Annotated in this window: 192 protein-coding genes and 5 tRNA genes (2 of these 197 cut by a window edge); 110 read left to right on the plus strand and 87 right to left on the minus strand. The window is 46.1% G+C overall.

Translation table 11 applies throughout. The features are described 5' to 3' along the window. Positions 1-235, minus strand: the beginning of a protein-coding gene (aqpZ, locus tag L4D79_RS12760) for an aquaporin Z (protein ID WP_428652591.1). 452 nt of this gene lie to the left of the window's left edge; the window shows 235 of its 687 coding nt (coding positions 1-235); its start codon is at positions 233-235; the stop codon falls past the left edge of the window. Between the two features lie 140 nt (positions 236-375). Between aqpZ and L4D79_RS12765 the strand changes: the two genes are divergently transcribed. After that, positions 376-528, plus strand: a complete 153-nt coding sequence (locus tag L4D79_RS12765; RefSeq protein WP_428651947.1) for a hypothetical protein — start codon at positions 376-378, stop codon at positions 526-528. Between the two features lie 135 nt (positions 529-663). Here L4D79_RS12765 and L4D79_RS12770 read toward each other — a convergent pair whose 3' ends face one another. Further along, positions 664-1,548: a LysR family transcriptional regulator gene (locus L4D79_RS12770; protein ID WP_428651948.1), complete on the minus strand. Its 885-nt coding sequence runs from the start codon at positions 1,546-1,548 to the stop codon at positions 664-666. A gap of 188 nt (positions 1,549-1,736) precedes the next feature. Here L4D79_RS12770 and L4D79_RS12775 point away from each other — a divergent pair, with 188 nt between their 5' ends. Next, on the plus strand, positions 1,737-2,411 hold the full coding sequence (locus L4D79_RS12775) for a cation efflux transmembrane domain-containing protein (protein ID WP_428652592.1): 675 nt from the start codon (positions 1,737-1,739) through the stop codon (positions 2,409-2,411). An 87-nt stretch (positions 2,412-2,498) separates the two neighbouring features. Here the strand turns inward: L4D79_RS12775 and L4D79_RS12780 are convergent, their stop codons facing one another. Continuing rightward, positions 2,499-2,978 (minus strand): LabA-like NYN domain-containing protein, encoded by a 480-nt coding sequence (locus L4D79_RS12780; protein ID WP_428651949.1) that lies wholly within the window; start codon positions 2,976-2,978, stop codon positions 2,499-2,501. 166 nt (positions 2,979-3,144) lie between these two features. Between L4D79_RS12780 and L4D79_RS12785 the strand changes: the two genes are divergently transcribed. The 3 genes from L4D79_RS12785 (at position 3,145) to L4D79_RS12795 (ending at position 6,126) form a co-directional block, all read left to right on the plus strand. Beyond that, positions 3,145-3,888 (plus strand): DUF2884 family protein, encoded by a 744-nt coding sequence (locus tag L4D79_RS12785; RefSeq protein ID WP_428651950.1) that lies wholly within the window; start codon positions 3,145-3,147, stop codon positions 3,886-3,888. A gap of 188 nt (positions 3,889-4,076) precedes the next feature. After that, a complete protein-coding gene (locus L4D79_RS12790) occupies positions 4,077-5,879 on the plus strand; it encodes a sensor domain-containing diguanylate cyclase (protein ID WP_428651951.1) in 1,803 nt (600 codons plus the stop codon). Between the two features lie 91 nt (positions 5,880-5,970). Continuing rightward, the gene (locus L4D79_RS12795; RefSeq protein WP_428651952.1) at positions 5,971-6,126 is read left to right on the plus strand and encodes a hypothetical protein; all 156 of its coding nucleotides are present in this window, start codon (positions 5,971-5,973) and stop codon (positions 6,124-6,126) included. A 75-nt stretch (positions 6,127-6,201) separates the two neighbouring features. On the opposite strand, the gene L4D79_RS12800 is transcribed toward L4D79_RS12795, so the two are convergent. The 7 genes from L4D79_RS12800 to L4D79_RS12830 form a co-directional block, all read right to left on the minus strand. After that, entirely contained in the window at positions 6,202-8,532 is a 2,331-nt protein-coding gene (locus L4D79_RS12800) for a YgiQ family radical SAM protein (RefSeq protein WP_428651953.1), read from the minus strand. A gap of 436 nt (positions 8,533-8,968) precedes the next feature. After that, on the minus strand, positions 8,969-9,664 hold the full coding sequence (locus L4D79_RS12805; RefSeq protein WP_428651954.1) for a helix-turn-helix domain-containing protein: 696 nt from the start codon (positions 9,662-9,664) through the stop codon (positions 8,969-8,971). A gap of 49 nt (positions 9,665-9,713) precedes the next feature. Continuing rightward, on the minus strand, positions 9,714-10,994 hold the full coding sequence (locus tag L4D79_RS12810; RefSeq protein ID WP_428651955.1) for a TRAP transporter large permease: 1,281 nt from the start codon (positions 10,992-10,994) through the stop codon (positions 9,714-9,716). Beyond that, positions 10,985-11,515 (minus strand): TRAP transporter small permease, encoded by a 531-nt coding sequence (locus tag L4D79_RS12815; RefSeq protein ID WP_428651956.1) that lies wholly within the window; start codon positions 11,513-11,515, stop codon positions 10,985-10,987. The genes L4D79_RS12810 and L4D79_RS12815 overlap by 10 nt, the downstream gene beginning before the upstream one ends. 49 nt (positions 11,516-11,564) lie before the next feature. Beyond that, positions 11,565-12,533: a TRAP transporter substrate-binding protein gene (locus L4D79_RS12820; RefSeq protein ID WP_428651957.1), complete on the minus strand. Its 969-nt coding sequence runs from the start codon at positions 12,531-12,533 to the stop codon at positions 11,565-11,567. A 24-nt stretch (positions 12,534-12,557) separates the two neighbouring features. Further along, positions 12,558-13,286: an SDR family NAD(P)-dependent oxidoreductase gene (locus L4D79_RS12825; RefSeq protein ID WP_428651958.1), complete on the minus strand. Its 729-nt coding sequence runs from the start codon at positions 13,284-13,286 to the stop codon at positions 12,558-12,560. A 31-nt stretch (positions 13,287-13,317) separates the two neighbouring features. After that, a complete protein-coding gene (locus tag L4D79_RS12830) occupies positions 13,318-14,271 on the minus strand; it encodes an aldose epimerase family protein (RefSeq protein ID WP_428651959.1) in 954 nt (317 codons plus the stop codon). 314 nt (positions 14,272-14,585) lie between these two features. Between L4D79_RS12830 and L4D79_RS12835 the strand changes: the two genes are divergently transcribed. The 4 genes from L4D79_RS12835 to L4D79_RS12850 all read left to right on the plus strand — a co-directional run bounded on the left by L4D79_RS12835 (position 14,586) and on the right by L4D79_RS12850 (position 19,288). Then, positions 14,586-15,899 (plus strand): FAD-dependent oxidoreductase, encoded by a 1,314-nt coding sequence (locus L4D79_RS12835; RefSeq protein WP_428651960.1) that lies wholly within the window; start codon positions 14,586-14,588, stop codon positions 15,897-15,899. Between the two features lie 397 nt (positions 15,900-16,296). Beyond that, positions 16,297-16,461, plus strand: a complete 165-nt coding sequence (locus tag L4D79_RS12840; RefSeq protein WP_428651961.1) for a hypothetical protein — start codon at positions 16,297-16,299, stop codon at positions 16,459-16,461. A gap of 446 nt (positions 16,462-16,907) precedes the next feature. Beyond that, complete coding sequence (locus L4D79_RS12845) at positions 16,908-18,416, plus strand: glycoside hydrolase family 18 protein (protein WP_428651962.1); 1,509 nt, start codon at positions 16,908-16,910, stop codon at positions 18,414-18,416. A gap of 323 nt (positions 18,417-18,739) precedes the next feature. Beyond that, a complete protein-coding gene (locus L4D79_RS12850) occupies positions 18,740-19,288 on the plus strand; it encodes a prepilin-type N-terminal cleavage/methylation domain-containing protein (RefSeq protein ID WP_428651963.1) in 549 nt (182 codons plus the stop codon). 74 nt (positions 19,289-19,362) lie between these two features. On the opposite strand, the gene L4D79_RS12855 is transcribed toward L4D79_RS12850, so the two are convergent. Beyond that, positions 19,363-19,878, minus strand: coding sequence for a prepilin-type N-terminal cleavage/methylation domain-containing protein (locus L4D79_RS12855; protein ID WP_428651964.1), 516 nt, complete (start codon positions 19,876-19,878; stop codon positions 19,363-19,365). 104 nt (positions 19,879-19,982) lie between these two features. Between L4D79_RS12855 and L4D79_RS12860 the strand changes: the two genes are divergently transcribed. Together L4D79_RS12860 and L4D79_RS12865 are read left to right on the plus strand one after the other, a co-directional pair. Further along, positions 19,983-20,324 (plus strand): hypothetical protein, encoded by a 342-nt coding sequence (locus tag L4D79_RS12860; protein WP_428651965.1) that lies wholly within the window; start codon positions 19,983-19,985, stop codon positions 20,322-20,324. A gap of 228 nt (positions 20,325-20,552) precedes the next feature. Then, positions 20,553-20,783, plus strand: coding sequence for a hypothetical protein (locus L4D79_RS12865; protein WP_428651966.1), 231 nt, complete (start codon positions 20,553-20,555; stop codon positions 20,781-20,783). Positions 20,784-20,860: 77 nt separating this feature from the next. Here the strand turns inward: L4D79_RS12865 and L4D79_RS12870 are convergent, their stop codons facing one another. From L4D79_RS12870 to L4D79_RS12890, 5 genes are all read right to left on the minus strand, one after another. Continuing rightward, positions 20,861-21,292, minus strand: a complete 432-nt coding sequence (locus L4D79_RS12870; protein WP_428651967.1) for a hypothetical protein — start codon at positions 21,290-21,292, stop codon at positions 20,861-20,863. After that, positions 21,271-22,137, minus strand: a complete 867-nt coding sequence (locus L4D79_RS12875; RefSeq protein WP_428651968.1) for a winged helix-turn-helix domain-containing protein — start codon at positions 22,135-22,137, stop codon at positions 21,271-21,273. The genes L4D79_RS12870 and L4D79_RS12875 overlap by 22 nt, the downstream gene beginning before the upstream one ends. A gap of 118 nt (positions 22,138-22,255) precedes the next feature. Then, positions 22,256-23,800: a methyl-accepting chemotaxis protein gene (locus L4D79_RS12880; protein ID WP_428651969.1), complete on the minus strand. Its 1,545-nt coding sequence runs from the start codon at positions 23,798-23,800 to the stop codon at positions 22,256-22,258. 355 nt (positions 23,801-24,155) lie between these two features. Continuing rightward, positions 24,156-25,523: an anaerobic C4-dicarboxylate transporter DcuC gene (dcuC, locus tag L4D79_RS12885; protein WP_428651970.1), complete on the minus strand. Its 1,368-nt coding sequence runs from the start codon at positions 25,521-25,523 to the stop codon at positions 24,156-24,158. A 325-nt stretch (positions 25,524-25,848) separates the two neighbouring features. Beyond that, positions 25,849-26,718 carry a LysR family transcriptional regulator gene (locus L4D79_RS12890; protein WP_428651971.1) on the minus strand — a complete coding sequence of 290 codons (870 nt, stop codon included), beginning with the start codon at positions 26,716-26,718 and terminating at the stop codon, positions 25,849-25,851. Between the two features lie 99 nt (positions 26,719-26,817). Between L4D79_RS12890 and L4D79_RS12895 the strand changes: the two genes are divergently transcribed. Then, positions 26,818-28,029 (plus strand): MFS transporter, encoded by a 1,212-nt coding sequence (locus L4D79_RS12895; RefSeq protein WP_428652593.1) that lies wholly within the window; start codon positions 26,818-26,820, stop codon positions 28,027-28,029. 72 nt (positions 28,030-28,101) lie between these two features. On the opposite strand, the gene L4D79_RS12900 is transcribed toward L4D79_RS12895, so the two are convergent. The 5 genes from L4D79_RS12900 to L4D79_RS12920 form a co-directional block, all read right to left on the minus strand. Beyond that, positions 28,102-29,991 carry a methyl-accepting chemotaxis protein gene (locus L4D79_RS12900; protein ID WP_428651972.1) on the minus strand — a complete coding sequence of 630 codons (1,890 nt, stop codon included), beginning with the start codon at positions 29,989-29,991 and terminating at the stop codon, positions 28,102-28,104. A gap of 171 nt (positions 29,992-30,162) precedes the next feature. Further along, positions 30,163-31,374, minus strand: a complete 1,212-nt coding sequence (gene glpC / locus L4D79_RS12905; protein ID WP_428651973.1) for an anaerobic glycerol-3-phosphate dehydrogenase subunit GlpC — start codon at positions 31,372-31,374, stop codon at positions 30,163-30,165. Then, the gene (gene glpB, locus L4D79_RS12910) at positions 31,371-32,714 is read right to left on the minus strand and encodes a glycerol-3-phosphate dehydrogenase subunit GlpB (protein ID WP_428651974.1); all 1,344 of its coding nucleotides are present in this window, start codon (positions 32,712-32,714) and stop codon (positions 31,371-31,373) included. Before glpB ends, glpC begins: the two co-directional genes overlap by 4 nt. After that, positions 32,711-34,414 carry an anaerobic glycerol-3-phosphate dehydrogenase subunit A gene (glpA, locus tag L4D79_RS12915; RefSeq protein WP_428651975.1) on the minus strand — a complete coding sequence of 568 codons (1,704 nt, stop codon included), beginning with the start codon at positions 34,412-34,414 and terminating at the stop codon, positions 32,711-32,713. Before glpA ends, glpB begins: the two co-directional genes overlap by 4 nt. Before the next feature lie 256 nt (positions 34,415-34,670). After that, entirely contained in the window at positions 34,671-35,843 is a 1,173-nt protein-coding gene (locus L4D79_RS12920; RefSeq protein ID WP_428651976.1) for a GGDEF domain-containing protein, read from the minus strand. Between the two features lie 266 nt (positions 35,844-36,109). On the opposite strand from L4D79_RS12920, the gene L4D79_RS12925 reads away from it, so the two are divergent. Beyond that, complete coding sequence (locus L4D79_RS12925) at positions 36,110-36,781, plus strand: hypothetical protein (RefSeq protein WP_428651977.1); 672 nt, start codon at positions 36,110-36,112, stop codon at positions 36,779-36,781. Between the two features lie 91 nt (positions 36,782-36,872). After that, complete coding sequence (locus tag L4D79_RS12930; RefSeq protein ID WP_044623045.1) at positions 36,873-37,061, plus strand: DUF4250 domain-containing protein; 189 nt, start codon at positions 36,873-36,875, stop codon at positions 37,059-37,061. Positions 37,062-37,105: 44 nt separating this feature from the next. Here L4D79_RS12930 and metR read toward each other — a convergent pair whose 3' ends face one another. After that, positions 37,106-38,017: an HTH-type transcriptional regulator MetR gene (gene metR / locus L4D79_RS12935; RefSeq protein WP_428651978.1), complete on the minus strand. Its 912-nt coding sequence runs from the start codon at positions 38,015-38,017 to the stop codon at positions 37,106-37,108. A 225-nt stretch (positions 38,018-38,242) separates the two neighbouring features. Here metR and metE point away from each other — a divergent pair, with 225 nt between their 5' ends. Then, positions 38,243-40,534 (plus strand): 5-methyltetrahydropteroyltriglutamate--homocysteine S-methyltransferase, encoded by a 2,292-nt coding sequence (metE, locus tag L4D79_RS12940; RefSeq protein ID WP_428651979.1) that lies wholly within the window; start codon positions 38,243-38,245, stop codon positions 40,532-40,534. Positions 40,535-40,593: 59 nt separating this feature from the next. Here the strand turns inward: metE and L4D79_RS12945 are convergent, their stop codons facing one another. The 7 genes from L4D79_RS12945 to L4D79_RS12975 all read right to left on the minus strand — a co-directional run bounded on the left by L4D79_RS12945 (position 40,594) and on the right by L4D79_RS12975 (position 47,296). After that, entirely contained in the window at positions 40,594-40,842 is a 249-nt protein-coding gene (locus L4D79_RS12945) for a hypothetical protein (protein ID WP_428651980.1), read from the minus strand. Positions 40,843-41,179: 337 nt separating this feature from the next. Beyond that, on the minus strand, positions 41,180-41,626 hold the full coding sequence (locus L4D79_RS12950; protein ID WP_428651981.1) for an META domain-containing protein: 447 nt from the start codon (positions 41,624-41,626) through the stop codon (positions 41,180-41,182). A gap of 338 nt (positions 41,627-41,964) precedes the next feature. Next, complete coding sequence (locus L4D79_RS12955) at positions 41,965-43,611, minus strand: mechanosensitive ion channel domain-containing protein (RefSeq protein WP_428651982.1); 1,647 nt, start codon at positions 43,609-43,611, stop codon at positions 41,965-41,967. 208 nt (positions 43,612-43,819) lie between these two features. Continuing rightward, positions 43,820-44,569, minus strand: a complete 750-nt coding sequence (pstB, locus tag L4D79_RS12960; protein WP_428651983.1) for a phosphate ABC transporter ATP-binding protein PstB — start codon at positions 44,567-44,569, stop codon at positions 43,820-43,822. An 18-nt stretch (positions 44,570-44,587) separates the two neighbouring features. Then, entirely contained in the window at positions 44,588-45,454 is an 867-nt protein-coding gene (gene pstA, locus L4D79_RS12965) for a phosphate ABC transporter permease PstA (RefSeq protein ID WP_428651984.1), read from the minus strand. A gap of 5 nt (positions 45,455-45,459) precedes the next feature. Next, complete coding sequence (gene pstC, locus L4D79_RS12970; RefSeq protein WP_428651985.1) at positions 45,460-46,371, minus strand: phosphate ABC transporter permease subunit PstC; 912 nt, start codon at positions 46,369-46,371, stop codon at positions 45,460-45,462. A gap of 106 nt (positions 46,372-46,477) precedes the next feature. Then, positions 46,478-47,296 (minus strand): phosphate ABC transporter substrate-binding protein, encoded by an 819-nt coding sequence (locus tag L4D79_RS12975; RefSeq protein ID WP_428651986.1) that lies wholly within the window; start codon positions 47,294-47,296, stop codon positions 46,478-46,480. 647 nt (positions 47,297-47,943) lie between these two features. On the opposite strand from L4D79_RS12975, the gene L4D79_RS12980 reads away from it, so the two are divergent. The 3 genes from L4D79_RS12980 (at position 47,944) to L4D79_RS12990 (ending at position 50,859) form a co-directional block, all read left to right on the plus strand. After that, entirely contained in the window at positions 47,944-48,861 is a 918-nt protein-coding gene (locus L4D79_RS12980) for a LysR family transcriptional regulator (RefSeq protein WP_428651987.1), read from the plus strand. Between the two features lie 261 nt (positions 48,862-49,122). After that, positions 49,123-50,340, plus strand: coding sequence for a NupC/NupG family nucleoside CNT transporter (locus L4D79_RS12985; protein ID WP_428651988.1), 1,218 nt, complete (start codon positions 49,123-49,125; stop codon positions 50,338-50,340). 243 nt (positions 50,341-50,583) lie between these two features. Beyond that, entirely contained in the window at positions 50,584-50,859 is a 276-nt protein-coding gene (locus L4D79_RS12990) for a hypothetical protein (protein WP_428651989.1), read from the plus strand. Between the two features lie 13 nt (positions 50,860-50,872). On the opposite strand, the gene L4D79_RS12995 is transcribed toward L4D79_RS12990, so the two are convergent. Both L4D79_RS12995 and L4D79_RS13000 read right to left on the minus strand, forming a co-directional pair. Beyond that, complete coding sequence (locus tag L4D79_RS12995; RefSeq protein WP_428651990.1) at positions 50,873-51,661, minus strand: family 16 glycosylhydrolase; 789 nt, start codon at positions 51,659-51,661, stop codon at positions 50,873-50,875. A 140-nt stretch (positions 51,662-51,801) separates the two neighbouring features. Then, the gene (locus tag L4D79_RS13000) at positions 51,802-53,250 is read right to left on the minus strand and encodes a DUF3131 domain-containing protein (protein WP_428651991.1); all 1,449 of its coding nucleotides are present in this window, start codon (positions 53,248-53,250) and stop codon (positions 51,802-51,804) included. 210 nt (positions 53,251-53,460) lie between these two features. Between L4D79_RS13000 and L4D79_RS13005 the strand changes: the two genes are divergently transcribed. The 5 genes from L4D79_RS13005 (at position 53,461) to L4D79_RS13025 (ending at position 61,984) form a co-directional block, all read left to right on the plus strand. Then, positions 53,461-55,188 carry a type I secretion system permease/ATPase gene (locus tag L4D79_RS13005; RefSeq protein WP_428651992.1) on the plus strand — a complete coding sequence of 576 codons (1,728 nt, stop codon included), beginning with the start codon at positions 53,461-53,463 and terminating at the stop codon, positions 55,186-55,188. Next, on the plus strand, positions 55,181-56,479 hold the full coding sequence (locus L4D79_RS13010; RefSeq protein ID WP_428651993.1) for an HlyD family type I secretion periplasmic adaptor subunit: 1,299 nt from the start codon (positions 55,181-55,183) through the stop codon (positions 56,477-56,479). Before L4D79_RS13005 ends, L4D79_RS13010 begins: the two co-directional genes overlap by 8 nt. A 285-nt stretch (positions 56,480-56,764) precedes the next feature. Then, a complete protein-coding gene (locus L4D79_RS13015; protein WP_428651994.1) occupies positions 56,765-57,685 on the plus strand; it encodes a hypothetical protein in 921 nt (306 codons plus the stop codon). Between the two features lie 52 nt (positions 57,686-57,737). Next, entirely contained in the window at positions 57,738-58,694 is a 957-nt protein-coding gene (locus tag L4D79_RS13020) for an alpha/beta hydrolase (protein ID WP_428651995.1), read from the plus strand. 170 nt (positions 58,695-58,864) lie between these two features. Next, positions 58,865-61,984 (plus strand): response regulator, encoded by a 3,120-nt coding sequence (locus tag L4D79_RS13025; RefSeq protein WP_428651996.1) that lies wholly within the window; start codon positions 58,865-58,867, stop codon positions 61,982-61,984. A gap of 86 nt (positions 61,985-62,070) precedes the next feature. On the opposite strand, the gene L4D79_RS13030 is transcribed toward L4D79_RS13025, so the two are convergent. The 3 genes from L4D79_RS13030 to L4D79_RS13040 form a co-directional block, all read right to left on the minus strand. Next, positions 62,071-62,952, minus strand: a complete 882-nt coding sequence (locus L4D79_RS13030; protein WP_428651997.1) for a multidrug transporter — start codon at positions 62,950-62,952, stop codon at positions 62,071-62,073. A 154-nt stretch (positions 62,953-63,106) separates the two neighbouring features. Next, positions 63,107-67,963, minus strand: a complete 4,857-nt coding sequence (locus L4D79_RS13035; protein WP_428651998.1) for a beta strand repeat-containing protein — start codon at positions 67,961-67,963, stop codon at positions 63,107-63,109. A gap of 261 nt (positions 67,964-68,224) precedes the next feature. Next, positions 68,225-69,157: a hypothetical protein gene (locus tag L4D79_RS13040; protein WP_428651999.1), complete on the minus strand. Its 933-nt coding sequence runs from the start codon at positions 69,155-69,157 to the stop codon at positions 68,225-68,227. A gap of 311 nt (positions 69,158-69,468) precedes the next feature. Here L4D79_RS13040 and L4D79_RS13045 point away from each other — a divergent pair, with 311 nt between their 5' ends. From L4D79_RS13045 to L4D79_RS13100, 12 genes are all read left to right on the plus strand, one after another. After that, on the plus strand, positions 69,469-70,728 hold the full coding sequence (locus L4D79_RS13045) for a PP2C family protein-serine/threonine phosphatase (protein WP_428652000.1): 1,260 nt from the start codon (positions 69,469-69,471) through the stop codon (positions 70,726-70,728). After that, positions 70,680-71,012, plus strand: coding sequence for an STAS domain-containing protein (locus L4D79_RS13050; RefSeq protein ID WP_428652001.1), 333 nt, complete (start codon positions 70,680-70,682; stop codon positions 71,010-71,012). Before L4D79_RS13045 ends, L4D79_RS13050 begins: the two co-directional genes overlap by 49 nt. 11 nt (positions 71,013-71,023) lie before the next feature. Next, entirely contained in the window at positions 71,024-72,205 is a 1,182-nt protein-coding gene (locus L4D79_RS13055; RefSeq protein ID WP_428652002.1) for a nucleotidyltransferase family protein, read from the plus strand. A gap of 18 nt (positions 72,206-72,223) precedes the next feature. Then, on the plus strand, positions 72,224-72,673 hold the full coding sequence (locus L4D79_RS13060) for an ATP-binding protein (RefSeq protein WP_428652003.1): 450 nt from the start codon (positions 72,224-72,226) through the stop codon (positions 72,671-72,673). A gap of 102 nt (positions 72,674-72,775) precedes the next feature. Beyond that, on the plus strand, positions 72,776-74,845 hold the full coding sequence (locus L4D79_RS13065) for a glycoside hydrolase family 2 protein (RefSeq protein ID WP_428652004.1): 2,070 nt from the start codon (positions 72,776-72,778) through the stop codon (positions 74,843-74,845). A 3-nt stretch (positions 74,846-74,848) separates the two neighbouring features. Next, positions 74,849-76,516, plus strand: coding sequence for a glycoside hydrolase family 9 protein (locus L4D79_RS13070; protein ID WP_428652005.1), 1,668 nt, complete (start codon positions 74,849-74,851; stop codon positions 76,514-76,516). A gap of 15 nt (positions 76,517-76,531) precedes the next feature. Beyond that, entirely contained in the window at positions 76,532-78,397 is a 1,866-nt protein-coding gene (locus tag L4D79_RS13075) for a glycosyltransferase family 2 protein (RefSeq protein ID WP_428652006.1), read from the plus strand. After that, positions 78,387-79,709, plus strand: a complete 1,323-nt coding sequence (locus L4D79_RS13080) for a DUF3131 domain-containing protein (protein WP_428652007.1) — start codon at positions 78,387-78,389, stop codon at positions 79,707-79,709. The genes L4D79_RS13075 and L4D79_RS13080 overlap by 11 nt, the downstream gene beginning before the upstream one ends. 26 nt (positions 79,710-79,735) lie before the next feature. Continuing rightward, on the plus strand, positions 79,736-81,139 hold the full coding sequence (locus L4D79_RS13085; protein WP_428652008.1) for a DUF3131 domain-containing protein: 1,404 nt from the start codon (positions 79,736-79,738) through the stop codon (positions 81,137-81,139). 20 nt (positions 81,140-81,159) lie between these two features. After that, on the plus strand, positions 81,160-82,542 hold the full coding sequence (locus L4D79_RS13090) for a DUF3131 domain-containing protein (RefSeq protein ID WP_428652009.1): 1,383 nt from the start codon (positions 81,160-81,162) through the stop codon (positions 82,540-82,542). Then, complete coding sequence (locus L4D79_RS13095; RefSeq protein WP_428652010.1) at positions 82,539-83,801, plus strand: hypothetical protein; 1,263 nt, start codon at positions 82,539-82,541, stop codon at positions 83,799-83,801. Before L4D79_RS13090 ends, L4D79_RS13095 begins: the two co-directional genes overlap by 4 nt. A 300-nt stretch (positions 83,802-84,101) precedes the next feature. Then, positions 84,102-85,379 carry a glycosyltransferase gene (locus L4D79_RS13100; protein ID WP_428652011.1) on the plus strand — a complete coding sequence of 426 codons (1,278 nt, stop codon included), beginning with the start codon at positions 84,102-84,104 and terminating at the stop codon, positions 85,377-85,379. 85 nt (positions 85,380-85,464) lie between these two features. On the opposite strand, the gene L4D79_RS13105 is transcribed toward L4D79_RS13100, so the two are convergent. Next, positions 85,465-88,290: an FAD-binding and (Fe-S)-binding domain-containing protein gene (locus L4D79_RS13105; protein WP_428652012.1), complete on the minus strand. Its 2,826-nt coding sequence runs from the start codon at positions 88,288-88,290 to the stop codon at positions 85,465-85,467. A 201-nt stretch (positions 88,291-88,491) separates the two neighbouring features. Beyond that, positions 88,492-90,180: an L-lactate permease gene (locus L4D79_RS13110; RefSeq protein ID WP_428652013.1), complete on the minus strand. Its 1,689-nt coding sequence runs from the start codon at positions 90,178-90,180 to the stop codon at positions 88,492-88,494. A 167-nt stretch (positions 90,181-90,347) separates the two neighbouring features. Here L4D79_RS13110 and L4D79_RS13115 point away from each other — a divergent pair, with 167 nt between their 5' ends. Beyond that, on the plus strand, positions 90,348-91,250 hold the full coding sequence (locus L4D79_RS13115) for a LysR family transcriptional regulator (RefSeq protein WP_428652014.1): 903 nt from the start codon (positions 90,348-90,350) through the stop codon (positions 91,248-91,250). Between the two features lie 29 nt (positions 91,251-91,279). On the opposite strand, the gene L4D79_RS13120 is transcribed toward L4D79_RS13115, so the two are convergent. Next, positions 91,280-91,636 carry a YcgJ family protein gene (locus L4D79_RS13120; RefSeq protein WP_428652015.1) on the minus strand — a complete coding sequence of 119 codons (357 nt, stop codon included), beginning with the start codon at positions 91,634-91,636 and terminating at the stop codon, positions 91,280-91,282. 196 nt (positions 91,637-91,832) lie between these two features. Between L4D79_RS13120 and L4D79_RS13125 the strand changes: the two genes are divergently transcribed. Both L4D79_RS13125 and L4D79_RS13130 read left to right on the plus strand, forming a co-directional pair. Continuing rightward, on the plus strand, positions 91,833-92,219 hold the full coding sequence (locus L4D79_RS13125; protein ID WP_428652016.1) for a DUF805 domain-containing protein: 387 nt from the start codon (positions 91,833-91,835) through the stop codon (positions 92,217-92,219). Between the two features lie 312 nt (positions 92,220-92,531). Further along, positions 92,532-93,527, plus strand: a complete 996-nt coding sequence (locus L4D79_RS13130; protein ID WP_428652017.1) for a hypothetical protein — start codon at positions 92,532-92,534, stop codon at positions 93,525-93,527. Between the two features lie 78 nt (positions 93,528-93,605). Here L4D79_RS13130 and L4D79_RS13135 read toward each other — a convergent pair whose 3' ends face one another. Next, positions 93,606-95,309 carry an FAD-dependent oxidoreductase gene (locus tag L4D79_RS13135; RefSeq protein ID WP_428652018.1) on the minus strand — a complete coding sequence of 568 codons (1,704 nt, stop codon included), beginning with the start codon at positions 95,307-95,309 and terminating at the stop codon, positions 93,606-93,608. A 179-nt stretch (positions 95,310-95,488) separates the two neighbouring features. Between L4D79_RS13135 and L4D79_RS13140 the strand changes: the two genes are divergently transcribed. Together L4D79_RS13140 and L4D79_RS13145 are read left to right on the plus strand one after the other, a co-directional pair. Then, positions 95,489-95,908, plus strand: a complete 420-nt coding sequence (locus L4D79_RS13140) for a YeeE/YedE family protein (protein ID WP_428652019.1) — start codon at positions 95,489-95,491, stop codon at positions 95,906-95,908. A 13-nt stretch (positions 95,909-95,921) separates the two neighbouring features. Further along, entirely contained in the window at positions 95,922-96,344 is a 423-nt protein-coding gene (locus L4D79_RS13145; RefSeq protein WP_428652020.1) for a DUF6691 family protein, read from the plus strand. 77 nt (positions 96,345-96,421) lie between these two features. On the opposite strand, the gene cobA is transcribed toward L4D79_RS13145, so the two are convergent. The 4 genes from cobA to nirB all read right to left on the minus strand — a co-directional run bounded on the left by cobA (position 96,422) and on the right by nirB (position 101,097). Continuing rightward, complete coding sequence (cobA, locus tag L4D79_RS13150) at positions 96,422-97,183, minus strand: uroporphyrinogen-III C-methyltransferase (RefSeq protein WP_428652021.1); 762 nt, start codon at positions 97,181-97,183, stop codon at positions 96,422-96,424. 63 nt (positions 97,184-97,246) lie between these two features. Next, positions 97,247-98,101, minus strand: a complete 855-nt coding sequence (locus tag L4D79_RS13155) for a formate/nitrite transporter family protein (protein WP_428652022.1) — start codon at positions 98,099-98,101, stop codon at positions 97,247-97,249. Positions 98,102-98,212: 111 nt separating this feature from the next. Next, positions 98,213-98,536, minus strand: a complete 324-nt coding sequence (nirD, locus tag L4D79_RS13160) for a nitrite reductase small subunit NirD (protein ID WP_428652023.1) — start codon at positions 98,534-98,536, stop codon at positions 98,213-98,215. Between the two features lie 2 nt (positions 98,537-98,538). Then, the gene (gene nirB, locus L4D79_RS13165; protein WP_428652024.1) at positions 98,539-101,097 is read right to left on the minus strand and encodes a nitrite reductase large subunit NirB; all 2,559 of its coding nucleotides are present in this window, start codon (positions 101,095-101,097) and stop codon (positions 98,539-98,541) included. Between the two features lie 438 nt (positions 101,098-101,535). Here nirB and L4D79_RS13170 point away from each other — a divergent pair, with 438 nt between their 5' ends. From L4D79_RS13170 to L4D79_RS13185, 4 genes are all read left to right on the plus strand, one after another. Continuing rightward, positions 101,536-103,764, plus strand: a complete 2,229-nt coding sequence (locus L4D79_RS13170; RefSeq protein WP_428652025.1) for a hypothetical protein — start codon at positions 101,536-101,538, stop codon at positions 103,762-103,764. A 124-nt stretch (positions 103,765-103,888) separates the two neighbouring features. Beyond that, positions 103,889-104,149, plus strand: a complete 261-nt coding sequence (locus L4D79_RS13175; protein WP_428652026.1) for a hypothetical protein — start codon at positions 103,889-103,891, stop codon at positions 104,147-104,149. A gap of 471 nt (positions 104,150-104,620) precedes the next feature. Then, positions 104,621-105,796: an amino acid permease gene (locus tag L4D79_RS13180; RefSeq protein ID WP_428652027.1), complete on the plus strand. Its 1,176-nt coding sequence runs from the start codon at positions 104,621-104,623 to the stop codon at positions 105,794-105,796. Positions 105,797-106,225: 429 nt separating this feature from the next. After that, positions 106,226-107,023: a DUF4922 domain-containing protein gene (locus L4D79_RS13185; protein ID WP_428652028.1), complete on the plus strand. Its 798-nt coding sequence runs from the start codon at positions 106,226-106,228 to the stop codon at positions 107,021-107,023. Between the two features lie 30 nt (positions 107,024-107,053). On the opposite strand, the gene bluB is transcribed toward L4D79_RS13185, so the two are convergent. The 3 genes from bluB to L4D79_RS13200 form a co-directional block, all read right to left on the minus strand. Next, positions 107,054-107,698 carry a 5,6-dimethylbenzimidazole synthase gene (bluB, locus tag L4D79_RS13190; RefSeq protein WP_428652029.1) on the minus strand — a complete coding sequence of 215 codons (645 nt, stop codon included), beginning with the start codon at positions 107,696-107,698 and terminating at the stop codon, positions 107,054-107,056. A gap of 168 nt (positions 107,699-107,866) precedes the next feature. Beyond that, a complete protein-coding gene (gene fusA, locus L4D79_RS13195) occupies positions 107,867-109,954 on the minus strand; it encodes an elongation factor G (RefSeq protein ID WP_428652030.1) in 2,088 nt (695 codons plus the stop codon). A gap of 393 nt (positions 109,955-110,347) precedes the next feature. Further along, entirely contained in the window at positions 110,348-110,605 is a 258-nt protein-coding gene (locus L4D79_RS13200; RefSeq protein WP_428652031.1) for a c-type cytochrome, read from the minus strand. Between the two features lie 261 nt (positions 110,606-110,866). Between L4D79_RS13200 and L4D79_RS13205 the strand changes: the two genes are divergently transcribed. Both L4D79_RS13205 and L4D79_RS13210 read left to right on the plus strand, forming a co-directional pair. Further along, entirely contained in the window at positions 110,867-111,409 is a 543-nt protein-coding gene (locus L4D79_RS13205) for a heme NO-binding domain-containing protein (protein ID WP_428652032.1), read from the plus strand. Between the two features lie 2 nt (positions 111,410-111,411). Next, complete coding sequence (locus tag L4D79_RS13210) at positions 111,412-113,160, plus strand: ATP-binding protein (RefSeq protein ID WP_428652033.1); 1,749 nt, start codon at positions 111,412-111,414, stop codon at positions 113,158-113,160. Positions 113,161-113,196: 36 nt separating this feature from the next. On the opposite strand, the gene L4D79_RS13215 is transcribed toward L4D79_RS13210, so the two are convergent. Both L4D79_RS13215 and L4D79_RS13220 read right to left on the minus strand, forming a co-directional pair. Then, entirely contained in the window at positions 113,197-113,652 is a 456-nt protein-coding gene (locus L4D79_RS13215; protein WP_428652034.1) for an RNA methyltransferase, read from the minus strand. A 161-nt stretch (positions 113,653-113,813) separates the two neighbouring features. Beyond that, positions 113,814-114,146, minus strand: a complete 333-nt coding sequence (locus tag L4D79_RS13220) for a PBPRA1643 family SWIM/SEC-C metal-binding motif protein (RefSeq protein WP_428652035.1) — start codon at positions 114,144-114,146, stop codon at positions 113,814-113,816. A gap of 242 nt (positions 114,147-114,388) precedes the next feature. Here L4D79_RS13220 and L4D79_RS13225 point away from each other — a divergent pair, with 242 nt between their 5' ends. From L4D79_RS13225 to L4D79_RS13265, 9 genes are all read left to right on the plus strand, one after another. Continuing rightward, on the plus strand, positions 114,389-116,203 hold the full coding sequence (locus L4D79_RS13225; RefSeq protein WP_428652036.1) for an extracellular solute-binding protein: 1,815 nt from the start codon (positions 114,389-114,391) through the stop codon (positions 116,201-116,203). 2 nt (positions 116,204-116,205) lie between these two features. Next, entirely contained in the window at positions 116,206-117,291 is a 1,086-nt protein-coding gene (locus L4D79_RS13230; RefSeq protein ID WP_428652037.1) for a microcin C ABC transporter permease YejB, read from the plus strand. Next, positions 117,291-118,313, plus strand: coding sequence for an ABC transporter permease (locus L4D79_RS13235; protein WP_428652038.1), 1,023 nt, complete (start codon positions 117,291-117,293; stop codon positions 118,311-118,313). Before L4D79_RS13230 ends, L4D79_RS13235 begins: the two co-directional genes overlap by 1 nt. A gap of 2 nt (positions 118,314-118,315) precedes the next feature. Continuing rightward, positions 118,316-119,902: an ABC transporter ATP-binding protein gene (locus L4D79_RS13240; protein WP_428652039.1), complete on the plus strand. Its 1,587-nt coding sequence runs from the start codon at positions 118,316-118,318 to the stop codon at positions 119,900-119,902. Positions 119,903-120,129: 227 nt separating this feature from the next. Further along, on the plus strand, positions 120,130-121,629 hold the full coding sequence (gene zwf / locus L4D79_RS13245) for a glucose-6-phosphate dehydrogenase (RefSeq protein WP_428652040.1): 1,500 nt from the start codon (positions 120,130-120,132) through the stop codon (positions 121,627-121,629). Further along, on the plus strand, positions 121,626-122,348 hold the full coding sequence (gene pgl, locus L4D79_RS13250; RefSeq protein ID WP_428652041.1) for a 6-phosphogluconolactonase: 723 nt from the start codon (positions 121,626-121,628) through the stop codon (positions 122,346-122,348). Before zwf ends, pgl begins: the two co-directional genes overlap by 4 nt. A 12-nt stretch (positions 122,349-122,360) precedes the next feature. Further along, positions 122,361-123,809 carry a decarboxylating NADP(+)-dependent phosphogluconate dehydrogenase gene (gene gnd, locus L4D79_RS13255; RefSeq protein WP_428652042.1) on the plus strand — a complete coding sequence of 483 codons (1,449 nt, stop codon included), beginning with the start codon at positions 122,361-122,363 and terminating at the stop codon, positions 123,807-123,809. A gap of 521 nt (positions 123,810-124,330) precedes the next feature. Continuing rightward, positions 124,331-125,869, plus strand: a complete 1,539-nt coding sequence (locus tag L4D79_RS13260) for an alanine/glycine:cation symporter family protein (protein ID WP_428652043.1) — start codon at positions 124,331-124,333, stop codon at positions 125,867-125,869. A gap of 307 nt (positions 125,870-126,176) precedes the next feature. Then, positions 126,177-126,644: a 2TM domain-containing protein gene (locus L4D79_RS13265; RefSeq protein ID WP_428652044.1), complete on the plus strand. Its 468-nt coding sequence runs from the start codon at positions 126,177-126,179 to the stop codon at positions 126,642-126,644. A gap of 73 nt (positions 126,645-126,717) precedes the next feature. Here L4D79_RS13265 and L4D79_RS13270 read toward each other — a convergent pair whose 3' ends face one another. Together L4D79_RS13270 and L4D79_RS13275 are read right to left on the minus strand one after the other, a co-directional pair. After that, entirely contained in the window at positions 126,718-127,287 is a 570-nt protein-coding gene (locus L4D79_RS13270) for a cytochrome b (RefSeq protein ID WP_428652045.1), read from the minus strand. A 233-nt stretch (positions 127,288-127,520) separates the two neighbouring features. Beyond that, entirely contained in the window at positions 127,521-129,389 is a 1,869-nt protein-coding gene (locus L4D79_RS13275) for a methyl-accepting chemotaxis protein (protein ID WP_428652046.1), read from the minus strand. Positions 129,390-129,832: 443 nt separating this feature from the next. On the opposite strand from L4D79_RS13275, the gene L4D79_RS13280 reads away from it, so the two are divergent. Further along, positions 129,833-130,114 carry a hypothetical protein gene (locus L4D79_RS13280; RefSeq protein WP_428652047.1) on the plus strand — a complete coding sequence of 94 codons (282 nt, stop codon included), beginning with the start codon at positions 129,833-129,835 and terminating at the stop codon, positions 130,112-130,114. A gap of 227 nt (positions 130,115-130,341) precedes the next feature. Here the strand turns inward: L4D79_RS13280 and L4D79_RS13285 are convergent, their stop codons facing one another. Further along, entirely contained in the window at positions 130,342-130,557 is a 216-nt protein-coding gene (locus L4D79_RS13285) for a hypothetical protein (protein WP_428652048.1), read from the minus strand. A 405-nt stretch (positions 130,558-130,962) separates the two neighbouring features. Between L4D79_RS13285 and L4D79_RS13290 the strand changes: the two genes are divergently transcribed. From L4D79_RS13290 to L4D79_RS13320, 7 genes are all read left to right on the plus strand, one after another. Next, positions 130,963-131,742, plus strand: a complete 780-nt coding sequence (locus tag L4D79_RS13290; RefSeq protein ID WP_428652594.1) for a PhzF family phenazine biosynthesis protein — start codon at positions 130,963-130,965, stop codon at positions 131,740-131,742. Between the two features lie 128 nt (positions 131,743-131,870). Beyond that, the gene (locus L4D79_RS13295; protein ID WP_428652049.1) at positions 131,871-132,329 is read left to right on the plus strand and encodes a GNAT family N-acetyltransferase; all 459 of its coding nucleotides are present in this window, start codon (positions 131,871-131,873) and stop codon (positions 132,327-132,329) included. Positions 132,330-132,431: 102 nt separating this feature from the next. After that, on the plus strand, positions 132,432-133,013 hold the full coding sequence (locus L4D79_RS13300) for an NAD(P)H-dependent oxidoreductase (RefSeq protein WP_428652050.1): 582 nt from the start codon (positions 132,432-132,434) through the stop codon (positions 133,011-133,013). 168 nt (positions 133,014-133,181) lie between these two features. Continuing rightward, positions 133,182-133,520 (plus strand): GFA family protein, encoded by a 339-nt coding sequence (locus tag L4D79_RS13305; RefSeq protein ID WP_428652051.1) that lies wholly within the window; start codon positions 133,182-133,184, stop codon positions 133,518-133,520. Between the two features lie 185 nt (positions 133,521-133,705). Beyond that, on the plus strand, positions 133,706-134,494 hold the full coding sequence (locus L4D79_RS13310; RefSeq protein ID WP_428652052.1) for a carbon-nitrogen hydrolase family protein: 789 nt from the start codon (positions 133,706-133,708) through the stop codon (positions 134,492-134,494). 40 nt (positions 134,495-134,534) lie between these two features. Further along, positions 134,535-134,951: a GNAT family N-acetyltransferase gene (locus tag L4D79_RS13315; protein WP_428652053.1), complete on the plus strand. Its 417-nt coding sequence runs from the start codon at positions 134,535-134,537 to the stop codon at positions 134,949-134,951. Positions 134,952-135,094: 143 nt separating this feature from the next. After that, a complete protein-coding gene (locus tag L4D79_RS13320; RefSeq protein WP_428652054.1) occupies positions 135,095-135,514 on the plus strand; it encodes a GNAT family N-acetyltransferase in 420 nt (139 codons plus the stop codon). A gap of 147 nt (positions 135,515-135,661) precedes the next feature. Here the strand turns inward: L4D79_RS13320 and L4D79_RS13325 are convergent, their stop codons facing one another. After that, positions 135,662-136,765, minus strand: a complete 1,104-nt coding sequence (locus L4D79_RS13325; RefSeq protein WP_428652055.1) for a phosphoribosylaminoimidazolesuccinocarboxamide synthase — start codon at positions 136,763-136,765, stop codon at positions 135,662-135,664. A gap of 269 nt (positions 136,766-137,034) precedes the next feature. Here L4D79_RS13325 and L4D79_RS13330 point away from each other — a divergent pair, with 269 nt between their 5' ends. Continuing rightward, entirely contained in the window at positions 137,035-139,419 is a 2,385-nt protein-coding gene (locus L4D79_RS13330) for an ATP-dependent helicase (protein WP_428652056.1), read from the plus strand. Positions 139,420-139,519: 100 nt separating this feature from the next. On the opposite strand, the gene L4D79_RS13335 is transcribed toward L4D79_RS13330, so the two are convergent. After that, positions 139,520-140,449: a carbamate kinase gene (locus tag L4D79_RS13335; RefSeq protein WP_428652057.1), complete on the minus strand. Its 930-nt coding sequence runs from the start codon at positions 140,447-140,449 to the stop codon at positions 139,520-139,522. 497 nt (positions 140,450-140,946) lie between these two features. Between L4D79_RS13335 and L4D79_RS13340 the strand changes: the two genes are divergently transcribed. Continuing rightward, positions 140,947-142,926 (plus strand): GGDEF domain-containing protein, encoded by a 1,980-nt coding sequence (locus tag L4D79_RS13340; RefSeq protein ID WP_428652058.1) that lies wholly within the window; start codon positions 140,947-140,949, stop codon positions 142,924-142,926. A 42-nt stretch (positions 142,927-142,968) separates the two neighbouring features. Here the strand turns inward: L4D79_RS13340 and L4D79_RS13345 are convergent, their stop codons facing one another. Continuing rightward, positions 142,969-143,682, minus strand: coding sequence for a GntR family transcriptional regulator (locus L4D79_RS13345; RefSeq protein ID WP_428652059.1), 714 nt, complete (start codon positions 143,680-143,682; stop codon positions 142,969-142,971). Between the two features lie 251 nt (positions 143,683-143,933). Between L4D79_RS13345 and L4D79_RS13350 the strand changes: the two genes are divergently transcribed. The 5 genes from L4D79_RS13350 to cydB all read left to right on the plus strand — a co-directional run bounded on the left by L4D79_RS13350 (position 143,934) and on the right by cydB (position 150,292). Next, positions 143,934-145,502, plus strand: a complete 1,569-nt coding sequence (locus L4D79_RS13350; RefSeq protein ID WP_428652060.1) for an alpha-glucoside-specific PTS transporter subunit IIBC — start codon at positions 143,934-143,936, stop codon at positions 145,500-145,502. 24 nt (positions 145,503-145,526) lie between these two features. Then, positions 145,527-146,876: a 6-phospho-alpha-glucosidase gene (locus tag L4D79_RS13355; protein WP_428652061.1), complete on the plus strand. Its 1,350-nt coding sequence runs from the start codon at positions 145,527-145,529 to the stop codon at positions 146,874-146,876. Between the two features lie 198 nt (positions 146,877-147,074). Beyond that, a complete protein-coding gene (locus L4D79_RS13360) occupies positions 147,075-147,749 on the plus strand; it encodes a GNAT family N-acetyltransferase (protein ID WP_428652062.1) in 675 nt (224 codons plus the stop codon). Between the two features lie 130 nt (positions 147,750-147,879). Then, complete coding sequence (locus L4D79_RS13365; RefSeq protein ID WP_428652063.1) at positions 147,880-149,283, plus strand: cytochrome ubiquinol oxidase subunit I; 1,404 nt, start codon at positions 147,880-147,882, stop codon at positions 149,281-149,283. Positions 149,284-149,293: 10 nt separating this feature from the next. Continuing rightward, the gene (gene cydB, locus L4D79_RS13370) at positions 149,294-150,292 is read left to right on the plus strand and encodes a cytochrome d ubiquinol oxidase subunit II (RefSeq protein WP_428652064.1); all 999 of its coding nucleotides are present in this window, start codon (positions 149,294-149,296) and stop codon (positions 150,290-150,292) included. 167 nt (positions 150,293-150,459) lie between these two features. Here the strand turns inward: cydB and L4D79_RS13375 are convergent, their stop codons facing one another. After that, complete coding sequence (locus tag L4D79_RS13375; protein WP_428652065.1) at positions 150,460-153,699, minus strand: efflux RND transporter permease subunit; 3,240 nt, start codon at positions 153,697-153,699, stop codon at positions 150,460-150,462. Then, the gene (locus L4D79_RS13380) at positions 153,699-154,817 is read right to left on the minus strand and encodes an efflux RND transporter periplasmic adaptor subunit (RefSeq protein WP_428652066.1); all 1,119 of its coding nucleotides are present in this window, start codon (positions 154,815-154,817) and stop codon (positions 153,699-153,701) included. The genes L4D79_RS13375 and L4D79_RS13380 overlap by 1 nt, the downstream gene beginning before the upstream one ends. 197 nt (positions 154,818-155,014) lie before the next feature. Here L4D79_RS13380 and L4D79_RS13385 point away from each other — a divergent pair, with 197 nt between their 5' ends. The 4 genes from L4D79_RS13385 to katG all read left to right on the plus strand — a co-directional run bounded on the left by L4D79_RS13385 (position 155,015) and on the right by katG (position 159,694). Then, positions 155,015-155,968, plus strand: coding sequence for a M23 family metallopeptidase (locus tag L4D79_RS13385; protein ID WP_428652067.1), 954 nt, complete (start codon positions 155,015-155,017; stop codon positions 155,966-155,968). Between the two features lie 8 nt (positions 155,969-155,976). Next, entirely contained in the window at positions 155,977-156,315 is a 339-nt protein-coding gene (locus L4D79_RS13390) for a bactofilin family protein (protein WP_428652068.1), read from the plus strand. 131 nt (positions 156,316-156,446) lie between these two features. Continuing rightward, positions 156,447-157,343 (plus strand): hydrogen peroxide-inducible genes activator, encoded by an 897-nt coding sequence (locus L4D79_RS13395; protein WP_428652069.1) that lies wholly within the window; start codon positions 156,447-156,449, stop codon positions 157,341-157,343. Between the two features lie 158 nt (positions 157,344-157,501). Then, positions 157,502-159,694 carry a catalase/peroxidase HPI gene (gene katG / locus L4D79_RS13400; RefSeq protein ID WP_428652595.1) on the plus strand — a complete coding sequence of 731 codons (2,193 nt, stop codon included), beginning with the start codon at positions 157,502-157,504 and terminating at the stop codon, positions 159,692-159,694. 74 nt (positions 159,695-159,768) lie between these two features. On the opposite strand, the gene L4D79_RS13405 is transcribed toward katG, so the two are convergent. The 10 genes from L4D79_RS13405 to L4D79_RS13450 all read right to left on the minus strand — a co-directional run bounded on the left by L4D79_RS13405 (position 159,769) and on the right by L4D79_RS13450 (position 165,450). Continuing rightward, on the minus strand, positions 159,769-160,539 hold the full coding sequence (locus tag L4D79_RS13405) for a glutathione S-transferase N-terminal domain-containing protein (protein ID WP_428652070.1): 771 nt from the start codon (positions 160,537-160,539) through the stop codon (positions 159,769-159,771). A gap of 216 nt (positions 160,540-160,755) precedes the next feature. Then, a complete protein-coding gene (locus L4D79_RS13410) occupies positions 160,756-162,285 on the minus strand; it encodes a YfcC family protein (protein WP_428652071.1) in 1,530 nt (509 codons plus the stop codon). Positions 162,286-162,544: 259 nt separating this feature from the next. Then, positions 162,545-162,620 (minus strand) — tRNA-Val (locus L4D79_RS13415). A 47-nt stretch (positions 162,621-162,667) separates the two neighbouring features. Next, a tRNA-Val gene (locus L4D79_RS13420) sits at positions 162,668-162,744 on the minus strand. A 35-nt stretch (positions 162,745-162,779) separates the two neighbouring features. After that, a tRNA-Val gene (locus L4D79_RS13425) sits at positions 162,780-162,856 on the minus strand. 20 nt (positions 162,857-162,876) lie between these two features. After that, a tRNA-Val gene (locus tag L4D79_RS13430) sits at positions 162,877-162,953 on the minus strand. 29 nt (positions 162,954-162,982) lie between these two features. Next, positions 162,983-163,059: transfer RNA gene (locus L4D79_RS13435), tRNA-Val, on the minus strand. Positions 163,060-163,332: 273 nt separating this feature from the next. Then, positions 163,333-164,121 (minus strand): ParA family protein, encoded by a 789-nt coding sequence (locus L4D79_RS13440; protein ID WP_428652072.1) that lies wholly within the window; start codon positions 164,119-164,121, stop codon positions 163,333-163,335. 115 nt (positions 164,122-164,236) lie between these two features. After that, on the minus strand, positions 164,237-164,824 hold the full coding sequence (locus tag L4D79_RS13445; RefSeq protein ID WP_428652073.1) for a NapC/NirT family cytochrome c: 588 nt from the start codon (positions 164,822-164,824) through the stop codon (positions 164,237-164,239). A gap of 17 nt (positions 164,825-164,841) precedes the next feature. After that, positions 164,842-165,450 (minus strand): c-type cytochrome, encoded by a 609-nt coding sequence (locus L4D79_RS13450; protein WP_428652074.1) that lies wholly within the window; start codon positions 165,448-165,450, stop codon positions 164,842-164,844. Positions 165,451-165,806: 356 nt separating this feature from the next. Here L4D79_RS13450 and L4D79_RS13455 point away from each other — a divergent pair, with 356 nt between their 5' ends. The 3 genes from L4D79_RS13455 to L4D79_RS13465 are packed head-to-tail and all read left to right on the plus strand — an operon-like array spanning position 165,807 to position 170,955. Beyond that, positions 165,807-167,933: an OmcA/MtrC family decaheme c-type cytochrome gene (locus tag L4D79_RS13455; RefSeq protein ID WP_428652075.1), complete on the plus strand. Its 2,127-nt coding sequence runs from the start codon at positions 165,807-165,809 to the stop codon at positions 167,931-167,933. Positions 167,934-167,972: 39 nt separating this feature from the next. Then, positions 167,973-168,935 carry a DmsE family decaheme c-type cytochrome gene (locus tag L4D79_RS13460; protein ID WP_428652076.1) on the plus strand — a complete coding sequence of 321 codons (963 nt, stop codon included), beginning with the start codon at positions 167,973-167,975 and terminating at the stop codon, positions 168,933-168,935. 10 nt (positions 168,936-168,945) lie between these two features. Then, entirely contained in the window at positions 168,946-170,955 is a 2,010-nt protein-coding gene (locus tag L4D79_RS13465) for an MtrB/PioB family decaheme-associated outer membrane protein (RefSeq protein ID WP_428652077.1), read from the plus strand. 48 nt (positions 170,956-171,003) lie between these two features. Here L4D79_RS13465 and L4D79_RS13470 read toward each other — a convergent pair whose 3' ends face one another. From L4D79_RS13470 to L4D79_RS13485, 4 genes are all read right to left on the minus strand, one after another. Beyond that, complete coding sequence (locus L4D79_RS13470; RefSeq protein WP_428652078.1) at positions 171,004-171,264, minus strand: DUF5062 family protein; 261 nt, start codon at positions 171,262-171,264, stop codon at positions 171,004-171,006. A gap of 117 nt (positions 171,265-171,381) precedes the next feature. Continuing rightward, the gene (locus L4D79_RS13475) at positions 171,382-172,479 is read right to left on the minus strand and encodes a DUF3080 domain-containing protein (RefSeq protein WP_428652079.1); all 1,098 of its coding nucleotides are present in this window, start codon (positions 172,477-172,479) and stop codon (positions 171,382-171,384) included. Positions 172,480-172,578: 99 nt separating this feature from the next. Further along, complete coding sequence (locus L4D79_RS13480; RefSeq protein WP_428652080.1) at positions 172,579-173,949, minus strand: MATE family efflux transporter; 1,371 nt, start codon at positions 173,947-173,949, stop codon at positions 172,579-172,581. 188 nt (positions 173,950-174,137) lie between these two features. After that, a complete protein-coding gene (locus tag L4D79_RS13485) occupies positions 174,138-175,907 on the minus strand; it encodes a diguanylate cyclase domain-containing protein (RefSeq protein WP_428652081.1) in 1,770 nt (589 codons plus the stop codon). A gap of 196 nt (positions 175,908-176,103) precedes the next feature. Between L4D79_RS13485 and L4D79_RS13490 the strand changes: the two genes are divergently transcribed. Continuing rightward, positions 176,104-176,718 (plus strand): riboflavin synthase subunit alpha, encoded by a 615-nt coding sequence (locus tag L4D79_RS13490; protein WP_428652082.1) that lies wholly within the window; start codon positions 176,104-176,106, stop codon positions 176,716-176,718. Positions 176,719-176,817: 99 nt separating this feature from the next. On the opposite strand, the gene L4D79_RS13495 is transcribed toward L4D79_RS13490, so the two are convergent. The 4 genes from L4D79_RS13495 to L4D79_RS13510 all read right to left on the minus strand — a co-directional run bounded on the left by L4D79_RS13495 (position 176,818) and on the right by L4D79_RS13510 (position 180,144). Continuing rightward, entirely contained in the window at positions 176,818-177,021 is a 204-nt protein-coding gene (locus tag L4D79_RS13495) for a CPXCG motif-containing cysteine-rich protein (RefSeq protein WP_428652083.1), read from the minus strand. A gap of 330 nt (positions 177,022-177,351) precedes the next feature. Further along, complete coding sequence (hxpB, locus tag L4D79_RS13500; protein WP_428652084.1) at positions 177,352-178,008, minus strand: hexitol phosphatase HxpB; 657 nt, start codon at positions 178,006-178,008, stop codon at positions 177,352-177,354. 145 nt (positions 178,009-178,153) lie between these two features. Further along, the gene (locus L4D79_RS13505; protein ID WP_428652085.1) at positions 178,154-179,017 is read right to left on the minus strand and encodes a fructosamine kinase family protein; all 864 of its coding nucleotides are present in this window, start codon (positions 179,015-179,017) and stop codon (positions 178,154-178,156) included. A 212-nt stretch (positions 179,018-179,229) separates the two neighbouring features. Beyond that, a complete protein-coding gene (locus L4D79_RS13510; RefSeq protein WP_428652086.1) occupies positions 179,230-180,144 on the minus strand; it encodes a LysR family transcriptional regulator in 915 nt (304 codons plus the stop codon). A gap of 154 nt (positions 180,145-180,298) precedes the next feature. Here L4D79_RS13510 and L4D79_RS13515 point away from each other — a divergent pair, with 154 nt between their 5' ends. The 6 genes from L4D79_RS13515 to L4D79_RS13540 all read left to right on the plus strand — a co-directional run bounded on the left by L4D79_RS13515 (position 180,299) and on the right by L4D79_RS13540 (position 187,440). Beyond that, positions 180,299-180,691 carry a RidA family protein gene (locus L4D79_RS13515; RefSeq protein ID WP_428652087.1) on the plus strand — a complete coding sequence of 131 codons (393 nt, stop codon included), beginning with the start codon at positions 180,299-180,301 and terminating at the stop codon, positions 180,689-180,691. A 10-nt stretch (positions 180,692-180,701) separates the two neighbouring features. Beyond that, positions 180,702-182,150 carry an aldehyde dehydrogenase family protein gene (locus tag L4D79_RS13520; RefSeq protein WP_107348208.1) on the plus strand — a complete coding sequence of 483 codons (1,449 nt, stop codon included), beginning with the start codon at positions 180,702-180,704 and terminating at the stop codon, positions 182,148-182,150. A 10-nt stretch (positions 182,151-182,160) separates the two neighbouring features. Continuing rightward, the gene (locus L4D79_RS13525; protein WP_428652088.1) at positions 182,161-183,150 is read left to right on the plus strand and encodes a membrane dipeptidase; all 990 of its coding nucleotides are present in this window, start codon (positions 182,161-182,163) and stop codon (positions 183,148-183,150) included. Between the two features lie 92 nt (positions 183,151-183,242). Next, a complete protein-coding gene (locus L4D79_RS13530) occupies positions 183,243-184,847 on the plus strand; it encodes a BCCT family transporter (RefSeq protein WP_428652089.1) in 1,605 nt (534 codons plus the stop codon). 158 nt (positions 184,848-185,005) lie between these two features. Then, on the plus strand, positions 185,006-186,706 hold the full coding sequence (locus tag L4D79_RS13535) for a hypothetical protein (RefSeq protein ID WP_428652090.1): 1,701 nt from the start codon (positions 185,006-185,008) through the stop codon (positions 186,704-186,706). After that, on the plus strand, positions 186,703-187,440 hold the full coding sequence (locus tag L4D79_RS13540; protein ID WP_428652091.1) for a DUF3726 domain-containing protein: 738 nt from the start codon (positions 186,703-186,705) through the stop codon (positions 187,438-187,440). The genes L4D79_RS13535 and L4D79_RS13540 overlap by 4 nt, the downstream gene beginning before the upstream one ends. Before the next feature lie 103 nt (positions 187,441-187,543). Here the strand turns inward: L4D79_RS13540 and hutH are convergent, their stop codons facing one another. From hutH to hutC, 5 genes are all read right to left on the minus strand, one after another. Further along, positions 187,544-189,076, minus strand: coding sequence for a histidine ammonia-lyase (hutH, locus tag L4D79_RS13545; protein ID WP_428652092.1), 1,533 nt, complete (start codon positions 189,074-189,076; stop codon positions 187,544-187,546). Between the two features lie 21 nt (positions 189,077-189,097). Beyond that, positions 189,098-190,789, minus strand: coding sequence for a urocanate hydratase (gene hutU, locus L4D79_RS13550; protein WP_428652093.1), 1,692 nt, complete (start codon positions 190,787-190,789; stop codon positions 189,098-189,100). Between the two features lie 55 nt (positions 190,790-190,844). Next, a complete protein-coding gene (locus L4D79_RS13555) occupies positions 190,845-191,888 on the minus strand; it encodes a formimidoylglutamase (protein ID WP_428652094.1) in 1,044 nt (347 codons plus the stop codon). Positions 191,889-191,898: 10 nt separating this feature from the next. Next, positions 191,899-193,122, minus strand: a complete 1,224-nt coding sequence (gene hutI, locus L4D79_RS13560) for an imidazolonepropionase (RefSeq protein ID WP_428652095.1) — start codon at positions 193,120-193,122, stop codon at positions 191,899-191,901. A gap of 234 nt (positions 193,123-193,356) precedes the next feature. Then, positions 193,357-194,079: a histidine utilization transcriptional repressor HutC gene (hutC, locus tag L4D79_RS13565; RefSeq protein ID WP_428652096.1), complete on the minus strand. Its 723-nt coding sequence runs from the start codon at positions 194,077-194,079 to the stop codon at positions 193,357-193,359. Positions 194,080-194,216: 137 nt separating this feature from the next. On the opposite strand from hutC, the gene yqfB reads away from it, so the two are divergent. From yqfB to rplT, 5 genes are all read left to right on the plus strand, one after another. Next, complete coding sequence (gene yqfB, locus L4D79_RS13570; RefSeq protein WP_428652596.1) at positions 194,217-194,519, plus strand: N(4)-acetylcytidine aminohydrolase; 303 nt, start codon at positions 194,217-194,219, stop codon at positions 194,517-194,519. 206 nt (positions 194,520-194,725) lie between these two features. Then, positions 194,726-196,657: a threonine--tRNA ligase gene (gene thrS, locus L4D79_RS13575; protein ID WP_428652097.1), complete on the plus strand. Its 1,932-nt coding sequence runs from the start codon at positions 194,726-194,728 to the stop codon at positions 196,655-196,657. A gap of 3 nt (positions 196,658-196,660) precedes the next feature. Continuing rightward, the gene (gene infC / locus L4D79_RS13580; protein WP_428652597.1) at positions 196,661-197,212 is read left to right on the plus strand and encodes a translation initiation factor IF-3; all 552 of its coding nucleotides are present in this window, start codon (positions 196,661-196,663) and stop codon (positions 197,210-197,212) included. A 97-nt stretch (positions 197,213-197,309) separates the two neighbouring features. Further along, on the plus strand, positions 197,310-197,504 hold the full coding sequence (gene rpmI, locus L4D79_RS13585) for a 50S ribosomal protein L35 (protein WP_036832349.1): 195 nt from the start codon (positions 197,310-197,312) through the stop codon (positions 197,502-197,504). Positions 197,505-197,548: 44 nt separating this feature from the next. Further along, positions 197,549-197,902: a 50S ribosomal protein L20 gene (rplT, locus tag L4D79_RS13590; protein ID WP_107348195.1), complete on the plus strand. Its 354-nt coding sequence runs from the start codon at positions 197,549-197,551 to the stop codon at positions 197,900-197,902. 91 nt (positions 197,903-197,993) lie between these two features. Here rplT and L4D79_RS13595 read toward each other — a convergent pair whose 3' ends face one another. Continuing rightward, positions 197,994-198,455 carry a hypothetical protein gene (locus L4D79_RS13595; RefSeq protein WP_428652098.1) on the minus strand — a complete coding sequence of 154 codons (462 nt, stop codon included), beginning with the start codon at positions 198,453-198,455 and terminating at the stop codon, positions 197,994-197,996. After that, on the minus strand, positions 198,455-198,712 hold the full coding sequence (locus tag L4D79_RS13600; protein ID WP_428652099.1) for a YiaA/YiaB family inner membrane protein: 258 nt from the start codon (positions 198,710-198,712) through the stop codon (positions 198,455-198,457). Before L4D79_RS13600 ends, L4D79_RS13595 begins: the two co-directional genes overlap by 1 nt. A 205-nt stretch (positions 198,713-198,917) precedes the next feature. On the opposite strand from L4D79_RS13600, the gene pcp reads away from it, so the two are divergent. The 9 genes from pcp to L4D79_RS13645 all read left to right on the plus strand — a co-directional run bounded on the left by pcp (position 198,918) and on the right by L4D79_RS13645 (position 209,918). Beyond that, positions 198,918-199,613, plus strand: a complete 696-nt coding sequence (pcp, locus tag L4D79_RS13605) for a pyroglutamyl-peptidase I (RefSeq protein ID WP_428652100.1) — start codon at positions 198,918-198,920, stop codon at positions 199,611-199,613. 152 nt (positions 199,614-199,765) lie between these two features. Then, on the plus strand, positions 199,766-200,749 hold the full coding sequence (gene pheS, locus L4D79_RS13610) for a phenylalanine--tRNA ligase subunit alpha (protein WP_107297789.1): 984 nt from the start codon (positions 199,766-199,768) through the stop codon (positions 200,747-200,749). 18 nt (positions 200,750-200,767) lie between these two features. Beyond that, on the plus strand, positions 200,768-203,155 hold the full coding sequence (gene pheT / locus L4D79_RS13615) for a phenylalanine--tRNA ligase subunit beta (RefSeq protein WP_428652101.1): 2,388 nt from the start codon (positions 200,768-200,770) through the stop codon (positions 203,153-203,155). 593 nt (positions 203,156-203,748) lie between these two features. Beyond that, the gene (gene ihfA, locus L4D79_RS13620; protein WP_255041551.1) at positions 203,749-204,048 is read left to right on the plus strand and encodes an integration host factor subunit alpha; all 300 of its coding nucleotides are present in this window, start codon (positions 203,749-203,751) and stop codon (positions 204,046-204,048) included. A 286-nt stretch (positions 204,049-204,334) separates the two neighbouring features. Next, positions 204,335-205,381 carry a succinylglutamate desuccinylase gene (gene astE / locus L4D79_RS13625; RefSeq protein ID WP_428652102.1) on the plus strand — a complete coding sequence of 349 codons (1,047 nt, stop codon included), beginning with the start codon at positions 204,335-204,337 and terminating at the stop codon, positions 205,379-205,381. A gap of 185 nt (positions 205,382-205,566) precedes the next feature. Beyond that, positions 205,567-206,148: a sugar O-acetyltransferase gene (locus L4D79_RS13630; protein ID WP_428652598.1), complete on the plus strand. Its 582-nt coding sequence runs from the start codon at positions 205,567-205,569 to the stop codon at positions 206,146-206,148. A gap of 123 nt (positions 206,149-206,271) precedes the next feature. Next, entirely contained in the window at positions 206,272-207,264 is a 993-nt protein-coding gene (gene btuC / locus L4D79_RS13635; protein WP_428652103.1) for a vitamin B12 ABC transporter permease BtuC, read from the plus strand. A gap of 38 nt (positions 207,265-207,302) precedes the next feature. Then, positions 207,303-208,064, plus strand: coding sequence for a vitamin B12 ABC transporter ATP-binding protein BtuD (btuD, locus tag L4D79_RS13640; RefSeq protein ID WP_428652599.1), 762 nt, complete (start codon positions 207,303-207,305; stop codon positions 208,062-208,064). 42 nt (positions 208,065-208,106) lie between these two features. Then, positions 208,107-209,918 carry a M3 family oligoendopeptidase gene (locus tag L4D79_RS13645; RefSeq protein WP_428652104.1) on the plus strand — a complete coding sequence of 604 codons (1,812 nt, stop codon included), beginning with the start codon at positions 208,107-208,109 and terminating at the stop codon, positions 209,916-209,918. Between the two features lie 141 nt (positions 209,919-210,059). Here the strand turns inward: L4D79_RS13645 and L4D79_RS13650 are convergent, their stop codons facing one another. Then, positions 210,060-210,704, minus strand: a complete 645-nt coding sequence (locus L4D79_RS13650; protein WP_428652105.1) for an outer membrane beta-barrel protein — start codon at positions 210,702-210,704, stop codon at positions 210,060-210,062. Positions 210,705-210,993: 289 nt separating this feature from the next. Between L4D79_RS13650 and L4D79_RS13655 the strand changes: the two genes are divergently transcribed. From L4D79_RS13655 to L4D79_RS13685, 7 genes are all read left to right on the plus strand, one after another. After that, the gene (locus tag L4D79_RS13655) at positions 210,994-211,374 is read left to right on the plus strand and encodes a hypothetical protein (RefSeq protein WP_428652106.1); all 381 of its coding nucleotides are present in this window, start codon (positions 210,994-210,996) and stop codon (positions 211,372-211,374) included. 48 nt (positions 211,375-211,422) lie between these two features. Further along, the gene (locus L4D79_RS13660) at positions 211,423-212,187 is read left to right on the plus strand and encodes a DsbA family protein (protein ID WP_428652107.1); all 765 of its coding nucleotides are present in this window, start codon (positions 211,423-211,425) and stop codon (positions 212,185-212,187) included. Positions 212,188-212,382: 195 nt separating this feature from the next. After that, positions 212,383-213,906 (plus strand): DUF1800 domain-containing protein, encoded by a 1,524-nt coding sequence (locus L4D79_RS13665; protein WP_428652108.1) that lies wholly within the window; start codon positions 212,383-212,385, stop codon positions 213,904-213,906. A gap of 3 nt (positions 213,907-213,909) precedes the next feature. Continuing rightward, positions 213,910-215,220: a DUF1501 domain-containing protein gene (locus tag L4D79_RS13670; protein ID WP_428652109.1), complete on the plus strand. Its 1,311-nt coding sequence runs from the start codon at positions 213,910-213,912 to the stop codon at positions 215,218-215,220. A gap of 299 nt (positions 215,221-215,519) precedes the next feature. Next, positions 215,520-217,067 (plus strand): DUF1800 domain-containing protein, encoded by a 1,548-nt coding sequence (locus L4D79_RS13675; RefSeq protein ID WP_428652110.1) that lies wholly within the window; start codon positions 215,520-215,522, stop codon positions 217,065-217,067. Between the two features lie 3 nt (positions 217,068-217,070). After that, the gene (locus tag L4D79_RS13680) at positions 217,071-218,378 is read left to right on the plus strand and encodes a DUF1501 domain-containing protein (RefSeq protein ID WP_428652111.1); all 1,308 of its coding nucleotides are present in this window, start codon (positions 217,071-217,073) and stop codon (positions 218,376-218,378) included. A 124-nt stretch (positions 218,379-218,502) separates the two neighbouring features. Then, positions 218,503-219,450, plus strand: coding sequence for a LysR family transcriptional regulator (locus L4D79_RS13685; RefSeq protein ID WP_428652112.1), 948 nt, complete (start codon positions 218,503-218,505; stop codon positions 219,448-219,450). 91 nt (positions 219,451-219,541) lie between these two features. Here the strand turns inward: L4D79_RS13685 and L4D79_RS13690 are convergent, their stop codons facing one another. The 3 genes from L4D79_RS13690 to L4D79_RS13700 all read right to left on the minus strand — a co-directional run bounded on the left by L4D79_RS13690 (position 219,542) and on the right by L4D79_RS13700 (position 223,237). Next, positions 219,542-220,948: a YfcC family protein gene (locus L4D79_RS13690; RefSeq protein WP_428652113.1), complete on the minus strand. Its 1,407-nt coding sequence runs from the start codon at positions 220,946-220,948 to the stop codon at positions 219,542-219,544. Between the two features lie 52 nt (positions 220,949-221,000). After that, positions 221,001-222,110 (minus strand): NAD/NADP octopine/nopaline dehydrogenase family protein, encoded by a 1,110-nt coding sequence (locus tag L4D79_RS13695; RefSeq protein ID WP_428652114.1) that lies wholly within the window; start codon positions 222,108-222,110, stop codon positions 221,001-221,003. Positions 222,111-222,313: 203 nt separating this feature from the next. Further along, positions 222,314-223,237 carry a LysR family transcriptional regulator gene (locus L4D79_RS13700; RefSeq protein WP_428652115.1) on the minus strand — a complete coding sequence of 308 codons (924 nt, stop codon included), beginning with the start codon at positions 223,235-223,237 and terminating at the stop codon, positions 222,314-222,316. Positions 223,238-223,447: 210 nt separating this feature from the next. Here L4D79_RS13700 and rlmC point away from each other — a divergent pair, with 210 nt between their 5' ends. Continuing rightward, a complete protein-coding gene (gene rlmC / locus L4D79_RS13705; RefSeq protein ID WP_428652116.1) occupies positions 223,448-224,581 on the plus strand; it encodes a 23S rRNA (uracil(747)-C(5))-methyltransferase RlmC in 1,134 nt (377 codons plus the stop codon). Between the two features lie 74 nt (positions 224,582-224,655). Here the strand turns inward: rlmC and L4D79_RS13710 are convergent, their stop codons facing one another. Further along, on the minus strand, positions 224,656-225,570 hold the full coding sequence (locus L4D79_RS13710; RefSeq protein WP_428652117.1) for a DUF2971 domain-containing protein: 915 nt from the start codon (positions 225,568-225,570) through the stop codon (positions 224,656-224,658). Between the two features lie 261 nt (positions 225,571-225,831). Beyond that, entirely contained in the window at positions 225,832-227,154 is a 1,323-nt protein-coding gene (locus L4D79_RS13715; protein ID WP_428652118.1) for an amidohydrolase, read from the minus strand. Positions 227,155-227,238: 84 nt separating this feature from the next. On the opposite strand from L4D79_RS13715, the gene L4D79_RS13720 reads away from it, so the two are divergent. Beyond that, positions 227,239-228,114: a LysR family transcriptional regulator gene (locus tag L4D79_RS13720; protein ID WP_428652119.1), complete on the plus strand. Its 876-nt coding sequence runs from the start codon at positions 227,239-227,241 to the stop codon at positions 228,112-228,114. Positions 228,115-228,160: 46 nt separating this feature from the next. Here L4D79_RS13720 and L4D79_RS13725 read toward each other — a convergent pair whose 3' ends face one another. After that, positions 228,161-229,048: a LysR family transcriptional regulator gene (locus L4D79_RS13725; protein WP_428652120.1), complete on the minus strand. Its 888-nt coding sequence runs from the start codon at positions 229,046-229,048 to the stop codon at positions 228,161-228,163. A gap of 127 nt (positions 229,049-229,175) precedes the next feature. Between L4D79_RS13725 and L4D79_RS13730 the strand changes: the two genes are divergently transcribed. The 3 genes from L4D79_RS13730 to L4D79_RS13740 all read left to right on the plus strand — a co-directional run. Continuing rightward, the gene (locus tag L4D79_RS13730) at positions 229,176-229,478 is read left to right on the plus strand and encodes a monooxygenase (RefSeq protein WP_428652121.1); all 303 of its coding nucleotides are present in this window, start codon (positions 229,176-229,178) and stop codon (positions 229,476-229,478) included. A gap of 12 nt (positions 229,479-229,490) precedes the next feature. Next, complete coding sequence (locus tag L4D79_RS13735) at positions 229,491-229,865, plus strand: hypothetical protein (RefSeq protein WP_428652122.1); 375 nt, start codon at positions 229,491-229,493, stop codon at positions 229,863-229,865. A 180-nt stretch (positions 229,866-230,045) separates the two neighbouring features. Next, positions 230,046-230,686 carry the 5' portion of an SDR family NAD(P)-dependent oxidoreductase gene (locus L4D79_RS13740; RefSeq protein WP_428652123.1) on the plus strand. It continues 64 nt past the right edge of the window, so only the first 641 of its 705 coding nucleotides appear in the window; it begins with the start codon at positions 230,046-230,048; its stop codon lies off the right edge, out of view.

A 230,686-nucleotide genomic window follows, 5' to 3' on the forward strand; every position in this document is an offset into this window, starting at 1 on the left:
CAGCTGCCGGAAAACGCCCACCAGACCAAAGGCCAACCGTCACCGCAGGGTTAAGGTGGCAACCCGAAATATGGCCAATGGCATAGGCCATGGTGACCACGGTCAAACCAAAGGCCAGTGAAACACCAAGTAAACCAATCCCGACATCAGGAAAAGCCGCTGCCAATACAGCACTGCCACACCCGCCGAGTACTAACCAGAACGTACCTATAAACTCGGCCACTAATTTTTTTATCATTAGGCCTACCTCTGAAGCGTCACAAACTTCATTGATTATAGGGATTCTGTGTTAAGACAATGGCTCAACAGTGAAACTGACGGCTCCTAGCGGTGTACCACTAAGCCACTTTGTCTGTTGAAACCGCTGGACGGGTATTGTTTGCAACAATTTTCAGCGAGTGGCTGGTGGATATGATCCCAGACAATGGCATCCGCACCTTGGTGACGGGCGTGATTGAACGCGGCTTGGCTAAAGCGCTCGACAGCTTGGGTGGCTTTTTCGACCTTGCTCAAGCAGCAATCGGATGATCTGGTTATGGCTTTCAGGCTAGTGGTGTTTATTTTTTAATGACCATAAATCAATGATATCGCCAACAAGGATCAGCGGAGGCATACACATGACCTTTTGTTTGAGTTATCGTGACATCCTTATGTCAGCTGCACTTAATGGGCTTCTTTATCGATATAAGCCTCCAGCTGTGTTGAAAGCCAGCGGGATATTCGCCCCAGTTGGATATGCTTACCGTAGATCACCCCATAGGGCTGCCAGCGCATCGACTGATAATGGTTGAGGACTTTCAACGTACCGTCTCTCAAATAGCTATTGATCAGTACTGACGGCACGGTTGACCAGCCATTACCATCGAGCACCGCATTACGCAGGTGTTCGTAAAAAGTGAGAGCGATATAGTTGCTAGAGGTCGGCGAAACAGCGGTCAGGCTCTGATCTTTGATCGCTGCCAATACAAATTCTGTGGCATGGGCCAAGTCGTCGCTGACCACGTCAGTGAGTTGGTTAAGAGGGTGATCGGCGCGGGCTACGGACATCATGCGGATCTGACCGAGCTGGGTATATTGGTTATTGGGTAGGTTATCCGTCGTTGGCAACAGGCAAAAAGCCATATCTACCATGTTCTGCTCTACCATTTCATCGAGCTCGGGAGGCGGTGCGACATAGATAGAGATACTGCTGTTGGGATAGTTGACACTCAAATCATGAACCAACTGGCGCCAAAACGATTCAGGCAGTGCATCATCCCTAGCAATGCGTAGCGCTGACTCAACCCCTTCGAGATGTTGTTGGCATTTGGCATGGATATCATTAGCAATCATGATGATCCGCTCGGCATCGCTTTTTATGGCTTCGCCAATCTCTGTCAGCTGTACCTGGTTGCCGCTGCGTTGGAGTAGTGAAACGCCTAGTTCATCTTCCAACGCACTCAGTGCCGAGCTAACCGTCGTGCGGTTTTTACCACACTTTTTTGCCGCTTCCGTGATCGATCCAGACTCACAGGTTTCAAGAAACAGGGCTAATTGGCTAAGTTTCATGTAATCCAGTATCCCTTAGTCAGTGGGGAGGAATTGTAATTATCCTTTATTCAGTATTGAATGTCTTCGCCAGCGCCAAAAAAATTGGCGGTCAGTGATTGTCGTATTCTTTCTCACCTAGGTATGATCATGCTTGAGAACATAATACGAATACGAGCGGGGCGGTAAGGCCTTGCACTGAGGTAATGATGCAATGCAATGTGGCACTGGAGCGTAAGCTTTTACAATTTTCAACGTTTTCTGCGCTGTTGTTCGCCCTATTAGGGATCGGCTTCGGGCTTTGGATGGGTTCACTCGTTATTATTTTCGACGGGGCTTATTCACTGGTTAGTTTGGCATTAACTGTACTGTCTCTAATGGCAGCAGCATATATTCGTTCGCCATCTCGCAAAGATTCAGAGAAAACGCAAAAGATAGAGCCTTTGGTTATCGCCTTTAAAGGATTGGTGATCACCTTGATGTGCTGTATTTCGTTCAGTTCAGCAATTTTGGCAATACTGGATGGTGGCCGTGATATTGATGCTGGTTTGGCACTGGTTTTTGGTGCGATTAACGTGGCGGGTTGTTTGGCAACCTATCTGGTGATGAAAAAATACGGTCAAGAGTCAGGCTCAAACCTTGTCGTGGCTGAATCTAAGCAGTGGATGATGGATACAGTGATCAGTGGTGCTGTGATGGTGGGCTTTATTTTAGCTTTGCTGATGAAGCATATCGGTCTAGAAGACTACTCTGTGTATGCCGATCCTGTAATGGTTGTGGTGGCATCTGTGTATTTTGTGATTGTGCCTTTGAAGATGATGTTGGGTGCGATAAAAGAGTTACGAGGTATGGGTGAGTACAAAGCACTCACTGACCTGCATTAACTCAGTAAGGATTGGGTATAGCACTTGGGTATTTTCAGGTAGGAGCACGATATAAGCTCCTACCATTGTTTTTCTGGAACGATATAGTTAACGCTTTAGCAGTAGTGTTTCTTCTATTTCGCGGAAGAAATGAGCAGCATTCATTAGAGAAGCAGCAGTCAATCCCGGTACGCCGTATATTTCCACATCGGTACCGTATTTGCTTTGGACTTTATCGACCAAGAGATCAAAATCCCCATCACCGGATAGTAGGATAACACGATCAACATCGGGAGCGTGCTCCATCACATCAAGCGTGATGCCAACATCCCAATCGCCCTTAGCAGAGCCATCGCTGCGTTGGATAAACGGCTTGAGCTTGACGTCAAAACCAATCCCTCGCAAGATATTCTGGAACTGACGTTGCTTTTCGTCCCCTCGGTGAATCGCATACGCATAAGCCGCCACAACCTCTCTGCCTTGGGTTGCTTCGGCCCAAAAGGCATTGTAATCAAAGTTACAACCATAGGTGTCTTTGACGGTGTAATAGATGTTTTGCACATCGACAAAAATAGCGACTTTTTCCACGTTAACTCTTCATTGGTTGGGCCAAAGGGTAGTATATACCTAAGTCACTGTAATATGTATTCTTCGGCTGTGATTAATCAAACCTATACCAATGAATTGATCCCCTAGCATTTCGGTGCTGGTTGAGTATAAAGTAGTGGCAGGTATAGATAAAACGAAGTCAGCTATGAAAAAATCAATTATTGCGTTGTCTCTTCTTGCTTGTTCAACAGGTAGCTTTGCCCAAAGCTGCCCGGTGAATGTTCCCAACGATATCCATATTGCAGGTGAACAAGTTTCTGTCTATCAGGGTGGGCAAGCCAAATTGTTGATTGACGGTGATAACCAGCTCTTTATCGAAGGCAAGCAAGTTGCACTCTCTGAACCACAAACACAAGCTTTGCAGTCATACAGTGAGCATGTGAAATCTTACCTGCCTCAAATGGCGGATTTAGCCGATGATGGGGCCAGCATCGCTCAAGACATTATTGATGAGCTATCCACCCATTTTGGTGGGAGTGATGCGTTTTCTGGTGCTGAGCAGCTAGTTGATGAATATAGCGAGAAAGCCAAGCAAAAGTTTTACCCTGACGGTGAATTTGTCATGCCGGCCGATGTGTTTCAGTCGATGGATTCAGACTGGAAACAGGAATTCGAAGAGGCACTTAAACACATCAGTATGGAATCAATTTCTGGGGTGATAGCGTCTCTGTCTGCCGATATGAAAAGTGGTGAACTGAGCTTTTCTGACTTCCAAACTCAGCTGAAGGAACTCAAGCAGAGCCTACAAGATAAAATTCGTCAGCGCTCTGGCGAAGTGGCTGCGCAGGCTGGAGATGTATGTGAATCTATTGAAGGGCTAGCAGAAGAAGAGGAGCAACTGCAGCTGATCATTCCTGAGATGAAAGATTATCAAATGTTTTATATTTAAAAAATATGCCGCGTAAAGCGGCTATTCCCCCCAACTTTCGCTGTATTTTGTGCAACACATCACTAAACTACGCTTTTGTTTTCATAACTAAAAGCGCTTTCCCTCCACATATGGATAATGTTGCATTAAAACTTGGTCAATAAATTGACTGAGTGACAAAAAACAAACTTCAAAGGTTATTGAAGTACATGAAAGTACAGCCTCGATTATTGATATCCATTATATTTCCCTTGGTGTTATTCATTCTTAGCTTATTAATGTATGTTGGCTACAGTGAATATAAAAGCAACCAAAAAACGGCGATCAGTCAGGCAACGTCAAATGTACGTATCGCAAGAGAATATTTGGAGCACCATTTTGTTTCTGCCGAAAGTCATCTCTATCTTCTTGAACAATTGTGGGAGGAGAAGAATAGTATTTCGGGGGTTATGGAAGCCGCTCAGACTATCGTGAGTGAAAAGAGCAAGTATTTGGAAGTCGGTTTATTTGCTTATGGAAATTACTATGGTACTGGTGGCTTTTACAAAGCCGCAGCCTTTGAAAATATCGCCAATAGACCATGGTATGAACATGCTTTCCCAGGCCAGACCTACATCACACCTATCTACCTGAGTGGTAGTACGGGGAAATGGACTGTCGCATTAGTGTCCGTGCTTGAACCATTGCAGCAACAGGAAGTACGGATCATTCTCGAAATCAATGTGACCAGCCTTTATGAGAACCTATCACTGCTTAAAACATTGGATAACGGCTATATTTACGCAGTTGAAAAAGAGACGGGCAATATTGTCATGCACCCTGATCCCAGTCGAATAGGAACGCCGTCTGTCAGTGTTTCGAGCGATTTGCTGGTACAAATTGAAAACGGCGAATCCACAGGTATCATTGCGTCTTACGAATATAATGATGAGATGAAATTCAGTGTTTACGACGCGTACTCACTCTATGATTGGGTGGTACTCTCAGGTGCAGCCAAGTCAGAAATCATTATGCATACGTTCAGTATCAGTGCTGTGACCTTATCCCTATTGGTGTTTATTCTTATTATTGGTCTTTCTCTTTATATTATTCATCGAGTTCATATTTATGGCAGACAGTTGAGTGAAGTTGAAAGTATCCATGAACTAAACATCGCTTTGAAACAGATGGTGGAAGGAGTGATAGGTTGCCAGTCAATTCATCTATATATGCGAAATGTCTATTCCGGTGATTTTGAATCGGCACAATGTAAACATTGTATCTCTGAGAAAGAGCTCATTGGCAATTTGACCACTCAACTCGGTAGGCTTGCCAAACTTTCGGCGAAACAACCCGATATGGTTTCTGCGTTTATTGCGCCGGGTAAAAGATGTATCCGTATCCCCCTAACCAAAAATAAGCAGTTGATCGGTTTGCTGTATATTGCGTCTCCCAGTTTAGGTTTGTCCTTTTTTATTAATATGCTGCGTACCTACGCCCAGAGTGCCCTTGGCCATGTCATGTTGGTGCTGCGTATACAACAAACTGATGCAATGACTGGGCTGAGAAGCAAAAACTACTTGCAGGCTCAGATTGAAAAGCAAGTAAAGGCGAGTGCTTCATATTATGTTGCCATGATTGATATTGATGACTTCAAAGTGATCAATGACACTCGCGGCCATCTATTCGGTGACAAAGTAATTAACGAGGTCGCAGATTGCTTAAGAAGGGAAAGTGATCGGCACGCGGTTGTTGCTCGTTATGGTGGAGAAGAGTACGCGATACTGCTGCCAGCACGAGACATGGTGGAAGCCAAGGAAAGATTAGAAAACATCCGCGAGAAAGTCTCAGAAATGCAGATCGAGTTCAGTGGGAAGCGTTGCTCAGTTCAAGTCAGTATCGGTTTGGCTGACGTGATAGACGGCATGGAGCAGTCGATAGCCCGAGCCGATAAGGCCCTGTATCAAGCGAAGGAAAACGGTAAAAATCAGGTTGCCATTTATTGTTTAAACAGTATGTTACAAACCGCCTGAGCTGAATAGCGAAAACATGATTGGCTAGACAGAACATGTACCATTCGTCTGATATGGTTTATTAATTAGCCAATTATACTGTGGTGTTGAGATGCTCAAGCTTGCTGTAATCATCGTACTTTTGTTGCTGGGCGCGCTAGTGACTAAGTTTCTTGATGAAAAATCGCAACAGAAAATTTTGATTGGCTTAGGTGTGCTGGTGGCACTGGCCGTTGTTGGGCTGATGGCATCAGAGTTGATGCGTTAGACCGAATTTTTCCCAATAAAAAGCCCGCGATTGCGGGCTTTTGGGGTTTATATGAGGGGGTATCGCGTGTTGCTATTATCGTGTGCGAGGGCGGTTTGGCTTACCACCGGCACGTGACTGGCTAGGTTTGCCATTGCGAGGGCTGTTTCCGTTTGTCGACCCTTTGGTGTTTTTACCGTTTCGCGACGAGGGAGCAGAGCCACTATTTCTGCCGCTGTTAGCGTTACCGCCTGTTTGACTGCCATTCTTACGCTGACCGTTACTACGTTGACCACCTTGCTTGCCGTCCTTACGGATATCTGGCTGGTTGGGGTGCTTAGTAGCAAAGCGTTTGGCTCCGTGGCGACCTGAACCGCGACGCTGCGCCGGTGTCATTTCTGCTTCGCTGCCTTCTTCAGGCACCAAACAGCTGGCTCTGTCACCGATCAAGTGTTTCTTGCCCATATTAATGAGTGCCTCGCGGATCAGAGCCCAGTTCAATGGGTCATGGTAGCGCAGCAGTGCTTTGTGCAAACGGCGTTGGCGTTCACCTTTGGCAACAAACAGATCTTCACGCTTCTTATATTTAACACGCTTAAGCGGGTTAGTTTCAGAGTGATACATCGCTGTAGCGTTACACATCGGTGATGGATAGAAGTTTTGTACCTGATCACACTGGAAATCGTTCTTCTTCAACCACAATGCCAAGTTCAGCATGTCATCATCCGTCGAACCTGGATGAGCCGAGATGAAATAAGGGATCAGGAACTGTTTCTTACCGGCTTCTTTGCTGTACTTTTCGAACATATCTTTAAAGCGGTCATAAGTACCCATGCCCGGCTTCATCATCAGATCCAATGTGCCTTTCTCGGTGTGCTCGGGTGCAATTTTTAGGTAACCCCCCACGTGGTGGGTCACCAGTTCTTTGACGTATTCCGGAGACTCAACAGCGAGATCGTAACGTACGCCGGAAGCGATCATGATCTTCTTGATACCATCAACATTTCGCGCTTTACGGTACAGATCGATGGTGTGTTTATGATCGGTATCTAGCTTCTTACAAATCTCGGGGAAGATACATGACGGGCGACGGCAGTTCTTCTCGGCACGAGGATCAGAGCAACCCAATCGGTACATGTTGGCTGTTGGGCCGCCCAAGTCAGAAATTGTCCCGGTGAAGCCCGGCACCTTGTCACGGATCTCTTCTAGCTCATTAAGGATCGACTCTTGTGAGCGGTTTTGAATGATGCGACCTTCGTGCTCGGTGATAGAGCAGAAAGAGCAGCCACCAAAACAGCCACGCATGATATTGACACTGGTCTTGATCATGTCATAAGCAGGAATTTTGGCTTTGCCATAGGCTGGGTGCGGGACGCGGGCATATGGCAAACCGAAAACAAAGTCCATCTCTTCTGTGCTCAGAGGGATCGGTGGGCGGTTTATCCACAGCTCTCGATCACCGTGTTTTTGTACCAAGGCGCGAGCTGAATAAGGGTTGGTCTCCAGGTGCATGACACGACTGGCATGAGCATACAGAATGCGGTCGTTACGCAGTTTCTCAAAAGAAGGTAAACGGATAACGGTTGTTTCTGGATCATGACGAGAAGGCTGAACTTGAATAGCCTGTACAGCAGGCTCTTGTGCTTTTTCATCTTTGTTGGTCGCACAGGCTTCTTCTGTCGCATACGGGTTGAGCATTGGCATTGCCTTACCCGGTTTCTCAATGCGGCTAGAGTCAATTTCTCTATAATGCTCTGGGCATTCGCGCATCATAACGGCCGTACCGGCGATATTTGTCAGCTCGGCAATGTTTTGGCCATTCGCTAGTCGGTGGGCAACTTCTACTAAGGCACGCTCGGCGTTACCAAATAGCAGGATATCGCCCTTAGCATCCTGCAGTACCGAACGGCGCACTTTATCCGACCAGTAATCATAGTGGGCAAGGCGGCGCAGGCTCGCTTCAATACCACCCAGTACAATAGGAGTTTCTTTGTAGGCTTCACGACAGCGCTGAGAATAAACCAGAACGGCACGGTCAGGGCGTTTGCCCCCTTCGTTATTTGGCGTATAGGCATCGTCGTGGCGTAGCTTGCGATCAGCCGTGTAGCGGTTGATCATGGAATCCATGTTACCGGCGGTGATGCCGAAAAACAGATTCGGTTGACCTAGCGCCATGAAGGCATCTTTGTTGTTCCATTCCGGCTGAGCGATGATACCGACACGGAAGCCTTGTGCTTCAAGCAAACGCCCGATGACGGCCATACCAAAGCTTGGGTGGTCAACATAGGCATCACCGGTAACGATAATAATGTCACAGCTGTCCCAGCCCAGCGCGTCCATTTCAGCACGGCTAGTAGGTAGGAAAGGTGCGGTACCGTAGCATTCTGCCCAGTACTTTGGATACTCGTTAATTTTGTTTGTAATCATGACTTTACATTAAACTATGTCTAAAAGGGGACACATAGGGAACATTACTCTTTGCAATGTGCCTTGTTTCGTTAACAGTCCAAGGGACTCGTGATATTCAATGGGCATTTCTTGCACTCATATGCCCCAGTTTTAGATATAAATGTATTTCGCCCTATGCTGCTAGGCTTCTAAAACAACGTTAGATCCTAGTATAGGGCTACAAAGGGAGGGGAGTTTAACATGATCACGCCGTATTACAGTAATTTCTGTGTGATGGCCAAGTAATTTTATGGCTGTAGATGATGTCGTGGTTGCAGGCTGACTTTAACTAAGATGCTTAAAGGCAATGTCAGGAGCTATGATGGGGAGGTGTCCAGCCTGAGGGAGCGTTGGGATTAGAAATGCTCACCTATAGAGACAAATGATATAAGTGAGCGTGTTATTGACTAAATACTTAAACTTTACCTGATATCTTAATGGCCAGAGCTTTCAGTTCCGCAAGCTTATCTATAATTGCATCTCCCTCATCCTGAAAACGAGAAAAAGCAATTGCAGCACTGCTATTGTTATCCAGTGTAATAGCAATTGTCACTTCCTTAGGGTCTTCATGGTGTTGCTTGCTATAACCATGATTGCGAGCAAAGGCAATTTTATCCTTTATTAATGCGAACCTATCCCGACCAATAATATCTATAATCTCCACATCACTTTTACTTGAAAGAAGTTGGATACCTATAGTCGATTTGGTTGCATCATATAAATGATTATGTGTGATGCTTTCAGAGAATGATTTATTTGGCTCTGCATGTACAAGGTAGCTGACTTTATCCTGCCATAGCACGCCTACCGAAATGATATATTTACAAGGTAGTTTTGCCTCAACAGCAGGAAGTGTTTGGCTTAGCAAAGATGAACCATGCATCGCTTGTGCTGCCAACACATGGATACCTGGCCCAGGCAAGTAAGCCTTTTTATCATCTTGAATCGCTATCCCCATGGACATCAGCGTTTGTAAGATTCGGTTAACTTTCATTGGCTGAAGGTTCAATAGTCGACTTAACTCTCGGCAACCTATTGGACGGTCACTGGATGCTAAAGCCTGAAGACAGGTAATTCCATCGATAATGCTTTTATTCGGTTGGGAAGACACTGTTATTCAAAACCTCTTTACTAACGGCAGCCAAAAGGCTGCCGTAACATTAAAATATCAAACCTGGGAGCCAAAGGGAAAAGGCTGGAAAGTATGTTAATACGATAAGGAAAAGGAATAAAGGTAAATAAAACAGCTTAATTCCCGAAAACATCTTATTGTAACTGACTTTAGCCACACCCATCATGACAAATAGTAATACGCCAAATGGTGGTGTAATTGTACCAATCAAAAGGTTAATGATGACAATCAAACCAAAGTGAACCGGATCGACGCCGAGCGCCATAACAACAGGCATTAAAATCGGTACCGTGATCAGCATTATAGCGGTTGTATCCAACAGGCATCCCAGTATCAATAAAGCAATATTGATGATTAACAAGATGACAAGCGGGTTATCACTAATACCTGTTAAGTATGTTGCCAGCATATGAGGTACGCCCAATAGAGCTAGAATTGCACTAAAAGGCACAGCTGCTGCAATAATGAAGACCAGCGCACCACATGTTACGCACGTGTCTTTTGCAGCTTGCAACAGCTTGGTGGTATCCAGTTCTTTGTAGACTAATCCCAAGATGATGGAATAGGTAACGGTTAATGCGCCTAGTTCTGTTGGAGTCGCAACGCCGGTTAAGATCCCTGCAATTAGTAATACTGGAGCCATTAAAGGTAAGAAACCTTCTTTGAAAGCCTGCCAGATATCAGCAACTGGCTGACGTTCAAATTCAGGGCACGGAACCCTGCCTGTCTTGGCTAGGTAATAGACCGTCATCATCAACACTAACGCCATCGATAGCCCTGGAATGATACCAGCAACAAAAAGTTCAGGTATCGAGGTGCCGGACAACACGGAGTAAATGATCATGATCCCGCTTGGCGGAATGATAGGGCCAATGATTGACGAGGCTGCGGTGATGGCTGCGCTGAACTCGGGAGAAAAGCCTGATTTAGTCATCGCCTTGACTTCGACGGTACCAAGCCCAGCTGCATCAGCTTGAGCAACTCCAGACATACCGGAAAAAATCACACTTGCGATGACATTTACATGCGCAAGGCTTCCTTTTATATGGCCAACGAGTGCTAAGGCAAACTTAAATATGCGCTCTGCAAGTCCGCCTACGTTGAGCAAATTACCGGCAAAAATAAACAAAGGGATAGCGAGCAGCACATAGCTGTCGATGCCTACACTCATCCGTTGTACAACAATCGACAGCGGTAGTGATGGCTCAAGGGATATAAAAATAATGGCAGATAGGGGCAAGGCGAATGCGATGGGCATCCCAAAAACCCCTAAAACAAGAAGAATACCGAATAGGAGAATTATTGACATGATAGAACCTCCTTGTCTTCTCTTTGAAAGAGTTTTTGGCAGTCCTTAAATAGATATATCATGCTGGTAATCAGCATAGAGATTGTTGATATAAATAAAGGAATGGAATAGAAATAAGATTTGGGTAACCTTACAGGCAAAGCAATGGTTTTCATTCTCGATTCAAGAGGTATGATATCCAGAAGGTGAGTAGCCATAATGGTCAGCAGGCTTATCATTAGTAAGCTGACAAAAATTTCTAATATTAGGATTACCTTTTCATGCTTGCTAAATAAAATAAAGATAGCATCGATACGTATATGTGACTTTTTCTTCCACGCATATGATGCGGATATAAAAACAAGCCAGATAAATGCATACGTCAGTGCTTCTTCAATCCATGCTATTGGGCTATTGAAAACAGTTCTTAAAACAACTTGAGTTAATATCCCTAACACAGTAAAAGCCAGCAACGATACTGCGATAGAGCACTCTATCATGCCAACGCGCTGTAATAACTTATCTAAAATGGTCGAATTCATAGTTTCACCAATTAGCGGCCAGCTTTGGTACACAAGCCGCTATAGTCCATCAAAGTACCGATTTCACCGTGTCCCATGTGCCTTTTGGCCAATAGCCATCTTTTTCCATTGTGGCCGCTTCTTCTGCAGCCAACTTAATTAGTGGGGTACGGTCGATGCTGTAGACTTTTGCGCCTTCAGAAATCATTGCTTGCTTCATCTTTTCGCTATCTATCACGGCTTCTGCCGTTAACCAGTTCACCGCATCTTGTGCAGCTCTTTGTACTATTTCTCGCTGAGGTTCGCTTAATGATTGGTACTTCATTTCATTAATTGAAATATCAACCGCTGAGAAAATGTGATCGGTTTCTGTGATATGTGGAGCAGCGATATGGAATTTTTGAGAGTAGGCTCCGCTATAATCGGCCTCGGCAGCTTCAACCAGGCCGCTATTTAATGACAGGAATACCTCTGACCAGTCAACTTGAGTCGGCTGAGCTTGAGTACTTTGCCAGAAACGCAAATAACTGGTTATTTGTGGTACCCTGATTTTTAGTTTCTCAATTTGTTCAACGTTTTCAATTGGTTTGGTGGAAAAAAGCACCCTAGCTTGGTCAGGCCCAGCCGCCAAAATTCTAACGTTTGCGCTTTCAATAAGAGAAGCATTCCATTGCGCAAACGCATCACTGGCAAAAAACTTTTCCATGTGAGGATTATCTTCAAAAGCCAAGCCCCAACTTAGAATGCCAAACTCAGGAACGTATTCGCTAAAATACTCAGGTCTTGTAAAGTTAATATCAACGGTGCCCATCATATGCTGCTGAATAACTTGTGGAGCGGTTCCCATCGCATTACCGCGAATTAGGTTCACCTTGATTTCATTGTTTGAATATTCCTTTACATTATCGGCAAACTTCACGGACATTCTATCAAGTAAAGATCCGACAGCTTCAGAGCCGGCAACAACGAGTGTTTGGGCATTGGCAGCACCAGATAACATAACTGATAGCAATGCAGTAGTAAGTAATGTTTTTTTCATAATTAAAGAGCTTCCATTCATGTATTAATCGAGGTACAAACCACCGTTAAGATTGACTACCTCTCCGGTCATATAGGTGCAGCGCTCACTAGCCATAAAGGTCACTAGATCAGCAACCTCGTTAACTTCAGCGTACCTTTCAAGAGGGACTAAGTCGGTCACCTTACGCTGCTGTTCAGGAGTTAATGCTTTTATTAAATCTGTGGAAACTGCCCCTGGAGCTACTGCATTAAAGCGAACACCAAATTTTGCGGCTTCAACAGACATAGCGCGAGTAAAGCCAATGACTGCTGCCTTCGACGTGGAGTAAGAGGCATTATTACCAAATAGCGTTCCTCTCTTTCCGGCAAAAGACGCAAGGGTGACCACATTACCTTGCGACTCTTTTAATTGAGGATAAAAAGCCCTAGATACCATATAAACAGCATCAGTATTTACTTTCATTACCTTCTGCCAACTCTCAGATGTTAGCTCTTCCAAGGCTGCTGGCTCGGTTATACCTGCGTTGTTCACTAGCACATCGACATTTCCAACTGCAGTTAGGCAGTTTTCAGCGAGTGACAAAATATTCTCTTCTTTTGTTAGATCGACTTGAAAGTAGTGTACTTCGCTAGGCAAGCCTTCGGGTCTTGGCTGTATGTCGGTGATAATCACAGTCGCTCCTTCTGCAAGAAAGCTTTCCGCAATGGCTTGGCCTATCCCTTGTGCCCCTCCAGTTACAACGACATTTTTTCCTTCTAATTTCAGTTTCACGCTATATACCTCTCATTCATTTGTTTTCTTTTTAATAAGTAAATAAGTAATGATCTTGCTCAGAATACTTTTCTCCCCGTTTAATTAGGGAGCGCATGTGATCTCCTTGGAATTGATCAGCCGTTGAATACATCGGCTCGATACATAATGCGCCATGAGTTTCATTTCTTGATTGATTGATTGTTAACTCATTGTTCGCTGAATAAAGTTGAACTGCCGGCTTGGTCGATTTTACTGTCAGGTTAGGTGAACTATTTTCAGGGGAGATAAGGGTAACCTCCTGTGCCCCTTGCTCGAACAAAAAGCAATGGTTCAAGCCTCGGCAATCTGACAACTTACGGATAGAAGTTGGCAACTGTAAAAAATCCAATCGCTTAGGTTGGCTAAAGTCGATCTCAGTGCCTTCAATATGTTCAACTTTATCTAAAGGAATATTGAGGGTATCTGTGGATACCACTTGCTTTGCGCTTAAGTGCAGACCATGTCGGTAAATTGTTCTATCTTTAGTTAGATTAAAGTATGCATGATTTGTCATGTTCACTACGAGATCCCTAAAAGCCTCTAAGTGATAACGGATAGCAAGACCGTTTTCCAAAATTTGAAACTCTACGAAGAATCGGCCAAGGCTTTGTTCTTCCCACGTTAGGCAAACACATTCTTCTGACTGCAAGGCGACCGCCCAATGCTGTTTGTCCAACCCAAGCCTGCCGCCGTGAAGGTGGTGTCGTCCGTAGTTTTTATCCAACGTTTGTGTCTCATAAGAGGTTTCAATCTTTCCATCTCGAATGAGGTTTGCCAGAGGGCCGATTGTCGCACCTACATAACCAGCTAATTGGTAGTATTTTTCTGTTTCATTTGGGGCAACAATAACATTGCTATTTTTCGAATATCCCAATGCATGCAGTCGAGCACCGTAGGTACAAATTGACGCATGTACACCTGAAGCATGACGTAATGTGATCACTTCGACTTGTTTGCTTTCCATGCTGCATTTTCGTCTCTTTGTGAATCTATAATAGATACACTCCCATTCGATTCATCTGTTTTCAACCCTCTTAGTGTGGTTATTAACAAAAATGTGACCTTCGCATGACTTTGGCTTAATTATTGTCTTGTGACGTGATCTAGTCCTCAGCTCCCTATTGATATGGCTTTTTTGTGATTTTTTTTGTTAGCACGATTACAAATATTGGTCACATTTTCAGAATATTCACAGTTCTACTGATTGATCATAATTCACCTAAAATGTAACTATAATAGATACATTAATGTTGAGCGATGATGCAGATAGGACCTTATATGAGATTTGTTACCCAGCCTGAAGTGAAAATTTCAGTAAATAAAGAGTGCGATATATTGATCTGTGGCGGTGGGCCGGCTGGTTTTGGTGCCGCGATGGGGGCTGCAAAAGCAGGGAAAAAAGTAGTCCTGATTGAAAGAAACAACGTGTTAGGCGGTATGGCTACAGCCGGTTTAATGAGTCACTGGACTGGCAATACTGAAGGACCAGTGCTGAATGAGCTACTGGAGCGAGCTCAAACTGCGGAAAACGATTACAACTATTTCGGCGACAAGGTATTGAAGGCTAAGTTTATTATTGACCATGAGAAACTAAGTCTGACTATGATAAAGATGCTTAAGGAAGCTGGTGTTGATGTCATGTTCTACACCTTAGTTAGCGATGTCATCATGGCGGAAAAGCACATTGAAGGTGTCATCATCGAAAGTAAGTCAGGTCGACAAGCTATTTTGGCCAAACGCATCATCGATGCCACTGGTGACGGTGATGTTGCTGCTAAAGCTGGTGCACCTTTTTATATTGGTCGAGAAAGTGATAGTGCCATGCAACCTGTCACATTAATGATGCAAGTTGCAGGAGTTGATTACGATCGGGCAATTTTCCCTGGTGAATTTGAAGATAATGTAAAAGTGCCTAAAGGCTATATCCAGGATCTGGCTCATGACTACTTTGATAATCCTATGGGGCATGTATTACTTTACCCATCTACGACCAAAGGGGTTGTTACGGTAAACATGACCAATTTGACGGGGGTAGATGGGACTGATATTGATCAAATATCAAATTCAGAAGCAGAATTAAGATTGCAAATTGAAAGAATCGTTCCTTTCCTTCAAGAGTATGCCCCTGGATATGAAAAGTGCTATTTATATCGTACTGCATCAATGATTGGAGTGAGGGAGACAAGGCACTTTGAGTGCGAATACACAGTGACAGAAGAAGATATCGCCGAGGCTAGGATCTTCGATGACTGGATTGCTACGCGGTGCTATTTCAATTTCGATATTCACAATATTGAGGGAGCAGGCCTTGATGAAAACGGTAAACAGAATGAGTTTACCCAGACACAAAAGTATACTTTACCTATGAGAGCCTTAATTCCACTCGAAATTGAAAACTTGCTACTTGCCGGGCGTTCTATTGGTGGTACTCACGTTGCTCACTCAAATTTCCGGGCAATGGCAATTTGTTTGAACATTGGGCAAGGTGCTGGTGTATGTGCGGCTATGTCTATTGATGAGGGAGCTTCATTGAGAAAGACAAAGTACTTGCCAGTTAGATCAGAACTTACAAGGCAAGGGGTAGTAGTGTAGGGTAACAATGATAATTTCGTTTTTTATTTGTCATTATAATCGGCTTTCTTAGAAAGCCGATTTGGATTTTATAATTTAATTATAAGTGGTTACTCTAGATGTGCGGTGAAATTAAAAAAAGATGCATTATTAGTCTGTTGTTTAATAGATGTTTAGTTCGGAATAAGATTCTCAGTCAAAGTTTCTCACTAAGTTTATCAATTTTACAGTGTGTAGAATTAGGAATTTACTCGCTATATGTTCGGTATAATTCTTTACCACACAGCTTGTTGTAAATTACATCATTGATTAACTCTTTAATTGTTGGTATTTATGAATTGACCGCTGAAACTGATCATGTTTTAGCAAATTAATTTCTTAAAGTTAATACTGTTGATTGAGATGGATTACTTGGCTAATGAACGACCATCAATATATACCTAAATTATTTCAAGATGCAGGATTCAGAGGGTTGTCAGCTCTTTTAATGCAAGGTGAAGCTTTGCAGGAATGCCGTTCCCTTTTGAAAACCTTCAATGATGGAGTGGATGGGCTGACACACTCCAAATGGCGAGATTTATAAGATTCTATACTACGTTATTGCTTTTTTATTTAGAAGCTCTAGATCTTAAAACCAATGCCTTGTCTACAAGTTTATAAATTCTCTCTAAATATACACCTTGAGGTAACTTGGGTATAGATATTAAAAGAATAAGCACCTATCGCACTTTTAATTTTCTTAGTGGTTGTTATTAAAACTGATAGGTAAATGATCTCTCTAATTGGAGAGTGAACATAAAAAAATGATTGGCTGTCAAAGAATTTTTGTTAATTAACATTAATTAAGCCTTAATTGATATTAAAGATTAATTATTGATGGTGTATAAGTGGATCTTCATTCATATATTACCTCTGTAATATTGAGTTTTTTTGTTATGGGTATAAATTTATTTTCGAGTTAATTTTTTAACTCTAGGATACTTATAATACTCACCAATATATCTAAATGTAGAAAATAGGAATCAAGGAATGAAGCGGAAGACACTTTTTTCATTTTTATCAATAGCGTTGTTATTAGCTGGGCAAGTTAGCGCAAATACTATAGGTAATGTTATCGGTTATATTCCCGATTATCGATTTGATGCCGTCAAGAAAATGGATATCACGATGTATACCCATATCCACTTTTTTTCGGTGACACCGCTTGCTGATGGTAGTTTGGGATGGCCTCCAGGTAACAACGAAGTATCGATGGCACAGCACTTTGTCGACTTTAAAAATCAAGCGGCACCTGAAGCAAAAATGATGATTACTTTTGGGGGGACAGCCGAAGCCAGATCGAAGTATTTTCCTGAGATGGCATCTAATTCCGTCGCAAGAGCTGCATTTGTTACCAATGCGATAAACCTGGCATTAGAGTGGCAAGCTGATGGTATTGATATCGATTGGGAGTGGGGATATCGCCCTTCAACTGCGGTAGATAAAAACGCTTATACCAAACTTATGCAAGAGTTAAAAAGTGAGGCAAAAGAGCATGGGTTATTAATTTCAAATGCAATCTCACCCAGTGCGTATTATGGTGATAATACACCGATGGAGGCACTGGTTGATTCGGATTACGTAGTGGTTATGTCATATAGCTATAATGGCGGATGGGCATCTACCACCGGACACCACTCTAGCCTTGAAAGAAGTGAGCGCCTAGGCTTTCAATACTGGGAGGATAGAGGAGTCTTGGCTGAACAGATCAATATAGGTGTGCCATTTTACGCTAACCATTATTTAGGAACGACAAGTGTGGATTCGAGTTTTTCTGACTTCCAAGTTCTTACTTTCAATCAAGTACAAAGCTTAATTACAAAAGGCTATAAAATTGTTGAGGATGACTGGCTAGGTACACACGCCTATTCAGATACAAATAACAGCATTGTTTTTTACGATAGTCCAAACAACATTGCGGCAAAAATCGAGTATGCCAATAATGCTGGATATGGCGGAGTCGTTGTTTGGGAAATTGGCCAGGATGATACGAATCAGACTCTATCTAAGACCATTGAAATAGCGAATGATCCCGCTCTTGCTGACAAACCATCAGCTGTTATTGATGCCCCAAATACTGCAAAGGTGAATGAAACTGTGGTGCTGGATGCTCAGGGCTCTCATAGTGCGATTGGCCCAGTGAGCTATCAATGGACTTGGAATGGTAACTCGGTAGGTTCCGATCAAGATAAGTTGGTGGTGACTTTTCATCAACAACATATTGGGCAAAACCTGTTTTCATTGCTCGTCACTGATAAAGAAGGCAATACAGATACGGTAGAGCATACTATTGCGGTATCTTCAGGTGTCGATCCTATATATTGTGATGGCCTTGCTGCTTATCAGAATTATGACGTCAAAACGGGTAATGGAATTTACATGAAAGGTGACAAAGTTCATTACTTAGGCACTAAATATGAGTCTTTGGCTAATAACTTGTTCAATGTTGCACCTGATAGTGCTGCTCATTGGTGGAAACCTTTAGGGCAATGTGAATAAAGTTTAGATTTCCCTATTTTAATCAAAGCTGTCGAATTACTAATTTGATTATGTATTCGCTGCAGATTGTGCAACCTCAAGCTAATCCAAACAGTGAGAGGTTGCAATGCTGCGTGCTGTTTACTTTTCCGAATGGTTTTATTGCTTTATGTCGGTTTTATCAGTGACTTCTAGGTTTGATGAAACACTGTTGAGGAACCATTACTACGATAAATACCTAATGCGCTTCACATTTTACCTCGGTATGCGCAATTGGCATTGACTCTTTGACGGTTCGCCATTAAATTGACGTGGTTTAGAGTAAATACTCAGTGGTTTTTATAATGAAAAAGAATGGCTTTACACTGATAGAGTTAGTTGTCGTGATCGTCGTACTTGGCATCTTAGCGGTTACTGCTGCACCTCGTTTTTTGAACTTGCAGGTTGATGCCCGTAATTCTGCGCTAGAAGGGCTAAAAGGTGCCGTTGAGTCAGGTTTAGAGATTGGCTTCGGTAAAATGGCTATGGCTGGTCTGGAAAGTCGGCCTTACTCAACGAATAAAGATACAGAAAACAATAAAGCAGTAGGTATTCCTATTGCTGGCTGTGAACACGATGGAAGCAGTCTGTGTATTTTTAGGTATGGTTATCCTGAGTCTGACTTTTATACGATTACAACCTTGGTAGATGGTATTAATAAACACTATGAGAAGGACAAAGACTGGGGGATAACGAGGATTAGTAATGACGATGCATTGATTATCACCGATAAAACAAACCTTGTTTATAACGGTGATACACCAATCCTAAAGAATGAAAATTGTTATCTACGCTACGTTCATCCGACTCAAAAAGACGAGACCTATAGCTTAGAGATTATTGCCTGCCAATAGGTTTCAGCTGTTCCAATGATGACAGCCGCTCTCTTTTAAGAGGGCGGCTTTTTATAAAGGCCTTTTAGCGTTTGCTAACAGCCGGTATCAATTACTTGCGTTAGTAAATCACCGTTATTAGCAATAGCTAGGAAACAGTTGCTGCTTAGTAATTCATCTTTCGATGTGGCGGCTCCATAAATGACGGTACTTACTTTACTTGGCGCTGTTTCTCCTGGAGGAGTAATGCTAGGAGAGGCGGTACCAGTAATCCAGTCTAAGTTATCGGATACATCGAACGCGTTCAAATCGGTGTCCCAGACTTTGCTGAGGTTGTCGGGTGTTGCTACCGGGAACCCGTTAAATACTTCGATAATAGAACCGTTGTCTAGGGGGACTTCAGCTTCGCCCTTTTCGTTGCCAGCGATTGCAGCTTTGGCAAATGTGATGTTTGATGCGCCCTCAACAGCACCTTTTGCACCTTGAAGTACGGACTTTCTCGCATCAGATTGAATATCCATAAACTTAGGTGCTGCAGTCACGGCTAAAATGCCAAGTACGACAATCACTATGACTAACTCGATCAAGGTAAAACCCTTGTTATTGCTCATTGCTAATTTCCTTAAATGAACGCCTGCAGAGTAACAAATGGTATGCTATCCCATAAAACATTCATAATATGATGCCCTCACTAATGCGTACAGCATTCCATTTAATGAAATCAGAATTTTTAATTCTTGGTGTGATCTATGTCACGATGTTGTTTGGGTGGATTAAAGATAAGTTATTGAAAAGTAGTTTTTTAAAACAAGTTCACAACTCAGCATGGTTGCAGAGACATGCTTTCATTGATAACCTGAATGGGCTAGGGCGTAACGATTTGGGATATTATGTACACGATTTTTTCGTTACTCAAATGGGTAGTCTTGATTTACTTGGTCAAGACTGGACGTATCCAGGAATCAACTTTTTTGAAATGGAAACAAATGACCTTGAATGCTGTCACAATGATCGTGCTGCACTCAACCATGGTCATCCATTTAGTGGAAGGGGTTGATTTGCAGAGCAATGGAACTGGCGATGGGTATTATCTAAGAGAAACGTTTTCTGCATTACACAATAAGGAGGCTTGAGCCTCCTTATTTTTTATTTATCATCAATTTTATATCTCGCTTAATACGAATTATGTGATTGATATAAAAAATAAATTTTGAATTCGCCCGCCACACGCCTAATACTGCACACTGTTTTCCAACAAACCATACCGTGAACATACCGAGTAACGTTGGAGAACCATTCCATGAAAAAGACCTTGTTAGTTATGGGCAGCCTTGTTGCTTCATTGAGCTTTTCCCCCATCGCAATGGCAGATTTAGAAGACTGGCATGAAGAGCGTGTAGAGGAACGCAGAGAAGAACGTCGGGAAGAAAGGCGTGAAGAGCGACAGGAAGAACGACAAGAAGAGCGTAGAGAGGAGCGCCGTGAAGAGAGAAGGGAAGAGCGCCGCGACGACTAATTTGCTGTAGATGCTGCTGAGTGGCACAAGGTGCAACTCAGCAGCGCTATTATCTACCTAGAGGGGGTTACTGGGTATTATTGAACCGGCTTGAGTCGATATAGCTTGAGTTCATAGCCATTGTAAAAGCTGGTGAGTAGCCGGTTTTCGCCGGGGATCAACCGTACCGAGCTAACAACATTGGTGTTTTTATCAAGGTTGTCTTTTAAGCTTGGATCATCGGCATTGGCATCGATTTGCCGAATCACAATACGGTCATCCACATCTTTCTGGTAGTGGCTGAGGTATTTCACTTCAAACTTCTGATCTTGCTTGTCTTGCCCATAGACATTCATCTTGTTTCCGTTTAGCTCAACGTAAAACCGTAAGCCATTTTCCGCCGTGGTGTACCACATGCCTTCATGCTGGCTGAATGTCGGTAGGATCCTTTCCTTGGCTGTTATTAAGGCGGCAGAAAAAATCAGTATGGTAATGAAGAAATGAATAATTACGGTTTTATTTTTGAACATACTAGATTCTCGTCACAGCCATAAAGTGTTTCTTTTACTTTGTCGATGTACTGGTAGGTATTTTGCTCGACTAAGCCTTCAAGCATCTCAATTTCATTATCATCAGGAATGAACAAGACGGTTGTGTCACCCATGGTATAGGCGGTATCGGTTGGCAGCAGCCAATGCAGCAGGGCTACGATCACTAAGCTGACACACAGAGCTGAGAGATAAAAACGAACAGATTTCAGGTGGGCGAGCGAGTTTTCGTTTTTTCTAGCGCTACGCTTGGTCGCTGTTAGGATCGAATCTTCATGCTGAGTGGCTTCTTGGGTGATTGTAGTAGGTTGTTCGGTAGCAACGGCACCATTCGATGAGTCTTGGCTAATACCCGCTGTATGTTGAGCGTTGGTCATGGTCGGTTCGGTATCGTGGTATTCAGGCTTAACCGTTAATTTATAACCACGCTTTGGCACTGTTACTATATAGGCTTTGCCTAAATCAAATAACTTGGATCTGAGACCGTTGACTGTCTGGTTAATAGTGAAATCAGAGGCGTAAGTCCCGGCCCAAATAGTGTCAGCCAATTCTTTTCGCAACGTGACTTCAGGGTAATTCTGGCAAAGGATTTTCAGTAGATCCATTTCCTTGATACGGAGCTTATTGAGCGCACCGGTTTGAGTGTGCTTTATCGTTAACTCATTGACAGAGACTTCCAGCGTCTGCAACGAGATATAGGGCGAGCTAGGTTGCTGGTTATTTTGCATATTGTTTGAGTAGTTGTAGTGAGTCAAAAGGTCATCAGGCCCAACCAATATAGAGGAAAAGCGCTGGACTACCGTTAGTTTTCTGTCAATAACGGCCATATTTCAAGCAAATAATTACTAGTATACTATGCATTCCTGTTGTTGATAAAACAGGGTTATGGCAACCCTGTTATCATCACTGCACCCTATCGTTTTTGATGGTGCTCTTTCGAGCTAGTTACTCAAATGACTTACTCATCCGCTCTAGCAAGGTTACTTTCTGCCGCATTTGTTTCGATGCCGTTTCCATCATTTCGGCATGCTCGAGGTTTTTGGTTGAAAGGTACGATATTTGATGGACATTGTTGCTGACATCCTCGGTAACACTTCCTTGTTCTTCTGCCGCGGTGGCTATCTGGCTGGAAATTTCTGCAATCTCGTCGACCATTCTTACAACGTCACGTACTTTTTCGGCCGTTGTGTTGGTATTTTCAACGCATTGCTGGGTGCGGGTAATGCTCTCAGAGGTTGTTAGCTGCCATTGCTCGAGTGTGGTGTTGATATCTTCAATACTTGACTGGATCTGTTCAGTGGCGCCGTGGGTTCGCTGTGACAGTGCCCTGACTTCATCGGCTACCACGGCAAACCCCCGTCCTTGTTCGCCAGCACGAGCGGCTTCAATCGCAGCATTGAGGGCCAATAAGTTGGTTTGCTCGGCTATTCCTTGTATTTCAACCATCATGCTGTGGATTTGATCCGAGACCTTGCTGAGTGATTTGGCAGTGCTGGCTGTATTTTGAGTCTCAATTGCCAGTGTATTGATATTATCGAGGGTGGTTGTGAGTACTTGCTTTGTATCGCTACACTGTTTTTGTGTTTCATTAACTTTATCGTTAGTCATTTGCGTATTGATCGCAATTTCATTAGCAACCGCTGACAGCTCGGTAATTGCAGAGGCGACAAGCTGGGTATCTCGATCCTGCTCTGAAATAGATGCCTGTGTTTCTTGAGAAGCTGCCAGCAGATCATCGGCAACGGTATTGAGCGTTCTTGAAACGTCAGCAGTACGGCCAAGTACGGTTTTCATTCTGGCGTCATGAAGCACTAAGTGAAAATCGGCAATTGAAGAAGGCTTGTCACCGCTATAAATCAAGCGGGTGAGGCTGTCGTAGTCTTTTTCGAGTCGTTCAAAAAAGCGTGGGGTAGCAAATAACTCCTCACGGTAAAGTAGCCCGAGCATACACAGGGGCAGCAATTCACCAACGAATTTATATTGGTCGAGAAAGAAAAATGAGCTGGCAATTGAACCTATGATCAGCAAGATGGCGACACACAATTTTTGCATGACAGAAAGCTTGAAACTGTATGGGTTTTTCTTTTGATTGAGTTGCTGGTAGGTCGTAGAGGCTGTGTTTTTCATCGCAGTGGTGGGCTTGCGCCTCACGGATTGGAAGCCAATAAGCTGGTTGTTTTCGTATAAAGGGGTGACGTAGGCATCAACCCAATAGTGGCTGCCATCTTTACAGCGGTTTTTTACGATCCCACGCCATGGTTGACCCTTTTTAAGGTGTTGCCACAAATCGGCAAAGGCCTGAGGCGGCATGTCGGGATGGCGGATAATATTGTGATGCTGGCCGATTAACTCTTCAGCGCTATAGCCACTGATCGCAACGAATTCCTCATTGGCATAGGTGATCACCCCCTGGGTGTCTGTGGTAGTAACAAGCTGTGCTTCCGGCCTGAGTTCAACCTCATGATTGTTCACATGCTGGTTCTTTCTCATCGTAAGTTCCTCTTCATACGCAAAAGGCCTGACGACAAAGCCAAACTACAACTCTACAAGGCCGAAACTATCATTTTGTTTTTTGACAGATTTATCACTGTTCTTACATCTACTGTAGACGGATTTTGGAGAAGGTATATTACAGCGAGCGGGGAAATGCTGTAATATTTCGCGCGAATATGCCAATTTGGCATAAAGGTCTGATAATGGTTTGCTTTTGAAGCGTTTTATGGGTTGCTGCAGAGAAGGGAACTTAAAAATCAAAGCAATATTTTGATTGTAAAAAATCCCGATAAGGCGGTTGCCGTACCGGGATTATATCTATTAATCAGTGTGCTGAATCAGCTATGCACTGTTAGCTGTACATCGGAACCAGTGCAACGGTACCGATGATAACTGTCGCCAGACCACATAGAACAGGCACTGAAGTACGCTTAACCACTTCGAATGGGCTTACATTACCCATGCCAGAGGTAGCAACGATTACGCCTGATACAGGAGAGATCGTACGGCCTAGGTTAGAGGCTTGTAGCATTGGGATGATAAGGAACGCTGGGCTTAGGCCCATTTTGCCCGCAAGCGCAGGGGCTAGTTCAACAAACGCGTAGAATGGTGCGTTACCAGAACCCGTTGCGATAGCTGCAGCAACGGTCAAGCCCGTCAGTAGCAACATTAGTGCGAAACCACCTGCACCTGCCGCTTCAGCAAGGCCGATAAGGTTGTCGATGGCGCCAATAGACATCAGACCTTGGGCGAACACCCCCGCCGCAACCAATAGCATTACAACACCTTTGAATGCGTCAGCCATACCTTGGTAGCACGCTTCTAGATCTTCCAGTGTTTCTTTACCTTTGAAGCGTTTAGTCACGAAATCAACCATAGCACCGATAAAGATAGACATGACTACGATAGTGTAGATATCTAGCGATAGGCCAGGAATGGTTTCACCGTTGAAAGCAAATACGCCGATGATAGGTAGGAATGGCAAGATAGCGTAGTAAGCAGGTGCTTTTACTTCGATTTCAGAAATATCGACTTTTTCCATGACGATATTTTCTTTCTTATCCAGGTACTTGTTCCAGAAGAACGCCGCCGCTGCCATCACGATAATGGCGCAGATAGAAACAGGAAGTACAGTTTCAACCGCGAATACGTGTAATGGTAGGCCTGATTTCTCTGCTGCAACAATCACATCACCAGATGTTGGCGAAAGAATGATTGCTGCTGGCGATGCACAGATAGCAACTGCTGCAGGACGAGAGATGCCCATGGCGGTCATCATTGGGAATAGGGTAGCCATCAGTAGTACACCCAGACCCGTTGCTGAACTTACTGCCAGTGACATCAAACATGCAACGATGTATGCGGCTACCAGTAGAATATAAGGTGATTTGATGACTGAAAGTGGTTTAGAGAATTGTTTGACCACCACGTTGTTGGCACCAATGTGCGTCATGTAGGACGCAAAACCACAAAGCAGCATGATCTGCATACCTAGGCCGCCACCACGGTACTGAAGCATGTATTTTACATACTCTAATGAGTCGGTGACGAAGTTACCGGTAGCCTGAATCTTCTCAGGTAGTACGTTATATCCTAGAACGCCGGTAATGAGCAGCAACAATAGACCTGCTGTTAATAGAACGCCCGCAGGTTTGTATCCTTTAATAATGAAATAGCCAACAGCAACGGTGACTGTCAAGCCAATCAATAGCTCCAACATGGAAAAAATCCTCTTAAACCACAAAATTAAGAAACAATGTGTCAATTGATAAAATTTACTTACACATTATTTTCACTAAATTTACCTAAAAAGTGGTGGAGGGACGACAATAATCGGACCAGTTTATGATCTGAAACAGAATTTTGAGTAATGTGTTAATATCGCGCTACAGGCATGAAAAAACACGCAACATCAATTGTTTGATTGTCGTTAATGATTATATTTTGACTGCACTTTGAGCATTGTTTGTTAAACGCAGTAAATACATTGCTTAGACTCGTTAATAACTGATTTACCGTGTTACAAAATGTAAATTTGATTACATTTAGCGATTATTTTTTACATACTCCATGAATGCTTTATCGGCGACGGATAAATAACCATCTTTTCGCCATGCAATGGCAATATTCAATATCACTGGCTGTTCGAATGGGATAGGGACTAAACCTGATTCGTTTTCTGTCACCATATCCAGCAGAGCCGTAACCGCAAAATCGTTACGGACAATTTTCAGGATCATTGGTAACAAATTGGTTTCAAAAGCGATGTTAGGCTCGAAGTTATTTTCCTGACAAATGCGGTCGATATATTCGCGGTGGAAGTACCCCGGCTTGAACATGACCAAATCTTGCTCGAAGAAGGTCTTGAAGTCGATGCTTTCTAATACGGCCAATGGGTTTTCTGGGTGAACGGCGGCCACCATTTGGGTGGTGAGAAGGTGCTCTGTAGCGAGCCTGTCGGGTATGTGATCGCAGTGGATAATGCCCAAGTCGAGTTCTTTTTCCAGCAGCATCTGGCGAATGGTTTCGGTACCGGCTTCGACAATGGTCAGTTTGAGATCAGGGTACTGGCTTTTAAAGCCCATTAAGATATCGGGTAAGTAATATGATCCCAGCGAACTGGGTACACCCAGTTTAACTTCACCCTTAGTTAGCCCCTTCAACTCTTCCATCGCGACAGTGGCGTCGTGAACACTTTGTAGGATCAAGCGGGCATGACGTAGCAGTACTTCGCCTTCTGGTGTGAGGGAGACGCGGCGTTCATTGCGGTCGAATAGGACAATACCTAGTTGTTCTTCAAACTTTTTAATGGCGATACTCAGCGCCGGCTGGGCGATATGAAGCTTGGCTGCTGCCCGGGTAAAATTGGCCGTCTCGGCCAACGTAACAAAGTAACTAAGTTGGCGAATATCCATTTCTATATATTTCCTTTATAGCTTCTATATTTTTAATATATTTTCATTATTCCCATTGGATTGCTACGGTTGGATCAGATTTATTTACTGACAACCGACATGATAGACATTCAAACGACCGAGTATCGAAGAGCCAGTTTCGCCTTGTGTTTAGGTTCTTTTTTGATTTTCTGCAATTTGTATTTATTCCAACCCATGCTGCCCTTAATGGCAGAGAACTTCGACGTTTCAGCAACAAAAGTGAATTGGCTGGTGGCTGCGGCAACATTGGCGCTGGCCGTAACCCTTGTTCCCTGGGCAGTATGGTCTGAGCGTATTGGTCGGCGGCCAGTGATGTTAATTAGCCTGACTTTATTACCTGTGATTGGTTTTTTGATGCTGACAGCAGAGAGCCTATTGATGCTCAGCTTGAGTCGAGCACTAATGGGGGCCGCTTTAGCCGGGTTTGCTGCTGTGGCCGTGGCCTATATGGCTGAAGAGTTTACCTCACGGGCCTTGATGCTGGCAGTGGGGGGCTATATCAGTGCCAATTCGCTGGGCGGCATTGTTGGTAGGATCTCCGGTGGCTTTTTGTCAGAGCGTTTTGGTTGGCAAGGTGCCGTCATTTGCATGGCTATATTTAGCCTCGTTGTTGCCATCGCTATCTATTTTCTCTTACCCGAGCAACGCAACTTCAAGCCAGCCAAAGGGCAATTGCGCCAACAAACCTATAGCGTTTTCGTGCATCTCCGTACGCCAGAGCTGTGGCAAGCGATGTTGATTGGCGGTGTTAATTTCGCATTGTTCGTTAATTTGTATTCTGTCATGGGTTTCCGCTTAGTCGCTGAACCTTACTCAGTACCGGTAAGCTGGGCGTCGATGATCTTTTTGTGTTATCTCAGCGGTACGGTATCGGCAAAACTCAGCGGGCGCTGGACCCAGCGCTTTTCAGCTGTACCCGGTATGGTATTGGGTACGTGCCTCAGCGCAATGGGCATGTGGGTCGCATGGTATGAGTCTGTTTATGCCATGGTCATCGGGTTGTTACTGATCAGTTCTGGCTCTTTTTTCACTCATTCCTTAGCCTATGGCTGGATCAGTCAAAGAGCGAAGACAGCCAAAGCAACAGCAACGGCTCTATATTTGGTGCACTATTACGCTGGCGGTAGCTTAGGTGGCTTCTATCTGATTGGTTGCTGGCAGTATTTCGGCTGGACCGGGGTGATAGCGGGGGGGTCAGTGTTATATGTACTAATGGGCGCGCTATGCTACCGCCTATATGCCAGAACGATAGGGAGCTCAGACACTGTTTTGCCATCTGACCCCCGCTAATTTTGGCTACGCAACGATAGATATCGCTATATATACCCAAGCATCTTGAAGTTACTTGGGTATATGACGATATCACTTGTATTTGAACTGACCAACCACGGTATCGAGTTGTTCAGCCATATTGGCAACGTCTTGGCTACTGGTACTGGTTTGACTGATTGCAGCTGCAGTATGGGTTGCCAGCTCAGCAATCCGGTGGATGTTTTGGTCGATTTCTGCTGATACCGCCGCTTGTTGCTCGGAAGCCGAGGCGATTTGTAGGCTTCTATCCGAAATATCTGTAATAGCCTCCACGATCAAGTCCGCGGCTTCTTTAGCTTGCTTGGTGTGTGCAACGGTATCGCTTGCCAATGTCTGGCTGTGTTGCATGGCAGATACGCTTTGGCTTACTGTTTCAAGCAAGTGCTCGATGGTTTGCTCTATTTCTTGTGTAGAGCTATGGGTACGCTGAGCCAGTTGACGGACTTCGTCGGCAACGACGGCAAACCCTCGGCCGTGTTCACCGGCTCGTGCGGCTTCAATCGCGGCGTTGAGGGCGAGTAGATTGGTTTGCTCGGTAATGTCTCTTATCACCGATGTTACCTTATTGATGTTTTGGCTCTGCGTCTCCAGAGTCAGAATTTGGTTTTGCGCGACTTCAATTTCGCTGGCAAGAGAGTCAATTGATACTGCGGCCTGTTGACTGATTTCCAAACTTCTTACCGCATTATTCTGTCCATTCTGCGCTGCGGTGGCGGTATCGTTGATATTACTCGCTATTTCGCTGCTGGTTGCCAGCAATTCATTGACTGAGGTCGCGACATTGGCTGATTCGCTTTGTTGCTGCTCAGCATTGGCCAGACTGCCTGATGCCGCAGATTTAGACTCATTGGCTGCTCGAGAGAGCTGTTGGGAAATGTCGGCAATATTATTGATGATGGCTTGGAGTTTGCTGGTGAAAAGATCAAATGAGCGACTCAACTGTGCCAGTTCGTCATCGCCTTGGTCATTCATTCTCACGGTTAAATCACCTTCTCCCTGTGCGATGTCCTGCATCATGTTGTTGACAGCGTTTAAGCGTTGGCTGATGGTCCGGCTGATCACAAACAGTACCAACGTCATGATCAGGGTTATCACCCCACCACCGATAAGTAGAACGGTTTTTTCCTGCGATTGCATCTCATGGATATTGTGAGTGATTGTCTGTTCTAGCTGCTCTATCTGGCTTTCGACAAGCTGGACATTGGATCTCAGTTCACCATAGAGCCCTTCAGAGTACTTAAGCCCAATGTCAGTATACCCTTGTACAAGTTCATCAAACATCATTTGATAAATGGTCAAGCTTCGCCTCAACGTTCGTTGTTGTGATGATGTCAGTTCGCTAGTGGCCAACGTTGATAAAAAGGAATCAAGATTGTTGTTAAAGGCTGACACATGGTTGAGATCTTTGGTGATCAGGAAGTCTTTTTCATTTCGTCGAAGGGTTAGCAATAGCCGGTAGAGTTTCTCGTCGTTGTTGGTAAGAAGTAACTCTTCAGTATTGTTAGCGGCTGAGCGGATGTTGCCTCTTAAGCCTTCCGTAGGGGATAGGCCCAATAGAATCGTTTGGTCGGCAATAATGTTGAATTGGTTAGCGTAGTTGTTAAGTGATGCCAGAACCTGATCAAATTTAGCATTGTTGACGTCGCTATATTGGGCTAATGATACTTTTACTTTTTCTAATCGTGTGTTTAGTTCAATTTGCTTTTGGTTGAATTTTTCAACATAGCCAGCATCAAGGCGGGCAAGGAAGTCTTTTTCATGACGACGCAAGGTAAGTAGGTCGGCATTACTGTGAGCGGTTTCTTGGGCTGCTAGCTGAAGGTTGTCCAACTTCATAAATGAAAGACTTTCGAAAATACCAAACGTCACCATTGCACTAATCAAGAATAGGCTGGTGAGATAGAGCTTTGCTTTGATAGTGCGGAAAAAATGGCGTTGCATTTCACTCTCCCTGTTATTGCCAATAACTGCCGAGAAAGTGTCAGTGTTTGAAGACATTCAAGTCGGCTTTGTTATATACAACTATAGGATCAGAAATGAAAAAATCCCGAAAATTGCATCGACTGTGGGGGAACAGAGCAAATTTCGGGACCGAGGGTTATTGCAAAGGGTTTATGCTAATGCCATAGCAAGAAGTGAAACAGGGTGGATTGTTTCTAAATCCGTATTCTCTTCAATCTGCCATTTACAGGTCTCACAGTCCGTAATCGCAAAATCGGCTTTCGAGCGTTTGATTTGATTGAACAAATTACTGCCTATTGCCATAGAAGTATCATAGTTTTCCGTTTTGAAGCCATAGGTGCCCGCGAGACCACAGCATTGGCTGTCGAGCACTTCAACGTCGAGGCCAGGGATCATTTTCAATAGTTCAATGGTGTATAAACTGCCGCCGGTTTTTTCTAGGTGGCATGGAGTGTGGTAGACCACTTTCTTATTGATTGGTTTCATCTTCGGTGCACGCCCGTTCATGAACTCTTTTAGCAAGAAGCGGGTAACGTACTCAATCTTGTTCGCTACCTTGCTATTATCGACTTTCAGCACATTCGGATACTCTTCTTTCAATGTGAAAGAACAAGTTGATGATGTGGAGAGGATAGGGGCGTCATGTTTCTCGACGGCCGCTGAAAAGTTCTGGATGTTCAGCTTGGCATTCTTCTTCGCTTTGTCGAAAAAGCCATTGGCGATCAAAGGAACACCGCAGCATTTCTCCTTGTCCATCAGCTGTACACCGATGCTCATCGCATTCATCACGCTAACAAAATCTTTACCCAGCTGCGGATGGTTGTAATTGACAAAACAACCGTGGAAATAGTGTACCTGTTTAGGGTATAGCGCCTGGCTGGTGCAGTTTTGCTTATACCAGCGGCGGAACGTGCCGTGAGAATATTTTGGCAAGCTCTTGTGATCGTGCACCCCAATGGTTTTGTGCATGATCTTCTTAACCGGTTTCAGCCCCGTAATGGTATTGACGATCGGTGCAAAGGGGGTGGCGGCCGTGCCCATTAAGTCGGTATGGCTGAGTACAAAGTCACGGATGGTTTTGATATTCATCGGCAACTTGGCGTGCTCATCACGCGCAACGGCAATCATATCGCCGATTTTAACGCCCGACGGACAGGCGGTTTCACAACGCTTACAGTTGGTACATAGCTTAAGGGTTTCATCGTAAAAGTCCGGACTTTTGATCCGCAGGCGCTCACCATCCGGACCACACTGCTTAGGGCCTGGATATTCTGGGTTGGCTTTGGCAACCGGACAGTAGACTGTACACACTGTGCACTTGATGCATTGGTCGAAGCTGGTGTCTTTTTGCAGAAGGCTCATGCGATAGTCCTTTCTTGTTTTGGCTGTGTATCTGTTGAGTGTTGTTCTTGGTGCTGATGCGCGTTGATCATCTGCTGGGCGACATAGTAGCCAGTTGAAATAGCAACGCCTGAGCCCGAACCTTCCTGGACCGGATCATAATGGGCCAAAATGGCGCCGGCGCAATACAGGTTGTTGATCACCTGATTGTTGATTGACGGGTTTAGTTGGTTATTGCAGTCAATCCCCATTTTCATGAACGGATGACTCTGCGGGGTAAAAAACTGAGGCTGATACCAATGGTCACGATGGGTACTATCAGCCATGTCCAAGCCAAAAATTGGTTCGCTGACTTCATGACGCTGAGCAGATAAGCCCTTGCTGAAAAAACTACCGCTGGCGAGCAAGAAATGATCGGCAATCAGTGGAATGTCTTCATGGTTACGGGTGAATATTTTCACTAAGCGGTGATTGTCGAATTCGCCGTTGAGAACTTCATCGCCAGCTAATATCAAGCCACCTAAGTGTTTGTAGTGGGACTTCATTGCTTCTTCAAGGCGGATCCCCAGCAATGATGGCGGCATCGTTGGCAGTTCACAAATTTTGAAACCAGTGAGACCTTCAAGCAGTTTAATGGTTGCCGCACCGTCGCCATTACCGAAGATAGCTGGCAGTACGACGAGATCGGCCTTACCTACCTGCTGTATCATCGATTTGGCAAAAGCGTGCAGTTTGGTTTCATCCCGCAGAACCCGTGAAATATCGATTGAGCGGAATTCACACGGATTGCGCTGCATGTTGTCAAAATCAGGCAGCTCGACGGCAGCTGTTTTGATCTTAACCCCTTCAAAAGCGTTGAGCTTTGACAAGTTATCTGCCGCCAGCTGAGGCTGAAAGTCACGGAAGCCATCAACGGTGACCAAGGCAATTTCTGCGAGTCCTTGTGCTAACTGCTCTTGCGGGAACTGGTGAACGGTTTGCTGAGACAACCATGTTGAACGGAAAGTCCCCATAGGGGTGACACGGTAGTGATTTTTTTCATCTGCTTGTGCCGTTAAATAGACACCGCAGCGAGCCATAACATCCTGATACCAGTTGATGGCTTCACGGCATTGCAACTCACCTAACTTACTGTATGGGTGAGACGGGCACTGATTTTTCAGATCGCCGAATGATGAGAAAGGTGCATTAACCTGCTCACCATTGGGTAAGCGGCTTAGTACATCCACCGAGCCTGAAGAGAAGTGCAGGGCACTTTGTCCGGCAGCAATCACTGCCGTTTTCATACCTGCTTCGGCGCAGCGAATTGCGCAGCTCAGACCCGCGACACCGCCGCCGATGATAATGCTATCAAATTTCATTGTGTTACCTCGCCAGCAGGCTTATGTTGAGTCGTTGCAGGTATTGCTTGTTCGCTTGATTTGGGTGAGAGTTCGGTGTTCATTGCTTGTTGTTCTGGTAGATCGCTGACGCCGAAAAGTCCTTCATAGATCCAATAGGTGAATTCGCCTTCACGTAATGCATCACCCCAGAAAACGGGCTTGATCCCTTTCCAACGCTCTTCAAGAAACTCTTCCAGTAAATGGCTCGCTTCCGTGCCAGAGGTTTTACCGAATTCAGAGAATAGGCCTGCTGCACGGTAGGAGCAGAGTTCACCTTGGCAAGGGCCCATACCAATACGGGTACGGCGGCGAAGATCGACGAGGTTGTGAACGTCCAAATCTTTAATGGCATATTCCACTTCGCCACAGGTCACCATTTCACATTCACAGATCACTGCTTGGCTTTTCTTATCGCTGCTGAGGAATTTCTCTGCGCGTTCGCCATGACGATAGAAAGCGGATTGGTAAACCGGCTTGGCAAGACTGGCTGTCGCAGGCTTTTTCGGTTTCGTCTGCTCGGAACCAGGTAAGGGCTTTTCGTGGGTGATACACGGTGCGGTATTGCCGAGTTTTTTCGCAACTAGGTCGGTCGTCCATTCGGCCATCATTCGATAGGTCATCAACTTGCCGCCGGTAATAGTGACAAAGCCGTCTAGGCCGTCACGCTCGGCGTGATCAAGCAACACAATACCGCGGCTGATATTTCGACCGCTGGTATCGCCATCGACTGCAACCAAAGGTCTGACACCGGCATAGGCACGTAATACCCGAGTGTTGGCCATGATCGGCGCAAGCTTGGTGCCTTCTTCCAACAAGATGTCGATTTCTGTGCTGCTGACATGAAGATCATCAATTTTGTCGTAATCGATCCGCTCGGATGTGGTACCTATCAGCGAGATGGTGTCGCCGGGAACAAGGATATCGGCATCAGAGGGTTTACGGCAGCGGTTGATCACCAAGTTGTTGATCCGGTAATCAAGGATCAGTAGCGATCCTTTGGCTGGGAACATCTTGATGGAGAGGTCACCATATTCACAAATTTGCTGTCCCCAAATCCCTGCGGCATTGATCACTTGCTTGGCGCGGATTTCGAATGACTGTCCGGTTCTCATATCCAGGCAGTAAACACCACGAACTGTCGCTCCGTCTCTGATCAATCCGGTGACATGCGTGTGATTAAACAAGCGAGCACCATGCTCGACAGCATCCAAGACATTTGAAGCCGATAGACGGAATGGATCCAAGGTGCCATCTGGGACTTTCACTGCACCAATCATTGAAGGGTTGCAGTTTGGCTCTAGGCGAAGGGCATCTTTAGGAGACAGTTGCTCAACATCGATATCGGCTGCCTGACAAGATGAAATAAAGGTTTTTTGGAAATCGAGATCATCATCTGGCAGAGAAATAAACAGCCCTTGGGTATCTTCAACGCAATGGCGAGCAATGTTTTTCAGGATACGGTTTTCTTGGATACACTCTTTGGCTGATTCCTGATCGGTAACGGCATACCTTGCTCCGGAGTGGAGGAGACCATGGTTTCTTCCTGTTGTTCCTGATGCAAGGTCATCTTTTTCAACTAGGATGCATGGGATTCCGCGCAAGGCACAGTCACGCATAATACCGGTACCGGTTGCGCCGCCGCCAATAATCACAACATCTGTTTCAAACCAACTATTCATGTTCGTTTTCGCTTATTGTTTTGGTCCGTGGATCAGGAAATGGAAAATTCCTTCTACTTTATAGGCTGTAATATGCCACTTTTTGTAAGGATAATATTTGATCGGTCACACAGTTATGAGCGTTCGCGCATTCGAATGCGCTCAAATGTGATTGTTTGATTGAAAAAGGAACAATTTTTCGGAATGGAAACCATCACCCTTGTTGGATAGGGCGTTAATCAATGGTGATGTAGCAAAACGAAAGCTGAGCGGCTAATTAGGCAATGGCTTTTCGTCTTTCGCAGAGGTTGGGAAGGTAGTCAATTGGATGGAAGCGGAAACAGTCTCTGCCTGCGTCTTTGCAGTCATACAACGCTCTGTCGGCCCGCTCAATGAGCGATGACAGGGAGTCACTGTCACTATAGTTGGATATGCCAATGCTGGTGGTAAATGAGATGGCGGTATTATTAATACCTGTTTCTACTTCTAAGGCGCGGATACGTGACAGCATTCGCTCCGCAATATTTTCGGCATCGCAAGCAGTACAGTTGGGTAAAAAGATAATAAACTCTTCGCCGCCGAAACGGCCGAAAAGGTCGGTTTTACGAATACGCTCTTGCATGAAGCTGGCAAATTCTTTCAATACCTTATCGCCAACACCGTGTCCCCAGGCATCGTTAATGCGCTTGAAGCGGTCAATATCAAACAACATCACTGAGAAAGGTTGTTTCTTTTGTACACAGGCGGCCAAGTGTTTATCGGCGAGTTGCAATAGCATTCTACGGTTATAGATGCCAGTAAGGGGGTCGAGAGTGGCTTGCCGGTACAGCCGCATAAGCATATGAAGCTTTGATAACTGCGACCAAATGACCATCAGTGCCAAGACGTTCTGCAGCCAGTAACTGGCAATATTCTCAGGGCTCATCAGATGTCCAGCCAAGTAATCGACCAACAGTTGTGTCAGCGCGGTCACTGCCAACATGCAAAGGCTTTCTTTTAACGTGACAGGGAGAATAGTCAAAATAGCGACATGGATAATAGGCAATAGGGTATAGCCATAGACAAAGCCGCTGTATACCGTCGGGAAGTCAAGCACCCAAGAGGTATACAAGTAGAACATATTGATGCTGGCAACCATCAAGCCCATATACCATTGAGCACGCCGGAGGGTAGTATGCCGGTGGTTCAGCCAGGCAAGCGAGAGGAGGAATCCGCCTAATAGCAGCCGGGCACTCGCTATTTGGAAAGTATGCGTTTGAGCCAGAAACAATAAGTCAAAGGGTAACCATAGGATCACCAAGCTTCCCCATACCGAAGATAGCATTGTGATTCGACTGCGAAGGTAGCCACTGCGGGTATTTTTAAAACTGGTGGAATGGGCGCTGGCACTCCAAAGATCAGGGATGTAAAGCTTGAGTTTTTTTAGATATGAGTGCAGTGAAGATGTCATAATAGCGATTGCCCTTGCTAATTCCCGTTAGTCATAGATCCAAACCGCTATTGATCCTTGATTGCCATATACCGCTATTATTCCACAGTGGCATTTGCCATTCAGTGATATTGATCCAAAAAATAAGCCACTTATGCCTAGTTTGGTTAACAATGCGACTGACGTAAAAATCAGCCACGCAATGAATATGGCTTTTTCATTGTTGGTATCGAACTGGGTAATTGCTATCATCCCCGCACTTTGTTTTGCCTTATCAAGATTATCCCATGAACACAGCTTTAATTTTTCTGATCCCAGCTTTGCTTGGCGCCCAGCTGGTGTTAACCCTGGTACTCACTAAGGGAGAGATTTGCCCGGGGCAGCGGGGAAGGGTACATAAAACTCTGCCGGTTTTGCTATTAGGATGGTTGGTGGTTGCACTGTTCCAGCCATATGCGTTTTTACCATTGGGTGCTTTGGGGTATTTTACCCTTAAGGTCAAAACGGGGAAAACACGTGATGCAGGCCCCCTAAACGTTTTCTATGTGGCAAATGTACTGGCTTTCTTCGTATGGTTTTCGATGCTACTTACGCTGACATTACCCGTGGCAGTAATGAGCTTAGTGAGTGTTGCGTTGTTTGGCTCATTGCTCGCGCACCTTCTCCTGACCCAAGCCAGAACCCGGCTTCAGGCTTTTCACCGTTTGCTGCCTTTCGCTGGTTTTATCAGTGCGATGGTGAGCGTGCTTTGTTTGTTATGGCTTGCTTACCAGTTCGATGAAAGCCAGTTGGCATCGCTAACAACTAACGTTGTGGCGTCACTCGTCTTGCTTGTTGCAGGCCTACTGGTGTGGTCAATGCACTTATTGACCGGGAAAACAGTCAACCGTTGGCAGTTGGTGATTGCGGCGGGGATTTTAATGCTGTCGGCCAACATGCAGATGACCATGATTTTGTAACGATTGACGAAATGTGAGGCGGCGCTTTTTCTTTCCGCCTCATTCTGTCTATGCTTATTCATGAGTGAATACTTACCGAGGGGTAGGCAGTATGGAGATTAATAATCTTTTGAACATGGATGGCAATATCGTTCTCGGTATCGTGAATGAGCGATTACGCCTTGAGTGTTCGACGGTCGAAGAGCTGGTCAGCCGCTATGAACTCGATTTCAATGAGCTGAACCAGAAAATGGAAGACTTGGGCTACCATTACGATCCAATCAATAACCAATTTAAGTAAAACTACTCAATATCATCATTAGGCTGCAATGGCATTAAGCGCCACTATGCAGCCTTGATCCCTTCCAAGTGGGTTTGGCATTGCTGTTTAGCGGTAGCAAAAAATGCCGATAAATAGTGCCTTTCACGCTCTTGTGCTCTGATCGCGGCAAACAGTCGCCGCCATAGACCATCCCCTAATGGCTTGCTGACAATGAGCCCTTGCCGCGCAAAGTCAAATACTGCCCAGTTAGGTAATGCAGCAACGCCTAAGCCCGCTGACACCATTTGGATCAGCATCAGGGTATTGTCGGCTTGTTTCCAGTTGGCAGGTTCAATACCGGCCGGTTGCATGAAGTGCTTCACGACATCAAGCCGGCTTCGCTGAACGGGATAGCTCAGCATGGTTTCATGGGCCAAATCTTCAGGATAAATAATGTCTTTAGATGCCAGTGGAGATTGTGGGGCAACGATCAAGCGCATTTCAAAGTCAAACAGGGGTTCGAAATGAATGTCACTGCGAGCCTGGATATCCGAAGTAATGACGAGATCTAGCTCACCGGCACCGAGCGCGGGTAACGGTTCGAAACCAAAACCGGATGAAAAATCCAACGTAACATTAGGCCAATGATTTTGGTATTCCTTCAAGGCAGGCATTAACCACTGGAAGCAAGAGTGACACTCGATAGCCATATGGAGTCGGCCATTGGTATCTTCTTTGAGGCTGGCAAGTTCATGTTCAGCCTGGGCTAGGCGAGGGAAAAGGTCATCAGCAAGTCGCAGTAAAATATCGCCTTCTGCGGTGAATTTTACCGGCCGGGTCTTACGCAGAAAAAGCTGGCTGCCTAGCCGCTGTTCCAAATCTTTCAGCTGGTGAGACAGAGCTGATTGCGTTAGGCACAACGTGTTTGCAGTGGCTGTCAGTGAACCGGTATCTCGCAATACCGTTAGCGTTCTTAAGTGCTTAATCTCAATCAAATCTTTTCCTCTATCTATCGTGGCGATGCATTCCTTAACTCGCAGCATTTACTGTATCTGTAAAACATGGCGGTGTAAACATCTAGACGTCCAAATGCAGTTTTAAGCATAGCTTGTCATATGAATTTTATTCAAGATAAACATTAGTGATTAGAAATTGCTCATGCTCAGTGGCTAGGCCATTGTTATGTCAACAACGACAAAGAATACTGGGACGGAAAAATAATGACTGTAAAAACAACAACACATATTTTGGGTTATCCGCGTATTGGCAGCCAGCGCGAGCTAAAGTTTGCCCAGGAAAAATACTGGCGAGGTGAAATTTCACAAGCTGAACTGAAGGAAGTGGGAAGCTTGCTGCGTCACCGCCACTGGGGAGAGCAATCAGGAGCTGGGTTAGATGTCGTCACTGTCGGTGATTTTGCTTGGTATGATCATGTACTGGGCACCAGCATGCTGTTAGGCCATTTGCCGAAGCGCCACCGAAACGGTTTTCCTGACCTCGATACCTTGTTTCGAGTCGCTAGAGGTAAAGCACCAACAGGTTGTGCGTGTGCAGCATCCGATATGACCAAGTGGTTCAATACCAACTACCACTACATTGTGCCGGAATTCAGTGCCGATGATGAATTTACGGTTAGCTGGCCGCAGCTTTTTGAGGAAATCGCCGAAGCAAAAAAAGCGGGCCACAAAGTGAAACCGGTGTTACTAGGGCCAATTTCTTACCTATGGCTTGGCAAGGAAAAAGAAGCGGACTTCGATAGGCTTTCATTATTACCAAGACTACTAGCGGCTTATCAGCAGATCCTCAATAAGTTAGCGACATTAGGAATAGAGTGGGTGCAAATTGATGAGCCGTCGTTGGCATTAGAGCTACCCAAAGAGTGGGCTGACTCATTCAAGATCGCTTACCAAGTGTTGCATGGTGCACCAAAGCTGCTACTAACCACATATTTTGACAATATTACTCATCAACTGGACGCCATCACCAAACTCAATGTCGATGGTTTGCATATTGATATCTCAGCGGCTCCTGAGCAGTTGGATGAAGTGGTAGAGCGTTTGCCTGAGCACTGGGTACTATCCGCCGGTGTAGTTAATGGCCGAAATGTGTGGCGTGCTGATCTGAACGCGCTGTTAGAACGCCTTAATCCGGTCAAAGCGAAATTAGCAGAACGCCTGTGGTTAGCCTCGTCGTGTTCACTTCTTCATAGTCCAATGGACCTAGACTTAGAAACGGATGTGGATCCAGAAGTACGACAATGGCTGGCATTTGCCAAGCAAAAGTGCCGTGAACTGACTCTGCTGGCTCAAGCCATTGATGGTAACGAAATCGCCATTGAAGAGTGTGCTCACTACAGTGCACCGATCAAAGCCCGTGCCACCAGTGCTTTGGTGAACAATGAACAGGTGCGTCAACGCAGTGCGGCAATTACTGATGTATTGGCAGAGCGTAAGCAGCCTTATGAAGAGCGTGCTCGTCAGCAGCGTCAATCCCTAGGGTTACCTTTGCTGCCGACAACAACTATTGGCTCATTTCCGCAAACCAATGAAATCCGTACTCAGCGCCGAGATTTCAAAGCGGGCCGCCTGAATGAACAGGATTATGTCTCAGCGATGAAGGGCCATATTGGTGATGCAATTGAGCGCCAAAACAAGCTAGACCTTGATGTCTTGGTGCATGGTGAGGCTGAGCGTAATGACATGGTGGAATACTTCGCAGAGTTGCTCGAAGGCTTTGCAGCGACCCGCTTTGGCTGGGTACAAAGTTATGGCTCACGGTGCGTGAAACCTGCGGTGATTGTCTCTGATATCTATCGCTCTGCACCGATGACGGTTTCTTGGTCGCAGTATGCCCAGTCATTAACGGATAAGCCTGTAAAGGGGATGCTCACCGGTCCTGTGACTATTTTGGGGTGGACGTTCCCGCGTGAGGATCTTAGCCGAGAAGCGATCGCCAATCAGATAGCATTGGCATTGCGGGATGAAGTGGCTGATTTACAAGAGAAAGGGATTAAGATCATCCAGATCGATGAGCCAGCTATTCGAGAAGGGATGCCAATAAAGGCCAGCCAATGGCAAGAGTATTTGGACTGGGCGGTGAAAGCGTTCAAGATTTCTGCTGCCAGTGCCGAGCCCAAAACACAGATACATACCCATATGTGTTATAGCGAATTCAACGACATGATTGAATCCGTGGCTGCGCTAGATGCGGATGTGATCACTATTGAGACATCACGTTCTGATATGGAATTGCTCAAAGCCTTTGAAGCGTTTGATTACCCGAATGAGATTGGCCCTGGTGTTTATGATATCCACTCACCGAACATCCCAACGGTTGAACAGGTTATTGAATTGGTCGAAAAGGCTGAAGCGCAAATTCCGGCTGAAAGATTATGGATCAACCCTGATTGTGGATTGAAAACGCGAAGCTGGGAAGAAACAGAGGAAGCTCTGACGAATATGGTTGAAGCTGCGAAAACACTGCGTGAGCAGTATCAATCAAAAGTCGTGTAGTTAAATCTTATAACTAGCCAAAGCCCTCGGAGTTGTTGACTCTGGGGGCTTTGATTTATTTAAGAGCGTCCTTTGATGTCATCAAAGCTAGGTTTGTATTCTGACTTGGTGAACTTTGTTTTTAGCTTAGGGAAATGCGTTCTCTCACTTTGCCCCTGTAGCTCTTTGCTGGTTGGGACATAATTGGAATGTTGATATTCTACTTTTTGCGGTGATACTTGACTGTTGTCATTACGGCCTTGAAGTTCGTAAGCGACAGCTGAATTAGCAATAAATAGCCCGACAATAATTAATGCGATATTTTTCATAGCAGCCTACCTTAGCAAAATTGAAAGGTGTACCGAGTTTCTAGATTACCAATTACTTGGTATATAAAGCTTAGATGATAAAACTTTGTCATCGAGACGATTTACAAAACTTTAAGTTAAGTTTCTGTCAATAAGCCATGATTGATAACATATTATATATTTCTATCAGTAGTCGGATATTAAAACTAACTAATTGAAAATGATTGAATTGATGCAGAGGAGGGGGCGTTTAATTTGGTTAGAAACAAAATGTCTGACAAACTATGAAAGTTTTGTGAATGCAATAAAAGAGAAATACTCCTGCCAAAAGCAGGAGTATTACGTTCAGCAAGAATGCTTATTTAGCTTCTGTACGCGTAAAGGTTAGCGTGTGCTCAGCACCAGACAAAGTTAGTTGGTTGCCTGCGACAGTCGCTGTGCTCCAATCCATAAGAGTGGCGCTCATTACGCGCTCAAGCTCCATTGCTGGCTCTGGACATGCCATCATGGTCATTCCCATTTTCTCAATGCGCAGTTTGCCTTCGTTTAGCTCGGCTTGGCCGAAGTAACGGTTACAACCGGCATGCCCATTAGCGGCTAGATCAGCCGAAAGCTGTAGGTTTGGTGCTTGGAATGGTTCTGCGATCTCAAGTGCGTTGCCATCGACTTTGTTAAGCACCCAGTTGAAAGAAGCAAGGTCAGTATCTGTGAGCATAGCAGTCGTTGGTTCGCTTTCAGTGGTAGATGCACAAGCAGCTAGAATGACAGGTACGGCCAATGCAGCAAGAATACGTTTCTTCATCATTATAAATTCCCAGAAGTCGTGATAATTACCCAACTAAGTATTATTCCCCTGAATGCTTAGGGTTGGATAATTAATTGTACGTTGTTTTTTATGTTGTTTTACAATATATATCAGATTTTGGTGTGAGTGAAAATAAAAAACACACTAAACCCTGCAATATTCAGGTTCGGTTAGGTTTTACCACATGGATAAAACTAAAACACTAAACAAGATAGTAGTTTATACGATGGGAAAAGAAAAAATGTTAAGCCTGCGTCATTTTATTTATACCCAGTAACTTCAAGGTGCCAGTAACTTCAAGGTGCCAGTAACTTCAAGGTGATTGGTTCAGCTTGAAGTCACTTGGGTATGTCATCTTTTTTTATCATGTGTAGATGGACATCCTGTTGTGGGAATGGGATAGAAATGCCTTCTCGATCAAAGCGCATTTTCACTTCTCGGGTGACATCCCAATATACATCCCAATAATCCTCGGTTTTCACCCAGGGGCGAACAATAAAATCGACGGAAGATGAATTGAGAACATGAAGCTTGATCGTTGGCTCTGGTGAGCGAAGCACCATCGAATGATCCGCCAAAATGGCCTCCAAGACTTTTTCGGTTTTTTCAATATCATCACCATAGCCAATGCCAAAGACCATATCGACACGGCGAACTCTCTCGTGGGTGATATTCTTGATGGTGTCGCCCCAAATCTTACTGTTGGGCACAATGAGGATCTGGTTATCAAAGGTCTTTATGGTAGTGCTTACCAAGCTCATGTGGCTCACTTTACCGGAGGTACCGCCGGCCTCGACAAAGTCGTCGACATCAAAGGGACGGTAGATCAGTAGCATCATACCGGAGGCAAAATTAGACAGTGTGTCCTGCAAGGCAAAGCCGATAATCACACCAGCGACACCGAAACCGGTCAGTACCGGCGCTAAGTTCAGCCCTATTTGCGATAGTGCAATCAGGATACCAATACACAGCACCGTATTGCCACTGATGGAAATAAAGAAGTCTTTCATCAATTGTGACATGCGCAGGGTGGGTGATGACACCGCGCGAGTCACGATCCGCCGGGTGATATTCTTTAAAACTTTAAAGACAAAAATGATGACCAGAAAGATAAATAACTTGAACAGCGCGGCGGGTGTATTCTGGGCCAGCCAATCCCTGAAATCTTTCAGGCCATCGGAGAGCAATGACCAGAGTACTTTGATATCAAGGATTTCATTGGTCAGGTTGCCTGATACCACAAACAGCTGCTTGGTGTAGTCTGTGGTGTCTATCCCCATTTTTCCACCAAGGTCGACGATAAACTGCAGCCCTTCAATGTCACCGACAACTTGTCGTTGGGCAAGGATGTATTGCAGTTGCAGGGAGGCTTTTTCTTCTTCGGCAGCAGACTTTATTTGGCCGGCCAGCATACTTTCTTGCTGGTTGTCGAATGACAGTTTGGCAGAAAGGAAGTCCAGTCTTTGGTCGATTTCTTTGATCAAGTTCTCTTTCTGCTCATCATCAGGTTTGCCTAAAAGCTCTAACCAGCCAAAGTTATCCCATTGTTCACTCAGTATGGTGTGGTAGAAAGCCGTCGTTTCATGGAGCGTTTTTTGGATGATTAGCTTCTGCTCTGCGTCAGCCTTGTCCAGATCATTTTGCAGTTTGGTTACTTGATCAGCCAAAAAATCAATGGCAAGGGTGAGGTATTCAAGTTGGTCATTCACAAACCCAATGACTCGTGGTGTGTTTTCCTCAGTTCGCTTGCTGATCAGTTTTTGCAGTTCGGCGCGGATGTCTTCGTTTTTTTTCAGCATCTGCATATCAATAATGTTTCTGGCAGTGCCGGTTTTGCCCTGTGACTCTTTATAGAGCTCAGCCATTTCCACTTCCATTTGCTCTATTTTGGCAAATTCATCAGGCTTGGGCTCAGACGCTTGTTCGGCTTCCTCGGCGAAGGACAGTAGTGAGAAGAAGAGAGTAAAGATGACAAGCCAACGCATAGAGATCGGACTCCGAGAGATACCTACGTAACAATAAACATAGAGAGCAAACGGGCCGTTGCTGGCTTAATTTCAGGAAAGTGATAAAGAAAAGTGTGGGGGCGATAGAATAAAAAAAGGCCCCCTACATGAGGGGGCAATATTTACCATCGCTGTTATTATTCGTCAAAATTCTGCATACGATTTGAGGAAGCGATTAAAGAGTCTATTAACCAAAGTCACCGTTTACATAACCGCGTGTACGGTCATCAGCAGGCTGGTTGAATAGCACACTTGTTGCATCGTGCTCAACCAGTTCACCCATCAGGAAGAAAGCAGTACGGTCTGAGATACGACGTGCCTGCTGCATTGAGTGGGTAACGATAACAATGGTGAAGTCTTTCTTCAGTGACTCCATCAAATCTTCAATTTTCTTGGTGGCAATTGGGTCCAGGGCTGATGTTGGTTCGTCCATCAGGATCACTTCTGGCTCCATTGCGATAGTACGGGCAATACACAGACGCTGCTGCTGGCCACCCGACAGGCCGAATGCGTGTGATTTCAAACGGTCTTTCACTTCATCCCAGAGTGCTGCGCCGCGTAGTGATCTCTCTACTACTTCGTCTAGGATTTTCTTGTCTTTAACACCCTGAGCGCGAAGGCCGTAAGCAATGTTTTCGTAGATGCTCATTGGGAACGGGTTCGGTTTCTGGAACACCATACCGACTTTGATGCGAAGCTGAGCAACGTCGATGTTGCCGTAAACATCTTCCCCATCCATCGAAAGCTTACCTTCGATTTTTACGCCTTCAATCAGGTCGTTCATACGGTTAAGACAGCGTAGAAGTGTTGACTTACCACAGCCCGATGGGCCAATTAGCGCTGTTACCTGACGGTTAGGAATTGGCAGGTTAATTTGCTTAAGTGCTTGGTTTGCGCCGTAGTATAGGTCTAGATTTTCAATGTTAAATTTATTCATGGTTCTCTTCCTCAAAGATTAGTAAGTCGCAGTATTGAATCGGCTAGCGATAAGCTTCGTTAGCAAGTTAATAACAAGAACAATAATGATCAGAACGGTGGCTGTTGCATACGCCTGGTTCCATTCGTGAATCGTGTAAAGCTCCTGTGTTAGTTTGTACAGGTGAACGGTTAGCGTACGGCCAGAGTCGAACATGCTCTCTGGGATACGGGCAACCATACCTGCAGTCATGAAGACCGGTGCTGATTCACCGATAACACGACCTACACTGAGGATGATGGAGGTAACAATACCCGGCATTGCGCTTGGTAGAATCAGTCTCCAAATGGTGTAAATCTTGGATGCACCCAGACCATATGAACCTTCACGGTATGTCTGAGGAACAGCCATTAGTGCTTCTTCCGTTGTCCGGATAATAACCGGTAGGATTAAGATACTCAGGGTCAGGGCACCTGACAGGATAGAGTAACCAAAGCCCATAACAACAACGAAGAATGTCATACCGAATAGACCGTAGATAATCGACGGAATACCGGCCAGTGATTCCGTACAGAAACGAATCACTTTTACTAGACGGCTACCTACTTTTGCGTATTCGGTCAGGTAGATAGCGGTCATGATACCCAGCGGAGCTGCCACACCGATAGAAGCGGCAACCATGTATAGGGTTGATACGATCATTGGCCAGATACCAGACTCTTGGCCGATGGTTGTGTAGTCGCTGGAAATAAACGTCCAATCAACATGTGAGAGGCCGTTGCTCAGGATGTACCAAACAACCCAGAGTAGAAAGCCGACGGTGATAGAAGCTGCTGACCAGATAAGCGCCAGTGAAATTTTATCTTTCATCTGCTGCTTTTGTGTATTTGTACCTTGTAAAGCCATCGTAATTACCTCGCACGCTCACGGTTCAGATAAAGAAGCGCGCCGTTTAGCACCATAATGAAGACCAGAAGAACGATACCTGTTGCGTATAGTGCACTTGCGTGCAAGCCAGTTGCGTATGACATTTCAATCGCAATGTTAGCGGTAAGGGTTCGGGCTGAATCTAAGATACCTCGTGGCATGGCCGGTGAGTTACCCATTACCATGATAATCGCCATGGTTTCACCCAGCGCGCGGGCAACACCCAAGATAACGCCGGTCATGATGCCTGAGCGGGCAGCTGGTACAAGCAGCTTAAAGATAGTGAACATTTGCGATGCACCCAGTGCGTACGAACCTTCTTTGTAAGTACGCGGTACAGCGCGGATTGACGTTTCTGATACCGTGATAACGGTGGGTAGGATCATCACTGCAAGTACGATGATACCGGCCAAGATGGTGTTACCTGCTGGTACAGAAAAGACATCTTGAATTAGGGGTACGATGATAACCAAGCCGAAGAAACCGTAAACAACAGACGGGATGCCAGCGAGTAGTTCAATCATCGGACGAATAATATCTGCAAGGCGTTTAGGGGCAACTTCAGAAATGAAGATTGCCGTTAGAACGCCGATTGGTACACCGATTACGACTGCGCCTGCTGTTGATACAACAGAAGCCACGATCATTGGAGCGATACCGTATAGCGCCGGTGGCAGCCAGTTTGTACCTAGCACAATACCGCCAACACCTGCTTCGGCGAAGGCTGCATAACCTTCACGGAATATAAAGTAGCCAATCAAAATTAGCGAAAGAATGCCAAGTGCGGCACTTGATAAAAATAAATACTTAAAAAACAGTTCACGCCAGTCGACTTTATTTTTCGCTTTTAGCGATGAGCCCTTTGCTGAACTTTCAATGTTATTTGCGATGGTCATATTCTTACTCCAGATATTGGTTAAACAAGGTTTATCCAAATACCAAGGAATCAACAAAAACCCGGTCGTCATCAACTGATGACGACCGGTAAATTAATCTTATAACTTACTTAACAGCGATGAAGCCGTTGGCAGCAACAATCTTCTGGCCTTCAGGACCTTTTACCCACTTAAGGAAGTCCAGAGCGGCAGTTGAAGGGCGACCATCTTTATAAACAACTAGGAATGGACGCTGTACACCGTACTCACCAGCTTGAATAGCTTCAACAGATGGCTGATGGTTATCGATAGATAGCGCTTTAACAGACTCGTCTACAGAACCTAGAGAGATGTAGCCGATAGCAAATGGGTTGTTCGCTACAATAGTCTTCAGCTGGCCGTTACCGCTTGCAACTTGTGCACGCTGTGAGATTGCTGAAACGGAAATACCGTTAACCTTCATTTTAAGGTCCATGATGTCTTCGAAAGCACCACGAGTACCAGAAGCTGTATCACGAGTTGCAACTACGATTGGTTTGTCTTCACCACCCACTTGGTTCCAGTTTGTGATTTCGCCTTTATAGATTTTAGAAACTTCTTCGATAGATAGGTCATCAACAGAGTTGTCAGTGTGAACAACTACTGCGATACCGTCACGAGCGATAACGACTTCTTGGATATTGTCAGCTTTCTCTGAATCTTTAAGATCACGAGAGCTCATGCCTAAATCTGATGAACCATCTTGTGCTGCACGAACACCAGCAGAAGAACCTGGACCTTGAACTTCGATTGTTACGCTGTTTGATTGTGCGTAGGTTTCACCGAGAACTTCCATGATTGGTGATACGGAGCTAGAACCGACAACTGAAATTGTTTCATTTGCTACTGCAGTGTTGAATACCATTGAACCTGCTAGGGCTAGAGCACCAATAACCTTTGTTTTCATTTTCCTAATCCTTAAAAAGCTGGCCTGATTGCCAATAGGTTTTGAATGAACGAGGCCAAGATTAGGGAAGAAGTATGACAGTAATGTTTCAGTAGTTTGAACACTCTATGACGCTATTCATAAATGTTTAATAAGTGTCCAATTTGATCTTGATTCCACTTCTTGAAACGTCGCGCTTTACTAGACCTAAACCATTCCACAAAGAATCATATATAGAATGCAGAGGTATATAAGACGATGGTAATGAGTGTGCTTGTATGCATATTGCTATCCCTTTAGTTGGAATTAAAGTCGGCGTTGTGTCGTTAATTTTGCTATTTTCGGTGTTTTTCTTTGCCTGGTAATGAATTTTGGTGTAATTCTCTGGTGTTGGTATTTTGCACGATTAGTGGGGTAGATAATTGCTGATATAACAGTGGTGTTGAATCCCCGTAATCTTTGACAAAATTTTCATGTTGTCACTATCGAAAAGTATTTATAAAAAATTTTTTCAATTTGCCTCGAAAACAATACTTGATTGGTCGAATTGCTGCTTTTATTGTCATAATTTTCGTGGTGACGAAGGATTTATGACAGTCGCTACTTGGGTATAGTGGTATTGCCTCTGATACAATGACTTCTATAGAGTTCGTAGAAACACATAAAGAATGATTAAAAAAGCCCAACAGATGGTGGTGTTCAATGCGCTGACCCATCAGCGCAGTTTTACCAAAGCAGCACAGCTGCTTGATATTTCACGCACCCAAGTCAGTAAACTGGTTCAGCAGTTGGAACAAAGGTTAGGGGTACAACTGGTGCAGCGCACGACTCGCTCATTTGCACTGACCGAGGCAGGCGAGCGATTTTCGGTGCATTGCGCCAATATTGTTGCTGAAATGAATGAAGCAGAAAGTGAGCTCTTGCAGAATAGTGACAGTATGCAGGGCATCTTGAGGGTGGGCAGTGCCCAATCATTTGCCCGTCATCATATCGCCCCTTACCTTGCCTCTTTTCATCAGCAATACCCACAGTTGGATGTTGAGATGAGCTTATTTGATCACAAGGTCGATCTCATTGCTGAGCAACTGGACTTGTGGATAGGGATGACAGACTCTCCACCAGAGGGATTTGTTGCTCGTCATTTGGCTGATTGTCATTTTGTCCTCGCCGCTAGTCCGGACTACCTTGCGCGCTGTGGTGTACCTTATAAGCCTGAAGATCTTGATAACCATAACTGCATTACCTATTACAGCAGGGAGCGTAAAGATAATGTATGGAGTTTTCAGCAAAATGGTGAGCAGCAAAATATCAAGGTAGCAGGGAATTACCGAGTAGACTCGGCTGATGCGATCCTTGATGCGACCTTGTCAGGCCATGGGATTGGTTATCTGGCCACTTATCTACTTGATAAGGAATTCCAGGAAGGGCGGTTGGTTCGTTTAATGCCAGACTGGCAGTTGACACAGTATATGCCTTTATATGCAATCTATCCTCGTTATCAGTATCTGCCCAAGAAGGTGCAGGCTTTTCTCAGTTTCATCCGAGACAAAATAGGTGAGCCGGTGTACTGGGACAAGGTGCTTTAATCACCAAACTAACCTTAGAGCACGAAATCGTTTTCGTTTTTTGTCGGTATTAGAGGGGAACATTGTCAACTATGGTGACAATAGTATCCCTCTGGCGCACCAATCATGGCTAACCAGTATAAATTGATGCTTATATAAGCAAAACCCCCGTGGTATGTGGCAAAAGTGTAAATATGTGTAACAAGTTGATCCTTGTCACAGTTTTAATTCTCAATAGAATGCCTCCGCAATCGTTTACTAACAAATTTGTGGAGTTTGACCATGAGCTATCTGGTCAGTGCACTAGGCGTTATTACGCTTTTTGCGGTTGCAGTTCTATTCTCTGAAAATCGTCGTGAAATTAACTGGCGTACCGTGGGTGGCGCATTTGCCATTCAGCTAGTTTTTGCAGGCTTTATCTTATATGTGCCTGTCGGCCGTGAGATCCTCAACTCTGTGTCATCGGCAGTTTCAGGTATTATTGACTATGGCCGTGTGGGCACTGAATTCCTATTTGGTGAATTGGCTCAGTTCAAACTAGGTTTCATTTTTGCGGTTAACGTTTTACCGACGATCGTATTCTTCTCTGCATTGATCTCTGTGCTGTACTATTTGGGTGTGATGGGCTTTATCATCCGCAGTATTGGTGGTTTGCTACAGCGTTTTCTGGGTACTAGCCGCACAGAATCTATGTCGGCAACCGCAAATATTTTTGTGGGCTCTGTTGAGGCGCCACTGGTTGTACGCCCATATCTGGCAAAAATGAGCCGTTCTGAGCTGTTTGCCGTCATGGTGGGTGGTTTAGCTTCTGTCGCTGGTGGTACTTTGGTGGGCTACGCAGGTCTAGGGGTAGACATTAGTTACCTGATTGCCGCCAGTTTTATGTCTGCACCTGCTGGTTTGATGATGGCTAAAATCCTGGTCCCACAGACTGAAATTATCAATGAAGATGACGCTATCGATGATGGTGGCGATGATGAACCCGTCAATATTATCGATGCGGCGACGCAGGGCGCATTGAGCGGTTTGCAGATCGTCATGGCGGTCGGTGCGAGTTTATTGGCCATCATCAGTTTGATTGCAATGATCAATGGCGGTTTGGCGCATGTTGGTGACTGGACGGGTATCGATAACCTCAGCCTTGAATTGATCTTTGGTTACCTTTTTGCCCCTGTGGCATGGCTGATTGGCGTGCCTTGGTCTGAAGCGACCGTTGCAGCAAGTTTGATTGGTAAGAAGATTGCTGTAAATGAATTTGTGGCGTTTGCCGATTTGATGGCGGTAAAAGACCAACTGAGCAGCCACTCTCAGGCGATTGTGACATTTGCGCTGTGTGGTTTTGCTAACCTGACATCTATTGCGATGTTGATGGGTGGTTTGGGTGGCGTCGTACCAAGCCGTCGTCCTGATATTGCCCGCCTAGGCTTTAAAGCGATTTTTGCCGCGACCTTGGCAAACTTGATGAGCGCAACTATTGCTGGTGTCTTCTTGTCTTTCTAACAGTGAGAAGATAAAAGACGAATAAAAGAAAACAGAGTGCGAGGCACTCTGTTTTTGTATGTATCAACAATTCACACTAACGAACAAGTTGAACTGCAATATAAGACCTAAGGACCATTTGAGTATATGTAGTCAATCCGGTAGTGTCTGTCTCACTATTGATATAAATACCCAGTAACCTCGCGCGTTGGACGCTCATCAATCCGGCAACGTGAGGTCACTAGGGTATAAGGAGACGGCAAGATGAAGTCTGACGTTGATAAATTATTGGACCAGCATGGCAAACTTATCCATTCTGAAGACAAGAAAGTGACGTCACATACTCAACGTGAAGCTGGAGACTGGGTTATGCATTCTCTGATGCTTGAAGGCTATGATGTGCCGTTTAAGTTCAAGCGCAAGAAAAAATATCAGTCATTGGTTGGGGCAAAAGTGAACCTTACCTATTATCCAGCCACAGAATGTGTGGCTGGATTGTCATTTGAAATCATGAAGGTGGTGCGTATTAAGCGCTCTTAATAGGCTGCACTCTTTATAGAGTGCAAGAACGTCCAGAGCTAAAGCGGAAGTTTTTATAATAAGCGGTGAGATAAGTGTTTGGATCTTTGTTAAATTCTCCCGCCCAGTTGGAAATTCTATCGTCGGCAGCCCAAACATTCATCATGATCCGTAGTCGGCTATCTTTTGCGGAAGGGATAGGATCATAGTTTGAATTCTTGACGGTATAGACAAGCTCTCCGTCTATGTACCACTTGATCGAACCCTTGGTCCACTTGATGCCATAGCGATGGAAGTCTTCCGATGCATCAAAATCCAGATATACAAGCTGCTCATGGCTTTGGGCATAACGGTCGTCATTGGTCCAATAGTTAATCTGCATCACGTTAGTGTCGTAGCCCAAGAATTCGATATCAATTTCATTGTGCATCCCATTGCCATTATTCGGCTTGTCAAAGGGACCGGAAAACAGAAAAAAAGAGCTGATAACGCCAGGCTCGGCGATAGGCTTCATTTCAACCTCATAGCAGCCATAGCCGTAAAACGCCTCACTCCGCAGTTCACCTGATTGAAATTCAAATTCATCGATACCATTGGGAGCATGGCTTAACGTAATGGCCATGCCTTCTGATGAGTGGCTAATTGCTTCACTTTCCCAGCGGCTGTATGACGGAAAACCATTGCTCCAGCCATCAGAGACCCACCATAGATTGGAATCAAGCTCAGTGAGAGGGTCTTCAAGTGCAGGTTTCGCTTGCGAGAAAGGAGAGAGGCTAAGCATAGTTATAAGACCTATCGCTTTGCTTAGTGGGCGCAATAACATGGGTACAGATCCTGATGTAAAAGTTAGTTAGCACTAAAATTAGCAGGATTATTTTGCTCTGTAGTTTCTAACCTGTATTGGAACTGAGACAAAAAACGAAATATGCGACGCAGTATGAAACCACATGTGCATAACGCAATCTAGCCTGCTTTGGCGAGCGGTCTGAAATTACGCTTTTTGAACCAAAGTGCGCTTAGAATTAGCGAGTTGGTATTGATGTTGTAGGCATTGTTAGGGCCACCGTTTAAGTACAGCCCAGTCGGGACTGCTCGGTGTGTCAAACTGTTATTGATCACTTTGCCTGCCAGTTGACGGCTAAAGTCGTCATTATCAAAAAGGACACTTAAGCCGAACGCCACTTTATTGCTAAAAATCTGTGGGTTTTCGATCGGTTTGCCGCCAGGCGCGATACTGAGCCAAGCACTTCCATAGATATAGATATTGTTGTAGGAAAACCACGGAGAGCGGCTCATGGCATCTTCAGCAAAAACCCAAGGGCTGCCTTGTTGTGAGGATTTCTCTTTTTGTAATTGGTATAAGGCATCGAGTTGGTTCCACCATTGCTCTTTTGCACCGAACTCAATACCCGCCAGAACATAAGGATCAGTGGTAAAGTACGGTAAGTTGCGCTGATCAACGAGCAGTGGGACGCCATCCACAGAGACTTCTTCTATATCTTGTTGCTCATAGGCCGTGGAAACATCGAATCCGGCAAGATCAAAGCCGTAGGCTGCATATTGCAAATACCCCAACCGGCCTTCTTGGCGGTAGTGTTTCTTCTTGGACGTTTTGAGCTCTCCGTACAATGTTCCTTGATACACCGCTTTTTCTAATTTCCAGTGTTCTAAGATACTCTGAATCGAGGCTTTGAATTCTGGTTTGTATCGTTGGGTGATTTCAAGCCAAATCAATAGCCGACCAATATCTAAAGCAGACCACCCATTTCCTTTTGAGGGGGTAGCGCTATATCTTCCTGATGGCTGGGCGGTATGGGTGCTGTATTCGCGGTTGGGCAACGAGTTATTGTACAAGGGTAACGCCAAGAGTGTTGTTAACGTTTGTTGGAGCTTACTCTCTGCTTCTTCGGCTGAGATCAGCTCAAGGCCTTCAGCGGATAGAATCGCAGCAATCCCACTGGCCACATCCCACATCGTACTGTGATGATAGCCTTGTACTGAATTGAACAGACCCGTTTCTTCATTCCAGTTTTGTTCGAAATAATAGTAGGCCTTTTTGGCTAACAGCTTTTCGTTGCGGCTGAGTTTGACAGGTGCCTGTTCATCTGTTGGCGGTACAGCGGCAGGGTTAGTTACTGTGGCTGAAGGATCGGTGTCAATATTTGAAACCTTCTCTTCGGGTTCTGCTTCTTTAGTGATGATGGGGGGGGCAATTGTGCGGCGCTGAAACTCTATGCTGTGCTTTGTTTCGCCATTATTGTCATGCGTCACACTTCGACCCCCGTAAAAGCTGGGCTCGGTTTGCTCTGGTTCTGTATTGAAAGCCGCAAGCACCGACAGTGGCATCAACAGTGCGGTAAATACTGTTGTCATTGGTAGCGCTTTTGTTTGAAATAAGGTGGCCTTCAGCATTACGTCTGCATTCCTTTTTGTGACTGCTTAGTTAGTTATATCGGTTTCCGCTGTGTCTTGGGATTATTTGCGGTACAAGCGGAGTAAAAATGTGACGCTGCTCTCGTAGATAACTGCCTGATGTGTAATTAATTATCTGAAAATTCTTTATTGTAATTTTTTGGCTTGTCCTATAATTCATATACCACTTGTGGCGTATGGGGGAGTGCTTTGCTCAAGGAAACGTTAGCAACTGCGTTAGCTGCGTGTAAAAAGGATTTGTTTTTTGTCGCTTTATTTAGCTTGGCGATTAACTTTCTGGTATTGACGCTACCGGTATATAGCTTGCAGTTATTTGATCGGGTGTTGAGTAGCGCAAGCTTGGATACGCTTATGGCTTTGATGGTGGTTGCCGTTGGTTTGCTGACGGCACAGGCGGTGATCGAGCATGTTAGAACCCTACTGCTTCAACGCTCGGGGTTGAAGCTGGATGTTTCACTCAGTTCATCATTGCTGGCTGATAGTATTCGTCGCTCTTCAAAAATGAACCGGATAGAAAAGCAAGGGCTGCAGGATTTGACTGAAATTCGCCAGTTCTTGGTGACCCCTTCAACGTCTGCGATTTTCGATATCCCTTGGGTGCCTTTGTTCTTGCTTATCTTGTTTGTATTGCATCCGTTGCTTGGCACTATTGCGCTAGTTGGTTGTTTTGTCTTTTGCGTACTGGCTGTGGTCATGATGCTCTCGGCGAAGAAACCCAGCGAGCAAGCCCAGGAGTTAAGCATTAAGACCAGCATGGAACTGAACGATTTCCTGCGCAATGCCCCAACATTGAGGGCGATGGGGATGGCAGATAGTGTGGGTTCGCTGTGGAATCGCCGTAATTTCAAATTGCTGGACTTGCAATGGCGGCTCAATACCCGTACCGGCCAGTTATTGTCAATCAGCCGTTATTTTAGAACCTTGCTCCAGGCCATCGTGTTAACTGCTGGGGTTATTTTGGTATTACAAAACCAGATAGGAGCAGGGGCTATTATCGCCAGCTCAATTATTATGGCGCGGGTATTGTCACCGTTTGAGCAGGCGGTAAGTGGCTGGAAAAGTTGGTTCAGTGCTTTGCAGGCGTATAAACGGCTTAACCAATATGAGGGTAGTCAACAGAGTGAGCCGCAGACTGAGCTTCCCGATCCCAAAGGGGAATTACTGCTGCACAATGTCGGGCTTAAATTCCAGCACCAAGGCCAGCCCGTACTGCAGAACATAAGTTTTAAACTGGGCGCGGGTAATGCCTTGGCTATTATGGGCAACAGTGGATCGGGTAAATCAACCTTGGCAGCGTTGATCATGGGGATCCATAAACCCAGTACGGGCAGTATCAAGATCGATGGTGCCGCCATAGATCTGTGGCCGGAAGAGCAATTCGGAAAGCATATCGGATTTTTACCGCAAGAAGTGGGCTTATTGGCCGGTACGGTGGCCGAGAACATTTGCCGGTTTTCTGATGCGCCAGCCAAAGACATTATCCATGCTGCCCGTTTGGCGTGTATCCATGAACTCATTATTTCGCTACCGCAAGGTTATGACACCTATTTGGGGGAAGGAGGGGTACAACTCTCTGGTGGACAGAAACAACGAATAGGTTTGGCGAGAGCGATTTTCTCCAACCCAAGCGTACTGGTACTTGATGAGCCTAACTCCAACCTCGATCCGGAAGGGGAGGTGGCTTTGGCCATTGTATTGCAATACTGCAAGGAAAATCAGATCACTGTGGTGATGATCAGTCACCGTCCCGGTTTCTTGAGGCAGATGGATTGGGTCATCGTCCTTAAGGACGGGAAGATAGAAAAAGCAGGGACATGCGACAAGTTTTTGGGGGCGATGTCTGGTGTTGACAATACCGTTGATACTGCAGTGAAAACGACCACAAAGGCTTCAGGGCAAGGAGTGCAGCATGGATAAGCAGCGTTTTGATACCCGAAGTATTATTCTTTTCGGCTGTATTTTTTTGTTTTTTACTGTTGGCGGCTTCATGGCTTGGGCGTTAACAGCTCCGCTTGATTCGGCCTCTATTGCTCAGGGAACGCTGGTGGTCGAGTCGCAACGTAAAAAAGTCCAGCACTTGCAGGGGGGCTGGGTGAAAGCGATTTATGTCCAGGAAGGTCAACATGTCAAAGTTGGCGATGTGTTGCTCGAGCTATCCAATACTAAAGCGGAATCGGACTACCGGCGTCTGGTGCTTCGTGCGGCAACCCTCAATGCGCGACATGATCGTTTGAACGCTGAGCTAGCCCAAGAGCGAAAGATCAATTGGACCTATCAGGGGCGGCATGATGTTGATGAAACGGAGCTGACTAATATCATCAATACTCAGCAGTTGCAGTTTCAGCAGTCGATACTGCGCCGCGACCTCTCTGAAGGGCAATACCAGCAGAAAAGCTTGGTGTTGGAAGAGCAACTGCGTGGGGCCAGTTTTCAACTTAAAGCCATTAACCGGCAACTATCCCTCGTTACCCAAGAGATCACCATGACCGCAGGGTTACTGGAGAAAGGGTATGTGTCGAAGACTCGTATGTTGGAACTTCAACGGCATCAAGCTGGTATTGAGGCCCAAGTGGCAGAGCTAACAGCCCAAATCGATGTGCTAGAGGGACAGCTACGTTCCCTCGAACAAGATTACAAGTCTGAAAAGGTAGAATGGGAACAACAACGTGCGGTTGAACTGGCGACTGTCGAACGGGAATGGCGGGATGTGGCCCAATCTTTGAACGCCGCCAGTGATATTCGTTCAAGGGTGACAATTCGTAGCGAGCATACCGGTACGGTGGTGGGGTTAAACGTGCACAGTATCGGCGGTGTGATTAACCCGGGTGATGTTATTTTGGAAATCGTACCGGACAGTGATGAGCTGATCGTCGAAGCCTTGGTTAAACCGGAAGATATCGATGTGGTTCACAATGGCCTAGAGGCCAGAGTCAGGCTCAGTGCTTACAATGTGCGGCGCACTCCGCCGGTACATGGTGAGGTGATTTATGTTGCGGCTGACCGTTTGCAGCCTAAATCTCAACAGCAACCTACAGGGTATCTGGTTCGGGTCAAACTGGATAAAGAGGAGGTGGCTTCCCTTGGTCATATAGAGCTTTATCCGGGGATGCCTACAGAAGTGTTTATCTTGTTGGAAGCACAAACGATGTGGGATTACTTCACGGCGCCGTTATTCAACTCCTATTATCGCGCATTCAGAGAGTCATAATCAGTGGTGAACATATGGAATTTGATATCGTATTCTGGTTCTTTTTTTATTTGTCTTTTTTCTGTTTATCCACCTACTTGGGATATCAAAAAGGGAATTTGATCGCAGGTATTTTGTTGGGGTATGTTCTGGGTCCTATTGGCGCATTGCTGATGTATATGAGTAAGGATAGAAGGCATATTAGCTGCCCCTCATGCCATGCTGAAATCAACAAGCGGTCATATATTTGCCCTAAGTGCCATGCGAAGTTAGGGGTAAACGCAACAGCAGTACAAGAGGGATGATATGAAAAGAAGGAAAAATAGAGCAAAGGTATCGTCATCTCCATTGGTTCAAGCTGAGAAAAAATCACTGTTTTCCCAGCGAAGAATAGTGGCCTTAGCAGGAATTATTGTAACGGTATTAGTTGCTCAAGTCGGTTATTTCTATTGGCAGTACAGCCAAGAGAAAATGGACTTCTTATCGGTGAAAAGCCAGTTTGAGGCGTATGAGCAACAGCTATTGGATAAACAGCTGTTGATTAATGATTTTCAGCAACAACTGGTATCTAAGCAAGCTCAATTAGTCGAGCAGCAGAAAGTGATTGATGAGCTCGATGAGCGTTTGATTGTACTGGATGAAAAATATGTCTATTTGAAGAAAGAAATTGATGCCTCCAGTACGATTTTAGTGGATAACAACAGTGAGATTGCAGTGCTTGAACAGCAGCTTGCAGGCTCTAAAAAAGCATTGAAGAAGAAAAGTTCGCAGCTATATAGCCTGCAACGTCGGTTTGAGCGTGACTTGAATAGTGCGATTGCCAAAGAGCGCCGTCAGCTGACGAAATCCCAGCTGATGGTGGACCAAGAGCTTGCTCAACTCCAATCTCAAGAGGCTGAAATCAGTGCAAAGATCTCTGATGTCGATGAGTGGGAAAGAAAACGTAAAGAGTTTGAGAAACTCTATGCAAGCTCTGCGCTTGAAAAGCAGAATGAGGAGCGGGTGAGCAACTTGATGGATCAATTTAATGAGCTTCGAGTGGATTTGGATGTGGTTAATGAATGCGATAAAGATTACTTGTATCGTTACAATGAAGCAAAAAGCTTGCTAAACCATATCCGCACCTTTATTCAAAAATATGAAATGCGTGAAGAGTTTTATTACTACGTGATATCAAATGATAGTTTGATTAATTCGCAGAACCGTAAGTTGTGTTTAGTTGATTAATAAGTACCCGCTGACTAATTAGTTTGGAGATTAAGAATACTAGGGGTGAATAATGAGGAAATCGCAATGGGTAATTATCGTTTTTGCTATATTAGCGGGTTTATATACGCTTAGCCCTCGGGTCGATACTTCCTATTTATACCGTGAAGAATCGATTTTGCACGACCTTGACACCTTTGTTGATATGCAAGAACACCAATTTAGTGATATTACCCATGGCACTGAAAAAAAGATCAGCTGGGCAGGAAAGCCCAATAGTCGTACGGCATATTCAGTTGTGTATTTACACGGATTTTCATCGTCACGGCAAGATACTGCCCCGTTAGCCCAGTTGATCGCAAAGCAGCTCGGGGCGAACCTGTTTGAAACCCGATTAAAAGGTCATGGACGTCCTGCTGATAACATGCGGACTGTTACTGTCAATGATTGGCTTAATGATGCCCGTCATGCCTATGATATTGGGGAAAGGTTAGGGGAGAAGGTTATCGTTATTGGGCTATCAACAGGTGGGACATTGGCTTTATGGTTAGCCTCTCAGCCTGAGCTATCTCTGCTTAGCCATGTAGTATTGATATCACCGAATATGGGGCCTGCTGATAATAATGCTGAATTGCTGTTGATGCCGATGGGCAATGAAATTGCCAGGTTGGTAATTGGAGATTATCGGGAGTGGAAGCCTGACAATGATGAACAGGCACACTATTGGACGACTCGTTACCCGGTTGAAGCATTGGTGACTATGATGGGGGTCGTTGATGTAACTCGAAAACAACCTCTTGAAAAAATTAGGACGCCGATTTTAACTTTCTATTCTGAACAAGATCGTATTGTTGATATTGAAAAAACACAAGCGATGCTTGAACGCTTACCCCATACAAACCGTGAATCAATTGTTATCACTGAGAGCGGTGATAGGCTTCAACATGTGTTAGCCGGAGATATCTTGTCCCCTCAAACAACAGCTCAAATAGAAAAAAATATTATTGAATTTATCAGTAGTTCTAATTAGCATCCCCGCTTACCAAATCGCTAGAACTGTTTTCATTTATAACGTGCTTCAGGTGCACTTTTTTGCTATCAGGATCACGTTAGCAATGTAATTTCATTCAATCTTTCCCTATATGATTGGATGCGTGTTTTTTTATTCTAGAATTGATGTGTGAATATAATGATTTCAGGATGAAAATTGTGTTTAGTCAGGTTTGGAATAGGTTGCTTATAAAGCATAAATTGTTTTTGCTGGTTGCGATGCCATTGTGTCTTTCGCTTTTTTTGGTCAATAGACAACTTGCTCATATTAATCTCCAAGTCACTTCGTTAGAAAAGGCACAGTATGCGGTGCAGTTTTTAGAAGACTTGTCTCAATATCATTTTTCAAATCGATTAGCCATTATTGAAAATGAAGAACAGGTAACTAGTACTGTGGCGAGTGATATTCGAATTGACGTAGCACAGTTATTTGGCAGCGGTGAAAGTGCTAAGACGGTTAACCTATTACTTGATAGTTATATCGCCAATATTACAGAAATAAAGGGAGTCCAAGATGGGGAAGAGTTACTTGACCTCATTGATTGGCAAGTCGATATTTATCGGCAATTACTGCTTGAAGTCGAAAAAATACACTATGCTGAATTGCTTGAATCGGTAGATAACCATTTACGGGCCCTGTATCAGCTAGAGTGGCTGATGTTCTGGTCGCAGGAGGAAGGCTGGTTTAGCCAGTGGTTGCTCTCAGCTGAAAACCAGAGTAGCTCTCGAAGTACTACCGGGATTTTGAACGAAATACGCTTGCTGGCGCAGAATCAGCAGTTGTTTCTCAATCGCTTCCTCGCGATCAATGCTGATCAAAGCCAAGTTAAGCTGTTGTTAGAGACATTCTCCGATCCGGTATTCCAGCAAAGTACTAACTTCCGAGTTCAATTGCTGACTAGCGAAAATATCAGTGAATTTTCAGCGCAAGAGATGGCGGCAGGGACTGAAGCGCTCAATGCGCGTCTTTTAAAACTTCAGTCGGTAGGTAAGCAAATTGAAGATCAGGTTCGCTTAGAGATTGTGCAGTCAATCACCACGTTTAATAAACAGAAAAACCTATTTATTGGTATCAGCTTGTCGTTGTTTTTTGCTGTACTACTGATAGGTATTAGTTTAACGATGAGGATCACGGGCAACCTTAAGCTTGTATTGAAGTTCTTGAGCGTTAAGGACAGTGCCGATTCAAATGTGAGTGTCAGTGTCAGCGGGAAAGATGAGCTCAGTACCTTTGCCAAGGAAGTGAAGCGCCTTACGATCGACAGGCTTGAGCAACGCCAGAAGCTCATTGAAGCGAAAGAGGAGGCGGATACTGCGCGAAATTTGGCGGTTCAGGCCAGTAAAGCGAAAAGTAGTTTCCTTGCCAATATGTCTCACGAGATCAGAACACCGCTTAACGGGGTTATTGGTATTTCTGAAGTCCTTGCCGACACACAGCTGACAGCGACTCAGAAAGATTATGTCAATACCATAGAAACGTCATCACACCTGTTGTTGAGCCTGATTAACGATATCCTCGATTTTTCGAAAATTGAATCTGGGATGTTGCATATCAGTGCCCATTCCACAGCGATACGTGAAACCATCTACGATATCGCTTCTATTGTTGCCCCCAAGGTTAAAGAAAAAGGGATCAACTTAGATGTCAATATTGACCAGTATGTGCCAAGTCGGGTTGTCATTGATGATCATCGGGTTAGACAGGTTTTGATGAACTTTATGTCCAATGCGGTGAAATTTACCGATAAAGGAACCGTCTCTATTGGTATTAAGAGCTTGGGAGAAGAGGATAATGTTGTTCAGCTTCTGTTTGAAGTTTCAGACTCTGGGATAGGGATTGATGAAGAGAGGCAGGCCAGTATTTTTGAACCTTTCACCCAAGAGGACGAATCTACGACTCGGCAGTTTGGCGGGACTGGGCTAGGGCTGGCAATCAGTGTTCAGCTGATTGAAATGATGGGCGGAAAAATCGGCCTTGATTCCACCAAAGGGGTAGGAAGCCGATTTTACTTCACATTGTCATTACCTGTAGATGAGAAACAGCTTGAGCATCAAGACGTTTATCAAGATGCAGAAATCATCTTACTAGGCACGGACGTATTGAAACTGTCGCGAATAACCAGAGAGTTGGAGTTTTTTGGTATTTCTGTTGATTCACGTTTAGATGAAGCGTCAAAAGTCGCGCTGGCTAAGAGTGATAACAAACAGATAGTCATTATTAGTGAAAATAATCAAACATCGTTGGAGGCGCTTACCGAGACGATTGAAGGGCTGAGAAGTGAGCACCGGAACCTGTGTTTGATTAGAAATATGAATAGTGAGGCAGCTGATTTTGGTGACACGGTTGACGCACTACTCAGTTATCCTTTACTCGGTAATCGCTTGTTGAAAGCGTTCCAGCACTGTTACCAACGGGTTGTTAGCGGTCAGGTTCAAGTTGACCTATCGAGCCAGCAGGCTCAAGTACCACATGTATTGCTGGTGGAAGATAACCTTGTTAACCAGAAGGTCGCTTCGTTGCACCTACAAAAAACTGGGTGTACGTTTGATATTGCCAATAACGGACAGGAAGCGGTTGACCTGTTTACCTGCGGAAACGTATATAGCTTTGTGTTGATGGATTGCATGATGCCGGTGATGGACGGCCTTCAGGCGACGGCACACATTCGTGCTTATGAAAAGACCCATCAGCTTGAGAGAACGCCTATTCTCGCGTTGACTGCCAGTGTGGTTGATGATGATATCCAGCAATGCTTAGATGTGGGAATGGATGATTACATTCCTAAACCGTTCAAAACTCAGATTTTGCATGAAAAAATTGCGGACATTGTTTCTAACCAGCAATCGATTAGTCTCATGTCGGAACCGACCAGTGAGGGCGATGGTGGCTCAACGGCATCGAAACGTGTGTTGCTCGTGGAGGACAATCTCGTTAACCAGAAAGTGGCTTCACTTCACCTGACAAAAGCCGGTTATGAATATGATATTGCTAATAATGGCCAGGAAGCCGTCGATATTTATGCATCGAATCAAGCGTTTTCACTTATTTTGATGGATTGCATGATGCCGATAAAAGATGGGTTTGAAGCGACTAAGGAAATCAGGGCGTTTGAGCAGCAGAATCAGTTGTCGCAAATCCCGATTATTGCCTTAACGGCCAGTGTGGTCGACGATGATATCCAAGCCTGTTTCGATGCGGGTATGGATGCCTATGTCCCCAAACCTGTGCGGAGAGAAAAGCTGCTCCACGAGATGGAGAGCTTAATTTAACAATATAGCTTTCCTATAGAACCGTTAAATAAAACCGACAATGGCTCTGCGATTGTCGGTTTTTTGTGGTGCTTGAAAAGCCGGTATTATTGCCACATAACCAGTATGGCGGCGAAAGAGAGCAGTGCCAGTGCTTGAGTCTCCTTGGGAGTAATACGTTGGCCAAGCCAGAAATACGATATGAAAATCATAAAAATGATCTCAACTTGTCCAAGTGTTTTTACGTACGGAACGGCTTGTAGTGACATGGCGCTGAACCAACCCAGAGAGCCAACAACGCTGGTCAAACTAGTCATGATGACGAGCTTAGGACGTGTAAACAACGCGACCAATGTGTGACGCTCTTTGACTAACAAGTAAGCTGTAATCAGCAGAGTTTGCAGCAGTATCACCAAGAACAGCACCCAAGCGGCATTGAATGGAAAGGGTAAATCTAAGCTCAGGCTAGCCTCTCGGATCCATAATGAAGTCAGGGCAAAGGCAGAGCTGCAAGCAAGCCCAAGCAGAAGCGTTTTCAGAGAAAGGCTGCGCCAACCCGACGGGCTGCTCAGCAGTAAAACGCCGAGTGTGCCAAGCATTACGCCTATCCAGCCGGTGAAGGATAATACCGTACCGAAAAAGAGCATACCCAAAATGGCAGAAACTGGGGCTTCACATTTTGCTAGTCCAGCGCCAATCGCGTAGTTTTCTAGCTTAAACAGCACCACCATTAAGCCTGTGGCAATTATCTGCATCACAGCTGCGCCGAAAATATAAAAAACAAATTCGCCACTGAATTGTGGCAGTGGGGCGCTTTGCCATTGATAAAGAAATATTAAGTACGCCAATGCCAATGGGCTGGCAAAAATGAAGCGCGCCAATGTTGTGCCAGCCACACTTAAGGTATCACTTAATTTGCTCTGAAAGGCGTTACGCCAAGATTGGCTAAGAGCGGCTAAGAGGGTGAAAGCAATCCAGCTAAATGACATTACGGTTCCATCGTATTCAAGATCGGCCGCTTAGTTTATCGAACATGTACGGAAGATGGAAAAGATTGGTAAATAATAATAAACAATAAAAGCCCCCCGACAAAGCCGGGGGGATTGGATGAAATATTGTTGGAATGGTCAGCTGATCAATAGCTTAGATCTCAGAGCCATTGAAGCTGATTTCATCGCTTTCGTTGTCACTCCAGATGGTAACTTCTTGACCGTCATTATTGGAGAAGGTGTGGCCTTGAAGTGCCGAGGTATCAATGTTGCTGGCTTCGTAGGCCGCACGCAGATCGGCTGACATTTCAGGTGCCTCGGTGGCCATTTCCCAGCCAAATCCTTCGAGCTCCAACTTGCCGGCGCCAGTACAGACAAACTGGCCATTGCTGGTATCGTCCGCCGTATTATTGGCAAGAATTTTATCGAGGCCGACTTTGAGTTCAGCATCGGTTGCATCAATGACAACAGCTTCAAGCTCTTGGTAAGCAGTGGCGGTCATATCGATAATTTGGCCGTCGCCTGCGCTACCGACTTGCAGCAAGTCAAAGCCTTCACCACCGCTGAAGTGGACGCTGACACCGTCGGTATTGTCGATATCCTCTTTGTCGAAAACCAAAATATCGTTACCGCTTCCAGCATACAGCTGGTCGAGGCCAGTCCCGCCATCAAGGATATCATTGCCCTCCTGGCCAAACAGAATGTCATCGCCGTTGCCGCCATCAAGGTTGTCGTCACCAATACCGCCGTCTAGGCTATCGTTGTTGCTGCCGCCTTGCAGGGTGTCATTCCCTTCTGCACCTGAAAGGGTATCATCACCGTCATCACCAATGAGTTTGTCATCACCGTCGGCGCCGAATAAGTTATCGTTGCCACCATCGCCGTCCAAGATATCATTACCGGCTTCACCGAAGAGGGTATCGTTATTACCTCCTCCTCGCAGATGATCGGCACCATCGCCACCATAAAGGGTATCGTCACCGCCATCGCCTTTCATGAAGTCGTTGCCGGCGTCTCCACGCAGCAAGTCGTTCCCCGAACCTCCGTACATGGAATCGTTGCCTTCACCGCCTTCAAGGCTGTCGCTGCCTGACTCACCATAAAGCTTATCGTTGCCGATCCCGCCTTTCAGTATGTCATCGCCACTGCCAGCTTTGAGGGTATCGTTGCCTTCACCACCCTCGAGGGTATCGGCCCCGCTACCGGTGGTAATACTGTCCTTACCCAAGCCACCGGTCACGGTATTGTCACCATCGCCTGCGTTAATACTATCGTTACCATCGCCGCCATCAATTGAATCACTACCCGTGCCAGCGGTAACCGTATCATTGCCAGCGCCTGCAAGAATAGTGTTGATGCCATTGCCAGCAGAGAGGGTATCGTCGCCGTCACCAGCTTCTATTTGGTCATTCCCGCTGCCGGAAGTGATATTGTCATCCCCTTCACCAGCTGTAATTTGGTTATGGCCATCACCTGCTTTTATCGTGTCATTACCGAGACCGCCATCAATGACATCATGGCCTGCACCAGCGGTAATCACGTCATTACCTTCGCCGCCATCGACAATATTATTGCCTTCACCGGCGTCGATGGTGTCATTTCCCGTGTTGCCCTGGATATTGTCATTGCCGGCGAACGTTTCAATCTTGTCGTCACCGCTACCGCCATCGACGGTGTCGTTACCTGTGCCACCGTAAATGGTATCTTGGCCAGCGCCGCCAGACAGGGTGTTAGTACCCGCAGTACCGTGAAGTTCATCATCACCTTCACCGCCAGACAAGGTATCATCACCTTCACCAGCAAAGAGCTTGTCATTACCAAGGCCGCCACTGAGCTGGTCATTGCCTGCGCCACCGATGAGGGTATCTACACCTTCAGCGCCAGACAGAGTGTCGTTGCCTTCACCACCCTCGAGAAGGTCGTCACCAGCACCGCCAGATAAATTATCATTGCCCGTATCACCGTGCATCGTATCGTTGCCGCTGCCAGCCGTTACGGTATCATTACCTGCGCCACCGAATAAGGTATTGGTACCTTCACCTAGTGCAATGGTGTTGTTACCCTCTTCGCCGTAGACAGTATCATCGCCTTCACCTGCATCAACGTGGTCATCGCCTGTGCCGGCATACAGGGTATCGTTACCGCCGCCCCCCGTGATGGTATCGTTGTCTGCACCGCCATATAGGGTATCATCGGCTTCGCTGCCAATAAGGGTGTCGTCGCCTTCGCCACCGTAAATTTGGTGGCTACCACCGACTGCAGCGGTCAGGGTATCGTTGCCGCCTTCACCCAGTACGGTATCTGTACCATCATCGGTAATGCTGTCGTCACCATCGCCACCCGCTAGGTAGTCAGCCCCTGCGCCGCCGATTAGAGTATCGTTGCCAGCTCCGCCGAAGATACTATCGTCACCTTCACCGCCATCGATAACGTCGTTACCCGCGCCCGCGTCGATGTGGTCATTACCTGTTCCGGCATTGATAGTATCGGCACCCGCACCGGAAAATATCTGGTCATCACCGGTACCCGTTGTGATGTTATCGCTGTCAATACCCCCGTAAACCCTATCGTTGCCTTCACCGGTATTGATGGTGTTAGTACCAGATTCGCCGTAGACAATATCTTCACCCGCACCTGTATCGATTACATCGTTGCCGGCACCTGCAAAAATGGTGTCGTCACCTGCATTAGACGTAATAGTGTCATTACCCGCACCACCACTGAGCAAGTCGTTGTCATCGGCGCTGAGCAGGGTGTCGTCACCATCTTCACCGTATAGCTCAGAGACACCCGTACCGCCGTCTAATAAGTCATTACCAGCGCCACCGACTAAAATATCAGTCCCTTCTTCACCCAGAAGTGTGTCGTTACCGGTACCGCCGACCAAGGTGTCGTCACCGAGGCCACCGGAGAGGTTGTCGTCACCGGCACCAGCTAGTAGAACATCATTGCCTTCCCCACCGGAAAGTTCATCATTACCCGCTGCGCCTTCGAGGGTATCGTCACCTTTGTTACCGAGCAGCACATCGTTGTCACCGCCGCCGTGAAGGTAATCATTTTCATCTGAGCCGGTGAGCGTGTCATCTCCTTGGCCACCAAACAGGCTAGAAGTATTTAGGCCCGCATTGATGGTGTCGTTGCCGGCTTCACCAAACAGCTCATTGTTGCCGCTGACTCCTTCAATAACATCATCACCGTCGCCAGCGTATACCTTATCGCTACCTGTACCGGCATCGATGGTGTCGCTACCTGCACCGGTAAAGACTTCGTCATCACCCGCACCCGCTTGGATGGTGTCGGCGCCTGCACCGGAGAAAATATCATCATCACCGCTGCCGGCTGTGACGGTGTTATCGCCGTCCCCGGCATAGACAATATTGTGTCCTTCACCGGCATTAATCTGATCATTGCCGCTTTCTGCGTAGACGGTGTCGTCATCGGCACCTGTGCTAACGACATTATCGCCAGCACCTGCGTAGACGGTATCTTGGCCGTCACCGGTATCGATGATGTCGTTACCCGCATCGGTATAGACAGTGTCATCGCCTAGCCCTGCAGTGATTTGGTTGTGGCCGGTTTCACCGAAAATAGTGTCGTTACCTTCTCCGCCATCAATAACATCATTGCCATCGCCCGCATAGACGAAATCATCTCCTGCACCAGCGCTGATGACATCGTCGCCCTCATTGGCATGAAGGTTGTCGTTTCCTGCACCACCGTCGAGGACATCGGTACCTTCACCGCCAAACAGGCTGTCATGGCCTTCGCCGCCGGACAGTACATCGTTACCCACACCGCCATAAACCTCGTCATCGCCAACGCCGCCGTCGACATTATCATCACCGACTTCACCAAACAGTAGGTCACTACCTTCGCCGCCGGTGAGGGTGTCGTTGTCATCCCCGCCAAGTAGCAGGTCATTGTCTGCGCCACCATCGATAATATCGTTACCGGTGCCCCCCATGATAAAGTCATCACCGGCACCGCCGGAGAGGTTATCGATACCGGCATCACCGTGGATTTCGTCGTTGCCTTCATCGCCTGCGATGACATCTTCACCCAGGCCGCCGAACAGTTTGTCGTCGCCCGTTCCGCCAGATAGGGTGTCATTGCCATCATCGCCAACGAGAATATCTGCTCCAGCACCACCTTCAATGGTATCGTCACCTAACTCACCCAGTAAGGTATCGTCTCCATCACCACCATATAGCGTGTCGTTACCATCACTACCAAGCAATGTGTCGTTACCTTCGCCACCATATAGGGTGTCATCACCGTTACCGCCGACTAATACATCATCGCCTGTGCCGCCATACAGGGTATCGTCATTGATGTCGCCATCAAGAAAGTCATTGCCTTCATCACCGTAGATAGTATCAGAGCCCTGTTGGCCGAAAAGGATATCGTCGCCGCTACCACCGGTAATGGTGTCGTCATAGATGTTGTTGGCTATCACTTCAACGGATTCGATATCAGAAATAGGGTTATCATCGGGAGCGACGAGCTCAATAGAAATGAGCTCGTCAGAGCTGAATTTGTCACTGCTATAGCTATATTCCAGCACAATTTCACCGGACTCAGTGACCGTGGCAGGGACCTTATCAACAACCGTCCCGTTGTTATCTACCAGCTGGACAAAAACCGCATCATAGGCTTGTGTTGTGGTAAATTTTGCATTGATAGAGCCGGTGTTGTCGACCAAGTAATTGCTTAGACGGACACTATGAGTAATGGTTTCTTCTGGCTCTTCTGTGGCTGTGTACTGGTATACAGATTGCGTATTTCCCCAGTTATCATCAGGGGCTGGCTCGGCTGGTGGCTCCTCACCGTACTGGACATCACCAAAAATAGTGTCGGCGCCTTCGTTACCAGCAAGCTTGTCGCTACCTTCACCACCAACCACAAAGTCGTCACCGCCTTTTGCTTCCACTTCATCACTACCGGAGAGTACATCAATGCTATCGTCGTTTTCTGTCCCGGTTACTTTGTCGTCGTATTTAGTCCCTTCCATATTGACCTCATTGTGATAATTGGTAACTCGCTATTTTGGTTATTGTCAATGCAGCACGATGCATGCCAACTTATTGCTTATATTCCTGTTGAATAAATCAAGCACCGCTAACTGAGTGATTTTATGCACAAAGATTGGTTGGGTAAATTAAATCATTATGCATTCAAATTGATATGCAGTCGTAATATCAAGAATAGACGGATTTGTAGGCATTGCTATATGGATTTTTGCAATTTGCAGCTGCAGATTGCGAAACGTGAGTTAGAAAGAAAATGAGTAAGCGACAGTGATCGAGCCGTCTTTGAAACGGCCAGTGCCTTCGGCGCGATCAGAGGAGTTCCAACGGTTGCCAGAGTAGTTGTTGTACTGAATAGTGATTGTGCCAGGGTGCCAGTCAAAGTAGCCAAAACCGTAGGTGTAGTCAGGGTTCCAGGGCTGCTTCTGGTCGCTGTCAAAGTAATAAAAGGCAGTACCGTTGACGTACCAATTGCCAAAAATTGAGTACTTACAGCCAAGACTAAGGGTTTTGTGACCAGTCATATAAGACGTAGTGGCGAGGTCGAAAAACTCCGGAGTGTAGTTAAAGTCAATTTGGCAACCAATGGCACCTTCATCGGTAAAGGTCAGCCAGCTTTTGACCGGATCGACGACGGGAAACTTCCAACCCAAAGACCAAGTGCCCTGATTGAAATTAGTTACGGGCTGGCCCTCTGTTGCCTTGAAGCGGTTACCACCGTAATTGGCGTACATCAGGCTGAAAGTATAAGGGCGCCAATCGCTATAGCCGAATACATAGGTAAAGTCGGGGTTCCAAGGCTGCTGTTGGTCGCTGTCCCAATAGTAATAGAGCGTACCTGATACAAACCAATTACCTAATAGGGTGTATTTGAGCGATAGGGTAGTGGTCATATTCGTATTGGCCGGCCCATTCGTTGCGTTGGCTGGGATGTTGGCTGCTGGAGTTTCCAGTAAGGGATAACCAAAGCCGAGGTTGCCACTTAAGCCATGCAAGAAAGATTTGTCTTCACTCTCTTCCCATTCATCAATAGGGATATGGAATGAGCTTGATACCCCTTTCCAAATCAAATCCGCTTCTGTTGGATCGTCGTCCTCTGCATCTATAACTGGGATCATACTTGAAGGCGTCAGTGATGGGGAGGTAGGGGCTGGGGCATGTTTGCGCGTTTCACTCATATACTCATCTGCTACGCAGGGCGCGGCAAAGCAGATAAGTAAAAGATAAAAATTGAAACAACGCAAGTCTATCATCCTTGTGTGCTGAGGTGTGATTAACCACTAGTAGTGGCTGTTTTCATAGGTAAAGTAAAATAACTACGAGTAAATATTTGAGGTAACGAACAGAAAAAGAACAATTTTTTGTTGTGTCTAATAAACCTTACTAGAATGTAGTTGTACATAAAAGTGATTGCATATTGGTTGGCGTAAAAAAATTGTTGTGCAACAATGAGTTTATGCCGGGATGGCATGGTTACATGGGTGAGCGAATGAAGAAAGTCTTACTGGTTGACGATAACAGAACCATGCTTTTATTCATGGAGAAAGTCTTATCCAAGCGCGGATTTGAAGTCATTACAGCCAGCGATGGTATGCATGCTTTGCAAGTGCTTGAAGATCGTCAAGATATTCAGTTTGTGCTGAGTGACTGGATGATGCCTGAAATGGATGGTATCGAACTGTGCTCAAGGGTGAAATCGGCAGATTATGGACGATATTTGTTTTTCATGTTGTTGTCGGGAAAAGACGACAAAGAATCCATTGTCAGTGGCATCAATGCGGGGGCCGATGATTTTGTGGTTAAAGACACGCATGTTGATGAACTGGTTGCTCGTATTCAGGCTGGTTTCCGAACCTTGGCATTACACAATGAAATAACGACTAAGAATGATGCCTTAGACAGTGCTTATGCCACCATGAAGAAGGATTTGGAGTCAGCGGGTGAGTTGCTTAAGCGTCTGCTGCCCACTGAAAACACCATGACGGGTGTTGAATTGAGTTATGTCTCGATACCCAGTGCACAAATTGGCGGCGATATGCTGGGCTACATGAATTTGGACGAAGAGCATGTTGCGATTTATTTGCTGGACGTAGCTGGGCACGGTGTGTCGTCGGCTTTGCTGTCATTTTCGGTACAGCAAAGTATCGCCATTAGTTCTGGCCATAGTTCTATCGTAAAGACGGCGACTGATGAACCGCCGTATTATCGAATCAATCAACCCCATGAGGTACTAAAGCACCTTAATGAGCAGTACCTCAGCGATGACCAAAATTTATTGTATTTCACCATGGTCTATGCCGTGTTGAACATTAAAACCGGAAAAATGGCGTTCTCTATTGCTGGCCACCCACCGTTGGTGTGGTTACGGTCCCTGCAGGGAGATGCCGAGTTTATCGGTCAGGAAAGCTTTGTCGTTGGGGCGTTCGATTTCGTTGAATATGAGACCTCTTATATTCAGCTTGAGCCGGGCGACAAAGTGTGGATGTATTCCGATGGGATCACTGAAGCCGAAAAAGGCAGTGAAATGTTTTCGGAAGAAGGCTTCCGAAAGGCAGTAGTTCAATTGAACGATCAGCCAACAACGTTACAAACAGAGTTGTTAGTCAACAGTGTAAGAGATTGGCAGCAGGCTGAACAGTTTGATGATGATGTCAGCGTGCTTGTTGTTGAATGGAAAGGCAATCCAGAAAGGGAGCAGCTATGCAATATGAAACTATCAACCAAGGTCAATGCACAATTCTTCAAATAAAAGAAGAGCGTTTTGATGCGAAGTTAGCACCAAGTTTCCGGGAAGTCGTCGAGAAACTGTCGGAGGGTATTGGTAGTCACCTCGTACTCGACTTATCAGAAGTCCGTTTTATGGATAGCAGTGGCCTCGGTGCTGTAATGGCTGTTTATAAAATGCTGAGAGGGAAGAAAATCAGTGTGGTCAACCCGCAGCGCGCCGTCAAAGAGCTGTTGAAGCTTACACGTATGGACAAGCTGATCACAAGTTACGATACCATTGAAGATGCAGTCGCAACTATGGCGTAAAGGAGTATGGCATGAAAGGAATGATCCTCGCCGCAGGGAAAGGAACACGTGTTAGGCCGATTACCCAGATAATCCCCAAGCCGATGATCCCCATTTTGGGTAAGCCAGTCATGGAGTCTATGATCCAGCTTTTTGCCGCGCACGGCATTGACAAAATTGTTGTCAATACTAGTCATTTGGCAGAGGTTATAGAGAATTATTTTGGCGATGGCCATCATTTCAATGTACAGCTCTCATTCTCTTACGAAGGTGAAATTGTTGATGGTGATTTTGTCAGCAAGGCGCTGGGCTCTGCGGGTGGCATGAGAAAGATTCAAGACTTCTCAGGCTTTTTTGATGAAACCTTCGTCGTTGTGTGCGGGGACGCATGGATTGACCTGGATCTGACCGAAGCGGTAAGGCGACATAAGCAAAACGGCGGGATTGCGACCATCGTGACGCGTGATGTCGAGCTGGAGGAAGTGTCTAAGTACGGTGTGGTTGTTACCGATAATTACGGAAAGGTCACGAGCTTCCAGGAGAAGCCATCAGTAGAAGAAGCGCTATCGACACAAATTAATACTGGTATCTATATCTTTGAACCGGCTATTTTTGATTTTATTCCTGCTGAACAGGAGTACGATATTGGTAGTGAGCTCTTCCCTAAACTAGTCGAAAACAATGTAGATTTCTTTGCGACCAGTATGGAATTTCAGTGGCTGGATGTCGGTAACATCAGTGATATCTGGACGGTAACCAGCGATATTATGAATGGTAAGGTTCCGGGCTATCCAATACCAGGTACACAAGTCAAACCAGGGGTATGGGTCGGAATTAATACTGTATTTGATATAAATGGCTGCAATATTACGCCTCCGCTCATTATTAGCAGCGGGTGTGAAATACAACCCGGTTCAACCATAGAAGGCCCTGTTGTCATTGGTGCTAACAGTAAAGTCGAGTCAGGCGCTGTAATTAAACGAAGTTTGGTGAGTGAATATATTCATGTTGCTTCAACAGCTTTTGTTGAAGAAAAAACGGTATTTGGGGATTATTTCATCAGTCATGACGGTTATACCCAGTCTTTGAGTGAACTTAAAGCGGTGAATATCCTTAATGACCGACGCCAAGTTCAGCCTATGATGGGCAGCTTGGGTAGTATTTCCACTTATATTCCTTCTGTACCTGATGAAGAGGAAGAAATTCTTAACTAAGTAGATAAGGGCTTACCAATGGATATAGTCACTGAGCGGTTTAGTAAGAAGTACAGTAGTTCTCCAGATGTGTCCCGTGATATTGCTGAAGATATGCAGCAATACCTACGGAGTAACCAAGTTTCACAAGATATCATAGATCAAGTTGAACTGTGTTTAGTGGAAGTGGTGAATAATGCGTATGAGCATGCTTATCAATATTCGGACAAATTACCGATTGAGTGTTCATGCTTTTTTAACTCGGATAATGAATTGGTCTTTGAAGTGTCAGATTATGGAAAATCCATGACCAAAGAAGAGTTTAACCGGGCTATTAATGGTGAGTTTATTGAGCCAGACCCTGATGATCCTGAAACATGGACCACATCTGGTCGGGGGTTCATTATTGTTGTACAGCTTACTGATGATCTTGAATATATTCAAAATGGTAATAAAAACACCTTTAAAATATTAAAGCGCGCTGAATAACCATTTTAAGAAAAGGGAAATATGAGAATAATATTACTAATGACGTTATTCTCATTATCTTCTTGTGCATCTTTTTCAAAGAATAATGATTGGATTGTCAATATGCAATCATTGAATGGAAACTGGCGCCTAGAGATAATTGATGAAAATGACAGTTGGGCAGGACAATATAACGTTACTGTTCCGGGACATTGGAAAACGTCTGGAATCAATTATTCAGGTGCCGCTTATTATGGCAGGCAATTCGAACTTGATGAACTGAATCGTTCAGGCAGATATTGGTTGGATTTTGATGGTGTTGATTATGAATCAGCGGTAACCATTAATGGTAAGTACATTTCTCGTAATGTTGGCTATTTTGTTCCCCATCGAATGGAGGTGACTGGTTTAGTTCAGTCTGGCGATAACGTTTTGAATGTTTGGGTCAATAGCCCAAATGAAGAACAGACCGATGATTGGTCACTGCATAAAACGCTCATCAAAGGGGTGCTGAATCATCATGATACCCGTCCCGGTGGCGCCTGGTCCGATAAAGGCCAAGACTGGAATTCAGGGGGGATATGGGGCGATGTAGCAATCAGGCAGACAGGCCCGATAGCGTTACAGGCATTGAAAGTTCGCCCTCAAGTTAATCATATTGAAAAGAAAATCACTTCCGCAGATATCCAGCTCGACGTGGATTCAGTCCGCGAGGCGTCAGCAACCATAGAGTTGGTGTTACAGCATCAAGGCAGTCGTGATCCTGAGCGCTACGTTTTTGACGAAGCCATCAAGCCAGGGCAAACGTCACTTGAACTCTCTTTACCTCAAGCAGCCCGGGAACTGTGGTGGCCTTGGGACTGGGGTAAACCAAACCTTTACGATCTTTCCATTTCCGTCTTCCTTGATGGCCAACTTACCGATCAGAAAACTGTGGCTGTTGGTTTCAGGGAGATGGCACTTGATAGTGAAAAGAAACAGTTCCTAGTCAACGGACAACCCTATTTCGTCAGGGGGACCAATTACATCGCCAGCCAATGGCTTGGCGAAGTATCCGCTGAGCAATATCTGCAAGATCTTACCTTGATGAAAGAAGCCAATATCAACAGTGTTCGGGTACATGCCCACGTTGCTGGCACAGCATTTTATGATTTAGCCGATAAAGCGGGTTTGGTTGTCTGGCAAGATTTTCCTTTGCAGTGGGGCTATAGCAACTCACCGAGTTTTGCTTTGGAAGCGGCTCGCCAAGCCAAAGCAATGACAGACTTATTATATAACCACCCGTCAATTGCATTCTGGTCGGGGCATAATGAGCCGCCTTGGGATGCATCGTGGATGCAGTATAAATACCCCACTTACCAGCCTGAACAAAATACCCTGTTAACACGCCGCGTCCATGCCGCTTTGGTCGCGGCAGATGACGGCAGAGTGGTTCGCGATGCTTCCTATACCTATGAGCACCCTTGGTTAGGTTGGTACTCAGGTTCGTACAAAGATTACCGTACTTACCAGCCTTCAATGATTGTCAGTGAGTTTGGTGCCCAGGCTATGCCGAGCTGGAAGCTAATGACTGAGATCCTTCAGGGGCAGATGCAATGGCCGCTGAGTAAAGATGTTTTAAACACTCTCAGTTATCACAATTACCAACATCATGAAACACTGAATATCGCCCATGTGCAACAAGGTGAATCTTTGTCACACTTTTGGAATAATTCTCAAGAATATCAAAGGCTAGTGACAAAATTTGCAGCTGAACATCTAAGGTTGAATAAAGGAGTCGGGGTTGCGGCTATCTATCAATTCATGTTCGTCGATAGCTGGCCGTCAGTGACTTGGTCTGTATTGGATGTCGATAGAACTCCCAAGCCGGGGTATCTGGCCCTGAAGGAAGCTTACCAACCTGTATTGGCTGTTGCCCAAGCGGAGTTACTGTCGAAGCGCTCTTTGCTCACAGTGACAATTATAAATGATTCATTGGCTGAGTTTGAGGATGCAACCTTGGTGGTGACAAATAGCTATAACCAGAAGCGCTGGGAATATAGTGGGTTGTCGATTGCTGCCAACTCGACGCTACAAGTGGTTGAAAGGCAGCCTGTTGAAGGGTTGGCTTCATACCTGACACTTGAAGTTAAGGACAACTCAGGCAAGACGGTGAGTACCAACCACTATCTTGCGAAGGATTTGGAAGGCTAGATTATGACAAAGATATTCAGCTACCTAATGGGCGCAGCCGTTGCGTTTTCGGCACAGGGTGCCGACATTATGGTTAATCAAATGGGCTATCTCCCAAGCGGGGATAAAGTTGCCTACGTTTTGTCAGAGGGGCCTTCCGATGTTCAGTTAGTTTCTGTGACAGATGGTAGTGTCATTGCCAAGCTTGAACGTGACGATTCTGTTTCACTTCCCGACGAACGCCAAGTCTCAGCGATTGATTTCAGCCAGGTTAAGGCATCAGGTTGGTATCAGCTGGTCAGTGATAATGGACAATCAGTGCCATTCCCTATTGGTTATGATGCTTACCTTCCTCTAAATAACCGCTTAGTGCATGCCCTTTATCTGCAACGTTCTGGTATGGCCGTTAAAGATATTGCGACAGGAATGAATCGTCCGCAAAGTCATATGCAAGATGGCAAAATGTTCCGAACCGATGCCTTTCATAAATCGGGCGCTCATTTGGATGTTGTTGGTGGCTGGTATGATGCTGGCGACTTTGGCAAATATGTCGCGACGACAACGATAACCGTGGCAAGGTTGCTGGAAGCTTACCGGCAGACCCCTCAGCTGTATTCTGATACCAAGCTTCCGGGGAGTGGCAAGCCAGCCATCATTGATGAGTCAATTTATGCGTTGGATTGGCTACTTAAAATGCAGCGTGAAGATGGGGCAGTATACCGTAAAGTTTCTGGCGCGAGTTGGCCGGCAAAAATTGGCCCGTGGCAAGACAACCAGCCTCGCTATATCTATGGCGTGAGTACACCTGAAACTGCCAAGTTCGCTGCAACTATGGCTTTTGCGTCAAGAGTTATCAAACCCTACGACAACAGTTTGTCTCGCCAATATTTAAGTGCTGCGATTCATGCGGTCAATTATCTTGCAACCCAAGATGAACAATACATTGACTGGAAGGCCGGTGATGACAGTGGCTCTGGCCCTTATATGAAGAACAAGTTCGATACGGAAGCATCATTGGATACCGATGTCGATGATCGGCTGTGGGCTTACGCAGAACTATATATCACGACAGGGCAAGAGAAATTTAAACACGCCTTCCAAGAAAGCTATGACTCGCAATGGATCGACATTTTTGAATGGAAAAACCCCGCGGCAATGGGGGTATGGCACCTTATTCTTGCCGAGGAAAAAGGTGAGTTTAGAGATCAGCTTGTTAATGACTTGGACCAAGTAGCCACACGTTATAGCCAGCAGGCACAGCAGTCGCCATTCAGGGTTGCCAATCAGCGTTTCATTTGGGGATCTAACAAAATGACTGCAGAGGCGGGTATTTTGATCGCATGGGCTGATTTTGCCAAAGGTCGATTGGATAACCGCTCGTCTGTTCAATCTCAACTTGATTATCTATTAGGGGCAAATGCCTTTGATATGAGTTTTGTCACCAACAGTGGCACCTATTCGGTACGTAATCTTCACCACTTGTACCGAATCGCGACGGGAGTCAGCTTGCCTGGCTACTTAGTTGGTGGGCCTAATGAAATGGCGCAAGCCGGAGTTGCACCGAAAAATATGGGGATGCTGAGTTACGTAGATAGTGAGAAGTCCTATGCAGTAAATGAATTCGCTATTGACTACAACGCCAGTCTGATTGGTTTGATTGCCGTGCATCACGCTTACTTTAATCATTATTAACCGGAGTGAGAGCTCATGGATTTTTATTTCAAGGAATTCGAACATCGTAAGCCACCAGAACCGGTGCCTCATAGCATGTCGAGAGAATTACTTTATCAGTATCTGGCTACTTGTAATCTCACGTTGGGGATTTGGTACTTGTGGTGGCGCTGGTCTTTTGCGTTGAATTACGACGCGATGTGGTTTTCATTCCCGTTGGTCTTTGCGGAATCCTGTGCTTTTATTGGTTCGGTTTTGTTTACCTTCAACTTATGGAAGACTAAAGATGAGCCGAAAAAAGCGCCACCGCATACGATAAATGAATGTGTAGCGAAAGACAGTCCTGAGGGGAATGAAACAAGGCCGATCAGTATTGATGTTTTCTTCCCAAGCTATGATGAAGAACCTGAATTGGTCAGGCTGAGTATTGAAGATGCTCAGAAGATCCGCTATCCCCATGATATCGAAATTAAGATATTTATTCTCGATGATGGCAAGCGTCCGGCAATGAAGGCGCTGGCGGAAGAGATGGGCATAGAGTACATAACACGGGAAAATAACATTGGTTTTAAGGCGGGGAACCTACGTAACGCTTTAGAGCAAACCTATGGTGACTTTATTGTTATCTGTGATGCCGACACCCGTCCATTCCCAACCATCCTTGAGCACACGATGGGTTATTTCCGGGATCCTGATGTTGCTTGGGTTCAAACGCCACAATGGTTCTTCGACCTGCCTGAAGGGGAGCGTTTACCGAACTGGTTGCAGCGCAAACTCGGCAAGTGGGCGGCTCCGATTGGCCGAGGGGTAGAGAAGTTCTACGGGCCCGTAAAAATTGGTGAAGATCCATACGTAAATGATCCGCAAATGTTCTATGACGTTATTCAGCGTCGTCGAAACTGGGTAAATGCTTCTTTCTGCTGTGGTGCGGGGTCTATCCACCGCCGTGAGGCAGTCATGGAAGCGGCGCTGCGTAGTTATAGCGAGCAGATCAGCAAAGAGCATAAGGAAATAGAAAAACAGATCCGTAAGATCACGAAAGAGAAAGCGGTTGATCAAGACGTCTCTGATAACCTTCGCCAAGAAATTATCTTCGATACCGAGTTTACCCCTTATAAATTCCACGTATCGGAAGATATTTATACTTCTATTGTTCTGCACTCAGATACAGAAAGAAACTGGCGATCGGTTCAGCACCCAGAGGTGGAAAGTAAGATGCTGTCACCGCAGGATCTTCAGACCTGGACGGTACAGCGCTTTAAGTATTCCGGTGGTTCGATTGATATCTTCATGAATGATAATCCTTTGTTTAGAAAGGGAATGAACCTGAAGCAGAAGATGATGTACGGTGCCAGTTTCTGGTCCAATTTGTCAGCTGTGTGGAATATAATTTTCCTTACTTGCCCGATCATTTACTTCTTAACCAGCATCGCACCAGTGAGTGCTTATGACGTTACTTTCTATTTGCACTTTATTCCGTTCGTTTTGACGGCTGAACTCGCCATGATGGTTGGTACCTGGGGAGTCGCTGGCTATAAAGGGAAAACTAATTTCCTCTCATTTTTTCCGGTCAATATGCGGGCATTGTGGACGGTATTACGTGGGCGTAAGATCAGCTTCCCTGCAACACCTAAAGAGCGACAGGATGGTTCGTTTGGCAATTTAGTCATACCGCAAAAACTGATCTTTGGTTTGAGCTTATTGAGTATGTGTTTTGCTTGGTTCAGCTATTTCACCGGAATGTTTGGCAGTTATTCTATCGGCGGTCTGGTATTCAATAGTTTTTGGACCATTAACAATATGATGGCGATGTGGGGGATGATTGCTGCCGCTTATTGGACGCCGCCACCAACAGATAAAAAGCAGGAACAGGAATCTGAGGAATTAGAATATGGAATTTAAGCAAGCAGTCGTGAATGCACGGCATCATATCGTCTTTTTATTTGGACTTTTAACTGCGCTGGTCATTGCGTTCAATATTGAAACCCGAGACTACGGGCATATTTTAGGCAACATTACCTTTGAGGCAACGGAAGAGATCCCGGTGCGAGAAAGCCGAGTGCTTACCGAAGAAGAGTTTGTCTGGGCTAACACGGCATGGACTTACTTTGAGAATAACTATCAGGAAAATACCGGTTTGGTCAATTCGGTTGATGGCTATCCGTCTACGACGATGTGGGATACCGCCTCTTACCTGATGGGCCTTTTGGCTGCGGAAAAACTGAATATTATCAGCCAGAGCACATTTGAACTGCGCATGGAAAAAGCGTTGCACACCCTTGCGCGTCTCCCGCTAATTGATGGCAAGCTGCCGAACAAAGCCTACAACACCCAAACAGTTCAAATGGTGGATTACCAGAACCGGCCTGTTGAAAATGGCATTGGTTGGTCAGCCATTGATATCGGCCGAATTCTTGTACCATTGAATATTATGGTTTGGCAGTACCCGAAATTTAACACCCATGTGAACGCGGTGCTTAATCACTGGGATGTGGGTGTGATGATCAAAGATGGCTACCTGTATGGCTCGCGCCCACAGAAAGATGGTGGGACGGAGATGGAGTTGGTTCAGGAAGGCCGTATCGGTTACGAAGAATATGCGTCGAAAGCGATGTCGTTGATGGGACGCGATGTGTTCAATGCGATGAAATATATCGATTACCTTGAAATGCGAAATATTGATGGGGTCGAAATCCCGACTGACTTGCGTGACCCGGCTAAATTCCATGCCCATAACTACGTGGTGAGCGAGTCATATATTCTTGATAGCTTGGAATTTGGTGCCGACAGTGTGTCGAAGATTTTTGCCCACCGTGTTTATAAAGCGCAGGAAAACCGCTATGAGCGTACCGGTATTCTGACGGCGGTCAGTGAGGATAACGTCGATGAAGCACCGTACTTTGTCTACAACACTGTTTTCTCAGATGGCAAAGAATGGAATGCAATCACTGACCAAGGTGATGATGCGTCACACCTTAAAACGTTGTCTACCAAAGCAGCATTTGGCTGGTATGCATTGTATGATACACCTTATACTGACTTGCTGATTGATGATGCCAAAGAACTGTTTTCAGAGGAAAAAGGGTGGTATTCAGGTCGCTATGAAGTCGATGGCCGTGTCAATAAAGCAATAACCGCCAATACCAATGGGATTGTTTTGGAGTCACTTGCTTACATCGAAAATGGAGCCTTGCTAAGCGTAGGCGTGAAGTAAACCGCAACTGTGATAGGGAGTATCGGATGCGTTATATCATTGTTTGCCTGTTAGGGGTTTTGGCTACCGGTTGCGGTAACAAATATAATAGCTTTTCTGAAGATGTCGTCGACAGGAAAAGCCACTGGAGTGTTCCGAAAGCGCGTCAGGGCGCGCTGACGGAACAAGAAATGGATATGGCTCGGATCGCCTGGAAGTACTTTGAAAATAACTACCAGGAGCCGACTGGGCTTGTTAATGCGGTAAACAATTACCCCTCAGTCACTTGGTGGGATGCGTCGTCTTACATGGCGGGCATGGTAAGCGCATATGAATTAGGGATCATCGAAAAAGAGGAATTTAACCGTCGCCTTGTTCGTATATTGACGACCTTGAATACGCTCGATCTGTTCATGAATGAGTTACCGAATAAGGCCTACAACACCCAAACTGCGGCTAAGGTGGATTACGGTAACCAACCTGGTGAGATTGGTTATTCGGCACTTGATCTTGGTCGTTTGTTGATTTGGCTACATATTATCAAGCACCGTTACCCTGAATACGCGACCAGTATTGATTCCGCAGTCTTGCGTTGGAACTTCTGTAATGTTGTCGATGAAAACGGCACTATGTTTGGTGCGCTGTTGGAAAAAGACAAGCCAGTGCAGTACCTGCAAGAAGGGCGGTTGGGTTATGAAGAATATGCAGCCAAAGGCTTCCAGCTATGGGGATTTGATACTACCCAGGCCTCTATGGCTGAGCCCTACAGCACGATTAATCTCTATGGTTATGATGTTCCTTACGACACCCGAGATCCTCGAAAGCTGAAAGCCCACAGCTATGTGGTAACAGAAAGTTATGTGTTGGATGGTATTGAACTAGGTTGGGATTTGGTCGACGATCGCTCGGGCCATGATTACAACTATTCCAATGACTGGATTGCGGAATTTGCGTTGCAGATCTACCGGGTTCAGGAAGAACGCTATAAGCAAACGGGGATTATCACCGCCCGTACTGAGCACCAGTTAGCGGGACCACCGTACTTTGTGTACGACACCATTTATACCGATGGTTTCGCGTGGAATACTATTTCGGAAGTCGGTGAATACCTACCGCAGTTCTCAGCAGTTGCGATTAAAGGTGCAATGGGGATGTGGGTGCTGTGGGATACCGAGTATACCGATTTGCTGTTTGACCATATTGCTCACTCATATGATCGTGAAAAAGGGTTTTACGAAGGGATCTTTGAAAATGGGACTGGCTTGATTAATACGTTCACATCGAACAACAACGGTATCACCTTAGAAATCCTTCTTTATAAACAAGAGGGTAAACTGCTTAAATACAAGGACAATGTTGCACCAAGCCTATGGGAAAAGGCGCTTGAATCACCATTTGGCTATGAAGGACAGTGTTTGCCTCGTAAAGGGGCTTTCAATAGCCGGTTGTAACAGCCGTTGAAAGGAAATAGATGTTGAGAAATACGGTGATTGCGGCCTCTTTGTTCTGCCTTACTTCTTGTGGGGTGGTGTACCAAGGAGTTCAAAGTGGGATGACTTCGGTTAACGAGTCGCAGATGCTGCGTCAGGGCCGTTACGGCTCGTTAACCGAGCAAGAGCTTGAGTGGGCGCAAATTGCTTGGACCTATGTCGAAAACAATACCAATCTTACGACTGGGCTGGTGAACGCCCTCGATAATTTTCCTACCACGAACTTGTCTAACCTGGCTGATTATCTGATAGCGCTTATCGCCGCGCGTGAATTTGAGTTTATTACCAGTAAGGAGCATGACGAACGCCTGACACTGGTGCTCTCGTTTCTCAATGAAATGCCTCTGGGGCTAACCGGAGTACCCAATAAGGTCTATAGCACAGGTACAGGTATGATGGTCGATTATGCCAATCAGCCGGGTGAACTCGGCTGGTCATCGATTGATATTGGCCGCTTACTGATCGCCTTGGCAATGGTCAAGCAGCGTAATCCTGAATTTTCAGAGTACGTCGATAAAGCGGTGCTGCGCTGGAACTTCTGTGAGTTGGTGACCGAAGAGGGTGAGCTGTACGGTGCGGCGATCAATGACGGTAATGTCCACCGCTATAAAGAAGGGCGGCTGGGTATCGAAGAGTATACCGCCTATGGGTATCTTGATTGGCAAATCATCCCTGAAAAGGCAATGATGCTCGACCCGTACGAAGTGGTTACGATAAACGGTATCGACTTGCTGTTCGATGGCCGTGATCCCCGTGATTACGATGTACTTCGACCTGTTTATAGTACACCGTACCTATTGCTAGGGCTGGAGTTTAACTGGGATGACATTGACGATAGACGCTCGTCCGACTCTGAGCATACTAATGATGTCTTGGCCGCCATGGCAGATTCGGTTTACCGCATTCAGGAGTCTCGCTGGGAAGTGGATCGGATCTATACCGCACGGGGAGAGCATGTTGTTACCGGTGAGCCTTACTTTGTCTACGACAGTATCTATGCATTGGGTACGCCGTGGATCTCGGTGGCAGAAGATGGCAGTGATCATGATGAAAAGGCGCTGGTGTCTACCCGGGTCGCTTTTCAAATGTGGGTACTTTGGAAAACCGACTATACCGAGCGTTTGTTGACGCTCGTTCGCGAACTCTATGATCCTGATCGTGGTTGGTATGAAGGCCGTTATGAGCTGACCAGCAGTTATGAAAAAAGTATCTCGCTACAAACCAATGCTGGTGTGTTAGAGGCGTTGCTCTATAAAGCCAATGGCAAGCTTTATCAACCGTCTAAAGAGCGTGAATACCGCGATGTTCAGTTTGACTCGCGTTTTTATCATCCGCAAAAGTGCTTGGTGGAGACATTCAGATGAGTAGGCTATGTCGGTATGCCATTGCAGTATGTTTACTGTTTTTACTGCCTGCTAAGGGGAATGCCTCTGCGGTTGATGTTGAACTGAATTATTACTCGAAAGCGAGTCATTTGGTCAATGCCGGGCGCTATCAGCAGGCATCACAGCAGTGGCACCGGTTAACCATTTTGTTTTTGAGTTCGGAAGCCAAACTGGGCCGTAAGCGAATGTGGCAGTATGCTGGGCTGTCAGAAGCACTGGCGGCCATTTCTGCCGACAAGGCCAATGATGCCATCGCTTATCAGTACTGGGCTGATAGTACCCGTTATTTGATGACGGGGGGCACTAATTGGAAGCAGATGAAAAAGAAACTCCATCGGCGCTACGAACATGCCAACACCTTGCTCTCGACCCAGCTTCAGGTTGCTGATTTAGCGGCAAGTATTGATAGCGAGTGGGAAAATGAGTTGGCAGTGCTACAAAGCTGGGATGAGAAGTTATCGCTATTCAGCTTTGAAAGCCCTAAATTAGGGTTGACTGATCGCCAGGAGAGATTGACCAGCAGTCAGCCAGTTACGATTCAGCCCAAAGTGAACCCTGTATATCAACCGCCACAGGGCGGAAAGAAATTAAGCGGGTTGAATACCTCATACAGTAAAGAGCAACACGTGATCCCATCAGGATCGCCGGCTCAATATCAACCTATACCTGAAAGTAGCAGTGCTACTGCTTCATCAGCGCTGAAAATTTCAGGAGAGGCGGCTTCTGAGCCGGCACCATCCGGTAGTGATGAAAGTTCAGCGAAGACTGAAGTGAAGATTATTGCGACGCCGACAGAAACCTCGGTAAGCCGTCATTTAGTGGTGTCAGATGCAGAAGTAAAGCTGCAAACAGTGCCTGTGATGAGCAAAGGGATCGTTATATCAGGGCCGACGCCAGCTGAAGCCACGCAATCTCCTACCACGGAAAAAGCACAAGGCTTAGAAGAAACAACGCCAGTGAATGAGCCAGATCCGGTACCTGTTACTGAAAAACCTGCCAATACAAAAACGCCTTCCTCTGGGTCCTCAGATAAAGTACTTGTTACTCCACTTGAAGAGATTGAGTATGAAGAGCAAGACTTAAAACAGTTAGTCACGCCTAACAAGCAAAGTCAGAATCAGCCTTTGAAGGTACTAGAAACGGAGAAAATGACTCTTCCCTCTGGACACTTCGAACAACCTGAAAAACACAATGTTGCCCCCTTGCAGCGTAGAAGCTTTGCTCCTGTTTCTCAGTAATTCTGCCTAGCTACTCATCAACACGTCCTAGCTACTCATCAACACGCCCTAGCTACTCCACTGGGTCATGCGCTTTAAGTTGAACGGATTGATGATGCTATTAATCCTCCCCATTGAAGTCACTTGTCTTATAGATAAAAGCAAATGTTCACTTTGTGACATAAAACATCTTAAATTCATACTTTTAATGCAATTGGTTGCGTAAAAAATTTGTCATTCTTTTTGTCGTTACTAAGCTTAATTTAAGCCCCGTTGTCGTTGTGGGTGAGTGCTTTAGGAAGTAACTAAGAGGGATAGGCAATGACAGCATCACAAAAAATAGTGCAACAAGCTTTTAATGACGCCAGTGATTTTTTTGACTTAACAGAAAAGCAGGATCAAAAGCGATTATTGCAACTTGCCAATACGTTATATTGCTTAACGGATATCACTACCCAGCACTATCAACAGCTAGCATTCTCAGATAGTTGCCCTCTTGAGTTTCGCTTGGCGGTTAAATTAGTTGAGTCCAAGCGTTACGTGCTTAAATTAAAGCGTCCACTATTAGTCGGTGTTGTATTTGCCATGTGGGGAGAGCATAACCGCCTAAATGAAAAAACATCATTAAACCCAAATGGTGAAGATTCGCTACGGGTGAAAATTGACCAGCTCAATTGGATCACCCAGGGATCGGTGGTGGACTGGCATTTATATCCGGTCGATGATGGTTGTCCTCATGACAGTGCTGGCATTGCAGAGCGTATTCTCACACATCATCCAGATAAAGATAAAGTCTCGGTGCTGCGGCTTGCTGATGTATTACCTGTTTCTACTGGCCCGTTGAAAAATTTGGCATCGGCGGATGACTCCCGCAAAGGTGGCGCGATTATTTTGGGTTGCCAGCAAGCGATGGCCGATAAAGTGGATTGCGTCATGTATACCGATGCAGATAACTCAGTGCACCTGGGACAATTGGGCCTATTACTCAAACCTTATGTGTCAGAAAACGCCAAAGTGGTACTGGGTAACCGCAAGCATCAAGATTCTATCTTGGTCAAACAAGAAGAACGCTGGGGAGTAGGGATTAAAACGTTGCGCCATATGCAGCGAATGATTGGTCGAGCTATTTTTAGCAATAATATTAAAGACACTCAGGCAGCATTTAAGCTTTATGATCGCGATGTGATTAAAGATATTCTTACAAAGCCCTCGGTATATGACTTTTCGTTTGATACCGATTGGATCTTTGCTGCAATGAAGGGTGAATACCCGTTGCTAACAGTGCCATTTGCCTTTATTGATTCGGATGCTGAATCGGCGTCGATAGTGCAAGGGCCAATGACGACTTGGTATACCTTGCTAAGTGGCTTGGCTATCGCAGCTAAGGCGCGGGATATCGACCATAACCATGAGATGGTTAGGATTTTTGAGGATCACATTCATAGCCATAAAGATCTTGAGCTGATCATAGATATATTGCCCGAGCAACTTGCTGATATTGAAGATATTGAGTTGGGCGATCCGCTGATCTTTGCCCCGCGTGAAATTGAGCATTGGCTAGTGGAGCAAAAGCAGGCTAGCTTGGAGAGTGTCTCTTAAGTCAATTGACAAGTTTGTCTATCAATCCGGTGGAATAGAAAAGCCCAAACTGGCATTAACCGTTTGGGCTTTTTCATTAGGTTAATCAGACTGCCGCTTCATCGACAAGATAGAGGATAGATTGGTACGGAATACCGCTATGGTGCGACAAGCCGATTTCACAGGTCCGACTGTTACTAAAGCCTCTAGTACAATCAGCTGGTACTTGTTCTTTTAACGGAGCAACGGCGGCTTGATTGAGTTCAGGGGTGGTGAAGCCTTTGTCACCCGCCCACCCACAGCATTGGATATGTTCTGGCAAAATGACCTCTTTCGCGCAGGCTTGTGCCAGCGAAAGCATATCTGATTCCAGCCCCATTCGGCGTGAACTACAGGTTACATGCAGCATGACGGTTTCTTGCACGCGAGTGAGGGTGAGGTGTGACAGCAAGTAGCGCGACACGAATCCAACCGGTTCGAGCACTTCCAATGGTTTGATAAAATTCTCAATGCTGCGTTTGGCACAAGGGCTGGTATCCATCAACACCGGGTACTTGCCTTGCTCGCTGGCTTGCCACAGTAATGCTTCTAACTCTTGTGCTTTTTGCTTGGCAATATCCTTCATCCCCTTGCTGTCATAGGGCATGCCGCAACATTGGCTATTGAGCTTGTCAGGTATGATCACCTCAAAGCCTGCCTTTTCAAGCAATGAAAGCGTCACCTCCGTCAGCGGACGATTGTCCTTGGCTGAATCTTGCTGGCCCATGGTCCGGCTAGCACACGATGGCATATAAACCACTTTTTTGTCGGAGGCCATACTCTGTCTGCTACTGAGCTTGTGCGGGTTTGACCGGGGAATTTCTGGCATCCAAACAGGTGTCGCGCCTCCTGTCATTTTTCTCAAACCATTCGTCACGGTACCGACGGTTTTGTCGCCCACGATCATACGGGCAAGCTGGTTGCTCTTGAGGCCCGCTTTGACCAAGCGGGTTGTGGCGCCAAAATGATCGGCAGTCCAGCGGGCGATAGGGGTAAAGCGCTGGTATTTTTGGTTACGAAGCTTCTTAACAAGGTCGCCGGTATTGATGCCCACCGGGCAGCGATCGGCACAAAGCCCTGTTGCTGCGCAGGTATCGACGCCTTGGTATTCGAAGACTTCTTTTAATTCATCGACCGGTGGTCGCCTGCTGTTACCCGCAAGGTATTGTCGCTCACGGTGTTGAAGTTCGCGGTATAACACGATGCGTTGACGCGGTGACAAGGTGAGTGTCCGTGATGGACAGACCGGCTCACAAAACCCGCACTCTATACAACGATCCACGAGCTCATCAGCTGCTGGCATAGGCTTGAGATTGGAAATATGTGCTCGCTTGTCATCATTGATGATCACCCCCGGATTCAATAACCCCTCAGGATCAAAAAGGGCCTTGATTTGTTTCATCAGGGCATAGCCGTCTTTTCCCCACTCAAGTTCAACGTAAGGGGCCATATTTCTGCCGGTACCGTGCTCTGCCTTGAGCGAACCTTGGTATTTAACCGCTACTAGCTCGGCAACGTCATCCATAAAGCTGCCGTAACGATTGATTTCTGACTCGTCGTCAAACCCTTGGGTGAAAACGAAATGCAGGTTTCCCTCTAGGGCATGGCCGAAAATAATCGCTTCGTTGTAGTGGTATTTATCAAACAGCAGCTGCAGCTCTCGTACGCCCATAGCAAGGTGTTCTACAGGAAACGCGACATCTTCAATGATCACCGTTGTCCCTGTTTCCCGAACAGCACCGACGGCAGGGAACATTCCCTTGCGGATAGCCCATAGGCTAGCCACGGTGTTGGCATCGGTGGTAAACGGTGTGGAATGGGTGATGGTGAAGTCTTCCAGCGCAGCCATTACCTCAAGGCATTGCTGTTGTAATTGTTGGCTGCAACTGGCTCGGGTTTCAACCAGTAGTGCGGCCGATTCGAGATCAAGGGCTTGAATATAGTCTGGCATCCCCGGTTTATCGGCGACGGAGCGCAATGCTCGCCCATCCATCATCTCGACAGCCGACACATTGGTTTTGGCGATTATCGATACTGCCTGGCTGGCCGCTTCGATGTCTTGGAAAACCAATAGGGCAGAAGCTTGGTGGGGATGTTCAATCACCGTGTTATAGGTGATGTCGGCAATAAAGCCCAAGGTACCTTCAGAGCCAATCATCAGGTGCTCGATGACATCGATGGGATCGTGATAGTCAACGAGGGCGTTGAGGGCGTAGCCGGTGGTATTTTTCAGCCGGTATTTGTGACGGATTTTTTCTGATAGTTCAGCATTGTGCTGGGTTGCCTGTATAAGCTCAGTTAACCCTTCGATCAGATCCGGCCGGTTTGCTTTGAATGCGGTAATACTCTCTTCGCTGCCTGTATTGAGCTGGGTGCCGTCGGTAAAGACAATGGTCATACTGTCGACGGTTTTATAGGAATTCTGTGCGGTGCCGCAGCACATGCCACTGGCATTATTGGCGGCGATACCACCGATTTTACAGGTGTTGATTGAGGCAGGATCTGGCCCAATTTTTCGTTGAAAAGGGGCAAGATAGCGGTTGGCATCGGCACCGATAACACCGGGTTGCAGGCGAATTTTTTCACCCTGCCCAAGAATGGTATGCCCGCGCCAGTCATCAGTCAGGGTAATAAGCACGGAATCAGATACGGCTTGGCCTGACAAGCTGGTTCCTGCCGCTCGGAAAGTGAAAGGTACTGCTAATTGGCGGCATGTTTGAATGGTGAAAATGACTTCATCTAAGTGATTTAGACGCAGAACGAGCTCAGGGATAAGGCGGTAGAAACTGGCATCAGTGCCATAGGCAAGCCGCTTGGCTTCTTCTGTGATGATCCGCTCTTTATCGATGTGGGTCGCGAGTAGGGCTTCTAGCTGTTGATATTTGTTTTCCATTGCAGATCCTGCATCAGTCAGTGTTACTGAATTGTTGAATGCTGTGTTTATCTTACTGTTCTCAATCATTATTGTTGGAATGTTTGGTTGGGATTGAGAGTCTGGGCTATAAATTCTTTTTGTTTTCGACTTGCTGTTATGGTGTTTGGCGATGAAGGCCAGCGAGAGCTGGCCTGTTAATTGATATGGTTGGGTATGCGCTTAACCCATAAGCACGTCGGTAATATGCAGGCCATAGATGAGGATAAGGCCGATAATACCGCTCATAACGAGGTAGTAGAACGTTGGGATCACGGTCTTGCGTAGTGTTGCACCTTCACGGCCAAGTAGGCCAACCGTCGCGGATGCGGCTACCACGTTATGGATAGCAATCATGTTACCGGCTGCAGCGCCAACGGCTTGCAGGGCTACAATTGCGGCACTCGATACTGTCAGGGTTTGTGCTACTTCGAACTGGAATTGGCTGAACATCATGTTGGAAACGGTATTCGAGCCCGCGATGAAAGCGCCGAGAGCCCCGATAGTGGCACTCAATGCTGGGAAGAAATCACCCACCAAATCAGACACAAAATTTGCTGTTGTGACTGGCATACTGGCCAAGTCTGCTGCGTTGACACCTGAGTTGATAAAGATACGCACCATCGGGATGGTGAAGACCAAGACAAAACCGGCTCCAATGAGCGTTTTGCTCGATTCTTTGAACGCTTCGGATAACGGGCTGAGCTTTCGTGATTGCATCAATACGGCAACAATCGCCACAAATACCAAGATGCCACCGGGTAGGTATAGGGGCTGGATAGAGGCACTGATCCCTGTTTCGCCCAGAATATTAGAAAATGACAGGCTGACACTGACCAAAAGGGCTTTGAAGTCAGCACTGACACGGCTTGCAACCAATACGACGGCAAGTAAAACATACGGTGCCCACGCCATGACTAGATTCATTGGTTTGTCGGTCGCTTTAAGGTCGATTTTCAGCGAGCCTAGCCACTCTTCAGGCCATTTATCTTCGCTTTCAAAGTCCCATTGTTTTTTTGGCACCAGGAAGCCTTTCTTCGCGGCTGAAACCACAATGGCCAAGCCTAGCAAGCCGCCAATCAATGATGGGAACTCAGGCCCAAGCAGCATTCCAGTCAGGGCGTATGGTACGGTAAAGGCGACACCGGCAAACAGGGCGAAAGGTAAGATGTCCAAGCCTTCAGTCCAGCTTTTGTTCTTGCCGAAAAAACGGGTCAGCATCATCGCCATTAGTACCGGTATCATCGTACCGATAGTGGCGTGGATTAATGCCACGTTGGTGGTGATCTGCTGTAGGTAGATATCCCAGTTGGAGCCTTGGCTGATCAGAGCTTCACCGATATTGTGGGTATCCAATCCTTTGTTTACCCCCACAATAATAGGAGTACCGACTGCGCCAAATGAAACCGGTGTAGATTGGATCATCATACCCATCAATACAGCGGCAAGAGCAGGGAAACCGATAGCAACTAAAAGAGGGGCTGCAATTGCTGCTGGGGTACCAAAACCGGATGCCCCTTCGATAAAGGAACCAAAACACCAAGCGATAATGATGGCTTGTATCCGACGGTCACTGGAGATGTCCGTGAAGCCGTTACGTATCGAGGTAATGGCTCCCGTGTGTTTCAACGTATTGAGGAGGAAAATTGCACCAAATACAATCCACAGTACAGAGACGGTAATGGTGAGACCTTGTAGCGAGGAGGCCAGAACACGGTTCGCAGACATGTCCCAGCAGAGCAGAGCGATGGCAACGGTAAGCAAGAATGCAACAGGCATTGCTTTCTTGGCTGGCCAGTTAAGCCCGACCAGTAAGATAGCGGCAACCACTATCGGTGAAAATGCAACGAGTGCAAGTAGGGTGTCGTTCATGATTATCAATCCTTCGGAGTGCTGTTTTGTAATGCATAACCTATGCATCGATGAACATATTTGTTGCGTTTATTATTGGTTTTGTTAACTCGGTGTGACAGTATCGCTTTATTTTTATTTGGTATAGGGAAATAATGAAAAACATTTTTTCCAAAAGTGGATAAATAATGGCAAAAGCAGATGACCTGATCTTATTTGCTCAGGTAGTGGAATATGGCTCTTTCAGTAAGGTTGCAGAGTTGAATTCCCTTACAAACTCCGTGGTTAGCAAGAGAATAGCCCGCTTGGAAGATGATCTCGGGGTACAGCTACTTTACCGGACAACCCGGAAACTCACCGTCAGTGAGGCTGGGAAAGTGTTATATCAGGGTTCTAAAAATGTGAAGCAGGCCGCGATGGAAGCCTTGGATGCCGTTAGCGGGTTTGGGGAAAAAGTCAGCGGCCATGTCAAGATGTCTGTACCTACCATCTCCGGTGATTTGTTGTTGGCCGATGCGGTAGCGGAGTTTTGTACCGAGCACCCCGGTTTTACGGTTGATATGTCCTTGGATAACCGTTTTGTTAATCTCATTGAAGACGGTTACGACTTGGTGATCCGTACTGGCTATTTGGAAGATTCAAGCCTGATTGCTAGACACATTCTTGATTCACAATGGGTGATTTGTGCCGCGCCTAAATATATTGCCCGAAACGGTAAGCCAGAAATGCCGCAAGATCTGGTTGACCATAATTGCCTGCAGTATGCCTATCAAACCACAGGGGCCTCAGAGTGGCAATTTATTGGTGATCAGGGAAACTATACCCTTCGGGTTAGCGGTAACTTTTCTACCGATAACGCAACAGCCTTGAGAAAAGCGGCGTTAGGCGGCTATGGAATTGCCTATGTGCCGCGTTGCTTGGTCTACCATGATCTCATGGAAGGAAAGCTCGTTGACCTCTTTCCCGAGCAAGTGGGCAAGCGGTTAGGTATTTATGCGGTATATCCCTATACCCGCCAACCCTCGCAAAAAATAAAGCTGCTGATTGAGCACATCAGAGCCCGATATCTCGCGATTCAGCATGTTTTTTAGCAGGTTGCTTGCTCTGTGAGGGGATAAATTTAGTCAAACAAGATACTTGTGTAGTCTGCCAGTTGCTCTTCGGAGAACCGATCGACAAAACAGGCTCGCTGCTCAGAATCACAATACACTTTATTACTGAATGAATAGCGGGTGGTGTCAAAGTTTTCGCTGCCAACCCGATTAATCAATTCCATCATCTTGTCTTGGGCTTCTTGGCCCAAGAACTCTTTGGTAAAGCCCATTGAGATCCCGTAACTATCGACACAGAAGCCGGCTTGCCGATCGCAGAGTACGCCTCTATCTGGGGAGAAAAGTGGCTCGTGAATGGTGTGGTTTTCACTGAGGGTTGAAAAGCTTGTTAGTAACAAGCCCAATGTTAGCAATAGCGATTTCATGATGGAAACCTGCCTTAGTGGGTTTCAACTAGTATTGATCAGAAGTGAGCTTTCCCCAAACCCGTTGGCTTGCTATTCATACAAAGCCATACAAAAACGATGACTATAATTTTGCTGTGGTTGGCAGAAAATATGTTTTCAACACAATAATATATACCTAAGTCACTTATTTATTATGATTTAACTAAGGCCTGCTATGAACTGGTATCTCCACGTATTGAAAAACTACGCTGTCTTTAAAGGGAGAGCGCAAAGGCAAGAGTATTGGTATTTCTTCCTGTTTAACATTGTTATCAGCGTCGCGTTGTCGATGATTGATTCGGCATTGGGTAACCCCGGAGCAGGTGAAGGGGCAGGGCTTATCGGTACGATTTATTCCCTTGTAATACTTATCCCGAGTATCGCTGTTGGTGTGCGTCGCCTTCATGATACCGGACGGACCGGCTGGTGGATGCTGATTGGACTAATCCCGCTAATCGGGTGGTTAGTACTGGTATATTTCTTTGTGCAAGATAGTCAGCCTGCGGTTAACGAATACGGCCCGAATCCGAAAGATCCTACCTCGATAAATCTTTCAATGTAATTTTTCAGTGGCAGCCAGATGAGCATTCTAGGCTGCCAAATTCTTATGGGACTGTATTATTTTTAAGAATTGATACAGTTTTCTCTTATATGAAATACACGATATTTCAGACTAAAACCAATTCATTTAATAGTTTATAACGATATGGCTTTCAAACCCCTACCTGAAGTAATCCTCTAACTCTTCTACAATTAAACCCGATATTTAGTGATTTTGTCTGGATGGCATGTGTTTTCCAGATGGTGGTAAATCTCTTATAAAAAATTAGTTGGCTATTAATTCAAGTGATACCACAGCGTTACGTGGAGTAGCATGATGAGAATGAACAAGATAGCACTCTCGGTGTTGGCGGTTTGTGTTGGGTTCTCTGCTGGGAGCTTAGCTTCAGGAAAATATGACGACGATTATGATGATGATGATAGGTATTCATCGTATTCAGACTCCTCATCCTATGATGATAAAGGAGATGACGATTCTTACTCAGGTAGTGGTAGCCACTCCTATTCATCTGGATACGATTCGAGTGATGGTGGGGATTATTCTGGAGGTGGTGGCTATTCCAGCGACGATGGCTCAGACGATTATAAAGATGAAGACGATGACGACAAAAAACGTCTGGCTCTAAACCTTATCGGTACTGGGTATATGTATCCACAGACGGTTCCCCCTTTGGAAAAGTATGGGCCGCCATTGGATGCCATATGCTTTGATGTTGAATTGAAAAATATCCATGATGGTAAAAATATAGGGTGGGCGACTGACTGCCTGTCTGAAATCACCCCAGATGAAAGTGGCGGTGAGGGCTTATCGTTAATTGGTACCACATTCTTTTATTTACCTGATGGGCTCTTAATTACCAGAGGCGATACCACGGTACAGCCCGCGCTGAAGCCTATTGTTACTGCTGGCGGCCAGACAATCACGCATATTACCGGTGCTTCGAGTGACGAAAATGCGGTTGTAAAAGGTTACGGGGAGTATCAGTGGCACAAAGGTACTGTACGCCTTTCTGGTATGGTTGACTTAACTAATTTTGAAGGTAACGAAGGCGATCCAATGTTCTTTGATTGCCTGTTTGTCATAGATTTGAAAGAGTATAAGCCTGAGTTCAAGTCTTGGTATGACTGGTATCGCTACCGTTACTATCGTGACAGCTACTATGAGGAATACCATAGTGATAGCTATTACGGTAAGGATGATGATAGTGGCTATGACGATAGCTATGATTCAGGTTATAGCAAAGACAAGAGCAATAATGGAAAAGGCTATTACAAGCGTTACAGCGGTAAAGGGAATAGTTATTACTAAAGCAGTAGTCATTCCCAATGTTGGTTAAAACAAGCCTGAGCAACTGCTCAGGCTTTTGTTAAAGGACCGTTTACACAATTACTTTTGCGCAAATGTGTAGGTACGGTAGCCACCAATTAGGTTGCGAGCTTTGAACCCGTTATTAACGAGCTGACGGTAGGCTACGTTGCCACGTAAGCCTACAGCACAATAGATGATGATCTCTTTGTCTTTCGGGAGTTCGCCCATACGCTGGCGAAGCTGATCGACAGGGATATTCACCGCCCCTTCCAAATAATCTGCATTCTTGAGTTCGCCAGGGTTGCGGACATCAAGTAGCAGCTGTTCGTCATTAAGATCATCAATCGCATCGTAATGGATAGGGGTGGCATCACCTTTGATGATGTTGTTAGCAACAAATGCTGCTTGGTTGATCACATCTTTGGCACTGCCATAAGGTGGCGCATAGGTCAGTTCAAGGTGCTGCAACTGTTCTACAGTCATGCCTGCACGCTGGGCGACCGCAAGTACATCAATGCGTTTGTCTACCCCATCTTTACCCACGGCTTGTGCGCCGAAAATTTTGCCAGTACTCGGGGCGAACAATAGCTTCAGTGAAACGGTTTCAGCGCCCGGATAGTAACTGGCGTGGCTTGCCGTATGTACATAGACTTTCTCGTACTCGACACCTTCGTGTTTTAGCTGTTTCTCGTTCTTACCGGTGGACGCAACGGCCAGATCGAATACTTTACAAATCGCCGTGCCTTGAGTGCCTTGATAGGTTTCGGTGCGGCCCAGCATGTTGTCAGCAGCCATGCGCCCTTGACGGTTGGCAGGGCCCGCCAGTGGCACCAAGGTTTGATTACCGGTGACGAAGTCAGTTTCTTCTACAGCATCACCGACCGCGTAAATTGACGGATCACTGGTTTGCATGCTTGTGTTGGTGTAGATGCCGCCAAGTTCGCCAATTTGTAGGCCAGCCTCAGCAGCCAGTGTTGTTTCGGGGCGGACGCCGATGGCCATAATCAGGATCTCGGTGTTCAACGTATCGCCATTATTGAGGTGCAAGTTGAGTCCGCCGCATAGGTGCTGGTGTTCAGCGATTTCTCCAGCATCTTCGTTGGCGATAGAGTGACTAGGGAGGTATTCAACAGACTCAAGTGCAACACCCAAGCGAAGATCAATGCCTTTGTCACGGATCTCCTGATGAACAAAGCCTGCCATTTCACGGTCAACCGGTGTCATTACCTGATCCGCCATCTCAACTAGCGTGGTTTTGATCCCTAGCTGATGGAAAGCTTCCATCATTTCAAGACCAATAAAGCCGCCGCCGACAACAGTCGCGTGCTCAGGTTTGTTCATTTCGATCGTTTTAAGGATCTTATCCATATCAGGAATGTTGCGCAGAGAGTGCGTCAGCGGATTATCAATGCCCTGAATGGGTGGAATGATAGGTGCAGCCCCCGGGCTTAATAGGAGAAAGTCATATGTTTCATTGTACTCTGATCCATCGAGCAGATTCTTTACCGTAACGCTTTTCGCTTCACGGTCGATTGAGATAACTTCATTCATCACTCTGGCATCGACATTGAAGCGGGCAAGGAAGCTTTCCGGTGTTTGAAGCAACAGTTTGCTGCGGTCTGTAATGTCACCACCAATATGGTAAGGAAGGCCGCAATTGGCAAAAGAGACGAACTCGCCTCGTTCAAACATGATGATTTCAGCATCTTCACTCAATCGGCGAGCACGTGCGGCGGCGGATGCGCCACCCGCAACACCGCCTACAATCAAAATCTTGGTCATTGCATTCTCCGTCTGCCCTAAAATTAGGGAGCTACAGTATCTCTATTCATGATGCTATCCAATATAAATAATTAAATTAGAAAAGGCTAATTTAATTTATTCTAAATTAGTATTGACTGAACTCTGTATTTTAGTATTCTCTAAACCAATAAAGCAGGACGAATTTGATAGGAGTGAATATGGCTTTTGATATTCCATGGGATGCACTGGCTGGAGGAATGCTGCTTGGCGTCTCGGCATCTGTCTTGTTGGTGCTCAATGGCAGAATTGCAGGGATCAGCGGTATTGTGTCGGGCTTGTTGATGCCTAAAAAGGGTGAGGTGTCGTGGCGCCTGTTGTTCGTTATTGGCATGTTGGCTAGCGGCTTGTTGGCGCCCGCAATAGGTTTTACGTTGCCTGAAACTTTGCCGGTATCTTCATTTTTGTGGGTTGGACTAGCCGGCTTACTGGTTGGTATTGGTACTAAAATCGGTAATGGTTGTACCAGTGGTCACGGTATTTGCGGGATGGGCAGGCTTTCAAAGCGCTCGATAGTGGCGACATGTATTTTTATGGGCGTGGCAATAGCAACTGTCTTTGTTCGCTTACATGTTCTGTAGCAGAGGATTTAAGATGAAAGGCTTATCGCAACTTGTCGCGTTACTCGCAGGACTACTGTTTGGCTTGGGGATGATGGTTTCAGGTATGGTTGATCCCCTCCGAGTACTGGGATTTTTAGATATTGCCGGTGCTTGGGATCCCAGTTTGATGTTTGTAATGGGTGGGGCATTAGCTGTGTTTATGCCGGTGTATCTGCTGGTGGTAAAAAAACGTTCAGCTCCCGTATGTGCTGCTAAATTCGAAATTTCGAACAATCAAATCATTGATAAAAAACTTGTCAGTGGTGCGGTGTTGTTTGGTTTAGGGTGGGGGATTGCAGGCATTTGCCCCGGCCCGGCAGTGACGTCAACCTTTGGGCTTAACCCGTCGATGTTAGTCTTTATTGTGATGATGCTGATTGGGATGGGGGCAGGCTCTGTTCTGGCTAGACGTTAACTGATAGCTAAAGAGGGTTTAACGGCAAGGGCACTGGCGAGTGCCCTTAATTATTTGTTTTGATTGGCTCGAAAGGCTTATTCCTGATTAAACCACTGCAAGGTTTCACTCAGTGATGCCACACTGCCAATAACAATTAATGCAGGACTAACAGCACCTTTTGCGAGTTCTGGCAGCGTTGTGAGTGTACCGGTAAGTACACGTTGATCCTGACGAGTGCCGTTTTCAATGATGGCGCAAGGTGTCTCGGCGGCAAGGCCGTGGGTGATCAGCTTGTCGCAGATATGCCCACTCTGTTTCAAGCCCATATAGAAGACAAGGGTGTTATTGGACTGTGCTAATGAAGCCCACTCGATTTCGCGGCCGTCTTTTTGTACGTGGCCGGTGATGAACTGGACACTTTGCGCATGGTCGCGATGGGTCAGCGGGATCCCGGCATAGGCGGTAGCACCCGCTGCGGCAGTGATCCCCGGTACCACTTCATATTTGATACCAAACTTGGCTAATTCCTCAAGCTCTTCACCACCCCGGCCGAAGATGAATGAATCACCGCCTTTCAAGCGGACAACTCGCTTACCTGCTTGCGCTTTTTGTACCAGGATCTGGTTGATTTGATCTTGTGGGACGCAATGGAAATCGAGCTTTTTACCGACGTAAATCATCTCTGCCGATGCATCTGCCAGCGCAAGGATATCTTTCGAAACCAGACGGTCGTACACCACAACGTCTGCTGCTTGTATTACTTTCAGGCCTTTTACCGTCAGCAAATCCGGATCACCCGGGCCAGCACCGACAAGGGAAACAAAGCCGCTGTTTGATAATGCGAGATTGGTGGTCATAGCAACGCCTTTCTTTAGTTAAGAGCTGGCCCCGAACATTCTGTCCGGAGCCAATTCAAATGCTTACTTCGCGCTAAATGCAGGCTCTGCATTAACCGCTAAATCATTTTCTACGTTAATTGCTGGTGCTGTTTTAGCGTGAGTCAGGTAGAGCGGAACACACGTGAATAGCAGGCCACCAACAAGGTTACCTAGAATGGTTGGAATAAGGTTGAAGTTCAACCAAGTCGCAATACTAAATTCAGCACCTAGCATCATACCGAGTGGGAACAGGAACATGTTCACAACCGCATGCTCGAAGACAAGTGCGAAGAAGATAAAAATAGGTAGCCACATTGCTGCAATTTTGCCAGCGACGCTGCGGGCGGTCATGTTGCCGATGACCCCCAAGCAAACCATGAGATTACAAAGAATGCCTTTTACGAACACCGTGATCCAACCGTTCATACCGTGTATTTCGTAACCGACTGTACGTGCTGTTGCTGCTTTGATAAAAGTTTGACCTACCGCGCCGGGTTCAACGCTGAAGTTCATAGTGAAGGTGAGTGCAACAAGGAAAGCAACGATAAGTGAGCCAATCAGGTTACCAAGGCCAACCAGTCCCCAACAACGCAGAACGTGATTCCAAGTAATACCTTTACGGTTATCGAATTTTGCCAGTGGGGCAAGACCGAATACTCCGGTAACGAGGTCATAACCCATCAGGCTCAAGATACAGAAGCCAACAGGGAAGACTAACGCACCGACAATGCCAATGCCGGTTTGAGTGATGGTGGTAATTGCGACTACCACCGCTAACGAAAGAATAATACCCGCCATCGTGCCACGTAATATCAAATCGCGTGTAGAGGTGCGCATTTTCGCTTCGCCAGTATCAATCATTGTCTGAACGAATTCCATCGGTTTTGAATAGGACATCATGTCACTCCAAAAAGTTAAAATTAAAATTGAATAGTCAAAGGCTCGCATTCCAGTGTTGGTGTGAGCCTTTTCGCTATTTAATCTTTTGCGGTTTCACTTCTTCTTGGCTTATGCCGCAATTTCAACCTTGCCGTTAGCGACTCGGGCATTGAAGGCTTTAATGTTAAAGCGCTCATCTTCCATGCATGCACCGGTAGCTAGATTGAAGCGCTGCTTCTTCAGTGGGCTGGCGACCCAAAGCTCATCTTGGTGCTGACAAATCAGACCGCGAGAGAGCACGTTTGAGCGGGCAAACGGGTCCATATTGCTGATGGCGAACACTTCTTCGGCAACGCTAGGGCGAAAAATGGCAACTTGCTGGCCGTTGTAAAGCGCACAGACACCTGTTCCCGGAGTGATATCTTGAATATCGCAAATTTGTTCAAAAGCCATGATTAGTTCTCCAATTCCACGTGCAGGATATCGCCAACGGCATCAGGGTGTTTTTCGGTAAATGTGGCAGGACGGTGTTGGTCACGCTCGGCAACAAAAATCACGTTATCATCACGAAGATCGGTGTTGATGAAGTGGGCAAAGCGTGTCAGTTGCGATTCATCGTTGATAGTGGCTGTCCACTCACACTCGTACTCGTCAACCAACTTGGCAACGTCCAATTCGAGTTGAGCATTGATACCAAGCTTGTCCTCAACAATCACTGCACGTAGGTAATCCACACCACCTTCCATGTTTTCCATCCATACCGATGTACGCTGCAGTGGCGCAGCCGTGCGGATGTAGAACATCATGAAGCGATCGATATACTTGATGAGCGTTTCTTGATCTAGGTCGCTGGCCAGTAGATCAGCGTGGCGAGGCTTCATACCGCCGTTACCACATACGTACATGTTCCAGCCAGCGTCGGTTGCAATAATGCCAAGGTCTTTACCTTGCGCTTCCGCACATTCACGGGTACAGCCAGAGACACCGAACTTCATCTTGTGAGGAGTACGGATCCCTTTGTAGCGGTTCTCAATGTAAGAGCCCAGACCGACAGAATCTTGAACACCGTATCGACACCACGTCGAACCCACACAGGTTTTCGCCATACGCAGCGCTTTGGCGTAGGCCTGACCGGTTTCGAAACCCGCTTCAATCAGCTTGCGCCAGATCACAGGAAGGTCATCTTTCTGAGCGCCAAACAGGCCAATACGCTGGGCACCGGTCACTTTGGTGTACAGCTTGTATTCTTCGGCAACTGCCGCAAGAACACCAAGGGCCTGAGGAGTCACTTCACCACCGGCCATACGCGGAATAACAGAATAGGTACCGTCTTTCTGGATGTTGCCGAGGAAGTTATCGTTGGTATCGTGTAGCTTAACCAATTGCGGTTTCAGGATGTGCTCACCCCAGCACGAAGCCAGAATAGAACCAGCGAGTGGTTTGCAGACTTCGCAGCCATAGCCTTTACCGTATTTTTCCAATAGCTCATCGAACGTTTTGATTTCTTCGATGCGGATCAGATGGAACAGTTCCTGGCGTGAATAGGCGAAGTGTTCACATACATCGTTCTTAACTTCGACACCTGACTTAGCCAGTTCAGCATTGAGTACCGATGTGACTAACGGAATACAGCCACCACAGCCAGTACCCGCGCCCGTTACAGCTTTGATATCTGCCAGAGTATGGTTTCCGTCTGTGACTGCTTGGGCAATTTTTGCTTTAGTAACGTCGAAGCAAGAACAGATCACGGCAGTATCAGGTAGCGAATCTGCACCTAATGCGGGCTTTTCAGCACCAGCGTGCGCAGGGAGGATCAATGTATCTGGGTGCTCTGGTAGGTCGATTTCGTTGAGCATCAACTGAAGCAGGTCGCCATAGTCGGAGGTATCACCCACCATTACGGCTCCGAGTAGCTTCTTGTTGTCCTCAGAAACAATGATTCGCTTGTAAACCTCTTGCTCTTCGTTCTGGTAAACAAAGCTCTTACAGCCTGGTGTGCGGCCATTGGCATCACCAATTGACCCTACTTTTACCCCAAGCAGTTTCAGCTTGGCACTCATGTCTGCGCCTTCAAACTGGTTATCTTCACCAACAATATGCGAGACAGCGACCTGTGCCATTTTGTAGCCCGGTGCAACTAGGCCATAGAACATCTCGTTCCAAGAGGCACATTCACCGATAGCGTAGATATTATCATCTGACGTCTGGCAGGTGTTATTGATAGCGATACCACCGCGAGGGGCGACATCTAGATCCATTTGGCGAGCCAGTTTGTCTTGTGGCCGAATACCTGCAGAGAAAACAATGAAATCAGTCTCTAGCTCAGTACCATCAGCAAAGCGCATTACGTTACGGGAGTTAGTACCTTCAGGCGCGATTTCCAGCGTGTTTTTACTGGTGTGGACGTTTACGCCCATACGCTCAATCTTCTGGCGCAGCTGATTACCACCAGCCATGTCTAGTTGCTCGGCCATTAGCTTTGGCGCGAATTCAACAACGTGGGTTTGTACACCTAATGCCTTTAGAGCCCCTGCGGCTTCAAGGCCTAGCAGGCCACCACCGACAACGACACCGACTTTGCTATTTTTTGCAGATGCTTCAATCGCTTTGAGATCTTCGATAGTGCGGTAGACAAAGCAGTCTTTGCTTTCGTTGCCTTTGATTGGTGGAACAAACGGAAAAGAGCCAGTAGCGAGGATTAACTTGTCGTATTGAACTTCACGACCAGTGCTGGAGTGTACGATGCGTTTTTCTCGGTTGATGTTAATGGCACGTTCACCGAGGAGGATATTGATGGCGTGTTTCTGGTAGAAGCCTTCTTTAACGAGCGAAAGTTCTTCGGCGGTATGGTGGGAGAAATACGATGAAAGGTGAACCCGATCATAGGCGACACGAGGCTCTTCGCAAAATATTGTTACCTCGTAATTGTCCATATTGGCTTTATCGACTAATTCCTCGATAAAGCGATGGCCCACCATTCCGTTGCCGATGATGGCCAATCTCACTTTGCTCATAAGATCCTCTACTACAAAGTCATAAATTCTGAATGGAATCTTAATGAGACAGAGTGTGAATAAATATGACGTAAATCAATTACAGTTTTGAATAACCCTAAAGTAGTAGCCTTTTGTAAATCAATGATTTATAAAAGGTGGTATTGTATTACAAGAATAAAAATGAGGAATTTAAACCATAAATATGAAAGAGATATCACTTATTTTGTGTTGTTTTCTTACAGTTTATGAAGGTTGTGTGACAAAGAAATTAATGTACTCAACGTTGGTTTCTGGTGAGTAAAGCTAACTACCAGGTAGTCGGCAAAAAACATATAAAAAATATAAATAATTTATTAATTCAGTTGGTTAGTAGAGAGCTGTTGTCGGGAATAGCGTGCTTTTCATTTAGGATAGCCGAGCGTCTGAAAGCAGTTTAATAAACCGATGGAAAAGATAATGATAAAAAATACACAACCTCTATGTCTGGCACTTGTTATTACGGCTACGCTCACAGCCTGCAATGAGATAGATACCTCAGAAGATCCTCGTCAGTATGTACCATACAACCTTGATCAGGTGATCTATCCGAATGACATTCTACTTACCGATAGTGATGGTACTTTAGAGCTTGAGCAAGAAGCGAATGGCGGTGACGTCGATTATAGAAACTACGAAAACGTATATGGTGCTCTAGATGGTTGGTCGACAGGCTATCCTATTGTGTTGCCTATTTCCGGCCCAGATGATGTGCTTGATATGGCAACACTTACAGATAAAACCTATATCCTGAATGTTGAAACAGGTGAATTGCTCAAACCAAACGAAGATTATGTGGTCGAGTTAACAGAGTCCGGTGATATTCAAGTGATGCCGAAAGTCGTTCTGCCTGAATCTACAACCTTTGTTCTTGCACTGTCAGAGGGCATTACAGACGTTTTAGGTAATACATTAAGACGCTCAAACTTTTATCAAAGCTTGCTTGAGGGCGACAATCTCGATCACGCCAAAGGTGATGAGTTTGTCAGCCAGATCCAAAGCAACCACAATGATTTAGCCGCTGCGGGTGTTCAAGACAGCATTGTTTACAGTGCGCGCTTTACGACCCAGAGTGTGTATCCGGTAATGGATGCGGCTATTGAGAAGATCCCAGACCAAGCGATAGAGGCGGTTATGCCCATCGACGATGACGCGGGTTCTGATGTGTGGACTTATTCGGCCACCATTAAGGTTCCTTACTATTTGGAGTTACCAGAAAGAAATGGCGAGAACGGTACCTGTGAAGTACCTCAGCTGTACGAAAATGAGGACAGCATTGAGTATAAAACGGTTGCCGCAGATAAAATTAGCCATTGTGAATCATTGTATAGTTGGTGGAAGGGGGCTAATGGCGAGTTTGTTCATGGCGGAAACCCTGAACCAGTTGCAACAATTGAAGAACTAGAAATTCCAGTCATTATCTATGCACCAAACGGTTGGACATCAGCTAAACCCGCATTACCAGCGACTATTTTTGTCCATGGTATTACCGGCAAAAAAGAATCAGCACAAACAATGACAAAGCGAGTGATAGATACTAATCGTTTGGTGATTGCAATCGATCAACCTCTGCATGGTGAACGAGGAGTAAATCTAGATATTGACCTTGAGCCGGAAATTACGGCTTCTAGTGGTGAAGTGAACCAAGAGAAATCAGTCTACCTGAACCTACTGAGTGCGTTAACTTTACGTGATAATCAGCGCCAAGCTGTACTCGATCAGCTGACGTTGAGAAAAGCCCTTAACAATACAGATTTCGTTGATTCGAATGATATCAGTTTAATTGGTCACTCTTTAGGCGGAATTATTTCTACAATGGTGAGTGATTTATCTCAAAACCAACCGGAGTTGACCTTCAGCACGGTTACTTTGGCTGTGCCGGGTATGCACCTAACCGATCTAGTTATGAACTCACCATTGCTTGGCGGTGAAGTCGAAACAGAAATTAGAGGCTCAAGTGATATTCAGCTAGCTGTTGCAGGTATGGTCGGGGTGTATGATGAAGAAACTCAGACCAAGGTTGAAGGCTTAGATGCGTTGGCTGCCTATAAAGAGGAAAGCACAGAAAACGCAGAGCAAGCAGCCAGTATAGAAGATATGGTCTATGAAATGGTGACAGTAGATATGTTCCCTGGGGTGCAAGCTGCCGTGGATTCCGGTGATCCCGCAAACTTTATTAAGCGCCAGCGAGAAAACAAAACTCAGCCAATTTTGTTAGTAGAGGCGGCTGGGACCTGTGATTACTACAAGCCAGAGACTTGCGAAGAAGGTGTGGACTACATACCTGATAACGTTGTAGTGAATAATATCCCTGGAAAACCATTGGTAGGCACAGAACCATTGATTGAACACTTAGAGTTAACAGCTATTTCACAGAATACTGTTGTTCCAGAAGGTGATGTAATTCGTGGTGTTGTCCGTGCTAAGCTCGGTGGCCATGGTACCTATTTGTTCCCATATGAAGGGCCTGTGATCTATACCGATCCGCTATATCCTGATGGCCGTCCGATGACGTTAGGCGATAGAGGCTTTATGGAACATATTGGTGATATTGAAGCTTCAATGTCTATGCAGCAACAAGCGATTGTCAGCTTTGTCTCATCTGGTGGTAAAACGGTTGAAATTGAAGACAGCAATATTGTGCATTAATCACAGTATTGACGAAAACTGATTAGTAAATCGCCATGGGGTAATCATGTGAGTGATTGCCCCTTGCAACTCAGCATGATTTTGGTAAAACAAAAATATACTTGAGTGATACAGAGAAACAGGGATGAACGAACCGGCCAAGTCAGTGGCAGAAAAGTTACTAAGCCCAGCGATTTTGGAGCAAGTGAAGAAGCAAGGTGCCATAAATACCCTCGAAGAGGTTTACAGCAAAGCGCGCTATGCACGTTTTACCCGTGTGAAATGGAGTGGCAACTTTTATGATGGCCTTCTATTTGACGATGGCAGTACCATCAGCGTTTATCCAGCATCCTTCAACAAGCTCACGCTAATTGCAGCTAAATCTGGTGAGGTTGTGTCAGCATAGTCCCTCTTTCTGAGTGAAAATGAACCCTTCGAGATCATACTCGAAGGGTTTTTATTTACCTGAGCTCCATTGTTTCATATTTGCAATATAAGATTCCACTTGCGAGTGTTGAAGTGCTTCTAGCGACCATATAAGTTTCTATCTGACCAAACAAAACTAGGGTAATCAATGGACGGTTACCTTGCTTATAGGGATTTATCGTTGTTGGAGTACGATTAATGAACCATAAAACTACGGGGAAGATCCATCTGTCCTCGACTGATACCTTGTCGCACGCTTGTGCGCGCCACCCCCATTCCGCTACGCCTACCGCAAACCTTCAGTTTTACGGCTATTTTGCCGAATTCCGATTTAGTCACTAATTCTCTATTGCTGCCTTTTCGTCGGCAGTGCATTGATAAATAGATTATTTAAACCTTTTCGTTTTCTGCCCCTAAACGTGGCGGATACACATTATTACGAGACAAAATTGTGAATTTAAAACTGCTTGGTAGTTCTCTCATTATTGCAGGTACGGCACTGGGTGCCGGTATGTTGGCTATTCCTATGGTATTGGCCCAGTTTGGCCTAGTCTGGGGTACGTTGTTGATGCTAGTGATCTGGCTAGGTACGACGTATGCCGCATTGTTATTGCTAGAAGCCAGTATTAAGGCTGGTGGTGGTCTTGGCATGAACACGATAGCCCGTAAAACCCTTGGTAAAGGGGGCCAGTTGGTGACTAACGGTCTGCTTTACGCGCTTTTGGTTTGCCTTCTAATGGCGTACATCATTGGGGCGGGTGACTTGGTTATGAAACTCTTATCGGGTATCGGCCTCGACTTGAGCCTAATGCAAAGCCAGATTGCCTTTACTCTGTTAGCGGGCATGGTAGTGGCTGCGGGGACGGCAGTTATTGATAAACTAAACCGCGCACTATTTGCAGTGATGGTCGTCATGCTGGTGCTGACATTGCTTTCTTTGGTTCCTACCATTTCAATCGACAATCTAATGGTTGCCACCAGCGATAGTAAGATAGACCTGATCAAAACCAGTTCGGTATTGTTCACCAGCTTCGGTTTCATGGTGGTGATCCCGTCATTGGTGACATACAACAAAGAAGCGACGCACAAGCAACTACGGAATATGGTAGTGATTGGCTCTCTTGTCCCGCTGTTTAGCTACCTACTGTGGCTATATGCAGCAATGGGTAACCTAAGTGCTGAGCAGATGGTTGATTTCCAGAATGTGTCTGAGTTAATCGCAGTATTGGGTTCAAATCACAGCATGATTAATCTTATCTTGTCTGTATTCACGGGACTGGCACTGCTGACCTCTTTCTTGGGGGTAGCGATGGCGTTGTTTGACCAGAATGTTGATACATTCCGCCAAAACCGTACAGTCACTTATGTGCTGACTTTTATCTTGCCTCTTGCAGGTGCGTTGTTCGCCGCTGATCAATTCCTGTCAGTATTGGGATATGCAGGTATTATCTTGGTATTCCTAGCGGTGTTCATTCCAATGGCGATGACCATCAAGCTCCGTAAAGAAGATGATAGTTCGTTTTCAGTTGATGCATCTGGTGTGCTGTATCAAGCATCAGGTGGCCAGTTGGCGATGGGCCTGAGCTTCCTGTTCGGATGCTTCTTGCTAGCGGCAGAGTTGATTTAAGCACAGCGGATAAGCGTAAAGACAAACAAGATAAATATAATAAGAAGCGGGGCGTTTACTAAGTAAACGCCCTTTTTGTTTCTACCTGATTCATGCAAAAGGCAAACAGGCTGGATAGGCAGGATGCGACCAAACAAAACTACCTGTTGAAGTTTTAGCGACCAAACAAAAACTTCTAACTGCTTTATGGAGTACTATTGGGAATAGGATAAAGCAGTATTTTCCAATGGCATTGATAATACAAACTTTCGTGGTTGGCAGCCATATCTAGCCTTCATCCTGTTTATGCTGAAAAGACCAATCATTGTAAATTAAAGTTTACACTCTATAGATAGGTGTCCACATGGAGTGATTTGGCGAAAGAATGTGTTCAAAATAAGTCATTTGAAGTTAATTGGGTGTATAAAAGAGGGTGGTGAGGAGGGAGATATGTTTGGTAAAACTGAGACGCTTTGGGATAAGGCTGGCCGTGTTTCTGAACGCGCATTGGCTGCGGGGAGCTTGATGCCAATAGTCACTGATGCCCAGCTGATAGAAGAAGAGGGGATTTCGTACTTTGCCCATGTCGTCACAGCCAACGCCACGAAAAAGTTTCGGGCAACCTCGACACAAGGCAACCCGTTCTTGCCCTATGAACAATCACTTTATGTTGATGAAGCCGGTCAAGAGCATGTTTGCCTATTGAACAAGTTTCCCGTTCTGGCTCCACATTTACTCATTTGCTCCAAAACCTTTATCCCACAGCAATCTTGTTTAACCCTAAATGATTTCCAAGCTTGGCTGGTAGGTTTTGACCATCCTGATGTCTTTGGCTTTTATAACAGCGGTCCACAAGCAGGGGCGAGCCAAGCACACCGCCACATGCAGTTAGTCCGATCTCCGATACCGCTGGAGCAGGTTATCTCACAAGGGGAGCTGCCCTTCGTACACTGTCTCGCTCCATTACATGCTCTGGATGCTGAGGAACTGTATAGCTACTATTTGTCGATGATGGCGCAGTTAGGGCTGCTGGCTGATAGGGAGGGCGGTGATTGTACTCCTTATAACCTCTTACTTACCGAGCGTTGGATGTTATTGTTTCCCCGTAGCAAAAATAATATCGAAGGTATATTTGCGAACGGGATAAACTATTCAGGACGCTTCTTGGTTAAGCAGGCAGAGCAATTGGAATGGCTACAACAATACGGCTTGATGAACTATCTAGCACATTGTAGCCGACCTAGCTAACTGCAGCCGTTTTCCACAAGGCAAAACGGGCTAGCCTTTCCATGTGTCAAAGTGGATAGCTTGCTCTAGTGGGCGTCGTGACTGCCATCCGCGCTTTTCAAGCTCAGGCTTTTCATGAAAGAACTGGGTATATCCAAGGCATAGGTAGCCAATGATTTCGATGTCTTTCGGTATATTAAGTGCTCGGCGCAACACATCATCATGAATAATACTGACCCAACCAAGACCTAGATTCTCTGCTCTTGCAGCTAACCATAGGTTTTGAATCGCACATACAGTGCTATACAAATCCATTTCCGGTTTGATAGTCCGGCCAAGAACTACAGGACCAAGCCGATTTCTATCACATGTTACACAAATCCCAATAGGTGCCTCTTCGATCCCCTCGAGCTTCAGGGATTGGTATTGAGATCGTTTCTGCTCATCAAACATTTGTGCTGATTGTTGATGGGCGCTCATAAAGCCTTGCTTGATTGTGGCTTTTGTCTCGGGCTTAGTAACAACAATAAAGTCCCAAGGCTGCATGAAACCAACACTTGGCGCATGGTGTGCTGCTTTGATTATTCGTTTCAGTACTTCTTCGGGGATAGTGGTAGGAAGGAACTCACCGCGGACATCACGTCGAGAAAAAATTGTTTTATATACTGCATCACGCTCTTGCTGTGTTATTTCCATTGTTGTTAGTACTGCTTATTTATCATTATGTTAGTTATAACATTATGAGAACGGGGAACAAATATGGAGGCAGTTGAATAGGGGGCTGTTGGTTATTGAAGATATAAAAAAACCCGATAGCCAAGCTACCGGGTTTTTATCAGCCATTAAAGCTTACTTAAGAAAGAATTACTTCTTCTCGTTAGCAGCTTTAACGTCAGCAATAACCTGCTCTGCAACGTTTGCAGGACATGGTGCGTAGTGTGCGAACTCCATAGAGAACTGACCACGACCAGAAGTCATTGTACGTAGGTGACCGATGTAGCCGAACATTTCTGATAGAGGAACGTCTGCTTTAATACGAACACCAGTAGTACCAGCCATCTGATCTTTGATCATGCCACGACGACGGTTAAGGTCACCGATAACATCACCAACGTGATCTTCTGGAGTGAACACGTCTACAGCCATGATTGGCTCTAGAAGCTGTGCACCTGCTTTAGGCATAGACTGACGGAATGCACCTTTCGCTGCGATTTCGAATGCTACTGCAGATGAATCGACTGCGTGGAAACCACCGTCGAATAGTTCAACTTCAACGTCAAGAACAGGGAAGCCAGCAAGAACACCAGTCTCCATCATGCCCGCGAAACCTTTCTCTACTGCAGGCCAGAATTCCTTAGGAACGTTACCGCCAACAACAACAGAGCTGAACTTGAAGCCTGAACCAACTTCACCTGGCTTGATACGGTAGTCGATCTTACCGAACTGACCAGAACCACCAGACTGCTTCTTGTGCGTGTAGCTATCTTCAATTGCTTGAGTGATAGTTTCACGGTAAGCAACCTGAGGAGCACCAACGATTAGGTCTACACCGTAAGTACGCTTAAGGATATCAACCTTAATGTCTAGGTGAAGCTCACCCATACCTTTAAGGATGGTTTCGCCAGTTTCTTCGTCAGTTTCAACTTGGAAAGATGGATCTTCTGCAACCATTTTACCGATCGCGATACCCATTTTCTCAGAACCGCCTTTGTCTTTCGGCGTAACTGCGATAGAGATTACTGGAGTTGGGAAGATCATTGGCTCAAGTGTACACTCGTGCTTAACATCACATAGAGTGTGACCAGTTTGAACGTTCTTCATACCAACAACAGCGATGATGTCACCAGCTTGTGCTTCAGTAAGCTCGTTACGGTCATCTGCCTGCATTTCAACCATACGGCCGATACGCTCTGTTTTACCAGTTGCAGCGTTAAGGATGGTGTCACCCTTCTTCATCTTACCTGAGTAGATACGGATGAATGTTAGGGCACCGAAACGGTCGTCCATGATTTTGAACGCAAGAGCACGTAGTGGCTCATCTACAGAAACAGTTGCAACTTCACCAGTTGGCTCACCTGTTTCTTTGTCCGTTAGCGGCTGTGGATCAACTTCTGTTGGTGCAGGTAGGTAATCTACAACTGCATCAAGGATAAGTTGCATACCTTTGTTCTTAAACGCAGAACCACAGAATGTTGGGAAGAACGAGATGTCACGAGTACCTTTACGGATACAACGCTTAACGTCTTCGATAGAAGGCTCTTCACCTTCCATGTACGCTTCCATCAGATCATCGTCTTGCTCAACAGCAGTTTCGATTAGCTCTTCACGGTACTGTTCTACTTCGTCAACCATGTCCGCTGGAACATCAGTGATTTCGTAGTTTTCAGGAAGACCAGTGTCATCCCAAACGTATGCTTTACGGCTTAGTAGGTCAACAACACCAACGAACTCGTCTTCACGGCCGATTGGCAGAACCATAACTAGTGGTGTAGCACCTAGAACGTTCTTAACTTGGTCAACAACGTTGAAGAAATCTGCACCCATACGGTCTAGTTTGTTAACGAAGATCAGACGAGATACTTCTGATTCGTTAGCGTAACGCCAGTTAGTTTCTGACTGAGGCTCAACACCACCAGAACCACAGAATACACCGATACCGCCATCAAGTACTTTAAGAGAACGGTAAACTTCAACTGTGAAGTCAACGTGTCCTGGAGTATCGATAACGTTTAGGCGGTGGTCGTTCCAGAAACAGCTAACTGCTGCAGACTGGATAGTAATACCACGCTCAGCTTCCTGCTCCATGAAGTCAGTAGTTGATTCGCCGTCGTGAACTTCACCAGTCTTGTGGATTTGACCAGTTAGCTTAAGGATACGCTCAGTAGTAGTGGTTTTACCCGCATCAACGTGCGCGAAAATACCAATGTTTCTGTATTTAGATAAATCTGCCATTGTTTTTCTCTATAAACAATTACTGTCACTATTCGGTGGGGGAGTATATCACTGAATCCAACAAACATTACATAGGTCATTTAAGATAAAATGAACATTTGCTTGTTTTTGCTCCGTCTTTTGGGGTTTTCTGGCGCAAACGCTCAATAAACCCACAAGACTCGCCGGTCGTAATACAATCTGTTTCGTCAATCTCCGCCAAATTTCGCTTTAACGGGGGATGTTTAAACAGATATCACGGTTATTTACCGGCCCATTGTTCACTGAATGTGAACGATGTCGATGAAAAATGGCAGCTGACTAGCCACCAAATCCGCTTAATTCTAGTATCAATCGATAAAAGCTACCAGTGGATAACTGTAATTTGCCCTGAATCAGGCTGTGGGGAGAGGCTTAGGGCTGCTCGGCAAAATAGATAGCGATGTCAGCCAAATCTTGTTCATTAAGTACGGACAACTGCTGCTTCATCATTTCACCATACGCTCCACCACGTTCGCCTTTTTGATAAGATTTCATCGACTTATAAAGATACAGGGCGCTTTGGTTATTGATGTGGGGGTAGCCGTTCATCTTCGCGACGCCATTTTGTCCGTGACAGAATTGGCAGGAGAACGACTTTATTTTGCCTGCCTCGCTGTTACCTTGAGGCATGGAAGCGGCCCATGAGGATGCACTGATAACTAGACTGAGTATATAAAGGAAGGAAAAGAGAAAAATGCGTTTCATTGTTAGCACTATATTGTGTTGTTTGACCTCAAAATAATGCTAATAGTTGATTTTCGCAATCTGCTGATCACACCTGTTTACTAAATAGCTGACTGTTTTTCTGATTAATGGGATGTGTTGCAATAATTTTGACCATTAGAGATTCGTTTCCCATACTCAAACCAAGGGTAAAGGGAGAGTAAGTCTATGAAAGGAATTATTTTTACTGAGTTTTTAGATGTTGTAGAAAATCGCTTTGGTTTAGAGGTTTGCCAGCAGATGCTTGATGATGCCGATGTTGACGGTGTTTACACGGCGGTAGGAAGCTATGATCACCGCGTATTAGTAAAGATGATAGTCTGTTTGAGCAAAATTACCGGAGTGTCCCCAGAAGCATTGCAAGAAGTCTACGGTGAAGCATTGTTTGCGCGCTTGCTGACAACGATGCCATTGGATAATGGGGCTAAACCAAATGGTACCTTTAGCTTTATTGAGCGGGTTGAGCGCCATATTCATATAGAAGTGAAAAAGCTATATCCCAATGCAAACCCACCTCAGTTTGATTTTATTTCGCAGAGCTCCGCCCAAATGGTACTCGATTATATTTCAGCACGTTGCTTTTCCCATGTTTGCCTTGGCTTGATCCGTGGCTGTGCCCAGCATTTTAACGAAGACATGGAGATAGAGATGGAACCCGTTAACCAGGATCAGAGCCATGTCCGATTTACGTTGACGCTAAATGTGGGGTAACTATGGGCCTTGAACGCATGGATCTGGAACGTCAAGTTGCGTTAATGCAGAAGAAAATTGACCGTGAGCGAGAAGCCAGGAAAATGGCTGAAATGCTGCTGGAGTCTAAAAGTCTAGAGCTTTATCAAACCAAGCAACTGGTTGAGCAAAATCTTGAGCAAATGAAAGATAAAGTGGCTAGTGGGTCTGATTTTCTTTCATACCAGCAGAAGATGGATAACTTGCTACTTCGTTTCGGTCATACGTTCCTCAAATACCAGCCTTCTTTCGGTATCATCAAAGAGCTACTTGATGCGTTGATTGCGAGTCATGCAGTGAGCGCTTGCGAAATCAATATTCAGTGCGATTCCACCCCTGCGCTCAATATTACCTATTGTTCTGGCATTGATGAGAATATAGCACCGCCTGAAAAACTGGCTGCGTTCGGAGAGCACTGGGACGAAGCGCATCAGCTGCACTGGTTCTCACTCACCAACTCTGCGGTAAAGGGATATTTTGTTACTCGAATCGATGAGCGAAGAAAGTGGCATACGACTATTCGTAAGCATATGAATTTGATCGGTGAAATGCTGCGGACGTCGATTGATCGTCAGTTAAAGCTTGAGGCCGCTATACGGGCAAGAAAATCTGCAGAGGAGTCTGAGAGGTTAACCCGTGATTTTTTGGCGATGATAAACCATGAGCTAAGAACACCATTGAACGGCTTATTGGGCACCGCTGAGCTGTTATCGGATACTAAACTCGATAATCATCAGCGAAGTTTACTGTCCACGTTACATCATTCAGGCGAACTGCTTCGGGCAATCATCAATGATTTGCTTGATTACAGTAAGATCAATGCTGGGATGATGGAGCTTGCAATTAAGCCTTTCGACTGCCGTTTGATGACCAGTATGTTGAATGATATCTTCCAGCACCCAGCTAATGAAAAGCAGCTCGACTTCTCTATTCACTTTCTTCCTGATACCCCGCAATGGTTAATGGGCGATGAAGACAGGATAAAGCAGATCTTCGTTAACCTTATCGGTAATGCAATTAAGTTTACTCAGAAAGGGTTTGTCTCGGTCACCATTGGCTGGCAGGACAATGCGCTTGAATTTGTGGTGCGAGATTCAGGTTGCGGCATTCCCGAGGAAAAAGTGAACTCTTTATTCCAGCCTTTTACTCAAGTTGATAATTCCAGCAATCGGCAGCACGAGGGGACGGGTTTGGGGTTGGCCATTTGTAAAAAGCTTGCCGAGCAGATGAAAGGCAGTATAGAGGTTGATAGTCGCAGTGGCCGAGGTACCACTTTTACTGTCACGCTTCCATTAGAAGTGAATACTGCGGCGGTCGATGAGAAGGATGCCCAGCAAGTTGGTGCCACCTTAATTGATAACTTGACTGTCTTGGTGGTGGAAGATTTAAAAACCAATCAAATGATCATCAATTTAATGCTAGGCAAGTTCGGGATCACCCCGGCAATTGCCGACAATGGACAAAAGGCCATTGAGATCTTAGAGCAACAAGAGTTTGATATTGTACTGATGGATTGCCGGATGCCGGTACTTGATGGTTATACCACCACTAAGCGGTTGCGCCGTGCAGGCTATTGCAAGCCGATTATTGCGCTAACAGCAGGTACGACGAAAGCGGAGCGGGAAGAGTGCTTTACTGCCGGGATGGACGATATTCTGTGCAAGCCTTATCAAAGCGTCGAACTCAGAGAGATGATAGAAAAATGGGGAACACAAGCTGCTCCCCGAGATTAGGGCCTACTTTTGGCACAATGTGCAACGCACAAAGTATTAGTGGTTAGAAAACCCTTCACCCTTAGCCATGCGGTCATAAAGAATGACATTGACTGCAGCGGCTAGGTTCATACAACCTTTGGTTGGCACATAAATGGTTTCACGGCAGAATTCGGTGATCTCTTTTTTCAACGTCCCGTCTTCAGGGCCAAAGATATAAAAAGCACGCTGTGGGTGTTTGTAATCAGGCAGCGGTTTGGCTCCCTCAATCAGATCAACGGCAACTGGCACACAATCGTGTGGAATGATGTTTTTGAGATCTTCTACGCCAATTAGCGGAATATCGAGAATGGTATTTTTTGTATCAGTACAAAACTTCTTAGCAAGGTCATAGCGTGTGCCTGTGTAAAACACACTATTGACGCCATAGCAGCCAGCGGCACGCATGACAGAACCAACATTTTCAGGGGTTTTGGGATTGAATAGCCCAACACAGGCGTAACCTTTGCTCATAACACGTATCTTTCCGAAAATTTCAACAGCGCGAGATTATACGGATTCTGACAGAAAATGGCAGGGGGAGAGGTTAATGAAGTATCGATGCTTATAAAAGAGGGACAGCCCGGCACGGAGAGGGTACCGGGGTCATTTACCCACCTTACTGGGTTACCACGTTAGCCGCAGCATTTCTTGTATTTTTTGCCGCTACCGCATGAACACGGATCATTACGATTTGGTGTCTTTTCAAAAACGGTGGTTTTTGGTTTGTTGATCAGCGTCTCAAGCTCAACCAGGTTTTCTTCTGCTTCACTGTTTACCGTTATCGTAGCAAAGAGTTCGTGTTGCTTGAGTAGAGCTTCGGTCTCGGCTTTTTTCTCATCGCTATTCACAACAAGTTGTAGCGGATTGATTTCAGTTCCCAGTTTTTTGGCCTGGTTGGTATTGAAGCCGTAGCTTTCGTGCTTAGGCTTTTTCTCAATGCGACCTTTAAAGAAGAACTTAGACATATGATGCTCCTGGCTTAAATAAGATAGTTTCAAGCTCGAAAGCATGAAAGCGGGCGATATTAACGACTTCAACAGCTTGCCGCAAGTGATCACAGCTTTTCATATTGCCTATTGAGTGGTTGTTCATTTGCCATTAGTGTCCTATCGTAAATATATACCATAAAAGAATTATATTTAATTCAACGAGTAAGATAGCGGACGCAAGCGCTGTCTGAAAAACAGATTTATGCATGGAGGCCTGGATGTACAAATGCGTCTCATCGTTGCTGGTTGCGATGGCTATAGCGGGTTCGGTATCGGCTAACGAGGTAATTGAAAGCCGTTCATTGGTAGGATTTGGTAGTGCTAAATATCCTGCTGACTTTTCCCATTTTGACTACGTGAATCCCGATGCCCCGAAGGGGGGGCAGGTGACCTATGCTCAGGTCGGCACGTATGACAGTTTTAATCGCTTTGCTTCACGTGGTGTTTCTGTTGCAGGCAGTGAGGCTATTTATGACACCTTGTTCGTGTCGTCAGAAGATGAAATAGATAGCTATTATCCGCTAATTGCCGAAAAGGTCCGCTACCCCGACGATTTCGAGTGGATGGAAGTTGATATCAACCCTGATGCCAAGTTCCATGATGGAAAACCGATCACTGCCGCGGATGTTGCCTTTACCTTTGACAAGTTCATGAAGGAAGGGGTTGCCCAGTACAAGGTGTATTTCAAGGATGTAAAATCAGTCACTGCTACCTCTGAGCGCACCGCACGAATAGAGATGGTTAAGCCAAACCGCGAGGTGTTGCTGGCTTTAGTGCAGGGAATGAATGTACTGCCAGAGCACTTTTGGAAAGACAAAAACCTGAGCGAGCCGCTCAATACCCCACCTGTTGGCAGCAGTGCGTACAAAATCTCCGATTACAAACCCGGTCAGAGTGTGACTTATTCTCTAGCGAAGGACTACTGGGCAAAAGATTTACCCGTCAATGTGGGAAGATATAATTTCCAAACGATTAAGTACGACTATTATCGGGATGAAACAGTCACGCTCGAGGCCTTTAAAGCGGGTGAATACGACATCCGAGAAGAGAACGTGGCCAAGTTTTGGGCCACAATGTATCAAGGTCCGAATTTTGAAAAAGGGTACATAGTAAAAGAAGAGATCCCACACCAAATTCCTCAATCCATGCAGGCGTTTGTCTTTAATACTGAGCGCAGCTATTTCAGCGATCCCAAAGTCCGTGAAGCCTTGTCATATGCTATGGACTTTGAATGGATGAACAAAAGCCTCTTCTATAACCAGTACACCCGTACCCGCAGTTATTTCCAGAACACCGATTATGAAGCCAAAGGCTTGCCCTCTGACGAAGAGGTAGCGGTCTTGGCGCCGGTAAAAGGGAAAGTGCCAGCCCGAGTGTTCACCGAAGAATACCAACCCCCTAAATCTGATGGCTCAGGTCGTATCCGTGTTCAACTTCGAAAAGCGCTGGCCTTGATGAAAGAGGCGGGTTGGGAAGTACAGAATAAGGCAATGACCAATGTCGAGACCGGTGAAACTTTTACCTTTGAGTTACTGATGTACAGCCCGACCACCGAGCGCTTGGCAATTCCATTGCAGAAAAACCTAAAGTTGTTGGGTATTGATATGCGCTTGCGCACCGTGGATACCACGCAATATATCAAGCGGCTGAGGGACAGAGATTTTGATATGGTTTCGGCAGGCTATGGGGCCAACCCATATCCGAGTCCGAATTTGATGATTGCCTGGAACAGTAACTTTATCGACAGTACCTACAATACTGCTGGGGTAAAGGATCCGGCAGTTGATTACCTCACAGAGCAAATTGCAGAGAATCAGGAAAACCCAGAAAAGTTGCTCAGCCTTGGCAGGGCACTTGACCGGGTGTTGCAGTGGAACTTTTACGTGATCCCACAGTGGCATATCAGTATGTTCCGGGTATCGAGCTGGGATAAATTCTCTCGCCCTGAACAGCGACCAAAATTTTCATTAGGTAGAGATACGTGGTGGATTGATCCCGAGAAAACAGCCAAGTTGCCTGAGAAGCGGCGGTAATTATGTCGGCATATATTATACGGCGTTTGTTGTTGGTGATCCCCACCTTGTGGGCGATCATCACCATCAACTTTTTTGTGATCCAAATTGCGCCCGGCGGGCCGGTTGAGCAAGCGGTGGCTCAGCTCGAAGGCCATAGCTCGGGGATCATGGAGCGTTTTACTGGTGGTGGGCAGGAAGTCGGCTCGCTTGAGCCTTCTGATAATGGTTCGGGTTATCGTGGCTCTCGTGGTCTAGACCCTGAAGTGGTCGAGGCTATCAAGAAGCAGTTTGGTTTTGATAAACCCTTGCTGGAACGGTATCTCGACATGCTTAAGGACTACGCCACTTTTAACTTTGGCGAAAGCCTGTTCAAAGGCGGTAACGTCATTGATCTGATTATCGACCGATTGCCAGTCTCCATTTCACTTGGCCTGTGGAGTACTTTGATTATCTATTTGGTCTCTATTCCACTCGGGATCGCCAAAGCTATCAAGCATGGCTCGCGGTTTGATGTGTGGAGTAGTGCTGTGGTGATCGTAGGTTATGCGATTCCCGGTTTCCTATTCGCCATTTTGTTGATCATTTTCTTCGCCAGCGGCAACTACTTCAGTTGGTTTCCGCTGCGCGGACTGGTGTCATCGAATTTTGATCAACTGAACTGGTACCAGCAAATCATCGATTATTTTTGGCATTTAGCGCTGCCTATTCTGGCGATGGTCATCGGTGGTTTTGCGACCCTGACCATGCTGACCAAAAACTCCTTTCTCGATGAAATCAATAAACAATACGTTGTAACGGCTCGCGCCAAAGGGCTGGATGAAAGCAGCATTCTGTACCGTCATGTTTTCCGTAATGCCATGTTGATCATTATCGCGGGCTTCCCGGCTGCTTTTATTAGTATTTTCTTTACCGGGGCAATGTTGATTGAGGTGATGTTCTCTTTAGAAGGGATTGGATTGCTGGGGTTTGAGTCGACCATACAGCGCGATTACCCGGTGGTATTTAGCTCTCTGTATATCATGACCCTCTTGGGGCTAGTCATGAATATTATTTCGGATATCACCTACACATTGGTCGATCCACGGATAGATTTTGAGGCACGTTAGTGAAACTTAACCCATTAACCAAGGAACGTTGGGCAAGATTTCGAGCACATAAGCGGGGCTATTGGTCGCTATGGATCTTCTCATTATTGTTTTTCTGCAGCTTGTTTGCAGAAATTGTTGCCAATGATAAACCGCTGGTGATCCAATTCGAGTCGCAGTGGTATTTCCCGATTGTGACGCCATATGCCGAAACTGAATTTGGCGGCGAGTTCGATGCCGAAGCCGACTATACCGATCCTTATGTTGCCGACTTGATCGAGGCTGACGGCTTTATGATCTGGCCGATCATCCGTTTTAGTTACGATACCATCAACTACGATCTATCCGGTCCTGCACCTTCACCACCAGACAGGGTTAACTGGTTGGGTACTGATGATAAAGGACGCGATGTCTTGGCGCGGATCATCTACGGCTTTCGGATATCGGTGTTATTTGGCTTTGCCCTTACCGTTATCTCTACCGTCATTGGTGTCATCGTCGGTGCTTGCCAAGGGTATTACGGCGGGTGGGTAGACTTGTTCGGACAGCGCTTTATTGAAGTGTGGTCTGGTATGCCGACCTTGTTCTTGCTGATTATTCTGTCGAGTTTTGTCGAGCCTAATTTCTGGTGGTTGCTGGGTATTATGGTGTTGTTTAGCTGGATGGGCTTGGTGGGGGTTGTTCGTGCTGAATTCCTTCGGTGCCGGAACCTTGATTATGTGAGGGCCGCACAGGCGATGGGGGTCGGTGATGGCCGTATTATGTTACGCCACATGCTGCCCAATGCCATGGTGGCGTCACTCACCATGATGCCGTTTATTCTCAGCGGCTCGGTGACAACGTTAACGTCGTTGGACTTTCTTGGCTTCGGCTTGCCCGCCGGTTCGCCGTCATTAGGGGAATTATTGGCGCAAGGTAAAACCAATTTGCAGGCTCCCTGGTTAGGCTTGTCTGCCTTTGTCGTTCTTTCAATTATGCTGAGCTTACTGGTGTTTGTCGGTGAAGCCGTACGTGATGCATTTGATCCCCACCATCAGAGGTAGCCATGTCGCAACCAATTATTACCATTGAAAACCTGTCGGTGGGCTTCCAAAGCGGGAAATCTGTCAATCAGGTGACTTACAACGTTAGCTTGGATATCCGGCGTGGTGAAACACTGGCGTTGGTGGGTGAAAGTGGTTCAGGGAAGTCTGTGACTGCGAATGCTATTTTGCGCCTGTTGCCTAAATCTTCCACGCGCTATATGAGTGGTCATATCCATTATGATGGCATTGATATGATGCGATGTAGCGAGCGTGAGATGCGCGGCCTGCGGGGAAATCGAGTTGGGATGATTTTCCAAGAGCCGATGATGTCGCTCAACCCGCTGCATAAAGTTGGTCGTCAGCTTTGTGAAACGCTGGCTATACACCGTGGTACCCGACAGCGGGAAGCGCAGCATAAAGCGCTAGAATGGTTGAAAAAAGTAGGGATAAGGAACCCCGAGCAACGCTTAGAGTCCTACCCTCATGAGCTTTCAGGTGGTGAACGGCAACGGGTGATGATCGCGATGGCCCTCATTAACGAGCCGGAGTTATTGATTGCCGATGAGCCGACCACCGCATTGGATGTCTCGGTTCAGGCTCAGATCTTGGAACTGCTAAACGATCTGCAGCGGGAAATGGGGATGGCGATACTGTTTATTACCCATGATCTCAGTATTGTCCGTAAGATTGCCGACCGTGTTGCTGTCATGCAGATGGGACGGTTAGTTGAAACCAATACCATGACCGAAGTATTTGACCGCCCTCAAGATCCCTATACCATCAAACTGATTAACTCGGATCCAAGTGGCGAGCCGGTACCTGTTGATATGGCGGCGAGCCCGATGTTTGAAGTCAATGATTTAAGGGTATGGTTTCCTATTAAAGGCGGCATCCTCAAGCGAGTAAAAGATCATATCAAGGCGGTGACTGATGTGAGTTTTCTACTGCGTACTGGCCACAGTGTTGGCTTGGTCGGGGAGAGTGGTTCGGGTAAGTCGACAACGGGTATGGCTATTCTTAAGCTACTCGAAAGTACAGGGGAAATATTGTTTTGCGGTGAGGACATTTCGGCATTTAATCGTAAGCAGATGTTACCTCTGCGCAGCAAGTTTCAAGTGGTGTTTCAAGATCCGTTTTCTGCTTTGAACCCGAGGATGTCAGTGGCGCAAATTATCGGTGAGGGGCTAAAAGTGCACCAAGATTTAACGCCTGAGCAAGAAGACAAAATGATTTGTGCTGTGATGCGTGATGTGGAACTCGACCCTGAAACACGTCACCGCTATCCCAATGAATTTTCCGGAGGTCAACGCCAGCGTATTGCGATTGCAAGGGCGCTGGTACTGAAACCATCATTCATTCTATTAGATGAACCTACATCATCACTGGATAGAACTGTTCAATTTCAAGTGTTAACACTGCTGAAGCACTTACAGAAGAAATATAATTTAACCTACCTTTTCATTAGCCATGATCTGAATGTGGTGAAGTCACTTTGTCACTATACCCTGGTACTCCGCCAAGGACAGGTGGTTGAACAAGGTGAGACCCAAACCTTGTTTAGTGAGCCGCAACAAGACTACACCAAGCAATTAGTTGCCTTATCTTAGGTGGTAATACCAGCTAATTGTAGCTGGGATGTGATGTGCTTCTCCTACATAATGAGTCGCCCAAAAGGCGCGGCTCTCATAATCGACTAGAATGTGACCAGTTGAAGGTTTTACCTATCGCTGCGATAGGCAAAACCTTCTGGTGCTTTTGAGTCGTGTTGATTACATTCACAACACAATAAAATGAATAACTTGTCCTGATGGATTCAGGCGAGTGGGAAAGCATTATGGTTAAGCCTGAAAATAATTGTATCGTCATCTTCGGGGCGTCGGGTGATCTGACACATCGTAAGTTGATCCCAGCCTTTTACCACCTTTTCGCGAATGGATTACTCTCAGAAGAATTCGCAATTTTAGGGGTAAGCCGAACTCATTACTCTGACGCTGAGTTCCAGCAGAAGCTCAAAGAGTCGCTGACTGCCAACGAAAAAGTTGACCCTCAGGTACTAGATGCTTTCTGCCAGCGTCTCCATTACCAAGCCATTGATACCAAAAGTGTTGAAGATTATGCCAAGCTGAAAACCCGTTTGGATGAAATCGAGCAGAAGTATCAAACTAAAGGGAATACCACCTTCTACTTGGCGACACCGCCGAGTCTGTACAGTGTGATCCCAGAATGCCTTGCTGCCCATGGTTTGAACAACGAAGGCAATGGCTGGAAACGCCTGATAGTTGAGAAGCCGTTTGGTTATGACCTAGCAACCGCCGAGCAGCTTGATAAAGATTTACACGCACATTTCCAAGAACACCAAATCTACCGTATCGATCACTACCTCGGTAAAGAAACGGTTCAAAACCTACTGGTGTTCCGTTTTGCTAATACCATGTTCGAACCCCTGTGGAACCGTAACTTCATCGATTATGTCGAGATCACTGCCGCTGAATTCCTCGGTGTAGAAGAGCGCGGTGGTTACTACGATGGCGCAGGCGCGGTCCGTGATATGTTCCAAAACCACTTGCTACAGGTATTGGCAATGGTGGGTATGGAGCCGCCGGCTGCCATTAACGCCGACTCTATGCGTGATGAGGTGATGAAGGTCTTCAAGAGCCTTCAGCCATTGTCCGAAAAAGATCTTCATAACAACTTAGTTTTGGGTCAGTACACTGATTCCGATGTTCGTGGTAATCACCTTAAAGGTTACCGTGAAGAACCCGGTGTCGCGGAAGATTCCCGTACTGAAACGTACGTCGGTTTGAAGATGTTTATCGATAACTGGCGTTGGAACGGCGTACCTTTCTATGTCCGTACTGGCAAGCGCCTGCCAACCCGAGTTACTGAAGTTGTCATTCACTTCAAGAAGACGCCGCACCCAGTCTTTGGTGCCAATGCGCCGGAAAATAAACTGATCATTCGTATCCAACCGGATGAAGGCATTCTTATGAGCTTCGGCCTTAAGCAGCCAGGTGCGGGATTTGAGGCCAAGGAAGTGAGTATGGACTTCCACTACGAAAGCCTCGAAGAAACGCACATGCTAACCGCTTATGAGCGTTTGCTGCTTGATTCAATGAAAGGTGATGCAACTCTGTTTGCGCGTACCGATGCGGTGAAAGCATGCTGGCAGTTTGTTCAGCCAATTCTGGATTACAAAGAAAATCCAGAGCATCTTTATGGTTATGCCGCAGGTACCTGGGGACCGAAAGAAGCCGATGAGCTATTGTCTCGTGACGGCCGTGAATGGCGCTTCCCGTGTAAGAATCTGACTAATACGGATTATTGTGAGCTATGAGTAACATGAATTACCAAGTATTTGAAAGCTCAGCGTTGGTTGTCCAGGCTCTGGCGAATGGCTTGAAAGAATACAGTGAGCTTGGCCGTCCTGTTCATATCTCGTTGTCCGGCGGCAGTACGCCATCTCAGTTGTTTGCCTATTTGGCGGGCTCGGAATTTGCCCAATCCATTCAATGGCAGAACCTCCATTTTTGGTGGGGAGATGAGCGCTGTGTGGCACCGGATAATGATCAGAGTAACTACGGCCAGGCAAAAGCCTTGCTGTTTGATCATATCTCGATCCCTGCCGAAAATATTCACCGTATTCGTGGGGAAGACTTCGCCGCAATGGAAGCGATCCGCTTTGCTGAAGAGATGATCTCGGTCATTCCAGAAAAAGATGGGGCGCCTGAGTTTGATTGGATATTGCTTGGCATGGGAACGGATGGCCACACCGCCTCATTGTTCCCTGGACAAACTGACTACGAAACAACGGAAGTTGCTGCCATCGCAGCACATCCAGAAACTCGCCAGCTACGTGTGACCAAAACGGAACACCTGTTGGCAAACGCTAAACGTATTACTTACTTGGTTTTAGGTGCAAGTAAAGCGCCGGTGATCAAAGAGATCGCCGACAACGCACCGGCTGCACAAATGTATCCTGCAGCCAAAGTCAGCTCAACGGCTGGCGTGACCGAGTGGTATTTAGATTCAGAAGCAGCCAAAGAGCTGGCATAAGGAGAGAAGTAAATGAAAGCAGATATTGGTGTTATCGGCTTGGCCGTAATGGGTCAGAACCTGATCCTAAACATGAACGATAACGGATTTAAAGTGGTTGCTTACAACCGTACTGTTGCGAAAGTCGATGAGTTTTTGCAAGGTCCGGCGAAAGGCACCAACATTGTCGGTGCGACTTCTCTTGACGATCTGGTTAGCCAGTTGGAATCACCACGTAAAGTGATGCTGATGGTGCGTGCCGGCGACGTTGTTGATCAGTTTATCGACAACCTAGTCCCACTGCTAGACGAAGGCGACATCATCATTGACGGTGGTAATACTAACTACCCAGATACTAACCGTCGTGTGGCAGCGCTTCGTGAAAAAGGCATCCGCTATGTGGGTGCGGGTGTGTCTGGTGGTGAAGAAGGTGCACGTTTCGGACCGTCTATCATGCCGGGCGGTGATCCAGAAGCATGGCCACATGTGAAGCCAATTTTCCAAGCCATTGCCGCAAAGACCGAAGAAGGTGAAGCGTGCTGTGACTGGGTGGGTAACGAAGGTGCTGGTCACTTTGTTAAGATGGTCCACAACGGTATCGAATATGGTGATATGCAGCTGATCAGTGAAGCTTACCACTTCATGAAAGAAGGCCTAGGCATGTCACATGACGAGATGCAGGCTACCTTTGCTGACTGGAACAAGACCGAACTAGACAGCTACCTAATTGAAATTACAGCTGATATCTTGGGCTATCGTGATGAAGACGGTGAGCCGCTAGTTGAAAAGATCCTAGATACAGCGGGCCAAAAGGGTACCGGTAAATGGACGGGTATCAACGCCCTAGACCATGGTATTCCACTGACCCTGATCACTGACTCTGTATTTGCTCGTTGCCTGTCTTCACTGAAAGAGCAGCGTGAACACGCAGCGTCACTATTCAACAACCCAATTACTGCGGTTGAAGGTGATAAGTCAGAGTGGTTGGATGCGCTTCGCCAGGCACTGCTTGCCTCTAAGATCATTTCTTACGCACAGGGCTTTATGCTGATCCGTGAAGCGTCTGAATCTAACAACTGGGATTTGAACTACGGTAATGTTGCTCTAATGTGGCGTGGTGGCTGTATCATCCGCAGTGCATTCCTTGGCAATATCCGTGATGCATTTGAAGCGAATCCAGAGCTTGCTTTCCTTGGTCTGGATGACTACTTCAAGGATATCCTAGAAAACTGCCTACCTGCATGGCGTAAAGTTGTGGCTAAGTCATTCGAGACGGGCCTGCCTATGCCTTGTATGTCTTCAGCATTGACGTTCCTAAACGGTTACACCACGGCTCGTCTACCAGCTAACATGCTACAGGCGCAACGTGACTACTTCGGTGCCCACACTTATGAGCGCACTGACAAGCCACGTGGTGAGTTCTATCACACTAACTGGACCGGTACCGGTGGTGATATCTCTTCAACAACGTACGATGTTTAATTCGTAGCGAAACGAAGAATATTAATATAACGATAAGGCGCTGAATCATCAGCGCCTTTTTTGTGGGCAGTCGATGCCGGACATCAGCGAAAATCTGTAAGGGAATGATTGTTCCGCAAAGACGAAAATTTCGTGATTATGTTCAGCCAGCGTGAAAACGCTGGTTTTTCTTTTTAATGCAACTAGTTGCTTTTGTTGCTGTTGGTCGGGTTACTCATCAATCTTACCGACAAATGATTTTGGACGGTTAAACAGCGAAAAATTGTGAGCAAAGGAGGATTTTTAGGTTTGTTTGCTTGGTTTTTAAACAGTGGGATAACAATCCTGTAGCAACAGGTTTGGATTAATCGACCTAGATCACGCTATCAGGTAGGGACTTTCACTGCCACTTGATTATAACACTCGATTTATGAGCTGTAGATCACGCTAAATTGAATGATGAAATAAAATATTTAACAATCGGGTTACAATGTGATTATTATACTGACGAAGCATTAACCAATCATACAGGGAGTTTTTTAATGCAGTCGTTAGTCGATTTTCTTAATGGAATAATTTGGAGCCCAGTGCTGATTTATCTGTGTCTGGGAGCAGGTCTGTTTTACTCCATTACCACGCGTTTTGTACAGCTTCGTCACTTCAGAGAGATGTGGCGTCTATTGTTATCAGGTAAAAGCTCCGCTCAGGGTATCTCCTCTTTTCAGGCATTAGCCGTTTCCCTTTCTGGGCGTGTAGGTACAGGTAACATCGCGGGTGTTGCTGCAGCTATCGGTTTCGGTGGTCCAGGTGCGGTATTCTGGATGTGGGTTGTTGCCTTCCTTGGTGCTGCAACCGCTTATAGTGAGTCTGCGTTGGCTCAGATTTACAAAGAAGAAGATGAAGATGGTCAGTTCCGTGGTGGACCGGCTTACTACATTGAAAAAGCAATGGGCCAGAAGTGGTACGCGTGGCTGTTCGCCATCGCGACTATCTTTGCCTGTGGTGTACTTCTTCCGGGCGTCCAGTCTAACAGCATCGGTAATGCAGTAGAGGCGGCCTTCGGTCCAGGTCAGATGATTGAAACGACCATTGGTACAATTAGCCTCGCGAAGATTGTTACTGGTACGTTTGTTTCCATTATCCTAGCGTTCATTATCTTTGGTGGCGTAAAGCGTATTGCTAACTTCACTCAGATAGTTGTACCTTTCATGGCGCTGGCCTATATCGTGATTGCCTTTATTATCATCCTACTGAACATCAACATGGTACCAAGTATCTTTATGATGATTCTAGGTGATGCCTTCACACCGATGGCAGGTGTGGGTGCCGCAATTGGCTGGGGTGTTAAGCGGGGTGTCTACTCGAACGAAGCTGGTCAGGGTACAGGTCCTCATGCAGCTGCGGCAGCAGATGTACAGCACCCAGCTCAGCAAGGCTTGGTACAGTCGTTCTCTATCTATATCGATACCTTGCTAGTATGTTCAGCAACAGCGTTCATGATTTTGATTACTGGTGCATACAACGTACACGGTGGTGCTGAGGGCATGTTCCTCGTTCAGAACTTGGCTGCTGACATTGGTGCAAACGGCCCGGTATTTACGCAGATGGCTATTGAGAGCGCCATGCCAGGTATTGGTAAACCATTCATTGCCTTTGCTCTGTTCTTCTTCGCCTTTACGACGATTCTTGCTTACTACTACATTGCAGAAACCAACATCGCGTATATCCGCCGCTCAGTAAAAGTGCCAGGTATGATGTTTGTTCTGAAAGCGGTGCTGATTGTCGCGGTATTCTACGGCACGGTGAAAACGGCCAACCTTGCTTGGGCAATGGGTGACGTGGGCGTAGGTTTGATGGCCTGGTTGAACATCGTCGGTATCTTGATTATTTTCTTCCTATCGAAACCAGCCCTGAAAGTACTGAAAGATTATGAAGAGCAGCAAAAAGCGGGTGTGACAGAATTTACGTTCGATCCAGTTAAGCTTGGTATCAAGAACGCTGATTTCTGGGAGAAGAAATTCCACGGAAAGGTTACTTCGAAAGAGGTTGAAGACGCAGAGCCTGCGAAGACAACCATCTAATCGATTGATATTTAATTAAGTAAAAGGCCATTGGATATTATCCAATGGCCTTTTTGCATTTGTTTGTGATGATGACAAATGTTGTGAAGCGTAATGGGAAACAAGATCATACCGGCATGTAAAGTCAACGAGTGGTGGCATAATATCGCTTGTTAGTTGAAGTGTATGACGTATCTGCCATTTACCTGACATGAATCGACTTAAGTATTTGAAAAATAATAGATGTCATGTGGGTGTCAGGCTCGTGTCGTTCTCTCTTTTAGTGAAAATGGGTAAATTTGAATCAAACAGCAGAAAGGATTCTACGATGATTGTTAGAAAATTAAGGCTACAGCGTGGCTGGTCTCAGGAGCATCTCTCAGTATTAACTGGTTTGAGCGTCCGGACTATCCAGCGCATCGAGAGAGGCCAAAAGGCCGGGTTGGAGTCTTTAAAATCACTGGCTGCTGTGTTTGAAATTCCAGTTACTGATCTTCAGGGAGAGCCAGAAATGAACGAGAAAACACAAGTTACATCAGAGGAAAGAAAAGTGATTGAGCAGGTAAGAGAGATTAAAGGCTTTTACTCTCACTTGATCACCTATGTGCTGGTCATTGCCATGCTGTTTGTCATCAACTTCCTCACCGACCCATCCTATATATGGGCGTGGTGGCCTGCCATGGGCTGGGGGATTGGGATTGTGTCACACGGTTTGAGTGCTTTTGAAGTGTTCAGCTTCTTTGGCGCAGAATGGGAAAAGCGGCAGATTGAGAAACGGCTTGGCAGAAAGCTCTGAGCATACCTAAATAACAGCTATTAATGTAAAAAGCGGCTGGTGGTTATCAGCCGCTTTTTAATAGAAAACAGATCTAGTGCTGGGCTGTAGTGTGCTGGGTTTCTTTAATTTGCTTGAGGCGCAGCATTCGAGTCAGTGTATTGTCTTTATCGATGAAGTGGTGCTTCAGTGCACCGACGACATGCAGGGCTAGGGCAACCATGACTACACGCGAGGTGTAAAAGTGTAAGCTCTTACCTAGGCTGTTTAACCATTCGGATTTTTCACCGCCTGCGATGAGCTCAATCGAGAAGAATGCCACAGGATGGCCCCCACCCACACTCATGATAATGCCGGAGATTGGCATCAAAATAGTACAAATAAGCAAGGTATAGTGGACAAGGGTTGCGGCCTTATTCTGCCATACCGGTCCAGTTGCCACGCTGTTGATTGGCCCTTCTTTAAAACGCCAAATTACCCGTATTAGCGCGACTGTAAATACAGCTACGCCAAATGATTTATGTAGGTTGAGTAGTTCGAACTTTTCCGGGCTGCGCGGTAGGTCGACAAGATAAAAGCCAACGGCAAAAGTAGCGATAAAACTGAGTCCGGTTAGCCAGTGGAGGAGGATTGTTCGGGTGGATAATGGTTGATTGCTTTTCATTGGGATAGTCCTTTAAGTGCTGAGCATTATTCGGCATTCAAGATACCGTTTCTTATATGTCCCTATTATCTGTAAGTGTTTATTCAAGTTAAATAAGTGTTAAGTAAAGCTAGGTAAAGGGTGGTAATTAAGCATAAATGTGGAAGTGGGAAATACGCTTCAAACTGGAGCCCAAATGTAAAAAGGCAGCCTTAGTGGCTGCCTTTATTATTTAGGTTTTGATTTAGGTTTATCTAGACGACAAATTTATTCATGATTGAGTCCTGCTCACGAACCTTGCTTATTTGCTGTTCCAATGCCTGATCGGCTTCCCCCGCGGCATCAGACACCTGAACGCTCAGTTCTTTAATGTTTAACGTATTGCTATTAATTTCTTCAGCAACGAGGCTTTGTTCTTCAGCGGCAGAAGCGATTTGTAAGTTCATATCGTTGATCTGCTGGATTGCGCCGCTGATCCTGACCAGCGCTTCGTCAGCTTCTTGAGATTTTTCGACGGTGGAGGCTGCGGTTTCCTTACTCATTCCCATAACGCTCGCCGCCGAACTCGCACCTGATTGTAGTTGCTCAATCATTTGGCGAATTTCGGTGGTGGATTCCTGCGTTCGCTGAGCGAGAGTTCTCACTTCATCTGCCACAACCGCAAAGCCGCGGCCTGATTCACCAGCACGCGCTGCCTCAATGGCGGCATTGAGAGCGAGAAGGTTGGTTTGATCGGCGATTTCATTGATGACTTTAAGGATTGATTCAATATTTCCGGTAGATACCTCCAGTTGCCTAACGACATCCACCGCCTGATCAATTTGTGCTGACAGTTCGGAGATGGCGCTGGCTGTGTGGGAGACAATGCGTCCACCGTCCTGAACGGCCTCATCAGCTTGTTGGGCAGCCGATGCTGCCCCTTGCGCATTATTGGCAACCTCAACCGACGTCGCGGCCATTTCGTGCATTGCCGTCGCCAACTGATCAAGCTCTTTTAGCTGGTTTGACATGGCGGACGCTGATTGCTGGGCGCCAGTAGCGGTTTGCTCGGTGCCAAGCAAGATATCACTGCTGAGTGATTTGGATTGCAAGATCAGGTTTTGCAACTTCTCGGTGAAGGCATTGAAGCCTTTTGCCAGCACGGCAAACTCCTGATCGGTATTTGTGTCTAGTCGACGGGTAAGATCACCTTGGCCGGAAGCCACATCCTGAATAGCCGTATTGAGATCAGTCAACGGACGCATCAGTACCTTGATCAATAACAGAAGCGCAATGATCCCGGCCACCAAGGCAATCAGGGAATAGATAATCGCATCGGTTCGTAATTGATTAACAGCAGCAAAAGCAACACTTTCATCCAGCACCGCCCCGATGAACCATTCTTGGCCAGCAATTTGGGTAAAGGACAATGTCACGGTTTTGCCGTCTAGCTCAGCATGTACGGCGTCTGTTGAAATCGGGTGATTGCCAAGAAAGTCAGCCATTGGCTTACCGTTATATTTCGCTTCGGGGTGGGCAATGGTTGTTCCATTTCTGTCTACGATGAAAAGGTAACCGGCATTGAATAAAGACACCTGGTTAACCACCTCGGCCAGACCGGATAGGCTCATATCGAAGAAGATGGCACCATGGAATTGCCCTTTAGCGATCAAGGGACTGGCGATGGAGACTAAAATCTCATTGGTGACCGAATCTGCGTAAGGCGCCGTGATAACGATATCGCGGCTTTGTTTGCTATCGATATACCAAGGCCGAGCTCGGGGCTCCCAAGATTCACCCGGATCCCAGCTAGGGTCATTACTGGTGAAGCTGCCGTCTTTTTCAAATCCCAGTCCAGTGAGCAAGAAAGCGTTTTTTAGAGTGGGCTGCTCAATGACGGTATGAATATTGTCTAGTGACATATCGCTGGTCACTAGGCTGGCAGTATAGGCTGCCAACGTTTTTTTGCTCGACAGTTCGGCATTGACTGTATTGCTCATGCCGGAAATGATTTCCTCCATGCTTTGCATAACTAAAGACTGGATTTGATTTTTTGTATTGAAATATTGGTTAGCAGAAAGTAGCGCGAGTGCCACTAACAATATTGCCGACGATGTTGCGACAACTTTATGGCTGAACTTCATTGGATCCCTCAACAAGCACAGAAACTAGAGTAGTTATAATGTCGGCGTGGTAATGAAATTGTTAACCTTGATTGGGTTGATTTGTGATCTAGGGTTGAATTTATTTGCTGTATTGTTAAGAAATTGAAGGTTTATATGCTATCTAGTGATCAGGTTGATGTGGCATATATAGTGATACTCAATGTAGAAAAACTAGAGGGTCTACTTCATTGTTTAAAGATGACTGATATTACAAAAAAGATGATCGGGATAGATAGAATCATTCTTCATTTATCTTCTACTTATGTCACTTTTAATGGTAAGTGTTTGTTTTATAGGTTGATTGCTATGGCGTTGCGTGATTAAATTGGTTGATGTGATGAATTATAAAGATGAATGGTTCTTCAGATAAAGCTGTTAGGTACAATATTAAATTCTCTACAAATTAACAGGAAACCTTATCTATGCTTGATTTCTTGGCCACGCACAAACTGAAACTCGAGCTCAATACACTTCAGCTAGAACTAAAAAAATTGGAACTAGAAAAGAGTAAACTACAGATTGAAAGCGGCAACGAAGTTGAGTTGAAAAAACTAGAAACAAAAATTATTCAACAAGAGACTGAAGTCATTAAGAAGGAAACGGAAATCGTTCAAATGAAAACGAAGCTAATTTTCCCGTCGCTGGTGCTAAATGTGGTATTGCTCATTGCTGGCCTAACGTTACTTAGTTACTTAGTTACTTAGTTACTTAGTTACTTAGTTACTATCTGACTAACACGCGCCGCATTATTCCATCCCAACGATAACAGATGGGGGATTGCTTATGATTCATAACCATAAATTGATTGTGTCATGCTGGCTTCCAGCAATTTGGTAGTTAGACGTCCCAAGTGTGGCCGATTCTGATGAGGGGGATTCCATGTTATTTGTTATGAAGCAGCAGGTTGTCCAATTGCTTCATAAGTACAATGTTAGCTAAAACTCTTATCTGATGTGATTTTTGCTAATCCAGATATTACCTTCCAAAGAGTATAAATAGCAGCGGCGATAAGAAATACGTATCCAATGACAAATACAGCAGTCAATGCCCCGATAATTGTTAGAGCAATCGATACAAAAAATGTTTTGGTTATATTATCGTAATGATCCGCAAATATAGTGCCTTTGGCATCAGATTTTTTTACCATTCCCTAAATGCCGCCAGCCAGAAAACTTATGCCAGTAAAGAAACCTAACAACATGAACGCGTATGCGATTATGGCATGAGTTTTCGCACTTTTATCCGTTTCACTTAGCTCAGAACTTATTACTTTAGTATTTTCCATGTTATTGACTCCTTTTTAACTTTATCAGCAATATGCTATAGAACTTTATGTGTGTGAGTTACCATAATGTGACGTATTGCATTTTTTGCACACCGCCTTGCGAGTTGCTTCATGGTCATGTGCTTAAAAGTGACTCTTAATGCTTAGCATTGGCAGTTCAAGGTTGGGCTTTGTTTTTATAGCACAATGGTTTAGGTTAGGTGGTAGCGTTGTTCACAACTTAAATCGGCGATAAATTTCAAAGAGGAGCAAACTATCGACGCGTATATATTCAATGTGTTTACCGGTAAGAAGGCTAAGGGTAACCCTGCTGCCGTTGTAAAACTCAACACTTGGTTACCAGCATACGAATTAAAAGCTCTTTCTCGGCACTTAGGGCAACCCGTTACGTCATTTATTGTTGATGTAGAGCAAGGCTATGAGATTCGTTGGTTTGCGGGTGAAATGGAAATTAATCTATGTGGGCATGGTAGTTTAGCTGCCGCAGCTACTATCTTTGAGATGAATCCAAGTCACGATCCTGCTGTCGAGCTTCTTAGTAAACATGGAACAGTTTCAGTTAATAAATGCGCTAATGGTTATACGATGGTGATGCCTAGTTGGGATTCAGAGTTTACCTCTGAATTGTCAAAATACACTAAGTTGCTTGGTCTGGAGGCAGTTGATGTATTCACGACGAGGGACTTGGTTGTAGTTCTCGAAAGTGAAGAGCGAGTTCGTAACTTCAAGCCAGACTTTGATGTAATCAAAAATATTAGTGAGTACCATGCAATGATCTTAACTGCTCAAAAAGGACCTAGCGGTTACGTATTAAGGTACTTTGCTCCTAGTATTGGCATTAATGAAGATATTGCTACAGGTTCTGCTCAGTGTTCATTAGTTCCATACTGGTCAAATCGGTTATCAGTAACGGAGCTAGAAGTGAATCAACTATCAGCGCAAGGTGGATATTTCCAAGTTAATCAAAAGCAAAGTGATATCATTGAACTGACCGTGAATGTAGTACTTACGCAAGTTGTTAAGCTTGGTGAAAAAAAAGAAATTTAACAAATAAATCAAGGTGGTGCATTGCACTTAGCGGTTTTGGTATGGAGTTCGGTGTACTTTGTTGGCTCAGTGGGGTACGCCTTATTACAGGTGTTATGTGTCTCGGTTAATTTAGGAAACTTACAAGGATGTATTTAAGACAAGCAGAGGCTTATGAGCTAGACGCTATTTATGGCATTGGTTTCGATGTGTGGAGTGATGGTCTTTGTTATGAAGAGTATTTGGCTGAGTGCCGGAGTAGCGAAAAGTACCAAGCTGGTACTTGGTATGTGCTAATTGAAAATGAACAAATTTTATCGTCTCTCATTGTTTATCGTAATATGTTTGGCCTCAAAGAGGGTTGTTTTGGCATAGGTTCAGTAGCGACACCTTATAATCTTCGTGGTGAAGGTTACGCTTCCAACTTGGTCAACCTAGTGAAAAAAGAACTGTTCACAAATCACAGCAGCAAAGCCATATTCTTACATAGCGATATTGACCATCGGTTTTATAATAGGCTTGGTTTTGCAACTGTTGAGGGCTCTGATTGTATGTATGCCTCAAGTGACTCTTTTGAATTTGATGGCACAATGCCAGCTTACTTTTAGCTAATAAGGTGGTCTCCAAGGACAGTAGTCAGACTTACCAAGTGTGGCATAGTCTGATGTGGGGGAGTCCATGTCATTCGTTATAACTCAAGGAGGAGTTTCATGAAATGTTTGGTTGTGGTTGCACATCCAGTCGAAGATAGTCTTTGCCATTACTTATGTGCACAGACTATTGAGCACCTGAAGTCTAAAGGTTACACCATTAACGTCATCGACTTGTATCGTCGAGAATTTCAACCAGCGCTAACCACTCAGGAGCGTCGAAGTTATTATGGCTCTGCTTTTGACAGTAGTATGGTTGAAGAGGACATTGCTCTTTTAGTCGAAGCCGAGTCACTAGTCTTAGTATTCCCTACTTGGTGGTTTGGGTTTCCAGCAATTTTAAAAGGTTGGTTTGATCGCGTGTGGGCACCGGGCCATGCGTACGATCATGACAAATCACTTGGCGCTATCAAGCCAAGACTGACGAATCTAAAAGAAGTTAAAGTAGTAACAACACTCGGTTCCCCTTGGTGGGTTGATACGTTCGTACTTTGGAGGCCTGTGAAGCGAGTACTCAAAATTGCGTTGCTGGGTGCATGTGCCCCGAAATGCCATTTTAAGTATCTTTCTCTATATAAAAGCGAGAGTGTTTCCAACCAAAAGGTACAGCTTTTTGTCAAAAAGATAAAAGCTAACTTCTGAGCACTGAGCTCTAATAAATAGCTCAAGCCGAAATCTAACTCTTGGTATTTTGGATTCGGTTGAGTTTATTGATCATGGCAAGGTTTGCTCAGGTGTCGTGGTGGTTAGCTGTAGTATTGCGGTGCTCAACCCTTAATAAAGTGATACGTCAACACAAGGAGTAATCATATGGAATTAAAGTGCCACTGTGGAAATGTTAGTTTAGAGTTGAGCTCATGCCCTAAAGAAGTCGGTGAATGTAACTGTTCGATCTGTCGTCGTTATGCAGCTGCTTGGGCGTACTTTTCTCCTAAGCAAGTTCACATTAACTTAAATCAGAAGACAGATTTCTATTGTTGGGGTGACAAAGAAGTGGAATTTCACCGTTGCAATTCGTGTGGTTGTTTGACGCATTACGTCACAACGGAGAAATGCTCGGAAGATATTGTGGCGGTAAATATGAGAATGGCTGAAAATGAAGTACTTTTAAGTATCCCTGTCCGTAAGATAAATGGAGCATCGTACTAATTCACAAAGCGCATGTGACCCTTTTGGGTGCTCTTAGCAAACTTCTCGCTAAATCGTCGGTATTTTACATATGAAATGTTATTGACTTCGCGCGTGCTATTTGTTGTTGGAATGTTTTTGCGGAGCAATTCGTTTCATCGTATATTGAAGTATGAAACGATACCAAGAGAAAATAGGAACCAACTTTGAAAAGCTCTAGCTTTACGATTGTTCAGCTTAAGGTTGAGTATAAAAATAAACAAAAAAATATTGCGGCTGTTGATAAGATTTTGGCGGATTCTACTGACGTCGGCGATATTACATTGCTTCCAGAGATGTTCTCTACAGGCTATATATTCGATTCGGCAGAAGAAATTCATAGTTTAAGTGAAGACTTTAGTAACAGCGTTACTATTAGTCATCTAACCGAAATGGCTAAGACTTATCAGACTATGTTTGTCGCTGGTATCGCTGAAAAAGAGGGTGACCAGTATTACAATAGTGTTGTCGTAGTCGATGAAAATGGTTTGCGATACAAATATCGTAAAATTAGCCAGAATAGGATTGATAAGCAGTACTTTTCACGAGGTGAGGACCTACTGATATTCGAGCACAATGGTTTGAAACTCGGTGTTGTTATTTGTTTTGACATTTGGTTTCCCGAGCTGATGAGAAAGTATGAGGGCGTGGACGTGATCCTTCACCCTGCAAATTTTGGCGGGCAGCAGAGCTTCGCCATTGCTCAGGCAAGAGCTTTAGAAAGTGGGCAACATATTCTGACCTGTAACAGGGTCGGTGAAGATATCACCAGCGAGTTTACTGCTCATTATTGTGGTGGTAGCAGAGTCTACAACCCCAAAGGTGAAGAGATACTGCGCCTAGATGACACTCAGTCAAGTGAGACGGTTGTTATAGAAGATTTGTCAATTGCTCCTCAATATAATGGGATTAGTTTGCAAGATGAGATAAACGAAATACGTAAAATATTAAATTAACTTATTACAAGTTTATACTGGTAAAGGATGATGAATAGGGATGAAATTAATCCAATGCAAACGGGACTCAGCCAATCTGAATGAATTGGAATTATTGATAAAGTCGGAATGGTCGGACTTTACATTTGATGGTTATAGTTCTGGACTACCTTATCCGTTAGCCGCAACGTCCAATGAAAAAATAATAGGTGGCGTAGCCTTCACTTTATACAAGCACCCATGTACAGATAATGAAGTTGTTTGGATTAATGCGCTTATCGTCTTACCTGAGTATCAAGGTAAAGGAATTGCCAGACAATTAATTGAAACGGCATTACTTGACGTTGCAAAGTTAGGCGGGAATGAAGTTTTTGCCTACACTGAAACCCCTGCTTTCTATCAGGCCTTGGGCTGGTCTGAAGTGGAGGCAGTAACTGAATCTGAAAATAAGGTAATGGGCCTCGTGCTAAAAGCGTAAGTATGGGAATTTACAACGCAGGCGGCTAGATTCACGTTGGCACATCAAGCCTGTTATGAGCTTTATAGTAGTGAGTAAGGATTACACGCGCTCTGTTTCGTCACCGTGGGTACTGTCCAAATCTATGCGAATTTAGGAAGTATATGGAATTTAAACTAGATATCGAGCCATCAGATAGTGACATCAATGAAATTCGTGGTGGGTTAATTAAGCACAACACCCCATTCTTGCAAGGTATTCCTAAGTCACAAATTGGATATTACGCAGTAGAAGGTGATAAAATAGTTGGTGGTATTATCGCTGACCTTTGGGGGAATTGGCTGTTAATTAAGTTTCTTTGGGTTGATGACGCGGTGAGAGGGAAGCAAGTTGGTAGTCAGCTTCTTCATCTTATTGAGGAATATGCGCAATCTGAAGGGTGTAAGTCAGCACTTGTCGACACACTAAGCTTTCAAGCAAAACCGTTTTATGAGAAACATGGCTACGAATGTCAAATGGTACTGGAGAATTATCCGGTAGATTCATCCCTCTCATTTCTCATAAAGTCGATCGGTAAAAAATAAGGCAGATAGAGCAATTAATTATCCAAGCCAGCCTCAAGTAATAATAATACCGTTATGGTCAAGTTTGTTTCGTTTGCCCATACTAAAAAAGGCAGCCACAAAGCTGCCTCTTATTATTGCGAAGATAGCTAACTGCTAACTAAGTTGTTAGTCAATCAGACCGTACTGTTCACGAAGCACTGTAACGATTTCAGCTTTCGGGTTTTCAGACAGTAGGATTTTCTCGCCAGTGATCTTCTCGGCAATCTCGGTGTAGACTTTCGATAGGTTCATTAGGGCTTCAACCGGAAGCTCGTTGTCGCGGGCTAGGGCGAAACGCTCGTCCATGCGGTCTTTGTTTAGCATGATGTCTGGATCAGGGAAGTGGTTCAGTAGCATTTGACGGAAGCCTTCTTTGGAATTTTCAACGATTTCACCGTTGCGGTAGGCCTCACCATCCCAGATACGTGAAGAATCCGGCGTTCCCACTTCATCCATGTAAATAAGTTTTTCATTGCCTTCGGCATCTGTCACGTAGCCAAATTCGAACTTGGTATCGACGAAGATTTGATCCAATGAGGCCAGCTCTTTGCTGATCACATCAAAACCTTCCTCTAGTAACTGCTCATAACGGCTGATGTCATTTGTGCTACGGAAGTTGAATGCTTCAAAGTTGTTGATGAGATCAGAACGAGTCACGTTAACATCGTCAACTTCAGGTACGCCCGGAATACCGGTAAGAATACCTTTGGTTGATGGTGTCATCAGTAGTTCAGGCAGCTTCTGATCTTTCTCTAGCCCTTCTGGTAGCTCGATACCGCAGAAGTTGCGTTCGCCTTGGCTGTAAGCACGCCACATAGAGCCGGTGATGTACTGGCGGCAAATCGCTTCCACCATAACGGGTTTGGCTTTTTGTACAATCCAAACAAACGGGTGGGGGATGTCAAGGATGTGGCTATCTGCGAGGCCATTTTCACGGAACAGTTTGAACCAGTGATTAGAAATAGCGTTGAGTGCCGCCCCTTTACCCGGTACGCCTTTTAGGCCGCCTTCGGCATGCCAGATGCAGTCAAAAGCAGAAATGCGATCGCTGATCACCATGATAGCCAGTGGCGCATCAGGCTGAACGTTGTAGCCTTTTTCTTTGATCAAGCGACGGCTATCTTCTTCGGTTAACCAGTATACGGAACGAACCTTACCACTGTGAACGGGTTTATCGGTTCGGATTGGCAGGTCATCATTTACAGCGAGAACTTGATCAGCAAGGCTCATGGCGAATTCCTATTTCAAAAGTTAAACGAAGGTAAACCGTAGTGGCATGACAAGAATAGTTGTTCATGCCAAGGTCGTAAGACCTATAATGGGGCGATAATAACAGAACTCGAATGGCCTTTCAGCTAGAAAGGCAAACGTTTGCGCAAATTTATTTTTCATTCTAATCGCGAAATTATGTGAACCGATTTCAAGTGGTCAGATTTTATTCAGGCCGCCAGCCTGAAGTATGGCAAAATCGGTCTCCATTTTTCGATGCAAGGCCCATCATGACCCGTTATACCAGTGAACAATCGGCATTTATTCATCATCAGAGCGGAAATGCCCTTTGTATTGCCGGGGCTGGAACGGGGAAGACGACTACTTTAGTGGGATTAATCGAGCAGAAAATGGCGGCAATACCGGCGCAAGAAATGCTGGTGCTGATGTTCAACCGCGATATTCGTACTGACTTTCAGACAAAACTGCGCGATAACGGCATCCAAGTTCAGGTGCCGGTGCATACTTTTCACAGTTTTTGTTTAAAGTTCCTCAACCAAACAGGGTTTATCCGCAATACAGGGTATAGGGTCAACTTCCAAAGTGGTGAAAGTGATAAGGCGCTGGTGAAGTCTATCTTAAGAGAGCTTTCTGGACTGGAAAAGACCTACCAGCGTCAGCAGGTGATCAAAGATCCGAAAACCATTGAGTTACTGCTGAGTTTTATCGGCTTGGTAAAAGCCTACATGCTCTCGCCCCATGAAGTTTTCAAGTTGGCTGAAATTAACCGAGACTATCTGTTTATTATTGACGCTTATGAGCAGTTCGAGACCCTGAGAAAAAAGCAGCGCTTGTTGTTTTTTGATGATTGGTTGGTGGAAACAGTCAAGCTACTCGAAAGTGATGATGCCATTCGTGAACACTTTCATCAGCATTGTAGGCTGGTGGTAGTCGATGAATTTCAGGATATCAATACTGCGCAGTACCGCCTGCTAAAACAATTGTTGGGGCCACAAACCCAACTGCTGGCGGTGGGAGATGTTGATCAGTGCATCTATAAATGGCGGGGCAGTGCACCGCAATTTATGCTCAACTTTGAACAAGATTTTGCCCCTGCGACCACTTATACCCTGTCGCAGACGTTCCGTTTTGGCCATAGCTTGGCATTGGCTGCAAGCCATTTGATTGCCAATAACAAAGAGCGTTTCAGCGAGTTTTTGACTGTTTCAGGGGAAGGGGTCTCAGACACCCAAGTTATTGAGTGTGGATCTTCTCGCCAGGTTGGTGAAATCGCCAATACGATAGGCAAGTACCTCGCCGATGGCGGTCAGCCTTCCGACGTGGCTATTTTAGTACGACGCTGGTCACAAACCTTGTTGTTTGAGCTGGCTTTCCTGAGTAAGCAATTGCCTTATCACATGCCTGTGCCTTCAGTGCTGGCCCATAGCCGAGAAGTTAAATTGCTGATGGAGTTGGCAACTTTAGTCACTCCACGTTTTATTGACCTACCTGTGGCGCAAAAGTCTGGCTTGCTGTTTAGTCTGATGTGTTTTCCTCATTGTTATGTACCAAACAAATCATTGAAGCCTCTGTGCGAGCAACTGGCTGGCATGGAGCCTTCGCAGTGGCTGACGTTTATTGGACGTTATGAGAAGGCGAATGCAACACTTAAATTGGATAACCTGATTGAGCGATTGGAGTTGCTGCAAAGATTCTTGCGCAAGGGGAGCTTTAAAGCGGCAGAGGTCTACAAGCAATACCGTAATGAAAGTGGGCTAGATAGCTGGATTTGGAAAACCGAAGCAACTGCATCAGAAATCGAAGAAGCGGTTGAGCGACTAGACAGTGTGGCAACTGTACTGGAAGCGATGGATCAGAATTGTGAAAAAGCGTTGCAGTACTTCGAGTATTACACCCAGCAATCAGGTCAGAAAAGCGATAATACAAGGACAAGTGCTTCAGAGAATGAAGGGCAAGACGCTATCCAGCTAACAACGATTTTTCGTGCTAAGGGGTGCGAATACCATCATGTTCACCTGCCTTTTTGGGACAAAGAGGCTTTCCCTTATGTTAATCGTGCTTCTGGAACTGTGGGCGCAGACTTAGAAGAAGAGCGGCGATTGGCATATGTGGCGCTGACCCGGGCAAAAGAAAAAGCCTTTGTTTATTACACCACGCTGGATAAACCCTCGGCTAAAGCAACCAATGCCAGCCGGTTTGTATTGGAAGGAAAGATTAACATTGCTCAAGAGCTGGGAGCAAAACTGTATCAGCAGGGGGAGTTACCGTATTACTCTAGCCCTGTTGCCGAAGAGTATTGCCGTCGGATGGGACGCGAACAGGATGTTGCCGAGCCGCCAATAAAGAAGGTAAAGAACAAGCCTATAGCGAAAGCAGTGAGTATTGGCGCTAGTAAGCAAAGTGATGTGGGTTTAAGCGGTAGTAGTGTAAGCAACAACAGTGAATACAGCTACAAGTGGGCCATGCAGCAGCCACTGCCGGATAATGCCGAGAAAGTGATCAGGGCTATGGTGAAAACCAAAAATGCCAAGTACCTAGATGGTGAGATAAACCGAATTATTAGGGAGCTGCAATCGGTGTCGGCAACGAAAAAGAAAGTGTTGGTAAACCGCCTTATTGTTGCGGCTAATGCGAGAAGTATGGTGCGGCGATAGCTTAGTTCATCGAGGGGGCCGTATAGGATAGGTAGCTAAGCCTCTGACGGTATATAACGTCAGAGGCTTAGTTATTTTAGCTATTTGATGCTAGCTTGGCTTAGTAGTATTGGATACCTTCGCCAGCTTTGATCAAGGTGCCTGCTTCGTTGGTTAAGATCTTATCAAGCTCGAACAAAGAGCCGATAGCCGCATTACCACGGCCGCTGTTGACGAATTGACACACGGCATCCACTTTAGGTCCCATAGAACCTGCTGGGAAGTTGAAGTGAGATAGCCCTTCAGGTGTGGCCACTTTCATTTCGGCTTGATCTTCTTTACCGTAATTACGGTAGATCGAACCGTCGGTTAGAATAACAAACAAATCGGCATTAATGGTTTCAGCCAGAAGCTCAGCGGTTAAGTCTTTGTCGATAACACACTCTACGCCTTCCATTCGTCCTTGCACACGACACACAGGCACACCACCGCCACCGCAAGCAATGACGACATTACCGCTTGTCAGCATAGTTTCAATCTGTTGTTGCTCGATGATCGCTTTTGGCATTGGGGATGGCACAACACGGCGGAAATATTCGCCGTCAGCTTTGAATTCCTTGTCACTGACAGCCATGATCTCTTTGGCGCGCCCTTCTGTATAAACCGGGCCGACAAACTTGGTCGGGTTGGCAAACGCCGGGTCATCTTTGCTGACTTCGGTTTGGGTGACCAAAGTGGCAACAGATAAATTGGCATCAATATTACGCAGCTCTTGTTGCAGCATATAACCTACCATGCCGCAGGTTTGAGAGCCCAGTACATCCATAGGGTAGGGAGTCGTTTCAGGAGAGTATTCTTGATAGGCGCTGTTTTGCTCCATCAACAAGCCAACCTGAGGGCCGTTACCGTGAACAATGACCACTTCGTGATCGGTGGCAATAGCTGCAATGCTGGCTGCTGCTTTTTGGATATTCTCTCTTTGGTTCTCTGCTGTTAGGGCTTGGCCGCGGGCCAATAGGGCATTACCGCCGAGTGCTAGAACTATGCGCATGATCGTATCTCCATTAAAGAGTTTGTATTTATATGTATTTATTTGTATTTAATATTATTTATATCCAAGCTGTGAAATATGCTTGGTTGGTCGTAGATTAAGGAAATTATCAATGACGAAATGTGATAATTCTCTAATAATAAATTTCTATTAATTTCAGTTAACCGTTAGGTTCGAATGTAATAGTGCGTAAATATCCGAGGCTATTCAGATCTTTGTTTTATAACCACATTGAATTCAGATAGCTTATCAGTAAAACCGAATAGTTATTTTCGATAACATAAAGTGAAAAGTGTTAATGAGATCACATGATAATGTGATGTATACCCATGAGTGACCGCATGGGAAACGAGAGATTCCAGTTGTGCATATAAGGGTTTACATTTTAATCTTGTTAGTGGCAGAACTTTGCTGTATTTCTGGCTGGAATTTTGTTAAAAATACTGTTCGATGGAACGTGATTATGGAAGACGTTGAATTTTTCTACCTGTAGTTCTATGCCTATTTCTTTTCCACTTAAAGCGCTCATTGTTGGGCTATTCTTCATTGTCTATGGCGGTATTGTCTCTCCTGCGGTGTATGCGGCAGGTAGTACTGCTTCTGAGCAATGCTATTTATTCAGCAAGGTAAATAGTAAAGATAATGTCTTCATTAAGTACTACAGCCTATCTTTAGACAATCCCTACCTCGCTGATAAGCAATCAGTGTACTTGCAACAGCGGATTGAAGATGGCGTGACCGAGAATGAGGAAGCATTGTATTGGCTGGGGCGATATAACATCGAACAGGCTGAAGGTCGAGAAGAGGTTGATACCGAATTTTTTATCGACCAGCTAGAGAGCGTCGCCCAACGTTCTGGTGAAGCTTGGATGGAAGCTGAGGTCCAGTTTCTTGATGCACTGACGTTGATGGAGCATAGGGAATATGCATTGGCTCAGATAAAGCTTGAGTCAGTAAAACTCAGTGCTGAGCATCTGGGGTATCAATTATTACTGGCAAGAAGCTTAAAGTGGTTGGCAAACATTGATGTTGAGCGTTCAAATTACAATGAAGCGCTGGATAAATACCAAGAAGCCTACGAGATCTTTTCTTCCCGTTCTGATAATCAGCAATTAGCCAGGCTGCTTTCTAATATCTCTTCGGTTTATATCAATATGGAAGAGTGGAAGACCGCTTCTCAATATAGCCAACGGGCTTTTGAGCGGTATGGTCGAAGCGGGATTAATAATGCTTATATCGAAGCGATATTGCATATCAATGCGGGCGTCATAGACAAGTACTTGGGTAATGAACTACAAAGAAAATTTCATGTTGATAAGGCGGTAAGCCTGTCAGCGAAAACCCGCTCTATTAGAATAAAGACTATCGCATTGGTAAACCTTTCAGCCTATTACCTAGATAAAGGCGATGAGCCCGCAGCGATGAATGCTGCTGAAAAATGTTTAGCGATGGCAAGGCGTTATGGTGGGAGAAACGGTATCAACGTGGCGAATTGCCATGAAAGCTTGTCAGAAGCATTTTATTCTTCGAAGCGAATTGAGCGGGCGCTTTATTATGCGAACTTGTCTCTGTCGGTATATGAGGCCAATCAGATCCAACACCGGATCATTTATCTTTATGAATTGTTGGCAAAGATCTATGAAAGTGCAGACGATTACCAGAAAGCGCTGTACTACTATAAAAAATACTCGGAGATTGGTAAGAGTTACCTATTCGATATTCGTAGAAAAGAGTTATTTGATATTCAAGAGCGCTATGATACGCATGTCAAAGAAAAGGAGATTCAGCTGCTCAAGGCTGAAAATGCCCTAACGAATTCACGGTTGGCTGAGAAAAAAGCCAGTGAGAATATGCTTAAGTTGGGAACGGCATTGATCATCATTTTGCTCTATTGGCTGTATCGACGTTATAGCATGCTGAACAAAGATAAGCAGGTTCTTGAACAGTCTAATGCCCAGTTGGTGACCCAATCGAATAGAGATCCTTTGACAACATTGCATAACCGGCGCTATTTGGAGTATTGGCTCAAGACAATGCCTGCCGCGGAATACCGTAATGGTGGCTTAGTGGTGGTTATCGATATTGATTATTTCAAGAGATTTAATGACGAATATGGTCATAGTGTTGGTGATGAGGTGCTGGTGGAAATGGCCAAGCGCTTGAAATCGGTTGTACGACAGCAAGATGTTGTTGTCCGTTGGGGCGGAGAAGAGTTCATTATGGTGCTGGCATGCCGAGAAAGCGAGAGTGAACGGGTTCTCAAGCGTATCCAGCAGCAAATTACAGATGCTGATTTTGTATTAAGTTGCGGCAAGTATTCTGTCACGGTTTCGATGGGGGGAATTTTTACCGCCAGCGCTGAACAACTTAGCCGGGAGTGGGTATCTTTATTGATCGCTGCGGATAGAGCCCTGTACCAAGTGAAAGCATCAGGGCGAAACGGTTACCGGTTTTCTACCAGTTCGACAGCAACATGATGTTCGTGCAGCAGTGGGTGTGCAGTGTTTTACAGCGTTCGTTCACTGGCTTTCTTGATGGCGATGAAAGTAGTATGTCATTGGGTAGCGTTGTGAATTTACCACGATGAGCGAGAGGTCGAAAATTTGTCCACTGTCATTTTCGTTTATTGAACAAATATGAAGTAAGGGTGTATTTCCAGATACCTTTAAGGTGGATTTCTGTTTCTCATTCGGCATTATTGTGGTGAAACTTTCCGTACACCCCTTAATTTTCATCCCTGCTACCACCTCAACGTAATGAAACTTTGAGCCTTCCAAGTGGCGTACAGAAAGGTCTGGAAACATAGCGACGGGAAGGTAGCTTTCCTCAATTTGAATAGGTTGATCGTTTAGGTACCTAACGCGGACAATATGGTATAAAGGCTTTCCTTCCTTTATTTTCAGCTTCTTGGCAATTGATAGCGGAGCTGGTTTTATACTAAATTCATGCACTTCGCTTCGTAGTCGCTGCGTTGTGTTATGAAGGGACTCTGAGAATGTTTTTAAGTGCTGTGAGGTGTATTCGACATCTTTATTCGCTATAAATGTTCCTCTGCCATGCTGTCGTGTGATTAACCCTGAATGTACTAATGAATCTATCGCTTTTCTCAATGTCATGCGTGATACGACATAATCTTTAGCTAATGCTATTTCTGATGGCAGGCAGTCACCAATTTCAAATTCGTTTGAGTTAATACGATTTCTCAGTTGCTTTGCAATTTTTTTGTAGATCACTTTTATACCTGTTTCTATTTTGTTAAATGCTGGGTGGCTATTTAATGATTTAAAATCAGTGCCTTACACTCTACCTGTGGCGCTTGTTTTCTATCGGGACACATGTCTAACAATTACCTTTAAATATATACGTGTTGTGAATTTTTAAACTATGACTGTTGTCACAGCTACATTATTTGACTGGTTTTTTATTCCTTTTCTTCCAGTAGCTTAATTGAGTCAAACATTGGCATTGGAAATTAGGAGGAAGGATGTTGAGTAAAATACAGAGGTTCGGTGGGGCTATGTTTACCCCCGTCCTTTTATTCCCGTTTGCCGGAATACTTGTCGGCTTAACCATTGTTCTAAAAAACACGAATTTCACTGGAGAATTGGCTGACCCCGAAGGTTTTTTTTGGAAGTTCATGATGCTATTGGAAACTGGCGGATGGACGATCTTTCGTAATATGCCATTACTCTTCGCCATTGGTTTACCTATTGGGCTTGCAAAAAAAGCATCATCTCGTGCGTGTATGGCCGTTGTTGTTTCATACATGACCTACAACTACTTTATCGGAGCGTACCTTACTCTATGGCCTGATTTTTTCGGTGTGGATTTCACTCGTGAAGTTGGCGGTACGAGTGGCTTGGCAATGATTGCAGGCGTGAAGACACTAGATACTAATATTGTTGGTTCAATTCTTGTTGCTGCTGTTGTGACAGCAATACATAACCGCTTTTTCGATAAAAAACTACCTGAGTATATTGGTATATTCCAAGGCGCAGCATATGTCGTCATTGTGTCTTATTGTGCCGTGTTGGGGATGGCATTCGTTACTTGCCTAGTTTGGCCCCATATCCAATCGGGTATAGAAGCCGCACAGGTGGCTATGGTCGGATCGGGTGTGCTTGGTGTGTGGGTCTATACATTCCTTGAACGCTTCCTAATCCCAACAGGTTTGCACCACTTCATATATGGCCCTTTTATGTTTGGACCAGCTGCCATCGAGGGCGGTGTGCACGTAGCATGGGCATCCAATATAAATGTATTTGCACAAAGTACCCAACCACTTATTGAACTATTCCCTGCAGGCGGCTTTGCCTTATACGGTAACTCTAAAATATTTGGAGGTATTGGTATTGCAGCGGCAATCTACACAACAGCAAAGCCAGAGAGGCGAAAAATTGTTCTCGGCTTATTAATTCCAGCTGTGCTCACTGCGATGCTGGTGGGTATTACTGAACCGCTGGAATTCACTTTCCTATTTGTGGCTCCGTACCTATTCGCAATCCACTCTGTATTAGCCGCAACCTTGGCAGCAACGTTATATGCGTTTGGTGTTACTGGTCAATTCTCTGGTGGCTTGATTGAATTTATTTCACTTAACTGGATGCCTATGTGGGCTAATCACTCATACGTCATGTGGGTGCAACTCGCTATCGGCTTCGGTTTTACTGTGATTTATTTCGTTGTTTTTAGGGCATTGATTCTCAAATTTAATGTATTAACGCCAGGTCGAGAGAAAGAAGGCGATGAAACCAAACTAAGGACTAAAGAGGAATACCGGAGTGTTCGGCATACGGAAACGGGGGCAGGAGAGGAACTAAAAGCGGCGAAGTTCATTAGTGCGTTAGGGGGTAAAGACAACATCGAAACCCTTGGCAACTGTGCTACTCGCCTTAGGGTGACGGTTGTCGACCCTAACTCTGTAGCGGGTGATCGCGTGTTCAAACAGTTGGGAGCGATTGGCGTGGTGCGTAATGGCAATGCAATCCAAGTCATTATCGGGTTGTCCGTCTCCCAAATTAAAGAAGAATGTTCAGTATTACTTAAAGCGTAAGTTATTAAATAGTGGGGATTAACTATGAAAACACATAATGTAGTAATAGCCGGCGGCGGCAGTACATTTACACCGGGTATTGTCATGATGCTGCTAGACAATCAGCATCACTTCCCAATAAAAAAACTGAAGTTCTATGACAATGACGCAGAGCGCCAAGAGACAATTGCCAAAGCATGTGAAATTTTACTGCGCGAGCGGGCGCCAGACATTGAGTTTAGTTACACCACAGATCCAAAAGAAGCATTTAGTGATATCGACTTCGTGATGGCGCATATTCGCGTTGGCAAATATGCCATGCGAGAACAAGATGAGAAAATCCCGTTGAAGCATGGTGTAGTGGGCCAAGAAACGTGTGGGCCGGGCGGGTTAGCCTATGGTTTACGCTCTATTGGCCCTATTATCCAGCTTATTGATTACATGGAAAAATACTCACCAAACGCATGGATGCTAAATTACTCAAATCCTGCCGCTATCGTTGCAGAGGCGTGCCGTCGATTCAAACCAAATGCGCAAATTATAAATATTTGTGACATGCCTGTTGGTATCGAGTCGCACTTGACTGAAATACTAGGGTTTAAATCTGCGAAGGAATTTGATGCCATCTACTACGGCTTAAACCATTTCGGTTGGTGGAAAGAGATCCATGACAAAGAAGGTAATGATCTCATGCCGTTATTGATTAGGCACGTCAAAGAGCATGGTTACTTGGTTCCTAAGATGCTTGAAGAACAAGGTGATAATCAAAACCTTTGGTGTAATCAACCCTCCTGGGTGGATACCTTGCAAAAGGTTCGTGATGTGCAAGCTCTGGATCCGGAAACGCTCCCTAATACCTATCTCAAGTATTATTTGTTCCCTGATTACGTCGTTTCACATTCCGACAAAAAATATACACGCGCCAACGAGGTAATGGATGGCAGGGAAGCGACAGTTTTTGCAACCGCGAGGAAAGTGATCGCAGAGGGTACCTTTGAGGGGGCCGATTTCGAAGCGGACGAACATGCAGTATTTATTGTGGACTTGGCGCGTGCTATCGCATTCAACACCAAAGAGCGTATGCTGCTAATCGTGCCAAATCATGGTGCAATAGCTAACTTTGATAATGATGCAATGGTAGAAATTCCGTGCCTAGTTGGAAAAAAAGGGCCAGAACCATTATCTATTGGCCATATACCCACTTTCCAAAAAGCATTGATGACGCAGCAGGTGAGTGTTGAAAAACTTATTGTTGATGCATGGCATGAGCAGTCTTATCAAAAAGCATGGCAAGCGATGACACTTTCAAAAACGGTACCAAGTGCATCTGTTGCAAAGGCGGTTCTTGATGATTTGATTGCCGCAAATAAAGGCTTCTGGCCAGAGCTATTTTGATTTTGCTTTTGAGCGCCGTGTTTAAGCCCGCTGACAGCGGGCTTTGCTATATTAACGACCCAGAACAAACAGGTTACAGGCTTCTTGCTTGGTACTACGCCTACAAAGTGAAACTCTGCTCACAGATGTTCGATCGCATCCCCCTGTTTTTATGAGGCTTTGGTACACTCCGGTTTTGCAAAATGTAAGGAAGTGACCATGGAGTCTTCACGTAATTTATCTTCAACAATCCATTCTGACTCCTTGAACTTAGCGCTGCTGAATACGGCTGAATTAGCAATGCTAGGTATTACTCCGCCGTTGCCGAAGCAAGATTGGCAACTCGCTATTAAGCCATTGTCTGCACTGACAGAAGAGGTTGAGTGTTTAGATGATGACTATCATCAGGTACAAGCTGTGATTGATGAGACTCAGATGGCAGCCTCCCATAAACGTCAATCGGATGAAACAAGCGATGTTGCCTTGGAAGTGTATGCCCAGGGTGAAATCGTTGCTGTGGCGACATTTAGCCGATACTTGGAAGACTATCGAAATCCGCGTAAGTCGACCGAGCTGTTCTATGAATTGACCTTGCACACTATTTACGTCAAAGAGGCATTTCGCCAGCAAGGGCTTGCCGCTAGTTTGTGTGAGTTGATCATCAATATTGCCCGAACGGATTGTGACGGGTTGTTTCGCAAATTGGCCCAACGATCCATCCAGTTGAAATTGTGGTTTTCCGCGCTTGCCATTACCCATGGTGGCGAAGCGATTTGCGATTTACTCAGTGAGTCGTTTGTTGAAATGGCAGATGACGTTATTGACGACTTGATCGAAGAAGGGGTGTCCGTTAGCTATCAGGAACCCATGATTTTTGTCGATTGTCTAGCTTGAGTTATTACGTACCGAGCAAGATGAACCATACTGTTAAGCAACGCGTAAAACATGTGCTAGTAGTTTCGTTATTACCATAGCCATCCCTACTTAATGAAAGGCTTGGTAGATTAGGTACTAAGGAGAAACCATGAATGAACTCGCGGTTGATCTTGCTAGATTCCAGTTTGCTTTTACAGTCTCATTCCACATTATTTTTCCGGCATTCACGATTGGGCTAGCCAGCTACTTGGCGGTGCTTGAAGGGCTGTATCTCAAGACGGGAAAACATAAATATATCGAGCTTTACCAGTACTGGATAAAGATCTTCGCCATCAGTTTCGGTATGGGCGTCGTTAGCGGTATCGTCATGAGTTACCAATTCGGGACTAACTGGAGTGTCTTTTCTGACAAAACCGGACCAGTACTTGGTCCTTTGATGGGCTACGAAGTGTTTACGGCGTTTTTTCTAGAAGCGGGCTTCTTGGGCGTCATGCTTTTCGGGATGAATCGGGTTGGTAAGAATCTGCACTTTATGGCGACAGTGATTGTTGCAATCGGGACATTGATGTCGGCGTTTTGGATCCTCTCGGTCAATAGCTGGATGCAAACACCTGCTGGGTATTCAATGAATGAACTGGGGCAGTTTATTCCCGAAGATTGGTGGGCTGTGGTGTTCAACCCCTCTTTCCCATATCGCCTTGTACACATGGTCCTTGCTGCATTCCTGACGACCGCTTTCGTTGTCGGTGGGGTAGGCGCTTATCACTTGCTCAAATCCCAAAATAACCACTTAGCCAGAACCATGTTTTCGATGGCGCTTTGGATGGCAGCTATCGTCACGCCGATTCAAATAGTCGTGGGCGATCTCCATGGCCTTAACACGTTCGAACACCAGCCGGCCAAAGTCGCAGCGATGGAAGGCCACTATGAAACTCAGCAAGGTGCGCCGTTGATTTTGTTTGGGCTACCTAACGATGAAACCAAACAAGTTGATTACAAGGTTGCTATCCCTCACCTCGGTAGCGTGATCCTAACCCATGAATGGAATGGTGAAGTTAAAGGGTTGGATGCCTTTCCGGACGATGAGCACCCGCCCGTAGCCATTGTATTCTGGAGTTTTAGAATTATGGTTGGATTGGGCTTTATGATGCTAGCAATAGGGCTGTTCAGCCTATGGCTACGCAAGAAAGGAGAGCTTTATCACCACACCGTGTTTCATCGTTGCTGTGTCGCAATGGCACCGACGGGATTTATCGCACTACTGTGCGGCTGGATCACCACCGAAGTCGGGCGACAACCTTTTACCGTATATGGCTTGCTCCGAACCGCCGACTCTATCTCACCTGTGAATGCCGCTGCGGTTAGTGTTTCTGTTGCTGCTTTTGTGGTGGTCTATTTCTCCGTTTTCGGTGCCGGTATTTTCTACTTGTTACGCTTAATGAGGAAGCCACCAACGAAGTATGTATTGCCCCCAACGACTAGCCTTCCTGATGTTGGTGAGGAAGACAAAGAAAAACAGTCCTTGGCTGCTTCTAATAAATTAAGTATGTGAGGAATCGGTTATGGATTACGCATTAATTTGGTACATCCTCATTGCATTTGCCGTTTTTGCTTATGTCATCCTTGATGGTTTCGACCTCGGTATTGGTATTCTGTTTATCTCCGCGGAGTCCACCAAAGAGCGGGATTTGATGATGAACAGTATCGCGCCTGTGTGGGATGGCAATGAAACCTGGCTTGTCCTGGGTGGTGGAGGACTGTTTGCGGTATTTCCTTTGGCTTATGCGGTGGCAATGCCTGCATTGTATGCGCTTATCATCATGATGTTGCTTGGTTTGATTTTTAGGGGAGTTGCCTTTGAATACCGCTTCAGGACCAAGCGTGGTCAGTTTTTATGGGACAGTTCGTTTTTCCTTGGTTCGCTGATTGCTACTTTTACGCAAGGGATGATCCTTGGAACCTTGCTTCAGGGTGTGGAAGTTACAGGGCGTGCATATAGCGGTGGCTGGTTCGATTGGTTCACACCGTTTAGCGTGTATTGTGGGTTTGTCACCATTGCGGCATATACGTTGTTGGGGGCATGTTGGCTGCTTATAAAAATGCCACACGGTATGTACCAGCGATTTTACGTCATTGCCAAGCGCTGTGCGTTGACCATGGTTGTGATGGTTGGGATCCTCAGCCTATGGCTGCCTCTTGGTAACGAGGTCATCGCTGATCGTTGGTTTACCTTCCCGCAGGCACTGCTGTTTTTATTAATACCGGGCTGCTCTGCTTTCCTTGTTTATCTATTGTTCAAAGACTTAATGGAACATAAGCCCGTACAGGCCTACTTGGTGGTGCTTGGCTTGTTCTTTTTGGCCTTCTTAGGCTTTGGTGTGAGCACTTATCCCTACATTGTTCCCCATGCCATTACTTATGCCGATGCTGCAGCACCGGATACCAGTTTGAAATTCTTGCTCAGCGGAGCGGTTTTCCTACTGCCGTTGATCATTGCCTATACGGCGTATTCATACTGGGTCTTCAGAGGCAAATTGAAAGAGGATGAGGGGTATCATTAATGATCAATCCTTGTTTCAAAAGATGGTTATGGTTTGTGGTGCTTTATCTTGGCGGCATCTTGGCCATAAGCTTGCTTGCAGTCGTGATTAAATGGGCATTAGGTTAGCGGTTTCACTCGAAAGCCGCCAAATCGGCGGCTTTCTGCTCACTCACGATCAGTGATGGCTTAACTCTTCCTGTCTAATTCTCCGGACGTTGCACTTGATGCATTTGTTGTCGGTGCAGAGAACACTTTTTGCAGTTGTTTATCAACCACATCCACAGGATCGGCTATTTGCGGTTGGGTGTCATTATGGAATGGTGTTGAGTCGCGCTCATCTAACCGTTGTTTATGATCCCTCCCGAGCATAAGTAGGCACGGGGTTAGGATCAATGTCAGCAAGGTTGCAAAAGCGAGCCCCCCAGAGACAGCGGTTGCTAGTTGTGACCACCACTGGGTACTCGGCGCACCAAACTCGACCAATCGGTTGATCAAGTCAATATTCATTTCCAACACCATCGGCAACAGGCCCAAAATGGTGGTAATTGTCGTTAGCATAACCGGGCGCAAACGTTGCGCGCCGGTGTGCATGATAGCGGTGATTTTATCCAACCCGCTATGACGTAGCTGGTTATAGGTGTCAATCAATACGATATTGTTGTTGACCACGATACCAGCTAAAGATATCACCCCGATCCCAGACATGATGATGCCAAAGGGACGCTGGAAAATCAGTAGCCCCAGGAAGACACCAACAGTAGAGAAGAGCACGGCGCTTAGTATTAGTAGCGCTTGATAAAAGCTGTTGAACTGGGTCACTAAAATGAGCCCCATTACAGCGAGGGCGACTAAAAATGCGTTCTGTAAGAAGTTAGAAGACTTCTCCTGATCTTCATTCTGGCCCCTAACGATGACCTGTGTCCCCTTAGCGAGGGGCATTTCAGCGATAGCCGAGTTAATTACAGGTAGCTGTAAGCTCAGGTTGTAGCCAGTTGCCATATCTGCCATGACTTCGATTACCCGCTTGCCATCAAGGCGGTTAATGGTGCCTTGCTTCGGAGAGGGGGTAATACTGGCAAAGTTGGTGATCGGAACCATGCCGTATTGTGTTTTGACCCTCAGTTCATCAAAGCGGCCAAAGTCACGTTTGTCTTCTGGGTATCGAACCAGAATATCGACTTCTTCATCGGTATCATCAGGCAGGAAGTCCCCGATCTTGAGCCCGTTAGTGACAAACTGAACGGTATTGCCCACCAAGGTTGCATCTCCGCCAAAGCGAGCGGCATCATCACGATTGATATTGATTTCCCAATCGATGCCCTCTTTATCTGCTGAATCAGAAATATTGGTGAAAGCTTGGTGCGATTCTAGCCAGTAACGGACTTGGCGAACGGCGTCATTCATGTCTTCGGTGTTGTTACCCGATACCTCAATGACGACATCATGTGCGCTAGGCGGACCGGCCTGCGGAAACTTGAATTCCAGTTCTATACCGGCAATATCGGCTGTTTTTTCCCGCATCTCAGCAATAATGTCTTTGATGGGGCGGCGGTCTTGCCAATCCATCGGGTTGAGCTGGATCTGGCCGATTTCATTACTGCCACCCGTGCGGGTATAGACACTTTTAATCCCTTCAGTCCCGATAATTCGCTGTTCTATCTGGCTCATCAGTATATCTTTTTCATAGATAGACAAGTCACCGTGGGAGCGGGCTTTGATGGTAAAGTGAGGGGGATCGACCTCGGGGAAGAACACCACGCCCAGCCCGGCTTTGCTGTAAGCCACCCCGACCAAAATGGCAAAGATGAAGGCGGAGACCAGAATTTTCAGTGGGTGTTTAATGGCGATCGATAAGGTTTTAAGGTAAAGCTTGGTGACTCCCCGAGCTTGGCTGAAGTCGCCTTTTTCCATGGCGATTTTACGTTGTTGTTCAGCCTTTGTGGTGTACTGGGGTTTGCCGATGACACTACCCAAAACTGGGACAAATAGCAGCGCCATCAGTAGTGATGCTGACAAGGTCGCAATCAGTGTCAGGGGAAGGTAGCGCATGAACTCACCGGTAGTATCCGGCCAAAAAAGCAAGGGCGCAAAAGCGGCGAGGGTAGTCGCGGTTGAGGCTGTAATGGGCCACGCCATTCGCTTGGCAGCTTCCCGGTAAGCTTGCCGGCGTCCGGTTCCTTCCTGCATTTTGCGATCAGCATATTCGGTGACGACAATAGCACCGTCTACCAGCATACCGACAGCCATAATGAGGGCGAAAAGAACGATCATGTTAACCGTGACGCCACTGATTGCCAGTACTAATAAACCGGTAAGGAAAGCGCCGGGAATTGAGACACCGACCAAGAAGGCGGTACGGGTACCCAGAATGGCTAGTATCACAATGACGACCAAGATAATGGCCGACAAAATGTTGTTCTGAAGATCGTTGAGCATGGTATTTACATCTTCAGATTGATCGAGGGTGTACTCTACCAACAGGTTGTCAGGCCATTCATCTAATTTTTGTGCTTGTTCGACAACCGCCTTGACGATATCGACAGTCTCGATGATATTTTCGCCTGCGCGCTTTTTGACATCGAGTACAACAGCGGTATCGCCGTTAAGGCGGGCAAAGCTGTCAGGATCCCGGTAAGCACGGCGGATTGTAGCGACGTCGCTGAAGGTGACAACTTTGTTGCCATCTACCTTTATCGGCAGTTCAAGGATATCTTTCAGCGAGTCGAATACCGAAGGTACCTTGACTGAAAAGCGGCCATAACCGGTATCGACAAATCCAGCGGCCACCACGCGGTTATTACGGGCAACCAAGTTAAAGACATCTTCTTGATCAAGGCCGTAGCTCTCCATCAATAGCGGTTCGACAATCACTTCGACGACGTCTTCCCGATCACCGGCAATATCCACCTCAAGCACTTGTTTAAAGCTTTCTAGCTTATCCTGCAGCTCACGGGCGATCTGAATCGTGGTCCGTTCAGGCACGGTGCCGTAGAGCACCAGTGACAATACCGGCTCATAACTGGCAAGAGTCACTTCATGCACAGTTGGTTCATCGGCATCGTCGGGCAGTTTGGTTTTGGCGAGATCAACCGCCTCGCGAACATCTGTCAGGGCGACATTGATATCTGAGCCAACAATAAATTCAAGGGTTACAGAGGCATGGCCTTCAGACGCAACGGCGCTCATTTCCTTGACCCCTTCGATTGAGCGCAGCTCTTTTTCCAGCGGTCTTACGAGTAAGCGCTCGGCATCAATTGGGCTGATCCCCTGATGACCTACAGAGACGTAAATAACCGGAATTGTGATGTCCGGGTTAGACTCTTTAGGAATGATCCGATAGGTGATGACCCCTGCCAATAAGATCAAAACCAGCAAGGTGAGCATGGTACGTGAGCGGTTTATCGCCGCATCTATAATGGCAAACATTACTCACTCCCACCAAGATCGGCTGAATTTCGGCGAACAGGTATGACAGTGTCACCGTCCCTAACAAAACCTTGGCCTGTAGTGATGACCTCTACGGTATTCTCAGTACCGCCTAGCCAGACACCATCAGGTTCAACTTTGACGATTGAGATAGGCACGAAATGTACAGTATCGTCAGCTGCTAAGGTTTTAATCCCCAAATTACCAGCTTCATCCAGCGCCAGCATGGAAGGGGTGATTTTTATCGCAGGTTCGGTTGTTAAGTTTAATTCGAGATTGGCACTGGTGCCCGCCGTCAGCGTCATGTCAGGGTTACTGATTTCCACTTCGATTGGGTAAGTATTGGTTGCCTCGTTGGCAACGGCGCCTCGAAAGCTGAGGGTACCGGTTGCAACCACCCCAGTGACTAAGCTGACTTCGGCTTGTTGGTTATTGTAGACCTTGTCGATATGACGCTCGCTGACATCAGCGCTGATCACCAGTGGGTCTAAATCAACAATAGAAATGATGGGATCACCGACACCTAAGTAGTCACCTTTTTCAATATGGAGGAGCTCGATAACGCCGTCGAAAGGGGCGTAGATTTCGGTATTGGCTAATGCCAGTTCCAAGCTTCTGAGTTGTGCTTTGGCTTCAATAAGGTTGGCTTCGGCCTGACTGAAAGCCACCTCACCCTGCAGGCCACGATTTTTCAGTGATTTTGAAGCATTAAATTCCTGATTTCTGACTTTGAGAATGGCATTGGCACGAGCAAGTTGAAGCTCGCGGTCAGCCTTATCGAGTTGGACTAGCGGTTGGCCCGTTTTAACGTGCTGCCCTTTACGTACTAACAAACTTTCAACTTTTCCAGCGACTTCTGCACCAAGGGTCGCTTTACGGTTAGGAGCGGTACGCCCATACAGGGAAAGTGTGCGTGTTATCGGTTGTACCGAAAACTGCTCGATGACCACTTTGGCCAAGGGTGGTGGAGTAGATGACGTGTCTGTCGCGCCTTGGAATTCAGCGGTATCAGAGGAGGAGGGTTGGTAGCCACTGAACAACCAGAGACTGATTCCGAGCAAAATAAATGCGGAGAGTATCCAAGGTTTACGCCGAAAAAATGCCTTGATTGTTATCATCTGTTACTGTCCCTAGTAAGCAAACTGTCAGTATGGGCTGTTAAAAATTGGTAAGCAAAAATGCTTTAACAACAGCTAATTGCATACTAACAATAAATAGCTTGAATGTTAATTTGAAGAATTTGAACTGACTCGCTTAATAAAAATTGAACCTTGGTCGCTTACAAAGTAGGTGATGTATCAATAGCGGTATCTCTATGAAGGAACAAATCACGATATCGGTTTCATCGATACACGGATCCAAACATTTTCAGCTCAGCAATAAAGCCCAACGTAACCTGCGTTGGCTAGCAATTTCAGCCATAACAATAACTGTTACAGCTGTTGGTTGGATGGTGTACTTAAAAACTGAAGCTGATGATGCGAAATATAAACAAATGGAATTGGAAGCCCAGTCATCATCATTGACTGAAGAGCTTGAGCAGCTGAACTCGTTAAAATTTGATCTCGAGGCGGATTTGGATGCTCGTGAAAATCGATTGAGTGGGGTATCGGACAGACTCCATGAGCTGGAAACATTGCTTGGAGTCGATATTACGGGTGAAGCCAAAGCGATTGAACAGCGTTTGGATGTTGCAGCCATTAATTCAGCAGTTCGGGTTACCATCCTTGAGGGCTTGCCTAATGGGTCACCGGTGGGAGATGTGAGGCAGTCTTCCCAGTATGGTTATCGGACGCACCCTGTAACGGGACGTAGAACCTTGCACCGCGGGCTGGACTTTGCGGTTAATACTGGCACGCCTATTTATGCTCCAGCTGACGGCGTCGTTGAAACAATACGTCCTAGTAATGAAGGTTCAGGCAATTTTCTTCGCCTTCAGCATACATTTGGTTTTTCTTCATCCTATTCACACCTACAAAAATTTGCTGTGAAGTCCGGTGACTTCGTTAATAAAGGCGATCTTATTGCGTATTCCGGTAATTCAGGTTTGTCATCCGGGCCACATTTGCATTACGAAGTACGCTTCGTTGGGCGGGCATTGAATCCTCGGCCGTTCGTTGATTGGAGCTTGGATAATTTTGAACACATTTTTGAAGAAGAGAGAAATATTCAATGGGCATCTTTAATAAAGAAAGTGGAGCAGCAAGTCAGCAAACAACTACAACTGTCATCGCAGCGGGGTGTGACATCAAAGGCGAACTCAAGCTAAGTTGTGATATGCAGGTTGACGGAATTATTGATGGCACAATGAAGCTGGAAAAAAGCCTGGTTGTAAGCCGCACAGGCCGAATTAAAGGAGAGGTGTGGGCTGATAAGATCATCGTTAACGGTCAAGTGGAAGGTACCTGCCATGCTAATGCCATAGAAATTTTAGACAAAGGCATCGTATCAGGCAGCATCTACTGCGATAACTTGAGCATCGATCGTGGTGGCAAGTTTTTTGGGACGACCTTCCCTGCAGAAACCCAGCATGTCGTCGAGTTTACTCCGAAAAGCAAAAATGAAGAGAAAACAGAGCAACCGATGACAGAGAAAAAGATCAAGAAGGCGCAATAACCAACACAGTTTGCCCTAACTCACTGTCTATACTTAATCCCAATTAACGCCAAGGTACGGGTTCAGCGATATTTAGGTTTGAATCCGAGCTTTGGCGTCTTTTGGGTCGACTGTACTGATTTTGAGGCCGAATGATATCTATCAAGCAGCTGAGCTATGCACTTGCCGTAGAAAGAACCTTACATTTTAAGAAAGCCGCGGATCTCTGTTTTGTGAGTCAGTCCGCCCTTAGTGCGGCTTTGAGTGAGTTGGAAAAGCAGCTCGGGCTGCAAATCTTTGAGCGTAATAATAAGCAAGTTTTGGTGACGCCAATTGGCCGTGAGGTGTTGAAGCGGGCAAAAGATATTCTGTTACAAGTTGAGGATTTGGAACATTTGGCAGGTAGCCAAAGTGCGCCGCTCAGTTTTCCTTTGAGTCTTGGTGTTATTCCGACGATTGCACCCTATTTACTGCCTCGGATCTTTCCTTATCTCAATGAACGCTTCCCATTAGCGCAAATTAACGTGGTTGAAGAGCAATCCCAACAATTGGTGGATATGGTCAGAAGCGGTGAAATCGACACTGCCATTTTGGCTTTACCCTATCCCTGCGAAGGACTACTGAGCTTGGAGTTTTGGCAGGAAGATTTCTATTGGGTCACTCTTAAAGGCACGTTGCACTCACAGCAAACCGAAATTACCAGTGATGAAGTGACTCAAACTCGTTTAATGCTGCTTAAAGAGGGGCATTGTCTCAAAGATCATGCGCTGGATGTGTGTAAACTGACAGAGCAGCGTGCCAACCATGGATTTGGCGCTACCAGTTTGAATACCCTTATCCAGATGGTGCAGGGGAATCTGGGAACGACGTTGATCCCGGCAATGGCCAAAGAACAGTTGATTGCTGCCAATGGCCAGCTGTCTGTTATTCATTTAAATGAACCCAGCCCGCACAGAAGGATCGCTTTTGTTTTTCGACCGAATTATACCTGCCTGTCGAGCATTGAAGCCCTAGCTAACATTTGTAAATCATCATTGCTTAATAGCTGATTTATCAGGATTAATCGGTTGATTCTTGTCAATCATTTTTTCTGATAACAGTGTTCGGAAATTCCCAATGTCGTTTTCAAACCAGCACTCCTAATCTAGAGTTACTGCTCTTAGAGCTCGCGGAAAGGGATCTAATAATGAAAACGCATTCACGAACTATGCTTGCTTCAGCAATCTTATCTGCCATTTTAGTTACACAGCCAGCCTCAGTGTTTGCTGGAGAAGCAAAACCCAACCAGTTTTGGTGGCCAGAGCAACTCAACTTGAGCGCACTTCGTGACCATGACACCCGCTCTAACCCTTATGGTAACGATTTCAGTTACGCCGAAGCCTTTAAAACGTTAGATCTTGCTCAAGTGAAAAAGGACATCGAGGCGGTGCTCACGACTTCGCAAGATTGGTGGCCCGCAGATTTTAGTCATTACGGGCCATTTATGATCCGGATGGCGTGGCACAGTGCTGGTACCTATCGGGTTGGTGATGGACGTGGTGGTGCTGATGGCGGCCAAATGCGTTTTGACCCGTTAAACAGCTGGCCTGATAACGCCAACTTAGATAAAGCCAAACGGCTATTATGGCCAGTTAAACAGAAGTATGGTCGGGCCTTGTCGTGGGCTGATTTGATGATTTTAACCGGGAATGTGGCATTGGAGTCGATGGGCTTCAAAACGTTTGGCTTTGCTGGTGGCCGAACGGATGACTGGGAGCCTGATTTAGTCTATTGGGGACCAGAGAAAACATTCTTAGCTGATGAGCGCCGGACAGACGATGGAAAATTACAAGGTGACTTGGCCGCCATACAAATGGGGTTGATCTATGTAAACCCTGAGGGACCGGGAGGGAACCATGACCCGTTGGATGCGGCAAAAGACATGCGGCTCTCCTTTGGCCGTATGGCTATGAATGATGAAGAAATTGTTGCACTGGTTGCGGGCGGCCACACCCTAGGTAAAGCCCACGGCGCCAAACCACCGAAAGACTGTGTTGGCCCAGAACCCGGAGCTGCGCCTATTGAAGAGCAAGGCTTGGGTTGGATGAACAAGTGCGGTAAAGGGAATGCCGAAGATACCATTACCAGCGGCCTAGAAGGGGCATGGACCTCAACACCGACAGCGTGGTCAATTCTCTATTTGGATAATCTACTTAAGTTTGAGTGGAAACAGGTGAAAAGCCCGGCAGGGGCCACGCAGTGGATCCCAACGGATGAGAACGCCGCCAATCTCGTCCCTGATGCGCATATCGCAGACAAGCGCCACGCGCCAATTATGTTTACGACAGACTTGGCATTGAAAAAAGATCCTGAGTTTTTGAAAATCACCCAGCGCTTCCGTGATAACCCTGATGAATTTGACAAGGCGTTTGCCAAAGCGTGGTTCAAATTAACTCACCGCGATATGGGGCCTAAAGTGCGTTACCTCGGCAGTGAAGTGCCTGAAGAAGTCTTGCTGTGGCAAGACCCAATCCCAGAAGCAACATCGCCTGCTATCGGTGATAGTGATATAGCCAACCTGAAAAAAGCGATCATGGATGTAGGCCTTACGGGACCTGAGATGATTAGAACGGCGTGGGCGTCAGCTTCTACTTACCGTGCCAGCGATATGCGCGGTGGTGCCAATGGCGCAAGGATTCGCCTTGAACCTCAAAAAGACTGGGCGGTGAATAATCCAGAAGAGCTTGGCAAAGTACTCGCTGCGTTAGAGAAAGTGCAGAGTGAATTCAATGAAGCGGGTGGGGCACAGGTCTCCATGGCTGACTTGATTGTCCTTGCTGGTTCAATGGCGGTTGAAGAGGCTGCGAAAAAAGCGGGCTATGAAGTGGAAGTACTATTTACGCCTGGCCGTGGTGATGCCAGTCAAGAGCAAACTGATATAGCGTCTTTTGCGGTACTAGAGCCTAAATCGGACGGGTTTAGGAATTACTTTAGTGAAGGCAATTACTATGGCCCAGCCGAAGCCTTGGTGAACCAAGCCAGCTTGCTTGATTTATCTGTACCAGAAATGACCGCATTGATAGGCGGTATGCGGGTGCTTGATGCCAATACTGGCGGTAGTCAGCATGGGGTCCTAACCGACAATCCTGGCACCTTGAGCAACGACTTCTTTGTTAATTTGCTGGATATGTCGACCAAATGGAGCAAGTCTGAAGAAGAGGGTATTTATGAAGGCCATGATCGTCAAAGTGGCGATAAGAAGTGGTCTGCGACTACCGTTGATCTCATTTTCGGCTCTAACTCAGAGCTCAGGGCGGTAGCCGAAGTGTATGCCTCTGATGACGGTAAAGAGATGTTTGTTAATGACTTTGTCAATGTGTGGACCAAAGTGATGAATGCCGATCGATTTGATCTGCAATGATCCTCCCAGCGGTAAAAGCTGCTTCCTTAAAAATAAAGCCGTGTTTTGCTATAAACACGGCTTTATTTTTATTCTTATTCTACTCTGAGGTAAGTTTGTTCTAAGTAGGTCGCAATATCTTTTGATTCGAACATTGCAGTATTGGTGTTGGGATCCATCAAGAAAGGCACCTGAACATTACCGTATTGCTTGAAGAAGGCTTCTCGCTTGGTATTGGGCAATGGTTGATAGGGCTTCAGGCTCCACCGCATGTTCGCGGGCCCCATATCTGAAATCTGTTGCTTGCCAAGATTGATCAAAATATAGGTTAATTCCATTTCACACAGCTTTTCACGCACCAGCCTCGCAAACGGGCTCGACTCGAAGCTGTATAAAATCAAAGGAAGCTCAGGTTGGTTGGAAGGTTGGGCAAGCGTACCTGAATTTAATCGAACGGTAGATGCTAGTGTTGAACTCACTTGGTTGGTGACTTTACCAAGTAGGGACGTCGATACACTTACCGGACCATAATATTGGTTAAGGTACTTAAGGATGGCTTTCGCACCAAACATGGCTTTAGATTGGTTGTTATCGACAAAAACAGGTGGCTGGATCCCTCCTGCTTCTCCGTATTTGGATTGTAGCGAAGCAATATTTTTACCGCCTTTAGGGCAGGGGACGATGAGAATATCCAAGTTCAGCTGGGTTAGCACTTCACGTACTTGCCGGCATTCAGCATTACTCTCTTGATCGAACAAAATGAGTGTTTGCTCCGGTTGCTCGGTTATTTTGTCTGCCACTGTACCGTGCCAGCAACGGTAAGTAGAAGCCAGCAGTGAGGTGGTAACGTCTAGAATATGATTCATTGTTAACCTAATTCCTTTTGGTAAGAACAACGCATTAAGTGATGAATTGCTGGAAGGTATATCTATTCTAGTCGATTAAAGGTAATTCGTTCAGTGATTTAGCTTGCATATTGAGCGCGCTAAGTAATGAGAATTAAGCGTTGGAAGTTTAACAATAACAGCCTGCAAAAGGTGCAGGCTGTGATTTGTACGGTAGGAAACGTATCTACATTTGTACTATATATAAACGCTAATTAGCAGAGTACAGGCAGAGAGAGAAATCAGGAGCCCGAGTAGTGGAATGACAAATTTGAGCCACTTATCAAAGGTCACATTCACCATGGCTAGCGAGGCAAGCACTAATCCTGTCGGAGTGATAAAGGCCATCAGTCCCATACCAAATTGGTAGGCACTCACAATGTTGTCGCGCGGGATGCCTACGACATCTGCCAGCGGTGCCATGATAGGCATAGAGAGAACCGCGAGGCCGGATGAGGAGGGGACAAAGAAAGACACGCCGGCGAAAAGGAACATCATCACAACGATGAACAGTCCTTTATCCATTCCATCAACCATGGATGCACTGGCGTGGAGAATAGTATCGCTGATCATACCGCCGTCCATCAGTACGGTGACGCCTCTTGCGATAGCAATGATCAGAGCAACCCCAAGCAAATCATTCGCGCCCTGGATAAACTCACGGACAAATTCTTTTTCGGGAATGCGATCGACTAACGCGATAATGATGGCTGAGACAAAGAACAGGGTTGTCATCTCTTCAAACCACCAACCGAGTGAAGATACGCCATAGACCATGACCAAAAATGTCATGGCAAACAGAACGAGGATCAGTGAATGATGCTTTTCAAGTTTATTGCCTTGCTCGCTGGTTGAGAGGTTCTTTAGGAAACGCGCTTCGATTTCTTTCTTTTGGCTGTAAATTAGAGATTGGCTCGGATCCGCTTTAACCCGTTTGGCGTAGCGGATGATATAAAGCATACAGGTGAGCGTACCGATGATCAGTAGGGCCAAGCGTGAGTTTAGTCCCAGTGTCCAGTTAATACCCGCAGCATTCGATGCAATAATTGTCGAAAATGGGTTAACAGTAGAACACATGGTACCAATAGAAGAGCCGAGATAAATAGCAGCAAGGGCAACAATGGCGTCGTAACCCGCAGCAATGAAGATCGGCACCAGAATTGGATAGAAGGCAATGGTTTCTTCAGCCATGCCAAAGCTCGTACCGCCCAACGCGATGAGCGCGGTTACAATGACGATTAACCAGGTTTCCCTGCCTGTCATGATATGTGATAAGCGGTTTATACCCGCTCCAAAGGCACCAGAGTGGTTGACGATACCGATAAAGCCACCAATAACCAGTACAAAAAACACCACATCGATAGATTGGTACATGCCTTGGATAGGGGATTGGAACAGCTCCATTATCCCTTGGGGGTTAGGCTCAACCTCGGTATAGGAGTTGGGGATCCCGACGGGTTTGTAGATATCACCATTAACAAACTTTTCTAGATCTGCTTTGATACCAACACTATCAAGACTGTCTTGGGTTGCAGGTAGGCTGGACGTCGTGCCATCAGCGTAGGTGATAGTAAAACTATCGCCTTGGTAAGAAAGCTTGTTATAGACACCGGCATCGACCACCCAAGTCAAAAGGGCAACGATGGCTGCAACAGCAAACAACACGGTATAGGCAGAAGGAAAGCTTAACTTTTTCTTGGTAGGCTGCTGCGTACTTATATCACTCATATGTTAACGACTCCATGTTAGTGATTTATTAATTAGTGAAATGTATCTATGTTTTTGAATCCTAAAGATTATGGTTCTATGGATTTGTTCTTTTACTGAAAGGTAATACTGAATTGGTGGTGAAAAATGGTGTTAAATCACAAGAATGTAAACGCACTAATATGCTGCGGGAGTAATTGAAAGAAATGAGAAGTCGTACGGGGAATAAACGCAAAAAAGCCTGCTCAATGAGCAGGCTTTTGCTTCTTACGAAAAGAAATGGTGGGCGATACCGGGCTCGAACCAGTGACCCCCTCCTTGTAAGGGAGGTGCTCTCCCAACTGAGCTAATCGCCCGAATAAACGCTTGGGAGCCTCAAAGAGGTAGTGCGTTTACTGGAATTTGGTGGGTCCGGGCGAACTCGAATCGCCGACCCCTACCATGTCAAGGTAGTACTCTAACCAACTGAGCTACGGACCCAAATTTTGTACTTCTTATCAGGTTAAGTAAGAAGTTGGTACGACCGAGTGGACTCGAACCACCGACCCCCACCATGTCAAGGTGGTGCTCTAACCAGCTGAGCTACGGTCGTACTGTATCTTCAAAAGAAGATGGTGCGTCTGAGTGGAYTCGAACCACCGACCCCTACCATGTCAAGGTAGTACTCTAACCAGCTGAGCTACAGACGCATATTGTGTTCTAGATTTAAACTAGAAATTGGTACGACCGAGTGGACTCGAACCACCGACCCCCACCATGTCAAGGTGGTGCTCTAACCAGCTGAGCTACGGTCGTACTGTGTTCCCTCAGAGAACGAGGAGCATATTAGCGACTGATGATCCCTCGTGCAAGCATTTGAGTTGGCTTTTTTAATTTATGGTGACTGTTTGCTTATGGTTTGAGCGCGGCGGATTATTTCTCGCCGCCAAGGCGAATAAAAGTGTGATTTCAATCACTTTTTATTCTGTGGGGTCTATCAGCGATTGGTTATTGATAAAGCTAAGCCAGCATGTCAGTGCAGTGACGAATGCTGGCTTAAATTCCATATTATCCAATAAAAAAGAGTACTTAACTGACTGTTGCCGTTTCTGTATGCTCTAGTGTGGCAAATAGGTCAATAAATGACTGGCTGAGTTTATGGTTCGGCAACAAGTGAATTAGCGGCTGTTGGTGGTAATGGGATTCTTTCATTTTTATCGACAACGGTAGGTAAGGCTCAAGAATTGGTAAACCGATGTCTTTCAGATCTTCAATGATTTTTGCCGGGAACTTCGCTTGAGCATTGAACATATTGACAATAACGCCTTCGACCTCAAGTTTGGGATTATGGTCGTCGCGTAGTTCAGACACGTTGTTGAGCAAGGTCATCAAAGCTTGTTGCGAGAAGCTGTCACAGTCAAAAGGGATCAATAGCTTATGGGCACCAATTAATGCTGCCTTGCTGAAGAAATTCAAATTCGGTGGCGTATCAATATAAATACGGTCATATTCCTTTTCCAATTCGTCGAGGGCATCGCGCAGCTTGTAAATTTTGTAGCGGCGTTCCAGCTCCGATTCGATTTTTTCCAGCTTGGGGCTGGAAGGAATAATATCTAAATTTTCGAATGCCGTCGGTTGAGGGTAGGACTTGATAGGCGTGGAAACTGAGAACCAACCGACTGTTTGGTTGAGTAGTTCAGCGATATTCTTGCTGTTGTCGACATTGATATCAAAGCCGAGGTAATGACTACTATTGCCCTGAACATCTAAGTCGATCAGAAGTGTTTTATAGCCTTTTGCGGCACTGATGGCGGCAAGGTTGGATGTAATACTGGATTTTCCCACCCCACCTTTTTGATTGAATACAACACGACGCATGAAAGTCCCTGTTATGCTACTAAATAGATATCTTCACGGTAGCGTACTGGTATACGAGCCGCAATGCGGGCACCAAAAAAATGTTAGCTATTTAACTATTTGATGAGCATCAGCCTTATTCTGCAGCGGCTTCTTTGGTTACTGGCTTAGGAAGTTCATGGGCGATTCCAGCATGGCAGTCTAAGCAAGTTTGTCCTCTGTCCGCCATAGTTTGGTGACGGCGGCTGGCATTACGCGACTGGTTCTCAAAATCCATATTATCCACATCATGACAGTAGCGGCACTGTTTGGAATCATTGGCTTTGTATTCTTCAGTGACTTTCTTTGCCAGTCGAGGACGGTGTTCAGCTTCAAAATTTTCCAGTGTGATAGTACCGCGCATCATATGGAAAATATCAGCCGTCGCACCAATTTTCAGCATCATTTTTGGGATGAATTCACGCGGGACGTGGCAGTCGCTGCAAGTTGCGGCCACCACGCCTTTTGTGTTTTTGAAGTGTACCGAGGCTTGGTATTCTTCAACAATGGTATCCATACCAATATGGCACCCGTAACAAAATTGATTCCTATTGGTATAGTCCATAGTCCAATGGAAGGATGCCATTGCCCCGATACCTAAGACAAAAGCAATAAACCCACCAAGGGGTATGCCCCATAGCAATTTACGCCAGACTGTACTGCTCGGCTTGTTGGAGTTTGTCACGGCTGGTTATTCCTCATTTATTGATGGCTTGCATAAAACTCAACAACGGCAGAGATATCATCGGCACTCAAGGCCTTGATGGCGTCTACCATGCCTTTGTCACCGTCACGTTGGCCGTTTTTGTACTCGTTCATAGAGCGCAGAATGTAGCCTTTTTGCTGTCCAGCAAGAATAGATGCCTCGTCGAATGGGTCGCCGCCACTTTTTGAGTGGCATTTATCACATTTGGCCATATGGACTTCTTTACCAGCCGCTGCTTTGGTTGCATCGAAAGTTTGCTTGGCTTTAACAAAAGGTTTGGACGAGTAGTAACTGGCGAGATCATTGATCTGATCTTCAGTAAGCCCCTCGACAATAGTTTTCATATTTCCGCTTTGGCTGGTGTCACCTATGACATGGTTGACAGTTTTAGCTGGTCTGCCGTCGAGGTATTGCAACATTTGATCGCTGAGGTTCCATTCGGCAATACCCGCGATAGATGGAATGTTTGTATTTTTACTTACACCGTTAGCCCCATGGCATGCATCACAACTTTTTATCAGCTCATCACTGACTGCCATTGCCGAACCACAGTAACTGCCGATGAGTAGGCAGCTAATGGCAATTGGTCGTTTAAAAACTGTCATTGTTTACTCCTGTGAACGCGACACTGTCACGATGTGTTTTTTGTCATCAAAGATAGGACAGTTGCTCCTTTCCCGCCAATTAATATAAAGAGTGAGAGCAAAGGTGAAGTTGAGAACAATGTCGCCATTCAAGGATTGGTCTTAATTTTGAGGTGGTCTTTTTTTCTCTTTACATCAACTAATTACGCCTAAATTGACATGTTTCTCCCCTTTATCACCAGATTCTCAGCCAAAGAGGTAGGCAACTGTAGCTATATTTCTTACTTGTTTGTTAAGCCTTGCTTGAAGCTGTGGACTAAAGCTGTATCTCATCAAGCGCAAGGGTACCTTCCAACCTGTTAGTGTGGGTTAATCTGATGATTGTTATACGATTTGTATTAGCTATTATTCTTATATGCTTCATTCAAGCTTGTGATAACCAAGGCAGTGATCAGAATTCACCACCGCCGGATCCGAACGATATAACCATTGATGCGCAAACACCGGTGTTAGATGATAATGGAATGTTGTCTGTTGAATTCACCGCAACGGACGGAACCGGTGCACCGTTCCAGCTTGAGCTTGAAAATGGCTTGAGCTTTGCGGTGCTAAAGGCCAGTGAAGGGCGAAATACTGGTGATAACAGTTTTTGGCAGAGTTTTATTTATGGCAGTCAGGCACCGGCGGCCGATGCTAAGCCAAACTTTGAGTCCAGTGGTGAGTTTGAGCAATTAGCGGTGGGGAGCTACCGGTATACGTTCTCTGTTGACGTTACCCAAGTGGTTGACCCTGCACAATTGTCAGTTGAACCTGCACCTGAAGATGCCGCAGTGATTGAGTGGGAGCCGGATGCACTCCACCGGTTTGCGCTTCGTTATGGTGATGCGCTAGCAGATATCCCTGTTATTAACTACACATTAGACTGGGTTCCATCTGGCGGCTCGGCTTCATTGTCGAGAGATATATTAGATAACTCCAGTTGTACCACTTGCCATATGGGCGAAGCGCCCTTCCACGGTACTCGAGCACCCGCAAACCGGGTCGAGCCGCAAATCTGTTCTGCCTGCCATAACGACAGTAACCCAAATTCAACACGCCGCTCTCTCGCCGTTATTGTGCACGACAAGCACGGTAATGTTTTCGATATACCCGATGAGGGGGAGCCTGAATTGGTCGGCTCGCCGTATCCACAGGACGCTCGAAACTGCGATACCTGCCATATGGAAGTGACGTCCTCAACCGCAGATGCTGATAATTGGTTTAATCACTCAACCGCTGAAGCCTGTGGTGCCTGTCATACCGTGCGGAACTCACATTCTACTGAGTTTCCTTCCAATGACCGTTGCGAAGGTTGCCACGGTGTAGAGGGTAGAGCTCCGGTACAGTCTGTCCATAGTGGTCGCTTGGTATCGATGCAAGCGGGGCGAGATACCCTTGAATTGGTTATTAATTCGGCCCGTTTTAGTGATCCAGACTTTGAGGTGGATATCACACTGACCCTTAATGGCCAGGGCGTCGCCACATTTGATGATATCGCACCTTTCATTCGCCATGGTTCGGCATATTTGCTGGTTAATTGGAATAACGGCAATGGTCTTGAAATTAGCTATACCGCCAATCGCGTTCGGATCAATATGCCTGAAGAGTGCAGTGCAATGGGAGATGGTCAGTTCCTGTGCAAGAAGGCCTTCCCGAATGGCGAAACAGAGCTTAAGCCTTCTGCCAGTTCAGTCTTGGTGGTAACGAATGCAGAAATGCCGCTGTGTACAGATAGGAAAGCGGAGCAGCCAGCCCTGATTGCTTGCGATGACGGCTCATTGGAGAATGATAGAGTCAGTGAATACCTGCTAGCAGCCAATGCGGTCTGGGCTACTTTTGATGTTGGGGGCAGTTCTGCTAATGAAAAAACAGCGGTAGGGGCTGATTTAGCGTCGTGTAATGAGTGTCATAACGATCTGACTGTTCATTTATATAGTGGAGCCGGTCAGGCGCACGCAGCCAAAGATTTTGAGCAATGTGCCAGTTGCCATAATGCGACCCGAGCTGCTTTCTACCCAGGGATCCCGGGTGATCTGAAATATCATGTACATTCATTTCATGGCTTTGGCTCGCAGCGAAGCGGCGAGTCGAGTTATCCCGGTAATTTGGCAAACTGTGAGGCTTGCCATACCGCATCGCAATATAACTTACCGAACCAAGCAAACAGCCGTCCATCTTTAGCCAGTGTGTCTGCTGGCGATGAGGGAGAGCGTGAGAATAAGTTCTTTAGCCCTACTCTGGTGGTATGCGGCAGCTGTCATCTGGCATCCAACCTCGGTGATGTAGATCCTGATAGTCCGGCAGACGGTGACGCTGCGATATCCCATATGCTGAGGAACGGCGCGGTTTTTGCCGCTGATAGTGCGGCCGATGCAACCGGCAGCGAGCAGTGTGCAACATGCCACTCTGTTGGGCAGGACGTGGGTGTTGATGTTGCCCATGACGTATACCGGTTCCGCCAGTAACCCTGATTATGCTGAGAACTCCTGGGTAAGGAAAATTAAATGAATAAGAGAAAGTGGTGGCAGTGGTCAGCTGGCGGGATCATGATAATGCTGGTCAGCATGTTAACTTTTGCCGAAACCGACAACAGTGATCCCCGTGAAGTTGTTGAGGCGGCATTGGATAAAAAATTTGAAGATGGCAAGTACTCACGGGATGGCGCTGAGACATGTCTGCGTTGTCATGGCGATGATTCAGAGCGGCCAGCGACGGGGATTTTCGATAATGTCCACGGTCGCCTTGGCGTTGCCCACGGCCCTATGGGCGATCGCCAATGTGAAGCCTGTCATGGTCCGCTGGGAAACCATCACCGTAACCCTAGAGGGGATAATGTCCGTGAGCCCATGATCACTTTTGGCGAAAACTCACCTGTGCCGGCCAGTAAGCAAAACAGTACCTGTTTGTCTTGTCACCAAGATAGCGCACAAAGGAATTGGCACTCCAGTGTGCATGCTTTTGAAGATGTGAGCTGCTCAAGCTGCCATAAATTGCATCAGGCTAAAGACCCGATGTTCGATCAGGCAACGCAGGTAGAAACGTGTACAGGTTGCCATGGCCAAGTAAAAGCTCAGCTGCATAAGCGCTCCAGCCATCCGATACGCGATGGGGTGATGGCTTGCTCAAGCTGTCATGACCCACATCAGTCAATCAATGAAGCCAGCCTGAAGCAGGTGGATATCAACGAGAATTGCTATCAGTGCCATGCTGAAAAACGCGGCCCGTTCTTATGGGAACATGAGCCGGTATCTGAGGATTGCAGTTATTGCCATAACCCGCATGGTTCCATTAATAGTGCGATGCTGGATAAACGAATGCCTCAGTTATGCCAAGACTGTCACCGGGTTCCTCACGCTCAGGTAGACATACCCGACGGGGACTTACGTGTTCGTGGAGGGAGTTGCATGAATTGCCATAACCAGGTACATGGCACCAATCATCCTCGCGGTCTAACTTTGAGAAAATGAGAGCAGAGCAATGAAGATTGTATATCCCATTTATTGGCTGACTGCGACGATGACATTTTGTGGTTATGCCGAAGAAGAGAGTGTACCAGCAGAGAAACCCTATCAAGATTACTCACTCAAAGGAGCGAAAGAGGTTGATACTACGGATTGGGAGTGCACAGCATGCTCAAGTGATGGTGAGTGGAAAGGGAGTGCAACATTAGGTGCCGGTTACTCAGATAACGGCGGGTCAACCCGGTTCAATAATTGGGTGCCGACACACAGTGGTACAGGGGCTGTAGGAACACTCAATGCTGATTTAGAACAAGTAAACGATGCTGGCGAGTACTCGCGGTTTGAGGTTGAAGATCTGGGGTTGAAGCGCTTTCGAGTGGGCTCTGAACTGGGAGAATATGACGGCATACGGGGAAGTCTCTATTACAGCCAGTCTCCGTATTACTGGAATGACGATAGCCTATCTGCATACAGTGGTGATGGTACGACATTGACTGAAGGGGAGTTAAGAAAGTTCGATAAAAAATCCATTCGGGAGAAAATTCAGATCGGACTGAAATACACCCCTCCAAGCCCTTGGCAGCCCTATGCGGATATGACCTTTGAACAAAAAGAGGGTGCGTATTCCTTCTATGATAACCGGGTGCCGGGAGTGGGCAGTGTCCCCGGATATATTCAAAAACCACTTTCGCATGAAACGTTGAATACAGCCGTTGGTGTTTCCTATCTTGAGGAAGATTGGCTTATCGATGCCGCTTATAGAGCTTCTGTTTTCCGTAACGATAATCAAGCGTTGTATTTTGGGCCGACCAGCGATCCATTTGCCGATGCACGTGCCTACGAGCCCAATAATGAATTTCATCAACTTTCAGTATCGGGTAATTACAGGCTTGATAGGCAGACGGTTGACGGAAGGCTACTATGGCAGGAGTCGACATCTGATGGCGGGTTGAATGTCTTTCCTGACTCACCAAACCAAAAGGATAAATTTGACGGCAAGGTCAATACGGTTCAGGTCGATGCGGGCTATAGCAATCGTTTGACCAACAAAGCGTCGGTGAAAGTGCGTGCAGACTACCGTGATCGCGATGACCGTTCGGATAAAAATGCGGTGATTGGTCAAACGAGGCCTACGACAGACAGAAGTAAAAGTGGGATCGAACTGGTGGGGGATTATCGCTATAACCGCTCTTGGAAAATTCAGGGAGGGTATGACTATCGGTATCGCTCTCGCTCTCGGGAAGAAGCCGATAGGAAAAGCACCAATGAAAACACAGTGTATATCTCAACACGTTATAAGCCTGTTGGAGACTGGAGTGCCGGTGCCAAAGCGTCGTGGCAAGATCGAAATGGATCGAGTTGGAGAAATGACAGTAGCAGTAGCCCAAATTTGCGACAGTATTATTTAGCAGATAGGGAAAGGTTAGAATTGCGAGGAGATGTTCGCTATCAGCTGAGTGACTCAACCCAGCTGTCTGCTGAAGCATGGTATGGCGATGAAGATTACCCGACCCCCGATATCGGTAGAAGTTCGGGTAAAGATTATGGCTATGATGCCACTATCGATTATCAGCATGATGAAAATACGGTGGGTTATGCCTACCTTAATTACCAGCAAATTGAATCTAAGCAGCAGAATGCAAACAGTAATGCCCCTGACTTTTCTAGATATTCTTCAGAACTGACTGACGAAGCTGTCGTGATTGGTGTTGGGGGAAATAAGAATAACCTGATGGACAAGCAACTTGATGTTGGGGTGGATTATAGTTATAGCTACGGTAAAGGAAAGACAACGACGACCTCAAACACTGACTTTGATTACCCCGATAATCGCTCGCAAGGCCATCGCTTGGAGCTCAATGGTACCTATCGTGTGGATGATAGACAAAGCCTCAAGCTGAACATTCGATATGAAAACTATGATGAAGATGACTATTTGTTTGCAAGTGATGAGGGAAGTCTGGGCAGTGTAAACCAAGATTATGATGGCTACTTTGGTATGGTATCTTGGGAATATAAATATTGAGAGTTATGGAAAAACAGCAGGTTTGTGTTTCAAACCTGCTGTTTAGAATTACTGGAGTAGTTCGTGATCGGGTGGTAACAGCCGAGAAATCCACAAGATGAGCTTATGTTTCATGTTCGGGCCATCTTCCTTGTCTTCAGGGAGCGGTGTGATTTGTTTGAATTCAACCAGTAAGCGGTAAACACATTCGACTTTATCTTTCGATGAGACCGATTTGTCTAAATCATCAAAACCTTGTTTTTTCGCAAAGGACATGCCTAGCTCTAGCGCTTTTTTCAAAAGCTTTGGGTCGTTTTTGTTTTTCTTCATGTTAGGCTTCTCCTGATGTTTATAGTTTCATCTTAGAGCCTGTTGACCTGCATTTATAGCAAGACAGGACAATTCTTTGCACTAAGTCTGTGAATTTATATAAGAGCGGCTAACAAGTTAGCGAACCCCGACTTTGATGTTGCAGCGCCTGAACGTTCGTTTCCAGAATTCAACATGCTGAAGCGTCGCCTGCCTAAAATCATCATGCAAACGGCCGCCCAGGTAATGCTCATAATAGGAGGTTACTGCTGGGGTCATTGAAATAGCGGGGGAGAGAAGCTTAATGAGCGGTGGTGAAATTTGACGGTACTGAGAATCCAGTTCCGCAAGGTAAGGCTGCAGTTCATTGACAAAGAACTTGTAGAATACATTACTCAAGTATTCGGCTTTTTGCTGATTACGATTTGGCCCACAGATGAGCGTGGCTTCATTTTGTTCAAGCATCTCGGTAATACCGTCCAGCCATAAGATAGAGAGGTGCATTGAGTAAATAAGCTGACCGAAGTAGTGGTGGGCATGAAGCTGTTTCTGATGTTCTATCAGCCTGTCAGCTTGTTTCTCGTCAATACTGCTACCAGAAAGGACTTGTTGTTGAATAAAGCTGAGATAGTTAAACGCATTTAGGCTTTCGTCAAAACCATAAAAGAGATCTAATTCAAAAGGCTGATAAACAATGGTTAGTTGCTGGCGCCATTCTTTTTCGGTGGCGAGCATGTTCCATAGATGGCTGATAAGTTGAGTTTGTTTTTTCTGCCTGAAGCCCTCAAGCATAGGAAGTACGTCGGAGCCTTCAGGTAGAACTTGTTGGCAATGGTTTAGCCCTTTGAGAAGAATGAGCTCGTAGCGAAGTTGCCGGGTCTTGTCCTGTACCTTGCCCAGAATCGAATTGCGCTCGGCAATCAGATTAAACAACCCACATTTTCTTAGCTCATAGGCATCTAGCAAATCAATCCGAATATCTTCGATAGGCAGTAATAACTCGCGAGGCTCAGGAAAAGCGTTGAGATCACCGTCATTAATTTTAACCGGTGCGGTATCTAGGACGTTGGCCAGCCGAGTGTTATAGGTTTCGAAGCTTCGTTTTGTGGTATTGGGTTCACACCCGGCTAAAACAAAAATAAACAGTACAAAACAACACTGACAGCATACGCGATGGGCAGGTTGCCGAAGGGATAAAAATAGCGATATGTGTGAAAATATAGGCCGTGTATGCATGCTAGCTAATCAGCGCAAGTAGTATGATAAGTATACGCGGCAAATCAAAAAGGCGACCATAGGCCGCCTTTAATTGTTGAACTTGCAGTAAATTATTGGTTATCGCAATGACATCTGCAGCTGTGCGTTTTCATCTTGTTTATGTACCCAGAACATCCGGGAGGCAAGCATGATTGCAGCGGCGGTCAGACCAACGATATTACCGATCCAGAAGCCGTGTGGCCCCATAGGCTCAACAACCCAATCAGTCATACCAAGGACATAGCCAATTGGCAGGCCGAGGATCCAATAAGCAATGAACGTACGAATAAAGATTGCCCGCATATCCTTGTAGCCTCTTAGCGCGCCAGCGGCAACGACTTGGATAGCGTCTGTGCACTGGTAGATGGCAGCGAGGAACAGCAGTTGTCCTGCAATGAAAATAACTTCGCGGTTATTGGTGTACATCTGGGCGATCGGCTCACGCAGTATAACGGTCAGTACTGCAGTCATGGCGGCGACAATAAACGCCACAATCAAGCCACATCGGCTGGCAATTTTGGCTTCGGTGAAATCTTGTCGCCCTAATAAATGACCGACTCGGATACTCAGTGCAGCCCCTAAACTCATTGGGATCATAAAAATCAGTGATGAGAAGTTGCTGGCGACCTGATGGGCGGCCACGATGGTTGAGCCAAGTGGAGAGATCAGCAGTGCGATAGCCGCAAAGAGTGAGACCTCAAAGAAAATCGAAGCGGCAACAGGAAAGCCCAAGCGGAAAAGACGGATAACGGCCTTGAATTGCGGCTTGTGCCAATGAGCGAAAATGCCAATGGTACGTAGCTTTTTATTCAGTCGAATATACACCAGCATCGAGAAGAACATCAGCCAATAGACAATGGAGGTCGCAACACCACAACCGACACCGCCTAAAGCGGGAGCGCCGAATTTACCGTATACAAAGATCCAGTTAAGCGGAATGTTTGCAGCTAGACCGATAAAACCGATCACCATGGCTGGGACTGTCATTGATACCCCTTCCGAAAAGCTCTTCAGGGTCTGGAAGAAGAGAAAGCCCGGTACGGCGAAAAGGACGGCAAAAAGGTAGCCATTGGTTTTCTCAGCCAAGGCTTCCTCGACATCCATCATATCGATGAGGGTGCCGGCATTGTAGAGTACCAATATGATAGGGACAGAGATCAATGCGGCTAACAGGAAGCCATGTTGAACTTCAAAAGGAATTTTTTCCCTTTTACCAGAGCCATTAAGGGTCGCTACGATAGGAACTAGCGCAATGAGCAAGCCAACACCAAATAGGATCGCTGGTAACCAGATGCTTGCAGCAACAGACACCGCTGCCATGTCGGTTGCACTGACGCCACCGGCCATAACAGTATCAACAAACCCCATGGAGGTTTGAGCAACTGAAGCAATCAGTACAGGGATCGCTAATTTAAGTAAATGACGTGTTTCACGTCGATAGTTGTGCACAGTAGCGCTCCTAGAAGAGGGAAATAACGCGGGAATTATAACGGTTAGGGAAAGCGACACAATTCACATCGAATAAAAAGATATAATTTTATTTGGTGACTTTGGTATCAGATAGTTAGAGTGGTATTTTTATGCTTCGCCTTTTAATGGCGTGAGCTTATCTTGATACTCTATGACGCTGGGCGTCGCTATTCGTCGTGTTCAATAACCGCTCTGTTTTTGCCGTTTAGCTTAGCCTCGTAGAGTAAGCTGTCTGCAATAGCATAAGACTTCTGAGGCTGGGTAGAGCAGCGGCTTGCCCCTATGCTGGTCGATATAACAACGGATATGCCGTTATTGCGATAAGGCTTACGTTCAAGTTGCGATAAAAGCTGTTGAGTGATCTGTTCAACAGTACTTCTGGGTACCTCTTTCAACCATAGCGCAAATTCTTCGCCGCCAATGCGACCAAATAGACAATTTTCGGGCAAAACCTCTAAACAGGTCATGGTGAAATGCTTGAGGATATTGTCACCTTCTATATGGCCGTAGGCATCGTTGACTTGTTTGAAGTCATCGATATCCATGATCAGTAACCAACCACGTTGCTTGGCGTACTTATCGTCGAGTTGTTGCCAGAAATAGCGGCGGTTGGCGATACCGGTGAGGGCATCGAAATAAGCCATTTCATGTAATTTGCTATTGGCATTGCTGAGCTCTTGGGTTCGCGCTTTTACTCGCGCCTCAAGCTCTAGGTTTTGTTGCTCTAATAGGGCATTGAGACGCTTTGTCTCTTGCTGTTGGTTATCTAGCTTGAAAATAGTTTGCTCAAGATTATGCTGCATCTTATTGAAGGATTCAGCGAGCGTGCCGAGCTCGTCATCTCGGGTGATGGTAATTTTACTTCCCCAACGCCCTTTACTGATTTGTTCAGCGGCTTGAGTGAGTGCTTGAATCGGTTGACGAATATGCCGGGCTGCTTTCTTACCCAGTAAAATGGCAATGAGCATCAAAACGATGGTCAATAAAATGGCAACTCGTTGGGCGGTGCCGAGTTCAGGCGCAAAGTCAGTCAAAGGGGAATAGAAGGCTATCTTTGCAAGGTGATCTTTGCCGAGGTTGTAGTCACTGATGAATCCTGCCCATTGCTTGCCTTGGTGCTCAACCAATACCAAGCTGTTGCCTTTGTCGTTATCAACTTTGATCAAACTATCAAGGATAGGGGCAGTGGTTTGGTTAATGAGGGGAAATTCTCCGCTTTGAGCGATATGAGTTTGGGATGTGCTGGCCAAAATAATTTGGTTATCGTAGAACAGGACGACATCACCAGCCTGGCTTAATTTTCTTTTGTTCAGCTCTTGATTAACCGTGTTGAGTGTTAAATCAAGTCCCCAGACGCCTAATAGCTTGCCATTTTCATCACGCTGCGCTTTTGAAAGCGTAATGCCGAGTAAGGTTGGATCAAAAGCGCCGATATATATATTGCTCCAAACCGGTTCATTGGTTTTTAGGGCATTTTGAAACCAAGCTTGATCGCGAGCATCAAAACTTGCTGTTGTTTCGAGTAATTGGCCTTTGAAGCCAGAATGATCGGAGGTAAAACGGCTTAAGTTTCCAGCTTGGGCTGAATCAGATTCAATCAGGTAATACTGGTTGTCTGCTTGATGACCGACTGAGAGTAATCCTCCTTCGGTATTGGCAAAGTAGAAATAATCGATTTGATTGTGGTGGTTTAACACTGTCGTAATGTGATTAAGTAATGCCTCCCTGCTTTCTACTGTTGTATTGAGGGTTGTTTGAATACGGTCCTGGTGTTCATAGACCTTGTTGGCATTAGTAAAAAATTCGTTGAGGTGGTGGATTACTGCTTGGCTGGCATGTTGGTAGGTATGTTCAATTGTATGATGGACGACACGCTCGGCACTTTGGTGCCAAAGAAAGCCAATAGGGAGGGCCGTTAGTATGACTAACAATGCCATTAATACCTGTATGTGCACATTAAGATTTTTTGTGAGGTGCTTGAGCATACTTGGTCCAGTTCAATACAATCTGCTTTAACAGGCAAAATATGTGCTGAGGATATAGGGTAAAACCGAATTGTGCAATTTAGCTTGCTTTTTACCTCGGCGTTTTATTGTTAACATGCTGAAAGTTAGCTGATCATCAGGAGTTGATATGTTTACCGGAATTGTTCAGGGTACAGCACAAGTTATTGCCATCGATAAAAAAGAAGCGTTTCAAACCCACGTTGTCCGCTTGTTCGGAAAAATGCGGGAAGGGTTGGAAATTGGTGCCTCTGTTGCGCACAATGGTTGTTGCCTGACCGTGACGAAACTAGAGGGAGACAATGTTTCCTTTGACCTGATGCAAGAAACATTGGCAGTGACTAACTTGGGTGATCTCACCGTTGGTGAAAGCGTAAATATTGAACGTGCGGCTAAGTTTGGCGATGAAATTGGTGGCCATTCAATGTCTGGCCACATTAACGCAGTGACGACGATTGTTGATATTGAAGTATCGCCAAATAACACGACGATTTGGTTTGAAATTCCCGAGTCATTCAACAAATATATATTAAGGAAGGGATATATTGGTTTAGATGGTTGTTCCTTGACTATTGGTACGGTGGAAGAAAATCGCTTCTGCGTACATTTAATTCCTGAAACATTGCAACGCACACTATTTGGCGTGAAGCAGGTAGGCGCGAAAGTCAATATTGAAATTGACCCGCAAACCCAAGCAATTGTCGATACGGTAGAAAGGGTATTGGCCGAAAAAGGTCTTGGGTAAATTATCCAATATAAAAACGTCGTCTAAATAGAAACCCCTACTCATGAGTAGGGGTTTTTGTTTATCAGTCTTATTTACTCAATTTAGCAAGAGATGAAATTAGAATATTTGCTCATCATCGGCATCGACAAATAAATTGATAGTCTTGTGTAAGTCATCAACTTGCATATTGAGGTGGATGGCGTGACAGCAGGCTGGACAGTCATCATAAAACTCTTGGCTGCCTGCACTGGCATCAAGGGTTATACGGATATTGTGGCCGCAATGTGGGCAGGCTACCGTCTGCTCTGTAAAGTTATTCATTGTGTACTCCTTGCTAACTTACGACAAGAATGAGCATCCTGATTGCAGTCATTCTTGTGAACGCGACAGGTTCAGTTCAATGATTTAACTTTAGCGTTAAGCATTCGTTTTCGCCTCAAATTAACTATAAAGTTTGAAGTGATAGATAATTATGAAAAATAACGAAGAGGCAAAGATCCGATGGTGAAAAAAGACTGGACGTATAAATTTTTGTTTATATTGATGAAATAAATATTAGGTCAGAAGTGGGACATTTTTGATATGAGTCGGCTGGATAAAAAGGTGCAAATAATATAATGCTTTGATTTACACCTTTTAAAAAACGTGATGTTACTTCAAGGATGCAATAATTTGCTTATTTACTTCGAGTAACGAGTTAAGTTTTAAGTCTGCAATCGCCCAACGCGGATCATTGGCATACGCGGCATCAGGGACTGCAATTCCTTTCATCTGGGCTGCCTTTGCCGCCAGCAGGCCGGTCACCGAATCCTCAAAAGCGATACAAGACTGGGGAGTAACTCCTAACGCGTCAGCAGCATTGATATAGACCTCTGGGTGAGGTTTGCCATAGCGCAAGGCTTCTGCAGATAGCACCGCTGAAAACTTAGACTCTAGCGAGAGTGCTTCAAGCGTCGCTTTAATCAAGCGCATTGGTGATGATGAAGCGAGGGCAATTTTAAGCCCCATCTTTTCACAGGTTTCAATGGCTTCGACAACGCCAGGCAGCATAGGCTTACGCTCTCTGATCAGTTCTTCAACCCGTGCAACGATCATCCCGGTGACCGCGGCGATACTATGCTGGTGCCAAGGCTGCTTGCTATACCAAAACTCAACGACCTGATCGATTCGTTGCCCCATTGTCTGGTGTGTATCGGCGATACAAATGCTCACTCCGAGTGAGCTGAAAACATCGACCTGAGCTTGTTGCCAGAAGGGTTCAGAATCGACCAGCAGGCCATCCATATCGAATACAGCAGCTTGTAACATCTTGAGTTCTCTTTAATTATGGTTTGCCCAAGTGTCTTGCAATGACTTGGGAATAGGATACAGAAACGAAAAAAGCTGGCGCATCTATCTGCATCCAGCTTTTAATCTTTATATCACATTAGCGGCGTAGTGCGAAAAGGTGGGCTTATCTCAGCCCTAGCTTTTCCATCATTTGTTCAGCTTGCGTTATGTAGCTGCCGCCAAACAAATTACAGTGATTGAGAACATGGTATAGGTTGTAGAGAGCCTTACGTTCTTCATAGCCATCATCTAGCGGCCAGACCGACTGGTATCCTTCGTAGAAGCTGGGTGGGAAGCCACCAAACAATTCAGTCATGGCGATATCACACTCACGATCCCCCCAGTAGCTGGCAGGATCAAAAATGATCGGCCCGGTGACGGTAAGGGCAGTATTGCCATGCCAAAGATCCCCATGGAGCAATGATGGCTTGGGCTGGTGATGAACAAGAAGATCAATCACTTTGCTGGTGATCGTATCAATATTGCCAAACTCGATGCCTTTCTCAGAGCAGAGTTGCAGCTGCCAGGCAATACGCTGTTCAGCAAAGAAACGGCACCATTTTCGACACCATTGATTGGGTTGTGGGGTTAATCCGATATAGTTGTCGAGGTCAAAGCCGTATTCCCCTTGTTCGCCCCAAGCGTGCATGCGTGCCAGTTGTTCACCAAGGGTATAAGCAGACTGGTTATCAATGACTTTTGTCGGTAGGTAGTTGAGCACAATAAACGCACTATCTTTGCTTGTGCCAAGGTGAACAAACTGCGGTACCTGAATACAGTCAGTTTCGTTAAGCATCCTTAGGCTTTCAGCTTCTGTTTCGAAGATAACTAGCCGCTCGCGATCGTTAAGTTTGACGAAGTAACGTTCGTTACCGTCTCCGATGCAGTAGCATTCATTAATGTCACCGCCTTCAAGAACTTCCTTTTCGCTGATTTTGAACGGTCTATCCAATACCTCAGAAAGTTGGTGAGAAATTGCTTGCCACATAGCATCCTCCACGACACATCAATATGCAGTTGGGCTCGTTGCCTCTTCAACATAGTAGTCTATTTATTGAACTAATAACTGGGTATTTATCAAGGTTTTAAAGATCGACCAATAATAGTTGGGTGGCGAAAACAAGGTAAAATTTGTCAACGACCTGATAAGGCTCCGCTTTGTGGGGCTTGGCTGGTACGCGACAGGGTATTGATATGTCATCATCTTTCATCGGGTATGCATTCATTTAGCGCTTCCCCTGTATACATAAGGTATTCAACACAAAGCGAATAAAATGCATTGGCCTGCGGTGAGATAGTACGGTCGGTAAGGCGGAAAATGCCTATGTCCCGCTTGAGCGGTGGGTCGATAAGCGGTCGCCAGACAAGCTTGGTTTCATTGGTTGGGAAGGCCAATTTGGGCAAGGTGGTGATCCCGATGCCTAACTCCAAGACTGAGAATAGCGAAGTGATGTTCTCTACTGAGTAGAGAGCTTTCTCACTGAGTACGCGGGCAGGGGTGGGTTCTAAAAGTGTACAGGTGCCATTGCGAATAAAAGGTTGTTTGAGCAAAGTTTCCCAATTGATGCCTTCTTCAAATTCTGCCAAGGGGTTATCTTGCAGACAGACCACACCAAGTGGGTCGGAAAGCAGTGGAGTAAAAGAGATCGCTCCATCATCAAAATGCGAGCAATTTCCTAAGGCCAAATCAACTTCTCCCGCCAGTAGCCGGGTTTCGACGCCAGCTGCATTATCATCTATCAAGCTGACTTCGACTTTGGGGTAGCGTTCGCAAAAAGCGGCCAAAACGCTTGGAATGAGTTTTGCTGCCACAGAAGGAACACACGCGATGCGTACTTTTCCCTGGTGGCCAGAGGCAATCGCTTTCAGATCATTATCAAGGTCATGATAAATACTGAGGAATTGGGCGATCTTCGGATAGGAGACTTTGCCGAACGGGGTGAGTTGCGCCTTATGTCCGGTCTCAAATAGTGTTTGCCCCAATGTACGTTCTAGTTCTTTTACCGAAGTAGAAAGTGCTGCCTGCGAGCGGTTTGCCCGCTTTGCAGCAGCACGAAATCCGCCTTCTTCGACCACCATCACAAAATGAATCATCTGCTGAAGCTTAATTCCCATTGCTATCTCCCTATAAGCCCTTTATCCATCATGCCTGATACTGAGTGTTAAATAAAATTTATCAATTGTAAAAAATTAACCGTTAGATATATCAGTACAGTTAGTGCATGATTTAACCAACTTGAAACATCTTGATTACAAAGTGGAGTTGAGCGTGAGCCTTCAAGAACAAAAGCAAGCTGTCAAAACCTCTCTATTTGCATCGAAAGCCCCGCTTGAGTGGGCCATTACCCATAATGGAACGCTCTACACTGCGCAGATCCCTATTGATCAGAATGGCGTTGTGGTGGAAGGCGGGATCGAGGCCCAGACCCGTAAGACATTGGACAACCTCGCCCATACCTTGGAGTGTGCGGGGGAGTCGCTGGATTCGGTATTACAGGTGCTGATTTATGTCACAGACCGAGAGTACCTTGCCACGGTTAATAAGGTTTACGCTGAGTACTTCAATGCCCCACACCCTAACCGTGCAGCCATGGTTGTTGCCGGGCTGGCACGTGAAGAAATGTTAGTTGAGCTAGTGGTTTACGCCGCAGTAAAGGAATAAGGACATAACAATGACTATTCAAGCAGAGCAATCCCTTTTTATTGGTAATGAGTGGCAAGCTGGCCAGCGTACTGTGGCTAACATCAATCCATCGGATATCAGCCAGAATTTGGGTGATTTTGCCCAAGCTAGCCAAGCACAGGTCCAGCAGGCGATTGATGCCGCAAATGCAGCGCAGCCTGAGTGGGAAAAAGCACCATTGGAGCGCAAATTAGCCGTGCTGCAAGCTATTGGTGACGAATTGATTGCTCGTTGCGACGAGCTAGGCCGTTTACTTTCAAGCGAAGAAGGTAAGCCGTTTGCAGAAGGGCGTGGTGAAATCTACCGTGCCGGTCAGTTCTTCCAATATTATGCCGCAGAAGTATTGCGTCAGGTGGGTGATAACGCGGCTTCTGTTCGCCCCGGGGTCTCGGTTGAAGTGACCCGAGAAGCGGTCGGTACTGTGGCTATTATCTCGCCTTGGAATTTCCCTACCGCAACAGCGGCTTGGAAAATTGCGCCGGCACTGGCGTTTGGCAACAGTGTAATTTGGAAACCAGCCAACCTGACTCCAGCCAGTGCTGTTGCGTTAACCGAAATCATTTCGCGACAAGGGCTCCCTGCTGGCACATTCAACCTTGTACTAGGTAGCGGTGCTGAAGTGGGCGATACACTGATTAATTCAAAGCAAATTCAAGCGGTGAGCTTTACCGGATCAGTTGAAACAGGCCGTAAAGTGGCTGCTGCAACCGCACCAAATTTCGTTCGCTGCCAGCTTGAGATGGGCAGTAAGAATGCATTGATTGTTGCTGATGATGCCGATATTCAAACCGCGGTGGAAGCCACTATAGCGGGTTCATATTCGGGTGCGGGCCAGAAGTGTACGGCGTCATCGCGCTTGGTGGTCATGGACAGTATCCATGATGCTTATGTAGAAGCGCTAATCAAACGTATGAGTGAGCTTAAAGTCGGTCATGCGCTTGAAGATGGGGTCTTTATGGGGCCAGTGGTTGACAGTAAGCAGCTGGAAGCCAACTTCGGCTGGGTAGAAAAAGCCCGCCAAAGTGGTGCCGAGCTGGCCTTTGGTGGTGAGCGTTTGAGCTTGCAGCACGAAGGTTACTATATGTCACCAACACTGTTCCTAAATACTCAGAACAGTTGGGAAGTGAACCAAGAAGAAGTCTTCGCCCCAATGGCCTGTGTCATCAAGGTGTCTGATCTGGATGAGGCGATAGCGACCGCCAATGATACCCGTTTCGGCCTGACCGGCGGCATCATCACCCAAAGCCTGCGTACCAGCGCACTGTTCAAAGAGCAGATCCAAACTGGCTGTGCGATGGTGAATTTGCCAACAGCAGGAACGGATTACCACGTACCGTTTGGTGGCCGTAAAGAGTCGAGCTTTGGCCCTCGTGAACAAGGCCAGTATGCCAAAGAGTTCTACACCGTCGTGAAAACTGCTTACCAGCGTCCTTACTAAGGAGTGGCCTATGTATCAACAGCAAATAGTCATTGATGGTTTGCAGTACTGTCACTGGGATCGCGAGTATTTCCAGACATTGAAGGCAAGTGGTATCCATGCCGTGCATGCCACCTTGGTGTATCACGAAACTGCCCGCGAAACGCTCAGTCGTTTTGCCGAGTGGAACCTGTTGTTCGAGCGCAATGCTGACTTGATTATGCCCGTTCTGTCGATGGCTGATGTCGAAGCGGCAAAAGCGCAAGGTAAAGTCGGGATCATGTTTGGGGCGCAAAACTGCTCGCCAATTGATGATGAAATTGGTCTGGTCGAGGTGATGCGTCGTCAGGGCTTGTTGATTATGCAGTTGACCTATAACAACCAGAGCCTGCTGGCGACAGGTTGTTATGAGCAAAACGACAACGGTATTACCCGCTTCGGTAAGCAGGTGGTTGATGAAATGAATCGTGTCGGCATGATAATCGATATGTCGCATAGTGCCGAGCGCTCGACCCTTGAGGCAATAGACTTATCTGCTCGGCCGATTTGTATCAGTCATGCCAACCCGACATTTGCTCATGATGCACTGCGTAATAAATCTGATGTGGTTATCAAGGCGTTGACCGATCGTGGTGGGTTACTGGGCTTTAGCCTTTACCCGTTCCACTTGCCCAATGGCAGCCAATGCACACTTGAAGACTTCTGCCAAATGGTTGCCCGTACCGCTGATATGGTCGGTGTCGAACATTTGGGGATCGGGAGCGATTTGTGCCTGAACCAGCCACAGTCAGTACTGGAGTGGATGCGTAATGGCCGCTGGTCGAAAGCGATGGATTACGGTGAAGGCTCTTCCAGCAATGCTGGTTGGCCTGACGCCTTACCTTGGTTTAGCGGTAGCCGTGGGATGGAAAACATCTACAACGGGCTGATCAAGACAGGGTTTAGTGAAGCCGAGGCGGGACAAATCATTGGCGGTAACTGGTTCAAGTTCTTGCAAAGCGGTTTGCAGCCCGCTGAGTAACAGCATAAACGGCCTGCCATTCCAATAAATTCAAGCAGGCCGCCTATATTCTTTTTTGCCCAGACAAATCCACCAACCGCTGGAGACAGTACATGTCTGAGATTATGAATACGGTAAAGACGGAAGCGACCAAAACAGAGTCGGTTAGCAGTGCGTCTTTACAAGCAGAGCAACACACAACAGAAACACTCACTGATAAATTAGGAATTAATAACCCGGTTCTATGGCTAAGCGGTGGTTTTATTGCGCTGTTTGTCGTGCTAGCGCTCTTCGACCATGAATTGCTTTCTTCATTGGTTAATACAGGCTTTGCCTGGTCGGTTAAGTATTTTGGCCCTTACTGGCAAATTTTACTACTACTGACTTTCTTGATTGGCCTTGCTTTAGCGGCGGGCAGGACGGGGCATGTAAAACTTGGCAACTTGGATGAGCCTGAAATTGATGCTTTTCGCTGGATCGCGATTATGCTCTGTACCTTGCTGGCCGGAGGAGGGGTATTTTGGGCTGCCGCTGAGCCTATTGCCCATTTTGTAAGCGCGCCGCCGTTATACGGTGAGGCGACAACGCCGTGGCAGCAGGCGATTAACAGCCTATCGCAATCTTTCATGCACTGGGGCTTCTTGGCATGGGCGATCACTGGCTGTTTGACCTCTATTGTGTTGATGCATCTACATTATGATAAAGGCCTCCCGCTAAAGCCTCGTACTTTGCTTTACCCATTGCTTGGTGAGCGTGCACTGAAAGGGGGAATTGGTGCCACTATCGATGCATGCTGCATTATTGCCGTAGCCGCCGGTACGATTGGCCCTATTGGCTTCCTCGGTTTGCAGATCAGCTATGCGCTTAATGCCTTGTTCGCTATCCCTGATGGTTTCACCACTCAGTTGATCATCATCTTGTTTGCCATTGCAATCTATACCCTTTCAGCCCTGAGTGGTTTGAACCGAGGCATTCAAATCTTAAGTCGCTGGAATATTATCTTGGCCGTTGGCTTGATGGCTTACATCTTATTAGTTGGTCCGACAAACTTCATTGTCAATGGCTATCTGCAAGGTGTAGGTACTATGCTGGACAACTTCATACCAATGTCTACTTACCGTGGTGATGAAGGCTGGCTAAGCTGGTGGACCGTGTTTTTCTGGGGCTGGTTCCTGGGCTACGGCCCTATGATGGCTATCTTTATCTCGCGTATATCCCGTGGACGTACAATTCGCCAATTGGTGATGACCCACAGTGTGATGGCCCCTCTGGTTACCTGTTTCTGGTTCACCATTGTAGGCGGTACTGGGGTGGCATTTGAGATGGCAGACCCGGGGACGGTCAGTAAGGCCTTTGAAGGCTTTAACTTACCGGGAGCACTATTAGCGATTACTCAGCAGCTGCCTTTCCCAATGATAGTGTCGATTTTGTTCTTGATTCTGACCACTATTTTCATTGTGACCACAGGTGACTCAATGACCTATACCATCAGTGTGGTGATCAGTGGTGAGACTGAGCCTAACGCCTTTATCCGTACTTTCTGGGGCGTAATGATGGGCCTGACCGCATTAATTTTGATTTCTCTTGGCTCTGGTGGGGTGTCGGCCTTGCAATCTTTCATCGTTATCACCGCAGTGCCGGTCTCGTTGATATTACTGCCGTCGTTATGGGATGCGCCGAAAATCGCAATCAAGATGGCCAAAGAGCAAGGGGTTTAATACCAAGCGCTATAAGTACTTATTTTAGATAGGTATAGGTCCATCATGCCTCGAAAGGGGCATGAGAAAGCAACAGCAACATCATAAGAGCAACATTCCCGGGCGGTAGTTGGACGCCTATAACCAGAAACATAATTATAAAATTGATGGTGAGCAATATGGATGCACATCGTTCCTTGAAATCTGATAACACCCTACGTCAACCTGAAGTCGTTATGGCACCTGAAAGGTTGGGGGCTATGCACCAAAACCGAATTAGTTTTGTGCGTTACTTTATTCGTCAAATGGCCCAGAAAAACTGGCAGGTAAGCCAACATGATTGGCAGCTGTCGCCAGAAGGCTATGGTCACGCTATCTATCGTCTAGAAACACAGGAAAACCAATACCACCTAGTGGTGTTCTGCGACGAGATCAGTGACGAAGAACGTAACGACCGTGTGATTGCTGAAAAGTGGGACGTGACGCTAACCTTGGTTCATGGTGAAGTATCGCCACAATTGTTGGCGCAGCTTCGTGATAACGTACCATTACAAGAGGCCGGGCGAAATCCTAACCGCGCCTTGGTACTGGCGCGAGCCAACAAGAGTGTGCGGGTGTTTGAACACCTTGTTTCGAGCCTGTCCCAAGGCCAGCAGCCGGATCCACAACAGCTAGCAAATGTGGGCTATATTCTGCGAACAACAGCAGTATATGGTAACGGCAAGTTCGGTATTGCAGATTTCAAACTGCTGGAAGATAACCCGGATTTTCACCAGTCTTTCAGTGCGCAGATGTGTGCCGTTTATCTCCTACGTGAATTTAGTCTGGACTGGGTCGACTATCTAGCCAAGCAGCGCGGAGGGGAGAAAGCCGTATCACTGCACCGCTCGCTGCAGCGCTATCTGGGGGTGGGTAACGCGACCGGGTTGGGCATGGCTCCTTACCTGATAAACCATCCTTGCATTGTTGATCAGTGGATGACTACCCGTGAAGAAGCACTAGCAGAGATCTTGAGCCAGCCATTTGATGCGACCAAGGTGGATGTGTTGTCACGACTGCTCGGTCAGGCAGAAATCCACCTTTATCAGGTTGTCACGATTGATGAACATCAGTGTGAGCTTAATAAGCTGGCTGTGGAGGAGTTGGTGATCTTCCGCAATACAGTTATAAGCTTGGCGGCCGATCAGGCTACTGATTGGCGGAGCGTTGTTGCCCAATCTCAGGCATTGAGTTTGGAAACGCAGGAAATTGTACTTTCTTGTGTGATGGAGCTGTATCCAGACATTGCAGATAGCTATCAAGAAAGAATGAATTGTGATGAAACGTTATCACTGACCAGTGGTAAGACAGTTTCGGATCTCATGCAGTTGCTTGAAAGCCGCTATCGCTGGGCCATTGAAACGGATTTTCAACAATCAGAGAACAATTATTGGTTCTGGTATCGCTCCCAAGACAAAGAAGAGCCTCGACTTGGCGTACGTGGTATTGAAGCAGGGGAAGAACGAGAACTGCCACTGGATATCGGTAGACAGGTATACCGTTTATATAGCGCCTTGCTTGAGGCTGATCCGGAACACACTCTCGCGGAGTTCTTATTATTGAACCCTGAATACCGTGGTATTGCAAAAAGGGCCTGGACGTTGGGCAACAAAGCGATGGGCGACATCCAGATGAACGTGCTGCACAAAGCTTCACTACCTATGCACCTGCTACGCTGTAAGTTAGCTGTCTTCGGTGCGACGAAATTCGACCCGCGCTCAGATCGATGGGTTCAGGTGACCTTTTTCCAAGGTGCGCCGCTTTTGGATGAAATCCACGATGATGAATGGTTATTTCCTATTCTGCCATCGGCACAAGAGCTAACAGGAGAGGCAAAATGATTGTAACTCATAACGAGCTTGTCACTGCTGTTTACAAGGCATTTTTAGGATTACGCCGTTGTTGTGGTGAAGCGGATATTATTGCCAATATGGTGGCTGATTTGCAGATGGTTGGCCTTAATGGTGTCGGACATTTTAATAAGGCACTTCCTTATCTTGCCGGTGAAAAAGATGGCCCGATCACATTAACAAAGCCCGCTTCTGACCGTATTGATGTCGATATGCATGGTTCTAGCTTGGTTTGCCATTTACCGAACATCCTTGATTACGCTGTTGAGCAATTGGCACACAGCAAGTCATTAACCATTCATGTCCGCCATTGTCATAACCGTTGGCTAGCTTATAGCGAGTTGGTTAAGCTAGCGGCTAAAGGTCTAGCATGCAAAGCACAATGGGTAAATGGCTCTGATGCCAAACAGACACTTTATATATTGAATAAGGGTTGTGTGTTCCCAGAGCTGTTTCAGTCCGAGGATGTTAATGCTGACAAAGGCAGCCAGCATGACATGGTCATTGAACTGTCGGTCTCTGATTTTGCTGTACCTTCATCGGGGGCAACTGGCTTTGCTCTGCTGGATTCTTCAAGCTTGCGCGAAACATACCGACACGCGTGGCAGGAAGGCATAGAGGTTGATGATGTTGAATGGCAGCGGCTAAAGCAAGCAGCAAGGGTATTTTTGGTCGAGAACAGTGAAACATCGGCCAAAGGGGCAGGTGAGCTGGTTGAAACCTAATACCTTGAAACCGAAACCCTAGACTCAAGAATAAAGAAAGCGCCCCTTATTAAATATTAATAAGGGGCGCTTTTATATTACTGGGCGATTGACCTTAATGCGCTTATAAACTCGGTAGTAGTTGTGAAGGCATCAAGGTGTTGTAATGCGCTTCCAATAGAAGCTCGTTGGCTTTTTCGATATCAGGCGCGAAATAGCGGTCTTTATCATAAAAACTCACGCGGGCCCGTAACATTTCTTTGGCTTGCTCAACGCGCTCTGAACTGTGGTTCGGCGTGCGGAAATCCAAGCCTTGAGCGGCGGCCAGTAACTCGACAGCCAAAATGCCTCGGGTATTTTCAGCCATGTCTTTAAGCCTGCGACCAGCAAAGGTGGCCATCGAGACATGGTCTTCCTGATTGGCAGACGTCGGCAAACTATCAACAGATGCTGGGTGGGCGAGAGTTTTGTTTTCGCTGGCCAGTGCTGCTGCGGTCACTTGGGCGATCATAAAGCCGGAATTTACGCCGCCATTATCGACCAAGAAGGGTGGCAATTTACTCAAGCCGCTATCAATTAACAGCGCCATTCGGCGTTCTGACAAACTGCCGATTTCGGCTATGGCGAGTGCAAGGCTATCTGCAGCCATTGCAACTGGCTCGGCATGGAAGTTGCCGCCCGAAATAATGTCGCCATCTTCAGCAAATACCAGCGGGTTGTCTGAAACGGCATTGGCTTCGATTTCAAGAATATCGGCAGAATGACGGATTTGCTGTAGGCAGGCGCCCATCACTTGCGGTTGGCAGCGAAGTGAATAGGGATCTTGGACTTTTTCACATTGCTGATGTGATAAGCCAATCTCACTGTCTTTGTCTAGCATGTGGCGGTAAGCCATTGCAGCATCAATTTGGCTACGGTGGCCTCGTACCCGGTGGATTCGTGGATCGAAAGGTCGTCGGCTACCGAGTGCTGCATCTACTGACATCGCCCCGCAGACGGTGCCCGATGCATACAGATCTTCGGCGGCAAATAATCCTTCAAGCGCAAACGCGGTTGAGGCTTGGGTGCCATTGAGCAAAGCAAGCCCTTCTTTGGGTGCCAGCGTGATAGGTTCAAGACCTGCAATCTTTAGTGCTGCTGCACCACTGATGATTTCGCCATTGTGACGAGCCTGACCTTCACCCAGTAAAACGGTGCTCATATGTGCCAGCGGGGCGAGATCCCCCGATGCACCGACGGATCCTTTTTGTGGAATACATGGGTAGACTTCGGCGTTGACTAGTGTCACTAGCGCATCTACGACTTTGGGGCGGATCCCCGAGTAGCCCCGGGCAAGGCTGTTGATCTTCAAGGCCATCATGAGCCTGACAGTGTGATCTTCCATTAGCTTGCCGATGCCAGCGGCATGGGATAGAACGATACTGCGCTGCAGGGTTTCCAAGTCTTCGACCGCAATGCGGGTATTAGCAAGCAAGCCAAAACCCGTATTGATCCCATAAACGACTCTGTCTTCTGCGATCACCTGCTCTACGGCTCGGGTACTGACCAGCATATCATCATAGGCAGCCTTGTTGAGTGACAGGGTCACTTTGTGGCGGTTAATATGTCGCAGCTGCTTCAGGGAAAGCTTCCCTGGATTGATTTCAATTTGGTACATACAACGTCCTTTAGATCTTTATTATTTTTGGGTTGAAGGGATCATTGGCAAATCGAGGCCTTGCTCCTCGGCACAGTTGACCGCGATGTCATACCCGGCATCGGCATGGCGCATCACGCCTGTGGCCGGGTCATTGCGAAGTACGCGGCCGACACGTTCTGCGGCATCATCGGAACCATCACAAACAATGACCATGCCTGAGTGCTGCGAGAAGCCCATACCGACGCCGCCACCATGGTGGAGCGATACCCAAGTTGCACCGGATGCTGTGTTGAGAAGGGCATTGAGCAATGGCCAGTCAGAAACGGCATCGGAACCATCCATCATCGCTTCTGTTTCACGGTTAGGGCTGGCGACGGATCCTGAATCAAGGTGATCACGGCCAATAACGATTGGCGCTTTCAGTTCGCCATTTTTAACCATTTCGTTGAAAGCTTTACCTAGGCGGGCACGGTCTTTAAGTCCTACCCAGCAGATACGAGCAGGCAAGCCTTGGAATTGGATCCGCTCGCGGGCCATATCTAGCCAGTTGTGCAGATGAGGGTTATCAGGGATCAGCTCTTTTACCTTTTGGTCGGTTTTGTAGATATCTTCCGGATCGCCAGATAACGCCGCCCAGCGGAACGGGCCGACACCTTCACAGAATAATGGACGAATATAAGCCGGCACAAAGCCTGGGAAATCAAAGGCATTTTCGACACCGACTTCAAAGGCCATTTGGCGGATATTATTACCATAATCGACGGTTGCAGAACCTGCTTTTTGCAGCGCCAGCATCGCTTCGACCTGTACTGCCATTGACGCTTTGGCCGCCTTAACGACTTCAGCCTCGTCTTGCTGACGCATCTCTGCGGCGTGTTCCATGGTCCAGCCCTGCGGAAGGTAACCGTTTAGCGGATCATGGGCCGACGTTTGGTCGGTGGTGCAATCTGGAACAATGCCACGACGGACAATTTCTGGGTATACATCGGCCGCATTGCCAACTAGACCAACAGAGACTGGTTTACCGGTTTGCTTAGCTTCTTCGATGATAGCCAAAGCTTCATCCAATGAGGTTGCTTTGCAATCGACGTAGCCGGTACGCAAGCGGTAGTCGATTCGGCTTTCATCGCACTCAACCGCTAACATTGAAAAACCCGCCATGGTTGCAGCTAATGGCTGAGCGCCACCCATACCACCAAGGCCACCAGTGAGGATCCAGCGCCCAGAGCTGTCACCATTGAAGTGCTGTTTAGCCATCGCAACAAAGGTTTCGTAGGTCCCTTGAACGATGCCTTGGGAGCCGATGTAGATCCAGCTTCCCGCTGTCATCTGGCCGTACATCATCAAACCTTCTTTATCGAGTTCGTTGAAATGCTCCCAGTTCGCCCAGTGCGGCACCAAGTTTGAGTTGGCAATGAGTACCCTAGGCGCATTGCTGTGGGTTTTAAATACACCGACAGGTTTGCCTGATTGAACCAGCAGAGTTTCATCTTCTTCAAGGCGTTTTAGCACCTCAACAATTTTGTCATAGCACTGCCAATTCCTTGCAGCACGACCAATACCGCCATATACCACCAAAGCGTGCGGGTGTTCCGCTACATCGGGATGCAGATTATTCATCAGCATTCTTAGCGGGGCTTCGGTTAACCATGACTTGGTATTTAGCGTGGTACCTGTTGGGGCAATGATAGTCCGGCTTTCGTCCAAGCGTGGTTGGGTATCTTGTGTCATGTGGCTCTCCTTGCAATGCTGTCAATGTAATGGTTTAAGAAGACAGCGGTGTTGATTAACGTAGGGCACGGGCGATGGTCCAAGCCAATCGCGCAGCGAGTCGTGCGGTTTGGTTGTCGATATCAAAACGCGGATTATATTCCGCCATATCGGCAACCAGTACTTTCTTTCTTCCTGTGGTGGTTTCTGCTGAAAGCACCGTGTTGAGCAATGGTTCTATGATCTCTTGCGGGACACCTCGTGCAGCGGGTGCACTGACTCCCGGTGCCGTACTGGCAGGGAATACATCAATATCTATGGTGAGGTAGAGGTAGTCGCACTGGGCGATAAAGTGCTCCAGCGATTCGATAATCAGCGGTAGTCGCTGGTGGGTGAGTTCGCAATCATCGAAATACAACACCCCCATTCTGTCGGCTTTGTCATACAGTGCTTGGGTATTACTGGCTCGATTCAAGCCAAGACAGGCATAGTTGAAAGGCCAGCCTTGTAACTCACAAAAGCGTGCGATTTGCTGGAAGGGGGTGCCAGAACTGCCTTGCTCTGCAGATGAACCTGAAGGGGGGTTACGCAGATCAAAGTGTGCATCAAAATTGATAATGCCAATCCTCGGGGCTTTACTGGTGGTAACCAGCTCTTCTGGCTCGGATCCACCTTTTGGAGTGTGTTGCTTTTGCAATACGCGCTGCTTTTGTAATAAATAGTTGCCTAACCCTTGGAAAGTCCCCCATGCCACTTCATGCCCGCCGCCAAATACAATCACTTTGTGATTTTGGCGAAGGGCGCGGCATACATCTTCTCCGAGGCGTTGCTGGGCGAGCTCGAGGTTACCATCGTTACAAAGAATATCCCCGCCGTCATAAGCAGGCTCGGTGTGGTGCCAAGCAAGGTTTGCTAATGCTTTTCGAATTGTGGTCGGTGCGTCAAAGGCACCAGTGCGGCCTTTATTACGTGAGACTCCTTCATCACAGGCAAAACCGAGCAGCATGATACCGGGTTCATTCACTTCATCCGCCGGCTTAATCACTTCATGCCAACGTAATCCGAGGCTACCATCTTCTGGGTCGCTACGACCTTGCCAGACCGTCATATCTATTGGCATATGATGCTCCTTACTGCTCTGTATTTCGGTGAATGAATAGACCGCCGTTGACTAACCGTGCTTTGAGATCCGGTACACCGATACGGTATGACAGCTCGGCTGGGTGAGACATATTCCAGATGGCCAAATCAGCACTCATTCCCTCTCGAATTTGTCCTCTTCGCTCACTCATGCCAAGCGCTTGGGCTGCATTCACCGTGACGCCACGTAGGCATTCTTCCGGTGTCATTCGGAACAAGGTACACGCCATGTTCATCATGGTTCGGATAGAAGCGATGGGGGATGTACCGGGGTTGAAGTCGGTTGATATCGCCATCGGGACATTCAGTTGACGTAACTGATCAATCGGTGGCATTTGGGTTTCACGCAGAAAATAAAAAGCGCCGGGCAGCAGGGTGGCAACAGTGCCACCGGCCGCGAGTGCTGCGACCCCTTCGTTATCCAGATACTCGATATGGTCGACAGACAGCGCTCCCATTCGGGCTGCCATGGCGCTGCCCCCGAGGTTGGAAAGCTGCTCAGTGTGCCCCTTGATAGCAAGGCCATACTTTTGGGCCGCCCGGAAGACTTGCTGGCACTGTTGGGTACTGAAACCGATGCCTTCACAGAAAACATCAACGGCATCAGCTAACCCTTCCTGTGCTGCGGACGGGATAATTTCATCACAAACGTACTGGATGTAACTGTCGGGATCACCTGAATATTCAGGAGGTAAAGCATGGGCAGCGAGTAAGGTCGTCGATACATTGATATCAGGCATTTCGCCAATACGGCGGGCGACCCTGAGCATTTTCAGCTCGTCATCAAGGGTTAGGCCATAGCCTGATTTGATCTCTACGGTGGTCACCCCTTCGTTTTTCAAACCTTGTAAACGCTCGCAGGCAAGTTCAAACAAGGTATCTTCTGATGCTTCGCGGGTTGCACGAACGGTTGATAAGATCCCACCACCCGATTTTGCGATTTGCTCGTACGGCACGCCATTCAGGCGTTGCTCGAATTCTTCGGCACGATTGCCGGCAAAAACAAGGTGAGTGTGACAATCTATCAGCCCCGGAGTAACCAGCGCGCCCTCACAGTCCATGACTTCAGGATGGCCGTGGCAGTCAAAGTGCTCCTTATGCCCAGCATATTTAATCTTGCCATCTTGGATACCAATCATGGCATCGCTGCTCACTTGGTAGCCATCTTTTCCTGCTAGGGTGACCATATTGACGTTTGTCAGCACTCTATCCATTTCGCGACCCTGAAGTTATTGACTATTTCTAGACCCGTTTCTAGAAGCGGTTTCTAGAATCGATAATGTATATACAAATAAATAGGCAATTAGAGGTTGAAATTCAAGGTGTGATGTAAATGAAATGTGATCGTAATTGTAATTAATTGCTGACAATTGTTGGGTTATGAGAGGGATCGCACGTTTGAAGCTGGTCTAGCCAGCACAAAATAATCAGCGATAGGCGGGGTTGCACTAGCCACTGGCCAGTGCACCGACTTGGGCTCGTGAACTGAGTTTGTACTTATTGCCCGGATGATAGAGCAGGGCGGTACTGATTAAGTTTTTATTGCTCCAGGTACGTCGATTTAGCAATAAACACGGGGATTGCGGGCTGACCTTTAGCAACTCAGCAATACGTTGCGGAGGTAGCAGGGCTTCGACAATATGTTCAATATCGCTAAGCGGGCAGGCTTTAACCAAGTATTCATTAGGGGTCTGAGAGCTAAAGTCTTGCTTTATGTAGGCTGGGGCATGTTCGGGATTTACCCAGCGCTCTTCCAACTGTATTGGCGAGCTATTCTCGAAATGGACAATTTGGGTGAAATACACCTTTGTGCCTTGGCGCACACCCAATCGCAGAGCGATGTCTTCAGTGGCGTGAATCGTTGACTGGGAGATCACATCTGACGAATAGCGGTGGCCACGATCTTTGACCTCATCGGCAATATTGCGGATTTCCATCAATGGTGATTCGGCTTTTTTGTTACAGACAAATGTGCCTAACCGTGGGGTGCGCTCAAGGAAGCCTTCCTTGACCAGTTCAGTAATGGCCTTGTTGGCCGTCATACGACTTACTGAAAATTGTTCAGACAAAGCCATCTCGGTAGGGATTTTATGACCGGGTGGCCATTGGCGAGCATGAATCCGTTCCAATAGGTAAGTCTTGATTTGCTGATAACGAGGTGACTGAGCCATAACGCTTTTCCTAATTGCCTATACAAATCAAAGCAACTTTTGTCCGTCATTTCAAGTTTTGATGTCAACAACCGTGAAACAGCTACAGTTTGGATATGCTCATACCAAACACGGTGGTTTATATGATGACGAAAGAAATGCTATTTTTGGCATGCTTTGAAAAAGATATATTGGCTGAAAAGAAAACAATCACTATACGCGATGAAGCTGATAGCCATTATGACGTTGGCTCTCGTGTTAATGCCACCATCTATGAAGAGGGCAGGCAGTTTTGCCAACTCGATGTTCTCGGTGTTGAACCTGTTTTACTCGATAACTTGAACGAGACCCATGCATTTCAAGAAAACATGCCACTTGAGCGGTTACTAGAGGTCCTTGAGGAGATTTATCCCGGAACCAAGCAACTCTTTGTCGTTAGCTTTCGGCTTGTACACAAGTGACATAGGGTTATATAAAAATAATTAAGGCGTGGCTTTGCAAAGTGTCACAGGCGTTTGTTATAGTTGCTACCTCGCTCAGCCATTTTGGCCTGCTCAGTATTGCAGCGCCGAATTTCTGAGCTTCTTTTATTTAGCTCTCATAGCTTTATATTTTTAATTCAACATGTCTTGCTTGGTGTGCAAGACCACTGTGAAAGGATATTTACATGCCTGTAATTACTCTTCCTGACGGCAGTCAGCGTCAATTTGACAACCCAGTTTCTACCATGGAAGTCGCGCAATCGATCGGTCCTGGTCTTGCGAAGGCAACTATTGCCGGTCGTGTTAATGGTAACCGCGTAGACGCGTGTGACCTGATCGAAGAAGATGCTAGCCTTGAAATCATCACTGTTAAAGATGAAGTAGACGGTCTTGAGATCGTTCGTCACTCTTGTGCTCACCTTCTTGGCCATGCGATTAAGCAGCTTTACCCTGAAGCGAAAATGGCGATTGGTCCAACAATCGACAACGGCTTCTACTACGACATCGACCTAGAAGAGTCGCTTACGCAAGAAGATCTTGAAAAGATTGAAAAGCGTATGAAAGAGCTGGCGAAAACCAAATACCAAGTTATCAAGAAAAAAGTAAGCTGGCAGGAAGCACGTGATACGTTTGAATCACGTGGCGAACCATACAAGGTGGAAATCCTTGACGAGAACGTTTCTCGCGATGATCGTCCAGGCCTATACCACCATGAAGAATACATCGACATGTGTCGTGGTCCACACGTACCGCACATGGGCTTCTGTCAGCACTTTACTCTGCTGAACGTTGCTGGTGCATACTGGCGTGGTAACAGCGACAACAAGATGCTTCAGCGTATCTACGGTACAGCTTTCCACGATAAGAAGGCACTTAAAGCTCACCTTACTCGCCTAGAAGAAGCGGCTAAGCGTGACCACCGTAAAATCGGTAAGCAGCTAGACTTGTTCCACATGCAGCAAGAAGCACCGGGTATGGTGTTCTGGCACCACAATGGTTGGTCTATCTTCCGTGACCTTGAAGTATTCATTCGCGAAAAGCTGACTGAGTACGGTTACCAAGAAGTTAAAGGTCCACTCATGATGGACCGCGTTCTTTGGGAACGCTCTGGCCACTGGGACAAGTACGCTGAAGCGATGTTCACGACCTCTTCTGAGAACCGTGAATACGCAATCAAGCCAATGAACTGCCCAGGTCACGTTCAGATCTTTAACCAAGGCCTGAAATCTTACCGTGATCTACCACTACGTATGGCTGAGTTTGGCTCATGTCACCGTAACGAACCATCAGGCGCACTACACGGCATCATGCGTGTACGTGGCTTTACTCAGGATGATGCCCACGTCTTCTGTACTGAAGAGCAGGTTCAGGCTGAAGTCACCAGCTGTATCGAGATGGTTTACGACACATATCAGACATTTGGCTTCGATAACATCGTTGTTAAGCTGTCTACACGCCCTGAGAAGCGTGTTGGTTCTGATGAAATGTGGGATAAAGCAGAGTCGGATCTAAAACTTGCACTAGAATCAATGGAGATCCCTTACGAGATTCAAGAGGGTGAAGGCGCGTTCTACGGACCGAAAATTGAATTTACTTTGCATGATTGTCTAGATAGGGCTTGGCAGTGCGGCACAGTTCAGTTAGACTTCGCACTCCCTGAACGTCTAGGTGCAACTTACGTTGGTGAAGACAACGAGCGTCATACGCCTGTTATGATCCACCGTGCTATTCTAGGTTCACTAGAGCGTTTCATCGGTATCCTTATTGAAGAATATGCTGGCTTCTTCCCAACTTGGTTGGCGCCTCAACAGGCGGTTGTGATGAATATCACCGATAGCCAGGCAGAATATGTTCAACAAGTAGTCGAAAAACTTCAAAAATCTGGAATTCGTGTCAATGCGGACTTGAGAAATGAGAAGATAGGCTTTAAAATTCGCGAACATACTTTGAAGCGAGTACCATACATGCTTGTTTGCGGTGACAAAGAAGTCGAAGCAGGCGAAATTGCAGTTCGTACTCGCAAGGGTAAAGATTTGGGTAAATTTAAGATTGACGACCTTGTTGCATACTTGCAGCAAGAAGTTAGCAGTCGCAAGCTCAATGTTGTGGAGGAATAAGGTATTAAAGGCGGAAGAAGAACCCAAGCACCAGTTAAACAAAATGCACATCGTTTAAATGGTGAAATTCGTGGCGTACGTGAAGTACGTTTAACTGGTCTAGACGGTGAATCAGTTGGTGTTGTTTCTATTGAAGAAGCAGTAAATCTTGCTAATGAAGCTGGTGTAGACCTAGTTGAAATCAGCCCGAATGCCGAGCCACCAGTTTGTCGTGTGATGGACTATGGCAAGTACCTGTTCGAAAAGAGCAAGGCTGCTAAAGATCAGAAGAAAAAGCAGAAACAAATCCAGATCAAGGAAGTTAAATTCCGACCTGGTACAGACGAAGGCGATTATCAGGTAAAACTGCGCAACCTGAGTCGCTTTTTAGAAGAGGGCAACAAGGGCAAGGTCACACTGCGTTTCCGCGGTCGTGAAATGGCCCACCAGAGTCTTGGTATCGATCTTCTAAATCGTATTAAGGAAGACCTAATCGACCTAGCGGTTGTTGAAAGTTTCCCTAATCGAGTAGAAGGTCGTCAAATGACGATGATGCTTGCTCCAAAGAAGAAGTAATTAAGGCATTCAAGTAGCTAAAAGCGCTGCTTAACCGCAGCGCTTTTTGTTCGCCTTATTACTATGTTATTAACTATCAACAATGCGGAGTCTCATCATGCCTAAGATGAAATCCAACAAAGGTGCTGCTAAGCGTTTCAAGAAAACTGCTGGTGGCTTCAAGTTTAAGCACGCAACTAAGCGTCACATCCTGACTAAACGTACTACTAAGAACAAACGTCAGCTTCGTCCAAACGCTATCCTTCCTAAGTGTGAAGTGGCAGCTGTTGCACGTATGCTTCCGTTCGCTTAATCGTTTTTAGTTTTATATTTTTTAATTTTAGTTAGGAGTCTCCTATGCCTCGCGTAAAACGTGGTGTACAAGCACGTGCACGTCACAAGAAAGTTCTTAAACAAGCTAAAGGTTACTACGGTGCACGTTCACGTGTTTACCGCGTAGCTTTCCAAGCTGTTACTAAAGCTGGTCAATACGCTTACCGTGACCGTCGCAACAAGAAACGTACTTTCCGTCAACTTTGGATTGCACGTATCAACGCTGCTGCTCGTCAGAACGGTATGTCTTACAGCCGTTTCATCAACGGTCTTAAGAAAGCGTCTATCGAAATCGATCGTAAGATCCTTGCTGATATCGCTGTATTCGACAAAGCTACTTTCGCGGTACTAGTTGAAAAAGCAAAAGCTGCACAGTAATTACTACTGTTTAGTTTGATGTTGAAAGGAGAGCCTCGGCTCTCCTTTTTTCGTTTCTGGCCGCAATAAAAGCCGTGTCGATATTGCCTTGCTAATCATATTGCGCGAGCCATAACTGGTTCTTCACCAACATCACTTCCATGGCCACCTGTAAAGCTGTTGCTTTTCCGCCTGCTGTTAAGGTGTTTGCCACTTTGGCTTTTAACGACAGTGATGCTTCAATTCTTTGCTCTAGCTTAATCAACCGTTGACGGCACCGGGCAACGGCTAAGCGTTTATGTTCAAGTGCATTCTTTAATGCCCAGCTACGCTGTAGCAGTACTTTGAATGCAGAGGCCTCCTTATTGCCTTCAGCTCGGGGCGAGGGTTGTGGGGCTATCATGGCTTCAATAGCCTGTTCGCACTCCGCATGTAACCGAACTAGCACCTTTTGTTGCTTTTGATGGACTGCTAGCTGTTCCTCTCTAGCGGAAAGCAAAGTGTGTAGTTGCTTTAGTTGTTTCAGTAGCTGCAGGAACGCTGAGTTAAGTGAACGGTGGAGTGCCATGTTCATTAGTCTTCGAGTTCGTTGAGCAGTTGAGCTGTTTTGGCTTCCTCGAGTTTCTGTAAAAGCTTTTTGGATTCAGCTTCATCACGTACTGCTTTGCTTAAGGTGATGGTGGCGCTGATAAGAAATAAGCTGCAGATGCTGTAATAGCCTTTGATAAGTAGATCACCCGGCAGCATGACGATGCTGATAATCATTGCTGATACGGCAATAACGAAAGTGAGTTTTGCGTAGTTAACCCAGTATTTATCTTGTGAACCCATAGTTTCCATCCTATAAACGCCAATCAATTGAACAATGTTTTATTAAGTTAGTGCAGGTTGAAAAATTGTGCAATAAAAAAGCAGGAAAAATATATTTTGGCGTTAACTCTGCGAGGGTCTTGGCACGAAATAGAAATATTTGGCCATATCAATTACAAGAGGGTGATAAGCTTTCTTGATTTTCCATGAAAAATTGAGATGTGGTATGACTCGAGTACTGGTTACAGGTTTTGAACCTTTTGGCGGGCAAGCAATTAACCCGACGGCATTGATTGTAGAGCAACTGCAGTCAGAGGTGATTCAACGGAAGATAAAAGCGGTTGATATTGAAGTTGAGGTTAGCTTACTGCCTGTCGTAAGAGGTGACTCCGTCGATAGGTGCATCCAAGTGGTGGAACACTTCCAGCCTGACATCGTTTTTATGCTGGGACAAGCATCAGGTCGTAGCGCGATTAGTTTTGAGAAGGTGGCGATAAACCTTGATGACTTCCGAATACCGGACAATGCTGGTAACCAACCGATTGATCTGCCTGTCGCTGAATCTGGCCCTGCTGCCTACTTTACCCCGTTACCTATCAAGACAATGATGAAGGCCCTAGCAGAAAAGGGGGTTGAGGCAGAGATCTCATACAGCGCTGGTACCTTTGTCTGTAATCATCTGTTTTACGGGATCAGTCATTACTTGGCCGTAAAGAATCAACAACAGGCGAAGAATGCCATGTGTGATTTTATCCATGTCCCTTTGTTGCCTGAGCAGGTTGATTCCGAGCAGCAGATAACGGGTTCCGCTTCGCTTCCTTCCATGCCGTTAGAGACGATGGTAGAGGGCATTGTTGCTGCGATAATGTGTGCTGCCAGTTTCCCTCCGGAGCAGCAAGTTACAGCAGGTACCATCAATTAACCCAAGCTAAGGAGGAAATGGTGTTTTTTTCACGCAATCCAACGGTTTTCTTACGATTGGATTTGGATTTAGACGCATGTTTCTTTAGTATGTATCGTTACGCGAATTTATATCTCCCTAAAGGACGCCACCTGTAGGTGGATGAGGAAACGATGCAACATCTAGACGAGATTATTGCCAATGCAACGGCAGCTATCGAGCAGGCTGATTCATTAGTCGCTCTGGACGAAGTCCGTGTCCAGTATTTGGGCAAAAAGGGTGAATTGACCCTTCAACTTCAAGGTTTGGGTAAACTTCCACCGGAAGAGCGTCGCTCTGCTGGTCAGGAAATCAACAAGGCAAAAGGTGCCGTTCAGCAAGCGATTGTTGCTCGTAAAGATGCACTTCAGCGCGCTGAGCTTGAAGCTAAGCTAGCAGCTGAAACTATTGATGTGACCCTACCTGGTCGTCGCATTGAAAATGGTGGCCTACACCCAGTAACACGTACTGTCGAGCGTATTGAACAGTTCTTCGGCGAGCTAGGCTTTAACACTGAGTCAGGCCCAGAAATCGAAGATGCTTTCCATAACTTCGATGCGTTGAACATTGCTGAAGATCACCCAGCACGTACTGACCACGATACTTTCTTCTTCAACCCTGATCTAATGTTGCGTACTCACACGTCTGGCGTTCAGATCCGTACGATGGAAAATGGCAAGCCTCCTTTCCGTTTCATCGCTCCGGGCCGTGTTTACCGTAACGACTACGATCAGACGCACACCCCAATGTTCCACCAAGTGGAAGGTATGCTGGTTGATGAGAATGTAAATTTCGCGCAACTTAAAGGCATTCTTCACGACTTCCTATGTAACTTCTTCGAAGAAGAAGTGGAAGTGCGTTTCCGTCCTTCTTACTTCCCATTTACTGAGCCTTCAGCTGAAGTTGATGTTAAAGGCAAGAACGGTAAGTGGCTTGAGGTACTAGGCTGCGGTATGGTTCACCCGAACGTACTTCGCAGTGTGGGTATCGACCCTGAGAAATACTCTGGTTTTGCATTTGGTATGGGCGTTGAGCGTCTAACCATGCTTCGTTACGGCGTAAACGACCTACGTGCGTTCTTCGAGAACGACCTTCGTTTCCTAAAACAATTCAAGTAATCCAGAGGTTCATACACTATGAAATTTAGCGAATCTTGGCTTCGTGAGTGGGTAAACCCTGCGGTTACAACTGACGAGCTAACTCATCAAATCACTATGGCTGGCCTTGAGGTAGACGACGTACTACCTGTTGCTGGTACATTTACTGGCGTTAAAGTTGGTCAGGTTGTTGAGTGTGGCCAGCACCCAGATGCTGACAAACTACGCGTAACCAAAGTTGATGTTGGTGAAGAAGAATTACTAGACATCGTTTGTGGTGCATCTAACTGTCGCCTTGGCCTAAAAGTGGCTGTTGCGACTGTTGGCGCAGTACTACCAGGCGATTTCAAAATCAAGAAAGCCAAGCTACGTGGCCAGCCTTCTCACGGTATGCTTTGTTCATTCACTGAACTGGGTATCGACGTTGAGTCTGATGGCATCATGGAGCTTGCTGAAGACGCGGTAAACGGTACTGATTTCCGTGAATTCCTAGGTCTAGACGACGTCACTGTTGATGTTGACCTAACCGCAAACCGTGCTGACTGTTTCAGCATTCGCGGTCTTGCTCGTGAAGTTGGCGTATTGAACCGCGCTGACGTGACAGAGCCAGCAGCAGAAGCGGTTGCTCCGTCTATCGACGACACAGTTTCAATCGAAGTGAAAGTTCCCGCTGCATGTCCACGTTACCTTGGCCGTGTGGTTAAGAACGTGAACGTTAAAGCAGAAACACCGCTGTGGATGCAAGAGAAGCTACGTCGCTGTGGTATCCGTTCAATCGATCCTGTAGTCGATATCACTAATTACGTTTTGCTTGAGCAAGGCCAGCCAATGCACGCATTTGATCTTGCTAAGATCAATGGCGGTATTGTTGTACGTATGGCAGAGCAGGATGAGATGCTAACTCTGCTTGACGGTAGCGAAACTAAGCTAAATGCAGATACGCTAGTCGTTGCTGACCATACTAAAGCACTAGCAATTGCTGGTATCTTTGGTGGTGAGCTATCAGGCGTGATGTCTGGTACAACTGACGTACTACTAGAGTGTGCATTCTTCGCACCGGACCACATCCGTGGCCGCGCTCGTAGCTACGGTCTACACACTGATTCTTCAATGCGTTTCGAGCGTGGTGTGGATTACGCACTACAGGCAAGCGCAATGGAGCGTGCCACTCAGCTGCTAGTTGAAATCTGTGGTGGTGAAGTAGCACCGGTTGTTGCTGTGGAATCTGAAGCAGACCTTCCTAAGCCAAACACTGTAGCACTGCGTCGTACTAAGCTAGACAACCTACTAGGCCACCACATTGCCGATAGCGATGTGGTAGAAATCCTAGAGCGTCTAGGCCTGAACGTTGAGGCAACGGAAGCAGGTTGGACTGCAACTGCGCCGACATGGCGTTTCGATATCGCAATCGAGCAAGATCTGATCGAAGAAGTTGGCCGTATCTACGGTTACGACAACATTCCAAACCAGAACCCTGCCGCTGCACTTAAGATGCACAACCATGTTGAAGCGAATCTTCCTCTTAAGCGTGTTCGTAACCTGCTTGTTGACCGTGGTTACCAAGAAGCGATCACTTACAGCTTTGTTGAGCCAGAGCAGCAGAAGCTGATCGTGCCTGGCGTTGAGCCGCTAATCCTGCCATTCCCAATTTCTGCGGATATGTCAGCGATGCGCCTTGGCCTAATCCAAGGTTTGCTTAACACCGTTGTTCATAACCAGAAGCGCCAGCAGCCACGTGTTCGTCTGTTCGAATACGGCTTACGTTTCATTCCATGTGAAACTGCTGAAAACGGTATGCGCCAAGAGCCTATGTTGGCTGGTGTTATCGCGGGTACGCGTAGCGAAGAGCACTGGGATATTGAAACCAACACGGTTGATTTCTTTGACCTGAAAGGTGATCTGGAAGCGGTTCTTGAGCTGTCGGCCAACGAGAAAGCATACTCTTTTGCAGCAGCTAAGCACCCAGCCCTTCACCCAGGTCAATCTGCAGCTATCGTTGTAGATGGCAAAGAAGTGGGCGTGATCGGTACGGTTCACCCTGAGCTTGAGCGTAAGTTTGGCTTGAACGGCCGTACTATCGTATTCGAAATCGAATGGTCTGCGATCAACACTAAAGTGATCCCAGAAGCGGTAGCTCTGTCTAAGTTCCCTGCAAACCGTCGCGACATCGCGGTTGTTGTTGATGAAGCTGTTGCTTCTGGCGACATCGTAAACGCATGTCTTGAAGCCGGTGGTGAGTTCCTGACTGATGCTAAGCTATTTGACGTTTACGTTGGTAAAGGCGTAGAGGAAGGCAAGAAGAGCTTGGCGATTGCCCTGACCCTTCAGTCTCTTGAGCGTACGCTGGAAGACGCTGATATCGCAGGTTCTGTAGATGCGATTGTTGCCCACGTATCAGAGAAATTTGGTGCGTCACTACGTGACTAATTAAACACGATGATTGTAAAAAACCCTGTCAACTTGACAGGGTTTTTTTTTGCTTTCAATTTGGCAGATGGGCAAATTGGATAAAGAGGATGGGAGAAATCAAAACGGTATGGTCGAAGCTTATTCCAAAATAATGTTCCAACCGAATTGAGATGCAGCTGAAAATGATGTGTTTTTAAGTCATTGTTTTATAAATTCGTCCCGAGCGTTGTGATTTTTTTGATCTGAATCTAAATACTGTAACTTTTTGATAGATAGCGGTAATTTCTATGTTGGCATTAAATATCAGCAATATATGTTGGGATCTGGGTGGTTTTTAGCAAATTTTACCAGTAATTATTCGAAATAAGCACAACAGGGTGCATGGAATGAGTCTATTTGTGCTAGTAAAAATCAATTATTTAAAGATAAGTTGACATAAAAAAGTTGGCGGAAATCAGCAAGTTGGCATAAACTTGTCTCTAGTTAGGATTGAGCGCGGAGAAGCAGGCTATTTTAGCGTTTTCTGGCTTCTGTCTGACTCGACTAATTCGCTGTAGGAATGACCCATGTCATCCTGCAATCCATTCAATATAGTCTTGAGGGAATTATCTATGGCGCTCACAAAAGCCGATTTGGCTGAGAACCTGTTTGAAAATGTTGGATTGAGCAAACGGGACGCCAAGGATACGGTGGAAGTCTTCTTTGAAGAAATCAGAAAAGCGCTTGAATGTGGTGAACAGGTTAAGCTATCAGGTTTTGGTAACTTTGATCTTCGCGACAAGAATGAGCGTCCGGGAAGAAATCCAAAAACGGGTGAAGATATTCCTATCTCAGCCCGCCGTGTTGTGACTTTCCGTCCAGGTCAGAAATTGAAAGCTCGCGTAGAAAATATCGAAATCGAACAACAGTAATCGCGAATTCATTGACAAAACAGAGCCCGGGTAAGGTGTGTAGAACTTACCCGGGTTTTTTATTTGTATCAGCCTATTTTATCTCCCCACTCTCCTCGATGCCTAAAAACCCCCATTCTGGTCATAACAGAGCCGTCCCTTCCGTTTGGGGATAAGTCCTTCTTAGTGGTAAATTGTGCGTCCGATGTTAAATTTATGTTTTTATATGGTTTCAATGTCAATTTTGCAGCGGTAAAATGAATGCATTCCATTAGCTCTAAATTAGCTAATAACATGGAGGTGGTTAATGGGAATGCTACAGCTGGTAAAGGAAGGGAAGTTTCTTGAAGCAACATTGGATATGGCCTTGCCTGAAGAGCAGGGGAGTTGGCTGACAGAGTCAGGCATTGAGTGCTCTCTTATAGGGCGGGGTATTCTTCAGATAACACCAACTAACATTTCCTCATACTCTAAAGATATCGTGCTGTCATCTGGCGTACATGGTGATGAAACCAGTCCAATTGAGCTGCTTCAAAGGTTAGTGGGGCAAGTCTTATCCGGTGAACTACAGCCTGTACATCGCTTACTCGTCATTATTGGACATCCTGAGGCTATTAATCTTCATCGGCGCTTTGTCGATGAAAACATGAACCGATTGTTTAGGGCTAGCAACGACACATCTAATCCAGATTGTATTCGAGCCAATCAGTTGCAACTTGCAGTCAGTGAGTTTTACCAGCAAGGTGAAAAGTCAGCGCAATCTCGTTGGCACCTTGATCTGCACTGTGCAATAAGAGGCTCTGCCCACTATACGTTTGTGGTCAGCCCATCCTCTACTAACCAAACCCGTCAACGTGATTTGTTTGTTTTTCTGCAGCAGGCTGAAATCGAAGCGGCGTTACTGTCAAATGCTCCTTCGCCGACATTCAGCTGGTATAGCGCCGAGTATTTTGGCGCCCAAGCGCTAACGGTTGAATTGGGTAAAGTGGCGCCATTTGGTCACAACGATCTTCAGCGTTTATCTCCGTTTTACCAAGCGATGGTTGCATTGGTCACCCAGCTAAGCCCTGACTATCAGTGGCAGCAAGACAAGCTTGTTGTCTACAAGGTGACAAGGACCCTGATGAAGCAGACTGAGCATTTCATGTTGAACTTTCCTGATGACCAAGCCAACTTTACTATGTACCCGCAAGGGACTTTGTTGGGGCGGGATAAAGACATTGAATATTATGTATTAGAAGAAGGAGAGGCGGTCGTGTTTCCTAATTCAAAAGTAGCGATAGGCCAACGTGCATGTCTGCTGGTAAAAAAGGTGCAGGTTAGCGCTGATGGACAGGTTAAAGCTGTCACTTAACGTCTTGTTCTTAAATGCATATGAAATAAAACTAACCATAATCACAAAGGCACACTTTGATTGTGTGAACCGCTTTTCTTCGCGATGTTATCTCGGCATAGTGTTGCCAGTATGAGATAAATGGAGTGACTGAAATGTCTGCTACTGAGCGGGATAAACAGCAAGCTTTGTCGCTAAGAGAGAGGATGCAAAGCCAGAAGATATATTGTTCTGATGATGACGAATTGATCGCTGAACAAACCTTGTGTTTGGAAAAGCTGTATGACTTCAACCAGACTCGCCCTTCTGAGACAAAAAAGAGAGAAGCGTTGTTGAAGGATTTGCTTGCCGAGGTGGGAGAGGGCTGTTATATCGAGCCACCTCTGCGGGCAAATTGGGGCCGTCACACCCATTTGGGGAAGCACGTTTATGCCAATTTTAATTTAACCTTGGTTGACGATACTGATATTTATATCGGTGATTATGTGATGATTGCACCGAATGTTGTGATATCAACAGCTGGGCATCCTATCGACCCAGCGCTTCGCAAGAAAGTTGCCCAGTTCAATATTCCAGTGCGTATTGGTAATAATGTTTGGATTGGTGCGGGGGCGATTGTTTTACCCGGCGTCACGATTGGTGAAAACAGTGTTATAGGTGCCGGCAGTGTGGTGACCAAAGATATCCCTGCCAATGTGGTTGCCGTTGGGAATCCTTGTCGGGTGATGAGAGAAATCAGTGAGCGTGATAAAGAGTACTACTATAAGGATATGAAAATAGACATTTAGTGCTGTTTCTTGCGTGTATTCGTCACTTAACGTACTTGTTGCCGCATTCTATGAAAGCTAGCTTTCCATTTATTCAGTGAGGCGGTATGGTAAGGCGTCCTTAGTTATTATGCCTTCTTATACATGCTCTTAAATGATCTTCTTATTCGCCGCCAAGCAAGATGGCGTATGGGCTTTGCCATTGCGGCTACCGCGTTAATTGTTGCCTGCTTTCTCTCCCTGTCCGTTGGTGAAATCTTTATATGGCCGTGGTCTGCCCAGAGTGGTCTTGAGCAGCAATTGTTGCTCCAGCTTCGGATGCCCCGCTTATTGGCCGCAATTGCTGTAGGGGCCTCGCTAGCGGCTTCCGGGGCGGTGTTACAGGTATTGCTAGGGAACCCGCTGGCTGAGCCGGGTGTACTCGGTATCTCCGGAGGGGCCAGCCTAGCACTTGTTATTTTGCTGTTCGTTTTACCTTTTGCACCCACTCCGCTGTTGATGATGGTGGCAGCGATGGCGGGCGCATTCTTATTTACCCTTATTCTGGTCGGTTTGTCACGGCGCAAGCGGGTCTCAACCGCGCGGTTGCTACTTATCGGGGTTGCGTTAGGCATTCTGTCCGGCGCGGCTGTTACCTGGGCTTTCTACTTCAGTGATGACTTGAATCTTCGGATGCTAATGTATTGGTTGATGGGAAGTGTTGCAGGAGTGAGCTGGCAGCAGTTGACATTATTACTGTGTGTTCTGCCTGTACTGCTTTGGCTCTGTCTTCAAGGTCGTAAATTAGATTTATTGATGCTGGGGGAGCATCAGGCAAAGCAATTAGGTTTAGATGTGGAAGCTAGCCGTTGGCGTTTAATTCTGGTGGTATCGCTGCTGGTGGGCGCTTCGGTTGCTTTGGCAGGAGTCATTGGTTTTATTGGCCTGGTAGTCCCGCATCTACTGCGCTTGGCACTGGGGACGGAAAACCGCTATTTACTTCCTCTATCTGCGCTGTGCGGTGCGTTGCTATTGGCTTTAGCGGATACCCTTGCCAGAGTCATGCTACCTGCCGCAGAGTTGCCCGTCGGGGTGGTGATCACCAGCTTAGGTGCACCGGTGTTTATTTGGATGCTTTTGCGTTCGCAAATTGATTAGGAAGGTTGTGAATGGAAACAACATCAGAATCACAGCCAGTGATCCTTTTTGCTCAAAACTTGGCGATGCCTCCGCGATTACTACCCGTCTCATTTTCGGTCCGGCGCGGCGAAATCGTCCATTTAATTGGCCCCAATGGTAGCGGGAAAAGTAGTGCAATTTCCATGCTGTCTGGTTTGGTTGAGGCTCAGGGTGAAGTTATCTTGGCGGATGAGGCTATCGCGACGTTGGATCTTCCCCGCCTTGCCCGCATGCGCAGTTACCTGTCTCAGCAGGATAAGCCGGCGTTTGCGGTGGGGGTATACCATTACCTATCGCTCGCTCTATCTCCACTGGGTGATTTAGCGGCCGATGATGTCCAAGAAGCGTTGGATGAAGTCTGCGGGGCATTAAAAATTGCCGACAAGCTCAACCGCAATATCCAGCAATTGTCGGGTGGTGAATGGCAAAGAGTAAGGTTGGCTGCCGCCTGCCTCCAAGTTTGGCCAACCTTGAACCCCGATGCTCAGCTACTGTTATTGGACGAACCCGCTTCGGCACTGGATATCGGTCAAGAAGCTATTATGTATCAACTAATCCGCCGTCTTGCGAGTAAAGGAATAGCGGTTGTGATGGCTAACCACGACTTGAACCGCACCCTGAGGGAAGCAGATAAAGTGATTTTATTGAACAACGGTTCCTGTGTGGTGAAGGGAAAACCACACGATGTAATGACAGTGGATACGCTGGAAGCTGTCTTTTCTACGCAAGTTCAGCGTATTGAGCACGACGGCAAATCTTGCCTATTGTTTACTGATTAACGTTGTTTACTGACTAAGCGTATCGCTCATCAAGGAGAACGAATGAATACACCGAGCTGGGATTTATCGATTGCTTACCAAGATCTGAATGATCCAAAGATCGAGCAGGATCTGGCTGCCGTTGAGGCACTGTTTCCGGAATTGGCAACGTTGGATACAACGTCGCTAGATGGTTTGGCTTCAGCATTAGTCATGCAACAAGCCGAACGTGTGAAAGTGATGACACTCAGTGCGTTCGTAAATTGCATCTTGTCGGTAGATGCGGCGGATGAGCAGGCGAAGAAGCTACTGGGGAAAGTCAATGTCTTGCAGTCTGAGCTTGATCAAGCCATGACCCCATTTATGCAGGCTGTTGTTAACCTGAGCACTGAAGAGTTTGATACTTTGCTTGAAAAGGGCGAAGAGGCAGGTGAAGCCCTCTCATCATGGCGTTTCCTACTTGAGCGTGAGCGGCTACTCAAACCCCAGCAGCTGTCTGTTGCTGAAGAGCAGCTACTTACCGCATTAGATGTGGATGGTAAGCTGGCATGGGGACGACTGTACGATAATATTACCGGCAGCCTGAAGGTCACTTTACAATTGCCTGATGGTCAGCAAGAGCGCATGGGATTATCACAGGCAGCCAGTATCTTGTATGGCGGAGATAGTTTGCGTAAAGAGCCTGCTTGGCGTGCCGTGTCAGAAGCAATGGCTGCTCATCAGGAAAGCTTTGCCGCTATCTTGAATGCGCTATCCGGTGCTCGTTTGACGGAATATCAAAAGCGGAGCCATACCCAGCAAGTTCACTTCCTTGACCCGAGTCTGCATACCAGCCGTATTGAGAAATCTACCCTCGATGCCATGATGGCTGTTGCCAAAGATAATCGTCATACCGGTCAGAAAGCGGGTCTACAAATGGCGCGGCTGTTTGGTACGGATAAGCTCAAACCTTGGGATGAAATGGCGTCAATGCCGGCATTGTCTGGGGAAGAGGGGCGTTCATACAGCTTTGCCGAAGGTATCGATATCATCCGCGACGCATTTGCTGATGTCGATCCCGAAATGGCAACATTTGTCGATATGATGGTGGAGCAGCAACTTATCGATGCGGCTCCCCAGCCCAATAAACGCTTAGGCGCCTATTGTACGAAGTTTGCGGATAGCAGAACGCCATTGGTCTTTATGACATGGGGCGGCAGCATGTCGGACGTGCTCACGCTGGCTCATGAGTTGGGCCATGCTTTCCATAATTGGGTTATGAAGGATATGCCTTTGGTGCAAACCCGCTACCCGATGACGCTAGCGGAAACGGCCTCGATTTTTGCTGAAAACGTGGTGCGAGATGCATTAATGGCTAAAGCCGAGAGTAAGCAAGATAAGCTGTTGATGTTGTGGGAAGAGGCGCAGTCGGCCTTGGCGTTGATGGTCAATATCCCAGTTCGCTACGAATTTGAAAAAGCCTATTACAAGCAGCGTAAAGACGGTGAGTTTACTCCCGAGCAACTCAAGAAACTGATGTCTGAAACGTGGCAAGATTGGTATGGCGAAGCCATGGACGAAACCAATGAGATGTTTTGGGCTAGCAAGCTTCACTTCAGTATTGCGGAAATTAGCTTTTATAACTATCCGTATTTGTTTGGGTACCTGTTCAGTAAAGGGGTATATGCCCAGCGTGAAGCAAAGGGTGATAGTTTCTATGCGGACTATAAAGCCTTGCTTCGTGATACCGGCTCAATGACGGCTGAAGAAGTGGTCGAGAAACACTTGGGTATGGATATCCGCCAACCTGAATTCTGGCAGCAAAGCGTCGACATGGTGGCTAAACAGATAGACGAGTTTGCCGCGGAAATCCGCAACTTCAATGGCTTTCGCTAATGCAGTCGTTCTAGGTTAGGAAGGGCGAGGCAAAGATAAAAAAACGGCCTGTAGGTAGTTATCTACCACAGGCCGTTGCTTTAACCTAGCGAAAGCGAATGTAAATATTCTAATTTAGCAAGAGCGTCTAGCTAGACACACTTAGAAGCTGTAGCGCGCACCAAGTTGGAAGTTGGTTTCTTTGTTCGCATCAAAGTCCATGCGAGATAGGTTCGCTTCAAGGCTCACGTGCTCGGTAATTTGAACGTTGTTACCTAGGCGAAGCTCGTACATGGTATCGTCGAAAGCTGCAAAACGAACAGCTGGTTCAATCATCCACTTATCCATTACCTGGTAGCGGGCACCCATTTCACCGGTGAAGCCTGAATCTGAGTGGCTACCGCCAATTGTGCCAACTGGAGTCTTAATATCTAGGTCATAACGGTAGTTTGCAAAGCCAGCTAGGCCGTAAACAGTCAAATCGTCATTCATAGGCATGAAATAACCAAGACCCATCAGGCCATTTGAGAAGGTCATATCGTCTGCTGCTGCTGCATCACCACGCATTTCTACGAAGAAGTTGTCGGTGAAGTTCCAGCTACCACGTAGGTAAAGGCCTGCACCACCATCTGTAGTTGCAAAAGTGCCAGTATTAGCATTAACTTCTGACACAACGTCTTTACTGAACTTACTGATTTGTAGACCACCAGAAATGTAGTCGAAGTTCTGGGTCATTGGCTCTTGTGCGTTGGCAACGAAAGAAGCACCCATTAGTGCAGCCAAAGGAAGAAGCATTAACTTTTTCATAATTTTCCTAAATGTATATTCGAGGCTTTAAGCCTGTTATGTCGTAGGCAAAAATTGATTTGCTCATTTATTGTTGCGGTGAATGCTACGCCTCAATAAAACATTGTTCAATAGCGGTTTTGTGATCCGTACATTTCAATACAATCGGCGACAGTGTCCGATAACTCGGCTCGGGGAAGGGGAATTTAATGGATAACGGTTTTTTATCAATTGAGTTGGAACTTAGTGTGCTAGAAAAGGACTAACCCTTACCTTGGATAATTAGGCTAGATGAAGAAGTATTAGTAACGTGAATAGCTATGAGCAATTGATAAATAGGGCAAAAGCCAGTATTGGCATTATCGGCTTTGTGGTCGTGTTTTGCTTTGTTTCAACGTTACAACTCAAGGTGGTTGATGCCAACACATATGTAGGCGGCGTTCCTGAATGGCAACGTACATCCTCTATGCCGAGTGAAGAAGGTAGTGAAACAGGTGTTTGTAGCCTGAGTGAAAAGCTTATCCGGTATCAGGTCTTCTCAGATGAAGGCGTAGATCCACCACTCATACTATTTAATCATTTTGACATTGAGTGGTTGCCGACACCGCTTTCATATTTTTATCGCTATTTCGAAGAGTATGTGTATTTCAAGACACGACTACATTTGAGGCTTTGCTGTTTCCTGGAATAAATCGTTGATGACTTTCAATTTGTTAACGTATTTAATCTAGGAAAAAACATGAAAAAATCATTTATTTTGCCGCTAGTGGCAGCAGTTACATTTTCTTATTCATCAGTGAGCCTTGCTGAGGCCTTGAACCCGAGTCTGTCTCAAAACCAGCAAGACAAGCTAGAAAAGATCGAAGCGGTACTGGTCGATAATCCCGACTTGATTGATGGGCTTCTGACAAGTTTGAATCTGTATCTTGATCAACAAAACCGCCAATCAGAAATGATGGCGAAATATCAAGACTGGATTTATAACAACCCTCAAAATACGTCAATGGGTAAGGCCGACGCTGCTCTGACCATTGTGAATATCACTGATTTCAACTGCCCATACTGTAAGAAGCTAGATCCGGTACTTGAGCAGCTGGTTAAAGAAATGCCAGATGATGTTAGGGTAGTTAATATCTATGTTCCGCTAAAGCAACAAGATGTCAAAGGCCTAGGAACCACCTCTGCCGAGTTTGCGTTGAATGTATGGCAGCAGGATAGGGATGCCTTTGAACAAGTTAATCAGTTACTGGTGAAGCGTCCACAGATGCATGATAAAAACTCACTTACTCGTATCGCTAAACATACTGGTACAGAGAATAGTTTAACGCGACAAGATGACACTCGCGCCATGATTGATAAGAACTATCAGATGTTTACGGATTTAGGTTTGCGAGGAACGCCGGCGATGCTTATGGGAACGGAAGTTATTCCGGGCTATATGCCCATCGAGCAATTACGTCCTATTGTTAAAGCGCAAATAGCGCAGCAGCAAAGCCAAAGCTAATAAGTCTCGAGTCATAAATAAAAAAGGCGGGATTTAACCCGTCTTTTTTATTTCACTAAGTATAATACCTTATTTTTGTGTGGTTTTTTGGTACTTTACTTCCAAAAAATACACATTCTTCTCGTCAATTTTTCCACCTCTTTCATTATTGATAACGAATAAATATAAATCCAATGATGGAATGAGGTAAAAGTTGTGGCTAGCTCAATATATGAACCGGAACAGGCAGCAAAATTTCTGTATCGGGCAACATTTGGTCCCAAGCAAGGGGATGTTGAAGACTTTTTAGAAATAGGGTTAGAGTCGTGGCTTGATGATCAGTTTACTCGAAACAGGCGCCTGCACCGGCCTTTGGCCGAGCGTTATGCACAGGCAAGCGGAGACTCTCTCAATGAAAATGCCCGTCTGAGTGCATGGTGGAATCGCAGTTTAACTGCTGGTGATCAGCTCAGGCAGCGTGTCGCTTATGCGCTAAGCCAGATCTTTGTCGTCTCAAGAAGTGGTGGGCCAAACTCTGAAGGCTTGTCTGAATATTATGATGTATTGATTAAGCATGCCTTTGGTAATTTCCGCGATCTGCTTGAAGCGGTGACGCTAAGTCCAGCAATGGGTAAGTACCTGACTTTGGAAGGTAGCCGTAAGGCTGATCCGGTGAAAAACACGTTTCCTGATGAAAACTATGCTCGTGAAGTGATGCAGCTGTTTAGTTTGGGGTTATGGCAGCTGCAAAGTAATGGTATGCCAAGGCTAGATGCTCAAGGAAATAAAGAGCCGACTTACACTCAAGAAGATGTTGAGCAGTTAGCGAAAGTGTTGACGGGATGGCGTCGTGATACTTATCTCAAGCCGATGTATGCTGATGATAACCGTCATGACTTTAGTGAGAAGAGAGTCCTAGGGCAGGTATTTCCTGAAGGGCAGTCGCCCGAGCAAGATCTAGCGCAAGCGATGGACCTGCTGTTTAATCACCGTAATACCCCGATGTTTATTTCTATTCTGCTTATCAAGCGGCTGACAATCAGCAACCCACGCCGCTCTTACATCCAGCGTGTAGCTGATGTATTCAAAGATAATGGCCAAGGTGTTCGCGGCGACATGGTCGCGGTGATCAAGGCAATTTTGCTCGATCAGGATGTTATTGCTGGAAAAGCGATGGCCGATCACCAAAGTAACGGTAGCAACAGCCGCAACTTCGGCAAGGTGAAAGAGCCGATTGTGGCAATGGCGAACTTGTGCCGTGCATTTAACGTGAAAAGTAATGATCCGGATCGCTGGTGGGACTTTCCTGCGACACAAAATAACTTCGGACAGGCGCCTTTGCGAGCACCAAGCGTATTTAACTTCTATGAGCCTGAGTATGCTCCGAAAGGTGAAATAACCGATAAACAGCTAACGGCACCTGAATTTGCCATTCTATCGATGGATAGCATGCGGCGTATTTCTAACCGGATGTGGACCATGATCTTGGCTCACGACAGCACTAACATCAAACATTGGTATTGGAATCGGTCACAGTTTGAAAAAAAGGTAAATAAGCCGGACGAGTATATTGCATTACTCAATGAGCGATTTTTTGCTGGCCTGATGTCAGTAGAACTCGCCGACTTTATTCGTCAAATGCTAGATGAGTTAACCGCAGATAACCGCAATGATGATCGTAAAATTAACGACACATTGTTTGCCATTCAATGTTCACCTGAATTTCGCTGCCAGGAGTAAGCCATGAAATTATCACGTCGTCATTTCTTGAAAGGCACGGCAGCACTAGGGGCAACATCCGTTGCGCCGGCTATGACTGGGCTGAATATGGCTCATGCCTCACAAGATGATTATAAAGCGCTGGTTTGTATTTTCCTGTTTGGTGGTAATGATGCCTATAACATGGTGATCCCTGACGGTGGAGATGCCTATGATGACTATTTCGCCGCACGACCTGATTTGGCAATCAGCCAAAATGATTTGGTTAAGTTGAACATTGCGAGCGATAACGGAGTCAAGCTGGGCTTGCATCCCGCAATGGATAGGCTGAAAACGGCTTTTAATGAAGAGAACGCCACAGTTATTGTTAACTCCGGTCAGTTGGTCGAGCCGATCATTGGTGAGAATAACCCGAATAGCCAAGTGCCTGATTTCTTGATGGCCCACAACCTGCAGCAAACAATGTGGCAGTCAGGTGCTGAAAATATGGATGACAAGCTGGGTTGGGCTGGCCGGATGGTTCAAGGTATGGATCTTTCAGGTAGCTTGTCCCCATTGATGTCATTAAACGGCGAGCAGAAGTGGCTGCGTAATAATTATGTTGAGCCTTTGGTGATGACCAGCGAGGGGGCGGGTGACTATAACGGTTTGAATAGCAGTGACCGTGTTGGTGCCATGATGCGACATTTCGATGAAAAGTATGCCAACCTGTTTGCCGATAATTATTCGACCACAATGGCGAATCGCTATCATGAAAATGATGCATTGGATGACACCCTGGCGTCAGTCGGTGATTTAGATGGATTCCCACAAACCAGCTTGGGGAACATGCTTCATACTACAGCAAAATTGATCAAGGTAAGAAGCGCGGCTTCGCTGCAACACAACCGCCAGATCTTCTTTGTTGGGTTAGGGGGCTTTGATACCCACAAAGATCAAGCAGGAGCCCATACAGCTTTGCTTGGTCAAGTCTCGGATGCGCTGTCAGCGTTTTACCAAGAGATGAAGCGGCAAGGTGTGTCTGATAGCGTTACCGCTTTTACTATGTCCGACTTTGGCCGCCGCATTATGGCCAATGACTCTGGTACCGACCACGGTTGGGCTGGGCATCAACTGGTTGTCGGTGGCGCTGTCAAAGGGGGGAGAGCCTATGGTAAATGGCCAGACTTGACGCCGGGAAGTGAATATGACTACAAAAATGGCCGTTTGATCCCGGAGATCGCCGCGGATCAAGTCAATGCGACCTTGGCTAATTGGTTTGATTATAAAGGGGATTTAGAAGAGCTGTTCCCATCGTTAAAGAACTTCCCGAAAAATACGTTAGAATTCCTTTAAGTAACGATTAGTTATTGAGAAAAAGAGCTAGCATGTCGCTGGCTCTTTTTATACCTAATATATATGTAAGCGTATTGATAAAAGCAAAATATATCCCCTTCTATCATTGTAATATCAAGAAAATGTTAATTTATTAAATGGCTAAATGTAAGATTTTTTGATTTGTTATTCTCTTCCAATATTGGTTTTCAGTTTGTAAAAGTTGACAAGAAATAAACATAACTCGGTGCTACTAAAAATATTATTAAGCCGTTTTTAGTTTAAATAATAAATCTGAATTAATCCAAAAGGGAGTAGCCGTGGTAACAACAATCAATGACCCGGTACAGGCGGCCAAGTTCCTGTATCGCTCAACATTTGGTCCCAAACATGGGGATATCGAATCACTTATCAACTTAAGTGGGGGGATCGACGAGTGGTTTGAGGAGCAATTTAAGCGCCAAAACCTTCATTTGAACCTCGCACAAAAAGTGGCAGATGATACCGGTGAGCAGCTTAACGAAAGTGCGCGAATGAGTGCCTGGTGGCAACGCTCTCTCATGGGAGGAGATCAGCTTCGTCAGCGAGTAGCATTTGCTTTGAGTCAGATATTTGTCGTCTCGATCAATGGTGGCCCAGGTGGAGAAGGATTAGCTTCATACTACGATGTGTTGGTGAGAAATGCTTTTGGTCGTTTCGATGAACTATTAAAGGCTGTCACTTTACATCCTGCGATGGGACAATTTTTGACTTTAGCCGGAAGTCGAGCTCACAATGAGCAAAATAATACTTATCCAGATGAAAATTATGCCCGTGAAGTCATGCAACTATTTTCTATTGGCTTATGGGAATTAAATATTAATGGCCAGCCTAAATTAGATAGCCAGGGCAGGCGAATTCCTGCTTACTCTCAGAAAGACGTTGAAGAACTTTCTAAAGCGTTAACGGGTTGGAGAAAAGACAAAGATGCGGATGGGAAAGACAGCAATACCAAATCGATGGTAAACAATTCTGATTGGCATGACACCGAGTCTAAAATGGTGCTGGGTGTTGATTTCCCTGCAGGTCAGAGCGCTGAAGAGGATCTGAATATGGCGATTGATCTTCTTTACCAACATCCTAACACGCCAGTGTTTATATCTCGGTTGTTAATCCAGCGGCTGACTATCAGTAATCCTCGCCGCGATTATATTGAGCGGGTAGCACGTATCTTTATTGATGATGGCCAAGGTACTCGCGGTAATATGAGTGCGGTGATTAAAGCTATTTTGCTTGACGAAGACTTACTTGAAGGTCGCGCCATGGCGGATCATCAGAACTTTGGCTCTAATACTCGTAATTTCGGTAAAGTAAAAGAACCGGTTATAGCGATGACAAATCTATGCCGGGCATTGAATGTGAAAAGTAATGACTCTCGTCGCTGGTGGGACTTTCCTGGGCTGCAACATAACTTCGGCCAAGCTCCGCTTCAGGCCCCAAGTGTATTTAATTTCTATGAACCTGACTATGCGCCTAAAGGGGAAATAGCAAATAAAGATCTAACTTCCCCTGAATTTAATATCCACACTATGGATTCAATGCGTCGAATCTCCAATGCAATGTGGGGACTTATCCTGAGTCATCGTTATGAAGAAGAGAGGCGTTGGACTTGGGATAGAAGGCCACTTGAGAATCTTGCTGATAAGCCAGAAGAGTACATGGAGTGGCTTAATGAACGGATCTTTTTTGGTTTGATCTCTGATGACCTTTATCACTATATCAAAGGCTTATTGATAGATATGACCAATCAAAATATTGGCGTTGATAGAAGAACATTCGCCACTTTGTTTGCTATTCAATGTTCACCAGATTTTCGTTGTCAGGAGTAAGCCATGAAAATGTCACGCCGCCACTTTTTAAAGAGTTCTACTGCACTTGGCGCATTATCCGCAGTACCGGGCCTATCATTGAGCAAACAAGCTGTTGCCGGAGATGACGGGTTTAAAGCCCTCGTTTGTATTTTCCTGTTTGGTGGCAATGACGCCTATAACATGGTGGTACCGATAGATGAACATCATCAAACTTACGCAAAAGCAAGACCGACATTGGCGATTCCAAAGAATGAGCTAATTGATATTGGTATTCAATCAGAGGCCGGAAAGAAACGTCCGGCTGTTAATTTGGGCTTACATCCTGCAATGTCCCGATTAAAATCTATGTTTGAGGATGATAATGCAACGGTTTTAGTTAATTCTGGACAGTTAGTAGGCCCCATCATTGGACTAGCAAACCCTTATCCTGTTCCTGAATTCCTCATGGCGCATAACCTACAGCAAACTATGTGGCAGTCAGGCGCACTCAATATGGACGACAAATTAGGCTGGGCTGGACGCATGGTTGAGAGTGTCTATATGTCCAATGACTTATCGCCGATGATGTCATTGAATGGCGAGCAGAAATGGTTGCGCAATGATGTATATGAACAAATGGTGATGACAGGTGGTGGGCCCGGTAAGTATAACGGTTTGGATCAAGATGAACGTAAATTTGCTATGAAATATCACTTTGACCGCCAGTTCAATAACCTGTTCAAAGACAACTACGCAGATGTCATGTCGAGCCGTTATTATCAAAACCAGAGGCTCGCTGATTTGCTGGGTGAAGACGATGATGACACAGTACGAAGCTCTTTGAGCGAACAGCTGCATACTACGGCGAAACTGATCGAGAAGCATGCAGAGATGGGGCACCACAGACAAGTGTACTTTGTTGGGTTAGGCGGTTTTGATACCCACCATAATCAGAAAAATGTGCATCATGCGCTGTTGGAGCAACTTGCTGATGCGATGGCTGATTTTTATCAAGAGCTGAAAGATATCAACATGCTGGACAATGTGACTACCTTTACTATGTCTGACTTCGGCCGCCGCCTGATGGCCAATGATACCGGGACCGACCATGGTTGGGCGGGCCACCAGTTGGTGATGGGGGGCGCGGTAAATGGGGGTAAAGCTTATGGTAATTGGCCTGACTTAACGCCGGGCAGCGAGTATGACTATAACAACGGTCGTTTGATCCCTGAAATTGCAGCTGACCAAGTTAATGCAACTTTGGCTCAATGGTTTGACAAAAACCTTGATGTTGAAAAGTTGTTCCCATCTTTGGAGCCTTTCCAAGATAAGACCATTTCATTCCTTTAATTCAATAAAATTAATCAGCCGGGCAGTGGCTCGGCTGGTTTGTTATTTCTTTTCTTGCTATTCCTCTTCTTGCTATTTCCCTTCACAGAGGCTTTGTTTATCCTTAGATTAATGAGGAGTACAGATGTCCATTTCAAACCAATTATCGCTATTTTTAGATGTTGTCCAGCAAGGCTCTTTTGCCAAAGCGGCAGCCCTTCATGATATGGACAATTCATCCCTGTCTAAACAGATCAAAAAATTGGAGACGACGTTAGGGGTACAGCTTCTAAACCGTTCGACCCGTTCATTTGCTTTAACCTCAGCCGGAGAGGAAATTCTCGGGCAGGCGCAATTGCTGGTCGATACCCTTAATCATATTCAGAATATTGCAGATTCATATCAATCAGAACCGAAAGGGGTGATTCGGATTACCTCTCCGGTGTTTCTTGGGCAGGAATATCTCCAGCCGGTGATTTCGCGATTTATGCAGAAATATCCAGATGTAAAAGTCGTTCTCTCACTGGATGATAAAAAAGCCGATATCATTGCGGATCATTACGACTTGGCATTTCGGTTCGGCAAGCTTGCAGAATCAAACTTGATCGCCAAGAAAATAGCCAACCCCCATTTTGCGGTTATTGCTTCCAAAGCCTTTGTTGAAAAGCATGGAAACCCGCGAACGCCTGAAGAGCTAGCCGAGCTTCCTGCGGTCATTTATAGCAATGCGGATACCACATTGGATCAAATGTGGCTGAGTGATACGCCACATGGTGACAATTTCAAAAGCTATAAAATGAAAGGAAACTATAAAGTCAGTGACGTTAGGATGATAGTTGCGGGGGTCAGAGATGGGCTCGGCTATGCGGTGATCGATCTTTACAACCTCAATCAAAATATTGAAGAACAGGGTATTGTTACCCTGTTGACCGACTATGTACTGCCCAGTAAAGACAAGGCGGTTTACGCTGTTTACCCACACCGCAAACAAACCCCACTGGTACGCGAGTTCATTCAGGCTTTCCACGATGATATCGGTGATCCTCCGCGGTGGGTCAGCCACGTGCCTAACTATGCGTCTCTTTATCGCTAGAATGAAAACGAGTAATTACAGTACGATGTAATTACCCGTTTTATATTGTTGCAGTATGGGCGGGATGCCGGGTGGATAGATTATCTGAGTGTTAGGCGATAATCACACCGACACTAAGCAAGGCCATGATCATTAGCGTCAGGATACCAATTAGCGGGCCAATAAAGCGGAGCCAAGAAGAGTAGGCAACGCGCCCGATGGCAAGGCCACCCATCACAACACCAGACGTCGGTGTGACAAGGTTAGGAAGCCCAGATGCAGATTGGAAAGCGGTGACGACTAACTCTCGGCTGACCCCGGCAAAATCAGCCAGAGGGGCCAATACTGGCATTGAAAGTACAGCCAGACCTGATGATGAAGGGACAACAAGGCAAAGCACGGCCTCAACCCAGTAGATTGCATTGATAAACGCGACTTCGTTTAATCCGCCCAGTAGGCCTTCCGCATAGTTCAGGATTGTGTGCGTGATATTGCCGTTATCCATGACGACGACTAAGCCGCGGGCAATGGCAATGATAAGGGCAACACCAAGTAGATCTCTTGCGCCATTGACAAAACTGTCGGTGATTTCCACTTCAGATAAACGGCCAACAAAACCGACTAAGATACTTGAGCCAATAAACAGAGCGGAAAGTTCTGCCATCCACCATCCAGCAACGGATACGCCCCACATCATGACAACAAAAGTCATAGCGAAAATGGCTAATACTGCTTTACGGGTATTGGATAGCTCGGGTGTCTCTTTCTGTTTGCCGTGAAGGAAGTGGTTAAGGTTATCGTCATGCTGGTGGGCAACAATAGAGCGAGAAGGATCTTGCTTAACGCGTTCAGCGTATCGCATGACATAGAAGACACAGAGTAGCCAACCGAGGATGAGGATCACGGCCCGAAGCGCAAACCCTTCCATAAAGTTGATTTCGGCAGCATTGGAAGCGATAACAGTGGCAAAAGGGTTAATGGTAGAGCCTAGGCAGCCGATGCCTGCCCCCACCATAATAATGGCGACGCCAACAATACTGTCATAGCCTGCTGCAATCATGACGGGGATAAGCAAGGCATAGAAGGGAATCGTTTCTTCGGCCATACCATAAACGGTGCCGCCCAGAGCGAAAAGCCCCATGAGGATCGGGATCATCCATTTTTCCCTACCAGCAAGACGCTTCATTGTCCCTGCGATACCCGCATCAATGGCGCCGGTTTCGGTTACGACCGCCAGAAAGCCACCGATAACTAACACGAATAAGGCGACATCAACGGCTCGTGCAACATAATCTGACGGGTCGTAAAAACCTTGGATAGGGGCCATCAAAATATCAATGATGCCTTGAGGATTCGCCTCGACCGTTTGGTACGAGCCAACAACCGGAACCAGCTTACCCAGTGTCTCGTTGAGCTCCATCTGGTATTGACCCGCCGGGATCATCCAAGTGAGCAGTGCCATGAGCACCGTAAGCAGCATTAAGATTGTATAGGCAGAAGGAAATTTTAATTTACTCATTGTTTCGTCCTTTATGGGGCCTATGGCCCCATATTTGTCAATTGCGCTTGGCTTACGCTACAAAGTCCATGATTTCGCGGGCTGAAAGGTTATCAAGTCCCATTTTTTTCAATGTTCTACCTGTGGTGAAATAATCTGTGTCGTTATAGGCGTTATCGATGTGCAGGCATGCGGTGATCATTGGTGTATCGATCCCGGTAAGTTGGCCAAGTTCGAAGCAAGGCACCAACAAGTAAGCGGCATCTTCTGTGATATAGCGATTACTTGCTGAGTTTGGTGCGCTATTGAGTTTGCCGTGCGTTTCAGACGTCCGGTTGACTTCATAAACGGTTTTACAATCCATGCTGTAAAGCGCATTCATTGCATCCAGTTCCGGTTTTAGTGGCAGGTTCAGCTGTTTGCCAATAGCCAGGCGTTCACTTTCCATCACCGCCGCGGCTTTAGCGGTTGAAACAGAGCAGCAGTCCTTGTAGTAGTTGAATTGGCCATCAAAGTTTTCCAGTAACCCCATATTCAGTGTTGTGAGCAGCGGGTGGCCACCGAAGTTAATGTTCTCCAACCCCGCTTCAATAACGTTACTGAGTGCGGTGAGGGGAAGTGGCATCACCGCTTGAAGGGCATCAATAGCCATTTTCGTGTGCTTGGCAGGGAAGGCTGCCACGGGCAGAAACTCTTTCATACCCAATATCGCCAACTGGGCAGGCCCGACAATACGGGTGGCCCATGGGATTGATATCGCATCGACAAAGGTAATATCAAGTTCGCCATAACCTTTTTCGTGCTTGATTTTATTGAGCACCAACGAGCCGTAATTCCCTGGCATCAGCATGACGATTTGACCATCACGAAGATGAGGTAGCATTTCGATAAACAAAGGCTCTTGGGCAAACGAGGGAACCGGAAGTACCACAATATCGGCATAAGCAAGGGTTTCTTTCAGGTCTCGGCTGATCTTGTCGATAGGGTGAAAACCGGCGTAAGTGAGCACCACATCATTGAAGTGGCCAAGGGCTTCGATACCACCGCGCTGTTCAATATCTTTGAGTGGTTGATCATAGCCCGGGCTGCCATAAAGACAGACATCTGCACCCTGTTTGGTAAAGTGATAGGCCGCTGTTAATCCGGCGTTTCCCGAGCCAATGATAGAGACACGATTTGTCATGATTATTCCTTTTAATGTGTGTCGTTGTTTTGGCTACAGTAAGGAATTATCGTGATTTATCGCCAATGCCAAAGGAACAAACAGCCATGCAAAAAAGTAATGCTATTAAAAGTGATTACTTTTATGTGATTGATTTTTTAATGATTAAAGCTCGTCGTTTAACACGAGAACACATTCAACCTAAGTGTGATGTGATCCCATTGTTACCCATCGAGATCTCTCATCGGGCCTATTTTCAGCTGCACATCTAGATCGTCGGCCAATAGCATAAATTGTTCGATGAAGTGTTCGGCATGGCGGTGGATGGGTTTGAGCGCTGGGTAAAGAATGTCAAACTCAAACGATAGGTTAAAGACGAGCGGTCGCATGACTACGTGTGGGTGCTCGCTTTCAATCACCGCGGTAAACGGGTCGGTGATCGCAATACCAATCCCTTCTTTAACGAGAGCGGCTGCAGTGCTGGCGAGTGACACTTCGATATGCTCGATGGTCGACAGGTTGTAGCGCCTCAGTAATGCATCGATTTGCCGTTGGGTGGCGTCTTTTTCATGGCGGATCAATACTTGGTCCGCAATGTCATAGATGTCGATGGCTTTGCGTTTTGCCAGTGGCGAGTCGGCAGGAACTAGGCATACACACTCACATTCGACACGCTGGGCTTTCACCCCAGCCAGGATGTCATCAACAAAGGCAAACCCGATATCGGCAGTTTGGCTTTGCACCCGACGTACGACGTCTTCTGAGCGATATGTTTTGAATCCCAGCTTTAGTTTTGGCGTTTGGTTTAGAAAGGTTGCTACGACACGTGGTAAAAAAGCATTGGAAAGTAGGGGCATGGCCGCAATATTCAGGCTACCAAAGTGACTTGATCGAATAGAATGGGCCACCTGATCTAAACCAGCGACGGCATCGAATACTTTGGCGACTTCAAGGTAAAATGCTTGTCCCTCGTCGCTGAGTTCAAGGCGGTTGCCTTTGCGAATAAACAATTTAAACCCTAGCCGCGATTCTAAGCTGGACAATAAGCGGCTTACAGCGGGCTGACTGAGATGAAGTCGCTCGGCAGCAGCGGTAACAGTTTGGCATTCAATGACGGCTTTAAAAGCATTTAGTTGGCTGAGTTTCATGATAGTGCAGGATAGTTCGAGTTTGCGCTACGCTAGCAAAATCATGAGGCGATTTCTTTGAACTAGCATTGAAATTCAGGGGAACACAAAGCAGTTGCTGAAAATGCCAACAGCGCCATAAAAGTTATTCATCGTATAAGGCAATAACCCAAATGGTGCTTTTTTAATAAAGGAATACACTAGCGCTTTTCTTTCAATAGCCGTACACCCATGCAATGTTCTCACTATAATCAGCAGCGCTGTCGCTCCTGTGTTTATTCTGATGTGCCTTATTCTCAGCAAGTTAAACGAAAGGATGAAAAGTTAAAGCAGCTGTTTTCATCCATGATGCCTGTGCAGTGGCTTCCCGTTGTTTGTAGTGATGAAATTGGTTTTAGGAATAAGGCAAAAATGGTGGTCATGGGCGCGGCGCATGAGCCTGTGCTGGGCATTGAAGGTTGCGATAATCTACCTGTTAGCCTTTGCAATTGTCCACTCTATCCCGAAGATATGCAGGCCTTGCTGGCCTATCTGGAGCGTTGGATCAGGGTTGCGGGTATCCCGCCTTACAATAAAGTAAAAAAGAAAGGGGAGTTGAAATACATCTTGCTCACTCGTTCAGAGTCCCAAGGTGAGTATATGTTGCGGTTTGTGCTGCAAAGCCGTAGTGCAATAGTCCGCATTGAAGCCAATTTAGGCCGGCTAATAACCGATTGGCCGCAAGTGAAGGTGGTGTCAGTAAACGTACAGCCTATCCATATGGCGCGTTTGGAAGGGGAAGAAGAGATATTTCTTACAGAAACGCAGCACTTAGTCGAGCAATTTAACGCAGTGCCATTGGTGATCCGGCCAAAGAGCTTTTTCCAAACTAACCCCAAAGTAGCTGAGAAGCTATATGCCACCGCGCGTGATTGGGTAAAGGAGCTATCACCAAGCACGATGTGGGATTTGTTCTGTGGTGTGGGCGGTTTTGCACTGCACTGTGCCAATGAAGCCAAACAGGTTGTCGGCATTGAAATTGAATCTGAAGCAATTGCCAGCGCCAAGTATTCCGCTAAGCAATTGGGGATCACTAATCTTGAATTCGACGCCTTGGATTCAGCCTGTTTTTCACAACGGCAGGGGATTGTACCTGAATTGGTATTGGTAAACCCGCCACGGCGTGGGTTAGGGCAAGCACTGACGGAACAGCTCTCGTTACTCGCGCCTAAGCACATTATATATTCGAGCTGTAACCCACTGACGTTGAAACAGGATTTGTTAGGTTTGCACCAGTATGAAATAAAGCGGCTACAGTGGTTTGATATGTTTCCCCATACCGAACATGCCGAAGTGATGGTGTTGTTAGAGCTTGATGGGAGATAACCGGGATACGGTGCAATAATAGTAAGGCCTCTCAATTTGAAAGGCCTTTTGATGAATATCGGTTATTGCTGATGTTAATTATATTGCGTCTTATGCCTTGCGCACTGGCCCACATCTTCATAGGTTTCAGGTCTTATTTCAGATAGCTCTTGGGCGTTGGCTCCCCACAATAAGGCTTGCTCGCCGTACTGTGAGGTCAAGCTAGAGATAGCCAGCGAGTTTCTTTTATCGGATTTCGCTCCGAGTATGATGACTTTTATTGATTCCATAGAAAAGACATCTTCCAATGTGCGCTTGTAGTATGGCGTGATAAGGTTTCGATTAACTCTATAACTCAGTTCACTAAGCGGAACCAGTGCAATGGCACGTGACTCATCTTCATTAATGAAGTCATGATGTTTCCAGGCAAACAAGGCTTTGAGCAGGGAAAAAAGCGAGGATTTGTAATGAGGTGCCAAAGCTTCAAGGGCATTTTGCTGCTCTTGTTGATTGGGCATAGCCATGTCGTTTAAGTAATTAAATAGCTCTTTGAACAGGGAAAGGGTTTCATCAATATAGAGATGGAGCGGATCATAGCTGCACTTGAATGTTTCACTGAGCATTAGCGTCCCGCTAAAGTAGTGAGAAGAGGATGATACTGAGGGACTATCACTGGTGTTGCTTTTCAGTACATCAGACCTAAAGCCGATACAGCTTCCGCGACAGTCATCACCATAAAAGCGCCATTGAGTTAAAGAATCACTGGTACCGGAAAAAGAGCAGACACACATGGAGTGCTGGTTCTCGATTTGATGCAGGAACATTTCCAGGATCATACTGCATGTGCTGTATTCCGAGTCACGCAGTCGGGCTGTGAGTGCATGCAATGCCTTTTTATACTCACCTTTGTCATTCAAGAACTGATAGTCGGTAAACCATATTTCTTTGTTGAGCATTACGCCCAGTAACCCGTCCGTAGAAGTGTAATGAAACAGCGTATTCCCATCCACAATTAGCGCCTACTTTATTGTTATGTGTTAAATAAACAGTACTAGAGCTCTCAAATCTTGGTCAAATTAATTGATTGAAAAATGTTAACGAAAGCCAGAATTACAATCTTATTATTTCAATCATTTAGTGATATGTCTGGCTGGTTGCGCATCAAGCGATTTCTATTAGGCAACGCCTTGGATAAAATTACAAAAGCACACTTTTAGGAACTGCTTGCGTCCCTGCAAACAGTTGTTCCATATTATTTTGTTGTTTGAGAACTATTTTTGGTTTAGGAACTCTAGGATAACAGAGCTTAATGCCACCGTACCCGCAGGCACAGAGCCAGGATCCATGACAATGTTCGGGTTATGATTTAGGTATTTAGGCAACTGGCCATTTTCGACAAAATTGCTCCATGTCTCGTTACTTGCAGCTCCAACTTCAACAAACACCACCGGGACTTCTGGGTATGGGCTAGTAAGCATGTGGAAATCTTCCGACCCCATAACGGGAGGGAAACCGTTATATACATTGTCATCACCTAGCGCTGCAACAAGGGCTTGCTTGGCCTGTTCAGTTTGCGCTAGCGGATTGATAACCGGTGTCGAATAGCCATTCATCTGATAGCGAGGCATGCGATCTTCGGGGACACCGTACATCTTAGCAATGTTATCTGTCACATCTTTGATCCCCTCGATCATCGCGGTACGTTCAGCTTCACGGTACCAACGTAAATTAACTTTTAGCTCGGCTGAATCAGGGATGATGTTGGCTTCATCACCCGAATTGAGCGCTCCGACCGTCAGTACTGCTGGCTCAATCTGATCAAGTTTACGTGAGACGATGGTTTGATAACCCATCACAGCCATCGAAGACATGACAATGGGGTCAATAGCGCCATGTGGTGTTGAACCGTGTCCGCCCACACCGTAGATCGTGACATCAATTTGATCTGTGCCTGCCATACGGCGACCATCAGAAATGGCAGCCGAGCCGGCGGGTAAAACCGGGTGGGTGTGGCCCGCAATCAAAATGTCGGGCTTTGGAATGAGTTCATACAGGCCATCTTGCACCATCGCCGTTGCACCTTGAATGAGTTCTTCCGCAGGTTGGGCGACAAGAACAAGGGTGCCTTGCCAGTCATCTTTACGCTCGGCCAGCTGTTTTGCAATTCCAATCAACCAGGTTGTGTGTACGTCATGGCCACAAGCATGCATAGCCCATACATCGTTTCCAAAGCGATCTTTGGATGGCTTTGTTGGCTTATATGAAAGGGTTGTCTGTTCTTTTATTGGCAATGCATCCATATCCGCACGAAACATGACGGTTGGCCCTTCACCATTTTTCAGGACGGCCGCAACACCTGTGCGGGCGATTCCTTCATGGACTTCGAAACCCAGTTTTTGCAGCTCATCTGCCACAATCTTAGCCGTTTCGAATTCCATAAATCCAATTTCAGGATTGGCATGAATGTGTTCAAAGATAGAGATCAAGCGCTCTTTATCTGCGCCAACGGTATCGATTAAGGTCTCTTGAGTTGCGTTAGCAAAAGGTGAAATTGAACTTAAACAGATTGCTAGAGTGAGTAGTGTTTTTTTCATTGCCTTCTCCACGTTTCTTTTTCCGATAATCATGTATGATTTTTATCAGGCAATAAAATCGATAACCGGGGACTTAATCCACGTATGAATTTTAGCTTTCAGCAAATTGCGGCATTTGTTTGCGTTGCACAAACAGGGAATTTTAGTCGAGCGGCGAGGCAGCTAAACAAAGATCGCTCGACGGTCAGTCAGATAATACGAAACCTTGAAATTGATTTGGGTTATGAGCTATTCGACCGCACTGGAAAATTTCCAGTGCTAACGGAAAAAGGGCAGAATCTGTTGCCTTATGCACATCGGCTTGTTCTCGAGTCCAATTCATTTGCGAGCATAGCCACCACGCAATACGATGACTCTGAAACAGAGATTAATGTTGGCCTATCTGAGCTAATTCCAGCCGATATCATCTCTCATGCGGTGCAGCAGTTCAGTCTTGCTTACCCTCACACGGTGGTACATTGGCATTCATGTACTAAGAGTGAAGTGAAAACAGGTTTGCTCGAAAAACGCCTCGATCTCGGATTAGTTTTGGTTCCTGATGGCAGTAGCCATAGCTCAATTTACCCGATACATTTTATGAACATGCCTATGTCAGCTGTTTGCTCTGTGTCGGCCAACATCCCAGCATCAATATCCGTGAAAGATCTCGTCAATTACCGCCAATTAGTCAGCACTGATCTCACTCAGCCAGTATTACGTGAACTATATTGTGTTGGCCGGCAGATTGATCAAATGTCCAATACCCACTTGCTAATGAGTATGTTACAAAGCATTGACTGCTGGAGCATGCTTCCACAGCGAACCGTCCAGCCGCTAGTCGAACTAAACCTCTTAAGGCACATTACGATAGAAGAGAGCTGCGATACATTGGCTATTCCGGTATCCCTGTGGTCTATGCCGCACGTCACAGAGACGCCTGCAAGGCAATATTTAATAGAAAAACTAATAAATGCTGTCTAGGTATAAACTAAATCAATATTAACTCAGGTTATTTAATGACGGGCTATCAATTCGATTTTTCTAATAGCAGTTCATAAAAACATTGGGCAGCAGGTCCTGTCTTGACCCCTTTAGGTAAAGTAATATGCAGCGGCACTTGGTATTTATCATTTTGCTCAACGCTTAATATTTTGAGTTGGCCGAGGTTTCTTTGTGCAATAACATGCTCGGGGAGACGACAGAAACCTACACCTTGCTCTACAGCACGAAATGCATGGTCAAAGTTATCAACTGTGATCCTTTGATTCGCTTTTAGCCATCCTACATCTTGGGCGTTGTTATTTAATGTAGTCGCACCCAGATCGCGAATGACGACCTGACAGTAAGTTGCAAAATCAGCCATACAAACTTGAGCTTGAGATGCGAGTGGGTGGTCTATGGAGACAACAGGCACCATGCCGGTGAGAGAAAATACTTGCGCCGGGTAGTTAGTAATAGGCAAGGTAATGATCGCAATATCAGCTTGCTCATTGGTGACCATTTCGGAAGTCTTCGACAATGATGTTTCAACTACCTGAATAGAGGTAGCATTGTTGCTTTTCAAATACTGCGCCATTGGTTGGTACAGTAGGCTAGGATCGCAAAGGTGATCCATAGCAATAGTGATTTCAGACTCAACACCAGATGAAATTTGTTTGCTCAAATCCTCTAGTTCTCTGGCTTGATCCAACATGCTATTTGCTCTGCGGAGCAGAGACTTACCGTGCTCCGTGAGTGTAGCTCTACGACCTTTCACTTCGATGAGTTTGATACTCAGTTGATCCTCAAGCTTTTTAATTGAATATATCAACGTTGTGTGACTTTTATTGAGTGACGTTGCCGCCGCCTGGATGCTACCGGCTTTATCAATTTCCTGGAGGGTCATCCATTGCTCTAGTGTGCTTTTCAATCTCACCGTAGTAACCTGTCAGTTTTTTAGACATTAATCCGCAATATTATGAACTTTTCTGTCCGTTTTATATAGAGAACAATGTGACCTACAGACGGCAAATGCGTTGAGCGTCGTAAATGGAGAACATGTGATGAAACTACTACAAGTCGATTTTGAGTATCACGGTCCTATGGGGGAAGAGATGTCTAAAGCCCTTGTTGGGTTAGCAGAATCAATCAACCAAGAGGCTGGCCTAATTTGGAAAATTTGGACAGAAAATGAATTACAGAAATTAGGAGGCGGTCTTTATCTTTTCGAGGATGAGCACAGTGCTCAGAGTTATCTTGAGATGCATGCCGCGCGCTTAAAAAAGATGGGAGTGTTAGAGGTACGTGGCATTATCTTTGACGTCAACCAACCTTTGACATCTATTAATCACGGGCCTATTCGATAGTGAGTTACTATTATGAAAAATAGAACGTTTTTGTCTCTCCATGGCGGTATATATATCGCTTTTGCATTCGCTTTGTTCTTTTTACCTAGTCAAATGTGGCCCATGTATGGTGTGAAAATTAACGATCAATACGCATATTTCCTGTCTCAACACACCAGTATTTTTTTGGGAGGTATTGCTGCAATAAGCTTCTTCTTAAGAAAGATTGAGCATCCTGAAACGATGCGCCAATTGCTCAAAGCCTTAGTAGTTACTAACTTACTCGGTGTTTTGATTACAGGTTATGCTGGGGTAATAGGTATATTTGTTGGGCTTGGTTGGAGTGATCCTGCGTTCTTTGCACTGTTAACGCTACTGAGCTATTGGCAATTCAGCAAGCAAAGCTGAGGTGATGGGCTACCAAACAGGTTGGCAAGCGAAACACGTAGCGAGCCGTAGTATCCCATTCAGCGACGAAAGATAAAGCTACAATTGTTTGTCGGAAGTAACCAAAGCATAGAAAGCAAAATAGCTTTGCGGCCTTAGCAAAAACGAATCATATATACTGCTGAAAAAGAGAGGTATAGCATGATTAAAACAGCAACAGTTGCAGCGCCATTTTCTGAAGTGGCAACAAAGATCATTGAACAATTGATTTCAGAAGGTACACAACTGGTCGGCTTCGCGAGAATTGGCGATGAACAAAGAGCATCCGCTTTAGAGGCAAAATACCCAGGAGCCATTAAGATAGTCTTTGGCGATTTGGCTAACCCCGAATCGGCTAAAGGTATGGTTGATTGTGCGATTGAATATCTGGGTAGTATTGAAGCCCACTACCATTGCGCAGGTGTTTTTTCTTGGAACCACTGGCAGCATGTAGAGCCCGAAGAAGTGGCGCGTTTGTTTAATGCTAACTTCCAAACCGCATGGAGTGCATCAAAAGCGCTGGTACCGGTTATGCGTGGTGAAAATCGCCGTAGTATTGTATTTGCTTCTGCGAGGGATACATCACGATTTATTGGCGCTGGCTTCGGCCCGTATATGGCTTCAAAAATGGCGTTGAACGGTTTGGTTGAAAGCCTTGCCGCAGAGTTAATCGACACCAATATTTCTGTCAATGCGGTTCTGCCAACAATTATAAATACAGAAATTAATAGGAAGGCATTGCCTGATATTGATCCTGATAATTTTGTCGATCCAGCTCAAATGGCGGGGATTATGATTGATAT

Source organism: Photobacterium satsumensis (assembly GCF_050336935.1).
Taxonomy (GTDB): domain Bacteria; phylum Pseudomonadota; class Gammaproteobacteria; order Enterobacterales; family Vibrionaceae; genus Photobacterium; species Photobacterium satsumensis.

What these genes read in the sequence shown, in the direction of transcription:
- L4D79_RS13075 (WP_428652006.1), top strand. Translation starts at nt 76,532, where the DNA reads ATGGATTTTTATTTCAAGGAATTCGAACATCGTAAGCCACCAGAACCG.
- L4D79_RS12890 (WP_428651971.1), bottom strand. Translation starts at nt 26,718, where the DNA reads ATGGATATTCGCCAACTTAGTTACTTTGTTACGTTGGCCGAGACGGCC.
- L4D79_RS13040 (WP_428651999.1), bottom strand. Translation starts at nt 69,157, where the DNA reads ATGAGTGAAACGCGCAAACATGCCCCAGCCCCTACCTCCCCATCACTG.
- L4D79_RS12900 (WP_428651972.1), bottom strand. Translation starts at nt 29,991, where the DNA reads ATGCAACGCCATTTTTTCCGCACTATCAAAGCAAAGCTCTATCTCACC.
- L4D79_RS13460 (WP_428652076.1), top strand. Translation starts at nt 167,973, where the DNA reads ATGAATAAGAGAAAGTGGTGGCAGTGGTCAGCTGGCGGGATCATGATA.
- L4D79_RS13510 (WP_428652086.1), bottom strand. Translation starts at nt 180,144, where the DNA reads ATGGGAATTAAGCTTCAGCAGATGATTCATTTTGTGATGGTGGTCGAA.
- L4D79_RS13215 (WP_428652034.1), bottom strand. Translation starts at nt 113,652, where the DNA reads ATGAGCAAAGGTTACGCCTGTGTTGGGCTATTCAATCCCAAAACCCCT.
- pstB (WP_428651983.1), bottom strand. Translation starts at nt 44,569, where the DNA reads ATGAATAAATTTAACATTGAAAATCTAGACCTATACTACGGCGCAAAC.
- L4D79_RS13355 (WP_428652061.1), top strand. Translation starts at nt 145,527, where the DNA reads ATGAAAACACATAATGTAGTAATAGCCGGCGGCGGCAGTACATTTACA.
- L4D79_RS13375 (WP_428652065.1), bottom strand. Translation starts at nt 153,699, where the DNA reads ATGTTTGCCATTATAGATGCGGCGATAAACCGCTCACGTACCATGCTC.
- L4D79_RS12800 (WP_428651953.1), bottom strand. Translation starts at nt 8,532, where the DNA reads ATGATTACAAACAAAATTAACGAGTATCCAAAGTACTGGGCAGAATGC.
- L4D79_RS13000 (WP_428651991.1), bottom strand. Translation starts at nt 53,250, where the DNA reads ATGCTGAAGGCCACCTTATTTCAAACAAAAGCGCTACCAATGACAACA.
- L4D79_RS13735 (WP_428652122.1), top strand. Translation starts at nt 229,491, where the DNA reads ATGAAAAATAGAACGTTTTTGTCTCTCCATGGCGGTATATATATCGCT.
- L4D79_RS13085 (WP_428652008.1), top strand. Translation starts at nt 79,736, where the DNA reads ATGCGTTATATCATTGTTTGCCTGTTAGGGGTTTTGGCTACCGGTTGC.
- L4D79_RS13450 (WP_428652074.1), bottom strand. Translation starts at nt 165,450, where the DNA reads ATGACAGTTTTTAAACGACCAATTGCCATTAGCTGCCTACTCATCGGC.
- L4D79_RS13025 (WP_428651996.1), top strand. Translation starts at nt 58,865, where the DNA reads ATGAAAATTGTGTTTAGTCAGGTTTGGAATAGGTTGCTTATAAAGCAT.
- L4D79_RS13470 (WP_428652078.1), bottom strand. Translation starts at nt 171,264, where the DNA reads ATGAAGAAAAACAAAAACGACCCAAAGCTTTTGAAAAAAGCGCTAGAG.
- L4D79_RS13170 (WP_428652025.1), top strand. Translation starts at nt 101,536, where the DNA reads ATGATAAAAAATACACAACCTCTATGTCTGGCACTTGTTATTACGGCT.
- L4D79_RS13030 (WP_428651997.1), bottom strand. Translation starts at nt 62,952, where the DNA reads ATGTCATTTAGCTGGATTGCTTTCACCCTCTTAGCCGCTCTTAGCCAA.
- katG (WP_428652595.1), top strand. Translation starts at nt 157,502, where the DNA reads ATGCTTGCTTCAGCAATCTTATCTGCCATTTTAGTTACACAGCCAGCC.
- L4D79_RS13505 (WP_428652085.1), bottom strand. Translation starts at nt 179,017, where the DNA reads ATGTGGCAAGCAATTTCTCACCAACTTTCTGAGGTATTGGATAGACCG.
- ihfA (WP_255041551.1), top strand. Translation starts at nt 203,749, where the DNA reads ATGGCGCTCACAAAAGCCGATTTGGCTGAGAACCTGTTTGAAAATGTT.
- L4D79_RS13305 (WP_428652051.1), top strand. Translation starts at nt 133,182, where the DNA reads ATGGAATTAAAGTGCCACTGTGGAAATGTTAGTTTAGAGTTGAGCTCA.
- L4D79_RS13330 (WP_428652056.1), top strand. Translation starts at nt 137,035, where the DNA reads ATGACCCGTTATACCAGTGAACAATCGGCATTTATTCATCATCAGAGC.
- pstA (WP_428651984.1), bottom strand. Translation starts at nt 45,454, where the DNA reads ATGGCTTTACAAGGTACAAATACACAAAAGCAGCAGATGAAAGATAAA.
- rpmI (WP_036832349.1), top strand. Translation starts at nt 197,310, where the DNA reads ATGCCTAAGATGAAATCCAACAAAGGTGCTGCTAAGCGTTTCAAGAAA.
- L4D79_RS13070 (WP_428652005.1), top strand. Translation starts at nt 74,849, where the DNA reads ATGACAAAGATATTCAGCTACCTAATGGGCGCAGCCGTTGCGTTTTCG.
- L4D79_RS13690 (WP_428652113.1), bottom strand. Translation starts at nt 220,948, where the DNA reads ATGAGTAAATTAAAATTTCCTTCTGCCTATACAATCTTAATGCTGCTT.
- L4D79_RS12785 (WP_428651950.1), top strand. Translation starts at nt 3,145, where the DNA reads ATGAAAAAATCAATTATTGCGTTGTCTCTTCTTGCTTGTTCAACAGGT.
- L4D79_RS13050 (WP_428652001.1), top strand. Translation starts at nt 70,680, where the DNA reads ATGCAATATGAAACTATCAACCAAGGTCAATGCACAATTCTTCAAATA.
- L4D79_RS12945 (WP_428651980.1), bottom strand. Translation starts at nt 40,842, where the DNA reads ATGAAAAATATCGCATTAATTATTGTCGGGCTATTTATTGCTAATTCA.
- rplT (WP_107348195.1), top strand. Translation starts at nt 197,549, where the DNA reads ATGCCTCGCGTAAAACGTGGTGTACAAGCACGTGCACGTCACAAGAAA.
- L4D79_RS12770 (WP_428651948.1), bottom strand. Translation starts at nt 1,548, where the DNA reads ATGAAACTTAGCCAATTAGCCCTGTTTCTTGAAACCTGTGAGTCTGGA.
- L4D79_RS13490 (WP_428652082.1), top strand. Translation starts at nt 176,104, where the DNA reads ATGTTTACCGGAATTGTTCAGGGTACAGCACAAGTTATTGCCATCGAT.
- L4D79_RS12850 (WP_428651963.1), top strand. Translation starts at nt 18,740, where the DNA reads ATGAAAAAGAATGGCTTTACACTGATAGAGTTAGTTGTCGTGATCGTC.
- metE (WP_428651979.1), top strand. Translation starts at nt 38,243, where the DNA reads ATGACTGTAAAAACAACAACACATATTTTGGGTTATCCGCGTATTGGC.
- pcp (WP_428652100.1), top strand. Translation starts at nt 198,918, where the DNA reads ATGACTCGAGTACTGGTTACAGGTTTTGAACCTTTTGGCGGGCAAGCA.
- L4D79_RS13360 (WP_428652062.1), top strand. Translation starts at nt 147,075, where the DNA reads ATGGAGTCTTCACGTAATTTATCTTCAACAATCCATTCTGACTCCTTG.
- L4D79_RS13695 (WP_428652114.1), bottom strand. Translation starts at nt 222,110, where the DNA reads ATGACAAATCGTGTCTCTATCATTGGCTCGGGAAACGCCGGATTAACA.
- L4D79_RS13540 (WP_428652091.1), top strand. Translation starts at nt 186,703, where the DNA reads ATGATTGTAACTCATAACGAGCTTGTCACTGCTGTTTACAAGGCATTT.
- L4D79_RS13100 (WP_428652011.1), top strand. Translation starts at nt 84,102, where the DNA reads ATGACAGCATCACAAAAAATAGTGCAACAAGCTTTTAATGACGCCAGT.
- L4D79_RS12840 (WP_428651961.1), top strand. Translation starts at nt 16,297, where the DNA reads ATGAACGACCATCAATATATACCTAAATTATTTCAAGATGCAGGATTC.
- L4D79_RS13335 (WP_428652057.1), bottom strand. Translation starts at nt 140,449, where the DNA reads ATGCGCATAGTTCTAGCACTCGGCGGTAATGCCCTATTGGCCCGCGGC.
- pgl (WP_428652041.1), top strand. Translation starts at nt 121,626, where the DNA reads ATGAGTAACATGAATTACCAAGTATTTGAAAGCTCAGCGTTGGTTGTC.
- L4D79_RS13265 (WP_428652044.1), top strand. Translation starts at nt 126,177, where the DNA reads ATGATTGTTAGAAAATTAAGGCTACAGCGTGGCTGGTCTCAGGAGCAT.
- L4D79_RS13135 (WP_428652018.1), bottom strand. Translation starts at nt 95,309, where the DNA reads ATGACCAAGATTTTGATTGTAGGCGGTGTTGCGGGTGGCGCATCCGCC.
- L4D79_RS12950 (WP_428651981.1), bottom strand. Translation starts at nt 41,626, where the DNA reads ATGATGAAGAAACGTATTCTTGCTGCATTGGCCGTACCTGTCATTCTA.
- L4D79_RS13095 (WP_428652010.1), top strand. Translation starts at nt 82,539, where the DNA reads ATGAGTAGGCTATGTCGGTATGCCATTGCAGTATGTTTACTGTTTTTA.
- thrS (WP_428652097.1), top strand. Translation starts at nt 194,726, where the DNA reads ATGCCTGTAATTACTCTTCCTGACGGCAGTCAGCGTCAATTTGACAAC.
- L4D79_RS12870 (WP_428651967.1), bottom strand. Translation starts at nt 21,292, where the DNA reads ATGTTCAAAAATAAAACCGTAATTATTCATTTCTTCATTACCATACTG.
- L4D79_RS13220 (WP_428652035.1), bottom strand. Translation starts at nt 114,146, where the DNA reads ATGTCTAAGTTCTTCTTTAAAGGTCGCATTGAGAAAAAGCCTAAGCAC.
- L4D79_RS12920 (WP_428651976.1), bottom strand. Translation starts at nt 35,843, where the DNA reads ATGACATCTTCACTGCACTCATATCTAAAAAAACTCAAGCTTTACATC.
- L4D79_RS13535 (WP_428652090.1), top strand. Translation starts at nt 185,006, where the DNA reads ATGGATGCACATCGTTCCTTGAAATCTGATAACACCCTACGTCAACCT.
- L4D79_RS12880 (WP_428651969.1), bottom strand. Translation starts at nt 23,800, where the DNA reads ATGAGAAAGAACCAGCATGTGAACAATCATGAGGTTGAACTCAGGCCG.
- L4D79_RS12980 (WP_428651987.1), top strand. Translation starts at nt 47,944, where the DNA reads ATGATTAAAAAAGCCCAACAGATGGTGGTGTTCAATGCGCTGACCCAT.
- glpC (WP_428651973.1), bottom strand. Translation starts at nt 31,374, where the DNA reads ATGAGCCTTCTGCAAAAAGACACCAGCTTCGACCAATGCATCAAGTGC.
- hxpB (WP_428652084.1), bottom strand. Translation starts at nt 178,008, where the DNA reads ATGTTACAAGCTGCTGTATTCGATATGGATGGCCTGCTGGTCGATTCT.
- L4D79_RS12810 (WP_428651955.1), bottom strand. Translation starts at nt 10,994, where the DNA reads ATGTCAATAATTCTCCTATTCGGTATTCTTCTTGTTTTAGGGGTTTTT.
- L4D79_RS12995 (WP_428651990.1), bottom strand. Translation starts at nt 51,661, where the DNA reads ATGTTATTGCGCCCACTAAGCAAAGCGATAGGTCTTATAACTATGCTT.
- L4D79_RS13485 (WP_428652081.1), bottom strand. Translation starts at nt 175,907, where the DNA reads ATGGCATTGTTAGTCATACTAACGGCCCTCCCTATTGGCTTTCTTTGG.
- L4D79_RS12875 (WP_428651968.1), bottom strand. Translation starts at nt 22,137, where the DNA reads ATGGCCGTTATTGACAGAAAACTAACGGTAGTCCAGCGCTTTTCCTCT.
- L4D79_RS13645 (WP_428652104.1), top strand. Translation starts at nt 208,107, where the DNA reads ATGAATACACCGAGCTGGGATTTATCGATTGCTTACCAAGATCTGAAT.
- cydB (WP_428652064.1), top strand. Translation starts at nt 149,294, where the DNA reads ATGGATTACGCATTAATTTGGTACATCCTCATTGCATTTGCCGTTTTT.
- L4D79_RS13475 (WP_428652079.1), bottom strand. Translation starts at nt 172,479, where the DNA reads ATGCATACACGGCCTATATTTTCACACATATCGCTATTTTTATCCCTT.
- fusA (WP_428652030.1), bottom strand. Translation starts at nt 109,954, where the DNA reads ATGGCAGATTTATCTAAATACAGAAACATTGGTATTTTCGCGCACGTT.
- L4D79_RS13595 (WP_428652098.1), bottom strand. Translation starts at nt 198,455, where the DNA reads ATGAACATGGCACTCCACCGTTCACTTAACTCAGCGTTCCTGCAGCTA.
- L4D79_RS13700 (WP_428652115.1), bottom strand. Translation starts at nt 223,237, where the DNA reads ATGAAACTCAGCCAACTAAATGCTTTTAAAGCCGTCATTGAATGCCAA.
- L4D79_RS13395 (WP_428652069.1), top strand. Translation starts at nt 156,447, where the DNA reads ATGATATCTATCAAGCAGCTGAGCTATGCACTTGCCGTAGAAAGAACC.
- L4D79_RS13240 (WP_428652039.1), top strand. Translation starts at nt 118,316, where the DNA reads ATGTCGCAACCAATTATTACCATTGAAAACCTGTCGGTGGGCTTCCAA.
- L4D79_RS13260 (WP_428652043.1), top strand. Translation starts at nt 124,331, where the DNA reads ATGCAGTCGTTAGTCGATTTTCTTAATGGAATAATTTGGAGCCCAGTG.
- L4D79_RS13175 (WP_428652026.1), top strand. Translation starts at nt 103,889, where the DNA reads ATGAACGAACCGGCCAAGTCAGTGGCAGAAAAGTTACTAAGCCCAGCG.
- bluB (WP_428652029.1), bottom strand. Translation starts at nt 107,698, where the DNA reads ATGGAAATAACACAGCAAGAGCGTGATGCAGTATATAAAACAATTTTT.
- L4D79_RS13130 (WP_428652017.1), top strand. Translation starts at nt 92,532, where the DNA reads ATGATGAGAATGAACAAGATAGCACTCTCGGTGTTGGCGGTTTGTGTT.
- L4D79_RS12795 (WP_428651952.1), top strand. Translation starts at nt 5,971, where the DNA reads ATGCTCAAGCTTGCTGTAATCATCGTACTTTTGTTGCTGGGCGCGCTA.
- L4D79_RS13205 (WP_428652032.1), top strand. Translation starts at nt 110,867, where the DNA reads ATGAAAGGAATTATTTTTACTGAGTTTTTAGATGTTGTAGAAAATCGC.
- L4D79_RS12820 (WP_428651957.1), bottom strand. Translation starts at nt 12,533, where the DNA reads ATGAAAAAAACATTACTTACTACTGCATTGCTATCAGTTATGTTATCT.
- hutH (WP_428652092.1), bottom strand. Translation starts at nt 189,076, where the DNA reads ATGTACCAAATTGAAATCAATCCAGGGAAGCTTTCCCTGAAGCAGCTG.
- L4D79_RS12835 (WP_428651960.1), top strand. Translation starts at nt 14,586, where the DNA reads ATGAGATTTGTTACCCAGCCTGAAGTGAAAATTTCAGTAAATAAAGAG.
- L4D79_RS13390 (WP_428652068.1), top strand. Translation starts at nt 155,977, where the DNA reads ATGCAGGTTGACGGAATTATTGATGGCACAATGAAGCTGGAAAAAAGC.
- L4D79_RS13685 (WP_428652112.1), top strand. Translation starts at nt 218,503, where the DNA reads ATGTCCATTTCAAACCAATTATCGCTATTTTTAGATGTTGTCCAGCAA.
- L4D79_RS13300 (WP_428652050.1), top strand. Translation starts at nt 132,432, where the DNA reads ATGAAATGTTTGGTTGTGGTTGCACATCCAGTCGAAGATAGTCTTTGC.
- hutI (WP_428652095.1), bottom strand. Translation starts at nt 193,122, where the DNA reads ATGGATAGAGTGCTGACAAACGTCAATATGGTCACCCTAGCAGGAAAA.
- L4D79_RS13680 (WP_428652111.1), top strand. Translation starts at nt 217,071, where the DNA reads ATGAAAATGTCACGCCGCCACTTTTTAAAGAGTTCTACTGCACTTGGC.
- dcuC (WP_428651970.1), bottom strand. Translation starts at nt 25,523, where the DNA reads ATGTTGGAGCTATTGATTGGCTTGACAGTCACCGTTGCTGTTGGCTAT.
- L4D79_RS13230 (WP_428652037.1), top strand. Translation starts at nt 116,206, where the DNA reads ATGTCGGCATATATTATACGGCGTTTGTTGTTGGTGATCCCCACCTTG.
- rlmC (WP_428652116.1), top strand. Translation starts at nt 223,448, where the DNA reads ATGCAATGTTCTCACTATAATCAGCAGCGCTGTCGCTCCTGTGTTTAT.
- L4D79_RS13020 (WP_428651995.1), top strand. Translation starts at nt 57,738, where the DNA reads ATGAGGAAATCGCAATGGGTAATTATCGTTTTTGCTATATTAGCGGGT.
- L4D79_RS13315 (WP_428652053.1), top strand. Translation starts at nt 134,535, where the DNA reads ATGAAATTAATCCAATGCAAACGGGACTCAGCCAATCTGAATGAATTG.
- L4D79_RS13145 (WP_428652020.1), top strand. Translation starts at nt 95,922, where the DNA reads ATGAAAGGCTTATCGCAACTTGTCGCGTTACTCGCAGGACTACTGTTT.
- L4D79_RS13125 (WP_428652016.1), top strand. Translation starts at nt 91,833, where the DNA reads ATGAACTGGTATCTCCACGTATTGAAAAACTACGCTGTCTTTAAAGGG.
- L4D79_RS12975 (WP_428651986.1), bottom strand. Translation starts at nt 47,296, where the DNA reads ATGAAAACAAAGGTTATTGGTGCTCTAGCCCTAGCAGGTTCAATGGTA.
- L4D79_RS12860 (WP_428651965.1), top strand. Translation starts at nt 19,983, where the DNA reads ATGAAATCAGAATTTTTAATTCTTGGTGTGATCTATGTCACGATGTTG.
- L4D79_RS13015 (WP_428651994.1), top strand. Translation starts at nt 56,765, where the DNA reads ATGAAAAGAAGGAAAAATAGAGCAAAGGTATCGTCATCTCCATTGGTT.
- yqfB (WP_428652596.1), top strand. Translation starts at nt 194,217, where the DNA reads ATGCTATTTTTGGCATGCTTTGAAAAAGATATATTGGCTGAAAAGAAA.
- L4D79_RS13650 (WP_428652105.1), bottom strand. Translation starts at nt 210,704, where the DNA reads ATGAAAAAGTTAATGCTTCTTCCTTTGGCTGCACTAATGGGTGCTTCT.
- glpB (WP_428651974.1), bottom strand. Translation starts at nt 32,714, where the DNA reads ATGAAATTTGATAGCATTATCATCGGCGGCGGTGTCGCGGGTCTGAGC.
- L4D79_RS13555 (WP_428652094.1), bottom strand. Translation starts at nt 191,888, where the DNA reads ATGCCAATAGATATGACGGTCTGGCAAGGTCGTAGCGACCCAGAAGAT.
- zwf (WP_428652040.1), top strand. Translation starts at nt 120,130, where the DNA reads ATGGTTAAGCCTGAAAATAATTGTATCGTCATCTTCGGGGCGTCGGGT.
- glpA (WP_428651975.1), bottom strand. Translation starts at nt 34,414, where the DNA reads ATGAATAGTTGGTTTGAAACAGATGTTGTGATTATTGGCGGCGGCGCA.
- pstC (WP_428651985.1), bottom strand. Translation starts at nt 46,371, where the DNA reads ATGACCATCGCAAATAACATTGAAAGTTCAGCAAAGGGCTCATCGCTA.
- L4D79_RS13600 (WP_428652099.1), bottom strand. Translation starts at nt 198,712, where the DNA reads ATGGGTTCACAAGATAAATACTGGGTTAACTACGCAAAACTCACTTTC.
- L4D79_RS12790 (WP_428651951.1), top strand. Translation starts at nt 4,077, where the DNA reads ATGAAAGTACAGCCTCGATTATTGATATCCATTATATTTCCCTTGGTG.
- pheT (WP_428652101.1), top strand. Translation starts at nt 200,768, where the DNA reads ATGAAATTTAGCGAATCTTGGCTTCGTGAGTGGGTAAACCCTGCGGTT.
- L4D79_RS13010 (WP_428651993.1), top strand. Translation starts at nt 55,181, where the DNA reads ATGGATAAGCAGCGTTTTGATACCCGAAGTATTATTCTTTTCGGCTGT.
- gnd (WP_428652042.1), top strand. Translation starts at nt 122,361, where the DNA reads ATGAAAGCAGATATTGGTGTTATCGGCTTGGCCGTAATGGGTCAGAAC.
- hutU (WP_428652093.1), bottom strand. Translation starts at nt 190,789, where the DNA reads ATGACACAAGATACCCAACCACGCTTGGACGAAAGCCGGACTATCATT.
- L4D79_RS13350 (WP_428652060.1), top strand. Translation starts at nt 143,934, where the DNA reads ATGTTGAGTAAAATACAGAGGTTCGGTGGGGCTATGTTTACCCCCGTC.
- L4D79_RS13060 (WP_428652003.1), top strand. Translation starts at nt 72,224, where the DNA reads ATGGATATAGTCACTGAGCGGTTTAGTAAGAAGTACAGTAGTTCTCCA.
- L4D79_RS13225 (WP_428652036.1), top strand. Translation starts at nt 114,389, where the DNA reads ATGTACAAATGCGTCTCATCGTTGCTGGTTGCGATGGCTATAGCGGGT.
- L4D79_RS13670 (WP_428652109.1), top strand. Translation starts at nt 213,910, where the DNA reads ATGAAATTATCACGTCGTCATTTCTTGAAAGGCACGGCAGCACTAGGG.
- L4D79_RS13090 (WP_428652009.1), top strand. Translation starts at nt 81,160, where the DNA reads ATGTTGAGAAATACGGTGATTGCGGCCTCTTTGTTCTGCCTTACTTCT.
- L4D79_RS12815 (WP_428651956.1), bottom strand. Translation starts at nt 11,515, where the DNA reads ATGAATTCGACCATTTTAGATAAGTTATTACAGCGCGTTGGCATGATA.
- L4D79_RS13275 (WP_428652046.1), bottom strand. Translation starts at nt 129,389, where the DNA reads ATGAAGTTCAGCCATAAAGTTGTCGCAACATCGTCGGCAATATTGTTA.
- nirB (WP_428652024.1), bottom strand. Translation starts at nt 101,097, where the DNA reads ATGAGCAAAGTGAGATTGGCCATCATCGGCAACGGAATGGTGGGCCAT.
- L4D79_RS13120 (WP_428652015.1), bottom strand. Translation starts at nt 91,636, where the DNA reads ATGAAATCGCTATTGCTAACATTGGGCTTGTTACTAACAAGCTTTTCA.
- L4D79_RS13295 (WP_428652049.1), top strand. Translation starts at nt 131,871, where the DNA reads ATGTATTTAAGACAAGCAGAGGCTTATGAGCTAGACGCTATTTATGGC.
- L4D79_RS13080 (WP_428652007.1), top strand. Translation starts at nt 78,387, where the DNA reads ATGGAATTTAAGCAAGCAGTCGTGAATGCACGGCATCATATCGTCTTT.
- L4D79_RS13380 (WP_428652066.1), bottom strand. Translation starts at nt 154,817, where the DNA reads ATGATAACAATCAAGGCATTTTTTCGGCGTAAACCTTGGATACTCTCC.
- astE (WP_428652102.1), top strand. Translation starts at nt 204,335, where the DNA reads ATGGGAATGCTACAGCTGGTAAAGGAAGGGAAGTTTCTTGAAGCAACA.
- L4D79_RS13730 (WP_428652121.1), top strand. Translation starts at nt 229,176, where the DNA reads ATGAAACTACTACAAGTCGATTTTGAGTATCACGGTCCTATGGGGGAA.
- L4D79_RS13045 (WP_428652000.1), top strand. Translation starts at nt 69,469, where the DNA reads ATGAAGAAAGTCTTACTGGTTGACGATAACAGAACCATGCTTTTATTC.
- L4D79_RS13520 (WP_107348208.1), top strand. Translation starts at nt 180,702, where the DNA reads ATGACTATTCAAGCAGAGCAATCCCTTTTTATTGGTAATGAGTGGCAA.
- L4D79_RS12925 (WP_428651977.1), top strand. Translation starts at nt 36,110, where the DNA reads ATGAACACAGCTTTAATTTTTCTGATCCCAGCTTTGCTTGGCGCCCAG.
- L4D79_RS13410 (WP_428652071.1), bottom strand. Translation starts at nt 162,285, where the DNA reads ATGAGTGATATAAGTACGCAGCAGCCTACCAAGAAAAAGTTAAGCTTT.
- L4D79_RS12955 (WP_428651982.1), bottom strand. Translation starts at nt 43,611, where the DNA reads ATGCGTTGGCTTGTCATCTTTACTCTCTTCTTCTCACTACTGTCCTTC.
- L4D79_RS13065 (WP_428652004.1), top strand. Translation starts at nt 72,776, where the DNA reads ATGCAATCATTGAATGGAAACTGGCGCCTAGAGATAATTGATGAAAAT.
- L4D79_RS13285 (WP_428652048.1), bottom strand. Translation starts at nt 130,557, where the DNA reads ATGGTAAAAAAATCTGATGCCAAAGGCACTATATTTGCGGATCATTAC.
- L4D79_RS13280 (WP_428652047.1), top strand. Translation starts at nt 129,833, where the DNA reads ATGCTTGATTTCTTGGCCACGCACAAACTGAAACTCGAGCTCAATACA.
- L4D79_RS13155 (WP_428652022.1), bottom strand. Translation starts at nt 98,101, where the DNA reads ATGTCCTATTCAAAACCGATGGAATTCGTTCAGACAATGATTGATACT.
- L4D79_RS13530 (WP_428652089.1), top strand. Translation starts at nt 183,243, where the DNA reads ATGTCTGAGATTATGAATACGGTAAAGACGGAAGCGACCAAAACAGAG.
- L4D79_RS13035 (WP_428651998.1), bottom strand. Translation starts at nt 67,963, where the DNA reads ATGGAAGGGACTAAATACGACGACAAAGTAACCGGGACAGAAAACGAC.
- L4D79_RS13140 (WP_428652019.1), top strand. Translation starts at nt 95,489, where the DNA reads ATGGCTTTTGATATTCCATGGGATGCACTGGCTGGAGGAATGCTGCTT.
- L4D79_RS13105 (WP_428652012.1), bottom strand. Translation starts at nt 88,290, where the DNA reads ATGGAAAACAAATATCAACAGCTAGAAGCCCTACTCGCGACCCACATC.
- L4D79_RS13115 (WP_428652014.1), top strand. Translation starts at nt 90,348, where the DNA reads ATGGCAAAAGCAGATGACCTGATCTTATTTGCTCAGGTAGTGGAATAT.
- L4D79_RS12830 (WP_428651959.1), bottom strand. Translation starts at nt 14,271, where the DNA reads ATGGAAAGCAAACAAGTCGAAGTGATCACATTACGTCATGCTTCAGGT.
- L4D79_RS13405 (WP_428652070.1), bottom strand. Translation starts at nt 160,539, where the DNA reads ATGAATCATATTCTAGACGTTACCACCTCACTGCTGGCTTCTACTTAC.
- L4D79_RS13185 (WP_428652028.1), top strand. Translation starts at nt 106,226, where the DNA reads ATGTTTGGTAAAACTGAGACGCTTTGGGATAAGGCTGGCCGTGTTTCT.
- btuC (WP_428652103.1), top strand. Translation starts at nt 206,272, where the DNA reads ATGCTCTTAAATGATCTTCTTATTCGCCGCCAAGCAAGATGGCGTATG.
- L4D79_RS13210 (WP_428652033.1), top strand. Translation starts at nt 111,412, where the DNA reads ATGGGCCTTGAACGCATGGATCTGGAACGTCAAGTTGCGTTAATGCAG.
- L4D79_RS13720 (WP_428652119.1), top strand. Translation starts at nt 227,239, where the DNA reads ATGAATTTTAGCTTTCAGCAAATTGCGGCATTTGTTTGCGTTGCACAA.
- L4D79_RS13715 (WP_428652118.1), bottom strand. Translation starts at nt 227,154, where the DNA reads ATGAAAAAAACACTACTCACTCTAGCAATCTGTTTAAGTTCAATTTCA.
- L4D79_RS13270 (WP_428652045.1), bottom strand. Translation starts at nt 127,287, where the DNA reads ATGAAAAGCAATCAACCATTATCCACCCGAACAATCCTCCTCCACTGG.
- L4D79_RS13200 (WP_428652031.1), bottom strand. Translation starts at nt 110,605, where the DNA reads ATGCCTCAAGGTAACAGCGAGGCAGGCAAAATAAAGTCGTTCTCCTGC.
- L4D79_RS13365 (WP_428652063.1), top strand. Translation starts at nt 147,880, where the DNA reads ATGAATGAACTCGCGGTTGATCTTGCTAGATTCCAGTTTGCTTTTACA.
- nirD (WP_428652023.1), bottom strand. Translation starts at nt 98,536, where the DNA reads ATGGCTTTTGAACAAATTTGCGATATTCAAGATATCACTCCGGGAACA.
- L4D79_RS12895 (WP_428652593.1), top strand. Translation starts at nt 26,818, where the DNA reads ATGATAGACATTCAAACGACCGAGTATCGAAGAGCCAGTTTCGCCTTG.
- hutC (WP_428652096.1), bottom strand. Translation starts at nt 194,079, where the DNA reads ATGGCTCAGTCACCTCGTTATCAGCAAATCAAGACTTACCTATTGGAA.
- pheS (WP_107297789.1), top strand. Translation starts at nt 199,766, where the DNA reads ATGCAACATCTAGACGAGATTATTGCCAATGCAACGGCAGCTATCGAG.
- L4D79_RS12845 (WP_428651962.1), top strand. Translation starts at nt 16,908, where the DNA reads ATGAAGCGGAAGACACTTTTTTCATTTTTATCAATAGCGTTGTTATTA.
- L4D79_RS13055 (WP_428652002.1), top strand. Translation starts at nt 71,024, where the DNA reads ATGAAAGGAATGATCCTCGCCGCAGGGAAAGGAACACGTGTTAGGCCG.
- L4D79_RS13325 (WP_428652055.1), bottom strand. Translation starts at nt 136,765, where the DNA reads ATGAGCCTTGCTGATCAAGTTCTCGCTGTAAATGATGACCTGCCAATC.
- L4D79_RS12990 (WP_428651989.1), top strand. Translation starts at nt 50,584, where the DNA reads ATGAAGTCTGACGTTGATAAATTATTGGACCAGCATGGCAAACTTATC.
- L4D79_RS13440 (WP_428652072.1), bottom strand. Translation starts at nt 164,121, where the DNA reads ATGCGTCGTGTTGTATTCAATCAAAAAGGTGGGGTGGGAAAATCCAGT.
- cobA (WP_428652021.1), bottom strand. Translation starts at nt 97,183, where the DNA reads ATGACCACCAATCTCGCATTATCAAACAGCGGCTTTGTTTCCCTTGTC.
- L4D79_RS13340 (WP_428652058.1), top strand. Translation starts at nt 140,947, where the DNA reads ATGCCTATTTCTTTTCCACTTAAAGCGCTCATTGTTGGGCTATTCTTC.
- L4D79_RS13660 (WP_428652107.1), top strand. Translation starts at nt 211,423, where the DNA reads ATGAAAAAATCATTTATTTTGCCGCTAGTGGCAGCAGTTACATTTTCT.
- L4D79_RS13630 (WP_428652598.1), top strand. Translation starts at nt 205,567, where the DNA reads ATGCAAAGCCAGAAGATATATTGTTCTGATGATGACGAATTGATCGCT.
- L4D79_RS13320 (WP_428652054.1), top strand. Translation starts at nt 135,095, where the DNA reads ATGGAATTTAAACTAGATATCGAGCCATCAGATAGTGACATCAATGAA.
- L4D79_RS13385 (WP_428652067.1), top strand. Translation starts at nt 155,015, where the DNA reads ATGAAGGAACAAATCACGATATCGGTTTCATCGATACACGGATCCAAA.
- L4D79_RS12855 (WP_428651964.1), bottom strand. Translation starts at nt 19,878, where the DNA reads ATGAGCAATAACAAGGGTTTTACCTTGATCGAGTTAGTCATAGTGATT.
- L4D79_RS13465 (WP_428652077.1), top strand. Translation starts at nt 168,946, where the DNA reads ATGAAGATTGTATATCCCATTTATTGGCTGACTGCGACGATGACATTT.
- L4D79_RS12775 (WP_428652592.1), top strand. Translation starts at nt 1,737, where the DNA reads ATGCAATGCAATGTGGCACTGGAGCGTAAGCTTTTACAATTTTCAACG.
- L4D79_RS13110 (WP_428652013.1), bottom strand. Translation starts at nt 90,180, where the DNA reads ATGAACGACACCCTACTTGCACTCGTTGCATTTTCACCGATAGTGGTT.
- L4D79_RS12930 (WP_044623045.1), top strand. Translation starts at nt 36,873, where the DNA reads ATGGAGATTAATAATCTTTTGAACATGGATGGCAATATCGTTCTCGGT.
- L4D79_RS13495 (WP_428652083.1), bottom strand. Translation starts at nt 177,021, where the DNA reads ATGAATAACTTTACAGAGCAGACGGTAGCCTGCCCACATTGCGGCCAC.
- L4D79_RS12985 (WP_428651988.1), top strand. Translation starts at nt 49,123, where the DNA reads ATGAGCTATCTGGTCAGTGCACTAGGCGTTATTACGCTTTTTGCGGTT.
- L4D79_RS13525 (WP_428652088.1), top strand. Translation starts at nt 182,161, where the DNA reads ATGTATCAACAGCAAATAGTCATTGATGGTTTGCAGTACTGTCACTGG.
- L4D79_RS13455 (WP_428652075.1), top strand. Translation starts at nt 165,807, where the DNA reads ATGATTGTTATACGATTTGTATTAGCTATTATTCTTATATGCTTCATT.